Genomic DNA, 230,686 nt, shown 5'->3' on the forward strand with positions numbered 1-230,686 from the left:
GGTCAGTAATTCGTTGATCGTCCCCAGTGAATATTCGCTCAGGACTCACTCTTCCGCTTAATAAGCCCATCGCCAGAGATGAGTAACTCAAACACGCGACATTTGATGCTACCGTCTCTGGCAGCAATGTTTGCTCCAATTGACGCTCAATCAAATTGTATTTTTCCTGCACCGCATCAACCGTTCCTGCTGCCTGATACTGGGTAAGTTCCGCTTTACCCGCATTACTAATGCCTATTGCTCGAATTTTCCCTGCCTGTTTTAGTGATTCCAGTGCATGCATGGTTTCGCTAATTGGTGTAGTTGGATCTTGCCAATGCGTGATGTACAAATCGATATAGTCGGTTTGTAGACGTTTTAAACTCTGTTCGACCTCGAATTCAATAGCGTCAGCTCCCAAGTAACGATGTACTGGCTGCCCTTTCTCATCGAAAAAGTGATTACCTTTGTTGGTATGCCAAACTAATCCACACTTGGTTGCGAGCACCACTTTGTCTCGCTTACCTTTTATCGCTTTTCCTACTATCTCTTCTGAGACGCCCAAGCCATACGCTGGGGCAGTATCGATAAGAGAAACACCACTATCTAGAGACGCATTGATGGCTTCAATAGAGGCTTTTTCATCTGTGCCACCCCACATCCAGCCCCCCATTGCCCAGGTACCTAACCCGATAACAGACGCCTGAATACCTGAGTTACCAATTTCTCTTGTTTGCATAATTGTTCCCTATTCTGCTTGTTCCAAAACACTTGCCACTGTGTCTTCATCAGAGACTAAGCCATTAATCAATCCACCTCGCAGCGCTGCTAACATCGCGGACACTTTGGAGTGAGTTGCAGCAACACCAATACTGTGTTCAACGTTGCCAAGTTCTTTTAGATTCAATCCAATCAGCTTACGGTTTAAATGATCCGCGCACGTCCTGCCATCATCGTCATATAAATGTGCAAGGATTTCACCTTGGCACAGCGTACTCGACAACGCCTCCGTCTGATGACCACTCAGCGTCCGCAAGTCGTAATAACTGTCGCTCTCATGAGCGACTGAACCAATACCCACCAGAGCAATATCTGCATTTCTTGCTTGATCAAGCACTTCTTTAACACTGCGCATTTCCATTAAAAGAGCGCGTTGCTCATCAGTATCGACAAATAAGGGGGCGTGTAGCTGAGTACTTGTTCCACCGAGTTTCTCAGCCAGCTTCGACGCTAAATAATTTACGTCGGTATAGTGGTGCCCTTGAATACCGCCAGTCGCAGGAACGACGCGTACCTTGGGAAAGCTCATTGGTTTGATCTGCTCTACAATCTGAGCCATGGTTTTACCGCCACTAATACAGATGATGCTGTCTGGTTTGACGGTTTCGATTAATAGTTCACCTGTAGCTTGCGCAACTTGCTGCGTTATTACCGCATCGTCTTTACTAAGACTAGGCTGAATAACTGCAGTCTTTAAGCCGAAGATTTTGATCAGTTGTTGTTCGAAACTATGCATTCTCTCTTGAGGAAGCTTGAGTGTTATCTCAACTAAACCATCATTATGTGCTTGCCTAATGACTCGATTCACCTTGGCAGTAGATAACCCAAGCTGCTTCGCAATGTCCGACTGACTGCGGTTCTCCATATAACGTAAGGTTAGGATCTTAGCCGTTTGTCTCAGAATGTCGTCACGCTCGTTCATCGTCATATATCTACCTTCATTCATTGCGCGTACCTTTGCTATAGGTTCAGCGACATGAATTTCAATTAACACCAAATGTTATTGATATGTGAAATTTATTTCATCTGAGTAAAAAATAATCACAAAAAGCCACTCTTGCAAGTAAAAACGATACCAATCGTATCAATTTAACCATTAAGGTGCGCAAGATCACAATTACCAATCAAAGTGATACAAATCGTATCGATATACTATTGACCATTTACATTTTGTTCACTAATTTTTAACACGTGAAATATATTTCAACATTGTGAAAGATAATTCACTTCAATGAGAAGGACGTGTTGTACTGCTTTTGACAGCTAATGAAGAATGTTATTCAACGCAATAAAAGCAGCTGTTGCTTCAAAGACGACGAGTAAATACCAAATAGAAAATGGAGAAAATTATGAAGTCAGTGACTTTAAAGAATCTATTTAACAAAGGACTTATTGCTACGAGTATGATTGTCGCTTCAAGCCTCGCTGCCACAGTACAAGCTAATGAAAGAATTGCATTTTTCGTTTCAGACTTGTCTAACGTATTCCACCAGTCACAAGCCACAGAAGCGAAACGTTATGCGAAAGAAAAATATGGTGCGGAGGTAGTCATTTTTGACGGTAAAGCCGATTCTGCAGTCATGACGCAAAACGTTGACCAAGTTGCGGCGGGTGCATTTGACGGCGCATCCTTACATATTTGGGATGGCGAAGCAGCAACTCCAGGTGTCATCGAAGCGCTGGAAGAAAACATTGCGATGACCTCTTTCTTTAGTCCTATTACCGATACTGGTATCCCAACTGCTCGTAGCGATGAAGCTACGGTATCTTTCGAGATGGGTGCTCAAATGGCTAAAGAGTGGATGGCCGCAAACCCGAATAAACCAATAGCAATGGTGCAACTAGGTTGGCCGAACCATACCGAAGTAACCTCAGGGCGCACGAACCCATTTGCTCAAGGTGTCCTTTCCGTTGCGCCGAATGCGAAAAACTTAGGGGCCCTGGATGCGAGTGGTGGCCAAGAAGCTGCGAAACAAATCATTGTCGACCTACTGACTCAGCAACCTGAAGTGAACCTCATATACTCTGAGGCTTCAAATCTAACCGTTGGCACAATGGCTGGTCTGAATCAACTTGGGCGCGGTAAGTTCAAAAATGGTAAGCCTGTCACTGAGATTGTCGCCAGCGTAGACTTCGACTCGGTGGAATTTGGTCAGATTTACGATCATGAATCAAGCCTGAAATTGTCGATGGGCCTACCACCAATCGAAACTGCTCGTGGACGAATCGATTTGGTAATGGACGTGATCAATAAGAAAGTCGCACCGAGAAGCGATAAAGCACAAGAGTTCTTCTACGATGCATACACAATTTCATACTGGTCAATGCCTAAACCCGAAGCAGAACAATGGCTAAAAAATCAGTTTAACAACTAACCCTATGTGAGGTCAGCAAGATTACCGCTGGCCTCTCCTCCTAATAAAAAATATTCAAAAATCTCAGTGATTAGGAGAAATCATCTTGAATAGTCAAAATACAACAGCGGCCCTTTCCATTGAGGGGCTTGTCAAAGATTACCCCGGCGTCAGAGCCGTTAATGACGTCAGTTTCTCAATCGAACCCGGTAGTGTCCATTGTCTGATTGGCGAAAATGGGGCAGGAAAATCGACACTAGTGAAAATGATTACCGGCGCTATCAAACCTACGCAAGGTACGATGAAAGTTAATGGCAAGGTATACACACCCAATGGTACCCAGTCAGCACGAGAATCAGGTATCGCTACCCTCTTTCAGGAACTACATGTCGTCGATGAACTGACTGTTCTTGAAAACTTAACCTTAGGCATGGAAAAGAGCTGGTTTGGTTTTTTGGTGGGCTCCGATTTAGAAAAAAGGGCAGTTAGTACGCTTGCGACCATTGAACCTTCTATCAACCCTCACGTCAGAGTTTCGACACTTGGTGTGGCGCAAAAACAGATTGTCGAAATTGCCCGAGCGGCTTCTTCTGGAGCAAATATCATCATTATGGACGAACCCACTGCTGCACTGTCTGAACGAGAAGTTGAACGATTATTTACGGTAATTCGCCGCTTACAAGAGCAAAACGTTACGGTCATTTATATCTCTCATAAACTGGATGAAATCCTTTCGCTAGGTGATCGCGTTACCATCATGCGCGATGGTAAACACATAGCGACCAAGGCAATGACAGAGGTTAATGGCCGCGCAGAGCTTATTAACATGATGATTGGCCGCAGTATCAAACATGATTACTCTCCTCGAGATACAATCACTGACGAAATATTTTTGTCCGTTCAACGCTTGAGTAATCATCGACTTAAAAACATTTCCTTCGACATTAAGAAAGGTGAAATCGTGGGTTTCTACGGCCTTGTTGGCGCAGGAAAAACAGAGATAGCCCGAGCTATCTTCGGAGCCGATAAATCATCAGGCACCATCCGGTTAAACGGGAAAGATGTCGGGAAATCTCCACGCGAAGCCATCGCCGCTGGAATAGCTTTAGTGCCTGAAGAGCGCAGAACTCAAGGTTTGTTTACCAACCTGACTATCCGAGAAAACATTCCGGTTATGAACTTACCTAGAATGTCCGATTTCGGTGTGTTCAGAGAGAAAGATGAACTCAACGCAGCTATCGACTACGTGGAAAAGCTCTCTATCGCGACAAGCTCCATCGAAAAGCATACGGAAAAACTGTCTGGTGGCAACCAGCAAAAAATCGTCATTGCCAAGTGTTTATTCTCTCAAGCGAAGCTTCTACTGCTAGATGAGCCAACTCGTGGTGTCGATGTTGGCGCGAAAAAAGAGATCTACGACCTAGTTAAAAACTTAGCCAGCGAAGGGAATTCAGTCGCCGTCTTCTCCACTGAATTAGAGGAGATACTGGGAGTCTGTGACCGTATTTTTTTACTTTATGAAGGCTCACTGGTATCGGAAATTAACAACGGGTCGGATATCGATACCAACTATATTTTAAACGCCGCTACGGGTGGTTTAGAGGAAGTAGTATGATGAATACATCAGTCAAACCATATCACTCACCTGTCGAATACCGACGCGTGAGTGATCAAATGTACATCACATCACTGGTTGCCATCGTTGCCATCGGGCTTTTTTTGGTCGCCTCTGTTTTCGTGCCTAACTTTTTTCAAGTACAAAACATGATGAACTTGGTTACCAATAACTGGGCAGTCATTTCATTAGGTATCGGGGTTTCATTCCTCCTTATCTCAGGGAATTTTGATCTTTCCGTCGGTGGTATTGTTGCTTTATCTGGGGTTTTATCTGTATGGTTTGCTCAATCTGCAACGGGGGCCAGCTCCCTCTCTAGTGGACTTGGATTACCTTATTGGTTAGCAGTTTCAGGCGCTTTATTAGGTGCGCTTGCTATCGGCGGGCTGAATGCGCTATTCGTTGTGAAGTTTCGAATTCCGTCAATCATAGTCACTCTCGGCACTATGATGGTCGCACGTGGTATTGCACAGGTTATCACTGAAGGTTCACAACGAAACACGAACCTACCTGCCGAATTTGGCATTCTAGGTAATCTAAAAGTGTTCGGTACCTCTATGCAGTTCCCGGTCTTATTCATGTTAATCCTTTTCTTTATCGCCATCTTTATCGAGAGAAAGACCGTTTTTGGACGAATCACCTACTGGATTGGAGCTAATCCAGAAGCAGCTAAGCTCTCTGGTATTGATAACGCTAAACACATTACCTATCTCTATTTGTTTAGCGCGTTAGTTGCAGGCATTGTAGGTATTCTTCTCTCTTCAGAATTCAAGTCTGGCTTCTCTAATCGTGGTCTTCTGATGGAGTTCGACGCATTAGTGATCGCACTACTTGGTGGTATTGCCATTGCAGGCGGATTCGGTTCTGTAATCGGGATGTTCTTCGGCGCCATTATTCTTGCCGTCGTGACGTCGGCTGCGACCGGCTTAACCCTTTCTCCGGATTGGCAATTTATTCTAAGAGCTGTGGCAGTGTTCTTAGCAATTACCGCTCAAACGTGGGCTCTGTCCCTACGAAATAAATAATCAAGGTGTAAGTTATGTCTGAAACTACTAAATCACTCAACTCATCACCAACATTCGGCAACCAAGCCGCAGAGTTTATTCGTAACTATTACATCTACTTTGTTCTGGCTGCTATCGTCGTGATCCTGAGTAGCGTTAACTTAGATCAGTACGCACTTTTCGAGCGCGGTAACTTTCTTTATAAGAAAAATATCATCAATATCTTGCGCGTCTCTGCTCCTTTACTTGTCTTAACTGGAGCGTTCACGCTACTCATGGTGTCTGGATATATCGATCTTTCGGTCGGTAGTACCATGGGGTTAACCGCTGTTATTTATGCCATGCTCGCTATCAATGGCGTGCCATTCTGGGCTGCATTTTCGATTACCGTGTTTTGCGGCGTACTATTGGGAGCGATCAACGGACTTCTCGTAGTCAAATTTAACATCACCCCCGTTATTGCCACCTTGATTACGTTAAGCTTTTATAAAGGTGTCGCTCTTCTTTTGGTCGAGGATGGCGTATCTGCGATCAAGTCTATGGGCGATATAAAAATGCCAGCTTGGTTTAATGATTATGGCCGCGATGCTGTATTACTGGGATTACCAATGGCGTTCTGGGTAGCGGTTGGTGTGACTGCGTTGCTCATCATCCTACAAAATCGCACTTTGTTAGGTAAATACGCTGCCGCAACAGGTGGTAACCCTACTGCAGCAAAACTATCGGGAATTAAAACGGGTTTAGTGGTGTTTGCCCTGTATTCAATTGTTGGTGCAACTGCAGCACTGGCTGGTATCGCCCGCTCTAGTTTTATGTCCCTTGGCGATCCTCTCTCAGGGGATGGCATGGAGCTAACCGCTATTCTTGTTGTACTGATTGGTGGTACAGCATTCAGCGGCGGAGAAGGAAAAGTACTGCGCTCATTCATCGGTGCTCTAATCATTATGACTCTGACGGTAGGTATGCTAACGCTTGTTCCGGCGTACTACCAAACCCTAGTGATTGGCGGAGCACTTCTGGCTGCTGCTGCATCCAACCATCTGGTGAGTAGGAGGTAATACTCTAAAGCGCTGGTATTTCCATTATATTCGAGATGAAAGCAGAAATTGAAATGCAGAACAGATAGAGGAAGAACTGCAGTATCATTTTTCAAACTTATGGACTTGCAAATGTCGTGTACGTGGGGTGGTTTGTTAGTTTGGTCGAACATAACAAAGATTTGTTTGTTATGTTCTCACCTCTCTAAAGTAAGCGGTTTTTATATTGCTCAGGGGTCTGCCCGGAGTATTTTTTAAACATCGCGATAAACGGGCTTGCTTGATTGTAACCAAGCGTCAGGGCGACCTCTTTAACCGAGTGGCCCTTACGCAGTAGATCCATCGAATAGAGATAACGCACTCTTAATCGCCACTCGGTAAAGCTCATCCCAAGTTCTGACTGACAGTGCCGAGCCAACGTACGCTCGGTGGTGTGCACTCGCTCTGCCCATTGAGACAAGCTAGTATTGTCGATGGGATTCTCTTCTACCGCGGCTAAAATTTTTGAAAGGTATTTATGATCGCTAGACGGCAAGAAATGGTGCTGAGTATCACGAGTGGCCAACTGATCCAGCAGGACCTGAACTAATCGTTTGTCTTGTTCATTATCGGCAACATTGATCTCGCGTTGACGAAAGTCATCAACGATGGCAGAGACGATCGGCGTGATTTTAATCAGGCTGGTGCGTTCGGGAAAATTCGCGGTTAAGTGTTGAGCCACATTTAGTGAGCAATAAGAGAGGGGTTTGCGGTTAAAACTGGTGTGCCTCACTCCAGCCGGGACCCAAATCGCCAAGTGGGGCGGCGCTAAAAATCGCGTTCCTTCTGCTTCCATCTCAAGAATTCCGCCGCTGATCAGTTGCACCTGTCCCCATGGGTGACTGTGCATTCGCGTTTCGGTATTGGACAGAAATGCCTCAAAATTCATAAACACATCCGATGGTGCTTTATCGATTGATAACGAAGGGTGCAAATGTTTGGCCGATTTTCTCAAAACTTGTCTTCCTATGACGCGCAATGTCGTTTTAAAGATATATATAATTATACAGCCCTGCCAAACTCTTCGCTACTGATTCATTTGCCAGAGTGCTCGCATGGTTTATCTTCTTCCGCTATTCACCGTCATGATTTGGGGCGGAAATGCAATTGCCAACAAAATGGCCGCCGACGTCATTGAGCCCAGTGCGATGAGTTTTTATCGGTGGTTAGTGGCGGTGGTATTACTTAGCCCATTTTGCTTAGCGAGTGTTATCAAACACTGGGGGGTTATTCGCGTGAACTTAACCAAACTTACGTTTCTCGCGCTGCTCGGCATGGTGCTCAACCAATCACTATCTTACTACGCTGGGTTAACAACCAGTGCCTCAAACATGGCTTTGATTGGCTCATTAGTCCCACTGTTTGCCATCTTCATTAGCGTCCCTTTGCTTAGCAAAACTATCTCACCGCTAAGTATTGCCGGCGGAGTGATTGCGCTGGCAGGGCTGGCGTTTATGCTTGGTAAAGGCGATGTGACCTTTTTCTTTCAGCAAACGGTGACACAAGGTGACGCCATTATGGTGCTTGCCTCTCTATGCTACGCAACCTACTGCGTACTGCTCAAACGTTGGAAGATGGCGCTGCCTAACTGGACCATGGTTTATATGCAAGGTGTATTAGCACTGCTGATGTTAACGCCACTATGGCTCACCAGTGAGCAACTTACGCCAAGTCATCAGGCATATCCACTGATTGCTTATGCGGGGGTCGCAGCTTCAATTGTTGCACCTTGGATGTGGGTGAAAGCTATCGATCTGATTGGGGCGGAATCGAGCGCCATGTTCATGAACTTAATGCCTGTAGTGGCGATAAGTTTGGCAACAACCTGGCTTGGAGAAACGCTTCAAGGCTATCACTTGATTGGTGGGATGTTGGTGATCTCTGGGGTATTCTTATCGCAATTAAAAATTCGCCGCCTGATTAGACAAGCGGCCTAAGGCGTTGCCGATAAGCCTCTAGAGACTCTGTCGTCGATGCCAGCACGAAAACGCTGACATCGATGACATAGGCTAAACCATCACATCAATATCGGTTTCAGGTACGCAGCAGCAGGCCAACACTTGACCACTATTACGCTCAATCTCTTGCAGAGCAGGCACCTCTGGTTGATGGACTCGGCCCGACTCTATCGTTACCTTGCACGCGCCGCAAAGCCCCGCTCGACAACTGTTAGCAATCGCAATGCCTGCATCTTCAGCTTGTTCAAGTAAGGTCTTTTGATTATCACCGCTAAATGCTTGGCCGTTAACACTGATGGTCACCGAGGCTAATGGCTGCGCCGTCGCGACACTGACACCAAACGCTTCTTGATGGTAGTTTTCTTCAGGTAGACCTTTCTTTAATAAGAGGTTTTTGGCTTTTTGCATAAAGCCATCCGGGCCACAAACGAACACCTGACGCTGCTCGACATCTTTGATCTGTTTAAGATGCGACAATGTAAAGCGTCCCTTGAGACCAAACCAATCGATGGGCGCCTGAGATAACGAAATTAATACTGTCAGGCCAGGGTGTTGCTTACGTAACGCGTCTAACTCTGCGCGGCAGGGAATGTCTTCAACACTGCGGCACTGATGATAAAACACCACATCATCAATCTGTTGATGATCAGCCAAATAACGCAGCATAGACAACATCGGAGTGACACCACTGCCAGCTGACAGCAACAATAACGGGGAATGATGGTGATTGTCACTAAGATGGAAACTGCCATTGGGCTGCTCGCAAGTGAGCGTATCCCCAAGACTTAAGTTATCGAGCAACCAATTGGAAACGCGACCGCCATCAATACGCTTGACCGAGATCGCCAAACGACCGGGACGAGAAGGGCTAGAAGAGAGCGTGTAGCGGCGACCAATCGTTTCGCCTTTGAGGTCAATTGAGATAGGCAGATGTTGGCCGGGTTGATAGCTTGGCACTTCACCATGCGCTGGCTCAAGCCAAAATGTGACAAAGTCTCGCGCAATCTCTTCGCGCTCGACACACGTCAAGGCAATTTTTATTGGGCTGTTGTCGGGATAAAACTCTTTGTCTTTATACTCCAACACTTCAACCGTATCACCTTGACGAATCATCCCCTCATTCAAAGCGATCAGGTTTTGGCCAAAGAATACCCCACCACGTTCATTGGCTCGAAATTGCGATAATGTCTTTAATGGCTCTTTGGTCGGTCGAAACTGGCCCGTTTTGACATCCACCGTGGTTAAGATACAACGCTCACAAGGCTTGACCGCTTCAAATTCAACATCGCCAATGCGAATACGTTTCCAGCTATCTTCGGCAAAAGGTTCGCTATTTGTCACCACTAGATTGGTACGAAACTGATCCATCGAATGCCGCTCTGGACTACGACGATTGAGCTCTTGTAACGACCCTTCGCTGATCACAAGTAACGGATAACCATCAGCAAAACTGACATTATGGCCTAATTTCTCTCGAACGCGATTCGACTGCTCGCCAGTAAACAGTAATTCAACCCGTTGACCTAATACCGCACTGAACCAGTCATCCGCTTCGTCGGTGGTGGTATAAGCAGTAAATCTATCATTCCATACCTGCGCCGATGTTTGCTGAAGTTTAAACTCCGGATAGCGGATACGCAAAGGCACATGGCCAGAAGCCGTGAAAATCAACCCATCGAAAGTTAAGGTTGATTGCACCTTGACCATTTGTGGGTATTTTCTTGCCGTCACCATAGAACCGTCGGCCAGAGCCAGCATAAAACGGCGATCAAACATTAACCCCTGCTTTTCGACCCAAGCGGTAGAAAGAGAGATGCCGCCGACCGATTTAACCGGATAAACATTAAGTTGAGAGAGAAGTGGTGCTGACATTGCTAATCCTAAGCTTGTGATTATTGTCGCTCCAGTATACCCAAATTCGTTTGATTTTATTCACTTTGTTGCTTTAAAACTGAGCGATATGATGAGTGAAAATGTCTTTCTCAATGGTGATAAACAGCGTTAATCAATCCCCTTTGGTGAAAGAAAGCCATCTATAATGAAGGCTTTGGCTTGATTCTGACAATGAGTCTCCTCAATCAAGCAAACTACTCGTTGAACTCAAACGCTCGGAGCGACTATGAATAAACTTATTATGATTCTGCTGTGTATTTTTCTTCCCCCTGTGGCGGTTTTTCTTGATAAAGGACTAGGTAAAGATTTTTTGCTCAACCTTATCTTGACCTTGATCTTCTTTGTCCCGGGCTCTATCCACGCACTGTGGTTAACCGTGCGCTGAGCGAATCCCTCTAGCAATAAAAGGTTACTCACAATAAAAAGGGTGAAATAGACCCGCGTTTGCTCTATCATCCTGTCGCCTAAACGTAAGCGTTTGCTTTTTCAGCTTTCGCCCTGTTTAGGCTCCAATCGGATCACTCAATTTATGGTGGGAGCAACAATGACAACACTTACAATCACACGTCCTGATGACTGGCATGTTCACTTACGTGACGGCGAGGTTCTTAAGGATACCGTTCGTGATATTAGCCGCTACAACGGACGCGCGCTAATCATGCCCAATACGGTCCCACCCGTTACCACCACCGAGATGGCACTGGCCTATCGCGATCGTATTATGGCCGAAAAGCCAAGCGAACAATTTCAGCCTCTGATGGCGCTTTATCTTACCGACAACACTACGCCAGATGAGATTCGCAAGGCGAAAGCCTCAGGTGCCGTTGTCGCGGCCAAGCTCTACCCCGCAGGGGCGACCACCAACTCAGACTCAGGTGTGACGTCAGCGAAAAACATCTACCCTGTTTTCGAAGCGATGCAAGAAGTTGGCATGCTGCTATTGGTTCACGGCGAAGTAACCACTCACGATGTCGATATCTTTGATCGTGAAAAAGCCTTCTTAGACACAGTGCTTGCGCCAATCGTCAATGACTTCCCGAATTTAAAAATTGTGCTTGAGCATATCACCACCGCCGATGCTGCAAACTTCGTGAAAAACGCTAACGACAACGTCGCCGCGACAATTACCGCGCATCACTTGCTTTACAACCGCAACCACATGCTGGTTGGCGGTATTAAGCCTCATTTCTACTGTTTGCCGATCCTCAAGCGCAATACCCACCAGCAAGCGCTGATTGAAGCTGCCACCAGCGGCAGTCACAAATTCTTCTTGGGTACCGACTCTGCGCCACACTCTAAAGGCATGAAAGAAGCCGCTTGTGGTTGTGCGGGGTCTTACACCGCTCACGCCGCCCTAGAGCTTTATACTGAGGTGTTTGATCAAGAAGGCAAGCTGGACAATCTCGAAGCCTTTGCCAGTCATAATGGCCCAGACTTCTACGGCATTGAACGCAACCGTGACAGCGTCACATTAAGCAAGCAGGCATGGTCTGTGGCTGACACTATGCCATTTGGTCAAGATGTTGTAGTGCCGATTCGCGCCGGTGAGACGATTGCGTGGACGGTTAAATAGCGTAAGCGCATAAAAACAAAACAGCCACCGCTTGGTGGCTGTTTTGTTTGCAACGCAAATAACGTCACGTTAAGACAGTTGACTCAATAAACGCTCAACCCAGGTAATCTCACCAAAGGCGATAAAGTCATAAATGGTAAAGAACAGCGCACAAATGATCGCTAACTTAATCAGACGATAAACTATAAACATAACACGCTCCAAGGCGATAAAAAGGCCGCATACGCGACCTTAAAGCGGTGTCTAATGCGCTTAATGGATTGGCGTATTCGCTTTTGTGTGAAACTTGCCAAAATATTGCTCAAGCACTTCCGGTGTCAGTTTGCCTTGTGCTTCAAGTTTTTTCAGCTCTTGTGCAATTGTCTTCTGTTCTTCAAGCGATGGTAGCGCCACTTCAGGCTCATCACCCATTTCCTGAGACATCTGCTCAAGCTCTTTCTCGAAATCGCTCATGATCTCACTTACCCTATTTACAAAATAACTGGGGCTAAGTTTACCCACTTAGCCCCAGTTATGCCAGTTTAGGTCACGCTTTACAGTTTGAAACTGCCCACCATACGGTCAAGGCGTTCAGACAACTCTTTAAGCTCCGAGCTTGCCGCCGCGAGTTCTTCAGCTGTGCCGGTGGTAACCTCGTTGATAGCGTTGATCTCTTCAATATTTTGGTTGATGGTGTGCACCACCGTAGACTGCTCTTCGGTTGCAGTCGCAACTTGGGTATTGCGATCCGAAATATCGTGGATACGCTCTGAAATACGCACCAAGACTTCAACCGCCTCGTCGGAAGCCGATACCCCTTCACCGGTAACACTTTTACCCGCTTCCATCGCTGAAACGGCGTCTTTCGCGTCACCTTGAAGCTGGTTGATCATCTTCTGGATCTCTTCGGTTGAATCAGCGGTGCGACTGGCAAGGTTACGAACTTCATCGGCCACGACCGCAAAGCCGCGACCTTGCTCACCCGCGCGCGCCGCTTCAATGGCCGCGTTGAGTGCTAACAAGTTGGTTTGCTCTGAAATGTCGCGAATAACATCAAGAATTGAACCAATTTCTTGAGTCGTCGAAGCTAATTGCTCAACCACTTGACCGGTATTTTCAATATCAACTGCCAAGCGACTGATCGCCTCTTTGGCTTTGCTGACCACATTTTGGCCATCTTGAGTGTTATCCGATGCCTGAGACGCGGTTTCTGCTGCTGTTGCAGCGTTGCTGGCAATCTCACTGATGGTGGCACCCATTTGGTTAATCGCAGCCACCACTTGGATGGTTTGGTCACGCTGAATCTGGCTGTTGTTGTATGTAGTATGAGACTTGCTCGAGACGCCATCAGCTGCTGACTGCAAGGCACTACTGGTCGAAGCAACCTCTTTCATTGATTGATGAATTTTCTCAATAAAACCGTTAAAGCCTTCAGACAATTGGCCTATTTCGTCTTGTCCTTTGATCTCAATGCGTTGTGACAAGTCACCATCACCTTTGCCTAAATCAGCAAAACGCTCGGCAATCGCTCGAATCGGACGTGCAATACCATTGGCAAGGAAGATGCCCATAATAATAAACAGCCCAGCGACCACGATCGTAGTGATCATCATCTGTTTTGCCACTTGGTTGAGTTCTGAGAAAACCTCATCAACCGGAATAACCCCAACAACAAACCAGTTCATCGAGGGAATATAGCTGCTTGCCACTAATACGTCTCGGCCTTCATACACAGCATCAATCAAGTTGAAATCTGACTTATCGAGTAAGGTAGACGTATTGCTGCCAAACAACTTGGACAGCGTTGATTTCGCTTTGCTGCTATCACGGTGAATTTGTACCTGCCCTTGGCCATCGGCCAAAAAGACAAAACCGGTCTCTTCAATTTGAAAACCATTCAGCAGGGCCACCATGTCATCCATCGATTTTGATAAACCAGACATCGACATGCCATTGAGGTTTTGATAGTTGGTGAACATTTTTACATCGCCATTGGCTTCTTGGAAAATGCTCACTGAGGTCGCGTTGCCGGACTGTTTAAAACCAAAAAACCAGCCGTCTTGTTGTTGATTCAACTGACGTAAAAAGCCATTTTGGTTCCAGTAGTACGCGGTGTCTCGGTTGGCAACCGACGCATCATTCAGTTGGTACTGGGCACGCATATTATTAAGTTGCTTAATCAGACGCGCTTCAGCCTCTGGCGAAATAGTGGTGGTATCGATGGCCTGCTTGATGAACTCGTTGTCGGCTAGTTGTTTAGCCGCCGCTAACAGCTGACGCACTTCATCGTCTATTTGACCACTGATTGAAGTAAGTGTGGCGGGCACTTCTAAGTTGATTAATCGATCTTCAAGCACCGTACGAGCCTGACGTTGAGCCATAACCCCAACGATGATGGTTGAGGCGAGTACCGCAAAGGTGATGCCTGCAACCACTTTCTGTTTTATGCTGATTGAATTCAGTTTCATTCTGTTTGCCTTTTCAAGCTTTTAGGTATTGTGTCAAAGATGGATTAACTCGCCTTAACCTGCAGCAAGTCTTCGAAGTTGTGCAATCCAACTGATGTATCGGCACGGCCAATGATTTCTTAATGACATAATACAAATTTATTTATCGACCGCTCCAATAACAAATAAAGGTCAAGAAAGCCAAGATTTCAACATTGAAGCATTGGATCTGCGATTTTTAACCCCATATTTTAACGTACTGAAATGATTGCACTTGTGTCGATGATGGCGAATATCGCTGACGATATTTACCGCAGTCTGACTTAAGCAAGGAAATGTGGGGGAACTTTTTGGTTCCTGATAGCCACTAAGTGAAAAAATGAGGAGAACGACAATCATGAATTCACAAGCTCTACAGCAACTGCGTGACTATCTTAATAGCCAGATTATTGGTCAGGGTGAGCTGGTGAATCAATTGCTCGTCGCCCTGTTGGCCGATGGACATATTTTGGTTGAAGGGCCACCAGGGCTTGCCAAAACGCGCGCGGTTAAATCACTGGCCGATTGTATTGAAGGTGACTTTCACCGTATTCAGTTCACACCAGATTTGCTGCCCGCCGATTTAACCGGTACCGATATTTTCCGCCCCGAGAGTGGTGAATTTACCTTTCAAGCGGGCCCGATTTTCAACTCGCTGATCTTAGCCGATGAGATCAACCGCGCACCGGCAAAAGTGCAAGCGGCGATGCTTGAAGCCATGGCTGAAAAACAGATCACCGCTGGGCGTCAAACTTACCCATTGCCCGAGCTGTTTTTGGTGATGGCAACTCAAAACCCGATTGAGCAAGAGGGCACCTACCCGCTCCCAGAAGCGCAATTGGATCGCTTCTTACTTCACCTTGATGTCGATTACCCGGATGCACAAAGCGAACTCGACATTCTGCGCCTTAACCGTGGCGAAGCAAAAGGTCAGCAACACCAAACGCCGCCAGTACTCAGTCAAGAAGCGATCTTTGCGGCAAGGCAGTCTGCGCTCGATATTCATATGGCAGAAAGCATTGAGCAGTATATTATTCGCATCGTTATGGCCACCCGCCAACCGCAGCAATACAGCCCAGAACTAGCGCAATGGTTAGAAATGGGTGTCAGTCCAAGAGCGACCATTGCACTGGATCGCTGTGCACGTGCATACGCATGGCTTGATGGGCGCGACTATGTGAGTCCTCAAGATGTTCAGGCGATGGCCTTTCCTGTGCTACGTCACCGTTTACTGCTTAGCTATCATGCTCAAGCAGAGGGGATTAAGCCAAACCAAGTCATCACCAAACTGCTTTCGTTGGTAGGTAGCGCATAAGATGGGCGAAGTAGCGAGTGCCTTGCCGCCGCACAGTGACGGAGTCAACTTATCCCTTGATGAGTTGATCAATTATAAGCAGCAGTCCGTTCACTGGTTGCCGCCGGGAAAAAGCCTGTGGTCGCAAATGCTAGGGCAACATCATAGCCGTCAATTAGGCCGCGGGATGGACTTTAACGAAGTGCGTCAGTATCAAGCAGGAGACGATGTCCGAGCGATTGACTGGCGTGTCACTGCGCGCACCGGAAAACCGCACACGAAACTGTTTTGTGAAGAGCGCGAAAAACCCATTGTGTTGCTGCTTGATCTCTCACCCAGTATGTATTTTGGCTCAACATTGATGTTTAAGTCAGTGCAAATGGCGCATATGGCAAGCTTAATTACTTGGCTAAGTGTCGCTCAACGGGATCGAATCGGCGCTGTCATCGATACTGGAACCAAGCGGATTGAGCTGAAACCGAGCGCCAGAACTCAAGGCGCGCTGACGCTGATTCAATCCTTGGTCAGCCAGCATAACGAGGGCCTTAACGAGCACAGATCACAACTTCAACCCTTTAGTCACGGTTTACAATCGCTCAATCGACTCTGTCCAAAAGGGAGCGAGATCATTTTATTGAGCGATTTCTCTCGCTTTAACCAACAAGATGAGTCCACACTCAGCCGATTAAATCAGCATAACCAAGTCCGCATGGTTCAAATTACCGACCCACTGGAATTGGGCAATACCGATTTTCGAGGCAACGAGCTCGTGGCCAGTGAGCAAGGAAGCCATTGGCTTGATTTTGCCGCGAAGCAGACTCGACACGGTATCGCTCAAGCCTTTGAACAACAACAAACTTACCTAAAACAGCTGGCACTGAAAATGGGCATCTCGTTTTCAACTCTAAGCAGCGATATACCGCTAATAAAACAATTACACGGATTTTAATTATGAGCACAGAGAGTCAATCTTCATTTCTGCCCCTGAACGCACTTCACCTACCAGAGCCACCTGCGTGGTTACCTTTAGCCTGGGGATGGTGGGCCTTGGTAGCTGGGGTTATTTTTACTGTGCTTATCATCGGCCTATTAGTCCGTTGGAATAAAAAACGCTTGGCACCGAAAAAAGCCGCCTTGCGTCTACTCGCTCGTGGTCAAAAACCGTCTGAGGCGATTGAGTTAGTTCGTCAGGCCGCACTGTGTTACTTCCCCCGCGAAGAGATCGCTCAGTTGACGGGCAAAGAGTGGTATGTCTTTCTTGATCGCCATCTCACCACACCGTGCTTTGTCGACAACTATGACCATTGGCAACACGCCTTATACAGTAAACAGCCAGTCAATAACGCAACTGAATTGGTGCAACATTGTAGTGATTGGGTCGAACAAGCACTACCACCGAAGAAAAGGAGAGTAAAACGTGGCTAATCTTAGCTTCGTTTGGTGGTGGGCTTTTATTATGCTGCCACTGCCGATGATTATTTATCGTGTCACGCCGCCACTTAAAAAGGTGGCGAAAGTTCACCTTGCCTACGTACCGCAAAACGCTCAATTATCACTGCCGCGCCACCTAACGGTCAAAGTGCTGTCTGGTCTATTTTGGTTAGCGTTAGTGATAGCATGCGCCAGACCAGTTTGGTATGGAGAACCCGTTACGACCCAGCCTAAACATCGAGATTTAATGCTGGTACTCGATTTGTCGTACTCAATGAGTCAACAAGATATGCGCCAAGGCGATGACTATATTGATCGTCTGAGCGCAATGAAACACGTCGTAAGTGATTTTGCTCAGCAGCGCCAAGGCGATCGGCTTGGTTTAGTGTTGTTTGCTGACCACGCCTATCTTCAGAGCCCGTTAACCTTAGATCGCGCCGCCATTTCAGAGCAAGTCGACAGCTTAGTGCTGCGCCTTATTGGCGATAAAACGGCCATTGGTGAAGGCATCGGGCTGGCGACCAAAACCTTCATCGACAGCGATGCTCCGCAAAGAGTCATGGTCTTACTCAGTGATGGGAGCAACACCTCTGGCGTGCTTGACCCTATTGAAGCGGCCAAAATAGCCAACAAGTACAACGCCACCATCTACACCATCGGCGTTGGCGCAGGTGAGATGATGGTGAAAGAGTTTTTCATGACGCGTAAAGTCAATACCGCGCAAGATTTGGATGAGAAAAGCTTAATTGAGATCGCGAAGTTGACGGGCGGCCAGTATTTCCGCGCACGAAACGCCGATGAACTGGCCACAATCTACGACACCATTAATAGCCTAGAGCCGATTAGCCAAGCGACCCAAACTTGGCGTCCACAACAAGAGTGGTTTGGCCTAGCTTTGGCTATCGCATTGATTTTATTAACCTCAATCGTGATCCTTAGGAGGAACAGTGTCTAATTTTACTTTTCTCTATCCTGAGTGGTTCGCCGCACTGATCCCGTGGATCGGGTTGATGTTATGGCTAGGTAAAACTCGCCGCAGCAAAAGCCTTATTGCGCCGCACCTTACCCAAGCGATGAACCGCACCACGACTCCTCAATCTTCGACGCTGCGCAGCGTGATTGCGTTAAGTGGGATCATCGCCATCGTAGCGCTTGCCGGGCCAAGTGCTAGCGAGCAATCACGCCCGAGTTTCTCCAACACCAGTGCGCGCGTGATTGTGCTTGATATGTCTATGTCGATGTACGCCAACGACATCAAGCCAAACCGTCTGACTCAAGCACGCTTTAAATTGACCGACATGCTCAACGGTTGGCAAGAAGGCAGCACAGGACTGGTTGCCTATGCTGGAGATGCGTATCGTGTCACGCCCATGACCCATGATAGCCAGACCATCATAAATCTGTTGCCCACCTTATCACCAGAGTTGATGCCCTACCCCGGCGCGGATGCGGCGCGTGGTGTGGCGCTTGCCATCGAGATGATGAAAAATACTGGCCTAGCTGCAGGGGATATTATTCTGATTGCCGATGATCTTGATGATCAAGAACGTGACGACATCGTTAACTTACTTAGCGATTCTTCATGGCGCTTGACCCTACTGGGCATTGGCTCCCGCAGCGGCGCACCAATACCGCTAGGTAATGGCTCATTAATGACCAAAGATAATGGTCAACCTGTGGTAGCCAAATCAAACTTTGATAATATGCGCTCGCTCACCAGCCAAGTTGGCGGTAGCTTTATTCCGGTGCAAGTGACTAATCGTGATGTCGAACAAATCATTGCTCGTACGCAAAATGTCGAACAAGCAGCAAACGCATCAAGCAACCCAAGCTTAACCGAACGCGTTAATCAAGGTTACTGGTTGCTGCCACTGTTGTTAATCGCGGCGCTAGGGCTATTTAGACGTGGGCTGCTGTTCAGCCTAGCATTGTTTACTTTGCCGTTGTTTAACCCAACGCCTGTAATGGCTTCTGCTTGGCTCAATCAAGATCAGCAGGCGTGGCAGTTGTATCAGTCAGGACAACATCAACAAGCGGCTGAGCAGTTTACAGATAAACGTTGGCAAGCCGCCGCGCACTATCAAGCTGGCAATTTCAAAGCCGCGATCGAAGCACTGCAAAACGCCAATGACATCGACAGTCGCTATAATCTCGCCAACGCCTATGCGCAAGATGGCCAATTAGATAAAGCGCAAGCGTTGTATCAAGACATTCTGGCGCAAAAGCCCGATCATCAAGATGCAAAGCACAATCTAGACGTTGTTAAACAGGCACAACAGCAACAGCAACAGCAACAGCAACAGCAACAGCAACAGCAACAGCAACAGCAACAGCAACAGCAACAGCAACAGCAACAGCAACAAAATGACCAGTCTGATGAACAAGGTCAAGAGCAAAATTCATCCTCATCGGGTGATTCAGATGCCGATACGCAGGCGAGTAATAGGTCACAATCTCAAACAGATAATGATCAGCCACAGGCCGACGATGAGCCACATGACCAACAGCAAAGTCAATCACAGTCATCGCAGACTGATCAAGATAATCTGCAGCAAACTTCAGGTCAAAATGAGCAGGAAGCGGCCGCCTCTGAGCAAACTCAAGGCGATAAGGAAGGGGAAGGAGAAAATGAAAATGAGCCAAACGCTGAAACCGCTCAATCTCAATCTCAATCTCAATCTCAATCTCCAACACTAGATCCAGAATTACGTAAGTTACAGCAAGTCGAAGATGCGCGAGACCCAAGCCGTTTGCTGCGCGCCCAACTGCTGCTTCAAGCTAAACAGAAACAACCACCTAACGATACAGGTAAAAAATGGTAAGCATGAAACTGCTCAAACGCTTCGCTGCCAGACTCCTTGCAGCCACACTATTTATCGTGAGCTCCCATACTTGGGCGACCACGGTTGTTGCCACAGTGAGCAAAAATAAGGTCGTCAAAAATGAAGTATTTCAACTGCGCATCGTGGTTGATAAGAAAGTCGCTTCAGACGCCATCGATCTAAGCTCACTCGAACAGAATTTTTATGTCGGCCGGCCGAGTTTTGGTAGCTCAGTCAATATCATCAATGGTGATCGAAATACGCGTAGTGAATGGAATATTAGTCTGGCCGCACAACGCTTAGGCGAGGCGACGATTCCGGCGTTTACTATTGATAATGCCCAATCACAGCCGATCACCATTCAAGTCACGATGGACAGTAACGAGCCTGTATTAAGCGATCTGGTTGAGCTACAAAGCCAACTTGAAAAACGCGAGCTTTACCCAAACGAAAGCACCACATTAACCACGCGCTTGATTGTCAAAACCGACCCTCGCCGACTGCAAAACGCACGCATTGCCCCGCCGAGCGCCGATGGCGTATCACTCACCGCGCTAGGTGAGCCAAATCAATATCAAAGCGTTGTTGATGGTGTTGAAGTGACCGTCGTCGACCAAAACTATCGTGTCACTGCCGATAAAGTGGGTCAATATACGGTTCGTGGCATTGGCTTTACTGGCAACATTATCTATGGCGACGATCGTCGTGGTACGACCAAACTCGTCTCTGCCAATACTCCAGCAGACACCTTTACCCTCACCGTGCTGCCAATACCTGAGCAATATCAAGGCGAGTGGCTACCTGCAGCAAAACTTTCTCTTTCTCAACGTTGGCTCGATTCGGCAGGAAACAACATCAACCCGACCGATACGTATGATACGCGAGTCGGCGAGTCAATCAGTCGAGAAATTACGTTAGATATTAGTGGATTACCCGCTGAACGTTTTCCCGAGCTGGCGGCAGACTACTCCGATGCATTGCGCGTTTATCAGCAAAAGCCTCAGTTCAGTCAGCTTGCCGATGGCACGACACGTATGACGCTTAAACACGTGTTGCTCCCGCAAAAAACCGGTCAAATCGCGATGGACTCACTCACTCTAGATTGGTGGGATAGCGCGAATAAACAGCCGCAAACCGCACAGATAAACGGACTCAAGCTCAATGTCGCCGCAGGAAATGACGCCAACATTGGCGCGCTTCTCCCTGCTATGCCAGCGACGCCACAAACCGAAACCGTGACGGTCTATCAAGCGGGTTTTTGGCCCTACTTAACGGCATTTTTTGCTTTGCTGTGGGTTGCAACGGTACTGCTTTACTTAAAGAAACCGTCTGCACATCGCGCCGTCACTGAGTTAGACCACACTCACGACGCCGATCCATCACTGATCAATGCACTTAATCAACAAGATTTCGTGCGCGCAAACTTGCTACTCAACTCGTGGTTAGAAGCGCATCAACATCTGGATCCGGAACTACTCACCGAGATCAAACAGCACATCGCGACCATGAACCAACATCGCTTTGGCGCTAAGCAGCAGCCGTGGCAAGCCAAACCGCTGATTAAGCTGATCAAACGTGGGGAACGAAGTAAACCGAAGCGTAAAAAAGACGCCACCCTTGCGCCATTATAAAAAACGCTAAGGTCAATATCTTCTGCTGATAAGCTTACGGTAATCACTTGTGAAAAATTGGTTAGCCTTTATACCTGCTTACAATGCGCTCCCAATACATTTCTTTATGTCCTCCCATCAAAAAATCGACCACCGTTTTCACGATGGTCGATTTGCACACAATCGGCTCTTCAACGTTTTACTGATACTCTAAGATTATGTTGACTGTAATTAGCGACAACTTTGCGTATCGAAATCAACTACGATTGCAGCGTTCTCGAACTCCCCTGAAATTTTTATATACCCCCAATAATTGCTTTGATAGTTGAGAGCAATACACTCTCCATTGCCTGCATTATTGGACCAACCGTGTAAGTTTGAACTTTCAGTATTTGGCCAACCATAATTGCTGTATTCAATCTTAAGATCACCCGTCCCATTCGCCGTAGTAATAAACATCGATTGATGTTCATTAACTTCTGCAATGCTTAACCATATTTCTGATTGCGTTGCCAAACACTCTGGTACACCTGGGGTCAATCGCCCTGCGCTGATTTTACTTCTAACTGCACAGTCAGTCGGCAGGTTTATATTGTCTCCTTGCTGGCTAATCTCAATACTAACAACCACACTATCACTAGCTTCATCATCGTCTGTCACCATTAAACTGACCGTATAAGTCCCCGCCTTGCTGAATTGATGGGTTGGGTTGGCCTGCGTACTTGTCGAACCGTCACCGAAGTCCCACAAATAGCTGACAATCTCTCCGTCTTGGTCTTTACTGTCTGCGCTGCTAAATGAAATGGTCTCATTAACTTTTGCCCCGCTCACTGCGGTTATACTTGCGATTGGTTGAAGATTACCTCCTCCATTCACTAACTCTTGCTGCCACTGCTCAAATTCACTTTGATATTGAACCGCCCAACCGTTGATAATCGCTTTGTAATTTGTCCAATTACCACGACGAGTTTCGACGAGCATTAGATTCACATCGTCTTGATGACGTTCAAACATGAATCTCACCGCTAAATAACCCCAACGATAGATTCGATCGACATCAAATCCGTCGTAGGTGGTTTCAAAGATCTCACCAAGTGTATATGTAGAGCCGTCGAGTATGGTTTCTAATGCACGTTGATTATTGTTCTCATTCGCGACATATTCAGCAACACCTTCACTCCACCAGACAACTTTCTCTGTTGGATGACTAAACCCACCATACATGTCAAACCTTCCATCTAAGTAATGGACGTATTCATGCTCTAAGTTCCATACAAAGTGATCAGCATTAGCATACGAGGCTTCGTAAGCAATGAAATTAGGCATATTTCCCTGACTAGATGGAGTACCTTCTAAATACATACCACCGTTATTGGTATTTATATCAAAGATTGGCCCTGCGTATTTTCCGTAATCCGAACTTGAGTCGAAGATATTCACTTGTAGCTGAGTATTATGGTCATCCGCCACGGGTTGGTTACCCGTTTCGAGCACACCATGAAAATAGGTTTCTTCGTATCCCATTTTGTCGCAGGCGGCTTGGTGCTGAGCCGCTGTCATGCCTTGTGATAGAATTCTAACCGTCGGGCTACAGATGTAATTTTGTGATAGTACGAGCTTTTTAAGATCGGTTTCAAAATTACAAATACCATAATCTGAACATTCGCCATAATAACTTGTCGTATCAGCAGCCCCAAGCCAGATACTGTCACCGAATCCATACATTTCATATTGGCCAAATATCTTGGTTAGATTCTCCTTCACCACATTTTGAAAATCAGCACTTGGGTATTTGGATAGACGCCCCAACTCCCTACCAGCGTTTGCTGCCATAAATTCATCATCCGCCCCAATGGTGGATTGATTAAGGGCAAAATCCCCTAGCGCTTTGGCTAATTCAGAGTGATTAGCAATAGTTGCAACAAACTCATTATTCCACTGCCCACCAAACAGCACCGTGAACACACCGTTCACCGCACCCCGCATATACCAGCTTTGCGCATACTCAGAGTTCCAGCGGGTTAACCATTGGGTTATTTCATTAAAGTACGCATGTTGTAGCCCAGCGCTGTCCATGGTAATGATGACTTCATTTAATACAGCGCCATGACGATCATTGTTGTCGTAGAAGTGGCTATTGCTCACGAACGCATCTACCGCTTCTTTCACTGCAGGCTGCACCGAAGTCGTAAAATCAAGATTAGAGTTGTAAAACTCCGCATAGTAGCCAGCACGTAAATATAGGAACAGTGCTTCTAGGTCATCGCTCCCACCCCCTGCGTAGCCCGCCGCCAAAGTCGTCACATGCTTAGCCACATTGAACATATTAGTCGACTCAAACGCCAGTTCCTGCACTTGACTTTCCGCCGAAAACAGCTCGTTTACGCAGTTAGCCCCTTGCGTCGTAATCGCCGCTATCAGAGCGCTACTAGAGGAAGTCGCAAACGCTTCCACATCACATACCACCGCAACGCCTTCTGCTAAGGTTGAGGTTAATGCTCGCATTACGGGTTGAGGCTGTTGAAGTGTTTGTTTAGTTGGGGAATATTCAGGAGTCTGATTTTCCACACCATGCTCAAGTTTGTGATCATGCTGTAACGATCGGTCAAGCACTTGAGGTGTCGGTTGGCTTGCAGCATGTGCATTTGCGCTAATTAAAAAACTAGCCACTGCAATTGATAATTTCTTAAGTTCCATCTTAATTCTTCTATGTCAGATTGTTTCTAGATGCCGATATATTGATATCACGACTTGGCATCACCACCGCTCATCACATTTGTAATAGCTGACTTCACTGTATGGATGGAAAACGCAGTAAGAAACAACTTGTTAACATTTAAATTATCAAGTATCAGAATGTAAGACTTCGGGTATTAATCGTTAGTTCGCACTAAAAGTAGTTTGCTAAGTGATTAAGGCTGAACTAGCGATAAACTATTGGTAAATAGCAAATTGATAAAATTAGCGTGCCACAAAAATGAAAAGTGGTGAATAAGAATACTTGCGCAATTCTTATTCACCACAACACGGGAAGATGTATTTACTCGAACTAACACCAAATCGCTTCAGGGCCCATCAAGTCACAAGTATGAACTACTCGACTATTCCTCTTATCCGCACGTTTCGCCTTCTTAACATCTCCAACGTAAGCAACAGCAATACCGACATCAAGATAAGTAAACTCGCTACAGCCAAAATAGTTGGGCTGATTTGCTCTCTTATCCCAGACCACATTTGCCTTGGCACTGTTCGTTGCTCAGTACCTGTAATAAATAGCGCGACAACGACTTCATCAAATGAGGTACCAAATGCAAACAAACCTCCAGAAATCATGCCTGGACGAATTAAAGGGAAAGTAACATGACGGAAGGTATAAACAGGGTTTGCGCCTAGGCTATACGCTGCGCGCACCAAACTTTGGTCAAAGCCGCTTAATGTCGCAGTAACTGTTATAACAACGAATGGTGTACCCAAAGCCGCGTGAGCGAGAATAATCCCTACGAAGGTTTGCGACAATTCAAGTCGGGTGTAAAAGAAATACATCGCGGCGGCTGAAATAATCACAGGTACTATCATTGGGGAAATGAGCAAAGCCATAATGGCATTCCGCATTGGCAGTTTACTGGACGATAACCCCATCGCCGCCAACGTGCCTAAAAATGTCGCGACTAATGTCGCTGCTAACGCAATTATCGTACTGTTCTTTAAGGCGTTTAACCACTGGCTGTTAGAGAACATATCCTGATACCAACGTACAGAATAGGCATCAGGGTCTAAGCTCAGCATTCCTTCTGTAAAGGTAAAATATGGTGTGGCATTAAAAGATAAAGGTATGATGATTAAAATGGGTGCAATTAAAAAGAAAAATACCAAACTACAAAGTGTCAGGTAAGCGTAATAAGCCATTCGCTCCCCTCTAGTGCAATATGCAGGTAAAGCCATAACTAACCTCCAACCTTGATATTATTGATTCCAACGACTCGATTAAACAGATAAAACAGCCCCAATACCACAGCTAACAACAAACCGCCTAGCGCCGCAGCCATCCCCCAATTCAAAGAGGTTTGCATATGATAAGCAATCATATTTGAAATCATTTGCCCACTTCTTCCTCCAACCAAAGCAGGAGTGATGTAAAAACCTATAGACAAGATAAATGTCAACAACGCGCCAGCACCAATTCCCGGTATTGTGAGGGGCATGTAAACCTTAATAAAAGCAATACTAGGTGTCGCGCCAAGAGAGCAAGCCGCCCGAAAATATGTAGGGCTGATTCCTTTCATTACGCTATAAATAGGTAAAATCATGAATGGCAAAAGGATGTGGACCATGGCGACAATGGTACCGAAAGTATTGTGCATCATTTGAATCCTTTCTGTACTTAGCCCTAGCCACAGAATCAGATCATTAACAACACCTTGGTTTTGTAACAACACAATCCAAGATGTGGTTCTTACAAGAAGTGACGTCCAAAATGGCAGCAACACCACTATCAACAACAAATTGGCTTGTTTGTCTGGCAGGTTAGCCAATAGGTAGGCCACGGGGTAAGCCATCGCTAGGCAAATCACAGTAATAGCCAGCGACATTCCAAAGGTTTTTGAAAACAGATCGACGTACACTTGACGAGTATCGGGCTGCTGGGCAACTTTCCCTTGGTCGTCAAACCTCATATCTAGCGCAGCTAAATAATAGCTCAATGTATAAGAGCCACTTAGGTTCTTAATCGCCGCCCAATACTTAGGCTGTGCCCAGCGTTTATCCAACGTCGATAACTCTACTGGCCGCTGTGTCTTGGTGAGCGCGGTATCATTAATCGCGACGCTATCCAATTTTGCCAGTTTTCGACCTGTTTTCATAAGCAGGCTACGCATTCCCGACACTTCAATGTTAAGTCTACTCGCCAACTTGGGGAGGGTTTTGTCTTGGTACCTTTCTAATAATTCTTGCGCGAGTACTTGCTGAGTAGCTGCATCTGGCAGACCTTGGAAATTCCATTTTTTTATCGCAACGACCGTTTGTGGGAAGCCCTTAGGGACGGCATTGTTATCTACGCTCCGATAAAGCATTTCAATAATAGGAAAGGCGAAGGTTAAACAGATAAACGCGACCAAAGGCAACACCAATAATAGTGCTCGTTTTTGTTTTCGACGTTCCGCTCGAGCCAACTGTGCTTTTAAATCGCCATTTTTTTTGTTGATTTTTTTCTGAAGTGATACCACAGATCCAAGCCAAGTAAGTTCCCTACTCATACTTCCACTCCCTGCTTATTAGTGTCTCGGTCAACAACACTTATTACCGCTTGTGGCTCTGGTGTTAAGAGAAGCGTCGAGTCAAGGGCATGACAATCGCCGCGATGCCAACCGATATTGCACTTCGCGCCCAATTTTAGTGGCTGGATATCTCGACTATCGTTCGGTACTTTGACGATCAAATCACCTATGTCTTTTACCGACACAACTAATCGATGATGATCTCCGTGATAAATCATTTCGCGCACATGACCTATGAACACGTTCTCGCATTGTTCTTGTATTGGTGAAAGGGTGATTTTTTCAGGACGAATCGATAATGTAGTCGCATCCCCTGCAGTACTCACGGCGACAGGTTTAGCGATAACGCTTTGCTGCCCTACCGTTACAGCACAATGTGTCGCATGAGTATCACTGACCAAACCGTGAATTTGATTATTTTCACCGATAAACTGAGCAACAAAAGCATTACTTGGTGATTCGTATAATTCTGTTGGGGTCGCTAGTTGCTGCACCGTACCATTGTTAAACACAGCAATACGGTCAGACATGGTTAAAGCTTCATCTTGATCGTGAGTGACATACAATATTGTGATTCCAAGCTTCTCATGGAGGTGTTTAATTTCCATCTGCATTTGTTCACGTAGCTGCTTGTCAAGTGCTCCTAACGGCTCATCCATCAAAACCAATTTAGGTTCAAACACCAAAGCTCTGGCTAATGCTACTCGTTGTTGTTGCCCTCCCGAAAGCTGTTTAGGATAACGAGACGCCACTTGCGTTAGCTCAACCATATCCAAAGCCGCCATGACTTTTTGCTCAACCTCTTGTTGACTTAATTGACGAACCTTGAGGGGGAAGGCGAGATTCTCGGCTATCGTCATATGTGGAAACAAAGCATAGTTTTGAAATACCATCCCAATATCACGCTTATGCGGCGCCAAATTATTAACGGGGACCCCATCGATGAAAATCTCACCACGAGTTGCCGTCTCAAACCCTGCAAGTATCATTAAACACGTGGTTTTACCTGATCCTGATGGCCCAAGCATTGTAACGAACTCTCCCGGTGCGATGGCTAGATTGAAATCTTTTACTACCAAATTTTCACCATCATAAGTTTTTTGCACGTGTTGAAATTTCACGTATTCCTTGTTGCTTTTGTTCATGTGTCGTCCCTTTTTCGTCACTTAATTAAGCAAGCCGATCCGGATAAATAAACCTAATTGAGATTCCCTTGAGTCAGTCTTCCCACAACAATTAGTCAAAACGGTCGTGTTACCTGTTTAATAATGTGAATTCAATTTTTATGATTGGTATAAAAAAATTAAAGAGGCGCATATTGCCGTCGCCTCTTCAACCGCGCTGTTGCCGAGTTCGAATAACAGCGGACTTAAATAACTTAGCTAAGATGATTCAATTACAGATTGTATTTCGACAAATCCGGTCGAGTTGCAATGGCTTGTTCTACCATTGTAATAACTTGTGAACGCGCTTCACCTTTGAGGTTTTGACGTGGTTCACGTACCTGCTCCGAGCCTCGACCACAAACCTGCTCTGCAAGCTTGATACACTGAACTAATGTCGGAATCGTATCTAACCGTAGCAGCGGTAAGAACCAGCGGTAAATTTCAAGAGCTTCTGCGTATCGACCTTGACTTGCAAGCTTATAAATCGCGACAGATTCTGCGGGAAACGCATTCGTCAGACCCGAGATCCACCCTGTCGCACCTAACATTAAAGATTCCAAAGCAATATCGTCGACACCACTAAACACAGTAAAACGGTCATCAAAGCGGTTGTATAGCTCTGTAATGCGGCGAGTATCTGTGGTCGACTCTTTAACTGCGACGATATTTTCAAATTCCGCCAGTTGGCTCATAATTTCAAGGTTTACATCTACACCGTAAGAAACAGGGTTGTTGTAAATCATGATTGGCATATCTGGAGTAGCATTGGCCAGTGCTCTGTAATAGTCCACGGTTTCAGTGTCGGATGTGCGATACACCATAGGCGGCATCACCATACATCCGTCAATACCTATTTTGTTCGCATCTTGCATGTAATTGACAGCCGCTGAAGTAATGGATTCCGCCGTCCCCGCAATTAAAGGTACCCGCCCAGAAACTACTTCGTGCGCCGCTTTAAGCACTTGACGCTTTTCTTCCGGATAAAGAGCGCAGTTTTCACCGACAGTACCAAGACATATGATTCCGTTAACACCATCATTTATTTGGTTATCAATTACTGTTTGAGTCGCATCTAAATCAATGGTTTGGTCTGAGCGAAACTGTGTGCTCACTGCTGGGTATACACCTTTCCAATCTACTTTCATCGGTAACTTTCCTTTTGTATATTGTATGCAATTTATTTTGCGATAAAAAACTCAGCAATTAACACTGTTCAAGCTGAGGTATTACGGAGTTTATAAAACTCGCTATTTTCAAAGCGCGCTATTGGAAATAATGTGCTTTTAAAAATAGACTTGTATAACAATATTCTTACTGTTGTTGTGAATAATTGAATAAGACATGTTGTACGGCGATTAAATCTGCTAATGCACTACCGACTGACTTATACAAGGTAATAGCATCAGCACACTTTCTTCCGCTATTTCGAGCAGCGCACAAGTCGGGTAACTCGCCTTGAATCTGTTCTTGCTTGAAGACGTTTTCCGCGATTGGGATCAACAGATCGCCTGCTTCTGCTAACACATTAATTTTGCTATCAACATATACCTGAGAGCGCTGAACAAGTTCGCTATCACATTCGCGCTTATCTTTATCGTGATTGCCGATCAAATCGATATGAGTCCCCTCCATAACACTTGCGCTAGAAAAAAGAGCGGAAGTCGCACCAGTCACACAAGAGACAATATCGGCATCAGAAACTGCTTGGTCTATATCCATGGTCACTTCCACCGTATATTGTCGATCAACGGGTAAGTTTTGATATTCCTTGCCAGAGATAATCGCGTCAACACAGCGCTTTGCTTTCTGCACATCTCTTCCCCATACAACGACCTTGGTTAAAGGCCTTACTGCGGCGTACGCCCAAGCGATATAGGGTGCTAAGTTTCCCGTTCCGCAGATCAGTAACTGTTGAGAGTCACGGCGCGATAGATAATCAGCAGCTAACGCGGATGCGGCCGCTGTTCGCCAATAAGTCAGCACCTTTCCATCAAGTAAAGCTAAAGGTTCGCCATTACGGCGGTCAAACGCCAATATCTTAGATGCCAGACTATCTTTTTCCTCAAGATGATTTTCAGGAAAATATGTAAACGCTTTTACCGTAATTAAATGTTCATTCCATGCGGGCAGTAAAGCAAATGCCTCATAGCCCGATTCGGCCAATGGCATCACTCGACGCTGCGGAGTGGTGGCCGGAATCTGGTAACTGGCACGCATAGTATGAATAAGCCCATCCATCGTTAAGCAATCAACAATTTGCTTGGCATCTAAATTCAACATTATCTCTGTCTCTCCTACTGCAAGGTCATTTCGTTTCATCAGTAAGTATCAAATCGCCCCAAAGCAAAAGTTTGATTCTTCTTTGGGGACGTTTAAGATCATGGTTAATTCAACAGCCAAGTATTGAATTCTTCATTAAGTTCATCGGCATAATCCGACCACCAAGCGTCATCAATTAAGAAGGCCGTTTTAAAGTTGTTTGGTGCGGTTGGCAGGCTCGCTAAGATTCTAGGACTAATTTGAGCAGATGAAGATTTACGAGTAGGACCATAAGCAACGTACTTAGCTTGATCTGCTAGCGGTTTTGTTCCTGAAGAGAACTTAATAAAGTCCAACGCTAGTTTCGTGTTAGGACTCCCCTTAGGAATTGCCCAACCATTCATGTAACCCAACTGGTAATCCCAAATGATACGAAACGGTTGGCCCTCCTCAGTGGTCGCACTGTGTATACGACCATTAAACGCTGACGCCATCACTACCTCTTTATCCGCCAACATTTGTGGTGGCTGTGCGCCAGTTGTCCACCAAATGACTTGAGACTTGATGGTGTCGAGTTTCTCAAATGCGCGATGACGACCTTCTGTTGTTTCTAACATGTCGTAAACTTGCTCTGGTTTAACACCATCGGCAATCAGTGCCCACTCTAGATTACCTTGGGGCATTTTTTGCAGCGCACGACGGCCAGGAAATGCCTCCAAGTCAAATAGATCAACAAGTTTGCTTGGCTGCGTTTTTCCTTTAAAGGCATCATCATTTACCGTCAGTACTGTAGAAACCACAATCGTGTTCACTGCACACTCATGGATTGCTCCATCGATGAAATCATCTTTTGCGGGTGTACCATCCGCCCCTGCAGGAAGAATGCTTGGATCTAATGGTTCAAGTAATCCTTCTGCACAACCACGAACAATATCGGGCTTGTCTAGTGATACTAAATCCCATCGCACTTTATTGGCTTCAACCTGTGCTTTAATCTCCGCAAGACCACCACTGAAATCTTCTGAAATCAGTTCAACACCAGATTCCGCAGTAAATGGTTTATGGTAAGCCTCTACCTGGCTTTTCGTAAATGCGCCTCCCCAAGACACAACGGTTAATTTATCTTCAGCGTTGGCAGCTGTTCCAAATAACATTCCTGAAACCAATAATGTTAGTGGCGCGATTGTCATTCTTGACATGGTGTGTAGCTCCTTTTGTTGGTTTTCGAGTGTATCTGAATACTGCTTTAGATACCCTTTTGGTTAACTTTTTATTAACATAATACGACTGTATATTTTATACAATATTATATTTTAAATTTTTTTAGCTAAATCTCATTAAACGATAGGGAGACAAATCTATCTGTGTCTCATCGCCATTAACCATCTTGGTGATCAATTCAGCCGTAATGGCCGCCTGTGTAAGCCCAAGGTGCTGATGACCAAATGCGAACAATATTCTACCCTTTTCAGTTTGATCGATTACTGGCAATGAATCTGGCAGTGACGGGCGATTTCCCATCCACTTCTCACCAAAGTCATCGTCAGAAATAGGCTCACTGAGTAGACCGTTCGCCAGTTCCTTTAGCATACTTGCTCGTTTCATATTTGGAGGCGAATCTATTGCCGCATACTCCACTGTGCCCGCCAGTCTTAAGCCACTTTTCATTGGTGTCATGATGAACTTTCTGTCAGCAGAACTGACTGGGAAAGGCAAAAATTCACGGTTTTTTGTCACCATTAAGTGATAGCCGCGCTCCGCTTGCAACGGCACTTTTATGTTCATTATCCTTTTAATTAATGGTACTGATTGTGCGCCTGTTGCTAACACGGCTTTATCAAAGCCATATTCAGCCTTATCGGTAACAACAACGCTTCTACTTACTTTTTCCTGCACATTTTCAACCTTCTCTTCTCGCCATTTTCCACCACAACTCAAAAACGCAGACTTCAGCTCAAGGCACATTTCATAAGGATCTGAGGTGTGAGATGTATCAGGGAAGAACACACCGAACTTAACTGAATTTGCTAGGTTAGGCATTCGACTTTTCAGTTGCTCTTTGTGCCAAACTTCCCAGCTCACACCATTATTTGTCATTGCATTCAGTGTCGATTGATAACGCTCAAAGAGTTGCTCATTTTCAAACACCAACAAGGAGCCTGTAGAACTAATTAGATGGCTAAGCTCAACATCATCTAATAACTTTTTCCAGCTTCCCATAGCACGGCTATTCAATTTAGTCAGAGCTTGAGTTGCGTGAGTTGTTGGTTTGTATCTAGCCTTTGACAAGAAGCGCAACATCCAATTAGCCGTCTTGTGCAGATCTCTAAATCGTATCGAAACAGGGCTATTCGGTGAGAGTAGCATTTTAGGCAATTGAGGAATTAAGCCAGGGTTAGCCAATGGAAATATTTGTTCCGTAGCAAAGTGGCCAGCATTCCCTCTAGAACATTTTGAACCAGCGCCAGAAGGGTCAAATACGGTCACTTGATAGCCTTCTAATTGCAGTTTCAACGCCGAGCACAATCCAATTATGCCCGCGCCTACTACGGCTACCGAACAGCCCTTTGATGACTTTTCAATCAACATTTGTTTTGCTCCTCATCACACTTCATTAACAAAATTGTATAAAATATACTTTACACTACGTTAACATTCATTCAACCTAGTTCAATCAATTTCTTATGCAAGGAACAAAAAAATGAGACAAGGGACTTTTTTTTGTATTGATGCGCATACCTGCGGAAATCCGGTACGTCTGGTGGCAGGAGGTGTCCCCCCACTAGAAGGCAATACGATGAGTGAAAAGCGTCAATTCTTTCTTGAAAATTACGATTGGATACGCCAAGCACTAATGTTTGAACCTCGTGGGCACGCTATGATGTCTGGTTCTGTGGTGATGGCACCATGTAGTGACAATGCAGATGCCTCAATCCTATTTATTGAAACGAGTGGCTGCTTACCTATGTGTGGTCATGGGACCATAGGGACGGTGACTTCTGCGTTAGAACATAAGTTAATTACCCCGAAAGAAGCTGGCCGCTTAATCTTAGATGTTCCTGCAGGACAGATCGAGGTGCACTACCAAACAAAAGGTGACAAAGTCACTTCCGTTAAGATTTTCAATGTTCCTGCATATTTAGCCCACCGTGATGTAAAAGTCTATGTCGAAGGGTTAGGCGAAATCAGTGTCGACGTCTCTTATGGCGGAAACTATTACGTTATCGTTGATCCACAAGAAAATTATCTCGGTCTTGAGCACTACAGTTCCGATGAAATCCTCATGTTGAGCCCTAAAGTTCGCCGTGCAGTGTCAGATGCTGTCAAATGTGTTCATCCACTCGACCCTACCGTTTGTGGCGTAACTCATGTGCTATGGACCGGCACTCCAACCAAACCCGAAGCCACCGCTAAAAATGCCGTTTTTTATGGAGAGAAAGCCTTGGACAGATCGCCATGTGGTACAGGCACTAGCGCGCGCATGGCTCAGTGGTTCGCCAAAGGAAAACTCAAAACGGGTGAGGATTTTATTCACGAAAGCATTATTGGCAGTTTATTCAAAGGTCGTATCGAGTCAGTGACAGAAATTGAAGGTCGAGAAGCGATACTGCCAAGCATCGAAGGTTGGGCTCAAGTATACGGACACAACACCATATGGGTCGATGATGAAGATCCATATGCATACGGATTCGAATTAAAATAGGATGATACAAATGACCAAAGAAACCTTTAACGCTATTGACCCCGCAACAGAACAGTACCTCAACGGTGAGTTTCCTCAGCAAGGTTCATCTGATGTAGATTTTGCGGCGACCTCAGCCTTGGAGATATCGGAGCAATTTAGGCGCACTTCACCTGCCAAACGTGCATCATTACTCAATACTATCGCTGATTGTTTAGAAGCAGAGCGCGAAAACATTGTGAAACGTGCTCAACTCGAATCTGCATTGCCTGAAGCACGACTTAATGGAGAGTTAAGCCGAACGACAGCACAGCTACGCCTCTTTGCAGAAGTTGCTACGCTTGGCTGGTGGCAAGATGTCATTCTTGATACGCCTATTCCGGATAGGCAGCCACTGGCGAAACCTGATCTCCGTCGCCACAATATTGCTCTAGGGCCAGTTGCTGTATTTGGTGCGTCTAACTTCCCCTTAGCTTTTTCAACCGCTGGCGGAGATACTGCATCTGCCCTCGCTGCGGGTTGTCCCGTTATTGTTAAAGGACACCCAGCTCACCCCGGAACTAGCGATATAGTAGCCTCATGCTTTGCTAATGCACTTGAACTTTGTCAATTGCCCCAGTCCGTATTTACTTTACTACAAGGGACAAGTCATGAATTGGGACAAGCGCTTGTCCAACATCCAATCATCAAGGCCGTTGGTTTCACGGGCTCAATACATGGTGGGCGAGCTTTATTCGACTTAGCACAATCTCGCCCTGAACCTATTCCATTTTATGGAGAATTAGGCGCGGCAAATCCGGTGTTTATCTTACCCAATAAAATGGTCGCCGAAGGTGATTCACTCGCTAAGCAATTTGTACAATCGATGACAATGGGCAGTGGTCAATTTTGTACCAAGCCTGGGGTAGTTTTTGTCATTAAAAGTGAAGCTTGTGATTCATTTCTTTCTACCATACGCACAGAGATTCAAGCACAGGATGGCCATACACTACTTACTAGTGGAATCAAGCAGCAGTACTTGTCTCAAATAGATTTTCGCGGTGCGGATGAGTCCATTCAACTGATCAAATCTTCGCCTGAATTTGGTGTAGAAACATGTTTATTCGAAACCACCAGCCAGGCATGGAGAGACAACCCTCAGTGGCAAGAAGAGATTTTCGGCCCTCAATCTATCGTAGTTTCTTGTGATAACTTCCAAGACATGCTTGAACTTAGCCACCATCTTTCAGGAAGCCTAACCGCTACATTGCAGGCCAATAAGGCAGATTATAACCTAGCAAAACAATTGCTTCCTGTGCTCGAAAATATGGCAGGTCGAATCGTATTTAATGGTTGGCCAACGGGTGTTGAAGTAAGCCATGCTATGGTTCATGGTGGGCCATATCCCGCTTCAACGATGCCAGCTAGCACATCGGTAGGTACCCAAGCGATCAAACGTTGGTTGCGCCCGGTGGCTTACCAATCTCTCCCTGACGAACTGCTCCCTGATACTCTAAAGCAGAGTAATCCACTCAACGTCACCCGCACAATTGACGGCGTTGTTGAAATAAATAATCGCGAGTAGTATTGGCTATTGAATACCGTCATTTTAAATGAATAGAATAAAAAGGTACCAGTTGGTGCCTTTGTTTTGATTAACACCTAAAAACACTCATCAACCAGTGGATCGAAACCTCAATCCATGGCAAAAATGGTATATTGGATAAAATACTCTTGTAAGCTCGGAGACCTGGATGTCACAAAAACCTGTTTTTAAAACTCGAACTCAAGTCGTAGAAGAAGCGATCCGTTCATTAATCCTTAAAGGCGAGTTAAAAACTGGTCAACCCCTTAGACAAGATGCGCTTGCTGCCGAATTCAACGTCAGCCGTATTCCTGTCCGTGAAGCTCTAGTGCAGCTTGAAGCACAAGGCTTGGTCAGTTTTGAGCCGCATAAAGGTGCCACTGTTACGGAGCTATCTCCTGACAAAATCGATGAACTATTTGAATTACGTGCCGTCGTAGAGTGTCATATTTTAGAGCATGCTATTCAAAAAATGACTAGCACTGACCTTGAGAACGCTCGTCAAATTCGTGAACAATTCGATGCTGTATTGAAAAGTGGTGCTGAAATTGAAGAGTGGAGCAATTACAACTATGACTTTCACAGAGCCTTATACGCTCCTGCCAATATGCCTGAAACTATGGATGTCATTTACAACCTAAATACCAAATGCGACCGATATATTCGTTTGCAACTTCTGTTCACTACAGGAATTGAAAAAGCAGAAAAGGAACATCTTGCACTGTTTGAGATGTGCGAAAATCGTGATATCGAGGGTGCAAAATACCTTTTAAAAAAACATATTCTGGAGGCTGGTGCCGCAATTCGCGACTTGTTGTTAGCCAGACAAAACTCCGCAGAATAATTTGATTCAGACCTAAGTTCACCATCAGTTTGCCGATGTATAGATAAGCATAGCCTCCGATACTTAGGTCTCTATTTCACACGGTAAATTGGAGTAAGCATGGATATAGGACCAAAATTTTTACTCGCCGCTATTCGACAAAAATTGAAAGAGCAAGGACTTTGCTACAGTGAACTATCTGAAAAAACAGGTGTACCTCTGTCAACAATCAAGCGTCATTTGCGCAGTCCTTCACTGAGCATCGATAAAATCCTGATGTATGCTAGCTATGCTCGTACGGATCTGGTCGAACTTTCACAACTGGCAAGACAACTACAACACAGCGGTGAAGAGTTTATTTCTGACGAGCAAAATGCACTCTTTGTAGAGTATCCTCATTTACTCGACTTTATCTACATGGTGACCTCGCTGAAACTCACGCCCAAACAGGTTGCTGAAAAATACCAGCTATCTTACGCAAGCCTACGATGCTATCTGAGTATCGCTGAAATTCTTGGCTATATCGAAGCGGACTGTGACGAGATATCTTATCGCTCTGAGCGCCGTTTCATCATGGAGCAGGGCACACCACTTGATTCGCTATTTAGACAACGTTTTCAGCAGGCTTCAATAGCCCATGATACGCCCCCTCAAGTATGTCAAGGTAGAGTTCGACTTACTGAAGCGCAACGTTTGCAGCTAGAAACCGAATTTGATAAAAAGCTCCATGCGTTTCATGTGAGCAACTGCAGTAATGACACTGGTAATTATACAAACGTTTTACTCCGCTACACACCTGGCGAACAAATTCTCTTCTCGGATGATTTACCTGAAATTGACGGAAGCTTACTTAAGCTAGTATCCGACCAATTTCCTCGAAATTGACATGTCCCCTACCTACTCAACCAAAACACAATTGATGCCATTGCTGACAACAAATTTTGCCATTAATTGAATCAGTATAAATTGTCTTTTACCAAATACTTCAAGCTTATTCTAACGCTGCTTTTTCATCATCTGCTGCCTATAAATGCAATCAATAGGGCGTAGCGCACTCCTTCAGAAACGCAGACCAAACTTATAAGTATCAGTTTTTAATACCTGTAGTCTCTATTTTTGCCACTGTGTTACAAAAATGTTAATAGTCGTTGATGGCGGGTTTTATACAATATACAGTTTTTATTGACCTGAACGATAACCTAAAAAAAGCCCAGAAACGGAAATCACAGAGGAAGCCATGAAAGCATATCAGCACTTATTCAGAAGCACACTATTGGTGGCGTTCACCGCAGTAATGACGACTCACGCTGCCACCGCGAAACCATATCCTGCCGGAACTGAACTGGCCAAAACCCAGGAAATCGTGTTAAACAACGGAGCAGAAGTGACGTCTATCGATCCTGCCAAACAAGCTGCTGAGCCAGCATTCAATTTAGGCCGAGACCTATTTGAAGGACTAACAGTACAAGACAAACTTGGCCGGACAATCCCCGGTATCGCTAAAAGTTGGAAAGTGAACGACAACAACACGGTTTATACCTTTACTTTACGTCAATCACGTTGGTCGAACGGCGAACCACTCACCGCACACGATTTTGTCTATAGCTGGCAGCGCTTGATTAACCCTGAAACCGCTTCTCCATATGCCTGGTTTGCTGCTATTCCGGGAATTAAAAATTCCGCAAAAATCATGGCTGGGCAAGTCTCCGCAACGGAACTAGGAGTTAAAGCCATTGACGATTTAACATTTGAAGTCACGCTGGAAAAGCCCGTACCATTTTTTATCAAACTTCTTAGCCATCCAGTGCTCGCCCCCGTCCATCAAACCACAGTTGAGACATATGCGAGTCAATGGACTCAACCACAATACATTGTCACCAATGGCGCGTTTATCGTATCCGAATGGAAAGTTAATGAAAAAATGGTAATGATAAAAAATCCAAACTACTGGAATGCTGACAATGTCATCATAGAAAAAGTCACTTGGTTACCTATTGGTGACGCTAACGTATCGCTTAACCGCTACCTTGCTGGCGACATCGATCAGGCATTGTTCATTCCAGCAGCGCAGAAATCCAAACTTCTTAAACAACTTCCAGAGCAAGTCGCCAATACCAGCGCCTCACTTGGTTCAACATTCTATTACCTCAATACTGCCAAAGGACCGACTAAAGATGTTCGCGTTCGTAAGGCGCTGTCATATGCCATTGACCGTGATGTCCTTACTAAAGCCATTGTCAAAAATGGCGGTATTCCAATGTACACGTTAGTACCACCTCAAACCGATGGTTTTACCTCACACACGCCAGAATTCGCCACGTGGACACAACAGCAGCGTAACGCAACCGCACAGAAACTCCTCGCTGATGCAGGGTACAGCCGAAGTAACCCAATCAAGCTTACTTTTACCATTCCAACCTTTTCCAAAGACGTAAAGATGGCGACCGCTCTCGTCGGAATGTGGAAAAGTGTACTTGGCGCTCAAGTAGAGATCACTCAACTTGAACCTAAGGTGTTTTACGCACTAAAAGATCCAGGCAACATTAGTCGTGGCGGTTGGACAGCTGACTATAACGAGGCTTCGACTTGGTTGGACATTTTCGTCTCAACGGGTGAGTACAACGACTCGTTTTATAACAACCCTGAATACGATCGCTTAATGTCTGAGTCAAAAAGTCTAAGTGACCCTTCGCAAGAATATATCGCGGCTGAGCAGCTTCTTATTGAAGATATGGCGATTATTCCCGTATACCGAAACGGCAACGACCAGTACTTAATTAAGCCTCATATCGGTGGCTACGAACGCACTAACCCTGAATCTTCGTACTACCGTAAAAACGTCTACGTAAAAGCCCACTAAATAGCAAAGCGCTCTCCTTCCTAGAAATAACTAGGTAGGTTGAGCGCGCATAGGAAGCAGTTGATGCGGTTTGTATCACTAAAAATAGATACAAAACATCATTTATATAGGGAACATTTCATGTTGTTGTATATTTTGCGCCGCTTACTCATCGCGGTACCTACACTACTGTTTATTGCTCTGGTTTCATTTTGGTTGATGCACATCGCGCCGGGTGGGCCTTTCGACATGGAAAGACCCATGCCTGAAGTTGTTCGAGCTAATATCGAAGCTAAGTTTCATCTTAATGAACCATTTCTCATCCAATTTTTTATCTATATCTCAAATTTTTTCCGCGGTGATTTAGGCCCAAGTTTTGTCTATCAAGACTTCAGTGTCACCCAGCTGGTCGCACAATCTTGGCCTGTTTCTGCAGTGCTAGGCGTCATTTCATTTTGTATTGCTGTTCCAACAGGAATGGTACTGGGTACTATTGCGGCTTTAAAAAGAAACAGTAAACTCGACTATCTACTGATGGCACTTTCCATGACGGGCGTAGTAATTCCTGCGTTCGTTTTGGCCCCCGTTCTTGTGACTATTTTTTCAATCCATTTTGGCCTTCTGCCTGCAGGAGGCTGGGAAGGTGGATCGTTGCGTTTTCTCGTTTTGCCAGTATTGAGCTTGGCGATTGGATCGATAGCGAGCATCGCTCGTGTCATGCGCGGCGCCATGATTGAAACCCTCAATCAGCCGTATATTAGAACGGCAAAGTCGAAGGGACTATCAACAACGTACATCCTTTTTCATCATGCGTTACGCCCATCACTGATCCCAATCATCGCGATACTAGGACCAAGTTTTGTCGCCGTCGTTACGGGGTCGGTGATCATTGATATTTTCTTTAGCACAGGTGGCATGGGGCAACACTTCGTCTCTGGCGCTCTAAACCGTGATTACGGATTGGTGATGGGAATTACCCTAATCGTTGCGTCACTCACCATCTTTTTCAATCTCGTGGTCGATTTACTGTACACCATTATCGATCCTCGTATTCGTGTATAAGGATATGGCGATATGTTAACTAAAAAAATTAACGCTCAAGACTTCACTGATTCTATGACAGATCACATCGAAGCAGTCGAAGGACGTAGCTTATGGCAAGACGCTTGGGCACGATTCAAACAAAACCGCGCGGCGATGACTTCAGTCTATGTGCTTATGTTTATCATTTTGTGTATCACATTTGGACCGAATCTGGCCGCATTCAGTCATGATGAGATTGATTGGAATGTCGTAATGGATCCTTACGAACTTGGTAAACCATCAATTAGTTCAGGTCATTATTTCGGTACAGATGATCTCGGCCAAGATATTTTTGCACGCACGATGCAAGGCGGTCGATTATCGATCATGGTCGGTTTTATGGGGGCACTTGTGGCCGTTGTGATTGGTACGATTTGGGGAAGTTTGTCAGGGTACCTCGGTGGAATGATCGATAGTGTGATGATGCGAATCATCGAAGTTCTCGACTCGGTTCCATTTATGTTCATGGTGATCTTATTTGTCACCCTGTTTGGTAACAATATTTACCTCATTTTTGTTGTGATAGGCATGGTGTCGTGGTTGGGGATCGCTCGCGTCGTCAGAGGAGTGACATTCAGTATTAAAAAACGTGAATTTATCGAAGCCGCCCACTCTATTGGCGTATCTCGTGTGACTATCGTGCGCCGACATGTGTTACCGAATGTTCTTGGCATCGTGATGGTTTACGCTTCTTTGATGGTACCTGGCTTTATTATGTTTGAATCATTTCTAAGCTTTTTAGGCCTTGGCGTTCAACCACCCGATACCAGCTGGGGAATCCTTATTTCTGAAGGCGCTAAAACCATTGACATTGCACTTTGGCAGTTGTTGTTCCCATCGGCTTTTTTAGTCTCCACTCTATTTTGTTTTAACTTCATCGGTGACGGGTTACGTGATGCCCTTGACCCAAAAGATCGCTAAGGAGCAGTAATGAGTATTCTATCGATCGAAAACATGAATGTTCGTTTCAATACCGCCGACGGCGTTGTACAAGCCGTCACGGATCTTTCTTATACCATCGAAAAGGGTGAAACGCTTGGTCTTGTTGGTGAGTCTGGATCAGGAAAAAGCCAGTCTGTTTTTGCCTTAATGGGATTGACCGCTGATAACGGAATAGTCTCGGGCACCGCTAACTTTAAAGGTGAGAACCTACTCACCATGTCAAAAAAGCAGCTCAATCATATTCGAGCTGAAAAAATTGGCATGATTTTCCAAGATCCAATGACGTCACTTAACCCTTTTATGAAGATAGGAAAGCAACTATCCGAAGTTTTAATGATCCACAAAAGTATGAGTCGGGCTGAAGCCGATATACAGGCCATTCAAATGCTAGATGCGGTGCGAATTCCTTCTGCAACTCCTCGTATGAACCAATATCCACATCAATTATCTGGTGGGATGCGCCAGCGAGTCATGATTGCGATGGCATTGCTATGTAGGCCAGAACTTCTCATTGCTGATGAGCCAACCACCGCTTTGGATGTAACTGTACAAGCTCAAATTCTTGCCCTACTGCGTGAGTTACAGGCGGAATTTAATACCGCAATCTTACTGATCACCCACGATATGGGTGTCGTAGCCGAAAGTTGTGACCGAGTATTAGTGATGTATGGCGGCAAAAAAATGGAACAAGCTGATACTGATAGCCTATTTGCTCACCCCGCACATCCATACACTCGTGGGTTATTACAAGCTATTCCATCCATCACCAAAGACATGGACAGGCTTCCCACCATTCCGGGTAATCCGCCAAGTGCATTAGTCAATAGAAAAGGCTGTCCTTTCCGTGAACGCTGCAGTGAATACCGCACAGAATGCAGCGCTGTTATGCCACCTTTCAAATCAATTTCCAATACCCAAGCCCTTGCCTGCCACATCAATCAGGCAGACACCGTTACCCCAATCAATCGCATCGCATAGGAGTTGGAAATGAATACTCAGCTAAAACGTCATTCACAGTCAAACACTCCTGAAGTTTTACTTTCAGCACAAGATTTAAAAGTACACTTTGCAATCAACAAACACATAGTGCCAAGTAAACGTAAGATCGTAAAAGCCGTTGATGGTATCGATTTGAATATATATAGAGGCGAAACATTGGGCATTGTAGGGGAATCCGGCTGTGGTAAATCTACGCTTGCCCGTGCCTTATTACGTCTGATTGAACCGACCGAAGGTAGCTTAGTTTGGCGTGGTCAAGACATGCGTGCATTTAACAAGCGTGAGTTAGCAAGCCGACGTCGAGAATTTCAAATGATCTTCCAAGATCCATCCGCTAGCTTAAACCCTCGTTTGACGATTTCAGAATGTATTGCCGAGCCTTTGCGAACTCATGAGGCTCAATTAAGCCGTAAAGAAATCGAGCAACGCGTCATCAAAATGATGGATAAAGTCGGATTACTGGCTAGTCAGCGTAACCGATACCCACACGAATTTTCAGGAGGGCAATGTCAACGTGTCGGCATAGCTCGCGCGTTAATTTTAAAGCCAGACCTAGTCGTGTGCGATGAGCCTGTCAGTGCCTTAGATGTCTCTATTCAAGCTCAGGTTATCAACCTTCTTGATGACCTAAAACAAGAAATGGCACTAACCTTAGTGATGATAGCTCATGACCTTAGTGTGGTTCGTCATATCAGCGACCGAGTGATGGTGATGTATTTGGGTAAACCGATGGAGCTTGGCATTTATAACCAAGTGTTTGATAACGCACAGCACCCATACACTCAAGCATTGCTGTCTGCCGTGCCAATCGCAAACCCAACCCTAGCTCGAAAGCGAGAAATTCAATTATTGCCAGGAGATCTGCCTTCACCCCTCAATCCACCAAGTGGCTGTGTCTTTCGAACTCGCTGCCCAAAATCAAGCGATCTATGTGCTAATCAGCCACCTACTCGAAGTGGCAACCTCAAACATCAAATATTCTGCTCTCATAACCAATTAGGAAACCTTTAAATGACCAATAATTCAATCGCTGAACGTTTATCGGCATTACGAGAAGGCATGGCCAATCAAAAGATCGATGCTTATATCGTCACAAATTACGACCCTCACACTAGCGAGTATTCCGCTTCTCACTGGCTCGCTCGAGAATGGATTTCTGGTTTCACAGGTTCAGTTGGCACTGCCGTCATCATATCTAATGGTGGTGGACTATGGACTGATGGCCGCTACTTCATTCAGGCCGAGGAGCAGTTGCAAGGATCAGGGCTTGATTTGTTTAAGGCTAAATTGGTAGAAACCCCCACCATTCCACAATGGTTAGCAGACACTTTACCAAATCAAGCTCGCGTTGGAGTTGATGGCCGTAGTATTAGTCAAGAATTCTATCTGGAACTTAAGCAGGCTTTTTTAACGAAAGGGATTGAAATAGTATTAGAACACGACCTAATTTCGCCAATTTGGCACAATCGCCCACCACGTCCTAACGCTAAAGTATTTAACCATAGCTCTCAATATGCAGGTGTCAATACTAGCGATAAAATACAAAAACTACGCAAGTACTTATCTGAACAACACGCTCAAGCATTACTTATCTCAACGCTTGACGACGTTATGTGGACATTAAACATTCGTGGTGGTGACACAGATTACAGTCCTGTAAGTGAAGCGTACTTGTTAATTAGCCAAGAGCATTGTCGCCTATTTATTAACACCCACAAAATCAACACCGAGGTGTCTGATGAGCTGTTAAAAAATGGTGTCCATCTTCATCAGTATGAACACGTTCACGAAGCTCTGAACTTAATAGAAAACCACAGTAAAGTTATTTACAACGCCAAAAATACTGACAGCTTGCTGGTCAATGGGATTAAAAAAGAAATATCCCTTATGAATCTACCTTGTATTGTGACTCAACTAAAAGCAGTTAAAAATCCCATCGAACTTAGGAATATGAAAGAAACACTACGTTATGATGGCATTGCAATGGTGAAATTTATGTATTGGCTACAACAACAGGTACCAGGTGGGAAAGTCACTGAACTTTCAGCTGAACAATGTTTGATGGCATTTCGGAAACAACAACCAGGATACATTAGTGATAGTTTCCGAACCATTGCAGGGTTTGGTAAACATGGCGCTAAAATGCACTACGCAGCTAATAAAAATAGCAATTCTCAAATCAATGAAAGTGAATTTTTCTTAGTCGATTCTGGGGGCCAGTTTTTAAGCGGGACAACCGACATCACGCGCACTTTCCACTTCGGGAGTCCAAGTGATACAGAGCGCCGAGATTATACATTAGTGCTCAAAGCAGTGATAAGACTCACTCAAACTCGCTTCTTAAAAGGCGCTACTGGTTCGAATCTCGATATCATGGCGCGTGGTGTCTTGTGGCAAAATGGTATTGATTACAAATGTGGCACAGGACATGGTGTTGGAATGTGCTTAAACGTTCATGAAGGCCCACAAAATTTCTCACAAAACCCGGCAGAAGTGGCACTTGTTCCCGGAATGGTCATTACCAATGAGCCCGGTGTTTATCGTGAAGGTAAGTATGGAATCCGCATCGAAAATATGATGCAAGTTGTTGAGATTGAAAAAAACGAATTTGGTACCTTCTATGGTTTTGAAACCATAACTTTAGCGCCTATTGCGACAAACATGCTCAAGGTCGATATGCTATCGAACGAAGAAATCGATTGGTTAAACGATTACCATCAACAGTGTATGTATCTCTTAACAGAAGGCTTAAATCCCGAAGAAAAAGCATGGCTCCAACAAGCGACTCAACCTATTTCGCAATAATCTCTCTATCATTGTGTTTGATCCATTTGCCAGCGCTTGCGCTGGCTTTTTTATGCGCTAGATTCGAGTAAAGACACTGAACCAACCACTTGATTGCGTCCGGTGCGTTTAGCTTGATACAAAGATTGATCGGCCGCGTTGAAAAGAGCATCAAAATTAAAGTCGCGTTGATTGACCTCAATCACCGAATAACCGACCGAGACCGTCAGCGCACGATGAATTTCGCTCTGTTCATGCAAAATATTTTCTTGTTCGATGCTAAAGCGGATACTCTCGGAAAGTTCAGCAACATTTGGCGCTTCTTGCGCCACGACCAGCAAAGCAAACTCTTCACCGCCAATTCGACAAAACACTTCTTGTTCACCATTGGCATGACGCTCCAACACACTGCCAACTCGCATCAGGGCAATATCACCTTGCAAGTGACCATAGTGATTGTTGTACAAACCGAAGAAATCAATATCGACCAAGATCAATCCATAGCATCGAATTGCTGGCTGTTGATCGTCACAAAAATCTTCTAACAACGACTCAAGCATGCGGCGATTGCCTAAGCGAGTTAATGGATCAAGTTTAGACAGGGTTTCAAGTTGCTCATTGGCCTTTTGTAACTCTCGGGTGCGCGCTTTAACCTCTTGCTCTAGGTTTTCGTTCAGTTCGTGAATCGCTTCTTGGGCGCGCGTTCGCAGTAAAACTTCGGTCAAATTGGAGGCAAACATGCGAATCATTTCTCGAAGCTGATGGGTCAACGGAGTTCGCTTGAGTAAGTTATCGGCCGCGATAAACGCAATCGGCTCATCACTATTGTTGACCAACATCGTCATTGCTGTCCAACCAAAGCCAACAATATGGAAATCATGATAGATGGGAACAGACTCTTCAAATACCACATCATTGGGACTGATGCGCGCGGCATTGACAATCGAGCGGTCAACCGTATCAGAGCGGTAATAAGATTCATCAACCACATTACCTTGTATGTCGGTGCCCCAAGTACCTTGCATATGAGAACACTCTTTATCGGTTAAAAAAACCGCAAAGCGATCGATGCCCAAGCGATTGATTGCAAACGTCACCGCAGATTTACACACTTCACTGACCGTCATACAACGTGACAACTCGACCATGCTGGTGTGGAGCATACGTACGTTTTGCTCTTGACGTTTACGGATGTAGATTTGCGCGAGCAAGGATCCAAATGACTCAAGCATCTGCTTTTGATAGGTAGTAATCGGCGTGCGATGGATATAGTTATCCATCGCAATCCAGCCAATTACTTCATCACCATCACGTAAAATAAGCATTGCATTCCAACCTTGGCCAACGACGTTGCCTGCCGTATAGAGCGGCGCATCTTCAAGCACAACTAAGCTTTCTTTACCTTCAAAAAGCGCGTTAATGTAGCCCTCTTCTAATTGGTGTAAATCAAATTGGGTGTGATGTTCACTGACGGTCTGACCTTGTTCATTGGTGCCATAAGTACCGTTAAAGCAGCGTTTTTTGATATCAAGCAACATAAAGGAGGCGCGATCAAAACCTAATTTATCGCGAATCACTTCAATTGAGAGACGAAATAGTTGATCGAGATTAGCAGGATTGGAGATCTCGACCGCGACCTCTTGCACTAACTTCATATTGTCAATAAACAGCTCGCGCTGCTTAATCACATCAAGATATTTCGCTTCTTTAATATCACGCTGTTTAAACTCTTTCGCAGCCTCTATTTCAGCGCGCACGCACTGCCAGCGCGCGGCGATAATCTGCAGCGTATCAAGCTGATGATTATGATTGAGTTTATCTAGTTCAGCGGCGTTGAGGCTCTCGACCACCAGATAAATGCGCTTTTCTGGATGATTGTCGAGCATAAACACATAACTGTGCGCGCCCATCACAGTGCGATAACGCCATTGGCAGGTATTCATCGCGAGTGGAATCAGGCCATCAGAGGTATCAAACTGTGAGACCCAAGCCCAAAAGGTGTCTGGATAATGTTCAAGTTGAGCAGGTTGACCGTAGCTAAAAAGAAACGGCGCCACTGGATCCGATTTAGGTTCTGAAAAAATCGCCATATGTTTAGGCTTTAATGCATCGTCAAGATACTGAAATAACGCATTGGCCAAGAAACGTTGGTTTCTGGCTGACAAAATATCCTTGAGTAACATCCGTGAAAACATACCGCGCAACTAAACCTAAGTACTATGACATGACTAAAAATATCAGCTCAAGGTATGCAATCAAATGTATTTATCAGCAGCTGTTAAGTGACTCGCATTTCACTTTTTGCAACTTGTCGGGATATGATAGAAGCAACAATTTGCATAATTGTATGGTGATACTTGACCGACCAATATGCCGCGATATTTATCGTTTTAGTGATGATCGATTAGAATAAAACCATAACCTTGCAAAGGAACAAGTTGTGCGTAAATGGCTGCCAATATCCGCTTTAGCCCTGAGCGTTTGTGCTCAGGCCCAAGTTGATTTGATTAAAGTGGATAAATCAAAGCGTCGGATGTATCTGATTGAAAATCATCAGGTGATCAAAGAGTATCGTATTGCCCTTGGTAAACAACCCAAAGGACACAAAATACGTGAAGGCGACCAGCGCACACCAGAAGGCCGTTACACTTTAGACTTTGTTCTCGAAGACTCCGACTTCTATCGCTCGATTCATATCAACTACCCCAACCAAGCCGATATCGATTATGCCATGCGGCTCAACCTCAACCCTGGTGGCGATATCAAAATTCATGGGCTGAAAAATGGTGAAGTTCGCCCAGCCAACTTTGTACAAAGCTTTGATTGGACGGATGGCTGCATCGCCATTACCAATCAACAGATGGATGAACTGTTAACGTTGGTGACGATGGGCACACCGATCGATATTGAATGGTAACTTGATACTGAGTAGAAGATTGATACTGAGTAGAAAAAGGACATCAAGGCCAACGACTTAGGCCCTTTCTCGGGTTACCCACCAGCACATTAATGATCCCACCGTGACCATGACAACGCCTTCAATAAAGCTCTGAGTCAATACCAAGCCAAGGATAAATGAGGAAATCACCGTAGAAAGCACAGGGGTAAAGTATGACAACGTCGCCAACAGCAGCATGTTGCCACCAATAATGGCGTAGTTCCACAATGCATAGCCACTGCCCATCGCAATACCAGAAATCAGCAGTAACGTGCCCGACTCTAGGTTAAGCGTCATGCCTGTTTCGCCACTTAACGCATACTTTATCCATAGCGTAATCGCCGTCATGATGAAGAACAGCGTGATCGCATTTTGTCCATTCGAGATGCGTTTGGTTAAATTACAGTAGATCGCCCACAAAAACGCCCCGACAAACGCCATCGCATAAGTCACGGGGTTCGTCGCCACATTGGCAGCAATTTGAGCCAGCGTCAGACCTTGCTCGCCAGTGATGCTCCATGCCACACCAAAAAACGCTAACGCGATACTTGGGTAAACCAACACGCTGTTTTTTTTGCCACTGCTTAATACCGCAAGCAGCACGGTCAGCGCCGGCCATAGGTAATTGATCACCAGCATCTCTACCGCTTGTTGACGTGAGTTGGCCATGGCTAACGCCAGCGCAAGACAGATCTCATAGGCGACGAACAGGCCGCCGCCAATCAATACATAGCGTAGTGAGTAGAGACGCCATTTAGGCACGCCCATTACTAGCACAAGAAACACAGATGCGACGGTATAAATTGATGCTGCGCCGCCAACTGGGCCAAGCATTTCGGTGACGGCTCGCGCGAATCCCATCACGCTACTCCAGAGTAAGATCGCCGCGATGCCAGCAAGGGTAAACTTATGTGAGCTTTTGAACATTATTATCGCCCAATAAAAAAGCCGGACGCAGCGCCCGGCTCCAATGATACGTGATTAACTTAAATAATTTCCCAACTGTGCGTCATCTCAACGCCTTTGCCGAGCATTAAACACACCGAGCAGTATTTTTCTAAGGAATCTGCAGCCACTTGAGCAACTACCTCAGGTGATAAATTGTCACCTGTCACTTCAAAATGAATATTCACTAACGTAAAAATACGTGGCGCGGTTTCGCGGCGCTCGGTGGTCAGCTTAGCAACACAGCCAGTGACGACTTGTCCTGCTTCTTTCAAGCCATCAACCACATCCACCGAACTGCAACCACCTGCCGCCATCAGCACCATCTCCATTGGGCTTGGCGCCGTGGCACCCCCATTGCCGTCCATAACGACTGAATGGCCCGATTGTGATTGCCCTAAAAATTTAAATTCTTCGACCCATTTGACTTCAGCTTGCATCTTTTCTCTCTCGTTATTTTGATTGCGGTGTATCGGTTGGGAATACCACCCCAGTTTGACGACGAATCTCTTCTAGTAACTTAGCCACGATTAGCGAGCGCTGAGTACAACTGTCGTTCATCGCTTTATTTTGATGTTGAACGGCAAATTCCAACGCCTCATAGTACATTGGATTTGACTCTTGTTTGACGCTCAGATCAATGCCTATATTGCTGCCACGGGTGTATTTGGTGATCGATTTCGCGATTGAGATCATCTCAATCAACAATGCGCCATCTTCGCCTTGGATCTCACTCGGCAAATATGAATCGCTGGTTTTCGAATGTTGCAGAACCACTTCAAAACCGTCGTAATTCAATATCACACTACCGCTACCATCGACACCAGAATCAAGTAACTGCGCTTGTGCCTGAACCGATGTCGGTTCACCGAATATCTCCACCGCCGAGCTTAAACAGTAAAAGCCGATGTCCATAATTGAACCATTGGCAAAATCGGGGTTAAAGGTATTCGGGTTTTCTCCGGCCAAATATTTCCCGTAACGTGATGAATATTGGCAATAGCTGATCAACGCTTTACGCACTTTACCAATAGAGTTTAACGACTGCTTGAGACGTTTAAAGTTCGGCAAATGTGGCGACATAAACGCTTCAAATAACAGTACGTTATTTTCACGCGCGACCTCAAACATCTGCTGCGCCAGTTGATAATTGGCCGCCATTGGTTTTTCAACAATAACATGTTTGCCCGCGCGCATCATTTGCATCGCTTGCGGCGCGTGCAGTACGTTAGGACTAGCGATGTAGACGGTATCGACCCTGTCAGAGTCGGCTAATGCCTGCACATCATCAAACAAGGTTGGTGAGTCATACTTACTGGCAAACTCTTGCGCACTCTCAAGACGACGCGAGTAAACTCCGGTCAGTTGGTATTTACCCGACTTAAGCGCCGCTTGAACAAATTGATCGGTAATCCAATTGGTACCGATAACCGCCAGTTTTATCATTCTATTTTCTCCCTAGCTCATCACGATTGAGGTGATGAGTCTGACCGTTACTACACCGTCCAGACGACTCGCACAGCGAGCAAAATCAGGACGACACCAGATAAACGATCGATGATTAGCGCTTTAGAGCGAATTTTATCAATTAATCTTGGACTGGAAAGCAAAAAAGTAATTAAGGTGTACCACAAGCCATCAACCACGAAGGGAGTGACAACAATTAGCCCTTTTGCCGCGATGCTATCCCCAACCGCGACAAATTGACTGAACAGCGCGATAAAGAACAGCGCAATTTTCGGACTGAGCAGAGAAATCAAAAAACCTTCGCGAGCAGATTGCCACACCGTGGTTTTTCGACCAGACTCTAATCGTTCTGCCACCCCACCTTTAGAACGCAACGCATTGTAACCGAGGTACGCAAGATACGCGGCACCAGCATAACTGATGGTTTTAAACAGCAGTGGCGACTGTTGCAACACAACCGCCAAACCAATTAAGGTGACAAACGCATAGATGCCGATGCCAAAAGCGTGAGCCCACGCGGTCGCCAGCCCGTTAAGACGACCACCCGCGAGGCTGTGCTTGGCGATCATCGCCAGGCTTGGCCCCGGAGACATGGCGCCCAACAAGCAGATAGTAAACAGTGAAAACCAGATAGTGAGAGTCATGCGATCAATCCTTTAAATCATGATGCTTAATGTGTAAGTCAGTGACTTCAACATAATCCACTAGCAAAATGATTTGAAATCAAAGTTACTCATTTGAGTAATGATTTTAAATCATACCAATTGAATAAGGTGAGGTGCGCATTGCAGCCAATACCTTGTCACGCATCCAATGGTGCGCTTTATCTTGATCGTATTTAGGGTGCCACATCAACCAGTAACAGTGTGGCTCGCTAGCAAAAGGCAACTCTCGATAGGTGAGTGGGTAATTTCTCGCCAGATTACGGGCAATATGCTCGGGGACTATCATTAGATAATCACTACTGATCAAAGCATTAACCGCAGCAGAGAAAAACGGTACTTTAAGTGCTATGCGGCGCTGATAGCCCGCATGTTTTAACCCCATGTCGGCGTTGCTGTCTTTATCGCCGCCACCCGTCACTTTAAGGTGAGAAAATGCCGTCAAACGTCGGCAACTCAGAGCTTCATCACTATCAAGTGGATGCCCTGCACGCATCAAACAAACCGAGCTGTCTTGACCAATTTGGACACTACTCAACGACTCTGGAGGCTGCGCGAGCATGGTTGACGCAAGGTGAATACCCGTTTGTTCAAACGAAGCAAGAAAGTCTGGCTGCCAAAGCCGATAAGCAATATTCACTTGCGGCGCTTGCTCAACCATAACCGCAACCAGATCTGGCAGGATATATTGCGCAACATAGTCACTCGATGAAATAACATACTCTTGCTGCCATAACGCCGGTTCAAATGAGGTGTCGGCGAGAAGCTGCTCAAATTGTTCTAGCAGCACACGCAGTTTGTGCTGCATTTCCAGCGCTCGCGGGGTTGGAACCAACTGGTTACCACTGCGGACTAACAGAGGGTCTGCGCATAATTCACGTAACTGCGCAAGCTGACGACTCACCGCTGACTGAGTTAAATTGAGCCGTTGCGCCGCATGGCTTACATGGCACTCTTCTAACAACACATGCAGTGAACGCAGTAAATTGAGATTAATATTATTGAGCATGATTTAAGGTATTAAAGAATTCCGTCAAGACCGTGTGGGTCATTAAATGGCGCAGTTCAGGGATTTGTTGTAACTCATCACGAATCGCATTCAAACGCGCCATGCTTGCGACTTCGACGTATAGCATCATATCGGTTTCGCCACTGATGGCATGACACCACTTCACGCCATCAATTTGGTAGATGCGTCCTGCATAAGTCTCACAGTAATGCGTCGAACTCGACATATCAAATTTTAATGCCAAGTAGGCTTTGATCGGGTCTTTAGCACTTTGCTGAGCAATATCAGCGTGATAGCCCAAAATTACTTTTTCATGTTCAAGCTTTTGAATGCGAGCCGTCACTGCGCTGCGCGACAAACTTACCTGACGCGCAATCTCGCTCACACTCGCTCGTGCGTTGAACGTTAACAGTTTGATTATCTGTTGGTCGAACTTGTCCATTTTTGCTTCCTGTTGCCAACTTATCCTGTTGGTTCAATGCAATGTGACACAAAAATGCGGCGCTGGAAAGTCGCCACAATAGCGCGACATTGCCTGTAAACCGACAATTTGACGCGCATCTGTGACGAAATGACTACTGCATCCACCCGCGGCTTGGGATAAGCTATCCGAAAAATAGCATAAGGTGCAGGGAGCGCATCATGAGTGAGTTAAAACAAGACATCACCTTACTATCTGGGATTGGTCAGTTATCGACGACCCTACTTGGGACAGGTCTGTTTATGGTGCCCGCGATAGTGGCGGGCATTGCTGGTCGCTTCTCGCTGTGGGCGTGGTTGGTACTCTTCATTGCGATCTGCCCAATTGCGCTTACTTTTGCCCAACTTGGTAAACGCTACCCAAGCGCTGGTGGCACGGCTTTTTTTGTTCGTAAAGCCTTTAACGCACGCTTAGAAAAAAGTGTCGCATGGCTGTTTTTAAGCGTTATCCCAGTCGGCGTTCCGGCTGCTATCGCGCTCGCGGCTGGTTTCTTGCAGCAACTGTTACCAGCGAGTCTAAACTCGTCTTTATTTGCTCAGATAGTAACGGTTGCGCTACTGGTGGCCGTCAACCTCGCTGGGGCGAAATCTTCAGGTCAGTTGCAAACCGTTGTCGCGTTAGCGATTTTCGCCTTAATTGCCGCATTTTGGTGGCGCGGTGACGTTAGCCAAGCAGACTTGGCGTTGCCGGCGCTTACCTCTGACGGTATCTGGTCAATAGGATTAGCGCTCGGTGTCATGTTTTGGTGTTTTGTCGGCATCGAAGCCTTTGCTCATATGGGCGAAGAGTTTAAGAATCCCCAGCGAGATTTTCCCATTGCGATTATTATTGGTTGCTTCATTGCGGGCGCAACCTACTGGGTTTGCTCAGTCATCATCCTAAAAATGGGCGCTTATGGCAGTGCTGCTTTCGACAGTACCTCAATCCCTTGGATCTCTGAGCAGCTGTTTGGCGCTCAGTTTAAAGCACTGATCAGCGTGATTGGGTTTGCTGCCTGCTTTGCCAGCGTCAACCTCTACACTCAAAGCCTGTCACGGATGCTGTGGGCTCAAGCGCGCGACTACAAACCAAGCGGTGGTTTGGCACGATTATCAATACGTGGTGTCCCGGCTAACGCCACACTCACCGTTGGCGCGGTAGTGGCACTGTCTTGTGTCGCGGGAGAATTATCAGGATTGGATCTTGAGTTCTTCCTTAAATTGGCCAACGGCATATTCGTGCTAGTCTACCTATTGGCAATGCTCGCGGCGTATAAACTGTTGAGCGGATTTAGCCGTAAACTCGCTGGCGTATCATTAGTGCTATGCAGCGCGGTATTCTTATGCCTTGGTTGGTCAATGCTATACGCAGTCATCGTCTTCAGCCTGCTCAACCTGCCTTGGGAAAGATGGCGGACGGCCAAGCAGAGCTAAACAGCGATACTGACGACCTTGTCACCACAAATCGTAACAATGGTCTGCGCATCAATCTTTCGCCACTCACCTCCGGGCTCTAATGGCTCAGACGCAAGCACGATGTCTGAGCCACGTTGTTTGATAAACACGGTTGGCGCATCACCACTAGAGCTGTAACGAATCACCCAGAACTGTGTTCCATCTGAGATACAGATTGACGCTTTGAGCGGATCCTCAATAGCTTGAGTTTGCATCAACTGTACAATGTCTCGCAAGGTGGTTTGTATCGCCTTGATCGGATTGTCACGTAAGCCATTTTGTAACATCAACATAAAAATCAATTCACTGTCTGTGGTGCCTTTACGTTGCAAAAATTGCACTTCGCATAATTGACGCTCAAGCAGGTAGCGTAGCTGATCAAAACCACCGATTTGACCGTTGTGAAGAAACATCCAGTTATCGATAATAAATGGGTGGCAGTTTGAGCGCGAGACTTGGGTGCCCGTTGATGAGCGCACATGCACCATAAAACGGTGTGAACAAATATGGTGAGTCAGAGAGCGCAGATTCTCATCCCCCCAAGCAGGCAACACGTCATGAAACTGCCCGGGTGTTGTACGTTCGGTATACCAACCGAGGCCAAAACCATCCGCGTTGACCCGAGTAACGGCTTTGCGCGCATCAAGACTTTGGTGCACCAGCGAGTGCTCTGGCTCATAGACTAATTGGTCGAGATAAATCGGGCTGCCTTGATAGGCCAACCAACGGCACATAGCGCTTCCTTGAGTGTTTACATATTTATTAATAACAGCATGATTTAAAGCTTTCAGCAAGCAAACGTGGCGATGCTTTAATCAACAACCTAACACCGAGGCGCTAACGCCTATCTGGCTGTAGCGCCGTCATGATGACGCTTTTTTATTCTTGGTTTGATATCAAGCCGATGGCTTTTCCGTATACTAAGTCAGTGAATAGGGAGAATATCTATGTCAACCAAAGAGCGCAGCTTACCCACACACAGACTGTCGAGATTGGGCAAATTTGCCTCACTCGCCACCCGTGTCGCAGGCAATGTGATCAGCGAAGGAAGCAAACAACTGGCACAAGGCAAGCGGCCCATAGCGCGCGATCTTTTACTTACGCCACAAAACATTGCGCGCTTAACCGATCAACTGGCCCATTTGCGTGGAGCGGCAATGAAGCTCGGCCAGATGTTATCGATGGATGCTGGTGACATTCTCGATCCCGAACTGGCTCAGATTCTAGCGCGACTTCGCTCAAGCGCAGACCCAATGCCCGCCAAGCAACTCAACAAAGTGATGGAAAACGCCCTAGGCCTCGATTGGAAAAGCGAGTTTGTCGCGTTTAATTTCAAGCCTGTGGCCAGCGCCTCAATCGGTCAAGTACATCAAGCGTACAGTGACGATGGGCAAAAACTGGCGGTTAAGGTGCAGTACCCGGGAATTAAGAAAAGCATTGATAGTGATGTCGATAATGTTGGGACACTACTCAAAATCGTCGGTTTGATTCCGGAGTCAGTCGACTATAAAAGTCTACTCGAAGAAGCCAAAAAGCAATTGCATGATGAAGCAGATTATCAACGCGAGGCCAACTATATGGCGCGCTACCATCAGGCTTTAGCCGATCACCCGCACTTTGTCGTTCCTAAGCTGCACCCTCAAAGCTCAGCAGAGTCGATATTAGCGATGAGCTTTATCGAAGGCACTAGCATCGAAAATATTCAACACAGTAGTCAAGAGACTCGTGATTTCGTTATGCATGCCCTACTGGAGCTGTTATTCAAAGAGCTGTTTGAATTTAAGATGGTCCAAACTGATCCTAACTTTGCCAATTATCTCTACCTTGAATCCAGTCATCAAATTGGACTACTCGACTTCGGCGCGACCCGTGAGTACAGCGAGCGTTTTAGTTCAGGCTATCAAGCGGCGTTTAGAAGTGTAATTCATCATGACGAGCAAGGTTTAAACCACGCATTAGAACAAATAGGCTTCTTCAGCCAAACGATTTTGCCCCATCAGCGGCAAGCGGTGTTGAACTTAGTCCACATGGCCTGTGAGCCTATGCTGGTAGACAAGCAATACGACTTTAAAGCCAGTGGACTGGCTCAGAGACTGCGTGAGGCAGGCACCATATTGAGTATGGAACAGGATTACTGGCATACACCACCAGCTGACGCGCTGTTCTTGCACCGTAAGATCGCAGGGATGTACCTACTTGCCGCACGAATCGGTGCAAAAGTAAACATTCGCCGTCTAGTCATGCCATATCTTGAAAGTGAGCAGCGATAGAGTATTGTTTTTCTGCTACTTTAGAGTAACTTGAACGGTAATCTATAAAAATATTCCTACATCGAGGTACTCTGTGAGTCAGTTTCAGGATCTCTCAACACTCATTGGACAGATTAGCAAGGCAGACGAAGATCAACATGCCACGATTCTAAACGACGCTATCGAGCAAGGCTTAGATCCTGGCTCGGTATCCTTGGTGCTCGAAGCCTTCCCAATTGAAGAACGTGTCAAACTTTGGCGCAGCCTTCCCCTCGAACTGCACATTGAAGTTCTGACTGAAGCGCGTGCTGAAGTACGTCACTCGATTATTGACCAACTGTCAGAAACCGAACTAAAACTGACGTTGGCAAAGCTCGACAATTTATCGCTCATTGAATGGGCCGACTCGTTACCTGAAGAGATCATCAACGAAGCGCTCCATCTAGTCGAAAAAGATGAACTCGAGCTGTATGACCAGGCAAATCAATATGAGGATGATCAACTCGGTCGCTGGGCTGAGAGAAAAGTGGTCACCCTACCATTTAGTATTTCGGTTGAGAAAGCCAACATCCTTATGGAGCGTTACAGTTATGATGCTCCACAGCAGATTTATTTGATCAATAAACAGAAGCAGTTTCGCGGCGTTGTTAGCTACATCGATTTGCTAAGAGCTGCGCCCAATGAACGTTTACGTAATCTGGCCATCGACAATGTGCTGACCTTAGATGCCAAATTAACTCTTGCCGAAAGTATCGAACCCCTTGAACACTCGTCACTTGCTGCGATTCCCGTGGTGGATGAAGACCAAACTTTGATCGGAGAAGTTGATTGGCAATTTGCCTTAAGTACTCAACGCGAAATCTACGAAGCCCGACTCATGGCCGGGACCGGTATGGACGAAGGGGATGACCTATTCGCGCCGGTGATGAAGAGTTCACAAAAACGTGGCGTTTGGCTCGGTATCAACTTGATGACCGCAATTTTAGCGTCAGTCACCATTGGATTGTTTGAAGATGTGATTGCCCAAGTCGTCGCGCTGGCGGTTCTGATGCCGATTGTTGCATCGATGGGCGGCATTGCAGGTAGCCAAACACTGACCCTAATGATACGCGCTATGGCGCTCAACCAGATCACCACAGGCAACCGTTGGGCGCTGTTGAAAAACGAAATCGGCATCGGCTCAATTAACGGTTTACTGTGGGCGTTGATCATTGGTGGTTTAGCGGGCTTATGGTTTCAATCCGCCGTTCTGGGCGCAACCATTGCTCTCGCCATTATTGTCAACATTGTTACAGCGGCTTTATTTGGCGTGTTGATCCCTATAGCACTTGATAAACTTAAACTCGATCCCGCGTTAGCAGGGTCGGTTATCTTAACCACGGTCACCGATGTGGTTGGTTTTTTTGCCTTCTTGGGTACCGCAAGCTTGGTCATGATATAGACCGAATAACGACAAATTCATCATTAGCATTTTTGCTAGCTTTTGCATTTTGCAATTCCAATATGCAACCAAGGCAATTAATTAGAGCTAAAAAAGGCGACATTCTACGCAATACAGCGCTATAAAAGTTGGCACATATACTGCTATATATTAGATGACCCTTAATAAGCCGAGGGTCACCTAGCCAACTGACGTTGTTAGTGAACTCTGTTTTGTTCACACCTATATCGGCCAATCTCACTCCTTGAGGTTGGTTTTTTTTTGCCGTTATTTTGCTGTTAACAGAACAGATAGAAAAAAGTAGCAGATAGCCAAAAGGCACACTGACGCTGATATCGCCTCTATTAACCATACATTTCACGCAAAAGAAAACCCCACTAAGCTCTCGCCTAGTGGGGTCTATTCTTACTCGCAGCAATCCGGCTACTAAATAGGTGCTCCCTGCATCTATTCCTTGATAGTACGCTGAATCCTTCAGCACTTTCCTTATCATCGCCTTCCTAGCGGTGTCCTTGGCAATCCAGCCTGTTAGCGTTCCTCACTAACTCGCATCACTTAATCCTTAAGCGGTGTCCCTGATTCTATCATCCTGATAGAGGTTGCCTTAGTCCGTTAAGTGTCCATTGCCTTTCCTTGTGTAACCATCCTAGTTACTAGCGTCCAGCCAATGTCCTTCGCTTTCCATGCCAATTATTCATCCTGAATAATCGAATCTTCGTCCTGAAGATGACCTATCCGTGGGTCTTTCCTGTTCCGTGTCTGCTCCTTGCTGACCACTTAAGATTATTCGATTGAGTCACTTTCACAATCATATTTTCAAGAAAATACTTTATGAAAACTGTGTAATAAACACTCAAACCAATATAAATCATATAGTTATGATTTATATCTGGCTATTTTCTTGGCCTGTTTTCTAACATCGCTCACGACTTTGTAAGAGATCTCTCACAAGCTTTGAGGGTAATATCCCAAATCCGGTCATTTTTCGTTCAACGCAAATTGTGATCAGGGACACTGGACATCGCAAGTCGGTCAATTGCCGTTGCGCAATATGCGAGTTTTTCTGGACTATCGATTCATAAATTAGGATATTATGAGCGCATCCACATCACACGGCTTATTACCCTACCTCGTAAAGGAAGATTGAATGATTTCTAAATGGGCGCAACGCTTTTACCAAATGGCAGAACTTGTTGGCTCTTGGAGTAAAGATCCCTCCACTCAAGTTGGCGCTGTCATTACTAAGCAAAACCGCATTGTCTCTGTCGGCTTTAACGGCTATCCCCACGGCATTTCAGATAGCGCAATGACTGACGATCGCGAAATGAAATACCTAAAAACCCTTCATGCTGAAGAGAACGCCATTCTCTTTGCAAAAAGGGACTTAGATGGTTGCGAGATTTGGGTGACTCACTTTCCCTGCCCAAACTGCGCAGCAAAAATTATTCAAACCGGTATATCAGCAGTGCACTGCCCTGAACAAACACCGGATTTTTTGTCTCGCTGGGGAGATAAAATCAAAGTTAGCCAAGAAATGTTCCTTCAAGCCGGGGTAAAAGTAAACTGGCTGCCTCTCGCCGATATTAGTTAACACCAGCGAGTGCGTCACTGCCGCTGCGCGCCAAAAGACACCCGTTGTTGCGCAGCGCTGCTTGATACGCCTAATCACTCTTTTCATAGCCATTGTGCCACCATATCCCTCTACTTGGGCGCATCGCTTGCGCCATTGACAAGTTTTTGCGTTACTAATCGGCAAAACTGACCATTAAAGACAGAGATTTTTGTCTACTATCAACGTCATATGGCCTTTCAACTGCCTCTTTCACTATTGTTCTAAAGTCGAACTCAATATTGCGCTTTCTTGTTCACTAATTGAGTAGAACAAGTGATCCACATCGCTTTGCGATCTTTAAACGTGGCAAACTGTTACATAATTAATGTGCTTCAAGTATTTTTAGTCGAAAATTAAGTCCTCTAATCAAAAAATGTCAATAGTATAAATAGACGTAACTTTTCAGTATCAATCGCCACTATTAACCCATTTAACAGCAGAAGATAAGAACATTAATTTTTCTAGCAGAATAAGATGTTAGGCATTACAATCCTGCCGCATAAAAACTACAAAATTAACACAAGATTTTATTCCCTCTACCAGCACCCCTACAAATGCAAAGTAGAGTCAGTCCCCCAAAACGCGAAAGGTCTAACATACAATGAGCCCAGAGAAACATCTCCTAGATTGGCAAACCAGCCAAACGATTGCGGAAACTATCTCTCCACTTCTTAGCCAGCTTTATCGTCATAAGGGCGTTGAAGTTCTACTTTTTGGTAAAACTCTCGTTAACGCTGCGACAATTGACATCATTAAAACGCATCGCTTAGCCCGCCGCTATACTGGCACCGCGCTAACGCCTCAGCAAACCCTGCCTTTGATTAAAGCCCTAACCGAAATGGAGCTCTCTCCATGTCGTATTGATGTTGGCCAACTCGCACATCAATTTTGGCAAGGCCGCGATGACGAACACGGCGTAAAAGACTTTTTGCACAGCGCTTTAATCGGAGCAATGAACGGCGAAACCGTCACTGAGCCTCGTGATGTCGTGCTATACGGCTTCGGTCGCATTGGCCGCCTGCTGACTCGTTTATTGGTTGAAAAGTCAGGCCCGGGTTACCCGCTGCGTTTACGTGCAGTTGTAGTTCGAGGCGGAAAAAAAGGCGATTTAGAAAAACGTGCTAGCCTACTTCGTCGTGACTCGGTTCACGGACAATTTAACGGCAGTATTGTGGTAGATGAAGAGCGTAAAGCCATCATCGCCAACGGTAACTACATTCAGTTTATCTACGCCAACAAACCTGAAGAAGTGAATTACACTCACTTTGGTATCAACAATGCACTTGTGGTTGATAACACCGGTGTATGGCGCGATGCAGAGGGCCTAAGCCAGCATTTATTGTGTCAAGGCGCGAAGAAAGTGCTACTCACCGCTCCTGGCAAAGGCGACATCAAGAACGTGGTATTCGGCGTCAATGAGGCGGTTATTGAACCTCAAGATACCATTATCTCTGCGGCAAGCTGCACGACCAACGCGATTACCCCAATCCTTAAAGCGATTAACGATAAGTTTGGCGTACTGTCTGGCCACATTGAGACCGTGCACTCATTCACCAACGACCAAAACCTGATTGATAACTTCCACTCAGGTGAACGTCGTGGTCGTAGTGCATCGTTAAACATGGTGTTAACCGAGACTGGCGCAGCAAAAGCAGTCGCGAAAGCGCTGCCTGAACTTGCAGGTAAACTCACGGGTAACGCGATTCGAGTTCCAACGCCTAACGTTTCTATGGCCATTGCCAACCTCAACCTTGAGAAAGGCACTGATAAAGAAGCGCTTAATGCTTACCTCAGAGAAATGGCGCTAACGTCTGAGCTGTCTGCACAAATCGACTACACCGAATCGACAGAAGTGGTGTCAACCGACTTAGTCGGATCGCGCTTTGCTGGTGTGGTTGACGGCGCGGCGACCATCGCGCAAGACAACCGCTGCGTTTTATACATCTGGTACGATAATGAATTTGGCTATAGCTGTCAGGTGGTCCACTGTATGGAACAGATGATGGGTGTACGTTACAAAACTTACCCAACCAAATAGCGCTTAACAGTGTATAAAATATCGCTGCGCTAATCTTCGGCAGCAAGACTCCACAACATAATACTTATAATAATCCCCCGTATTGCCATCCTCATTTATGTGAGGATGGCCTTTTTGCTTCCTCGTTCATGTTTGATTCATTTTCATTTTGTTACTTTGTGCATAACGTAAGAGGTATTGATTATGAATAAAACTATTTCGACTATTCTGGCTCTGTTTGTTGGCGTTATCGCGCTTCTTTTCAGTCTGATGCTAGCGATTCCATTGACGATTGCCGCATTAATCACAGGCAAAAAAATTGAGAAGTCGCTCAAGATGCAACGCACTGCGTTTTCTCAGCAAAACGATGCCTCTGTATTGGAAGGGGAATATGAAGACGTATCTAAAAAATAAGCGCGAATCGATTTGCCATACGATCTCATTCGCTTGAGTGTAACGGCCAAAGCTTGACCACTCAGGCCTCATCATTTCTGCCCTTTTGCTATAACTAAAGCCATCGTTATCAATAGAGGTTGCGCCACAGTAAGTGGTTTGTTATTAAAGAGTGATAACAATAACAACTTAGGAATAACCGATGAGTACGGGTAAACGCGATATAACACTACGCTTTCTTGCCGAGCCGAGCGATGTCAATTTTGGTGGCAAAGTCCACGGCGGCGCCGTGATGAAGTGGATAGATTTGGCCGCTTACGCCAATGCCGCCGCTTGGAGTGGTAAATACTGTATTACAGCGTATGCTGGCGGAATTCGTTTTGTTGCACCAATTCATGTGGGTAACTTAGTCGAAGTCAGCGCCAAGGTCATTTATACCGGTCGAACTTCAATGCATATCGCGATTGACGTTCAGGCCAGTGATCCGACCAAGCTCAAAAATCGCCTCACGACTCACTGTATTGTCATCATGGTTGCGGTGGATGAACACGGCAAACCAACCGAGATCCCTGAGTGGACTCCTCAAACACCAGAAGATATTGCTCTGCGTGATTCCGCGATTCGTTTGATGAATATGCGCAAACAGATTGGTGAAGAGATGGAAGCCCACGTTAAGTACCTTAAATAACGACCTTGGTACCAAATCGGAGCTATACCGCTCCGATTTTAATCAAACCCAACCCAGTGTCATTTTTCCTTCATCTAGATTTGCTTAAATCCGCTCACACTCAAACGCGTCATTGAAGGAAAATCTCTTGGCTTTTGGCAATACCACGTTGACCGAAGCGACCCTATCGAATCTAAAATCGGTCGAATACCAATGGGTACGGACTCTGTATGTCGAAGGCTACGCTGACGAACAGATTAATCACTATATTCGTACTTGCTTTGGCGGCGATGACCTTTTTGCCGACCTATTTCGTAAAGTCGCACTCTCGCAAGAAAGCCTGTATGTACTACTTAGGCATTTGGGCTGCGCGCCGTCGAGTCGTGAGTTATAGACGTTATGCTTAATTGTTTGCAATCCAAAGCTGATAGAAGTCGCTATAGCCGCTTTTTCTGACCTGTACACCACGCACTTGCTGAGCTTTCGTTACCTCTTCTTGTCCACAAAATAGCGCGACGCAGGTTTTACTCTGGTATAAGCCGCTTTCAATTTCTCGCAGCGCGACCAATGGCTTGTCTTTGCCGACTGCCTCACGGATTTTTGCTTGGTGATCTTCCATTTGTGATGGTGTCAACGCAAACCTGAGGCCTGTCGCCACACTTAACCATTCATACATCCCATACTCAACTGGCGACTCAATAATCTCTTCGATCAACATCAGATCAGCATGCTGAGACGCCATCTCAGGTCGACTAATGTCATCGACAATGAACACCTCTAGCTCCAAACCAGTGGAACGAATTAATCGATGCAGCCATTTGGTGTTGCGAATTAAACTTGGGATGGTCCAGATAGGCTCAGCAATCACAATTCGACCTTCAAGCTTAGGCAGCGGATCTGCGCTAACTAACTGATTCGTATCGTGATGAAACTCTACCCCTTGCACCGCGCTCTGGCGATCATAGACAGACTTTTGCTCACGGATCACTTCAGCCAGTTTGTGCCAAGTCTCGACACTGATTTGGCTATCTTTTCGCGGATGAAAAGTCAGGTAAGAGAAAGCATTGATTGACTCCACCTCAATTTCACCGACCTCTTGGTTAAAACTGAGGGTGTTTTCAATCACATCACTGTCATGAGACAGAGTCACACGTTCAAGCAAAGCCCCTGTGGAGTAATATTCGGTGTGCGCTTTTAAGCACAGTTTTTCACCATTCCACTGCTCTATTCGGTATGGTCCTGTACCAATATGATAAGTGTACCCTCCACCAAATGAGCGTGTCTCTCGACAAGCAATCGCAGCGTTAGGCATTGACAACATATACAAAAATAACGAGTTCGGATAATGAAGAGTGATCTGTACGCAATGATCTGAAAGGGCTGATATACGGTCGATACAACGCCCGAGCTCTTGTACTGGACCTGAGAAAGTTCGTAAGCGCTCAAGACTCCAGATCACATCGTCAATGGTTAACAACTCGCCATCATGACGATAGACATTAGGACGCAGCCAAAACGTAATGGTATTGGTGTCGACTTCCCAAGTATGTGCCAGTGCGGGATGTAAATGACCATCTCGATCTTGCTTAATCAGTACATCGTAAACGCTCTTGACGACTTGCAGTTCTGAGAGCCGAAATGTTTCGACCGGATCAACCGTATTAATCCAAGGATAAGATGAAATAAGTACCGAATTATTGGCTTCGTTAGAATGATTGAGCGCTTCTGTTGCAATGTTGAGCGCCCTCACTGCCACCGCACCATAATGGTCGAGAAGTTTAGCAATCAATTTAAAATGCGCTTTTTCCAACTCATGAATTAATACTTGAGTCAGCGCTTGTTGCATGGATTTATTGATCGTCAGTTGACTGCTTTTACTGCGACCAATGGCTGGTCGCCAGTTAATCCATTCCAGTTGCGCCAGTTTGCGCATCACCGTTGAGACATTTCGTCTTGAAGTGCACAGTGCCGTTTCTAGTTCGTCAAGTCCAACTGCACAATCGGTATTGGAGGGATAATGCTTGATTAGTAGCTCAAGATATCTAAGATTAACATCGTTCACAACGACTCCACGTTAGAATAACCTACCTGCTAAAATAGCATAAGGAGCCCTAAAGGTAGAGCTCCAACAGCATTAACGCTTAGAAATGGTAGCTTAAACCTAGAGAGAAGACGTTAATATCTGCATCAATTGTCGCCGTTGCGCTAGCAAGCTTGACAACTTCGAGCTCAGGATTCATGTAATCCCATGTCGCCTCAAGGTGGAGGTTATCCGTCAGCGCAAATTCAGCGCCAATACCATAGATACCTGTCATGGTGGTATCAGACATTGTTGTGTAGCCTGACGCGCCAACGACTGAATTACTAACCTTAAACTCAGCATTGAAGTAAGCGATGCCTGCTTTAGCATAAAGGCTGAAACGATCAGTCAATGGCAAGATAGCTTTAGGCTGAAACGCTACAAACTTCATATCACCGACAGTTACAATATCGCCGTCCAGTGCATCGTATCCACCAATCGCGCCCTCTAGAGCAAAATACTGGTTGAATTGATAACCTGCATAGATTTTGCCAGCCAAGCTAGAGTCGTCTTGCATTTCTAGTGCTTCGCTACCACTCATTATTGCTGAGTTTAATGATGCATTGGCGTGGTCGAATTTAGCTTGACCAATAGAACCACCGACATACGGGTTTGCGTTTGCGATCGAACATGCGGTAAGAAGTGCTACCGCAACAACTGTTTTTCTTAACATCGTATCTACTGCCTATCTTATTGAATAATTAGAATATTTGCGCATCCTTAAGCAGCCAATGTTGTCCATAGCATTGGGTTTTACAACAGCGAAGATAGTAGAGGGATAGTGATAAATTAAACACGCACAATTTTGTCGTAATTTTTCTACATTTAGCTTATTCGGGGGCCGCAAAGCGTCGCCAAGGTAGCTAAAAGCTTGGATTTTAATGATGTCACGCTCAATATAATGAAATATAAAGATCGCTTTCATTAATAATTGAATAGTCAGTCGCAGGACAATTGCATCGCTATTTAGCCCTGCAGCAAGGAATTGCTACTCTGTTGAGCACAAATTGCAGACATAAAAAAACCCGGGACAAAGCCGGGTTTTGGTTACAAAAACTGTTAGTAGTCAAATAGTAAGGAATCTTGCTAACAGCCAGCTATGCGTAACGCCAGGTCTGCTCTCTACTTAACTGATCAGCGGCCAAACCAAAATTGTTAAGCAGAGACACAAAATGGGCGACCTCGCGGTCGCCCTTATCGTTATTATTACCCTTTCACACCGCCGGCGGTTAATCCTCCGACCAACCAACGCTGCGCAAGTAAGAATACGACGGTAATTGGTAGTGCAGACAACACTGCTGCTGCTGCAAAGTCACCCCATAAGTAGTTCTGAGGGTACAAATACTGCTGCATACCAACCGCTAATGTATAAGAGTCTACATCAGAAAGCAGTAGAGATGCTACCGGAACTTCACCTACAACCATAATGAATGACAGGATGAAGACGACCGCCAAGATAGGCACTGATAGGGGCAGTAGAACCAATCTGAATGCTTGCCAAGGCGTTGCACCATCGAGTGCAGCGGCTTCTTCTAGTGAACCATCGATGGTTTCGAAGTAACCTTTGATTGTCCATACATGCAGAGCGATACCGCCTAAGTACGAGAAGATCAGTCCACCATGAGTATTTAACCCCAAGAACGGAATGTACTGACCCAACTTGTCAAACAGAGCGTAAAGCGCAACCAGCGCCAATACGGCAGGGAACATTTGAAAAATCATCATCGCTTTTAAGATGGTGTTTTTACCCTTGAACTTCATCCGCGCAAACGCATAAGCAGAAGTGGTTGATAAACACACGATCATAATCGATGAGATACCCGCAACTTTTATCGAGTTCCATAACCAAGTCAGTACCGGAAATGGTGGTGGCGTCACCGTGCCATCAGCGCTGGTTATTGAGAAGCCGAGTGCCAATTTCCAGTGATCGAGAGACGGATTTTCCGGGATGATGCTCCCCGTAGCGAAGTTACCCTCACGAAACGAGATAGCGATAATCATCAGTAGTGGAAAGATAATCAGTGATAGGAACACCCACATAGCGACATGAGTAGCCCACACACGGTATTTTAAAGAGTTACCTTGTACCATTGCCATTTTCGTTTCCTTAATCCTGAGCGACTTTCGTTACACGTAGGTTGAGTAGCGCGAGCGCACCTACAAGTAGGAAGATAAGTGTTGCGATTGCACTTGCGAGACCAAAGTCTTGACCACCCGCGCCTTCAAAGGCAATGCGATAGGTGTAGTTCACAAGCAAGTCGGTGTAGCCTGCAGGCTCTGAGGTTCCAATCATGTTTGGACCACCTTGAGTCAGCAACTGGATAAGAACAAAGTTGTTGAAGTTAAAAGCAAAGGCCGCAATCAACAAAGGTGTTAACGGTTTAATCATCAATGGCAAGGTGATCTTGGTAAAGTTCGAGATAAAGTTCGAGCCATCAATCGCTGATGCTTCATAAAGATCATCAGGAATCGCTTTTAATAGCCCCATACACAGGATCATCATGTAAGGGAAACCCAGCCAAGTATTGACGATAAGGATCATGCTTTTCGCCAGAATAGGGTCAGAGAACCATGAAGGGCTAATGCCAAACAGGCCTTCTAAAACCATATTCACTTCACCAAAGCTTTGGTTGAATAAACCTTTAAAGATCAGAATAGAGATGAACGCTGGTACGGCATAAGGCAGAATCAGTAACACACGATAGATAGCACGTCCTTTCAGCGCTTCCCACTGCACTACGCTGGCCAGAATCAGGCCGATGAATACGGTCAGAGCCACACTCACCGCCGAAAAGATAATCGTCCAAATGAAGATACTGATAAACGGTTCTTTAATGCCGTCATCTTTCCATACACGCTCGAAGTTATCGCTACCGATGTTAACCACAAAGCCGGGCGAGACAGTGTCACCCACAAACTGACCGCTATCATCTACAGGTTGGTAAAAGCCCGAATCAATATTAGGACGTAGCAGCTCTTGAGTACGGTTGTTGTAGAGTGATTCACCGTCGTCTTGCAGGGTATACAGTGGCACGACAGCGGCAAATTTACGTAGACCACTCATACGAATGTCTTCGCCGTTTGGTAAATGCAAATCCAGCTCAGACAACGTCGGGCGGTTTTGAACGATGGTCTTAATTGTCTCTTTCTGACCATCAATACCGTCTACAGGCGCAAGATCAAGGTCAGAGAGCGAAAGGGTCGCTAGATCAAAGGCGTCAGTGGCTAAAAGCTGATCGCCATCTTGAATCGCAATACGTTGACCTTGCTCGGTGTTATACAAAGTGAAAGGATAACTTTTGCCACTTTGAAAGGTTCGATCAAGCAACACAGTCTGTGCTCGTTCGTAAGAGAGTTGGTTTTTTGCACTGTAGTTTGTGAAAGCAAGACCAATGGTGTATGCCAAAGGGAATAGGATGAACAAAATCATCCCCGCAATACCCGGGTAGATATAGCGATGGGCATAGGTCTTTTTACTACCAAAGATAAAAAGTGCCAAAGCAGTAAGAATGACGGTAAGAAGGGCAAAGGCCATCTCACCGCGTGAATACATTAAGATTGTCGCGTAACCGTTAAGAATACCGATAGAGCCGAGAAGCCCCCACTTAACTAAGACACTTTTACTTGAAGGCAAGCTCGTTGTGGGTGATGTCATAACATCTGTACCTTGAACTGACTGCATATGAGAACCTGCTAGCGATAATATAAAAAGAGAAATGAAGGAGGGGTTACCCCCTCCTTAAAAGGGTAAAGAATTATTTAGTCATTTGTTTATCAGCGTCAGCCAGTGCTTCGTTGACTGATTGGCGGCCATCAACGATGTTGATGATTGCGTTCTTCGCGCTGCCCCAGAAAGCATTCATCTGCGGGATGTTTGGCATAATTTCGCCATTCATTGCGTTATCCATTGTTGCCGCGATGCGTGTATCGGCATCAAGCTCACGTTGGAAAGAGTTTAGAGCAACGGCGCCAAGTGGTTTGTCGTCGTTCACTTTACGCAGACCATCATTGGTCAGTAAGTAATTCTCTAGGAACTCAACCGCAAGATCTTTATTTGGTGAAGCTGTGCTGATACCAGCAGTAAGAACACCAACGAATGGCTTAGAAGATTGGCCGTTAAATTTAGGCAGTGTCGTCACACCATAGTTGATGCCAGACTTCTCGATGTTACCCCAAGCCCATGGACCATTGATGGTCATTGCGGTCTTACCTTGGTTGAATGAAGACTCAGAAACTGAGTAATCCATATCAGAAGAGATCACGCCTTTATCAACCAAACCTTTAACGAAGTTCATTGCATCTTTGACGCCTTCGGTGGCAATACCCGCATCTTTGACATCGTAGCCTGCTGCGCCATATTTGAAGGCATAACCACCGTCAGCCGCCATCAAAGGCCATGTGAAGTACGGTTCTTTCAGGTTCCACATGATCGCAGACTTGCCATCGGCTTTAAGCTTGGCATCAATCGCCGCGACGTCTTCCCAGCTCTTAGGTGGATTTGGCACAAGATCTTTGTTGTAGATAAGTGATAGCGATTCAACCGCGACTGGGTAACCAATGAGCTTGCCGTTGTACTTCACTGCATCCCAAGCGAAGTCAACGATACCCTCTTTTAGTTCTTTCGATGGGTTGATTTCAGCTAGCAGGCCTGCTTCTGCGTAACCACCAAAGCGGTCATGAGCCCAGAACACAATATCAGGACCGTCACCAGTCGACGCTGTTTGTGGGAACTTGTCTTGAAGTGCATCAGGGTGAGCAACCGTCACTTTAATGCCTGTGTCTTCTTCAAATTGTTTACCTACTTCAGCGAGTCCATTGTAGCCTTTATCGCCATTAATCCAGATAGTAAGTTGACCTTCTTCGATAGCAGCGTTTGCACCAAATGAGCCAAGGGCAACGAGAGTGCCAAGTGCCACTGTGCTTAGGGCGTTTTTCATGTTGATATCCTTTTTTATATTTGTGTTGTAGGGCGCAACCTGAGGTTTCGCCGTATTTCAACAGTGATTCTCAGCCAAACTGACAAAAGACTCATCCTCCTACTCCCTACGCCCTTGCTATTATGAACTATTTTCGTGATCCCCATCGTTATAGGATGGCGACCGGCATCACAAATTAATCGCTTAATGTGATCAAATGCACCATAGACACAGAGAAATATTTGAGCTAGATCGCCCTATGTAGTCTACTCCCTCAAATCGCTCCTCCCCTGCTACTACCCCTGCATTTTTTTTGCTTAGGAGGATGTCTTAGGCGGCGTATTTTTCCAAACTAGCTACATCCAAGAGTGGATGGTAAGAACCCTTTCCAGTAACACAACGTAATGGTGACTGGTTACAATGCCGCAGGGTTTGCTTAAAGTACTCAAGTCACGTAGGTATTCAGGTTACTGATTCATTCGGGGGAGAAGCTTGAGTACATGGGGGAAGCAAACTTAATTTGGCTTGGTGGGTGGTGTGAGAAGCTCCATCACCCATATTTTCTTACCCTTTGAAAAATTAAATCCATTCCTTACCAAATTCCTACTGTTATTGCCTGCTCCATAATTCATATAATGATAGGCAGTAAATTATAAAAATTGATCGAGGGCGAGCTAAATGGCGAGTGTCACGTTAAAAAATGTATCTAAAGCTTACGGTGACGTACTGATTTCCAAGAACATTGATTTAGAGATCCAAGAGGGCGAATTCGTTGTATTCGTCGGTCCATCAGGCTGTGGTAAGTCGACACTACTGCGTTGTATTGCAGGCCTAGAAGACATCACATCCGGTGATCTTTATATCGGTAATGAGCGCATGAACGAAGTCGAGCCGTCAAAGCGTGGTGTCGGCATGGTGTTCCAGTCTTATGCGCTTTACCCGCACTTAAACCTTTACGATAACATGTCGTTTGGTCTTAAACTGGCCAAAGCCAGTAAGGGTGAAATTGACAAGCGTGTTGAACAAGCCGCAGAAGTTCTGCAATTGAGCCACCTTCTTGAACGCCAGCCAAAGGCACTATCTGGCGGTCAACGTCAACGTGTTGCTATCGGTCGTACTCTGGTTTCTCAACCAGACGTATTCCTCCTCGACGAACCACTATCAAACCTTGATGCGGCGCTTCGTGTCCAGATGCGCTCAGAAATCACCAGACTTCAACGTAAACTGGGCTGCACCATGATCTACGTTACCCATGATCAGGTTGAAGCAATGACCATGGCAGACAAAATTGTGGTTTTAGATGCTGGGTTCGTTGCTCAGGTCGGCAAACCGCTCGAATTGTACCATTACCCTCAGAATCGCTTCGTCGCAGGCTTTATCGGCTCACCAAAGATGAACTTTATGAGTGTGTTCATTGAAGCAGTCGAGAAAGAGCGCGTGATGGTACAGATAGCAAACGGGACCTCATTCTGGATACCTGTCGATGGCACCACAGTTACGCGCGGCGAGCGTATGTCATTAGGTGTTCGCCCTGAGCATCTGCTGCCTGCGAACGAAGGCGATGCAACCATCGAAGGTGACGTTAACATCGTTGAGAAACTTGGCAACGAGACACAAGTTTACTTGCACATTGATGCCGCTGACGCTGACATGATTTATCGTCAGCCAGACACCTTAGCGGTTGAACCAGGCGATAAACTTGCGGTTGGTATTCCGGCCCATCGCTGTCACTTGTTCCACAGCGATGGTAAAGCGTGTCGCCGCTTACACCAAGAAGCCGGTGTTGATTTCGAATAACCCACAAATGATGATAAAACCAAGCCCAGCGTCAATGCTGGGCTTTGTTCATTATAGGTTTAATCAATTAACTAACGAATAGGTGTATAACCATACTCTTCAATTAATGCGCGCGTTTTCTCGCTCTGTAAGTAGTCAATAAAGCCGCGCACGTTCTGATCAAGAGTTTCAGTGTTATACAGCACTAAAAATGGGCGTGATAGTTGGTAGGTGCCATTAGCGATCGTCTTACTGCTTGCTTTGACGCCTTCAAATTCAATCGCTTTGATTGACCTGTCGACTGAACCTGTCGACACAAAACCAATCGCTTGTTTATTATGGTTAACGATGGTTTTAACCATGCTGTTGCTGTTCACCACTAAATTCTCTGGGTTGATGTCTGACACTAAGCGGTCATTAAGCACTTTGGTCAAGCCCATTAAGCTTTCAAAGCTATAACGCGACCCAGAAGAGGCTTCGCGAGTCACTACGGCGATGGATTGATCATTACCACCTAACTGCTTCCAGTTGGTCACTTTACCTTTATAGATATCAAACAGCTGCTCACGAGTAATATTTTCAATCGGATTGCCCTTATTGACAATCACGGCCAAACCATCAAAGGCAATTGGCGTGACGGTCAGCGTTTCATCTTGCTCACTCTCGGTCAAATAACGAGAACTCATGCCAATATCCGCAACACCTTTTTTAACCAACGTAATCCCTGCGCTTGAACCTACACCTTGCACCGCTACATATGTATCACTTTGAGTACGATTATAGTGTTCGGCTAAGACATCCATAACTCGAGCGACTGAAGTTGAACCAGACACATTTACCTCTTCAGCCCATAATGGCGCCGAGAGTAGCGATGTCGATAAAAGTGTAACGAGCGCAACACGAAGCATAATTTTTTCCCAATCGTTGTGATAATGTAGTTAACCGCGGTTATGTTAAGTCGATTTGATGACATTTTTGTGAAAACCGATACAGACATGCTTAGATCTTGTATCTACTATGGTTAAACAAAGATATGGTCAATATCGATCACTGCAACGTGCGGAAAGAACAACGTTATGGGACTGGTAAGTTTGCTACAAAGACAGGTCGAAAGCAGAGCGCAGCTTATTTGTAAGCAGCGCAACCAAAGCACGCCCGCCGAACTTGGTAAAGCTTGCTACGAGGTGCTAAACAACGGTGTCGTATTTATTAAACAGCACTTTCTACTCGATTCAAGCCACTGCGACTACACAAACCCCGTCGCGAAAGTAGAGTGGAACGGCGAGCTGAATCAATGGCAACTGTTCATGCCTCATGAAACCGAGCTAGAGGCGTGGATGCCCTACCCCTATCTGGCACAAAGCAGTGATTTGACCGCTATTACTCGTGAAATAGCCAAAGATCCTAAAGCGATGTTTTGGACAGATTAACACCAGAAATGACAAGGGCGCTCAATGAGCGCCCTTGTTGTTCGTGCCGTTAGCGATTATTCCGCCGCCGCTGAAGTTTGGTCGTCAGACTTTACTTCATCAAACACTTGGGTTGGCTTTGCAACCAAACTGCGGTTTTCTTGGTTAACATCGGTCAACACCACTTCAACCACATCGCCAAGGCGATAGATGACTTCTTTATCGATTGAGACCGTACCATTATCGCTATTGCACTCGAGACGTTCTTTGTTTGCAAGAATCAACGTGCCCGGAACAAAAGCTGCAGCACCATTTTCCACCAGACGGATTCGCATACCTGCACGGTTAATATCAAAGATCTCACCGTTAAACTTAGTTTGCTTGCTCGGCTCGTCAGCCAATGTACGAGCGTAAAGCCAATCACCAACATTACGTTCCGCCATTTTATGATGCTTACGATGCAACGCGAGCTCTTCTCCCACACTGTCATCTGCCGTTTGCACTGGAGCTTTACCCAAAATATGTGCCTTAAGCATACGATGGTTGATCATATCGCCATATTTGCGGATCGGTGATGTCCAAGTCGCGTAAATATCAAGGCCCATCGCATAATGAGGTAATGGCTGATTACCAATTTCACTGTAGCTTTGGAACTTACGAATACGGTTATCAAGGTAGCTGGTTTCTTGTTGAGTCAACCAACGGCGCAGCTCGGCAAATCCTTCAAGTGTTGCAACTGAATCAGCAGTAAAAGGCAACTCACCTTCTGGGTTGATGAAACTGATCACCTCGGCGATTTTCTCAGGTTTGAAGCCTGCATGAGTGTTGAATACGCCTGAGTTAAAAGCGCTGCGTAAAATACGGCCAGCACAGATGTTGGCGGTAATCATCGCCTCTTCGACCAAACGGTTGGCACTGCGACGAGTTTCCGCATGAATCGCCACTACGTCATTATCTTCGCTTAATTCGAAGCGGTAATCGGGACGATCGGGGAACACCACTGCGTGCGTTTCACGCCAGTTAGCTCGTGCCAACGAGAAGTCATACAAATCACGGACGATTTGCGCAATCTCTTCACTCGGCTGCCACTGCGGTGACTCGCCATGCTCGAGCCAATCTGAAACATGATCATAAGCAAGGCGAGCATGCGATTTAACGTTCGCGGCAAAGAATCGAATGTCGTCGCCAATCACGCCTTGTTTATCAATGGTGACCGTACAGCAAAGCGCCGGACGAACTTGATCTTGCATTAATGAACACAACTCATCGGCAAGGTCACGGGGCAACATTGGAATATTGCGCCCCGGCAGATAAATCGTAAAGCCACGTTCACGCGCAACTTTGTCCATTTCGCTATCAGGAGTGATATAAGCGGTTGGATCCGCAATCGCAACCGTCAGTTCGAAATCACCTGACTGCGTTTTTTTCACATACAACGCGTCATCCATATCCTTGGTTGACTCACCATCAATGGTAACAAAAGGAATATCAGTCAGGTCAATACGTTGCAGATCAGGGTCATCGATAATTTGCCAATTTTCAATCCCAGCAGGTTCACTGTTCGGTAAGTCGTTCTGCGCTAACGTCACCCACCAAGGCGCAATTTTGTCGTCAGCGTCAGTAATCTTTTGTGAAATTTCGACAAAGAAGCCATCGTCACCTTTCAGCGGATGACGAATAAGATGTGCAACAACCCAGTCTCCCTCTTTAAGATCATCACTCTTGATGCCTTTGCGCGTTTTTGCTTTTAGCGACAACTTTTTCAATTGCGGATGATCAGGCGAAACATTGAGCTTACCTTTCAACAGCTTCACACGACCGATAAAACGATTTAGGCCTTGCTCTAACAATGTTTCTGGCTCAGCAACTTCTCGCTCATTTTCAGTGCGGATAATCGCTTGGACTTTATCGCCATGCATACATTTCTTCATGTAGGGAGGCGGAATAAAGAAGCTTTTTTTGTTGTCCACTTCGAGAAAACCAAAGCCTTTCTCTGTCGCTTTGATCGTGCCTTCTTTTTTAGGAAGCGTTTCTTGAATTTGCTGCTTAAGTTGAGCCAGTAGAGGGTTATCTTGAAACATCTATCTTGTTTTATCCGAGTCAGTATCTAACCAAAAAATTTCGCACACTATATCATCGCGACTATGGGCTCGCTAGCGCGCAAGTATCACAATCTGGTGATTGGCGGGCAATTCAATCGCTTAACAACCAAATTAACATGCTGATTATTTAACCACATGCCACGATTTGGTGACGAAAATGTGAACAGAACAGCTCAATTCAAAGAAGAATTGTGATGAATTTCAATTTTTTCTGGCTTTTTTTATGTATTTAAGGAATAATCCGCACCCTTAATTACGTCCCTAGTGGCTTGATGCGATTTACGACTTTTCCGCATCTGAACGGAATCAGCTCTTAACTGGATTGGTATTGGAATTGGTAGAGCTCGTGGGACCTTTTGTTGACATAGATATAGTAGGATCCCAATGACAGATTCTGTAATTCAGTTTAGCGATTTAGCGCTTAACGACTCTCTCCTTTCCGCTCTTAACGATATGGGCTTTGTTTCACCAACACCAATTCAAGCGGCTGCAATTCCGCATCTATTGGCTGGTAAAGATGCACTAGGTAAAGCACAAACAGGTACAGGTAAAACTGCTGCCTTCTCTCTTCCGCTATTAAACAAAATCGACTTTAATCAGCGTAAGCCACAAGCTATCGTTCTTGCTCCGACTCGTGAGCTTGCGATTCAAGTTGCGGCAGAAATCAAGAACCTTGGCCGAAACATCTCAGGACTTAAAGTTCTTGAGATTTACGGTGGTGCATCAATCGTTGATCAAATGCGTGCACTAAAGAATGGTGCGCAAATTATTGTTGGTACCCCTGGCCGTGTTCAAGACCTTATTAATCGTGACCGCCTGCACCTAGATGAAGTGAATACTTTCGTTCTAGATGAAGCAGACGAAATGCTTAACATGGGTTTCGTTGATGACGTAACTGCTATCATGGAGCACTCTCCAGCTTCTGCACAGCGCGTTTTATTCTCTGCAACTATGCCTCCAATGCTGAAAAAGATTGTTGAGCGCTTTTTGCGTGACCCTGAGACTGTCGACGTGGCGGGTAAAAACCACACGGTAGATAAAGTTATACAGCAATTTTGGGTTGTAAAAGGCGTAGAGAAAGACGAAGCAATGTCACGTCTGCTAGAAACTGAAGAAACTGACGCGTCAATCGTATTCGTACGTACTCGCCAAGATACCGAGCGCCTAGCCGATTGGCTATCTGCACGTGGCTTTAAAGCATCAGCACTGCACGGTGACATTCCACAATCACTGCGTGAGCGCACTGTTGATCACATCAAACAAGGTGTTATCGACATCTTAGTCGCGACTGACGTTGTTGCTCGTGGTCTTGATGTTGCACGTATTACACACGTATTTAACTACGATATTCCATTCGATGTTGAGTCTTACATCCACCGTATCGGCCGTACTGGTCGTGCAGGACGTAAAGGTAAAGCGATCCTTTTGGTTCGTCCTAACCAACTGCGTATGCTTCGTACTATCGAACGTGTAACTAAGTCATCAATGGAAGAGATTCAACTTCCACACCGTGACAAAGTGGCAGAGTCACGCTTAGCTAAACTTGGTGCTGAGCTAGAAACTGAAAAAGAACACAAAGCATTAGAGAAATTCTCTACGCTGGTTGAAAAACTGCAAGAGTCTCTAGAGCTAGACGCCGCGACACTCGCTGCGATTCTACTTAAACGTCAGCAAGGTAAGCGCCCACTATTCTATGTTGGCGAAGACCCAATGATTGAAGCCATTGAGCGTGATAAGCTACGTCGCAAAGACCGTCGTGAAACTGGTCGTGATGGTCGTGAAGGTGGCCGTCGTGAAGGTGGTCGTAGCACCAACAACCAAGACTGGGATACTTACCAGTTGCAAGTTGGTCGCGAGCAAGGCGTTCAAGTTAAAGATATCGTTGGCGCACTAGCGAACGAACTTGGTCTAACTAAAGGTTCTATCGGTGCAATTAAACTTGCACAAGGTGAAACTTACGTTCAGCTACCAAAAGCAATGTCTTCTGAAACTGCAGGTAAACTGCGCAAACTACGTATTCGTCAAAAGCAAGTCGACGCTGTTGTCTGTGACTTTGATGATTTCCGCGAGCCTCGTGGCCGTCGTGAAAGTGGTTTCCGTAGTGGCGGCCGTGAAGGTGGTCGTAGTGAAGGTGGTTACCGCGGTAAACGTGAAGGTGGCGCTGGTCGCGATGGTGAACGTCGTTTCGACCGTAACCGCGGCGGTGACAACCGTGGCAACTTCCGTGGCGAACGTGGTCATGGTCGTCGCACTACTGAAGCTTAAGCTTCAAGCATAGACAAACAAAAAAGGATACGCAGTGCGTATCCTTTTTTTATGGTGGAAACAAATTTATTCGTTTTTAGCAAAGATGTACTTATCCATTAAGGTTACCATTCGGCCAATCTCTGGTTTGGTAATCGTATCGTTAGCACCCAACGCTAAGGCTTTGGTACGGTTATCTTCACTCATCAATGATGAAAACATGACGATAGGCATTACCGAATAAGCGTCACTTTCACGCAGACGTTTCACTAAGTGCATACCATCCATGCGTGGCATCTCAACGTCCGTAACCACACCGTCAATAAACTCACTGATTGGCATATTCTCTTCTTTTGCCACTTCAATAAGGCTCATCAATTTGTCGTGTGCTTCACCACCATCTTTACACGCGATAACGTTGTAACCTGCAGAACTTAAAGTGTCTTGGATCATTGAACGAATGAATGCTGAGTCATCAACCACCATTACCGTCTTCGCGTTACGTTTAGTGATCATACGCTGATTCAAATCTACCGATTTGTCGACGGTCACATCGTATTTTTCCATACTCAATTCTGGGTTGATGTCGGCAATGATCTTCTCGAAATCCAGAATCATGATCAGGTTGCCATCTTTACGGACAACAGCGACAACACAATCTTGCTCACCCGCTTCTAAGAATTGGCTTGGCGATTCAACATCGTTCCACGAGATACGGTGGATACGGCTTATGCTATCGATAAGAAAACCGTTGGTCATGTTGTTAAAATCGGTCACGATCACAAACTTACGTTTTAAGTCTTTGTTGGTCGGAACGTCGAGCCAACCTGCCAAATCGACTAAAGGCGTTAAGACATCTCGCGAAGAAAAAACCCCCACCATATGTGGCTGCGCATTCGGATAATCTGTCGTTTCAGGGACCTGAATGACTTCACGTACCTTGGCGACATTTATTCCGTAATAACAGGTTTTTTTGCTTCCATCAGCAAGCTCTTTCACTAGGTGAAACTCAATGATTTCTAGCTCATTGGTACCACTCTCCGTCAATATCGTACTACTTGATCCGCTCATAATTCTTCTTTCTTAGTTTGATCACAACATATTATCGTCAATAGTCGCTGATACTTTTGTTCTTTTTAACTGTAAAGCAAAAGTTTGTAAATCGAATAGACCGCGTTACTTCAAAGTTCTGCTTTTCTTCAATCAAATTACCCGCAAACTACTCAATCGCTTGCCAATGGTAAGGCATATTCAATCCCCATCGCTGGAATTCTTTGCGCGAATAGATCGCTTGCCCTTGATTATCCGTCACGATAGGAATAATCGGTTCGTGCCCGGTTTGAATGATCTCATTGACGAGATTAGCAGCGCGTACACCCTGACTACGCCCAAATAAAACCACACCACCAGCCGCTTTATTCTCTCCTACTGCAAAATCCCAGAAAGCAAAAATCGGTAACGGTGAATGGCGGTTCGTCCATGAGATGACCTCTGTAGCAGCCACATTATTGCCCTCTTCATCGACGAGTGTTTGATACAAGCCGACAATAATGACACTGAAACCTGCTTGTTTTGCATTAAGGACTTGCTGCTGCCATTGTGCCATCGTTTCTATCGCTTCAATATCAACGTCAATCCCCAGATTGTTTTTAATTAAACGGTACTGCTTTTCTATATAGTCTTTAGCAATCTTCGACGTCACACCAGAATCAAACAAAATTCGAACCGCAAACGACTCACTAGCAAATAGGCGGCGAAGTTCACCCAGAGATTTGACAAACGATGGTCGCTCTAATACTCCCGTCACCTTCGCTTGACCGCGATATTGCGTCAATAACGCTCGCGGGTTGGCATTAATTCCAAGAAAAACAATAGAGATAGGTTGTTGATACAACTTCGGCAATAGGTAATTCAATGCGTTGTCATCGCCCAAAATCACAATCTCTGGCTGGTACTGTTGGTAGACCGCAAAGGCTTTGTCAGCTTGAGCTTGGTGTTTTTCTACAGGAAGCCGTTTGGTGTCCATTTGATAGGTCATCAGCTCCACACCTGGTTCAAGGGTTTCGGTCAACCCTTGAACATAGCTAGCGTCCCACGGGTACTCCGAGTGATAGCTTTCTATTAAAAGTACTTTTGTCGCCCAAACCGGTGACGCAAATAACAGCCATATCCAGATCCAACGCATCGCACCGCTCCCACTAAGGTATGAGTTGAGTGTAGTTGGCTTAGCGTAACTCTCCAACTCTGAGCGCACTCAATATTTGTTTAATGACTATACTGATAAAAACGAGGAAATTTATGAGCCGCAGCAAAGACATTGAAGATTGCCATGATAATCCACTCTATAGCCGCATAGGGCGGCGTATTATCTTAATCATGGTTTTGCTCAGTGGCGCCATCACTGTCTTTACTACGTTATTACAACTTTCGTGGGACTATACTCATGAGTTCGGTGCCGTCGAACAACGGCAACTGGAAGTACGCGATATTCACGCACCCTTGATAGCCTCTGCACTGTGGAATTTTGATCTTGTCACGCTACAACAAGAACTCGATGGTTTAGTCAATCTACCGAAACTCGACTATTTACGTGTCACCAGTGATGATTACCAATTTGAGTCAGGCCAATCCGTTACTGAACATGCGATTACACAACAATATACCTTACTCTATCACCACCCCAACTCTTCTCTCGTCGAGTCAATCGGAACCATTTTTATTCAAACCGACGCGAAGGAAATATACGACTACCTTATCACGCAGGCAATTTACACTCTGTTTTTAAACGCAGCCAAAACACTGCTTGTCTGTTATCTGGTGCTTATGGTCTTTCACAAAAGCGTCAACCAACGAATTTTTGCTATCGCTCAATACCTAAGAAAATACAACCCTCGTCACCCTAAGGAGCCTTTAACCCTTGAGCATCATGCCTGGATAACCGAGAAGCAGGATGAACTTGATTGGCTTGGAGATGAGACCAACAAAATCACACAAAATGTCACACTGCTTTATAACAGCATTAAGCAAGAACGAGAGAGGTTCCACGAGTTCGCCCACATCTCTTCCGATTGGTTGTGGGAAACCAATGCGTTAGGTGAGTTAGTTTACTGCTCTGAAAGCATGCAAGAAGCGCTAGAAGTTCAGCCCGACACCAAGCCACAACTGAGATCGATCCCTGCCCTCGCTGATTGTGAAGCATTACTGCAATATTTAGCGCGCCAAGGTGACTTTAGTCGTTGTGAAGTGAGTTTGACCCTGAACAGCATCACGCACTACCTGTTATTTCAAGCCAAGGCCCGTTTTGACAACAGCCATTTCATCGGCTTTCGCGGTACCGCGCTCAATATTACTGAGCTTAAGCTAACCCAAATCGAGCTAGAGCAATTCAATCAATCACTCGAACATACGGTGGCGGTACGGACATTGGATCTAAAACAGAGTATGGAACAACTGCAGCGCACCCAAGACAAACTGATCGAATCTGAAAAGCTCGCCGCCCTCGGAGGCTTAGTTGCAGGCGTTGCCCATGAGGTCAACACCCCTCTCGGCATCGCGGTGACCGCCACCTCAGTGATTCAAGAGACCGTCAATCAAGCGAAACACGCTTTTGCTACACAAACGCTGACCAGTGATCAATTTGAATCGTTAATGGCAACACTGAGTGAAAGCCATTCGATGTTAGAGCACAACCTCAATCGCGCCGCAAAACTGGTACGCGACTTTAAGCAAACCGCGGTTGATCAAGTGTCTGAAAGTCGCAGCAATTTTAACGTCTATCAAGTTCTCGACGCACTGTTGGCTAGCCTTCACCCAGAGACACGCAAAGTGCCCGTCATACCACGTATTGAGGGCGATACGTCAATAACCATGAGTAGCTTGTCGGGCGTACTAACTCAGGTGATTTCGAACCTAATCATGAACAGCATTAATCATGCGTTTGAACACCAAAACGAACCCAAGATTGTAATTGAACTAAGACAGCAAGATGAAGACGTTATCGTCGAATACCGTGACAATGGCGCTGGCGTTGACGCATCACTCCATCAAAAGATTTTTGAACCTTTTTATACCAGTAAACGAGGCATGGGCGGTTCAGGATTAGGATTGAATTTGGTGTTCAATTTGGTACATAAAAAACTTAAAGGGCAATTGCACTTTGATTCACAGCCAAACAACGGGGTTCACTTTACCTTTACTTTACCGCGCACCCTGCCAACTGACTTAGACGATGAATAAGTGATAGAGGGTGGCGGCCTATTTCGCGCCGTTTGCAGTATTCAAACGCTTGACGGTCGAGCGCTCAACTAAAGTCGGTTCTAATTGAACAATCTGCGCTTCACACAGCGCATCCGCCAGCTTTTTTAACACCGCTTCAACTGCCGCTTTACCGAGGCGATACTTAGGTTGGTGAATGGTGGTGAGTGAGGGAGTCATAAATTTGGCAATATGGATATCATCATAGCCAATAATCGAAAGCTGTTCCGGGATAGCAACCCCTTTCTCATTGGCCGCGTTGATAACACCCAATGCCATCATGTCGTTACAAACGAAGACAGCGCTCGGTAACGGTCCATTTTGATACATTTTATTGAACGCTTCGTAGCCACCTTCACATTCAAAATCAGATTCAATGATCCAATCTGAATTGAAGTTTAGTCCGACCTCATTTAACGCGCGTTTGTAACCCTCGTAGCGCATTTGAGCCTGATGCTTGACCAACGGCCCAGTAATACAGCCAATATCTGTGTGGCCGTTATCAATCAGGTGTTTGGCGGCCAAATAACCACCACGCAACGAGTTATCTTGAATTTTGTCACTGGTAAACAACATTGGTCCCCAATCCATCACCACCACAGGGATGTCAGGGTATTGTTCAAATACTTCGATACGTTCGCCCTCAAGCGAGGAACACATCAAAATCAATCCATCGACCCGCTTTTGCAGCAAGGTATTGATTGACTCACGCATCCGGAGGTTATCACCTTCGGTATTGCACAGAATAAGATTGTAACCTTGCTGATAACAACTACGTTCAACCCCTTTGACCACTTCGCCAAAAAATGGGTTGGTTGAAGTGGTCACCAACATACCAATCGTTTTGGTACGATTCACTTTTAAACTGCGCGCCAACGCTGAAGGACGATAGTTTAGCTCCTGAGCCGCTTGGTTTACTCGCTGAGAAATCTCTTCACTGACAAAACGAGATTTATTGATGACATGGCTCACCGTAGAGGTCGAGACTTGCGCCAGTCTCGCAATATCTTTCATTGTCGCCATGTTACTTACTCCGCATATGTGCTGTCAGTTAACTGTGCTCAGCTAAAAACGCATCGACTTCTTGACGTGATGGGATTGAGGTTTGAGCCCCAAAACGCGTCACCGAGATAGCCGCAGCAGCATGAGCAAACTTAATTGCTGATTCTAAAGGCAAATCCTCAAGTAAACCAGTGACCAATGCCCCATTAAAAGTATCGCCCGCTGCGGTGGTGTCTGTCACATCAACCTTAAAACCTTCAATCAATTGACCACGACCGTTCTGGCTAAGCCACACCCCTTTTGCGCCAAGCGTAATCATCACGATTTCAATGCCTTTTTGATGCAGTGCATTCGCCGCTTGTTGCGCACTGTCATTATCACTGACCGTGATCCCCGTTAGCACTTCGGCTTCGGTTTCATTGGGCGTAATCACATCTACGCAAGCGAGAAGTGCGTCAGACAAGGTATGCGCGGGGGCTGGGTTTAGAATCACGTTGGTACGCGCTTGCTTTGCCACTTGTGCGGCCTTTTCAATGCCACACATCGGCGTTTCAAGCTGCATCAACAAGTACTTGGCTTGGCGAATCGACTCTAAGTCAGGCTCAAGAGTCTCAGCCGTCAGCTTGGCGTTCGCTTCTGCTGAAATGCAAATGCTGTTTTCACCGCTATCTGATACCTGGATCATCGCAATCCCTGTTGGGCAATTGGGCACCATTTTCACACCCGCGATATTGATGTTATCCATTTTGAAATTTTCACGAATGTTGATGCCAAACGCGTCATCACCCACACAGGCAATAAAACCGGCATCGGCGTTTAATCGCGCCGCCGCAACTGCTTGATTGGCACCTTTACCACCCGGAATAACTTGATAGTTACGACCATGCAACGTCTCGCCTGGGCGAGGGAAAGAAGGCACTTGCAGAACATGGTCAGCGTTAACACTACCTAAAACCACTAACTTATTCATAAGGTTGTCCTCGGCTCGATTGAGCCCAATAGATGTGAACAGGAGAAATAGTGATGTGCTCTGCGACAAAACACATGGCTATTGGCCCTCCTTACCGAAATCACAAATTAAAACGGCAAGGAGGACAAATTATGGCTTACTCAGTAATCACTTTAAGAGGTACTGGGATGTACTCTTCTACTGCCATGCCTTTAAGCACTTGGTCAGCCGTTTCAATGCCTAGCGCACCAATCAGGTCTGGTTGCTGAGCAATGGTCGCTGATAATTTGCCACGTTTAACGGCTGCAATACCGTCGTCGGTACCATCAAAGCCAACAATCATCACATCTTTGCCCGACGCTTGTACTGCGCGCAGTGCGCCCAATGCCATCTCATCGTTTTGTGCGAAGACTGCTTGGACATCTGGGTTGGCCGCCAGTAGGTTTTCCATCACGTTAAGACCTTTGGTACGGTCAAAATCAGCAGGTTGGCTGGCTAGCACATCCATCTCGCTGCCTTTAACCGCGTTCATGAAACCTTCACCACGCTCACGTGCCGCTGAGGTTCCTGCGATACCTTCCAGTTGAATGACTTTCGCTTTCATGCCGACTTTTTCAACAATGTAGTTACCCGCCATTTCGCCACCAACCACGTTGTCAGATGCGATATGACTGACAACTTCACCACGGCTGGCACCACGGTCTAAAGTCAGTACAGGAATGTTTGAGCGGTTTGCCATACGAATCGCATTAGACACAGCGTCAGAATCTGTTGGGTTAATCAAAATGGCTTTCACACCACGAACTGTCAGATCTTCGATGTTCGAAAGTTCTTTGCTCGGGTCATTTTGTGAATCAAGTACAATAAGCTCATAACCAAGTTCTTTCGCTTTCGCCTCTGCGCCATCTTTCATCGTGACAAAAAATGGGTTGTTTAGCGTTGACAGTACGATAGCCATCGTATCTTGCGCTTGCGCCGAAACAGAAACAGTTGAAGAAAGTAGTGCCGCAGAGATAAGAGTTGCGAGTTTTTTCATTTTCTCAGTCCTTGTGTCTTGTGTAGGGTGGGTCAAGTAACCTCACTTGACCCGTTTTAGTTTTGTTATGTTTTACTTGTTTTTGTTGTCTACCAATACCGCCAGTAAGATAACCACTGCTTTTGCGATCATTTGGAAGTAGGAGGAAACATCGAGTAGGTTCAGGGCGTTGTTGAGGAAACCAATAATCAGTGCACCGATCAAGGTTCCCATAATGCGACCTTTACCCCCCATCAAACTGGTACCGCCAAGTACCACCGCAGCGATAGCATCAAGCTCATAGCCCATACCAGCCGTTGGTTGCGCTGAAGACAGACGTGAAGTCACAATGATGCCCGCAAGTGCCGCTAGTAAACCACAAATTGCGTAGACACCAATTTTGACACGATCCACATTGATGCCCGATAGACGCGTTGCCGATTCGTTACCGCCTAACGCATAGACGTAACGGCCAAAACGGGTGTGATTGAGTAAATACCAAACCGCAGCAAACACAATCACCATCATCCAGACAGGAACGGGAATACCTAACGCATAACCAGTACCGAACCAGGCGAACGCGTCAGCCGTGTCAGTAAAGCCTGTTGAAATAGGTCGACCATCAGTGTAGACCATAGTCACACCGCGTAGCAGGGTCATGGTCACTAACGTAGCAATGAAAGCTTGCACTTTGCCTTTGGCAATTATGATACCGCTGATGGCACCAAGAGCAGCACCGGCAATCAGCGCGGTCGGCACCGCTATCAACACTGGTACTTCAAGCCCGATCAAACTCGCGGCAAAAGCGCCACACAATGCCAGCACCGAGCCGACACTTAAATCAATACCAGCGGTTAAAATGACCAATGTCATCCCCACCGCAATGATCGCGTTGACCGATGTTTGACGCAAAATGTTGAGGATATTATCGAGCGTAAAAAAATTGGGGTTCAAAAATGAGACAACAGCAATTAACAAAAGTAACGCAATCAACGACTTTTGCTCAATTAGCCACTCTTTACTAAGCAGCTTTTTGTTGTGGGTTGGGCTTGATTTGCTCATGGTATCGATACTCATGCTGCTTCCTCGTTAATTTTTTTTCCTACGGCACAAGCAAGAAGTGTTTCTTGATCCGCGTCTTTGGCGTCAAATACACCACTGATTCGACCTTCATGCATCACCATGATGCGGTCACTCATACCTAGCACTTCAGGCATTTCCGATGAAACCAGAATAATGCTCATGCCATCGGCTTTAAATTTATTGATCAATTGATAGATTTCTTTCTTCGCTCCAACATCAACACCGCGCGTTGGCTCATCTAAAATCAACACTTTGGGTTTGGTCATCAAACCTTTCGCGATCGCAACTTTTTGTTGGTTCCCCCCCGACAAGTTACCGATGATCTGCTCACGAGTTGGCGTTTTGATATTAAACAGCTTAATGAAGTCTTCGACCGCGATCGCTTCTTGATCATGCTGAATTCGGCCACCCTTGGTCAGCTTGTCTAAAGCGCATAGCGACATGTTGTCTTTAACCGACAAGCCAAGCACCAGACCTTCACCTTTGCGGTCTTCCGAAATATAGGCGATGCCGTTGGCTAATCCATCTTGAGGAGAGATAGGGTTAATGGTTTTATTGTCGAGGTTAATCACACCTCGCTCACTTGGCAGTGCGCCGTAAATCACTTTCATCAGTTCAGTACGTCCTGCGCCCATCAAGCCAGACACACCCAAGATCTCACCACGTTTGAGAGTGAAACTCACATCATGAACACCCGACCCAGTCAGGCCAACCACTTCAAGACACGTATCGCCATGGCGCACATCAATGCGTGGGTACTGCTCATCAAGTTTACGCCCCACCATCATCTCAATCAGGCCATCTTCATCAGTGTCACTGACAAGGCATTGACCAATGAACTTGCCATCGCGCAGCACAGTGATGTCATCGCAGATTTGGAATATTTCTTTTAATCGGTGCGAGATGTAAACAATGCCACACCCCTGCGCGCGCAACTCGTGAATAACGTTAAACAAAGACTCTGTTTCAGTGTCTGTCAGTGCGTCCGTAGGCTCATCCATGATGATCACTTTTGACTTGAACGACAGCGCTTTGGCAATTTCGACCATCTGCTGTTCGCCCAAGCTCAAGTCACCTAACAGGGTTTTTGAACTGTGTTTCACGTTCAGCCTAGCGAGCAACTTATCGGCTTCTGCGTACATTTTTTGCCACTGAATCCCACCAAATGCATTGGTGAATTCACGGCCTAAGAAAATGTTCTCGGCGATGGTCAACTCGGGAATTAGGTTCAGTTCCTGATGGATAATACTGATGCCCGCTTGCTGCGAGTCACGCGGACCTTTAAACGCCGCAGGTTCACTTAGGTAGTGGATCGAGCCTGCATCTAGAGTATAAATGCCCGTCAACACTTTCATTAAGGTCGACTTACCTGCACCATTTTCGCCCATCAGCGCCATGACACGGCCTGGGTAAACATTCAGGCTCGCTTTATCTAGCGCCTTAACACCGGGAAAAGCTTTCTCAATCTCACTTAGTTGTAATATGGCTTGAGTCATAATGCTTCCTTCCTGTTGCTTCGTTTAGAAAACAACGCCAGCTTGAAATATAACGTTCGCATACGGCGTGCATTCACCGGTGCGGACAATGGCTCGGCTTTGCGCACTGCGATGTTTAAATTCGTCGTGAGAAACGTAATGAATCGCGATCTCTTTACCGATTGACTCACTCTCTAGCGCAAGTTCTCGAATCAGCGCATCGTGATGAGTCGGGCTGACCGTTTTAAACTCTTGTGCGATGATCACTCCCTCTATCTGTGACTCAGACAGAATCACTCTTACCGTTTCAAGAAATGAAGGCACCCCATGAGTTAATGCTAAGTCAATGCGCTGAACCTGTTCAGGGATCGGTAAACCTGCATCACAGATCGTGATTTCATCGGTGTGACCCAGAGTGGCCACCAAATAGGACAGCTCTGAATTTAGTAGGGTGTGTTTTTTCATCTCATCGACCTTAAAAAATAGACGTTTGTTTAACCATGAGCGCTTCAAAAAGTACTTTTTATTCGTAGGAAACAACTCATCGAAACGTTTCGATGAAATAATAATGGCTGACTCCAAATATGCGAGCGGTCAATAACAAGAATGTGAAATGGATCTTTTTACACTGATAAACTCTCTTTTACTCAGTGATCCCTATCACCAAGTGACAAATTCATCAGCAAGTAAAATAGCCATTTTTACCCCCGCCAAACAGACTTTTTATCAAATATTGGTATAGTTGAACCAAACCACTTTAGGAATACGACAATGATGAAAACGCTATGGTCACTTAGCGCACTTGTGCTACTCAGCGCATGTCAAGATGAGATCGGTACACAAGCTTGGTGCGATAAAATGGCAGATACCACCAAGAGTGAATGGAGTGCTCAGGGAGCAATGGACTATGCTAAACATTGTGTTTTGTTAGATGCGGTCGGTAGTGAGCCGTGGTGCAATAGTTTGGAAGACAAACCTAAAGGCGACTGGAGCAGTAACGAAGCAACCAGCTACGCCAAACACTGCATTTTCTGATCGCTGAGTGAATAACAAGGTCTGGCAAAATACCAGACCTTGTTAGCTATGTGAGCTATCGCGACGGTTAGACGCGCTCTTCAAGTGAAATATTGTTGTTCGCCCACAGCAAGGCTTGCAAACGATTTTTCGCGTTAATTTTCTTGAAGATATTGTGGAGGTGGGTTTTGACGGTGTTTTCACTGACAAACAATTCATCAGCAATTTCAATGTTAGACGCACCATGGCCTAACAAACGCATAATTTCCTTCTCGCGCTTAGTGAGGTTGGCATAGGCTTTCGACGTCGTCACTGTATTTGCGCAGCGGAAATGTTCGATATAATCTTGGGCAACCTTGCGTGACAGCCACATCTCGTCTTGCATGACTTTTTCCATGCCCTTAAGCAGCAGAGGCAATTCATCATCGAGATAAAACACCCCAACCAAATTGCGCCACTTAAACAACTCACTTGATGGTGCGTCAGCTGGGCAATTAAACACGATCTCCTTAACCGAAGATTGGCTTTGCCCTTTGGCGAAGTTGTAACTCTCAAACTTGCTCTCATCAAGATAGTGATAATCAATAAGCACTAAGTCGCCTAACACTGAGTCTCCTGATACGCTATTTTGCAGCGAATCTGCTGTCACGATACTCACATGTAAATTAAGCCCTTTTTCCAATGAATCTTTTAATAATTTAGATTGCATACTCACATCAGAAATGAGTGTGACTTTGTAGATGTCATTGCTAGCCATAACGTTAACCCTGCGAAAAGAAACTTCGGGTTAAACCTATCGTTTAGTGAGGAATAGTCAACAGGTTGATTAGCGCTTTTCGTAGCAAATTAGCGAAAACATAGATAAATTTCATGAATTTAAGCTGTTATTCTCATTTGTAAGAAGAGTGATAAATTACATACTAACGTGTAAACGATAGCGAAAACGCTGGTACGCAATAAGCACTAGCACCACCAGCGTCGACGTAGGTAGAGAGCCACCACCGCCACCAGATTGAGCAACCGACGATTGAGCGCCACCAGTATCATTATTGATCAGTACGCGTGTACCATCACGCACCTCTACATAAGCTTTAGGCGTTTCTAAGCCGTTGACAACACGCAATATCCAGCTTTGGTAATCATACACATCGGTAAACACCGAGGTGACATTTATACTGCTGTCTCCACAGGTGGCGGGGCCAAAACTGGTGATACCGATTTGGATGTATTGCCCCCCGCTATACCAATAGACAGGGCCCCCCGAATCTCCACTGCAGGTCGCATTTTTGTAGGTGCTACCTAGTGCTCCGTCAAAACAGAGTTGGCTTGATGAAATCTGACTGCCAAACACACTTTGACAAGTGGCAGTGTCAACGTAAGTAAGAGAGGTTTGCAGCAGTTGTGTGCCACCCTCTACGCCTTCCTCAGTGTAGCCATGTCCAACGGCTTTATAATCATCGTTGGTCGCGAAAGAATTATTCACCGTGGTGTTAATGAGGTAAGAGTAATTCGAAATGACCAGAGGCGTTTCTAGTTTGATGATGGCGATATCGTTTGGCCACCGCTCTAGCTCAGAATTAACATAATTGTCTGGGTAGTAAAAAGCCTGCGCTTTGGCTTGCTGATTGGAGAGGAAGTTGCTTTCGTCTTCGAGCTGAGGCGCTACCACCGTATAGAGCATGAGATTATTGTCATTATAAATGCAGTGCGCGGCCGTCAATACATATTGCGAATTAATCATAGTCGCACCGCAGTAGGCTGATGTGCTATAGCTATTACCATTGCGATAAAAAAGACTGGCAAAGGAGGGATAATTAGAGATGTTCGCCGTCGAGCCATTAACGATGTAGGGCTTGATATCAACGGCATTCGCGCCAAATGATAATAAGCATAACAACATCAGAGATACTAACCTACTCATACCAACATCCTAATGACAAGTTCCATTTTAAGTTTAGTTTACGTGGCGCAATAATAGATAGTTCAAATTACTGTCGTGATAAACTAACCATTGATTATTTATTCTTTTACAAAAAAAACCTCTCAAATTAGAGAGGTTTACTATTTATATACCGTTTCGCCGCTGCTGACTAGCCACGATAATAGCGCTGTGGCACAAATGGCATTTTCTCAACCGTCATCGGTAGCTTTTTACCACGTACATCAGCAAAAAGCTCGGTCCCAATGGCGGCTAAATCGGCGCGAACATATGCCATGGACACGGGTTTGCCCGCATTTGGACCTGCAGTACCACTGGTGACAACGCCGATTTTGTTATCTTGTGCGTCAAACAGCTCTGTACCTTCACGGACTGGTGCTTTGGTTTGACCAACTAGGCCAACGCGCTTACGTGATACATCCTTAGTTTCAATTTGGTTAAGAATGATATCAGCGCCAGGGAAGCCAGCTTCGCGCTCACCACCAATGCGGCGTACTTTTTGAATACCCCATAGTAGGCTCGCCTCGACAGGCGTGGTGGTTGTGTCTAAGTCATGACCATACAGGCACAAGCCACATTCCAGACGCAATGAATCGCGTGCGCCCAAACCAATCCACTCGACTTCTTGTTCTGCCGTGAGTTGTTGCGCTAACTGTTCAGCGTGTGTGTTCGGCACTGAAATTTCATAACCATCTTCACCCGTGTAACCGCTGCGGCTGATAATACACTCCACACCCAGTAGCTCGAGCTTTTTAACATCCATAAACACCATGTCTGCGACATCAGCATTAAAACGCTTAAGCACGTCCACCGCTTTCGGTCCTTGCAGAGCAAGCAGGGCGCGATCATCAATGATCTCAAGTTCAACACCTGCTGGAAGGTGTGCTTCTAGGTGCTGGATATCTTGGTCTTTACAAGCGGCGTTCACAACCACAAACAGATGGTCACCTAAGTTGGCCACCATAAGGTCATCCATAATGCCGCCTTGCTCATTGGTAAAGAAGGCATAACGCTGATTTCCATTTGGCAGATCGATAATGTCGACAGGAACTAGAGACTCAAGAAACGCGGCCGCGCCGGCACCGTGTAGACGTAACTGCCCCATATGTGACACATCAAATAGGCCAGCGGCATCACGAGTATGCAAGTGCTCTTTCTTGACACCCAACTTATATTGAACAGGCATATCGTAGCCTGCGAAAGGAACCATCTTCGCACCGGCTTCAATGTGCAATGCATGCAAAGGGGTTTTAAGTAGTTCTTGAGTCATTGTTGTCTCCGTTTAATCAGGTTCGTTTTCCATGCAAGGAAACCTTGTTTCCAATAATAAACACGAGTGGAGATAATTTGCACGATCAACGCGTTGAGAAGCATTCAAAATGTGATGTTTAACATCATATTCACATTCATCACAGACAAAAATAAGCGCCGCCTTGGCTTCAATTCAACCAAGACGGCGCTATTTTACTGATTTAAGTTACAAAAGCAAACGGTTGCTTCCACTATCGGAAATCAACGAATCCGATGATTATTTAGCCGTCACCCACAGAATATGGGCATCTTTCTCACTGGTTGAAACCAACATATGACCCATATTCGCGTCATAATAAACGCTGTCACCTTGGTTCATTTCAACCGGTTCATAGAACTCTGAGTAGAACATAACCGAGCCAGATAGGATCAACAAAAACTCTTCACCGTCATGACGAACCCAATCACTGTACTCTTCAAAATTGCGGGCATGCACTTGGCTTTTGAACGGCATCATTTTTTTATTTGAAAGCTGTGTCGCCAACAGTTCATGTTCATACGTTGGCGTCGGATGCGGCTTTCCTTGGTCTGACTTAGTAATATCCCTGCGCCCTGTCGCCACTTTTTTTCTTGGTGGTTCAAAGAGTTGTGGCATATCTATCTGCAGACCCATCGCAAGTTTCTGCATTGCTTGAAACGTTGGGGAAATTTGTTCGTTTTCGATTTTGCTTAACGTTGAGCGAGCGAGTCCGGTACGCTGACTGGCCTCTTCAAGGGTGATCCCTAACTTGCTACGAATCTCTTTTATACGTGGCCCTAGTTTCAGTGGCTCGATATTTTCATCAATAGACTCTTTTGCCAGAGTCAATGACGGGTACTCGTCATAGATATCTTCGGGCATGCTTCCCTCTTAAATATGTAGCTACATCCTGTGTGATTTTCATTGTGCACCAAGCGCATAGTAGAGGAAAGGTACGAACAACAAATAAACCGTGCTCTCGCTAACAAAAATAGAAACCTTGTTTCCAATAGGAAATTTTTTATTGATTGTTGTTACGACAACCGCTATGTTACCAACTTGTTAGTTGTAGAGATGCGATTTCCGACGCCAAACGTTGGGTATTTTAACGATTGGAATCGGCTTTCCCCACCATTTTGGGGTACAGAAATTCACCCTGCTCTTACGTAGATAAGAACAGTAATAAACGCAGAGCCGACGAGAATCACTAAAGCACATAATAAGCTCGCCGGCACGAATGGAAGGTCATCTACCATGAACAAACCGTTTCAAAATCACAGTCTAGAGAATTTTTTCTCTACTAACCTTGCTGCTACAGACGACGCTGTTTTCGCCGGAATTCAGGCCGAGTTCACTCGTCAGAACGAACAAATCGAGCTTATCGCTTCAGAGAACATTGTCTCTAAAGCGGTAATGCAAGCCCAAGGCACTTGCCTAACCAACAAGTATGCAGAAGGTTACCCTGGCCGTCGTTATTACGGAGGTTGTGAACACGTTGATACGGTTGAAGCGATCGCCATTGAGCGCGCTAAGCGATTATTTAAGTGTGAATACGCAAATGTTCAATCTCATTCTGGCGCGCAAGCCAATGGTGCGGTGAAACTGGCACTACTACAACCGGGCGATACCATCTTGGGAATGTCGCTTGATGCAGGTGGCCATTTAACTCACGGTGCACGCCCTGCCCTATCGGGTAAATGGTTTAATGCCATTCAATATGGTGTTGATCGCGAAACACTAGAAATCAACTACGATGACGTGCGCGCTCTGGCTTTAGAACACAAGCCGAAAATGATCATTGCAGGCGGCAGTGCGATCCCTCGTATTATTGATTTTGCTAAGTTTCGCGCCATTGCCGACGAAGTCGATGCCATCTTAATGGTCGATATGGCGCACATCGCAGGTTTGATTGCCACCGGTGCGCACCCAAGCCCACTGCCACACGCACACGTTGTTACTACAACAACACACAAAACGTTGCGTGGCCCTCGTGGCGGCATGATCCTGACTAACCACGAAGACATCATCAAGAAAATTAATTCCGCCGTGTTCCCTGGTCTGCAAGGTGGCCCACTAATGCACGTTATCGCCGCTAAAGCCGTTGCCTTTGGCGAAGCGCTTGGCCCTGAATTTTCAACTTATATTGATTCAGTGATCAACAACGCAAAAGTTCTCGCTGAAGTATTGCAAACTCGCGGTTGTGACATTGTGACTGGCGGAACAGATACGCACCTAATGTTGGTTGACCTTCGCCCTAAGGGCTTGAAAGGTAATCAGACCGAAGAAGCATTAGAGCGTGCAGGGATCACATGTAACAAAAACGGCATCCCGTTCGATTCAGAGAAACCTATGATTACATCAGGCATCCGTTTAGGGTCGCCTGCGGGAACAAGCCGCGGCTTTGGCGCTGAAGAATTCAAACTTATCGGTAATTGGATTGGCGACGTTCTGGATGGGTTAGTTGAAAACCCTGAAGGCAACGAAGCTGTCGAGCAACGCGTTCGCAAAGAAGTGAAACTATTGTGTGCTCGCTTCCCTCTTTACCAATAAACAATTTAATCAAAGTTATTTTTGGAGAATAAGCAATGGACAACACACTGAAGTTTGCAGATAGCCACGAGTGGGTACGTGACAACGGTGACGGTACGGTAACGATCGGTATTTCAGAACATGCACAAGAGATGCTTGGTGACGTCGTTTTCGTTGACCTTCCAGAAGTTGAAAGCGAGATAGAAGCCGGTGATAGCTTCTCACTGGTTGAGTCTGTTAAAGCCGCTTCAGATATCTACGCACCTATTACTGGTGAAATTGTAGAGATCAACGAAGAACTAGAAGATAGCCCAGAGCTTATTAACGAAGAACCTTATGAAGGCGGCTGGATTGTTAAAGTGAAGATGGCTGACCCATCTGAACTCGACAATCTAAAAGACGCAGAAGAGTACCTAAGCTCAATCGAAGACGAGTAATTAGGAACAATCGGAAAGCTGCCCCCCACTTTGGGTGGCAGCTTTTTTTCTAAGTTCGGACGTATAACCAGAGATATCAGTAACGATAGCCATAAGCCGAACACGGAGTAGGTAAAGGACAATGACTGAATTACTTCAAAGCCTCAGCACACAAAATGAGTTTGTTGCTCGCCACAACGGACCAAACCAATCTGATCAACAGAAAATGTTGGCCGCCATCCAGGCGACAAGCCTCGATGCCCTAATTGACGAAACGGTTCCGGCGCAAATTCGCCTTGAACAACCCATGACGCTTGCCGAAGCAAAGAGCGAAGCGGACATGTTGGTTGCGATGAAACAGTTCGCCAACCAAAACCAAGTTAAGCGTACTTTCATTGGTCAAGGTTATTACAACACCTTCACACCTAATGTCATTTTGCGCAATGTACTAGAAAATCCAGGTTGGTACACCGCGTACACGCCTTACCAACCGGAAATTTCACAAGGCCGCTTAGAGTCACTGCTTAATTTCCAACAAATGGTGATGGACTTAACGGCAATGGATATTGCCAATGCATCACTGCTTGATGAAGCAACGGCCGCTGCCGAAGCGATGACACTCTGTAAACGTGCAGGTAAGAGCAAGAGCAAGGTGTTCTTCGTTGCTGATGATGTGCACGCACAAACCATCGAAGTGGTCAAAACTCGCGCAAAATACATTGGCTTTGACGTTGTCGTTGGCTCACTAGACTCGCTACCAGAGCAAGATGCCTTTGGTGCTTTAGTCCAATACCCAGGTACAACGGGTGAAGTTCGTGATCTAACCGACCTCATTGCCCAAGCGCAAGCCAACAAAACACTGGTTACTGTTGCAACAGATTTACTGGCCTCAGCACTGCTTAAGCCAGCCGGTGAAATGGGCGCCGATGTGGTGATTGGCTCAGCACAACGCTTTGGTGTACCGATGGGCTACGGTGGCCCACACGCCGCCTTTATGGCAACGCGTGATAAGCATAAACGTACTATGCCTGGTCGTGTGATTGGTGTTTCGATTGACTCGCATGGCAACCAAGCACTCCGTATGGCGATGCAAACCCGTGAGCAGCACATCCGCCGCGAAAAAGCGACGTCGAATATCTGTACTGCGCAGGCGCTACTGGCCAATATGGCTTCATTCTACGCGGTCTACCACGGCGCAGAAGGCCTACGTACGATTGCTCGTCGTACCCATCATATGACGGCGATCCTAGCAGCAGGTCTGACTAAGTCAGGCTTTGAGCTGGCGCACAACAGCTTCTTTGATACCATCACGATAAACTCGGCTGACCAAACTGAAGCGCTATACGCCAAAGCACAAGCGGCGGACCTTAACCTTCGCAAGCTTGATGGCAAATTAGGGGTAAGTTTTGACGAAACAACCACGACTGACGACATCAAGGCACTATTTGCCGTCTTTGGCGTGAAGCAAGACGTCTCTGCACTCTCTTCAGAAATCGCTGCCAACGAATTTGCCGCGATTCCAGAGTCACTACGCCGCACGTCGAAATACCTGACGCACCCTGTGTTCAATACGCACCACAGCGAAACGCAAATGATGCGTTACCTTAAGCAGCTTGAGAATAAAGATTTCTCACTGACACACGGTATGATCCCACTAGGCAGCTGTACCATGAAGCTTAACGCTGCTGCTGAAATGATCCCTGTGACTTGGCCAGAATTTGGCTCTATTCACCCGTTTGCTCCAGCAGATCAAGCCGCAGGTTACGCAGCACTTGCCAAAGATCTTAAAGAGAAGCTGTGTGAAATCACAGGCTACGATGCATTCTCATTGCAACCAAACTCGGGCGCATCAGGCGAGTACGCAGGTCTTATCGCCATTCAACGCTATCATGAAAGCCGTGGTGAAGGTCATCGTAACGTCTGTTTGATCCCAAGCTCAGCGCACGGTACTAACCCTGCAACGGCGTCTATGGTGTCAATGAAAGTCGTCGTGGTGAAATGTGATGACGAAGGCAACATCGACATCAACGATCTGGCAGCGAAAATTGAAAAGCACGCTGAAAACCTTTCTAGCATCATGATCACTTACCCTTCGACACACGGTGTATATGAAGAGCAAGTCAAAGAAGTGTGTGAAATGGTTCACGCCGCTGGCGGCCAAGTTTACCTTGACGGTGCCAACATGAACGCTCAGGTTGGTTTGACATCGCCTGGCTTTATTGGCTCTGACGTATCGCACCTTAACTTGCACAAGACTTTCTGTATCCCGCACGGCGGCGGCGGCCCTGGCATGGGACCTATCGGTGTTAAATCTCACCTAGCGCCATTCCTACCAGGACACATCGAGAACGGTGTTGAAGGCGAAGCGTTTGCCGTTGCTGCAGCCGACCTTGGCAGTGCATCAATTTTGCCTATCTCGTGGGCTTATATTGCCATGATGGGTGAAGCTGGCCTGACAGACGCAACCAAAGTGGCGATTCTTAACGCCAACTACGTGATGGAGCGTCTGCGTCCGCACTATCCGGTTCTTTACCGTGGTAAAAACGGCCGCGTCGCGCACGAATGTATTATTGATATTCGTCCGCTAAAAGAAGAGACCGGGATCAGTGAGGAAGATATCGCTAAGCGCTTGATGGATTACGGTTTCCACGCGCCAACCATGTCGTTCCCAGTTGCGGGTACTCTAATGGTTGAACCGACAGAGTCAGAAGATCTTGAAGAGCTAGACCGCTTCTGTGAGGCGATGATCGCGATTCGTGATGAGATGCGCAAAGTCAAAGAGGGTGAATGGCCACTGGACAACAATCCATTAGTCAAAGCACCGCACACTCAAGTGGATCTTGCAAAAGAGGAATGGGATCGCCCATATTCTCGCGAGACTGGCTGCTTCCCATCGGTTGCAACTAAATCTTGGAAGTACTGGCCAACGGTTAACCGCGTCGATAACGTCTACGGCGACCGCAACCTGATCTGTTCGTGCCCAAGTATCGATAACTACGAAGAGTAATTATCACTTTGTGCCCAAATATTGGGGCAACGTAATAAAAATAGACAAACTCCGGTTTGTCTATTTTTTTCTCCCTAATCAAGGCCAATGGTTCATCTTAAGACCTACGTCAGCTCAAATTCTCTACAACGACTGCCCGACATTATTGCTCAATCACCAAACATCTCGCCACCTTACTAACGGAATATTAGCGAGGAGAAGCCTTCGCTAAAAACCTGATTTATAAATCAACAATGCCATACCATTTCATTTTTAGTTTACACTGAATAAGGCAGGGTGAATGACACCGCAGGGAATGAAATCAAGGTGAATACACAATCAACTCAAACAAAAACAATTCGAAAAACGTTGATCATCGGCGCTTTGACGATTGTTTCGCTACTCGTCATATTCTTCTATACCGATCGAGCTTTGGTTCAAACGAAGAATAAACTTGTCGAATTCCAAAACGATATTTTAGCGGCATCCAACTCGATGTTAATGATGCGCCGCCACGAGAAAGATTTTATTGCGAGGGTTGATAAAGAATACCTTGAGGAGATGGAACAAGCCTATCAGCATATTTTAAGTCAGTTTGAGCGCATAAATGCCAACATCGCGAGTTCTGGTATCGAGTCGGATTATGACGGTCAGCAAGCGTTGAATTATCTAGATAGCTATGTCCAACGTTTTTACCAGTTAGCGGATGTGGTACTACTTATATACGGAACCACTGATAACAAAGGTTTGATCGACAACCTCAAGAACAAAACATTGGCTTTTGAGCGAATTCTCATTGACGAAGAGTCAAAACAACTCAACGTTATGGTGCTTTCTGCACAAGATCTGATGTATCAGTTTTTCTCTGATTTTAACCCAAGTGTATTAGCGAAAATTGAACGTAGTTTAGAGCAGATGCAGTTGCAGATTATCAATGATGGTGCAAACGTTGAGCTATCTCGTCATTTCCAAGAGTTTCGGCTCGCCTTTTATGCCCTGCGTGGCGCTTATGAACAGTTTGGCTATTCACACAACCAAGGTCAGCTAGGAGAGCTAAGGACGACCATTCATCAGTTGGAGGAGACTTTAAATACGCTTTTCAATGTTTTGCCTGTCCACGTTAACAACCAAGTCGCGATGTATGAAAATTATCGTTTCCTCGCATTGATTCTGCTCGTCGCATCCATTCTGCTGATATTGTTTTATGTCACTCGCCAAACCTCAAGACTGGAACAACAGCTGATTGATGCCCGTGAGCATGAGCAAAAAGCCAATCAAGCTAAAAGTGCCTTTTTGACAAATATGTCTCATGAGATCCGCACACCACTTAATGGCATTATAGGCATGACTGAGATTCTCAGAGACTCACGGTTAAGTGCAATACAAAAAGATTACCTAGCAACAATCAACGCCTCTTCGCAAACCTTGTTGATGCTGATTAATGACATCTTGGACCTATCAAAAATAGAGTCCGGTCATATAGAGATTTGCCTTCATACCACCGCGATCAAAGAAACTATTTTCGACACCGCAGCCCTTATCGCTCCAAAAGCTCAGCAGAAGTCGTTAGATATACACATAGATCTTGACCCAAAACTACCTGACTATATCAAGGCGGATGAGCAAAAACTTCGCCAAACGCTGATGAATCTGGCTTCAAATGCAATCAAATTTACGGAGATAGGATGTATCACCTTTTCGCTTCAACTTACTAGCCAGACCGACAGTACAGTGACTATCAGCTTTTCAGTTAAAGATACTGGCATTGGCATCGATGAAACGAAGCAGCAGCAAGTGTTTGAAGAGTTCAAACAAGAGCACGTGACCACATCAAAAGACTACGGTGGTACCGGTTTAGGCCTCTCTATCTGTTCAAAGATGGTAGCCATGATGGGGGGTAAAGTTGAGCTGATATCGGTAAAGGGACTCGGCAGCGAATTCAGGTTTGAACTTGAATTTGAGAAAGATAGCCATCAAATGAGCAATGACATACACGTCGCAACTTGTTACTTCTCAGACAGCCCGAACCCCCTTCTGGAGTCTGACCTGACTCGTTACAGCATCGAAACCATGACGCTGGCGAATGGCAAAATTGAAACGACCGTTATCCCTGAAGATACGGTGGTATTATTTGACGATCATACTCAGTACCAAGCACTGAAACGTAAATTTTCTCAACAGGACTTGGTTTTTATTTGTGATAACAGGCATCTCGTTGATACAAACGATCTCGAGGTTTCTGCTTTCCTCACGAGTCCTCTATTTGGTCAACGACTTTTGAAGACACTTCGTGACTTGCGTAATGTCGAGGCTTCGCAGCCAAGAGCTACCACGAAGAGCCAAAGTGCCTTCAAGGTATTAGTGGTTGACGATAACAGAGTGAACCAGCAAGTTGTAACTCTTAACCTTCAAAAACAGTCAATTGATTTCGTCATCGCTAACAATGGCCAAGAGGCCGTCGAGATATTCGAGCAGGACCATGAGAATATTGGTCTTATACTGATGGATTGTGTAATGCCAGTGTTAGATGGGTTTGAAGCAACCAAAGCAATTAGGGCGTTCGAGCAACAGCAAGATCTCAAACGAACCCCCATTATTGCTCTCACTGCTGCAGTGCTCGATGATGATATTCAAAATTGCTACAAGAGTGGGATGGATGACTATATTCCTAAGCCATTCAAACGAGAAGTATTAATGGAGAAGCTGGCTATATTACGTCATTAGATGCAATGAGTACCATGATTGTTGTCGTCACCCACCAGTAATGGACAGGCACATTGATGAACAGGGTTAAACTCTATGGCTAACCACTTACCTATCATTAGAAACCGACATCTGGACAAGAATTTATCCACACCATCAACACTTTATGTTTGGTAGCTCTTGCCAGCGGGTTGTGTACTGAGGCGACGACATTTCACGCCGCATTGCCCATTTTTGAGATATACCTTGCGCCGCTAGGAAGATAGCATCACTCCCAAACCTATTATTTAGCATGTCATATACATTGATTAGTTTAGGGTTATTCGGGGTGAGGTTGAATAAATCGGGCTGTTCATACTGCCCATCAACTAAGTCAATCAGCCCAACGCCAATCTTATAAAACCTCACATCCTGCTGAAATAACTGCTCTGCCAGCCGAGAAGCCACTTGAGTTATGTGAGTAACATCGGCAGTAGGATAAGCAAAGCGATGAACGGCTCTACGCGCAACGGGAGTCGTGTCAAATGGCGAGCTATTCGCGAAACAGAGCATAACCCGACAAAGTGACTTTTGCTTACGCGCCTTAAGGGAAGCAATATTGGCGTGTTTGCACAACGCCTGTTGTAACGACTCAAGTTCGATAATTCTCTGCCCCGCACTGCGAGTAGAGAAAATCTGTTTTTTATCCGCCCTGACCGTATCCCAACCTTTACACTTTTGCCCATTAAGTTCGCGTACCGTACGCTCAACTTCTACGTTAAACTCTCTTCTGATCAGAGCAGGTGGATAATTGGCAAGCTTGAGTGCGGTATCAATGCCCATCATGACCAAGCGATGAGTCAGTTTTCGGCCAATGCCCCATACGTCTGCGACATGCAGTTGTTCTAAAACAGCCTTACGCTCTCGTTCACTATCTAGCACACACACACCATTGTAGCCCTGTATCTTTTTCGCAGCATGATTAGCCACTTTGGCCAGTGTCAATGTCTCCCCAAACCCAACACATACGGGTAAACGACACTCACGCCACACGGCTCGCCTTAATTTTATTCCGTGTTCTTTGAAACAACGAATGGCTGGATAGCTGCGTTCAAGCGAGAGAAAAGACTCATCGATACTGTATATGTGTTGCTCTGGTGCAAATCGGCCAATCACCTGCATCATTTTTGCTGATAAGTCAGCGTACAGCTCATAGTTAGATGAGAGAGCAATAACCCCTTGCTGTTCACAAAGTGCCTTAACTTGAAAATAGGGTTTAAACTTCTCAACGCCAGCCTCTTGAGCTTGTCTGTTGGCGGCCACGACACAACCGTCATTATTGGACAAGACGATGATGGGTTTTCCACGCCAATCGGGGCGGAAAACTTGCTCAGCGCTGCAGTAAAACGAGTTAGCATCAACCAGAGCAAACATTAGCTTGTTCTCAATAATTGACTGACTCGGTGGCAACGAATAGAGCGAGTGACGATCCCTTCAAGGGAGAACTGGTCAAATTCATCGATGGGTACAGGTTGATATCGCTCATTGGCAGAGAGGAGTAAACGGCGTTTTACATCGATCTGTTTACAAATAAACTCTCCATTGAGGTTCGCCACTATGATGTCGTGATCTTGTACATTTAACGAGCGGTCGACGATGAGTAAATCTTTATCAAAAATACCGACACCTTGCATCGAATCACCGCACGCATAGCCAAGAAAGGTAGCACAAGGGTGTTCAATCAGTATCTGGTCTAGATCTAATGCTAGCTGAGTATATTCCTCAGCAGGGCTTTCGAAGCCAGTTATACCAGCATGGGCAAAAATAGGGATGACTTTCATATAGTGATACACTGTGTTTATATACAGTGTATTGTATTTCAGATTCACCATTTTGCAACCGCACAATGCAGATAGATGTCGGTATAACCATTTCCTCCAATCAAACAATCGTTGGTCACAATCGTTGAAATGTTGGTGTATATAGCCTGCTGATGCGCCACAAGCGGTCACATTTAACAACACGTACTCCATCCAATTTGTCGACGAATTTCATTCATGGCTTTTATGGAGTGCTACATGATCCTCATTACATCGGAAATAACGCCTCTTCAATTGTCACTTGGATAGGCCAAGTTAGGCCGAAAATCAGTGTGTCACCGGATTAATCTAACAAAACTCCAATGCAAAAGTTTGCATAAAAAATAATTGATACTATCGTAATTTATGGTGCAAACGACAACGATGAGGATAATAAGTATGAAACATTATATTGGATTAACGTTAGTTGGTGCATTGGTACTGGCTGGGTGCCAGTCTACATCAATGACCACCGAAGAATCGGCACTGGTTAAAAACGTTTGTAGAGTCGGCGATGATGCTGATGATAAGTCAAGTAGCTGGGATGCATATAAACAGTCGATAATGGATTGTGGTGGCTTCGAGATTTTCACTGAAGACATGATTGAAGGTAAGACAGTTACCCGAACAAACAAGAAAGGCAAAACAAGGGTCTACACATTCAATCAAGATGGCAGTGGGATGTTTGTAGGTAGCAAGGGAGACGAAGCTATATCGTGGCTCATTACTCAAGATGGGTATTTAGATATTACGTTTGACAATGATGGCTGGACAGTAACTTGGGCTCTGTTAGCAGAAGCAGGACAGTATTGGGCGGTTAAAATTTATGATCGTGATGCCAATGACACTGAGCAGTACTTATGGAGTTCTAGTCTGAAAGTAGAGCCAACACTCATGGATAAAGACCAAAGCTGATAGTCAATCAGCTTTATTGGCTAACCATCAAAAAATCGCCAGTGCTTATACTCAATTTTTGTCCAACACTGAGCTAACTACGAAAGCTAGCTCAGTGTTGGGAGTTTCTGAGTTAACGATTTTGTTGCGGATAATCTCAAGTATTGCGATCGTACTTTTACAGACTGAATTACCACCAGTTTAGTCTCAATCTTTATTACTCCCCTACGCCTACTTATTAAGCAGCTTTCTATCTATAGCTCGCGGCCAACTAGTTAGATTTATGCGGCTTTTAGATTTACCCTATCGCTAAATACCGTTATGGTGAATTCGTCACCCTTTCAAATTCAAAAAAGGATGTTGTTCCATCATGAACAGTACAATAGAAACCATTCTCGGCCATTGCTCCATTCGTAAGTTCAGTCCTGAGCCGATTGAGTATGAACAGTTACAAACCATCATTCAGGCTGGCTTGGCGGCTTCTTCTTCTAGTATGTTGCAGGTTGTGTCGATTATCCGGGTAACGGACAACGAAAAGCGTAAACAATTGGCACAGTACGCTGGTAATCAAGCGTATGTGGAAAGTGCGGCAGAGTTCTTGGTATTTTGTATCGATTATCAACGCCACGCGACCATTAAACCTGATGTGCAAGTGGATTTCACAGAGTTGACACTTATCGGTGCGGTGGATTCTGGCATCATGGCTCAAAACTGCTTGTTAGCAGCAGAATCGATGGGGTTAGGTGGCGTCTATATTGGCGGTCTAAGAAACAATGCCGCGCAGGTGGATGAACTACTCGGATTACCTAATCACACCGCGATTCTGTTTGGCATGTGCCTAGGCCACCCAGACCAAAACCCAGAGGTGAAACCGCGACTTCCAGCCAATGTTATTGTGCATGAAAACCAGTATCAAGCGCTCAACCTTGAGGCTATTCAAGCCTACGATCAAGCCATGCAAGACTACTACGCAAGCCGCTCTAGCAATCAAAAGCAAAGTACATGGTCACAAGAAGTCACAAGTAAGCTCGCTGGAGAATCTCGCCCTCATATTCTGCCCTACTTGAACAGCAAAGGGCTGACAAAACGATAGCATAACGGCTTGCAAAAAGGCCTCAATGAGGCCTTCAATAGCAACGAGATTTTTAGAGCACAAACCTCAAATCGCCTGAGCTGATTACTTTACAATCACTTCTTTATCATCTTTGCTAAATCAGCAAATGGATTGTATGTCGCCCCTTGGTGTTCGTCTTCACCAGGCTTGATTTCACTACCATAGCGTTCATGTTCTAGGTATTTACTATGCTCATTATCGTGGCAATAGAGACATAACAATTCCCAGTTGCTACCATCTTCGGGGTTATTTGTGTGGTCATGATCTTTGTGGTGAACGGTTAATTCGCGCAGATTTGAATATACAAACTCTCTAGCACACCTTCCGCATACCCAAGGATATAGTTTTAGTGCTTTCTCTCTATAACCAGATTCTTTACGTGCGTAATTAGCACTGGTTCCGTAATGGTCTGATGACATGTTTGTACCCTAAGTAGTAGTTAAGCTCAGATGCTAGCACGAGCACAAATTGGAAAAAAGTGACCAATGTTAAGACTCACGTTATTGTTCGCGATCAGCCATTGAGCTTGAAATCTAGACCAACAAACTAAGTGCATATTCTGTGATTAGAAAATTGGTCAACTCATGACAAAAGAAGCGCCCTAAAACTTGCTCTGGCACACAAAGGAGAAATCTGAGTTAATCACTTGGTGATCACAAACAAACTGCTGACGCGAAAACTCATAATTGGACAATTTCGAGTTAGACCTTTCGAACATTCTAATTTTTCGGATTACATCTAGTATTGAAACCATGTGGCCAGCCTACATGTAGTTGGCCAACTTCACTCATCCAATACAGGTTATATTCCATTATCAAAGTGTCCGGTTTGATTAAAGCAGTTTATGTCTACTAGGGGTGAACTGGCTAGTCAGCAGATCGGAGGAACCGTGTTAGTAAGTTCAGAAAAATCATCGGCACAGCATTAGGAGGGTGTCCAATATTGTGGTAGCCACACGACATTAATCAACTAGTATACTTTTGGTAACCTTTAACCGCCCTCCCTCATATACCCGCGCCAAACAAAAAATAAAACATAATCAAACAATAACTTAGTATGATTTCAACAGTTCTTCGGGGTGGTTACTAAAAGTTAACTAATTGCACTAAAAATGTAGGTAACCATAATAAACCGCAAGACAGCGAAATCATTGTTCGCTTTGTAAAACAGTCAAATATTGAAGGGTTAATATCATGAGTAACGTTCTAATCATTAATGCACACGAACCATCTCCATTTTCTGAAGGCAAACTCAATGCGGCTTTAGTTGATAAAGCGCGTACCCGGTTGGAATCAAAGGACCACGAAGTTCGCGTAGTGACAATGCAAGATGACATCGTAGTTGACGAGCAACTAGCGAACTTTGAGTGGGCAGACCGAGTGATCCTTCAGTCACCTGTCAACTGGATGACCATCCCATGGTCTTTCAAGAAATACATGGATGATGTCTTCACAGCTGGGATGGGTGGTGCGCTATGTGCCTTTGATGGCAGAACCCCGGAAGAGCCAAAGAAAAATTATGGAACAGGCGGCACTCGTACCAATACAAAATACATGCTGTCTTTCACATTCAATGCACCAGAAGAGTCATTTAATGATGATAGCGAATACCTGTTCCAAGGTCGTAGTGTGGATGACTTGATGTTCCACATGCACGCAAACTTCCGCTTCTTTGGTATGTCTGCACTGCCAACCTTTGCTTGCTACGACGTTATGAAAAACGGTGACATCGAAAGTGATTTCGCTCGCTTTGAAGCGCACCTAGACGCACACTTCTAAGGAGTTAGTCATGAGCACTGAATTTACTTACTACAATGCAGAAACGGCCCAAGAAGCGTCTAAAGCACTAGTAACTCAGTCAATAAAAGGCTTCGGTATGCTGCCAAACCTGCACGCGGTTCTTGCTGAAGCCCCGGCAACCTACGAAGCATACAACTCGGTCTTTGACCTGTTCATGAAAAACACAACGTTCAGTCCATTGGAGCAACAAGTGGTCTTTATGACCGCTAACTTTGAAAATAACTGTCACTACTGTATTCCTGGTCATACATGGATGATGAAGGCGGACAAAATGCCAGATGAGGTGATTGAAGCATTACGTGAAGGTACCGCCATCCCTGATGCGAAGCTGCAAATACTGCATGATTTTACCAAAGCACTGCTTGATAACCGTGGCCATATCGGTGATGAAAAACTGCAAGCATTCCTAGACGCTGGTTTTACCAAACGTCAAGCGCTGGAAGTGCTGACTGGCTTGTCTGCTAAGCTTATCTCAAACTACACTAATGCACTGGCACATACTGAAACCGATGCGTCATTCCAGAAGTTTGCGTGGACGCATCCTAGCGAGCGTTAAACTCAGTCAAGAACAAGCAAACACAACTTAAAGCACTGTTTGCCGCGTGAGCACAGTGCTTTGAGTAGGGGCCCCATATGAATAATACAATTAAGCTCGATATTATTAGTGATGTTGTCTGCCCATGGTGCATCATCGGATACAACCATTTAACCGAGTCGATCAAACAACTCGGCATTGAAGATCGCATCGAGATCGAGTGGCAGCCTTTTGAATTGAACCCGGATATGCCTGCTGAAGGTGAAAACCTTCGAGATCACGTTGCTCGTAAATATGGCAGTACCGCAGAGGAAAGTAACAACGCGCGCATTCGTATCGCCAGCATTGGCGCTGAACATGGCTTCAAGTTTAACTACTTTGATGACATGAAGATGGTGAATACGTTTGACGCACACCTTTTGCTCGATTACGCCAAAATCTTGGGCAAGCAGACTGAGCTAAAGATACGTTTATTTACCGCATTTTTCAGTGAACAGAAAGACGTCTCTGACCGTGAGATTCTAAAGCAAGAGCTCATCTCTGTAGGCCTAGACCCTGAAGAAGGAATGCGCTGGCTAGATGATGTGCAGCGACGAAGCTCAATTCGTAGCACAGAGCAGCAGTGGCAAAATATGGGCGTATCGAGTGTGCCAACGGTGATTTTCAACAGAGAACATGCTGTTTCTGGTGCACATCCAGTGGAAGGTTACAAACAGATCTTAACTGAGTTAATGGCTCAGACGAATCAAAGCTAAGTTACTAAAAGTATACTATTTGCAACTTGTTTTTTAGTGTCTTATCTTTTTTCTAATTAGTTGTGACTTCAATCCTAGGAGCTGAGATGACATACTCACAAAAACTCAAAGCGGGTGACGCTTTTCCTACATTAGAGGCAACAAAGCTGGATGGAACGAAAGTCAAGCTAGGCCAATCTATAGGTGATGCAACATGGCAAGCGGTGTTTGTCTATCGTGGTAAACATTGTCCACTTTGCACCAAATACCTCCATGAAATAGAGACGTATAAACAAGCCTTTAATGAGGCGGGCGTCGATATTCTGGCTGTCTCTGCTGACTCGAAACAACAATTGGAGCAACACCTAGAAAAGCTCGATGTCAGTTTTCCAATCGCCTATGGTCTTACTGAGCAACAAATGAAGACTCTAGGGCTTTATATATCGCTACCACGCTCCGAAGCCGAAACCGACCATAACTTTGCAGAACCGGGGTTGTTTGTCGTCAATGAACACGGCAACTTACACGTGGTTGATCTATCCAATAACCCGTTTGTCAGACCAGAGCTTGGAGCACTGACCCGAGGTTTAGCATGGATTCGTAACCCAGAGAACCACTACCCCATCCGTGGCACTCTAGACTACTGAACCTCCAGTTCTAAAGACAACAAGGTAACCGTGTTGGTTGCCTTGTTTCGTTACAGATAGGTATTGATCAATGTTGCTCACGCTATTTAAGCTGCACGTTGTTGTTTTCAGACCATTTTCTCAACTCATCGAGAATTGTTAACGCACTGTGTCCAAACTCGGTGAGTTCATAACTGACTGCCAGTGGTTTTTCATTAAGTACACGACGTATTACCATGTTTTCACTTTCTAGTTCTTTTAGACGCTGGTCGACCATCTTCTTACTTGCACCGCCCAACATTCTTGAAAGGTCATTGAATCTCACTGGACCATCTTTCAGGTGGTAGATAATTGAGCCCTTCCATTTTGAACCTAAAATCCTCATACCTTTTTCTATCGCACAAGGCTCGTTACAGGCATCAACAACGCTCTTGCGCCCTTTTTGGTCAACTTCAACTTTTGCTTTCATACAGCCTCGCCAATTAGGAAACTAGGTCGCTTCGGTTTCACTTAGTGTCTGAACCACAGCTATTTGATTTACTTTCTATGTCATAGTAGCACTACATATCAGTTGGATTGAATTTACCGAAGACGGTCACTGTGCGTGGTCACTGCACGAGCTGAACCTACCGCTTTATCCATCAGATAAGATCACGCTTACCTTCTGAGAAAGGCGATGACTTGCAGTCATTGCTGATAAGTATGTTACTCATAGTTAATTACACAGCAAAAATAGATTACATACACAAGTGACCTCTGCGCCATTAAGACTTTGCGGTATATATTAGTTACCTGAAGGTCGATTGCAATTAGTATACTTTTTGTAACCTAGTTAAAATAAACTGAATCAACTAACGTGAAAGTCTACATAAATAGGTTGTACTATTAGTTTTTCTTCAGCCAATTCGACTAACTTTTCTCGACACAATGCATGGCTATAACTCATTTTGGGGCAACGTCATGTTACCCCATTTATGCTCCGCTAGACATTCTAGGCAAGTTACATGGTGACTTGTATCTGGACTCCTGATTCACAAGCAAAATCATGATCATGGCTTACGAGAATAAAACCACCGCGATAATCACATAGAGCCTGTGCCAGCATTATTTTCGAGTCTAGGTCGAGATGGTTATCTGGCTCATCGAGTAGTAACAAAGGTTGCTCAGGCTGATGACTGACAATAAGCATGGCTAACTTCATCTTCTCCCCGCCGCTAAGCATGCTGCCAAGACGAAATACACTGTCACGACGAAAACCAATACCTGCGAGTAATGTTCTGGCATCACTCTCTTTGATACCGCGGCACTGTTGTATCAAGTTATCTAGTATCGATAATTTCGCTCGAATGACACCAAAATTCTGGTCAAGATAATACAATGGCGTATTCAGTTGCAGCTCCCCTTGCTGAAGCGAAATCTCTCCCAATAGTGTTTTCAGCAGGGTTGATTTACCACTACCATTGTTACCTGTGAGATGTATCTTATCATTGGCATATACTTGCAGTGAGATAGGCTTAGTAGGACCAAAAGGCAATACAGCTTCAAACATTGAAATCACTTTGCGTAAGCGGCTTGGGTTGTGTTCCAAGTGAAGCTTTTGTCCTTTCAGTTGTTCTTTTCTTGTCTTCAATAACTGCTCTTTATCAAGTAAGTGAGCTTGACGACGTTGCTCGTTTTTATTGCGATTAGAAGCGCGAGCGGTCGCTTTATCTTTTTTGCCATCAAGTAGGATTTTGGGCTGACTCCCCTCTTTGCGTAATTTAATGCCTTGTGCGGCTCTCTGATCGGCCTTTTCACGGTTTCTCTGAGCTTGCATTTCCAACTTTTTCCTCTGCTTATCTACGCTGGCAAGTTGTCGATCTACTGCTTGTAACTCGGTACGTTTTTGTTCGGTATAGAAATCGTAACTCCCACCAAACACTTGTAACCCAAGTCCAGAAAGCTCCCAAATTTCTTCCATTTCACGCAGTAACACTCGGTCATGGCTAATAAGTAAAATCGCACCTTTGAACGCTCGCATTGATTCAAGTAACCACTGCCTTGCATCAACATCAAGATGATTGGAGGGCTCATCTAAAATCAGTAACTCAACCTCACTCTCAAACAACTGCCACAGTTGTAATCGCGCTAATTGTCCACCACTGAGTTGAGTGCAAGGAAAATCTGCATCTGGTGGTAAGCCGATCTCTTCAAGTTGCTGAGTAAGTAATATCGGCAAACCCCATTGCTCGCCGATTACATCAAACCAATGCTGTGAACAATCACCTGATTCAACCTGCTTTATCGCTTCAAGCACTTGCTCTTTACCCAAGAACTGGGCAATAGAAAGTTCGCCAGATAACAACTGAGATGGTTGCTGGCGATATACCGAGAATGAATTAGGTAACGTGACAGTTCCACTCGATGGCGTTTTTTCACCACTTAAAATCGCCGCAAATATCGATTTACCAACACCATTGCGACCAACCAGTCCAATACGATTCTTAATCATGGAACATGATAATTGTTGAAACAGGATCTCGCCGTTATCAAATTGATGACTAATATTGTGGGCCTGTAATACTGGCATACTTTGCCTCCTGTATGACAGGGACAACAGCCGCAGCTAGACAGTTAACAAAGATGAAATCAATGCAAATACGCACGCTTATCTGAGCGATTAAAGTAACCAAAATGTACTTGTAAAGAAATATCGGAGAGTGAGCTACGCCTACTAACCCTGTAAGTCCAAAAAAATGAAAAATGGATGACAGGCTTAGTTGTTCATGTTGGCGTAATCTCCTGAAGAAGTGATAGGCAAATACTAGTTTATTCATTCTCGTATAGTCAAGATTCACAGTACTACTAGCAACTAGTCTGCGGATAATTTTGATTAGAGAATGCTTGTTTTAATAGCTTGCTAGTACAAGATTATTTTATGACCTGATGACCTTGATTGATGCGTCACAGGAATTGCATGTGTATGAGTGGCGAGGCACTGAAGAATGTACAAGCCTAGACAGTGCCTAGGCTTAAACTGATATTAGAGCTAAATACCATTATATAATTATCTAACTTAATTTAAGCTATCAATAAGAACAGTCTCGTGAGCAGCACATGCGCCGAGAATGTTACCAAGATAGTAGCCTATCGTTAGTTGCTCGCCAGCGTACAGGCTATCTACCTCAAACTCGCAATAGCCCGCATATTGACTTAATTCCATTCTATGGAATCCAGCCGGTGCGATCTCGTTACCAGTGATATCATATAAGCATAATGTATCGCCATTAACCTTGGGATTCATTCCCTCGAGAAGGCTGTACTGAACTTTTAATTTAAAGCCCGTTTGTGTTTGACTAATAGGCTCGACCAAAGACATAGAACAGTTTAAAGGAGCAACCACCGATCCATGGTTTAAGTGGTTGTAAGAACAAATCGTACGCTCAGGATCACTTCCGACACAAAGTGCAACAGTGTATTCACCTGATAGGAAGTTGCAGCTTGGAACTTCCACCTCAATGTGGCCCTCAAGTGACGCAACAACATTATGCTGAGTATAAATAGGAGCACGTCCAACAGGACTGGTTAGACCACCAAATACCGCAATCGAATAATTTTTGAAAGTGACACCTTCCAACGTTTTAGTTACTGAAGTGGCATAGTTGATACTTAATTTACTTGGTGAAGACTTGTTGATCTCAATATTGTTGATACGACTTGATACCTGATTAACTACACTAAAGCTCATAATATTTCCCTTTACAATGTGATTAGAAGCGGTGCTGTCTTACACTCGCAATATGAATATAGGTTCATATTTTGGAGCCACAAATAAATTTCACGTTGAATAAGAACTATCCAACACGATTGCGATCGTTTCCGCACAATGCAGGGTTTATAATGAGTATGAGATGAATACCAATTGCTCTACTGTCGCTAGCACTGATTGAGCGCAAAAGGGTTTCGACATAAAAAGGGAGCTGACTTTCGCCAGCTCCCTTAATTCAACGCTTGGTTGCTTATTCGTACTCAGAAGCGTACGTCTCTTCGTAAGTATGCGAGTAAAGCTCAAACAGGTTGCCGAACGGGTCTTCTAGGTAAACCATTTTCTGCGGCTTACTGTCATCTTCAGGGTGGTAGCGCATAATATCCATGCGCACTTTACCGCCGAACTGCTCTGTTTTCGCCATCACACCTTCAAAGTCGTCAGTTTCTAAACAGAAGTGGAAAATGCCCAGACGTTTAAAGTCAACTTCATGGCGCTCTGCACGATCTTTCATCTCAAACAACTCGACACCAATGCCATCGGTTGTCACAAGATGGGCAATGTTAAAGCCTTTGAAGCCTTCACCAAAGACCGCAATACACATTCTACCGATCGCCGATTCGCGCTCTTCAACCACCTTAGTGTTACCCATGACGACTTTCAAACCGAGCACCTGAGTGTAAAACTCAACGGCTTTGTCCATATCACCAACTAAGATACCAATATGATTCATTTTCATAATACACTCCTAAAAATTCAGTTTTTGCTGCAATGCTTGTTTCGATGAGGAGAGTATAAGTAGTCCAGATAATTAAATAAAATTATTGATTATTATTAATTTGATAATATTAAATTATCAAATAACACTCTGTTAATTACATTCAGGTGATTGTCTTTATTGGTTTCAACTCATGCTGGCCAGTTTTACATCCACCGATGCATATTGATTACTGAATGTGTGAGTCACCCTGTCAGCGAGTTATTGATTTTCCTCTCAAAGCCGATAAAATCAGACGGCTTTATTAGCAAACGTTTAATTTATTCTCAGGGCGGGGCGCAATTCCCCACCGGCGGTATTCCCCACCAACATATAGGGGTGAGCCCGCGAGCGCTCGATTCGTCGAGGTCAGCAGATCTGGTGCAAACCCAGAGCCGACGGTTATAGTCCGGATGAGAGAGAATGAAAACACACCATCACGCCCTGCGTGCCGTGGTGTATTTCGTTTTGGCTGGGGTTATCTACCCCAGTGCTCATGTATGCCCTGGTTCTGGTGATATTTAGGAGTTAACCATGAATCAGTCATCTCTACTTGCCGAATTTGGCGACCCAATCATTCGCGTTGAAAACGCACTCAATGCATTAAAACAAGGCCGAGGCGTCCTGTTGCTCGACGATGAAGATCGAGAGAACGAAGGCGACATTATTTATTCTGTTGAGTCTTTAACCACGGAACAAATGGCGCTAATGATCCGCGAATGCAGTGGCATTGTTTGTCTTTGTCTACCAGAAGAGCAAGCCGATCGTCTTGAGTTGGTGCCGATGGTTACCAACAATAACAGTGCCAATCAAACCGCATTTACCGTGTCGATTGAAGCAAAAATTGGCGTGACCACTGGCGTCTCTGCGCAAGATCGAGTCACCACGATTAAAACGGCCGCTAACCCAACGGCAAAAGCGTCTGACCTTGCTCGTCCAGGGCATGTATTCCCTCTGCGTGCACGTAAAGGTGGTGTGCTCACTCGTCGAGGTCACACTGAAGGGACTATCGATTTGATGCAAATGGCCGGATTACAACCTGCGGGCGTTTTGTGCGAAGTGACAAACCCAGACGGTAGCATGGCGAAAACCCCAGAGATTATTGCATTTGGCAAACTGCATAATATGCCAGTACTGACGATTGAAGATATGGTCGCGTACCGTCAGCAATACGATTTAAAGCTCGCTTAAAACGATAATTAGCCAAGTGTTCACGGCACTTGGCTGTCATCCTATCTACCTTAGTGTAACTGCCTGTCTCAAAATACTTTCTGTTCTTCGCAACTCTGCCGATCTGTGACTAAGCTTTTAACTTAGCCATACTCCACAATATGAGGGAGCGATGAACAATAAGCACAACGAATCTGATGATTTGATGGCCATCATTGAAGATGACTCAAGGTCAAGTGTCACAACACTTCCCAGCCACAATTGGCGAATCTTGGTTGTGGATGACGACGCTGAAGTTCATCACGCAACCAAATTAGCACTGAAAAATTTGATCATTGAAGATCGTCCGCTTGAACTGATCCATGCGTATTCGGCAGCTCAAGCAGAGCAACTATTGCAGTCTGAAAAAGATATTGGCGTCATCTTGTTGGATGTGGTGATGGAAACCGACACAGCCGGGCTCGATTTGGTTGAAGCCATTCGTGAAAAACTCGACATGCACGCGATCCGAATTATCTTACGTACTGGTCAACCGGGTTATGCTCCCGAAATGGAAACCATCCAACGTTACGATATTAACGACTACCGAACCAAACCCGAGCTAACTCGTATTCGCTTATTTACTATTTTAACCAGTGCTATTCGAGCTTATAAACAGATCCGCAGTCAGCAAATCATGCGTCAGGGGCTTGAGAAAGTCGTCAAAGCCAGCACTGAGTTGGCCAACCTTCATGGAATGCGAATGTTCGCCGAAGGCGCCGTTAAACAAATTAGTGCCATCATCCAAATTGAACCTGATGGGCTGATTTGCGCGCAAGAAAACCTAGATAGTGATGAGTCGTTTTTGAGTCCACAAATTATTGCGGCATCAGGGCGCTACAGCCGATTTGTTCACACCCCGCTCGAAAGTATAGATTCAGAGACGATTCGTCATTCCATTCTGCGTTGTTTGGAGCAAAAGACCAGCCTGTTAGAAAGCGGATTAACGCTCTACTTTTCTACTGAGCAAGGTCGTGGTATCGCAGCTTATGTAGACATTAACCGGCCATTAGAAAGTATTGACCGACACTTACTCGAAGTGTTTTGTGCTAACCTTTCGGTCGGGTTTGATAACGTTATTTTGTACAACCGCCTTGAAGAAAAGGCCTTTAACGATCCTTTGCTCAATATTCCCAACCTTAATAGCTTACGTAATTTTCAATATACTCCCAAACACGACCAAGATTGCGGCCGGCTGGCGTTAATCGATATCGACGACTTTTCTGCCTTCAATGACAGTTTCGGCCACGCCACCGGTGACGGTCTACTTGGTTCAGTGGCCGCTCGCTTACAACATTATTTCCCCAGTTGTTTCTTGGCCCGCGTTGGTAGTGATGTTTTTGCTATGGTTGGTTCAGCCAAAGAGGTGATTAGCGAACAGATCCTATCGCTGTTCGAGCAAAGCCTTTTAGTTGATGAGCAACCATTTAAGATTACCGTTAGCATCGGGCTGGTTGACTTGCCTTGCCAAGACTTTAACTCATCAGCACGTTATAAAGATGCGCAATTGGCCCTCAAACAAGCCAAACTGCATCATCGTGGTTCAACGGTGTGCTTCTCGGCAGGAATGGGCCAAGATGCGCGTGACCGCATGCAATTGCTGACCGAATTAAAACAGGCACTCAATGACCACGCCTTGTTTATGATGTATCAGCCAAAATATAAACTCTCAACCTTAGAGCTAACTGGAGTGGAAGCCTTGCTACGTTGGCGCAACAAAGACGGTCAATTGATTCCACCTGATCAGTTCATTCCCCTCGCAGAACAATCTGGATTGATGGTCAGCATTGGCGCTTTTGTTATCGAACGCACTTGCCAAGAGTTTAAGCAGCTCCAGCAGGCTGGCTATTCTGAGCTCACGATGGCCATTAATGTTTCTCCGGCGCAACTTGAAGAGAGCAATTTTGTACCCTTGCTGCAAAGCGCCTTTCAACGCCATCAAATTAATCCTCACTGCATTGAGCTTGAAATCACCGAGACAGTGGCGGCGAAAAACTTATCTGAAATTTGCCAGGTGCTAGACCAAGTACGCCAGTTAGGCTGTAAGATTGCCATTGATGATTTTGGTACTGGTTTTTCATCTTTAAGTATGTTGCATAGCCTACCCGCGACTCGGCTAAAAATCGATCGAACCTTTGTCGACTCGATAGGCCAGGACGACAGCATCGCCAAAATGATCGTCAACTTGGGCCAAACCTTAGGCATGGAAATCACCGCTGAAGGCATCGAAAACCAGACTCAACTAGAACAACTTAAAGCCTTCCAATGTGAAGAGGGACAAGGTTGGCTGTTCGCAAGAGCCATGGTGATGGACCAGTTGATCCGCTTTGCCAGTACACCACTGGATATTGACTAGGGACGAAGTGCAAGATGAAAGATTCAGGTCACTCCAACGATACTATGTACTCACAAAATTCGGCTCATATGAGCTCAAAAGCGCTGATCACTCGCCACAGATTGATGATTTACGGCGCACTGGTTTTGATTATCTTACTGACCTTGGGCAACGCGCTCTATTTGAGTAAAGAGATTCGAACTCAGGAGGTAAGCAAGCTCCGACATCAAGCACTAGAGACCATGTTGGCGCTCAACAAAACCATCTCTGTTTCTATCAACCATGTTGGAAAAATGCGCAACGCGATAGAAAGCGCCTATCAATATCCAGATCTTACTCCAAGTCAGTCCGCCCTTGAGTTTCTTAGTAAAAACACCCTTGGTTCACCAAAAAATGCGCCGTGGGAAAACCTTCCAGATCAACTTAAAAATCACATTGGTCAGCTTTACGTTCGTTCCAACAGTCGAGATTACTCGTTTGACCAACGCGCTCTACTGACGATGGTTCCTGAAATCGTCGCCACCCACGCCCAGCATAACGATTTCCAGTGGAGTTATTACTACGATGCCAAACAAGCACTGAGCTATCTTTATCCTTGGTTGAGCTATAAAGACTTACTGCAAGCTACCGAAGCGAGTGACATGGACCAAGCACTCGATATTATTTATCAGGCGGGCGGCACCTACCCTCTCGACCTGATTAAGCCTGAAGCCAATCCACAACGTGACCAGGTATGGACCACACCTTACATGGATGCGGGTGGCAAAGGCATGATGATTTCTCTGCTAGCGCCTGTCTATGTTGATGGTGTTTTTGTCGGCGCAGTAGGTACCGATATTACGCTTAAGGTATTAGATACCATTTTGACCGAGCGTCCACTCGATATCGCACGCTTGGTGATTGTCGATGAGCAAGGGTTGGTGATTGGTGATAGTAAGGGCACACTGCAAAACACGACCGAAGCCGTGAAGCAACAAGGCGTGTTGACGTTAGTTGCACAAGGTGAAGCTCATCAAGTGGACCACGCGACCTTACACAGCAGCGCACAAGGTTACTGGAGCTCATATCAACTGCCTAATACCCCTTGGCGATTGGTGTTAGAAATTACTGATGCGCAGTTAGGATCGCACATCTTCACCATTATTATGCCCAACTTAATTATGGCAACCGCTTTCACCTTACTATTGCTATTTGTGGTGCTTTATCAACATTGGAACTTTAGCCAGCCCGCACTCCGATTAGCTCAGTTTGTCGAAGAGTTACCTAGCAACAAAACGCTGGTGCTCCCCGATATTCCAGATAGATGGTCATACTGGTTTGAGCGCGCTGCCAACACAGAAAAAGATCGACGTGACTACCTTGAAAAAACCAAACAACAAACCGAGGATCTCGAGCAACGGGTTGAAGAACGTACTCAAGAGCTCAAACAAGCACTTGATATATTAAAGGCAACCCAAGAAGAATTGGTGCGATCAGAGAAACTCTCAGGACTGGGCTCACTGGTCGCGGGCATTGCCCATGAACTCAATACCCCTATCGGCAATGCGATAGTGGTTGCTAGCAGTTTGAAAGACTTTAACCGAGAGTTTGTCGAATCGACCAAAGAGGGATTGCGCCGGTCGGTGCTCGATAACTATATAGAACAAAGTGGTCAATCCGCGGACAGTATTGAACGTAATCTCAGACGCGCGGCAGAGCTGATTTCAAGCTTCAAACAAGTGGCAGTCGATCAATCCAGTTATCAGCGTCGAACCTTTGAACTTGATGAGATCCTCCACGAACTTAGGATCACCATGTCGCCCAACTTATCACGCAGTAACATCACCTTAAGCGAAGCCTGCCAACACAAAATAAAAATGGATAGTTACCCGGGTCCACTCACTCAAGTGCTGATGAACTTGCTGTCAAATGCCTTAGTACATGCCTTCACCGATCATGAGCAGCGTCAGATTGAAATCAAAGGGTCATTAGAGCAGCAACATGCGGTGATCACCGTCACCGACAATGGGCTAGGAATTGCCAATGAACACCTTAACAAAGTCTTTGATCCTTTCTTTACCACTCGACTTGGCCAAGGAGGCTCAGGCTTAGGGCTAAACATTGTTTACAACTTAGTCACGGGATTACTGGGTGGAGAGATAAAAGTCACCAGTGAATTAGGTCAGGGCTGCCGCTTTACTCTCACTCTGCCTCTTGTTGCGCCAGAGAATGAAAATCCTGACGCTGACGAATCTATCATTGATATCCGCTAGCCAGTCTCGCTCATCTAACCTGTCACTGCGCGCCCAGAGCGGCGCAGTGACAGCTACTGACTCAAGCCCCCTTAAACCGCTGCGTTACGCAAAGGAGTATCAACACGCGTTTTCAATGAAAACACCATTAATAAAATTACCGCCAACGCTGAACCACCAAGTGACACATATAAGGTGCTGTAATAGTTAAACATTTGCGCCACTATGCCAATCGACAAGCTTGAAACCAACATACTCAGACTAAGCATACTGGAAAAAAGCGTCGAAGCTGTGCCCAGTCTATCGCGCATCATATCTTGCAGTACCACCATACCTAGGGTGGCGCAAACACCAATAAAGAAACCATTGAGCAGCTGCGCACCCAGCATGGCGATAAACGAAGTGCTGGTTAACATGATGCAATAAAACACGATACCGCTGACCACCGCCATCGTCATCAGTTTGATGGTGCCGAGTTTCTGTGCCAATTTACCCGCCCATAACATCACTGGAATTTCACACAACGCGCCAGCGCCAAATAGAAAACCAAGCCAGTTAGGGTTAACTTGGAGTTCTTGTGAGAGGTAAAGCGGCATGCTTGTGATATAGAGATTATTGGCCGAAAACGCCGCTACCAACGCCAAGCAGTACAGCGCAATTAGGCCATTGTTGTGACTCGATTGCACAGCTGACGATTGGGACGCTTGATCACCTTGAACTTTAACGCTGTGATTAGGTGAACTAGCATTGGGTAAAAACAGCACGACCACGCCAATACCTACCGTCACTATCGCCGCCGAAACCATAAACGAAGCGTTAAAACCAAAGCTTGCCTTGAGAATAAACGCCAAAGGAGGCCCAAATACCCAAGCGATGGCAATGCCAGCGCGCATAGTCGAAAGAAAGGTGGTGCTGTCACTGGCATGTTTATCAGCGTACTCACGACCTAGCGCAAACAATTGGCCAAAAGACGCCCCACTGACACTACCAAATACGGTGGCAATCATAACCGCCGTCCAATAATCACGCACCACGGTAAAACTGACGACCGTAATTAAATAGCAAAAAAGTGCAGCCAATAAAATCGATTTTCGTGACCAACTGCGGTCTGATTTCGCCGCCAATAGTTGTGAAACAACCACCGAACTTACCACAGACAAAAACATGTATAGGCTCAGCTTAGTTGGTTCTGCGCCTAGCTCTTCAACGATAAATAAACTAGAAAGCGGGTAAAAAAATGCACCACATAAGCCAGCAACAAATGCGGTAAAAACAAACAACATGGCAGTTTTATCTTTGTACATTTTAGCCCCTCTTTTATCGACTATTGAACAATGATTTATTGCCGCTAGTCTAACCAAACTCATTATGATGAAATGATGTTATTCGAGCCAACTCTGATACTAATCATTCAATATATAAGAACTCTTTGACAGAAAAGAAGTAGTAACATTAATCTATCGCCTCATTTAGCTTGGAATTGATATGAAACCATTTATCGAGAATGTGCTCAGCACGCCCAACTACGATTGGCTGGTACGCGACTATCGCTGCCAAGTGAACAAGCAGACGTTCTCTTGCCCTTGGCACTACCACGCTGAGTATGAGTTAGTGCTCTATCTTGATGACGATGATGTTTTTACAGGTCATTACCTAGCGGGCGATGCGATTGGTAAAGTGAGGCGAAATACCCTGTTGTTATACGGCCCAGGTCTACCCCATTTGATTAAAGGCACCATTTCTGCCACCAAAGAAAAAGAGCATCGCTCAATCGTAATATGGTTTAAACAGCATTGGGTTGAAAGATTACAAGCAGCCATTCCAGAAGCCCGTCATCTTAGGCGAGTACTGGAACAGGCCGCATATGGGCTTAAATTTTCTCAAGGCACCGCCGAAACCGTTGCTCAAGCATTAATTAATATTGAAGATTTACCGCGACACCATCAAGCCGTTCGCTTGATGGAGGTGTTAATTCACCTCAGTGATGACCTCAACACCGAAAAGATTTCATCGACACCTTATCGTCTCAACCAATTAACTGACGACAAAGACGCCCATCGAAAAGTCGAGCTGGCGTCACGTTTCATTGAACAAAATTATCATCGTTCGATCAAAATTTCCGATTTGTGCCAGTCGCTCCACCTTAGTGAAAGCTCAGCCTATCGTCTTTTCGAAAAGCATTATGGGGTGAGTTTTTCTGATCATCTTAAACAGTATCGAATCGGTAAGGCGTGTGAGTTACTGGTGAATACCAATAACCCCGTTTCTTTGGTAGCAGAAAAATCAGGATTTCAAAATCTATCCAACTTTAATCGCCAGTTTAGAGCGGTTAAACAAATGACCCCGTCTAAATTTCGTCGTCAGTTCGAGTTGGGCGAACCACTAAAACGAGTCAACCATTGACATGAAAAAGGAGCGCACTGCACTCCTTTGGTTATTTGACTATTGGGTTCTTAATCGTTGCCAATATTTTTCGTAAATAGCCAGCGCTTGTGGGCCGACATCATTGATAAACTCACCGTTTTTGACATCTTGCTCGGCGGGGAAAATGGTCGGGTTATTTTTTAATGCATCAGGTAACAAGGCTCGTCCGGCTTTGGTTGCCGATGCATAACCTAAACTCTTGACGATTTCCGCCTGATTGTCAGCTTGGTACATAAAGTTAATAAATTGATGAGCCAAAGCTTTGTTTTTACTGCCCGATGGAATGGTGAAGTTATCCATCCACAGTATCGCTCCCTCTTGTGGCATCACAAACTGCAATTCTGCCATCTCTACTTGACCTTGATAGGCATTTCCATTCCACTGCATACCAACTACAGCGTCACCAGACAAAAACGGCATTTGCGGTGCATCTGAATTATAGAGCAAGACATTCTCTTGTAGATCGACTAACGAGTCATACGCGGCTTTGATTTCATCCTCATTTTGACTGTTGATGCTAAAGCCTTTCAGTTTGAGCGCCATGCCAAACACATCACGGATATCGTCAATCAGCATCACTTGCTGAGCGTATTTTACATCCCAAAGATCAGCCCAACGGGTGATCGGCACATCGACCATTTGCTGGTTGTAGCTGATGCCTGTCACACCCCAGATATAAGGAAGTGAATAGCGGTTTTGTGAGTCGTGTGCTTGGCCAAGCAAGCCATCCATCGTGTCTTGCATATTAGGAATTTGTTTGTGGTCTAGTTCAGATAACAACCCTTCACGCGCCATTTTGTCGATAAAATAAGCCGACGCAAACACCACATCGTAACCACCGCCTTTGACTAGCTTAAGCTTAGTGTACATAGATTCGTTATTTTCAAACGTGGTGTAGTTGATGACCACATTTTGTTGTTTCTCAAAAGCTTTTAGCGAGGCTTCCGGTAAATAGCCACCCCACGCATAGACATTGAGTACTGTCTTTTCAGCATAGGAAAAAGAACTAAATGCCAGCGTGGTTACCATCAAGCCCTTAATCAATGATTTCATAGTTTGCTTATCCAAAACAAAGCCAGCACCATGCTGGGATTAGGCGCATCATTGAGCAAACGTTAAATAATTGAAAACAAATTATATTTATCCTGAAAAGAAAAATTGATTATCGAGATCGAACGGCATAAAACCTTTTATTTTTAACTCTCGCTCTAAATAGGAGATATGCCCTTATTGCAAAGTAGGCAAGAGAACACACAATTTACTAATAGTTATGATTAGTTAGTGCAGCTGCAAATATGTATTAAGTCTGACAACGGCTCTCAATCACTGCTTATTTACTTTTACATAGTTCATACAAGTTCATATAGTCACGGATAAATTGAGAGGACAATCGAGCGAAACTATGAAGCTTAAAGGTAAAAAAGTGACCATCCGTGTCGCCCTCGGGACATTATTTGTATTGGTCACCGCCACCACCATCGCTGTTGCCGTTTCGCTGCAATATTACTTTTATAAAAAGTCAGAGCTCGATAACACACTGCTCAAATACCACAACATTTCAAGTCACATAAAAACGCAGTTGCTACAACTGGATAAAACGGCTGTCGGTCTGATAGATAAAGCCGCTTTATCATTCGACATCTTTGATATCTCCATCAAAGATCAAGATCAGTTACTGAAATTATTTACAACCATATTGTCATACGACGACAATATCTACAGCACCTACCTTGCAGATGATCAAGAGAATCTATTTCAAGTCATCAACCTTAATGCCAAAGCCAGCCAAAGAAAAATTGCAAGTGAAACCGATGAGAATTGGCTTGTTGTCGACCACTACACTACTAGCGAAGGTCGCAACAAGACCCTCTACTTCTACGATAATGCATTAAAACTAACACGCAGCATGACCGTTAAAAGCAATTTAATTCCCTCGCTACGTCCATGGTTTCAAGACGCCCGTGTCGATACAGTGAACAAAACCGAACCTTACCTATTCAACCACCTAAATATTAGTGGGCAGACCTACTCAAAACGAATCCAAAACACTAATCTTGTTGTTGGTCTCGACTACACACTTCCTACCATTCAGTCTTACTTAAAACGTAACGATCAGGCCATTATGTCTGAAAAATCGTTCGAAGCTTACCTCTTCCTAGAGGATGGTCGCCTAGTCGCAACTAATCAAGACATCAAGATCGATCAAGACCTTCCTGTGACTCAATCATTGAATTTGACCGAGGCGCAAAAAACGCTTATCAACAGAACACCACCATTAACAGTTTCAAGCCAACTTGATTGGGAGCCGATCGATTTCGCGGTCTCCGGCCATCCGTACGGATATGCGATCGACCTGATGAATTTAATTAGTTTAAAAACTGGCTTAAAGTTCAATTATATCAATGGTTTGGACTGGGAAAAGCTAGTGCAACAATTTGATCAAGGACACATCGACCTACTTCACTCTGTCGCCACTGGCAGTCATTCTGAACGACCCAATCCTAATCTCCTACTACCTATGTATTCTTTACCTTACGCGCTTGCTGTCACCAACAATGACACCAATATTGAAACGTTGCAGCAAACTCAAGCATTGAAAGTGGGTGTACTCGAAGGTTGGACTATTCTCAATCAGTTTAAACAAGCCTTACCACTAGCCCAATTCAATGAATACCCGACTTTGAGCGCAGCTCTAGAAGAACTTAATCAAGGAATTATCGATGCCGTGCTTGATAATGCTCTGGTTTTAGATAAGAAAATATCAACCCTCGCGATTAAAAATTCATCCGTGATGCCGATTTCAGCACAGATCCTCAATGATACTTTCAGTTTAAAAGTTAAACCTTTACACGCCGATCTGCTTCCGATCATTTCGCAGGCTTTAGACAGTATCACTGATGAAAAAGGCCAGCAGTACTTACGAAATAAGTGGATGAGAGAGCGTCCTATTTACACCCATATTCCTTACGAATCGCTGATCGAACTGAGTAAAGCGGCTCAGAATCACGGAACGATCCAAGAGATCACACTTAATGGTGAACACTTCTACTTATTCTTAGAAAAGCTTGCCACATCAGAACAACAAATCGTTGCAATTTTAATCAAAAAACAACAAATATTAGATTCCGTCAATCAACGTATTTACTACTTTCTATCCTACTCTTTGATTATATTGTTTCTACTGCTACCAGTAGTATGGGTATTAGCGATTCCCGTAGTGCGACCAATTAAAGAAATAGAACGCCAATCAAAGCTGATTGCACAGCGTCGTTACCACCAGATCGAACTCATTCCTAGCCGTATAAAAGAGACTCACCAGCTTTCTGATTCCATGTGCTCTATGGCTACAGCACTCCATGCTTACGAGAAAGAACAACAGCTATTTGTCGACTCCTTTATTAAGTTGGTTGCCGATGCCATCGATGAAAAATCGCCTTATACTGGTAGCCACTGTATGCGTGTTCCTGATTTAGCCATGATGTTGATGGAAAAGGTACAAAATAGTGATAGCACTGAGTTCGATGGTTTTAGTTTTAAGACTCGTGCTGAATGGCGTGAGTTTGAAGTTGCCGCTTGGCTGCATGATTGCGGTAAGATCACCACACCCGAATATGTGGTCGACAAAGCGACCAAGCTTGAAACTAACTACAACCGCATCCATGAAATTCGTACGCGTTTTGAGGTGCTGTGGCGCGATGAGAAAATCGCGGCGCTAGAAAGTCAGCTAAATGGCACAATAAGCGATGAAGAAGCAGAAAAAACGTTATCCGAGCGCTTTAGCACACTTAGTCAACAATTTGAATTTATCGCTCAAGCCAATATCGGTGGTGAGTTTATGAGTGATGAAAGCATCAAAAAAATCGTCACGATTGGCCAACAGACTTGGTATAAATATTTTGATGACAGCTTAGGCTTATCTTCGAATGAGCTCGAACGTTATCAACGCCAACCACTATGCAAAAACAAGCTTGAAACTCTGCTCAGCGATAAGCTCTCTCACCTTATTAAACGCGAGAGAGACTATCAGCTTGCCCCTGATCTAGGAATTGATATGGAAATTCCAGAGCACATGTACAATCTAGGTGAAATCTATAACCTAACGATTCGCCGTGGCACACTAACGGTAGAAGAACGATTTAAGATCAATGAGCATATGATTAGCGGTATCAAAATGCTCAATAACATCCCATTCCCACCAGATCTTGAGCGGGTACCGCGTTACGCGACCACTCACCATGAAACCCTTAAGGGCACAGGTTACCCACGCAAACTATCAGCGCAGGATCTTTCGATACCCGAGCGCGTACTGGCAATTGCTGATGTATTTGAGGCTCTGACTGCATCTGATCGACCGTATAAACAACCTAAGACCATCAGTGCCGCGCTCGATATTTTGCATAATATGGTTAAAGACAATCATCTAGATAGCAGGCTGTTTAAGTTATTCATCCAAGAAAAAGTCTATCTTATTTATGCCCAGCAATACCTAAAGCCAGCGCAGATTGATGAGATCAATATCGACAAATATTTAATATCGACCAACAATTTATTTAGCAACGACAAGACAAATAGTAGCGCACAATAAGCGCAGAGCATGGTAACGAAAACTTACCGATAGGATAAACCTAGCAATCCAGAATGTTTATTCATCACTCTCGTCCCCTTTAAGAATAGCTGGGCATACCTGGTCACACTGAAACTGTTGAATAACGATCTCAACGCGTCGACGACTATGATGGTATGCTCCTAGTGTATGGTTAGAAAATACTGGCAGTTGTTCACCTCTCCCTTCAGTAGTGATCCATGCATTGGGCAGCCCTTTATCTACCAATGCTTGTCTCACCGATTCGGCACGCCGCTCCGACAAACGCTGGTTGTAACGAGTGGAACCCACTTCATCCGTATAGCCGACGATCCTAATCTTAGCCTGCTCACCCTGTTTTAACCCACTAACCAGTTGGTTAAGAGCCTGATGATGAGCGAAGGATAGGTTGACATGGTCAAACTCAAAAGGGGGTAGCAGCCATTTAACATCACGAATCATCTCAGCTAATGTAGCCTTCTCCACCTTCGCCGGAGAAAGCGGCTCTGGTGGAGGTGTAGTTGTACTCTCCACATTCAAGGAGGTGAGGTGCTCCGTCGGAGATGCAGAGTCAGGCCGACCAAAATAATAATGAACACCAAGTATCCCTTGGTGCACATCAAACGTATCGCCTACACCAGGAGTCAGACGATAACCAAGGTGAGCAGCGAGATCATCGGTAAAAGCGTAACTCACGCCCGTTTCAAGAAGTGGAGACACACCCTGTTCAGCCCCGTGCCACGAAGTAGAAGTCCAATAAGTCACACCCAGACGACCGTAATAACCAAACCTAGATTGCGTTCGATGATAAGTGGCGCTCACACTATACAAGTCAGCTTCTAACTCTTCCATCTCTGGATCCTGCGTTGCAAAAAAAGTATAGCCTACTCCCACACTCAGTGAATCACTTATGGCTTTACCTAGTCCTAGCCCTAAAAATGGACGAGACACGAACTCATACACCTTATTGCTCTGAACAGCTAACACTCCCAGTTCCATTTCCCCAAACCACTCTGAGGCAAAGGTAACCATAGGCAACGCACTCAAACAGACCACAACCCACACATTACAGCCCATCATCGGTCTCTCTTTATTCATGACATATCACCGAGGTTTCATAACTAGATGCATCTTGATTTTGAGCAAAATCTGGCGCATCAATTCGGCAATGCGCTTGGGACCCCATCTTAATTAAAAGAGGGAACGTAATAGCGTCATCCTCAAGTAAAACAAGTCCCTGACCAATAACGGTAGTAATGTATTCCCCCTCAAGAGTACTAACTAAAGCCCCCAGTTTCGGTCTCTCTCCTTTTTCCGTCTGGACCGACAAGACGACCGAATGGTGATGTGAGGCTTCAAACTGATGAAAGCCCACCGAGCCATAGGAAAGCTGAACATTTTTTTTGATAGAGTTTAATTTAACGTTATCTGGAATAGAGCTGGGCACTACCTGAATCACAGTATCCTGATAAGCAGGAATACGGTTTATTACTGCTAGGCCGGACTCATTCGTTACCTGTTGCGCCCCTCCCCCAGATAAAACAATATCTTTAGTATCGTCGATAGACACCACGGCAAAGGTTTCCCCAATAGGTGCTGAAGAAGCAATCAACTCCTTTTTGGCCAACACGACACCACCATTCAAACTGACATGGGAGGAATAAGTATGATTATCCGAAACACTCCCCCCAACAGAAACACTACCCAATCCTTTTTGAGTGCTGTAAGAAGTGGCGACATTATCGCTGTCACCGCTTCGACTGTAGTCTAGCGACCATTGACCGTCGTCAAGCTGATTGCGATAAGATAGCCTATTATACCACTGGCTTGCGGTATAATTCGTGTTCCAAGAAGCCGTTTCTCTTGGGCCTAAAGGCACCTGAACGGTGACATAAACAGATTCGTCCTTCTCTCCCTCTTCGCTATGGCGTGATTGCAGATTAACCGACAAGTTCGCTATATTGAACGACTTACTGTAACTTAGTCCGTAGGTGGTGATGGCATCATCATTGTATTGAACGCTTTTGTTGTGATACATAGAAATACTGCCGTAATTATTCAGGCTCAAAGACGCGGACAAGGAGTAAGAGTAATCGGGCTTGTTATCGCTTTCTGTTGCATCACCGACATCACTTTCGCTGCGGTAATTTGGCGAGAACTTATTAAGCACTACACCTACCGAGCCTCGCTTATCCCACCAGTTGGTATTGACACTGGTCTCTAAACTCCAGCCTAATCCGTTGAATTCATTATTCGAATATTTTTGTTTTATAAAACCACTCCAAAGATCGCCTGAATAATGGAACGTCCCGGCATACCCTAAGTACTGCTGATGGCCCAACCAGAGTGCGGAATAATCAAACCCCATGCCATTTATAAAAGGCCCTCGATATTCAGCCAACACTAAGGGAGATCCCCCCCCTTCCTCCTCGCTTTCATAAGCGCCCAATGCAATGCTAAAACTAGCCGCCTGTGTGCTCGGCTTTCCTTCGGCGATGGTGGGCACCTCAAACGTGTCAACTTCCCCAAGACTGTTTTTGATCGACACGGACAACGGCCGCCCCGAGGTTATCCCAGAGACCTGTTCAATGCGGAACGAACCAGGTGGCACCATGGTAGTGTATATCACCCGATTGGCTTGCGAAATTTCCACCACAGATTGCTCTGTGACGGTGCCTTCGACAGGAATGAGCAATTGCTGAGATGGCAAGGAATAGTTGGTAGATGACCATTGCATACCAGTAAACCCCACACCACCAAAGCTATCACTTTTGGCTTGAAGCTGGCCGACTTGAAACAACGTACTTTTGTCGAATACCTCGGTCGCCAAATAAAACTCCTGATGGCTCAGCGACCACTCATTACGATAAAAGTTAACGTATTCACGACTTCTAAAAACCCAGTTATAGGCATTAAATCCCAGCTCTAAGTCTCCATTCAACGAAGGAATACGCTCTGTTTGCGACTGAAAAACACTGCCATAGATTCGATAGTTCATCAGCCCTGCCACCCCTCCAGTGTCATAGGGTAGAGGGGCGTCTGAGGTATCAATGTATTCATTGGGCAATGTTAGGTGCACAGCATTTTCGTCTGGCAGATAACGCACCTCCAACAATAAGGGTGGTGCGCAGCTATCCCCAAAATAAGTGGATTTTAGAGTCAGTGCTTTCGCTAAGGCTTGGTCAAAACACAAGGTGCCATCAGATTGAAAAAACAGAGCGCTTTTTTTCTTTATTGAACTATTAATTACCACTTCAACGGCGTTGTCCCCAGGATAAAACTTTTTATCGGTAGCAAAAAAGTCTGCCACATCTGAAGAAATACCGCGACTCTCCAACAAAGCCTTATCAAAGACTACAAAGCCTTTCCCCTCTTTGGCATATACTAGCGAAAAAGCCCATCCCCATATAAATATCCCTCCAATGATGATCCATTTCATCTTATCTCACTACTGCCCCCAAAATGTGACATCTTTGAGTTTGTACCCATAACGACTCAATGGAGAGAGCACTAACCCTTGCGACTCTGCACCAATGGGAATGTCAGGCAAAGTCACGCGCTCTCCGGGACGAAGGTAAGGCTGCCCAAAGCCAACGGTTTTACCCGTTTTTACCAGCGTAACTTGTGGTATGAGTCTAACCACTTGGCGAGAAGGGTTATGCAGAATCAGCGTATCGGATTTTCTGGTCAGAGTTAAAGCCTCCCAAGGAGTGCCACTAGGTACCCAGTTATCGGGTGTAATAAGAAACCCTATTTCCTGACGAACGGGAATACTGATGTTGTTTGCTCGTGGCTGGCCGACCCCTTCAAATCCCACTTTCAACAGGTACTCTCGGTCGATAGGATCGCCTGGGCGCAAAGTAAAGGTGACGTATTGCGTACTGTCAGCATTGACTCGGGTTACAGGTGGGTTAATCAACACCCTATCGGCGAAGGCTTCATCCCCCGGCAAGTCTTCTAAAGTCGTCAAAAGAAGCATCGGAGTCTGTCCCGTATTTGCCACATTGAAGGTGACATCCTGTTTACCCGCCTCTAAAATGACGGTGTTGGTTTGTAGCTTAAAACTGGTCGCTAACACAGGAAAAGCCAAAAGGGTGGCCAAAAGAAAAGGCAATATTGCCTTAGGTTTAAACCTCAACATTAAAGAAACCTCTCATCAAACAGGAAGATTAACTCCTCCTGTTTGTTGTACATCAATACTTTAGTGTTAAATACTAAAGGCAAAGTTCATGGTAGCTGAACCATCTAGTTCAACGTTACTCACAATTGGCCCGAAATCAGAGCTTCTACTCAAGTAAGGAGTAATTTCCACATCTGCCTGAAAATTTCTGCCACTCTTTAGCTTATTGCTCCCTTCTGCCCAGCCAGTCACATAGGTAGAACTATTGGTTAGAACCACGCTTTCAACAGCATTGAAACTGCTAGTTTCAGACTGCATCAATTTAGACAGATCCCCATCAACAGAGGCGTTTATAACTCTACCTGTGTAATAACCTATATTCCCTTGGTCTCCGTTTTTACCAAGACCAAACCTGGTTGTTGATGACGAAGTCACAGAATCGCTGCGATTGTCCACCGTTTTGAATGTCAAATAAGTGGTCGCATCACAGTTAATCGTGTAGGTTTGCTTTACGGTTCCCAGTTTTTTATCTTCCCTTCCAACCTGAGAAGAAGAAATCTCTCCAAAGTTGTATACACCTGCCTCGCTGGCAGTCACGGTACATGAAGGGGCCCTCACTGTCCCAGAAACCGTCAGTTCTGAATTCGGTGCGGGAGCGGCCATGGCAGAGCCTGCAATAATGAGTAAGCTTGGAAAAAAAAGCATTTTCATAAGTTTCAACTCCTTTGTTTTATTCAACATATTCAGATACCAAAACGAAAGTTCATCGTAAATGACCCATTTAGATCAATATTTTCCGCCGCGGCTTCAAGCCTCGCAAAGCTAGGGTGTACCGACAGGTCTGCTGTAAAAGTTTTCCCCACGCTCAAGGTGTTACTCGTGTCAGACCAACCAATAAAAGCGTTAGGTCTCGTATCTAACCACTGCTCTTGTGACGGAGTAAACGACCCAGAAGAATCAGTGTCAAAGGCTAATTTTTTATCAACGCCATCGACCATTGCGTTGTCAATCTTGACTTGGTAAGTACCGATTTTTTCCTCATTGTGCGTACCGAAACCAAATGAGGTGTTAGAGCTAGCAGTTGCAGTTCCAGCACGGTTGTCCACTGCGCTGAACAACATATACGTCTCTGCACTACAATTGATAGTCAGAGCCTTGGTAACCACGTCAGCTTGAAGTGTTGACAACGAAATTTGGCCAAGATCAAACCTTTGACCATCCTCAGCAGCTACCGTGCACGATGGAACCGAAACGATACCCTTGACTATAATCTCAGCGGTCGGCGTACTAGCCAGAGTAACTGAGGTCAGGAGCATGGAAGGAAGAGTAATAAATAGAGTTTTCATTAATTACCTCACTAAATACCAAAAGAGAAATTCATTGTCATAGAGCCTTGTAGACTCACATCCGTCGTGACATCACCAAAATCGCTGTCTTGTGCCAATATTGGTTGGATAGTGATGTCAGCAGAGAATTTTTGACCCGCATACAGGGTGTTTTTTGCCGCAGCCCAAGCGATCCACATGCCATTCTTAGAGGGAAAGAAAACCTCATCATAAACATGGAAGCTTCGGTCTGAGGGCGAATGGATAGAATAATCAGGATAGCCTGCACTGCCCGTATATCCTCCAGCTTTTGCAGGTTGGCCATCAACGCTGAGGTCACTTATGAGGGCAGTGTAGTAGCCCACCTTACCCTCGCCATTAAAGCCCAGACCAAAGGAGTTGTAAGAATTATAGGTCACGCTGTCTTGTTGATTATCAACGCTGCTAACCATTAAGTAGGTCTGACCATCACACAAAATCTCCCAAGCTTGAGCTTTGGCCGGCAGCTTGGTTTCACTTGAGCTGAGTAAAGTGTGGGAAATATCTCCGAAATCGTAATCTCCACCTTGTGGAGCTTCTACGGTGCAACTATTAGGGACAATCTTTCCAGACACAGCAAAGGTGATAGAAGGGCTATCAGCCAACACTGAAGGGGCAATAGATATAGACATCATTAAGATGTTGATGGTTTTCACTGTCCTTGACATACATACTTTTGTATATCTCCTAAAAAAGGGGACATTTGAATGTTCCTTTGTCACTGCTTTTTCCATAATTATTGTTCTCCAAAATGGGGTTGTTTGAATAGAGGAACTTAACTGCCTCGTTAAAACGCTCAGCCGTTCAGACGGATATAGACAATAGGGAGGTCGCAAGGGTATAGAATAGGTCGCACAGTGGTGCGATCACACTAGTCACATCATCCATCGCGAACCAACCCCAAATAAAAGCTATCAGCATCAGTCAAGACGACGCGGTTTATCTTGGACGCGGTTTATCTTGGTTTTTTTAATAGCGCATAGCAAACAAACACAATGTTTAATTTTTAACCTGATACATTTTTGACAACACTTAAGTGGCATGTGCCACATGTGATTAATCCTTACTTGTTTTTAGCGACCAAATTATGTATTGAATCGGTCCCTAAAGTGGGTAAACTTGCTCCCCCTTTTTCACTATGGTTTGAAATGGAGCGAAATATGTACATCGGATTTGACTATGGCACCGCTAACTGCTCAGTTGCCGTCATGAAAGATGACCAGCCCACGCTGGTTCAGTTAGAAGGTGAGCAGACTTATATTGCTTCCACGATTTGTGCACCGACTCGCGAGTCCATTACCGAGTCCTTGTTTCGTCATCACAATATCAAACCCAGTGACGCCGTCGGTGAGCAGCTCCTTCGCGCCGCTATTCGCTTCAACGATGAAGAAGGTATTGATGTCACTCCGAGCGATATTTTATTCGGTGATGCGGCACTAAAGCAGTACTTGAGTGACCCTGACGATCACTATTTTGTCAAAAGCCCGAAATCCTTTCTTGGCGCAACGGGACTCAAAGCACCACAGATACGCTTTTTTGAAGATCTGGTGTGCGCCATGATGGTCAATATCAAAAACCGCGCAGAAACACAGCTCGCACAATCGATCGAGAGCGCGGTCATTGGCCGCCCCGTGAACTTTCAAGGAACCGGTGGTGACAAAGCCAACCAACAAGCAATCGCGATACTGGATGCCGCAGCAACACGAGCGGGCTTTAAACAGGTAAGCTACCAATTTGAGCCCGTCGCTGCAGGAGTAGATTTTGAAGCAACTCTGACCAAAGATAAGTTAGTGTTGGTCGTCGATATTGGTGGTGGTACAACCGACTGTTCACTCTTAAAAATGGGCCCAGAGCGCGCGAAAAAAAGTGATCGAAGCGATGACTTAATCGCTCACTCCGGTTGCCGTGTCGGCGGAAACGACCTCGATATTAATGTCGCTTTTCAGCAGATTACTCCGTATTTTGGCCGAGGTAGCGAGCTGTTTAGTGGCCGCGCAATGCCATTGACCCAATTTTGGAATCCGGTGGCGATCAATAGTGTTACCGCTCAGGGTGATTTTTATGCAGCAAGTAACCGCATGGCCCTTCGCGACTTGCATAAAGAGGCCAAGCAGCCACAGCAACTGGCACGCTTATTAGAAGTCTATCAGAACCGTTTAGGTCATCAGTTAGTCCGTGGTGCTGAGCTCATGAAAATTGCACTATCGAGTGCAGACAACGCAATTGAACACATTGTCCTGCGCGACGAAAAACTCATGATTGAGTGTAACCGTAGCGATTTTGCCCAAGCCATCGAGAGTACCTGCCTCAAGATAAGTCAACTGATTGATGAAGTATTACTCCAATCAGAAACCAAACCCGATGTCGTGTATGTCACCGGGGGCAGTGCTCGCTCGCCGATGCTGCGTGCACTGATTGAACAGCAATTACCCGGCATTGAAATGGTCACAGGTGACTACTTTGGGTCTGTCACCGCGGGCTTAGCACGTACCGCGCAGCATCATTTTGGTTAAATACATTTACAATTGATCATGCTTTAGTGTGGGCTTACTTGCCGCTGATTATTGCGCTTACTATTGATGGAACTATATTTATAACTGTGCGTCATCAATATTTTTATTTAGATTAGGGGGCATTTGAGAGTTGGGTTGAGCGTTGCGACTGAGCGGTCTCATACTCATATTGGTGTTCAATCTAGATGGATCTATTTGAGGAATGTATGCCGTCACATGAGAAACTGATACAAGTCATCAATATCCAGTCAGAGATAGTGAAACTGGGGCTTGATCTCGGCATGATCATGCAATTTGTTGTCGAGAGGACTTTATCCCTAGTTGACTCAGACGGCGCTGTAATTGAACTGGCTGAACAAGATGCGATGGTCTACCGCGCAGCCTCTGGGATCGCGGCCAAAAGCCTTGGCCTGCGGCTTAGTATTGGCTCAAGCTTATCTGGAATGTGTATTACCTCTGGTGAGATTTTAACCTGCCCCGATTCAGAAATGGATACTAGGGTTGATAAAGCGGCCTGCCGTAAGATGGGGATTCGTGCCATGGTTGTGCTGCCGTTAACCTACCAAGGCAAAACTATTGGGGTGCTCAAAGCCGCCTCTTCTCAAGCGCATAAATTTACCCAACCAGACATATTCTTACTAGATAAACTCGCCATCATGGTGGCTGCGATGATGTCTTTGTGTGAAAAATATGACCGCGATGCACTATTCATTAAAGCCACTCACGACGACATGACCGGGCTCGCCAATAGGGCGCTGTTTATGGATCGATTTCGCACTACTGTTGCTCAGTGCCAAAAGTTTGATCAGCAGTCCGCTGTTGTTATTAGTGACTTGGACGGACTGAAGAAGATTAACGACAACCATGGGCACCGCGCCGGAGATGCCGTGATTAAAGAGTTTGCCCAACGCGTTCAACAAGTCACTGACGTATCCAATACCGTCGCGAGATTGGGGGGCGATGAGTTCGGTGTTATCCTCTCTCCAATCAACCAAGTGAAAGACGTCGAGACTTTTGTTTACAACCTTGAATCAAACTTGGTAGCACCGCTGCATTTTGAAAACCAAACCATCAAGCTCAATACCAGTTGCGGCTACGCATTAATCCCAAGCGACGGACTGGAAATCGATAACTTAATCGATCTCGCCGACAAACGAATGTATGCGGCTAAGCGTTTACGCTATACCAAGCATAAAACCCAGCGTCACTAACGTCATTCTCGCGTAGCGGTAGTCTGGTTAAGACAAGACTAAATATTAACCAACGTCTAAGTAACAATGGGATCTTGCGATCCCATTTTCTATTTCATTTACTCAGTTGGCTCAATCGTCACTGGCTTAAAAGTCGCAGTGGCATTTCCCCCGGCGCCCGGGCGGTCAATATAGGGCGTGTTTTGCATTAGCGTGTAATAAACGTCTACATAATCATCGTCATTGGTGAGAACGCCATCAGGAATAACATCGATGATCTTACCTGTGATTTGGGCGATGATCGCATAGCCTTGCACTTCTGGGTCTGGGATCATTTTCAAGATCTCGCCAGCGGCACTGATCAAGAGTTTAGCTAACTCTTTATAATCTGTGCCATCATCTTGCTCCATCAAAATCATATCGACCGCGCCCCAACGGTAACGAGGCCACAAGATGATGGTCTGCCCTGGGTAGTAATCTTGGCCATCATAGTCGAGGTATGGCATTTCGACGAGATCGATTTGTGGTTCGGCGCGGCTTGGGTCAACACCAGTGATGATCGCATAAACTTCAGCTTTACCCGAGATCCAAGGTTCTTGGTCGTCATTTAGACGGATTTTAGTCAACTGGGTAGTGCTCAAAGGTTGGATATCTTCAGACATCACTGAACGACGGACTTGATTGCTTTTCGTTTTCACCTCCGGCTCATCGATGGTCAGGTTCGTTTGCAGGCCTAAACGCTGCATTTCAGCCTGCATCGCTTGAAGACCAGCGCGCAGTTCTTTGGCGCCGTTGCTGTCGACAACCAATACTGGTACATCAGGCAGTTGATAGACATCAAGCTGGTGAAGCTGACCGTAGATATCGTACGCCTCAATGTATTGCCAGTTTGAGTCATCACCAGCAGGCTCAAACGCGAACAATGGGCTCTCGCCTTGTTGCCATTTTTCGATCATAGAGACATCAGCGATACGTAATTCAATCAAAGAATCCGTAAAATCATCGACTCCTTTCATAGATCGGTAATTTTGATCGGCTTTTTGTAGCTGACGACTAAACGCCGAGTAGGGTTGAACCGCTTGAATATCAGAGATAGACGCAGAGAGGTGTTGCTCTGTAATCCGATTTTTTAAGCTCGATTCCAAACTTTGGTATCGCTGACTGAACTGAAGTGCCAACTGTTGTTTTTGCTGGCTGATTCGCTCCACTTTAGACGCTGTGTCTAAAGATTGGAGATCGATAGAATTTGCATTGGCTTGAAAACCAACCACTGCCGTTGTAAGCATTAAGCTGATGGAAAGATTCGGTCGCATTAAACGTTCCTTGTTGTAATAATTATCAGTAGTAGAGCTTTTGCTCTTACCTTTACAACCTAATCAGCTTCATTGATGAGAGGAAGAAAAATGATTAGTTTCTAAACAAAATTCTTGCTCAAGATCACTGTATAACATTTCTTTCTTGGTATTTAATATTGCTTAACTCGTAAATTTAAAATTTTAAAATTAATAATTTGACACTTAAAATATAATAAACTAAGGCACTAAAGTTAGCACCTTAGTCATAGGTCTTGTCGATTAGTAAGCCGTAAATAACTCAACCACACTATTTGGTTGCTGTGCTGACAGGGTAAAGTGCACATAACCCGGTTTTTCAACCTCAAATTCAAGGTATTGATTTATTCCCTGACCTTGTGTGGAAAAGTCATATTGCTGCATTGATGCCCACCCTTCTAATCCAACAAACATACTGACTGGACTTTGGTCTGCTTGCTTTCCTGTTAACCAGACTCGCACGATACCCGGTCTATTGACATACAAACCAGCGTACCGAATTTGATTGATAGTCAATACATTCGCCTGACTATTTTCCACAACAATAGGTGTGCGCTCATCGGTTTGTTGAACACTTTTACTCTTAGCGTAGGTCTTCACCTCAACAGCTCGGAACGATTCACGTGCCGTCAAACTGAAATAATAACGCCCCGGTGCAACTAACCCATTTGCTTGAGTTTGAAATTCAATCACTTCGTCACTACCCAGTCCAAAATGAGAAGTTTGGTAATCATAATAATGAGCAACGTTTTGGTAACTAGCATACAGATCGGCATCACCATCACCAGTGATTGATACATTAAACTGTTCAGTACCTTCAGGGACATCTACATAGAAAAGGTGTTCCTGGTAAGCTTGAGCTGAAAAGCTTTGTGTATGATTAAGCGCAAGGCTTGTGATCTGCTCCACGTTAGGTTGATCAATATCATCTGCACCATTACCAGATGAATCTTTCGCTACTATATCCAACCAATCAGAAAATTCTTGGTCAAGGGCAACACCTAATGAAGTCACCTCTTCAGCCCACTCTAGGTAGTTTCCAGCTCTTGCATACTGCAAAAGAGTATCAACTTCACTAGGGTGCTTTTCGAACATAAAGCGCACCGCTAAATAGCCCCAGCGATAAATACGATTCACATCGTGCTGATAGTTGGTGACAAACACCTCACTCAGCGATAAATTTTGCGAGCCGATGAGTTCAAGCGCAGCCTGATAATCTTTCTGGTAATGCATGTACTCAGCAAAGCCCTCTAGCCACCAGACAATATGGCCCTCACTCAGCGTGTCATTGAACCCCCCATACAGATTAAAGCGGCCGTCAAGGTAATGAACGTATTCATGCTCTAAGTTAAGGATCGCCAACTCATCGCTCGCATAACGGTAAGCTAAAAAGCGCGCCACGTTGGCAGGTTGGTTGGGGTTTCCTTCAAGATACTGACCGCCATTATCGGTGCTATTACCGAACAAAAAATTTGAATAGGTGGTGTAGGCAGCGTTGTCTTGCCACACCACAACTTCAACCTGACTGTTGTTATCATCTGCGACAGGAATCTGGCCTGAATTCACCACTTGATGGAAGTCCGCTTCTTTGTCATTGAGGATGTCACACGCATGCTGAGCTTGTTGTTGAGTCAGATTCTGCGAGCGAATAATCGCAGCACCGTTGCATTCAAATCGATGTGCCAATAAACGCTGTTCTAACTGCGCTTTACTCGCTGCAATGTTCAGTTCGCGCGCTTTGTCTGGTGCATAGTGTGCCACCATTTCCGCTGCTCCGACCCACAGCTTTTCTTGCTCAGAACCAAGCGGGTAACGGCTCAAAATATGCTCTAGAAACGGCATGACTTGCTGATTCAGCTGAGTGTTTCGCCCTGCCAACAAGCGGCCAGTTTCACGCACTGCGTTATAAACCAAAAACTCGGCATCTGTGCCAAGCGCCCATAAGTTGTTGTCGACAAAACGCTTCAAGCGTTGCACATACTCTGGGTTACGTACTAATTCCGCGTAAAACTCATCTCGTACCACATGCCCATTCATAGCTCGGAATAGATTGTTCAATCCGTCAACATAGCGCAGGTTTTCGCTGCTTTGACGGTTAAACGAGTCGAGCAAAGAGATCATTGAATCCATCGTAATGGGCAGTTGTTTAACACTATCCACCAGCAGAGTAATGGAAGACATCGCCTGTACCTGTTCAGGACCTAAGTTGGTGGCGTAACCTGAACGAATAAAGCGATCTGAGAGCTGAGCGATAGAACGACTGAACGGCTCACTGAAATAGCCATACTGATTTTGAGTCGCGTAGCGAGCGTAATAGGCCGCTTTAAGCAGCTCACTCATATTGGCAATACGTTGCGCTTGCCCTTTTTCGGCCCGGTACTGGTCTACTTCTGCAGACAAACGCTGAACCAGCGGAGCCAGTGATGCTTCGCTATATAGCGTCAAAGCCGCTTCTGATGGCGCATTAAACCAAGATTGGTAGCACGTTTGTTCGGCACCAGCGACACGCTCTATCCAAGCTTGGTTATGAGTTAAATCTTGATAATCACATTGTACGTTAGCGTGAGCGTAACTACTCAAGCCACTCAGTAGACAAGCACCCGCAACTTTGACAAGCACCCATTGACGTTGTTTCATTATTAACACCCTGTTTTTAATAATAATTTGCTGGCGCTTTATAACAAACATCAATGAAATGACTAAAATAACAACAGTTGCGTTTTAGACTCTGATTCAGAAATATGTCCCCTAACCCATCAAGCAATCGTTTCCATTAAACACTTATTTAACAATTAGTTAATACTAAAAAACTCAATACGAAACTGATCAATCTGCTGTTGGTAGTAGGCTTGCCATTGCGAATCACTCATCTGAGCGAAAGTTGTTGTGCGTTGAGAACTTAATAAAAACTTAAGCTCAGAGAGCTGACTCTGGTAGTCCATCACCTGTTGCTCTTGCGTGGCAACTTGCTGCTGGCGAGCAAGAATATCGCTCACCTGTGTAGGCGTCAGATAGAGAGACGATAACTGCTCAACCACCTGCTGTCTTTGCGCTAACGTATAGCTTGATGGAAGCAAAGTTAGCGCTTTCTCAAACCTAGCAACATCGCTTGTGAGACTCAGCGTGGCCTCATTAGCTTGCCAGCGTTCAATCAGCTGTTGGTATTGCTGCACATACTCCTCAGCAGGTTGCGATATAAGAGATTGCGCCTCTAAGGAGAAATCGTAGAGTGTAAACTCGTCAGCCAGAACTCGGCTTGACTCTAGCCCCCACACCATTTCAGCCTGCCGCTTCACTTGTGCCACTTTTTCCGCCAGTGTCGCAAACTGATTTAGCTCCATAGAGCCGATACTGTATTGCCACTGCTGCTTTAACTCTGGGTAATTCGCCACTAAGTCGTAGTCTTGATCAGACAGTGACGAGCTCAACTGTGCCAATTGGGCTTGGCAATTTTGCTCGCTTTGACACGTCAGCCAAAACGTCTCCAGTTGCTGCTGTAGTGCTCGTCCCTGTGGTGTCACAGATGAATCTGCCGTGTCTTGTGAGGCAACCTTTCGCTTTGATGATACTTGCTTGAAAAGCACACTCTGGCTTAACGAAACTTGAGAAGAATCAGCGCGAGCCACATTGCTCTCGACTGACGGCAACGGGTTATCTGGCCCGAAGGCTAACCAACCGACAATGCTCGCCAAAAAGACGAGCATTAAGATTAACAAGAGGCGAAACATTACTTAATCACCGCAGTAACAGGAAAGTGATCCGATAGATTGTAGTGTGTCCACAGACGCTCATCGGTGGAACGCGGTACATCAACTCGATTGTCACTTGATGATGCAATCCGGTACTCATTACTAACCATCACGTAATCTAAATACTCAACGTTTTCTTCCCCTGACGTCACTTCTCCGGCAAAGTCGTTGATGCGTGGATCAAACGTTGAAGCGCTGTAGCCAGAGTAACTTGGCTCAACCGCGCTTAAGTTAGCGATCATCTGTTGGTAATCGCTAGGGAACTTAAGTTTGTTAACGTTAAAATCGCCGCTGTAGACCACGCTTTCACTGTGGGGAATATCGAGTGATTGAGCAAGTTGACGCATCTGTTTGAATTGGCGTTGACGATAATCGCGCGCGGTATCAGTATCGTAAGACGCCGTATGAGTGGCAAAAACATGGTATGCCACTCCCCCTTTGATCACTTCTGCATAATTCACGCCTTTGTCAGCAAAACAGTCAGTACCGGTACAGTCTGGAAAAACATATTGCGCTTGATTAACAATCGGGTAACGGCTAACAATCATCACGCCACCGTCGTAAATATTAAATCCGTCTTTGTCGAGCATGGTTGTCTGATATGGGTACTCTTTAGCTAACTCACGTAAAAAAGCTGCTCGCCCACTGGCAAACACCTCTTGCAGCACAAGCACGTCGTAACCTTTGACATAATCAGGAATCAAATCAAAGCGTTCTCCAATGTGTAAAGCAATCGCAGGAAGTGCCCAAATGTTATAAGTCATCATTTTTAGCGTGTTGGCATCTTGCTCAACCGTCTCATCGTTTTTTTGCGGCGTAATAGTGTAATGCAGGTCGTCATAGCGCGCCGTCTTCATCGATTTAAAAGCAAGTTCGGCACGGCGTTCGCCAAACGCTTGGCTAGTAAAGCGGTGGACGTTGCGATCATTGTGCAGCGACAGGGCCACATCCGCCGCTGAGACACCATGCTCAAGTGTTGAATTGTACCAATGCCCTTTCATCACTTGCTGCAAAGTAACGCTTTCACCAATGGAGTTTGAAACCACCGTATTAAAACGGTACGTCTCACCCGACTTAACCCCTTCCCAGCGATTAAAACTCAACACCGGTTTGGTTTCCCAAGGGCCAAGGGTTTCTGTATGTTGCTGCCACTCTTCGCCATATTTGAGAAAATCAGAACCTTCCTGACTAACTTGAATGATCAAGGGCTGTGCCGAGTTGTTGGTGAGGTAAACATCGGTATCAGCAAAAACTGCGTTTGCCATCAGAGAGGCTAAAGCGATAGAACACTGCTTAAGATTCATTACGTTATCCTTGTTTGATTTTGTTTGGTGGCTCGAATCTAGAGCATATGCTTTACATTGTTGTTGTAAATATGTGACAGTTATTAAAAATAGGTTTGATATGTTACAAGCGTGAACTGGGCACAAATAATATGCAATAAGTTTACTTTGTTGGATAAAATTTGTGATATAAAACCAAGCATTAATGATTTTGAGCTATCGTCCATTGGATAACGTGACGCTATTGAAAGCGTTAACTAGATGCAATGAAACACAAATGCTTTGTTTGATTATCAAAGAGTAAACTCAGTGTCGTATTGTGAATGGCACTCAATGAGTTCAATAACCCTATCCAACTCTTGCTTGGCTTGGCCTTCGAGCGGGTAACCAAAGTTGATCCGTAAGCAGTCAGTATAAAGTTCTAGACTACTAAACAGCTCCCCAAGTCTGATATCAATACCTAGCATACTGATGCTTTTAGCAAAGGCTTCACGGTTCAAACACGAAATTTGTAACCAAAGCACCATGCCACCCTGTGGATTACTGATCTTAACCGTATCTGGCAAATGCGTAGTGAGATAATCAATATATTGCTGTTTTAAGCGCAACAGTTGATGGCTTCTGCGCCTAATATGCTTTGCATACTGACCAGAATCAATAAAGTCCGCGACCGCAAGTTGAATTGGCATGGCAACGCCATAGCTTGGCAACGCAAACTGCTTTGTGTAGTTTTCTAAAAATCGCCCTGGTAAACACCACCCCAAACGATAGCTTGGTGAAAGACTTTTTGATACCGAACCGCACCACAGAACATAGCCGTCTTTATCATAATATTTGGCTGGCAATGGTGTGTGGGAAGAGTGAGAAAGCTCTAAATAAACATCATCTTCAATGACGGGTATCCGATATTGATTCGCTAGGTGAGCCAGCGTTTGTTTCTGACTCGCAGACATATTGATCCCCTGTGGATTCATATGTGAGGTACAAAAAATCGCCGCGTCGACGCGCTTGGCTTTAAGGTGGTGCTCTAACTGGGCTAAATCGATGCCCTCTTCAAAGGAAGGGATCTCGATGATTTTGCGTGACATTTGACCAAGCAGTTGCAAAGTCCCATTGAAACATGGCGAGCTAATTGCAATCGTATCGCCCGGCTTGGTACAAGACTCTAATGCTACTTTAATCGCCGACATGCACCCTGCTGTAATCACCATATCTTGTGCGCAGAAATGCAGATCTACCTTAGCAAAATGCGCACAGAGCGCTTGCCTTAGCATCGGTTCACCCTGCACATCAGGATAATGGCTAAGCCGATTGCTCATTCTCTTTATCGCACGACGAAAACTTCGCTCTAATTCAGTAATAGACTGTTCATCGAGCGAAGTACTCGACACCCCAAGCGGGCCGCGGGCCACGCAATAGGTTGGCGCGCTTAACTTAACGTTAGACACTTGGCTGTCAAACTGGACCCACTGCGGCGTAGTATGAGTTGGTTTTCTCGACGAAACAAAATAACCCGCTTGTGGCCGAGAGTGGATCCAGCCTTGTGACTCTAATTCTTGATAGCAACTAACAACGGTTGACATGCTCACTGCCTGTTGCTGTGCTAACTGGCGCAGTGAAGGCATTCTGCTCCCTTCTTTTCTCTTGCCGCTCTCTATCGCTTGTATAAATTGACTCGCAAGATTTTGATAGATGCTCATTCGTGTCTGTCCATCAAATTGTACTGGTTTTAGTTTCAAAAATTGTATCTGTATCCATTGCATTGCTCAAGAGATAATCAATCGAAACAGAGGAGAACAAAGATGAATAGAAAGGACTTGCTGCTAGCGATTAGTGTCATGGCAATTTGGGGGTTTAACTTTTCGATGATAAAAATGGGTGTGACTCATGTTCACCCGCTGCTGGTGACCGCAGCTCGATTTACCCTTGCGGTATTCCCGGCTATTTTCTTGATTGCTAAACCAAACGTCGCTTGGCGTTACCTAGTAAGCTATGGCGTGGTGTTTGGTGTTGGCGTGTGGGGAATGGCATCGTGGTCAATTTCTGCGGGTTTATCATCTGGCATGGCCTCTGTATTACTTTCGGGCAAAGTACTTATCGGTATGACCGTCGGAGTATTACTATTTAAAGAACAAACGTCGATCAGTAAATTAATTGGCGCTGCCACCGCGCTAACCGCATTGGTAATTTTGGTCTCAGCCACTACCGGCAATATCACTGTCAACGGGATAGTATTAATTGTGATCGCCGCCTGCAGTTGGACTTTAATGGGGGTGATCGTCAAGAAGTCTAACACCCGTGAGGCATTTGCCTTTAATGTTTGGGGGATGCTGTTTGCACCTGTACCACTGGTTGTGTTGGCAACCTCTCTACATGGTGAACAGGTAATATGGCAAGCATTTGAACTTTGGGATTGGAATACGACTTTAGCGGTGGTTTTTCAGGCCTATCCAACCACTTTGTTCGGGTACTGGGTGTGGAATATCATGCTGATTAAGTACCCGTTAAGTACAACGGCACCTTTATCATTGCTTGTCCCAGTGTTTGCACTTATCAGCGGCTACCTGATGTATGATGAATCGTTATCCGTTGGTCAGATTATCGCATCAGGCTTGTTTTTAGTCGGGATTGGTTTAATCGTTCAACCCACTCAAACTAGCGCGAAGGGCTTGAGGCGATATAGGCTATTCGCATGGATCAAGGCTTGAAAAACCAAACCTGTGTTGCCAACATAACGGAGCAAAAAACAGCGTTAAGTGACACGAACAAAAAGACGAGATAAGCATCTAGCGAGTGATGGATGCTTATCCATAATATGAGGGCATGATCATAAGCAAAATTAGGTACTACTTGGCAACCAAGTAGTGATGAAGCCTGTCTTTCATTTCTGCTCGGTTGTGTTTCATCAACAGCATTTCTTGGTCACTAATGGGCGAGTCACGCATCTCGAGTTTGCGAATGTTTTTGTCGAGATCGTTGTACTCCCTCATCAAACTATCAAAGTTATCATCACTTTTAGCCAGTGTGATGATGGTCTGTTTGTATTCTGGAAACTCTTTTAACAGTGAGTGGTCTTCACCAAGCATATCGGCACCTTCTTGTTACTGGACATTCCTATTTGGACGTTTTTTAACCATAGCAATGAAAGCAGATTTTGAAAGCGATCTATCGCACTTACTGACATGAAATTTATGCAAGTTTGCAACGAATCTAAGGGGCTCGATAAAAGTGATTGAAACCAGGAATGTTTTGTTCCCAAATCGGCGGAGTGCCTATGTATTGCTGCACGGCCGAGATAAACTCTTTGACCAAAGCGGTCTGTTTGCGGTGCGGATATAAGGCGTAAAGTGCTAAGCCGCGATTGCATAACGTGTGGTTGGTCAGCAGTGGCATTAACTGCATCTCTTCGATTGAGCAACAGAGATTGGAAGAAGAGATGGTGACATAGCCCAAGCCATCTTGTACCGCCGATAAAAGGGTCTGAACATCGTTGACTTTGTACTTTCCGCGCATTTTATACGGTAGTGTGTTGCGCTGGTGCGGTTGCTCACTCAGATGGACAGTATCGACTATCAGCGAACGATTACTATATAACACCGAGGGCAACTTGATTAACTGCTCAGGGGTTTTAGGTTCACCGTACTGCTCAATGAACGCCGTGGAAGCTAAGATCACCGCACGAATATCGGCGACTTTCTTGGCAATCAAGCTAGAGTCATCCAACCTACCCAATCGGAAAGCGACATCAAAATGGTCTGAAATAATATCGGATCGCTTATCGTCAAGCAGCAGTTCTATTTCAACATCAGGATAGCGGCGCATGAACTGACTGATCACAGGTTGTAAATGATTCTGGCCTACATGATAGGGAGCAGTAACCCGGATACGTCCTTTCGGCTCCGCTTGATAGGAATCGGCTATCGATTGAACCTGATCCAAGGTTCCGACTAAGCTGTAAGCCTGCTGTAAAATTTCCTCTCCGGCAGGCGTGAGTGAAAACGATCGCGTCGAGCGATTAAGCAGTTGAACCCCTAACTGCGCCTCTAGCTTTTTTATCTGTTTAGATAACGAGGAGTTGTCCATATCATGCAGCGCGGCCGCCTTAGTAAACGAGCCCTGCTGCACCACATCAATAAACAAAGAGAGTTGGTTTACCAATGCCATATCAACGCCCTATTTTTGCGCACGCTGCCAATGCACTAACCACTTATCAAGATGGTTGGCAAATTGCTGACGATCGGCTTGATTGAGTGGTGCAGGGCCACCAGTTTGAATGCCGCTGCTGCGCATGGTGTCCATGAAATCACGGATATTAAGGCGAGATTTGATGTTCTCTTTAGTAAACATTTCTCCACGAGAACTCAATGCGTGGCCACCTTTGGTGATCACTTCATCAGCTAACGGGATGTCGCTTGTGATGACCAAATCGCCCGCCTGACAACGGCGAACAATTTCGTTGTCAGCGACATCAAATCCTGACTCAACTTGCAGCATGGTAATTTTGGCGAACGCTGGAGTACGGATAAATTGGTTAGCAACCAAGGCCACTTCAACCCCAGTACGCTCGGCAGCGCGAAACAAAATATCCCTTACCACAACGGGACACGCATCCGCATCAACCCATATTTTATTCAAACTCACTTCCTCTCTAATTCGCTATATTGCGGTCATTAGACCGCAATTTATCATCGCCGAACAGTGTTATTTGAATTTGACTGCGGTTCCACTGACACTCACCATCATCATGCTACCGCCACTGCCAATCACTTCGTAATCAATATCGATACCCACGATACCGTCAGCCCCTAGATCACGGGCACTCGCTTCCATCTCTTGAAAGGCAATTTCACGTGCACGGCCCATTTCACGCTCGTAAGAACCGGAGCGGCCGCCGACGACATCACGAATGGCGCCAAACATATCTTTAAAAATATTCGCGCCGAGAATCGCCTCACCGACCACGACACCTAAGTAATCTTGGACCGGTCGCCCTTCAACGACAGAAGTGGTTGTTTTAATCATGGTGAACTCCTTATTTAACTCGCATTAAGCGGTGTTTTACGTGCATCAATTCGAATTCTTTCACTTGCGAGCATCGCATTGCTTCAACTTGAACAAGCATTGCTGGCGAATACCCTTTGCGTTTCATCCACTGAAAAGGTTCGCTGAAACTGTCTTCGTTGACGACAAAGGACTCCCCCTTACCTTCGCCACTAAAGACATTGACCACCCACACTCTGGATTGGAAATCGAGTACTTCGAGTAAGCTGGCTTTCATCTTGTCGAACATCTTCATTGCTAACTGGTCAACAGCCATACACCGACCCCCATCATTAACGATCCGGCAATTCGATTCATTAGCCGAACGTTTTGCGATTGCCCTAATAGGCGCTTAAGCCCCTTACCTCCTGTCGCATACAGTGTCATACAGATAAACTCGAACAGTAAAATGATCGACACAAGTACCACCAGTTGAGGCGCTAAATCACTGCTTTGATCAATAAAAGGCGGCAACAATGAAATCATAAATGCCCACCCTTTCGGATTCGCGATCGCCGTAACAAACCCCTGCACCACTAGATCCCAGTCGCTGTGTGAAATTTCGGTTTGCTCTTCTAGATTGATCGCCAGTTTGCCCCTTGAGCGCCACATTTGTACACCAAGGTAAAATAAGTAACCGCCGCCAATAAACTTAAGGGCGACAAATAGCCATGGATAATTGAGCATCACGGCGGCAATGCCAAGCACAGCAGCCACAGCCACCAAACCGACACCGACCAACTCACCCGCCATCATCCATAGCGCACGGCGATAACCGATACTCATGCCTAAGGTCAGTGCGAGCGTCATACACATGCCGGGAGTAATCGAGACAAAAAAGAAGGTTGGAATAAACATTCCCAGTAAAGCGGTATTCATAACTTGTCTTATTGTGAGTATTTGTCTCTAACATAATCGAATGTTTTGACAAAACCAATCCACTTATTGAGTTGTTTAGTGGTATCACTCGCCAATCATCATATAATCAGATAATTAACTCACGATAAACGCACATTGAGGTTAGCAACATTGGCTCGTTTTATTGTTATTTTGGCCTATGCAGTATGGCTTTCAGGTTGCGCGGCGATCTCGCCAAGCAACCAAGATCAAAAAATCGTCTCTTGGCACGTTGGCTATCAATCGGGTTCCGCACTAGCGAACTATTTTGAACAACTTCCCCATTCAGATGCTAGCTTGACAGGATTCTTACCTCTTGGTCAGGGTGAAGATGCCCTCTTAGCCAGACTGGCATTAATCGAATCTGCGCAAAGCTCGCTCGACCTGCAGTACTATATTTACCGCAGCGATGAAACGAGCCACCTATTAAGTTGGCGTTTATACCAAGCAGCACAACGCGGTGTCCGAGTCCGATTGCTGCTTGATGATATGCAAAAGCGTAACGATCACCATATGGCCGCGCTCAATGCTCACCCAAATGTTGAGATTCGCTTGTTCAATCCTCACCAATATCGTGACGCGCGACTGTTCGCCATGGTCAGTGATTTTGGACGTTTGAATCATCGTATGCACAACAAGTCGTTAACCGCTGATAGCGTTGCCAGTATTGTTGGCGGTAGAAACATTGGTAATGAGTATTTTTCTTTTGAGTCGAATGTCGAGTTTGGCGACTTTGATCTATTACTGTATGGCGATGCCGTGCAGCAAACGGCGGATCAGTTCGACCTGTATTGGAACAGTCTTTACGCCGTGCCCATCGAGTGGATTGTCGATGATGGCAAACAACCCGATGATCGATTGATTGCTCAAGCCGTGGCAAAACACCAGCTTGAGCAAAAATTTACTCAAGGCCGTTACGATTTTACTCAACTGCCTCTCTATCAACAGCTCACTCAAGGAGAGATTGAATTATGGTGGGGAAAAGGAGAGATCTGGTATGACTCACCGGACAAGGTCGCGACCCAGAAAAGCCAACTAGTTGATAACCTTGCCGAGTTACTCAAGACGGTTGATCACTCAATTGTGGTTATTTCCCCATATTTTGTCCCCACCGAATCTGGCACCAAGGCGTTGATTGCCGCTGCACAGCGTGGGATTGATGTGACCATAGTGACCAATAGCCTTGCGTCTAACGATGTGTTTGCCGTCCATGGCTGGTATAGCAAATATCGTCAGTCGTTGGTCGAAGGAGGCGTCACTCTGTGGGAGGTAAAATCCTCAGCGGATCTTCAAAGTAAATGGAGTATTACCGGCAGCAGTCACTCAAGCTTGCATGCCAAGGTGGTGCTGGTCGACAATCATGTTCTGGTTGTGGGGTCAATGAATTGGGATCCACGTTCAGGGCAACTCAATACCGAGATGGCCGCTGTGATTGAACAGCCGGAATATGTTGCTCAAACAACCGCCTCACTGACCGCCGCGCTTGAAGAAAATGCGTATAAAATAGTGAACATTGATAATGATGTCGCCTGGCAAGACGTGTCTAACGGTATCACCTACCACTCGGAGCCTGATGCCAGTATGTGGAGAAGAATTGGCGCATGGTTCTCAGGTATATTGCCGATAGAACAACAGCTATAAGCACGATGTTGTTACTTAATAGTGAATAATCAGTGATTATATATGCACTTATTTGTGCCGAACATTATTATGTGCACTTAGTTTCTCATGTAATAAGAAACGTAAAAGTTTTAATAACCAGCATTTACGATGTTAAAAAATAAAATATTTAGATGTAAAAACCACCAAATATAGTTAATGCAGTGTTAATAGCTGCAAAAACAGCGTGATGGAAGTCACATCTGAACGCGAACTTGATGAATTTGCTTTTTGATTTTCTACTTCGCCTGCTAACCTCCTGCTCGCCTTGAATTGAACTCAAGGTGCATAACTATAAGGAGTGTTCACTATGAATACCAAGAAACCAAAGTCGCTAACCACCCGTGTCATCATCGGTATGGTAGCAGGTATCTTGACAGGCTTTGCGATTCGCAGCCTATTTGCAGACAACGGATTTGTCGATGCATATATTGTCAATGGATTGTTCGAAGTTGGCGGAAAAGTTTTCGTCGCAAGTTTAAAAATGCTTGTTGTTCCTCTTGTGTTTGTGTCACTGGTTTGTGGTACAAGCTCACTGAAAGATCTCTCAACACTCGGCCGAATGGGCGGTAAAACGCTAGGCTTCTACATTGCAACGACCGCTGTTGCGATTACACTAGCACTGACGATGGGACACGTATTCCAACCGGGTGCTGGCGCAGACCTCACTGCCGCAAGTTCATTCTCATCGGCTAATGCACCGTCACTGGGTCAGGTCATCATCGACATGTTCCCAACTAACCCGATCAGCGCGATGGCTGAAGGAAAAACGTTACAAGTGATTGTGTTCGCCGTTCTGTTTGGTATTGCGATTAGCGCCGCAGGAAAACCTGGCGAGCGCATTGCCTCTTTCTTCTCAGATCTGAACGAAGTGATCATGAAGTTAGTCGCGATTCTGATGCACCTAGCACCTTACGGTGTGTTCTTCTTAATGGCAAAACTGTTTACTGGCCTCGGCTTGGGTGCAATCGTCAATCTGGCAGAATACTTCTTGGTGCTGGCGGGAACACTGGTACTACACGGTTTGGTGACCTACAGCCTAATGCTAAAAGGCTTTACTGGTTTAAGCCCAATCACCTTCTTGAAAAAGATGGAAGATGCAGTGATGTTCGCATTTTCAACCGCCTCTTCTAACGCGACGATTCCAGTTACGATGGAAACGGCGAAGAACCGCATGGGTGTTGAAAACCGTGTCGCTTCATTCACTGTTCCATTAGGTGCGACAGTCAATATGGACGGTACTGCGATCATGCAAGGTGTCGCAACCGCATTTATCGCACAGGCGTTTAACATTGATTTGACCATGGGCGATTACCTAATGGTGATCATGACTGCAACCCTCGCTTCTATTGGTACAGCAGGCGTTCCAGGTGTGGGTTTGGTCATGCTTGCCATGGTACTCAACCAAGTGGGTCTACCACTGGAAGGTATTGCTCTTATCATGGGTGTTGACCGTCTATTGGATATGATTCGTACCGCAGTCAACATTACTGGCGACAGCGCAGTCACTGTCATTGTTGCCAAGTCGGAAGGTGCCCTAGATGAAGCGCGCTTTAATGATCCGATGGCGGCGTTAAAGAAGAAGAAGTTCATTTGAAACGTTCTGAAGCCTAAATTTCACTAGCTTAAGCCAAACCCGAGAAAGACTTTCTCGGGTTTGTTGTTTCTACTCAATGGCTTTGCTTATCCACACCGATTTTTTCCTTTCAGTCACTACGCAAATGTAACCAACAACGACCATAATTAACAAATTCATCAATAGCAATTATTGGGATTTGATTATGTGGTTCAATCGTAGGTTTAGGTTACTTGTTGTACTGCTAAGCGGTGCGCTTTGGTCAGTGGTGTCTTTAGCCGCTCCAAATTTTGATATTCCTCCTGGCTTATCTGTCGCGGCCGCAGCGCAGCAGAAATATAGCCAAACACTGTTGCAGACCGAAGACGTTGCCGGCCATGGCCTAGCTGTTGATAACAGTGGTCAAGGGATCATTGTGGTGTTTAGCACTTCACCGACGACAAAAGGTATGCCGCAATCTTTAGATGGTGTTACCGTCAAAGCGGTGTATAGCGGCGCGTTTTATGCGTTTGCCCCACCCACTTGTGGTGGCCCGCCAGAACAACGCCCTGCCGAGTGCTTTGCTGAACCAGAACCGAGCATTGACCCTAGCGCAAGGTTTCCACGTCCCGTCCCTATCGGAGTGTCAACTGGACATCCAGCAATTACCGCTGGCACCATAGGTGCGAGAGTCACCGATGGCACCTATGTGTATGCACTGAGTAACAATCACGTGTTTGCCAACTCCAACGACACCACTGTGCCTGAGAACATTCTACAGCCAGGCCCTTATGATGGTGGGGTTGAAAATGGCGATACCTACGCCACACTCGTCGACTATGAACCCATTTTGTTTGATGGCTCGGCCAATATTATGGACGCCGCTTTAGCACTGAGCGATGCCGGTTCACTCTCAACGTCAACGCCTTCTGATGGTTATGGAACGCCTTCTCAAAGCGTTGTTTCCGCATCACCTGACTTAGCGGTTAAAAAGTATGGTCGCACGACTGGCTTTACCCAAGGTAGCGTCAATGCGATCAATGCCACCGTCAACGTCTGCTATGAAGGCACGATCAGCTGCACGAAACTCGCGACTTTTGTTGGCCAAGTGGTGATCACCCCTGGGACATTTAGTGCTGGCGGCGACTCTGGCTCACTCATCGTCACTCAAAATGGCAACAATCCGGTCGCGCTATTATTCGCAGGTTCATCGAATTACACCATTGGTTCTCCGATTGGGCCAGTATTGTCACGCTTTGCGGTGAGCATTGATGCGCAAGCGGCGCCACCACCGCCAAGTAATGAATTCGCGCTCACGACTTCAGGCTATAAAGTGAAAGGCTTACACAATATTGATTTGTCATGGATAGGAAGCGAGGCCAGTGCATTTGATGTCAAGATCGATGGGGTTGAGATTGCAACGGGCATCAGTGGAAATAGCTACACCGATAGTACCAATAACAAGGGGGCTGGCAGTTACACCTATCAAGTATGTGAAGCCAGCAGCAGCCTGTGTAGCAACACATCAACCGTTAACTTCTAATATACATTTTACGCCCAGCTTCACGTTGGGCTCTCTCGTTTTATGACGCTATCACAATTGGCCAAACTACAAGCAAAAAGGCAAGATCAATGGCTACGTTTAGAGGGAGTGGTGGGGGTTGCCATCACCCGCCATCATTCTCAACTTTGTTTAACGGTTTACACCAGCGGTGAAGCGCCTGATTGGCGTAAAAATCCCCTCGCACGGTCAAAGCTATCGCCGTGAATATTGTTGCCAACTGCACATTTAACGCACTCCGCCATTAATTAATTGCCTGAATTTCAAACAGATCCAACCTAACTCACACATAACATACGGTTTCAGCTCTAAAATAGTCACAGCATAATAACAATTCACTTTCAAAGGAGTGAAAGTATGAAACTGCAGTGGCCCCTTTTTGTTGCCCTTTTACTATTATTGCCATTTTCAACTCTCGCGGCGTCCTCTACTAGCCAAGTCTTGCCTCTGACGCAATCAACCACAGGTTATGCTGCGTTAATCATCTTTGCTATCGCTTATAGCTTAGTGATGCTCGAAGAGTACTTACAACTGAAAAAATCCAAACCAGTGCTACTGGCCGCAGGTTTAATCTGGGCAATGATTGGTTATGTTTATTCACAACATGACCAAATTGAAATCGCCCAAATTGCGCTCGAGCATAACTTGCTCGAATACGCAGAGTTACTGCTGTTTTTACTGGTGGCAATGACTTATATCAACGCGATGGAAGAGCGACGTTTGTTTGATGCATTGCAAGCGTGGATGGTTGGCAAAGGTTTTAACTTCAAAAGCTTATTTTGGCTAACAGGCATCTTAGCCTTCTTTATTTCCCCGATTGCCGACAACCTTACGACGGCCCTATTAATGTGCGCCGTAGTGATGAAAGTAGCGGGGGATAATACGAAGTTTATCAATCTTGCTTGTATTAATATTGTCATTGCAGCCAATGCAGGAGGCGCCTTCAGTCCCTTTGGTGACATTACCACGCTAATGGTATGGCAAGCGGGTCACGTCTCTTTTTCCGAGTTTATGCCGTTATTTATACCATCGGTATTCAACTATTTAGTTCCTGCAATGATCATGTCGGTGTTTATCCCCAACACCAAACCTGACGTTGTCCACCAGCATGTCGAGCTCAAACGCGGTGCCAGACGTATTGTCGGCTTGTTCATTCTTACCATTGCCACTGCGGTCGCTTTCCACGCAGTGGTGCATTTCCCTCCGGTCATGGGGATGATGATGGGCTTGGCTTACTTACAGTTCTTCGGTTATTTTTTGCGTAAAACACTCAAAACGTCATTACATAAAAAAGCCGCTAAAGCGATTGAGAACCGAGATGACTTCGCTCTAAAACGCTTGGGTTCAGTCGTGCCATTTGATGTATTTAGACGAGTCTCTCATGCCGAGTGGGATACGTTGCTGTTTTTCTACGGCGTCGTCATGTGCGTCGGCGGATTAAGCTTGCTTGGCTACCTCGGGCTTATTTCTGAGGTGATGTATACACAGTGGGATCCCATCTGGGCCAATGTGATGGTCGGGATCTTGTCTGCGATTGTCGACAACATCCCGGTGATGTTTGCGGTGTTAACCATGGATCCCTCAATGGATATGGGTAACTGGCTACTAGTGACTTTAACCGCAGGTGTCGGGGGAAGTTTGCTGTCTATTGGCTCTGCTGCGGGTGTTGCTTTAATGGGGGCGGCGCACGGAAAATATACCTTCTTTGGTCACTTAAAATGGACGCCAGTGATCGCTATCGGGTACGCAGTCAGCATTGCCGTGCATCTGATGTTGAACGGCGCTCTATTTACTTAAACAAAAACGATAACTTAAAAACTGATGACTTAGAAAAAGCTATGGCGAAGGCGTGAAATCGCGCTTTTGCCAAGTGCTGGCAAGCTGATATTTGGCGCACACACTGCAAGTCAGTAGTTCATTATCGCCATGAATACGCATCACGATATCTTCACGTTTCTCTTTAGAACTGTTGCGCATTTGGATAGTTAAAAAGTTGTCATTCACCTCAAAAGGCTTACTGATATCAAGCCCTTGTGCTTTGATGATGGTAACCTGAGCATTGCTAAACTCTAGACGATCGTCATTGTAGAGATTGTCATAGACGCCGACAAAAGAATACGTCTCACGGTTAAACAGGCGCTTGGTTTCTTCTTCTGAGCAGCCACTAACAGCGATCACAACACTGCAAAAAGCTATCATTGCGATCAAACGCGGTTTTACCATTCGATTACTCCGTTTTTTCAAGAGCGAGTAACTGCGCTTTTCGCTCTACGCCTCCAGCGTATCCGGTTAATTTACCGTTTTTACCAATCACTCGGTGGCAAGGGACGATGATTGAAACAGGATTTTTACCATTGGCTAACCCTACCGCTCGCACCGCTTTAGGGTTACCAATTGCATCAGCAATATCTTGGTAACTCCAAGTCTGACCATAAGGAATCGTGGTTAACGCTTGCCAAACTTGTTGCTGGAAAGGCGTTCCTACAGCCGCTATCGATAGAGTAAAGTGCCGACGTTGTCCTGTAAAGTACTCTTGCAGCTGTTTAATTGCTTGATTAAGAATAGGATGATCCTCACTGTACTCTCCTAAGCAATCAGGTTGTGTCGTCTGAGTTTCAAACCAAACCCCTAACAGTCCTTGAGCATTCGCTTGAAGGGTCACTTTACCCAGTGGCGATGTATAATACGTGTAATAGGTCATGCGTGACTCCAGCAATGAAATGTTGCGTAGCTGCCCCAAGGTGCGACAGATAACGAAGAAAGATGGGAAAACTGTTGCAGCGTTTTTTTCACGACTAAATCGCCCTCTAAGAAACAGTTTGGCTCACTCACCCCGCGTAATTTTGCGTAATTAACTGTCCACGGGCCGATTCCCTTCAGCGCCAGCCAATCGCTCGGATCCGCATCAGGTTGTGTGACAACGAAATCGGCAAAACGGGCTAAGGTCTGCTTGCGACTCTGAGGCATTCGCAAAAAGGATAAATCACCATTCGCCACTTCAAGCGGTGTAGGAAAATGGCTGACGTGATCAGGTTGTAATGTTTCGACTAATAAGTTGAGTTGACCAATTGCCGCTTTGATTGACACTTGCTGTCCTAGGATCGCGCGTACTCCCGCTTCCCACGTATTCCAAACACCGGGAATACGAATACCAGATCGCTTAACCAGACTCGGCTCCAGACTGCGCAAATGTTGTTCTATCACCGCAACATCTGTGTCTAAATCGAACATGCGCCGCAGCCGATTAACTAACTCTCTAAGCTGGGAGATATCATCGAGCTGAAATTCCACCCGCATTATGCCCGGCTTAGCGTGACCAATAGAAAACCAAGCTTGTTGACCGTTAAGCTCTACATAGCGCTGGTAGTGCGTTTCACTGACTGTTTCTAGCCCGCGAATAGCCCGCAGACGATAAAAATCCAGCATATGTTGCCAGTCAAGTGCCCCACGGTATGCTAAATCGACAAAGTTGGTTTGGACATCATCAGGCGTGTTTTTACGCACCTGCGATGGAGAAAGCTTCATCACTTTCTTAAACGCATCATTAAAGCGGCGTAGACTGTTAAAACCGCTCGCCAATGCAATATCCGTGATCGACAGCTGGCTATTGTGGAGCAACTGTTTGGCAAACATCAATTGATAGTAAAGCGCGTATTGCTTGGGTGACATCCCTAAATAATGGGCAAACAGTTTGCGTAGATAGCGATCCGAAATACCTAAACGCAAGCAAAGCTGCTCAAGAGTACTGGCCTGTAATTCCCCTTGCTCAATCATACGTACTGCGCGTTGAAACGTCACTTCGACACCTTTCCACGCCCACGAGTTTGGCGCGCTATCAGGGCGACAACGCAAGCAAGGTCGATAACCCGCTTGAAGAGCTTGTGCTTTGTCATAGAAATACTCTACGTTTTGTTCTTTTGGCAAGTTAGCCGGACAAATCGGTCGACAAAAAATACCGGTGGTCTTGACCGCGACATAAAATCGGCCATCAAAACGACTATCACGTGCCATTCGCGCAGTATGGCAATCTTTTTGCGACAATTTAGCAAATCCGTGGCTCATGCTTTTTCCAATACTCTTCAAGGTGTTATTTGAAGTCTAATTTCTCTGATGTTAATTACTAGCCATTTTCGGAACTAAATCGTAGTTGCCAAGTGTGATGCTTGTTCTAAAGTTAGCAATGCAGATTAAAAAATAATAAGGAAGTTGGCTATGAACCTGCACTCTTGCACTATTGTGCTTAAAGATGATCTCACTATGACGTGTAATAATGTCGAACAAACGCTAAGCATTATTGATCAACATGGTTCGGCAAATATCGACAGAATCTTAATTGATGCCTTCGACGGCTCAGCAGTCCGGTCTTATCACCAGTTGTCCATTGAGGAGTCGATAGAAAGTTTAATGAACCTCTAACGCTAACGAAGCAGCCCTACTTGGGTTGCTTCATATTGCCGTACCCGCCAATACTGATGCTTATTCGAAGCAAATCAGTACTCATTCGAAAAACTTGAACATTACGCTCGAAATCTGCCGATTCTCACCGACGCTGCTGTCCCTTATAGTGTTTGCAACATAAACGAATAGGTTTGCATGCAGCAAACCAATCAGTGAGGCAGCATTATGAAGAACACTCTTGTCCTAAAATCAAGCATCCTTGGCCCACATTCTCAGTCAACACTTTTGATTGATCAGGTGCTAGAAGGAAAAAACGGTATTATTGAACGCGACCTAGCGGAGAACTCGCTGCCTGTGTTGGATATGGACGTTGCGACCGCATTGCGTGGTGGCGAAAACCTCAGCGACGAGCAAAAAGCAATTCTAGCCCTGTCTGATCAGCTGATTGATGAACTTAAAGCGGTCGATCAAGTGGTGATTGGCGCGCCAATGTATAACTTTATGGTTCCAACTCAGTTGAAAAACTGGTTCGATATGATTGCCCGTGCTGGCGTGACCTTCACTTACACCGAAAATGGCCCAGTCGGTCTGATTGAGAATAAAAAAGTGATCGTGGTCACTACCCGTGGTGGTCTACACAAAGATTCGCCGCGCAACTCCATCGAGAGCTACCTAACCACAATGCTGGGCTTTATCGGCCTAACGGATGTTGAATTTGTTTACGCTGAAGCGCTAAACATGGGTGATGAGCCAGCTCAAGCCGCTCGTGAAGAAGCCGCCAAACAACTCAAAGACTTGGTTTAAGACCCAAGACGAACAAGCCTCACTGCAGTGAGGCTTGTTGTATTGTTTCATTCAAAATAGGCAAATTAGGAAAGGGTGATTACTCTTCACTGACTGAATCAGCCATTTGCTGAAAACTGTACCCGCTGACAGGATCGATCGTTTTCGCCATCTCTTCTACTTGTCTAATTGCCTCAATCGATGTACTGGCTTTACGATAGCTCAAGTAGATTGGGCGACACCACGCTGGCACTTCACTCACTTCGTATAACTGACCACTGACGATAAATGGTTCAACTAACGGCGTAGGTAAGTAAGCACTCCCTCCTTTTTCAAGGATGAAATCCAAAGCGATACGTGCATTTGAAGTACGCAGGTAAGGCGCTGGAACCTTAGCGTGACGCTCTGCATGCTCTGAGGCAAATTTGGTTCCCCAGTCAACATAGACATACCTGCCTGTAAATACCGATTCTAAGCAGTCCGGCTTGGTCGAAACCAAAGTTAACACCACATCGGCGACCTTTTTACAGTGCAATTCGTCGGCTTTGATTTGATCAAACGCAAATGCCATATCTAAGGTGCGCTCTTGCAAATTACGCGTCAACGCCTCTCGGCCCATAATTTCAGCGATAAAACCATAGCCATCGAACTCATCGGTGACTAAAGACAAACAGTTTTGCAGATACGCATCCCACACATTAGGGGTTCCACCGAGTGTCAGTTGCAATCCTTTACCATTTTCAAGAGAAAGCTCCATTTTGGCCTGCTGAAGAGTGCTCACCATCACTTCGGCGTAACTGATCAAGCGCTCTCCTGATGAGGTCAACTTGATGTTATTGCGATCGCGAATAAACAGTTGAGTATCGAAGTAGCTCTCTAGCTGCTTGATGCGCGCGCTGACGGCCGCCTGAGTGATATATAGGTTCTCGGCTGCTTTGCCAAAATGTCTGACCTGAGCCAGTTCTAGAAAGGTTCTAAAGACTTTTACGTCCATGGCTTTTCCTCTGCCAGTAGGCTTTCGAAAGATAGCAAATTGAGTAATTTTTTTAATCTTAAATTCACCAAAGTGTTATGTAAAATCAATAAATTTATTCAATAGTGAAGATAGAAATTTTTTGTTTTTCTTTTGGTTAATTTACGCCTAACTTTCGATCTAGATTAACCACGTAGGCATACAGAGGCTACCGAAATGTCAGACACCCAATTCCGTCATGGCAAAAAACGTTTTTACGACAACACTAAATTTCCGCGCGGTTTCGCCAAATCAGGTGATTTTACGCTTGGAGAGGAAGAAATACTAACCCTTTATGGCGATACCATGCTCGGCTTAGAGTCTGGAGAGTTGACCCCTGAAAACGCGGAAGAAAAACATTTCGTAAAAGCGTTATCTAACCCGGGTAAAGCCAAGTCTAAGCTTGAGCGAGTGTGGCTTAAATATACCCAACTCGCACGTGGACGAAAACGATTCCACACTCTGAACGGTCGTAGTAAACCAGACGCCCTTGGCGAAGATTACTCAGAAGATGAGAATTTAGTAGAAGAAGTTTAAGCAAAAAGCCCCAAGCACCTAAGTGGTTGGGGCTTTTTCTCATTTGAGTTACTTGGCCAACGTCGCGACCTTTTTCAAAAAGCTCTCTTTTTGATGCTCTTGGTCGTAGTCAAGATGGTAAGTATTGTGAAAACCGACTTTTAACTCAACGCCGTTACCACGCATATAAACGTTATAGCCATCATAATCGGCAAAGGCTTCGATTCCTTGATAGATTCTTCCTAGATCTGTCGGGGTTCCATTCGACATCACGGTTTCGTAAGCTTGCAGAATTTTACCTGGGTCAAGTTGGTTTTTCATGCGTCACCTTCCTTCGTTCTCTAGAAAAGTATGAGCAAAAAAAGCCGATTTCGCCAACATAACCCCTTAAGTTAAACCAAACGTTAGCGACTGAGATCCTCGCGCACAAACTCAGCCAGTGTCGCTAATCTCTGCTCGCTATTTTTAACGTATGGATTATTGGTATCCCACGCGTAGCCAGCAAGAATTGACGAAATCATCTGCTTTATTTTCGGGTTAGGCGTTTGATAAAAGATCACATCCTGTAAGCGGCCGTTATACCAACCTTCCACATAAGTTCTAAAGGTGTTTACTCCCACCATCAAGGGCTGCGCATACTCCTTATCCCAATCGACGGACTCCCCCTTAAGCTGACGTACCACGCATTCGGCCGCATATTGAGCCGATTTCATCGCAATCGTCACCCCAGATGAGAAGACTGGGTCTAAAAATTCGCCCGCATTACCAAGCAGCGCATAATGCTGGGTAGCTAAATGTTTAACGTTTGCAGAGTAGCCACCAAGCTCCCCAGCCGGATTTGGGTACTGGGCATGAGCAAGTAGCTTAGCTAAGCCCGGCTCTTCATTGGCGAGCTGTTTAAGTGCGGTAATTTTGTCGTCTGAGTAGCGCTCAAAGAATTCGGGCTCACCCACCACACCGAAGGAACAGACGCCGTTAGAAAACGGAATTAACCAATACCAAACATCATGATTATCTGGATGAACCGAGATCAGGATCTTATTGCGGTCATACTCGATATCCTGCGCAGAAATATTATCGACAATGTGGGTAAAAATCGCTTTGCGTGGTGGCAGGCAAGACGGCTCTTCAAGATTCAACATTCGTGGAAGAACACGTCCAAAGCCACTCGCATCGAGCACGTAATCGGCCTCAATTTGATACGTCTCCCCTTGCTCATCACACACCGTCAGCACAGAGCGATCGCCAACAAACTCAAGCGACTTCAATTCATGCTGATAGCGAATTTCAACCCCTTGCTCGGCGGCACTATCGGCTAAGGCTTTATCAAACTGACCGCGCTGTACCTGAAACGTTGTTCCCGGCCCTGCGGTAAATTTGTCGTTAAAATTGAATTGGGTATAAACCCCATTGCGACGAAACGCCGCACCATCTTTATATTGAAAACCGCAATGGTTGATGGCGTCGAGCATGCCTGCTTGCTCGATCACTTCCATGCAAGCTGGCAATAAACTTTCACCGATCGAAAAGCGCGGAAATTGCGACTTTTCAATCACTATGACATCAATATTCTGTGCATGAATCAGGGCAGAAACGGTTGAGCCAGAAGGGCCTGCACCAACCACAACAACTTGGGTAACTTGTTTATTCATTTTATTATTTCTTTGTTTGCTCACCGCATCAAGGTCGGCTTATTGTGATATTAACTTTAATAAAGTATGGCCAAGACCGATGTTATCTGTGCGTGTTTCAACCACCAAGCCAGCTTCGGCAACGATCTCTAGGAAGTCTTCGCTGCGATAGAATCGGCTGTTGCCGTTGGCCAAGCAGGTAAAGTAAAGCGAGGTAGCGTTCAGACTATACGAAGCGGCAGGGTATTTCTGCGCGTCCCAAAACAGTTCTAGGATATAAACCACGTCCCCTTGGCGCAATTGCACTTTGACACGTTTGAGAATGCTGAGGATTTCCATTGGTGAAAAACAGTCAAGAAACTGGCTCATCCACCACACATCGGCCTGTTGTGGGAGCACTTGAGATTTATCAAGCATATTCGCAGGGAATGGATGCACACGCTGCGCAAAACCTTGCTCGGCCGCATTTTTCATCGCTATTTCAAGCTGTTGCGGTAAATCAACAATAGTGACATTAACGTCGCTGTCATGACCACAACATTGCACTGCCCATTTACCAGTATTGCCGCCAATATCCACTAAGGTTTTTGGTTGGTTTTTAAACACTTCTTTTAATAAGACGGGAAACGAACGGTCAGAGTAGAAATGATCAAATTCAAACCAACTCTGCTTCGCTTGAGCGGGAAGCTGAGAGAGACCTTGATAGATGGTTTCCCAGTTGCCAAGCTCCTTCAAACCAGCCGGTTTTCCCTCGACGATGGCCTCAGTCAAATGCATCATCGCGGCGTAGCAAACATCCGCAGTGAAATCCATATTGGCTTTGGTCATGCCATCGTGAAGAAGAAAAAAGCCAAGGTTGGCTAACACATAATTAGGCTTGCGCCACAAAACAATATCAGCGCTGATCGCCATGTCGAGCAGCACCTTTACCCCATATTCAGAGACACCCGTTTGCTGGGCAATTTCAGCGGCACTTAATCCCTGCTCACCGAACTTGTCGAGCGCTGATAAAATACCGAGGTCGCGCAGAGTGCGCGCAGTATGAAACACGATCGGCGCAAACGAGAGCTTTTGTGCTTCTGTTTTTGCTTCTAACGCGTTAAATGGATCTGTATTTTCTTGAACCACGAAAAACCTAACTATTATCTATTCAATTACTGCCCAGAGGCGGTTAAGGCCAACTGACGCTTAATATCAACATTGAGGTTATTTACCCAACGGTTGTAATTGCGGTGAATTTTGCCATCAGATGATTTTAGATTTACTGAGTTGAGATAAAGAATCGAGTAATATTTGTCATTAAATGGAATTTTCACTTCTGCATAGTGCGAGCGAACTTGAAGTTTGGCCAACAACTCACCAGGATTGACTTCAGTAACAATCCACCCACGTTTGGTCGCAGCCTGCATAATTGCCATCTTTACTTGTTTACTTTGAAGATTATAAGTAACTGGAGTATCCTCAACGTTCATTACAGGCTGAACACGCCCACAACCAACGAGTAATAAAGCTAAGATTAATGAGCTAAGTAACTTTAATGGTGACATATTTATATTTCCTAAGAGGGGAGTATTTAAATCTGTAATAGTATTTCGCTGTAATCACAACAATTCAATTAGCTATGTCAAATTCAGATATCAAACTTTCATTCAACATCGACGCATGGCTTGCGCATTCTACCGGACTATCACTGTCTCATGAGTGGGAAACGTGGGCAAATAGTTTGCAGTGGCCTAGCGAAGGTAAGTGCGATGCTAGCGCCATTCCCGCCATGATGCGTCGCCGCATGAGCCAACTCAGCAAACTTGCGGTGCAAACCACGATTGAGTTGTTAAATCAGCACCCTGTTGATTATCTAGTTTTTGCCAGTCGACATGGTGAGCTACAACGCAGCGTTGCCTTGGTCAACGATATATTACGTGGTGAAGATGCCTCACCAATGGCATTTTCTCAATCGGTACACAATACCGCAGCAGGGCTTGCCACAATCGCGACCAAAAAAGCCATTCCGTTGACCTCGATTGCCGCCGCTGAAAACACCTTTCAAAGTGCGATTCTCGAGGCTTGGCTCTACTTAAACAGCTACCCACAAAGTAAAGTACTAGTCATTGATTTTGATGAACCTTTACCAGACGACTATCAACAATTTGAACAACAAGATTACCAAGGCTACGGGCTAGGTTTGCTGCTCTCACACGGTGAACAATTTACCTTAACCCAGCACGCAAGCCACGAATTTGACCCAACGGCCCTGCCTCAAGGGTTAGCGTTTCTTCGTCACTACTTGCTCAACCAGTCACAATTTCAGATTCGGGCACCACAACACACTTGGACATGGCAGCAACAACTATGATCAATCGATATTGGCGTGTGTTGGCTACTGGATTCTGTTTTAGCGTCTTTGGACTCGGCGGATTATTTCTTAGTTTCATCGTGGTACCAGCCATCAAAGTGGTGACACGCAATCAAACGCAAAGAGAGTATCGCGTTCAAGGGGCAATTCAGCGCTCATTTGATCTGTTTTGCCGACTGATGAAGTTCACTGGCGCAATCGATTATAAAATCATCGGTGCCGATTTGTTAAAGCAAGACCGCAACTGTCTGATCGTGGCCAATCACCCTAGCCTTATCGATTACGTTCTTATCGCTTCGCAGCTTGAACGCTGTGACTGTTTGGTCAAGTCAGCAATTTGGGCCAACCCGTTTATGAAACATATTGTTAAAGCGGCTGGTTACATTCCTAACGAAGCACCGGATGACCTGTTATCGCTGTGTGAACACCGCTTTGAACAAGGTAATGTGCTGCTGGTCTTTCCTGAAGGTACCCGCACCACTCCTGGCGTGACGCCAAAATTGCAGCGGGGCTCAGCACAAATCGCCGTGCGTACTCGCCGCGATTTACGCCTCATTCATATCAGCGTTTCTCCGAGTTTTCTCACAAAAGAGAAAAAGTGGTATCAAGTCCCGACGATTAAGCCTTTTTTCCTTGTTGAAGTTAAGGATAAAGTTGAGGTGGAGCCATTTATAGAGCAAACTACGTCTCCAACAATTGCGGCTCGCCGTTTACAACAGCATCTGGCTAAGACATTGTTTCCAGAAAATACAGAACTAAAAGTAGGCCCAAGTGGAAAAACTACATAACGAAATCAAGCAACTTATTATTGACGCCCTCAATCTCGAAGATTTAACCATTGACGATATTGAAACGGATGCACCGCTATTTGGTGATGGTCTAGGATTGGATTCTATTGATGCACTAGAGCTAGGTTTGGCGATCAAAAAGAAATATAACATTGTCATTGATGCCGATGATTCAAATACTCGTCAGCACTTTGCTTCGGTTAGTAATCTGGCCAACTATATTTCTGCACAAACTGGGGAATAATCCGTAGGTACTTTCATGACAGATGTAAATAAAGAGCAAGTATTTGAGCAAGTTAAAGACGCGCTTGAAGAATTATTTGAAATTGACGCTGCAGACATTGTACCTGAGGCGCACCTTTATCAAGACCTTGACCTCGACAGTATTGATGCGGTGGACTTAGTCGTTCACCTACAAAATGCGACGGGCAAAAAAATTAAGCCTGCCGAATTTAGCGCAGTGCGAACCGTTGACGACGTCGTTAACGCGGTTACCGAGCTTCTCAAGGAAGCCTAATGCGCCAATTGCTGACAGTTTTGTCTGCAGTGGTGCTGCTTGCCTATCCGTTCGCCGTTTACTTTGGTATCGAACAATATGGCCTTTCCATGGTGGGGATACTACTCATCGCCGCCTTGGGAGTCCGCCTATTCTCTGTGCAACGTTCCCAACTTAAAGAACTTAAGTATGTTGCTCGGATAAGTGCGATCACTGGCATCTCACTGGTGGCTTTAGGCATGGCTTTCAAACAGTACGGCTGGCTGACCTTTTACCCCGTGGTGGTCAACCTCGCCATGCTGATTGTCTTTGCGTCAAGCTTCAAGCAGTCGCAAACCATCATTGAACGATTAGCAAGATTGCAACAGCCCGACCTACCTGCAAGCGGCGTCGCCTACACGCGAAAAGTGACCGCTGTGTGGTGTCTATTTTTTGTTTTCAATGGCCTGTTTGCCCTGTACACCTGCTTTCACTCGCTCGAGTTGTGGACGTTGTATAATGGCCTAATCAGCTACCTGTTGGCTGGTGCTCTGTTTGCGATTGAGTGGATTGTGCGCCAGTTTATTCGTAAGGACCAATAACCCGATGATGGATTCCTTTTCTTGCCTTGCAAGCTTAATGCAAGCACCACGTGATTCATCATCGATTGTCGCGTTCGATCATCACAGCCAAATTGCATGGCCACAATTCCAACAACACGTCGCCAGTCAGGCACAATTCCTGCGATTACAGTCAGGGCAACGAGTCGCGCTCTGTTTTGGCAACAGCTACTTATTTGCTGTACATTTTTTTGCCAGCTGTTATGCAGGAAAAGTGATTGTTTTGCCCGGAAACTATCAACCTGAAGCCGTGCGGGAACTTAGCGCTCATTATGATGTGTTGTTGCACGATAATGTCATTGCTCCTGCCGATCAAATCAACCGCGTGCTGATCAATCAAGACTCGCTGGCCCAATGCAAGTTAAGTGGCGAATTTGCATGGACGGCATTATCCACCGAGTCGATTGAACTCACTCTCTTTACCTCTGGTTCAAGTGGTAAAGCCAAAGCCATTAGCAAGAGCTTACAACAGCTCAACAGTGAGATTTGCCTTCTAGAGTCCTTGTGGGGAGAGAAGATGGCCGGGTCACGAATCGAGAGTACCGTCTCTCATCAACATATTTATGGCTTACTGTTTCGCTTGTTATGGCCTCTGTGTGCAGGTCGCCCTTTTGCGATTCACAATTTAGAGTTTCCTGAGCAAGTGACACATCGTGCACACCAAGATTGCGTGCTGATCAGTAGTCCTGCGCTATTAAAACGCTTATCCGAAGAGCACAACAGTGCACCTCTTCGTTGCCTGTTTTCCTCTGGAGGTCCACTAAGCACTAACGCAGCGCAACATAGTCAGACACTGTTTGGCCACTTGCCAATTGAGGTGTTCGGTAGCACGGAAACTGGCGGTATTGCCTATCGTCAACAGCAGACTGCGGCTACACCGTGGCGCTTATTTCCTAGTATTGAAGCTGACCTTAACCGTGAACAATGCTTACGTTTGCGTGCCGAACATATTGATGGCAACAATTGGTATCAAACTGCCGATGCCTGTCACTTCCATGATACAGTCCACTTTGATCTGAAAGGCCGTACTGATCGCATCATTAAAATTGAAGAGAAGCGCGTCTCTCTGGTTGAAGTGGAAAAACGCCTTGAACAGTTAGAGTGGATTGAAGAAAGCGCGGTGGTCGCCATGATGGATGGCAACCGACTGTCACTTTGCGCCGTCATCGTTGTGACCACTTTAGGTGAAGCACAACTGGCTGAGCTAGGCAAAGGGAAATTTTGGCTCGCACTGCGTCAGGCGCTACGCGGCTGGTTAGAACCCATTGCTATTCCACGTAAATATCGCATTGTCGGTGAAATACCACTCAACAGCCAAGGCAAACGCCTGGTGGCTGAAATAGAACAACATTTCCAAGCAGAATAATGAATAACGACATGGAAAAAAGAAAACCCACGCTGCTTAAGGCGCAAACCGTTAAAGATCAGGCGACACTCAGCTTTAAAGTGGATGCGGATATTCTCGATTTTCGCGGCCACTTTACGCACTTTCCGTTGTTGCCAGGTGTGACCCAAATCGATTGGGCGCTGCATTACGCAATTCGCTACTTAAACACGCCTAAAAAGTTCAAAGGTATGGAAGTGATTAAGTTTCAAGAACCTATCTTGCCAAATGCCGAAGTCACTCTCGACCTCAATTGGGATAGCGACAAACAGAAACTGACGTTCAAATATAGCTCACAACAAGCGCAGCGGTTAGTCACCCACTCATCGGGCAAAATGAAATTAGGTGGTTAACGTGAATGATTATCAAGCCTGTTTCCTTATCCCCTGTTATAACCACGGCAGCACGATTGCCGACGTGGTGTCATCTCTCAAACCTTTTAACTTACCTTTTATCGTGGTTGATGACGGCAGTAATAGCGAAACTAAACAAGCGTTGCACACCTTAACGGAACTTGAGTCGATCACTTTGATTACCTTGCCCGAAAACCAAGGTAAAGGTGGCGCCGTAATGACAGGTATCCGCCATGCCCACCAGCTTGGGTACAGCCATGTCATCCAAATTGATGCTGACGGTCAACATGATATCGATGCTTTACCAAAACTGATTGCGCGTTCGCAAGCCTGCCCGACCCACTTGATCTCAGGCCAACCTGTCTATGATGACAGCGTACCTAAAGCGCGACTCTACGGGCGCTACGCAACGCATATCTGGGTATGGATAGAGACGCTCTCACTGACGATTAAAGACAGCATGTGTGGTTTTCGTGCTTACCCAGTAGCCAAAACGGTCGCCGTGCTTGATAAGTATGCTATCGGCACTCGAATGGATTTCGATATCGAGATCTTAGTGCGGATGTATTGGGAAGAGGTCGAGATTGAGTTTGTCGAAACACGGGTCATTTACCCACAAGGTGGCATTTCCCACTTTGATGCATTGTGGGATAACGTCAAAATCAGTTGGATGCATACCAAGTTGTTTTTCGCCATGTTACCAAGAATCCCTAAGCTAGTGGCTCGTAACCGCCGCCGAGCACAACAGAGCAACGCACATTGGTCAAAACGTCAAGAGCAAGGCACGATCTTGGGCATTAAACTGATGCTGGCGGTTTACAGCGTACTAGGGCGGGCAGTCTTTAATCAAATTCTCAAGGTCGTGATTGGTTACTACCATCTTACCGGCAAAGAGGCCAAACAAGCGTCACAACTCTATCTGAATCAGTTAAAGAAATACGCACAGGAAAACTCGCTGCACTTGCCAGCCAAGCTCGACAGTTACCACCACCTACTGTCGTTTGGTCACACTATGCTCGATAAACTGGCTGCTTGGAAAGGCGATTTTAGTGTTGATAATCTCACGATTCATGGCCAAGAACATTTTCAATCTATGGTCGAGCAACAGCAAGGCGTGGTGCTGCTGGGATCTCACCTAGGTAATATCGAGCTGTGTCGCGCGTTGGGCCGCAGGCACGCCGATGTCAAAATTAATGCTTTAGTGTTTACCGAACATGCCGAACGTTTTAATCGCGTGATGAAAGCGGTTAACCCAAATTCAGAGCTCAACCTGATCCAAGTCAGCTCCATGGGCCCAGACACCGCGATTTTACTCCAACAAAAAATCGAACAGGGCGAGTGGGTAGTCATCGTCGGCGATCGCACCTCGACCAGTAAAGAGAGCCGGTCGGTGTGGGCCAACTTTTTAGGTCAAGCGGCGCCGTTTCCGCAAGGCCCCTTTATGTTAGCTTCAGTATTAAAAGCGCCCGTTTACCTTCTATTTGGCTTACGTGATGACTCGCGCAAAAAGCCGCATTTTAATGTCTATTTCGAGCATTTTAGCGACCAAATCGTTCTACCTCGTCAAACGCGCCAACAAGCGCTAGCGCAAGTCGTACAGGACTACGCGAACCGTCTTGAACACTACACCCTGCAAGCCCCGCTACAGTGGTATAATTTTTTCAATTTCTGGACTTTAAGTAATCAGCAAGATGACGATGCAAAATAACAACACCATCACTTTTGGCGCCCAAGCGCTCACCATTGAAGACGTTGTGGCCATTGCCCAAGGTGCCAACGCTCATCTCAATAGTTCACCCGACTTTACCGCCAAAATTGATCGTGGTGTGGCGTTTCTTGAACGATTACTCCAAGAAGAAGGCGTAATTTATGGCGTGACAACGGGTTACGGTGACTCATGCACGGTGGCCATTCCGCCCAACTTGGTCGATGAGCTGCCACTGCATTTAACCCGCTTTCACGGCTGCGGTTTAGGCGACGTGCTGACTCATCAACAGTCTCGCGCCGTGTTGGCAACACGCTTATGTTCACTTGCACAAGGGGTATCAGGCGTGACCCACGATCTACTTAATCAGATTGTGACACTGATTAATCAAGACATTGCCCCACGCATCCCGCAAGAAGGATCGGTGGGAGCAAGTGGTGATTTAACCCCCCTGTCTTACCTAGCGGCAGTATTGATTGGCGAGCGAGAGGTGATCTATCAAGATGAAATGCACCCAACCGCCGAGGTATTTGCCAAGCTTGGTATTGAGCCCATTCAGCTAAAACCTAAAGAGGGCTTAGCGCTGATGAATGGTACCTCAGTAATGACGGCGCTCGCCTGTTTAGCCTATAAACGTGCCGAGTACCTTGCTCAGCTGTGTACCAAGATCACCGCGTTGGTTTCAGTCGGTATGCACGGCAACGATTTCCATTTCGATGAAGCCTTGTTTGCGGTTAAACCTCACCCAGGTCAGCAGCAAGTCGCGGCTTGGCTACGCGATGATTTAAAAGCCGAACGACCACCACGCAACAGTGACCGTTTGCAAGATCGCTATTCTCTGCGCTGCGCCCCTCATGTCATTGGTGTGGTACAAGACTCGCTACCATGGCTACGTTCAATGATTGAAAACGAGCTCAACAGCGCCAATGACAATCCAATTATCGATGGCGACAATGAACGTGTTTTACATGGCGGCCATTTCTATGGGGGTCATATTGCCATGGCGATGGATACGCTAAAAACAGGAATAGCGAATCTAGCAGACCTCTTGGATCGTCAAATGGCGCAGCTGATGGATTACAAATTCAACAACGGCTTGCCGTTTAATTTAACTGGCGCTGAAGGTGAACGAAAGCCGATCAATCACGGTTTTAAAGCCGTACAAATTGGTATTTCAGCTTGGACCGCAGAAGCCCTAAAGAACACCATGCCGGCAAGTGTTTTTTCACGCTCAACCGAGTGCCACAATCAAGACAAAGTGAGCATGGGCACCATCGCTGCCCGTGACTGTTTACGCGTTTTAGAGCTCACAGAGCAGGTCGCAGCAGCATCTTTACTGGCAAGCGTCCAAGCCATTGAAATTCGTCGCCGCCACAATGAGCTTGATGAACACCACATGAGTGAAAGCTTAAAGGCGATTCGTGATGCCGTTTTAAGCGAGTTTGAGTTTGTTGTAGAAGATCGCCCACTTGAGCACGATTTACGCCATTTCATTGCGCATATCCAGCAGCGCCATTGGCCGCTTTATCCGGAGGCCTAATGCAACAAGAGACTCAATTCCCACTTGAATCTGAGGTGACATTAATCACCTCATTCCAAGATGCCGATCCGATGGGTGTTATCTATCACGGTAACTACTTTCGCTTTTTTGAGGAAGCGCGCCGCGTACTGATGGATAAAATTGAATATGGCTATTTGGCAATGAATGACTCTGGCTATATGTGGCCAATCATTGACACTCGGGTTAAGTATGTCAAAGCGATTGCGTTTAACCACACCATTCGCGTCTGTGCCAAGCTCACTGAATGGGAAAACCGCCTGCGCGTTGACTACATCATTTATGACGCCGAAAGCGGCCAACGAATGTGCAAAGCCCACACCACTCAAGTCGCGGTATCAATCAAACAGCAAGAGATGTGTTTTGCTTCACCGAAGGTGTTTATCGATAAAGTTGAGCAGTGGCACAAGTACGGGAGATTGAGCGAATGAAAGCACGCCTATTCTTCACCCTACTCGCCCTGTCTCCACTTTGTTGGGGTAAGGTGAGCAACCTTGATGAGCTTGAATCCCAACTGGCGCAACACAGTGTTATACGTGGCGAATTCACCCAACGTCGCCATCTTGAAATGTTTGCACAGCCGCTCTCTTCACAGGGTGAGTTTACCTTAAGTAAACAGCAAGGTTTGTTGTGGCAACAACACAGCCCCTTTGCTGTCAATCTGGTTCTGACCCAAGATAAGCTGCGCCAGACGTTCGCCGATCAAGTGCCGCAAGTGATCAAGGCTGAGGATAACCCGATGGCATTCTATTTTAGTCGGGTATTTCTGGCTGTTTTTCACGGCGACACGGATACGCTAAAAACGCAGTTCGATCTTGATTTTAGTAGCAGTCCACAAGGCTGGCGCTTAATCCTAACACCTCGTCAAGCACCGCTTAATGTCGTATTTTCATCGATTACCTTAAACGGCCAACAACAAGTCGACGCGCTGACCTTGCAAGAGATTCGTGGTGACAAAACGGAAATTCAATTCTCGAATCAAACTCATCAACCAGAGACTTTAACTGATGCTGAACAAGCCCAATTCAGCTTCTAATCGTGTCACGATCAAGCACAAGATCGCCCTAGCGTGGCTTTCGCTGGTATTGTTGTTTATCGCTTTGCTGTCGAACCAATGGCTAACATCGCCACAATCGCCGATTGAAACCAACATCCTTAAGTTATTGCCAAAAAATCAACAAAGCCCCGTTGCAGAGCAAGCTTTTGAAACTGTCGCCAATAACTTGAGCGATAAAGTCGTGTTTATGGTTAGCGCCAACAACCAACCATCCCTCTATTCAGCCGCCGCTCAGCTTGAGCGGTCCTTGGTCGATAGCGGGCTGTTTAGTGATGTGGTGGGTAAAATTAATTCTGAGCAGCAAAATCAGTGGGCCAGTTATTATTTCCAACACCGTTTTCAGCAGCTAACGCCCGAACAGCGAGCACGTTTAACGACAAGCCCACAACAACAAACCCAGTACGTTATCCAGTCCATTTACAACCCATTTTCAGGTGTGACTGGCAAAGAGCTAATCAGTGACCCTTTTTTGTTATTTCGTGATTACTTATCCCAGCTCACTGCGCTCAACTCCGCCTTTACCATCAACAACGGTTTCTTGTCAGCTGAATATCAAGGTCAACAATATTTGCTGATCAGCGCCACCTTGCATGATTCACCATACAGCTTCCATGCCCAGCAAGGTGTCACTACAATAAACGATATTGAGCAAGCCATTCGCCAACAATATCAAGCCGATATTGATCATACTGGTGTCCTGTTTTATGCCGAATTTGGCACCCAAAGTGCCAAATCAGAAATTAGCACTATCGGTTTGTTTTCACTGCTTGGTGTGGTGATATTGATCATTGCCGTATTTCGAAGTCCAGTACCGCTGATATTAGCGCTGCTCTCTATCGGGGTCGGGTTGTTATCCGCCCTCGCGATCACCACTTGGCTGTTCGGCACTGTCCACTTGTTTAGTCTGGTGTTTGGTGCCAGCCTGATTGGCGTCTCGATTGACTATGCCTTCCACTACCTGACAGAACGGTTAGCGGCTGGTAATCAGTGGGATAGCCGCCAAGGGCTCAAGCATATTTTTGCGGCCATTACCATGGGACTTGTGACCAGTTTAATCGGCTACTTAGGCATGTTGATTGCCCCGTTTCCAGGTTTACAGCAACTGGCACTCTTCTCGTCCGTCGGTTTGATTGCCGCCTACGCCACGGTGGTCGCTTGGTACCCGGTTCTGGCCGTAAAGCCAAGTGCAAGTCGTCCATTACCAGGCCACACTTTGTCTCAGCGATGGCTGACGTTATGGTCGGGCAAATGGATCAAGTTGGGCTTGCCAGTGCTGGTCTTAGGTATCAGCCTACTGCCGCTGAGCGCGCTCCATTATGACGACGACATTCACCAGCTACAGGCCATGCCAACTGAGTTGAAACAACAAGAACAACGAATCGCTCAAATCAGTGGCGTTACGTCTTCGCAACAGATGTTGGTCGTCACCGCCAGGGATGATGAAGCACTCCTGCAACGACTCGAATCACTTTCAAGCACACTGGAGCAGTGGCAAATGAGTGGCGTTGTTAGCCACTATCAGAGTTTGGCTCAATATCTGCCATCGCAAGCGACGCAGTCTGATAATTACCAGTTAATTGCCACGCTTTACGACACGCAAGCCACCGCGTTGGCGAGCGCCCTAAAACTGAGCAACGTACCGAGTTTAACCCAACCTCTTGCGCCTATGACGCTGCAAGACTACCTCGCCCATCCGGTTTCAGAGCCGGTTCGTTTTCTCTACATTGGCCAGGTTGACCAACAAGTCGCTGCCATTGTGGTTCTAAATGGCATTCATCAGCTGGCAAGCGTCAAAGCATTTGCCCAAGACCATTCTGACATTAGCTACCTCAACAAAGCCGAGGAAATTTCCACATTGTTTGCTGAGTATCGACTAAAAGTGATGGAGTTACTGCTGCTGGCTGTGAGCTTAATTGGCATTCTACTGACTAAGCGTTATGGTTGGAAACATGCGCTACTTATTCTGCTGCCTTCGGTGATCGCCTGCTTAGCGGGGATAGCCACGGCTTCCGCGCTTGGCTCGACACTCAATTTGTTCAATTTGCTGGCGCTTATTCTCATCGTTGGGATAGGTATCGATTACACACTATTTTTTGCTGAAAAAGCACGTAGTCCGAGTACACTGCTCGCCATTAGCCTCTCTGCCATGACCACACTGCTGTCATTTGGTTTGTTGGCACTCAGTCAAACTCACGCCATTCATAGTTTTGGTATTACCGTGCTCAGTGGGATTTTTGTCGCTTGGCTGCTCTCACCCCTTGCCATCATCGATCAGGATAAAAAATGAAGACCCGTTACTCTGTTTTAGTGTTGATCCTGAGCCTGATGCTCAGCGCCTGTGCGTCAGAGCCACAAATTTCAACGCCACAGGTCGAGATAAGTCGTGGCACTAGCGTCACTCTTCCCACGCCGCGCTCGCTGGGGCTTTCACTAAGCGCGAGTCAGTTAATTGAGGCGAAATGGACCGTGGGCGAAAAAAGCCAAACTCAACAATTACCAGTACAACTGCAAGTCAGCCAAGATCAGTTAGTATTAGCGGGATTTTCATCTTGGGGAACACGGATTCTGTCGCTAAACTATCAACAAGCAGGGATAACCAGTGATGTTCTCCCCGGTTTAGGCTCAACACTTCCCGCGCCAGAGCAGGTGCTATTTAACCTAATGATCACGCTCTGGCCGAGTTCTGCTTGGGAAGCCTCACTAAATGAGGTAAGGTGGCAAATGATTGATAACGACTACTCCAGAGCTCTTTTCAATAATAACGGCGTTAAAGTCATTGATATCCAGTACAGCAATAAAGATAAGCTCAATGGAACGATCACTTTCCACCATTTGATTGATAACTACACGATCACAATTAAAACGCTGCAACACCAGCAACAACCATTAACACCATAGATAGCCCATGCTGACACACGTTTCTCTACCCATTTTTATTCAAGACTGTGGCTTTCACTCTGCAATGGGCTTTGAGCATGCTCAGATCCATCAATGCCTGTCCGGTCAACGCAGCGCGAACATGGTACGGGATGACCAAATTCTAAATTCAGGCCGCTCGACTATCATAGGTCGAGTCGATGACGAACTGCCATTAATCCCAGACCATCTGACGATGTTTAATACGCGTAACAACCAGCTTGCACTCTCAGCAATTAAGCAAATTGAAAGCTCGGTTAACGCCGCGATTGAAGAATATGGCGCCGAGCGAATCGCGGTGATCATTGGCACCAGCACCTCAGGCATTGCCGATGGCGAAATCGCCTATCAACAAAAGATCAATCACGGTGACTTTCCAAGCGATTATCACTATCGCAAACAAGAGCTTGGCAATACCAGTGACTTTATTGCGGCGTATTTCGCCATTACAGGTCCCTGTTATTCGATTTCGACCGCCTGCTCTTCAAGTGGCCGAGTCTTCATTACCGCCCAGCGCCTACTTCGCAGTGGTTTAGTGGATGCAGTGATTGTCGGTGGCGTTGACAGCATTTGCCGCCTCACGCTTAATGGCTTTAGTGGCCTTGAAGCTCTTTCTGCAAAACTATGCCAACCGTTTAGTGCATCGCGTGATGGGATCAATATTGGCGAGTCTGCCAGCGTGATGCTGCTTAGTAACAAACTGGCTAAAGTCGCCCTGCTTGGGGCAGGTGATAGCTCAGATGCTCATCACATTTCTGCGCCTCACCCACAAGGCAAGGGCGCGCAACAAGCGATGCAAAATGCCCTCGATGACGCCAAGCTTACCGTCAGTGACATTGGCTATATCAATGCTCACGGTACCGCAACGCCACTCAACGACAGTATGGAAAGCCAAGCGATTGATCGCCTGTTTGCCGATCACGTTCCGGTCAGCTCAACCAAGCCATTGACAGGCCATACCCTAGGCGCAGCCAGTGCGACCGAGGCAGCCATCGCCTGGCATATTTTATTTTACGATTTACCACTACCGATTCAGCATTGCCAAGATAAAGCGGACGATATTGCCGTGACATTAGTCGAGACTCAAACTCAACTGCATGGCAAGGCTATCTTAAGTAACTCTTTTGCCTTTGGTGGTAATAACATTAGTCTTATTTTTGGTTACTTCCATGACTAGCATTCCCTCTATTGACCAATTGCTTCCGCATGACGAGCCGATGATCCTGATTGATCGCGCACTCGAAGTCGAGCAAGACTCTATCCATTGCCAAGTCGAGATCTCGGGCAAGAATCCGTTTTTTAATACTCAAACTAACACACTACCCGCGTACGTGGGGATTGAGTTTATGGCGCAATCTGTGGCCGCTTGGTCTGGTTACCATGCTCTGACTCGCGGTGCGCAACCATCGATTGGTTTTCTGCTCGGTAGCCGCCGTTACAACACATATTGTGACGAGTTTGAGCAAGGGCAAATGCTCGATATCTACGCGGAAAAAATGATGGAAGATAACGGTATGGCCGTGTTTACTGCCCGTATTGAGCATCACGGTGAGACCGTGGCCAGTTGCCAGTTAAATGTCTATGTACCCACAGAAAAAAAACTACAAGAAATGAAGATTAGGAGTCAATCATGACCCGACACGTTTTAGTGACAGGCGCAAGTAAAGGCATCGGCAAAGCGATTGCCATCCAATTAGCCAACGATGGATTTACCATTGCCGTCCACTACATGGGCGATCAACAAGGTGCACAGCACACACTCGACACCATCATTGCACAAGGTGGCAGCGGACGTTTAATCCAGTTTGATATCAGCAATCGTGAAGAGTGCCGCGTTAAACTTGAAACGGACATCAGTGAACATGGTGCCTACTACGGCGTAGTTAATAATGCAGGTATTACTCGTGATACCGCTTTTCCTGCCATGACCGAAGAAGAGTGGGATGGCGTTATTCATACCAATCTCGATAGTTTCTACAACGTCCTACACCCTTGTGTTATGCCGATGGTGCAAAAGCGTAAAGGCGGGCGTATTGTCACTTTAGCTTCAGTATCTGGTTTGATGGGTAACCGAGGGCAAACCAACTACAGCGCCGCAAAAGCAGGCGTTATTGGCGCGACTAAGTCGTTGGCACTTGAACTGGCTAAACGGAAAATAACCGTCAACTGTGTCGCACCCGGGCTTATCGATACTGGAATGGTTGACGAGCACGTCAAAGAGCACGCAATGCCACAAATCCCACTGCGCCGAATGGGCGAACCAGAAGAAGTCGCTGGTTTGGTGAGTTACCTGATGTCTGATATCGCCAGCTATGTGACGCGCCAAGTTATTTCAGTCAACGGAGGCTTAATATGAGTCGTCGCGTTGTGGTTACAGGTATGTCTGGTGTTACCGCATTTGGTAATGACTGGCAATCGATTGAACCAAAATTGAGAGCATGTGAAAACGCCACTCAATACATGCCCTCTTATGAGCAATATGATGGCCTAAACACCAAACTTGCCGCGCCCATCGACCACTTTGAATTGCCAAAGCACTATAAACGTAAACAAGTACGCGGGATGGGCCGCGTGTCTAAACTGGCGACTGTCGCCACTGAAAATGCACTGGAACAGGCTGGGTTACTCGGCACCGAGGTTCTTACTAATGGTCAAACAGGCATTGCTTACGGTTCGTCAACTGGCAGTACCGATGCCATTGGCGCTTTTGGCGTGATGTTAAACGACAAAACCACCAAAGCAATTACCGCTACAACCTACGTACAAATGATGCCTCATACTACGGCCGTTAATGTTGGGCTTTTCTTTGGTCTAAAAGGACGCGTTATCCCGACCAGTAGTGCTTGTACTTCAGGTAGTCAGGCGATTGGTTATGCTTATGAGGCCATCAAGCATGGCTATCAAACCGTGATGGTCGCTGGCGGCGCTGAAGAGCTATGTCCAACCGAGTCAGCCGTTTTTGATACCCTTTTTGCCACCAGTTTAAAAAACGATGCTCCGAAAAGCACGCCACGGCCCTATGATGCGCATCGCGATGGTTTGGTTATCGGCGAAGGGGCGGGCACCCTTGTACTTGAAGAGTACCAACACGCCAAAGCTCGCGGAGCAACAATTTATGCTGAAATTATCGGCTTTGCCAGCAACTGTGATGCCGCACATGTCACTCAACCACAAATGGAAACCATGCAAATTTGTATGGAGATGGCATTGCAAAACGCGGGCATAGATGCGGATAAAATTGATTATGTTTCTGCCCATGGCACTGCCACCGATCGTGGTGACATTGCCGAGAGCAACGCCACAGCGCATGCATTAGGTAAGGTACCCATAAGTTCACTGAAGAGCTACTTTGGGCACACCCTAGGAGCGTGCGGAGCGATTGAAGCATGGCTAGGCTTAGAAATGATGCACACTGGTTGGTTTAATCCGACACTGAACCTAGACAGCTTAGACCCCCAGTGTGGCCACTTAGATTACATCACTGGCACAGGCCGTAACCTAGAGGTGACGTATCTGATGAGCAATAACTTTGCTTTCGGTGGTATTAATACATCAATTATTTTTGCCAAACCTTAACGTTTACAGCCCTCTAGAAGGGCTTTAAACAACCAATGCAAAATAATTTTAAAAAATGTTTAAATAAAGCTTTACACCTCCCGCCAAAGAGGTATTATGTACGTGCTCTGCAGAACAGGGTTATTAGTGAAACCGCAAGTCAAAAGTAAATCCTTAGAATTACCGCGTCATCGTTGTTATCCTCAGTGTTTCCCTTAGCTTCACCGTTACATTAAATAGTCAAAGTTTCAGCGCACTACATTAAATTAAATATAAGGGACACATTATGTCTAACAAAACAACTGGCACAGTAAAATGGTTCAACGAAGAGAAAGGTTTCGGATTTATTTCTCAAGAGAATGGCGGTGCTGACGTATTCGTTCACTTCCGTGCTATCGCATCTGAAGGTTTCAAAACTCTGAAAGAAGGCCAACAGGTTGCTTTCGAAGTTGAACAAGGCCAAAAAGGCCCACAAGCTGCTAACGTTGTAGCTATCTAATTTGAATTGGTGCAAGCAACATCAGTTGCTTGCACCAACTCTTCTCTAACCCTCACTATTTATCCTCTTTTTCGAACCTATCAAAACTTTGCACCTATCCTCACAAACTGTGCTTCTGTCTTCCTAGCTTCTCGTTTTCCAAGATAAATAACTGGCAACACCCCTATTAGTTTGATTTATGATCAAACCGATTTTTCATTAAGGCTTATTATGTCTCGTTCAACCGGTCGTAAGCGTTTTTGGTTTCAAAACGCACGCAATACTAAACAAATTTCACAAAAATAAGGAGAACTATGACAGTCCACTTTCATATGTTCCAAACTAGCCAGATCTGGCAAGCCGCTGTACACCAACTCAACAGTGATATTCTGCTTCGACATATTCGTGTTAACAGTGAAGTTGGTAATAGCCATCTTGCTCTCAACTACAGTGAAGACAGTCACACTGGTCAAATTCTTAATCAAGACAATGGCATTATTGGCGAGTTCATGGTTGAGCAGGCATAAACACTCGCCAATTAATTAGATAAACGTTCTGATTACCACATCAGATCGTCAGGTACGACAAAATCTGCGTATGGGTCATCTTCCGCGGCAATATCCTCTGCCAACGCATTTTGTTCAATCAACACACTGTCGTCACGCATGGCAATCTTCTTCGCCACTATGCTAGGAATGACGACATAAGACTCTTCATGACGCGCTATCGATAAAATCCCTTTCGCTAGCTGATCACGAACCAATGACTCAACATACAGTGACTTCACTAATGTCCCATCAGTAAAGTTGTACTTGATGTCACCCTCTTTCTGATCGAGTTTATTCATTTCAATAAGCTGCTTAATCTGCGCCTGAATCTCTTTATTCAAACGCTGCTCTTTTTGCTCATTACTGAGCGCTTTATCGTGCTCTTGTTGCTGACGTTTACTCTCTTCAACCGCCGCTTTTACTTCACGCGCTTGCACACGCGACTTCTTAGAGCCTTTTTTGGCCTTTTTCAGCTTTTTCTCATTCACTAAGCCAGCTTTAAGCATCTGCTCTTGCAGGGTTAATTTTGCCATGGTCATTCCACCCGTAATCAATTTGCCCACAGTTTAACGGTTCAGCTCAGGCAAATAAAGACACGTATTCACATTGAAAAAGCATTTGCCAAACTTCCGATAAAGCAATCCTAACGATAAATTGTTTTTGTTAGACACGATAAGCGTTTTAACCGTTAATACGCTCGACCTAGCGGCCTAGAATTTATTACCAACCCTATGTCTGGTATGGCTTCCCCTACCTGTGAGCCATGTTTATTTCCTCTCTGTTTTTGTGAGTTTTGATGTGGAAAACATTTCCAAACTTGATCGTATTCGTGCTGATTACAACGTAGATTACTGGAGCCAAGGCTTCTACGGTATTGATAACCAAGGTGAAGTTTATGTTTCACCTCGTAGCGATAATGCTTTTCAAGTTCCGCTAAGCCGTATTGTAACTAAACTTGTGCAGCACCAACTCAACCTGCCTGTATTAGTGCGATTCCCACAAATCTTGCACCAACGCGTGCACGGTATTTGTGAGGCGTTTAACCAAGCGATCGAAGAATACCAATATCAGAATAACTATCTGCTGGTTTACCCGATTAAGGTTAACCAACAAAAAGAAGTGGTTGATGAGATTCTTGAAAGCCAGGCTCAACTCGAAACCAAGCAGCTCGGACTCGAAGCAGGCAGTAAGCCTGAATTGTTAGCAGTATTGGCACTCGCGCAGAAAGCCAGCTCAGTGATCGTTTGTAACGGCTACAAAGATAGAGAATACATTCGCCTAGCATTGATTGGCGAAAAACTTGGTCACAAAGTCTTTATCGTCCTAGAAAAACTGTCTGAGCTTGATCTCGTGCTGAAAGAAGCCAAGAGTCTAGGTGTAAAACCACGTTTAGGTATTCGCATTCGCTTGGCGTCGCAAGGGGCAGGAAAGTGGCAATCGAGTGGTGGTGAGAAATCAAAGTTTGGTCTATCGGCTTCACAAGTATTGACGGTAATCGAGCGTCTGAAGCAAGAACAACAGCTCGATGCGATGCAACTGGTGCATTTTCACTTAGGTTCGCAAATGGCCAATATTCGTGATATCCGCAATGGCGTGAATGAATCGGCGCGCTTTTACTGCGAACTTCGGGAAATGGGTACCGACATTAAATACTTTGATATTGGTGGTGGCCTTGCGGTCGACTATGACGGCACGCGCAGCCAATCATCTAACTCAATGAATTATGGCTTAATTGAGTATGCACGAAACATTGTGACCACCGTAGGCGATGTATGTGAGCAATACGCTCAACCAGTGCCTGTGATTATTTCGGAATCGGGCCGTTCATTAACAGCGCACCATGCCGTTTTGATCACTAACGTGATTGGTACCGAGGCGTATCACCCAGAAGACGTCACTGTACCAAACGAAGATGACCCAACATTACTGCACAATATGTGGAGCAGTTGGCAAAATCTGCAAACTGGTAGTGATGCTAGAGCGTTGATTGAAACCTATAATGATACTCAGAGCGATTTGGCCGAAGTGCATACCCAGTTTGCAACTGGCGTGATGAACCTTCAGCAACGTGCATGGGCAGAACAACTCTCATTACGAATTTATTATGAGTTGAGCCGCCAAATGAGTAACAAAAACCGTTTCCATCGCCCTATACTTGACCAATTGAGCGAACGTTTAGCGGATAAATTCTTCGTTAATTTCTCGCTGTTCCAGTCGCTACCTGATGCTTGGGGTATCGACCAAGTATTTCCAGTGCTGCCCTTATCAGGCTTGGAAAATGTCGAAGATCGTCGTGCGGTGATGCTCGATATCACTTGTGACTCAGACGGCGCGATTGAACAATACGTCGAAGGTCAAGGGATTGAAACCACCTTGCCAGTACCCGCTTGGAGTAAAGACCAAGAGTACTTGATGGGATTTTTCCTGGTTGGCGCGTACCAAGAGATCTTGGGGGATATGCACAACCTATTTGGCGACACCCATAGCGCGGTAGTCACCGTTGACGAAAACGGTGAAGCACAAATTGAACGTATTGACGAAGGCGACACCGTTGAAGATATGATGCGCTATGTTCATATCGACGTTGATAAAATTCGCCTTAACTATCGTGAGCTCGTCTCTGAACGCGTTAACGCCGATGAGCAAGCTTCGATTCTCGCTGAATTAGAAGGTGGCCTGACGGGCTACACCTACTTAGAGGATTTCTAAATGAATGATTTGTTTACTAAGACTGATTATTCACTCTACTCAAACTCGATGAGCTTTTTGCGCAGACCTTATCTGCGCAACCCTGTCTCCGCGGATGCCGACCTTGTCGTACTCGGTGTCCCACTCGACATGGCAACGTCTGGTCGCCCTGGTGCTCGTATGGGCCCGGATGCGATTCGACGCGCGTCGGTCAACTTGGCTTGGGAAGGCAAAAAATTTCCTTGGGACTTCAACGTATTTGAACGTGTCAAAGTGATCGATGCCGGTGACTTAGTGTTCGATAGCGGTGATGCGGAAGATTTCACCTACCGCTTAGAAGCGGCCACCAGTGAAATTCTTAAAAGCGGTAAAACCATGCTCGCATTAGGCGGCGATCATTTTATTACTTTGCCGATTTTACGCGCATATGCCAAACATTATGGCGAAATGGCTTTGGTTCACTTTGATGCCCATACGGATACCTATGCCAACGGCAGCAACTATGACCATGGCACAATGTTTTATCATGCGCCGAAAGAAGGCTTAATTGCACCAAAGCATTCGGTACAGATTGGCATTCGCACCGAATACAAGCAGCAAGAACATGGTTTTAACGTCATCGATGCAATGCGAGCTAACGATCTCTCTGCAGACGAGATTGTCATGCAAATCCGCGACATCGTCGGCGACAAGCCTGTCTATGTCACCTTCGATATTGACTGCCTTGATCCTGCGTTTGCTCCCGGCACCGGAACACCCGTTTGTGGTGGCTTGAATTCAGACAAGGTACTTAAGGTTATTCGTGGGCTGGCGGGGATAAATATCATCGGCATGGATGTGGTGGAAGTCTCTCCTCCATACGATCACAGCGATGTGACCGCCCTGGCTGGTGCGACGATTGCTCTTGAGCTGATGTATGCCTGGGCGTCAAAGCGCGAAAGCGAATAAGCTCTACAAAAAAAGCTGACTTTCACCGGTCAGCTTTTTTGCTTAAACTAGTCTGAGTGTTAATTGTTTGTAAATAGAGCATGATAAAAACTCAAACGAAACCCGAGCGTTTAATTGGCCCAGAAGGTAAGCCTAACTATGGCTACTTCAATGCTGCGCCAAACCAGCTCGGTATCGATGACTTTGACTATCGCAACGCAATGGACAAGCCTGCAAGCCGTTTAGCCAAGCACTTCGATTTTAAGCAATTTCAGTTTGTTAGCCTATTTACCAAACGCTATGTAGTGGGTATCGCTATCGCCGATATTCGTTATTTAGCTTCAGCTTTTTGTTATGTCTACGACCGCGAACAAGACACCTTAGTTGAGCAGACGTGGCTGAGGCCACTCGGTTTTGATCACCAGATGTCTGGATCTAGTTTCCATGGAACCTGCGCCATTGCAGGTAAACTGAGTTTTGATATTCACCAAGGTCAGTGGCACGTTCATGCGCGTAGTCGTCACCTCGAATGCGATTTAACACTGCGGCCACTCAAAGCAAGTTTACCACTCGCGCTATGCACACCAACGGGTTACACAGGCTGGACCTATACCCAAAAGCACAATGGATTAAGGTTAGATGGCAAACTTGAAGTTAACGGCCACCAAGTCGACCTCAGCCAGGCTTTCGCGGGTTACGATTTTTCCGCTGGGTTTATGCGCCGAGAAACCAGTTGGCGTTGGGCCAGCATAAGTGCTCACAACCAAGGAAAGGTCATCGGCCTCAACCTCGCTGCGGGTGTTAACGAAACCGGAGCCTGCGAAAACGTACTTTGGATCGATGGTGAACGCCATTTGCTTGGCCCCGCGCAGTTTGAGTTCAATCGTGACGATCTAAGCCAAGCTTGGCGAATTACCTCGATTGATGACGCGATAAATCTCACTTTTCAGCCGCTTAATAAACGCAGTGAAAAGCTTAATCTTGGTTTTCTAAAAAGTAACTTTCGCCAGTTTATTGGTCATTTTAGTGGCGAGATTTGCGATAATCACGGCGAAAAACATCAACTACACCAAATCATCGGCTTAACGGAAGACCACTATGCTAAGTGGTAAGCTGAAATGATCACCATTACGAGTCACTGAGACATGGATTTCACGACCTTAATCGACAACCCAGAGTGGCTGCTGATGCTACTCGCACCGTTATTTATTGGCCTGATGTTGGCCGAGTACTGGATAGGTCAAAAACGTGGTCGCCTGCCAGAGAACTCTGCCTATAAACTGAGAGAAGTGGCGTGCAACTTTACCCTAGCAGGGATGCATCAATTGGCCGATTTGATAACGGGATTGCTGATTGTTCAGCTCTACCTATGGCTGTTTGGTTGGCATCTGTTTGATATTGAGATGACCGTCAGCACTTTTTTGCTCCTGCTTGTGCTGCAAGACTTCTGCTACTACTGGTTTCACCGCGCCAGCCATCGCATACGCTGGATGTGGGCAGCTCATGTCGCGCATCACAGCTCAGAGCGAATGAATTTTAGTACCGCCTTTCGCCAAAGTTTGATGTACCCATTCGCGGGCATGTGGCTGTTTTGGGTGCCCCTAGTCATTGTTGGCTTTGAACCCAAATGGGTCGTGTTCGCCGTTTTGCTCAACCTCGGTTTACAGTTCTTCGTCCACACTCAGTGGGTGCGCTCATTAGGTTGGTTAGAATTAATTTTCAATACGCCGTCACATCACAGAGTACATCACGGACGCAATCCCCAATATATTGATAAAAATTACGCCGGAGTCCTGATTGTTTGGGACAAATTGTTTGCCACCTTCGAACCAGAAATCGAAACCGTTCGTTATGGCATTAGCAAACCCATCAAAAGTAATAACCCTTTCGTTGTGACGTTCAAAGAGTGGCAAACGATGTTTAATGAAGTGCGCCGCAAAGGTCTCTCGTTCAAGCAGCGACTCAGCATTCTCTTTTCACCACCACATGATTAAGGCGCTTTGACAACAAAGTGCCATTCCCTATCTTTCTGATTATTCAAAAGTCCCATAATCGCTATAACCGTGCTTATCGCGATCAAATCCGCAATACCTGTTTACAAATCGGACTTGGAAAAGTGCGATCTTAATACAACACTTAGAGGGCGGTGTTGTACTTCGCCAAGCTCTTGGTCTGCGCTAAAAATGTCAAAGGTAATCGAGACACACTGCCAATCAAGGAGACAGGTATGAAAAAATTTAAGAACATACTTTATGTGAGCCGAGGACTACCAAGCGAAAGTGACTCGATAGGACAAGCGCTCAGGCTATCGGCCAATAATAACGCGACTCTCAACGGTTTAATCGTAAGCCCACCTTTACCCGATCATATGGAACAATACCAAGAGATCTACCGTGGCTCTCTCTTTCAATCCATAGAACAACAGATAAACAGCGTAAGACAGAGTGACTCAATCACTGAATCACAGACTCCTTTCCCATTGCAACTTGCTTGTGACGAGCAGCCAGCGGTGAGTATTATCCGCGCGGTTAACCAGCACCACTACGATTTAGTCATCAAAGATGCCGAGCCAGTCGAAAACAATGGTGAAGGTTTCAAAGCAATGGACATGACATTGTTACGCAAATGCCCATGTCCCGTTTGGCTTAATCGCCCCGCCCACCACCCACGAAATAAACGTCGAGTTGCGGTCGCTATCGATCCGACGCCCAGCAATGATGAACACCATCGCTTATCACTTAGGCTTCTTGAGCTATCACGGTCGATTGCTGATAGTTGTGACAGTCGCTTACACATCGTTTCATGCTGGGAATATCAGTTGGAGCGTTATCTGCATCAACATGTTTGGATTAAGATTGAAGATGATGAGTTAAATCGAGAGATTAAGATCGCGCAACAACACCATCGCGAAGCGCTCGATCAACTGATCCGCGAAGCACAAATTTCTGGCAATGTGCAGATCCATCATTTGCATGGACTTCCCGATGAAAAAATTACTGCATGTGTCGAAAAAAATAACATTGACGTTTTGGTAATGGGTACGCTAGCAAGAACTGGCATTCCGGGTTTTGTCATTGGTAATACCGCTGAAAACATTCTTCAAGCGGTCAAATGCTCACTTGTTGCACTCAAACCCGATGGGTTTGTTTCACCAATCAATTAACCGCCACGCTGGGATTTATTATCTGACGATTTGTTATTGCGCCACATTGGGTAACCACTGTGGCGCATCGCTTTACCAAGCAAGTGGGTCGCCACCGGAGCGGTGAGAAAGATAAACAGCAAGGTGCCAACAACACGTGAAAGAACCGTCAAATCAGGAATCGCCAACGCAACAGCCAGTAGCAACGTACTTAATCCCACGGTGCCCGCTTTCGTCGCCGCATGCATCCGCGTGTAAAGGTCAGGCATGCGTAACACGCCTAAACTGGCAATCATAATCAGTAGCGTACCGATTACCAGTAGTAAACTAATCACCAGCGTCATTTCTCTTCCCCAATACGTCGAACGATCAAGCGAGCAAATACAATCGTACCTAAGAATGCTACCAGCCCAAGGGTGATCGCAATATCAAGCAAAGGCTCTTGTCCGCTATCTAAAGTGAACACCGTAATAAACCCAACCGTGATAAAGGCGATCAAATCAAGTGCCACCACACGGTCAGCAAGGGTTGGTCCTATCACTAACCTGATCATGGCCATCGCAATACTGACCAATAGCCCAGCATATGCAAAGGTCAGTGCCATGTTTAACCCGTCATCCACGTGTTACCTCCAAAATTCGTTTTTCTAGCCCGCTTTTAATCGGTTCGATCACAGCCTGATGCTCTTCGGCAAACATCGCATGGACGATCAAATGTTTTTTATCAGGTGTCACATCCAAACTTAAACTACCGGGCGTCAACGAAACCATGTTGGCAAGCAGTGTGATTTCAATATCACTCCTCACATCCAGTGGTACATAAACAATGTCGGGCTGGCTGAGATGGGTTGGTGTGACAACATCCCACACCACTCGCGCCGCCGAAACGATCAGTTCGTATAAAAAGAAACACAGAAGATTTATCACGGCATAAAAACGCTTAAAATAACTGGTTTTAAGACCAAACGGCTGACTTAAACGCAGCGCAAAAAAGCTAATCACAAAACCTAGCGTGAAATTTGCACTGTCATACTGACCATTGAGCATCATCCACGCAGCAGCAAGAAATAAGTTGAGCAAAAAGTAGTTCATTGCTGCCCTCCTAATACCGCGGCTAAATACTCTTTAGGGTCAAATAACTGCACAGCTGCAACCTCGGCAAAACGGTAAAATGGCTCAGCCACGAGGCCTATCACGATCGTCAGTGACGTCAACGTCATAATAGGAAGATAGTAACGCCATTGACCATTCAAACCACAAGGGGGCTTCGCTTGCTCATCAAGTGGCTTCCAAAACGCCTCACTCCAGATCTTGCTCATTGAAAACACCGTCAGTAACCCAACGAGTAGAGCAACCGCAGCAAGCCAAAAGTACTCTTGTTCAATACTGGCTTTAATGACCAAAAACTTGCCCCAAAACCCGGATAGAGGTGGAAAGCCCGCTAAAGAAAAGGCCGGAATGAGGAATAATAGCGCAAGTCCGGGCATGGTTTGATAGGCCCCACCAAGCTGACGCAGTTGGCTTGAGTGATATTTTTTCTCTAGAACGCCGCCAATTAAGAACAGATTGGCCTTCACTATGATGTGGTGAATGATGTAGAAAATGGCGCCAGTCAGCGCCAAAGGTGTATATAGCGCCAAGCCCATAATCATATAGCCAATTTGGCTAATTATATGAAAAGAAAGTATTTTCTTTACATCAAACTGACTAGCAGCCCCCAAGACTCCCGTTAGCATTGTGAGCCCAGCTAACCAGATCAAAACCGGTTGAATCGTCGTGTCAGTCAGTGGAAAAACCAAAGTAAACACTCGAATCAACGCATAAACACCGACCTTGGTTAGTAACGCGGCAAACAGCGCAACGACGCCACTTGGTAACGTGTGGTAAGAAGCAGGCAACCACGCAAACAGTGGAAATAAGGCTGCCTTAATCGCAAAAGCAAAAAGAAATAGCACCGCAATCATCTGCTGCGTGCTAGCGGCTATCTGCGCTGATTTACCGTGTAAATCAGCCAAGTTTAAAGTTCCCGTCGCGCCATACATCAAACCAATCGCGAGCAATAATGTTAACGTCGAAATCAGGTTGAGAATAACGTATTTCACGGCTCCCTCTATCTGTGTTTTAGTCGCATCGAGTACCATCAAACCAAACGAAGCAATTAACATCACCTCAAACCAGACATACAGATTAAAGATATCGCCAGTAAGAAAAGCACCAAAGATGCCCGCCAATAAGATATGAAAGTAGGTGTGATATAAGCCATAAGATTTTTTATCGCGTAGATCACCCATCGCATAGACGACGGCCACAATACCGATAACCGCGGTCACCATCACCATCGCGACACTAAGATAGTCAGCCACAAAAACAATGCCGAATGGGCCACTCCAACCGCCGAACGCCACCGCTTGAACCCCATCTATCATCACTTGATTGACCAAAGCAGCGCACACCAAAAGTTGAGCCACGGCACTGGTGACACTCAACCATTCTATTGCGCGTAACGAAGCTCGAACGACATATAAAGTCACCGCGGTTATCAATGCGATTAAAACAGGTAAAGTTAATAACAAACCGGTCATCATTCTCGCTCCGAGTCACGCATTTGATCAATGTCAGCGCTACCTGTTTCAATAAACGCCCGATAGATCAGCAACAAAGCAAAAATCAGCAAACCAAAACCAATCACAATCGCGGTAAGAATTAAGGCCTGTGGCAAGGAGTTTGCTGCGTCTGCAGGCGGGAGAGTCGCCTCGAAGTCAATCAACGGTGGTACGGCAACCGTTAAACGCCCCGCAACTAATATAGCCAAATTCACCGCGCTGCTCAGTAGGATTAATCCAAACAACAACCGCAATACATGCCGCTCTAGCAGCAAATAAACACCTGCGCTAACCAGCACTCCAACCACGAGACTCCATAGCACTTCCATCAATCAAGCTCCTCATTCACTCTGAGCATCATCCCCATCACTCCACCGATCACGGCAAGGTAAATACCAACATCAAAGATCAATGGGGTGCCGATGGGTAGGATCTCTTTCCACCACAATCCGGTTAAGAATGCTTGACCAGAGGCGAGCCCCATCACCCCAGCAAACATACTCAATGCAACGCCAAACAAAGCGAGGCTAAACGGGGAAAAGTGGATTCTGCGTTCAACATAACGCGGTGATTCAGCCAACATTAATAGTGACAAGCCAAGTACGGCAATCAATGCGCCGATAAAACCACCACCCGGTGCATTGTGGCCTCTAAGTAGCAAATAAACGGAAAACACCAGCATTAATGTTGCAACTATATGAGCCGTGGTGGTGAAGATTAACGATTGTACTCTATTGATGTAGCGGTTTTGCTTAGGTAATAAACTCACGGCTGCCAACCCTGCGATCACCACCACCACCACTTCTCCGAGCGTATCAAAGGCACGAAAATCAACCAAAATCACGTTGACAATATTGCGCCCATAACCACCAGGTAAGCTGTTTTGGGCAAAGAATGTCGTGAGTGTGGTATCGAGCGGTTGCGCGGTAATGGCAATCAATAACGAAGTCACTGAAAGGCCAATCACTGCAGCAATAATGCCGTGACCCAAGCGTCTTATTTTCGGATGCGGTGGTACTTGACTTAGTCTAGGTAGATGGCGCATCAAGATAACCACGAACACGACCATCAGCGTTTCAACTAACAACAGAGTTTTGGCAACATCTGGGGCGCTAAAAATCATAAAAACTAAAGTGGATAGAAAGCCAATAACGCCCAAAGAAGCCACGGATAATAGTCGAGAACCCGAACGCAGTACGACACCCACGGCAGCGACAATCAATAACGCGATGGCAACCTGATAAAGCGCGAGGTTAGTGAAATCGACCCAATGCAAATCTGGTAGCCCAACGCCAAAAGTGAGCAGCAGTAGCGCTAAGACCGTCAATGACATCATCGCATAAAGAGACAAGCGTTTTTTCTGGAGCAGATCCGTTTGAGCATTAGCCACAAACATTAACCCATTGAGGCTGCGATCGAACAGATCATCAGCACTCGGCGTTTTAGCCATCCATTGAGACAATCGAACAACGCTGCGATCATAGTAGCGATAAAGCACGGCGCCGAGTAATAACGTTATCACGCTCATAAATAGGGCCGTATTCACACCATGCCATAATTTAACGTCTGGTAACGAGACTGGTGGGGTAACGGCCGATACGCCACTGATGAGTATGTACTCACTTAGCCATTCGAGCCCGAGTAGTGGTACTAACACACTACCCAACGCAAGCAACAGCGCTGGGAGCCATAACCCAATGTCACGTTCTATCGCTTTAGCAGGCGGCGAGTCTGGGGTAGCTTTGACCAAAAAAGGCTTAATCACCAACACCAGTGCCATCGTGACCATTGCAACGTTAATCAGCAAAAGCGCCACTGAAGGCCAAACGCTAACATCAAGTGCCGCTTTATACATGTACTCTTTACTCATAAAGCCAAGCAGTGGTGGCACACCCGCTTTCGATAACGCTGCGCCAACCGCGGCAATAAAGCTAAACAGCATCAATGCTTTTAGCCCTTTTACCCGATGGAGATCGCGCGTTCCTGTGGCTTTATCGATATTACCGATCACCATGAACAGCGCCGCTTTGTAAAAGGAGTGGGCGAGAATAAAAATCAACGCGGCAAGGACCGCCAACTCTGTACCAATACCCAACAATAACGTCAATTTACCCAAAGCCACATTGGTGCTGTATGCCAACATCAGTTTTAAGTCGGTTTGTTTCAGTGCCAATAACGCACACCAAATCGCCGTGACCGTACCAACAATGGTTAGGCTGTAAAACCATAGCTCGTGATTAGCATAGATAGGCGATACACGCGCCAGTAAGTAAATGCCAGATTTGACCATGGTTGCCGAGTGCAAATAAGCACTAACAGGAGTTGGCGCAGCCATCGCATTAGGCAGCCAGAAATGAAAAGGAAACTGTGCAGACTTGGTAAAGGCACCAACCAACACCAGAATTAACGAAGGAATAAAAGCATCATGCTCAACAATCAGCGCAGCGCGCTCAATGATCACCCCCAATTGATAACTGCCCGCCATCATGCCCAGTAAAATTAAGCCGGCGAGTAACGCAAGTCCGCCGCCTCCGGTAATGAGTAACGCTTGTAACGCATTTTTGCGCGAAACTGACTTATGGTGATTAAAGCCAATCAGCAAGTAGGACGTTATCGTGGTTAATTCCCAAAATACAAACAGCAGTAAAATATTGTCACTCAATACTATTCCTAGCATGGCCAGCATGAACAACGTCAGGTAGAGATGAAAAGAGAAGCGCGCATGACTTTGGCGCAGGTATGACCATGCATAAAGCTGAATTAAAGTACCAATGACAGTGATTAAGCCAGCAAACAGCATCGACAAACCGTCCAGCCGAAGCGCAAATTGAATGCCTAAGCTTGGAATCCAATCAGATTGATGCCCCCACCCTTGCGGCGAGTAGACAGATAGCATTGCAACGAACAAACCAACAGGTAACGCAGCAAACAGCAATAAAAAATAATGTCCAAGTCGGTTGTTGTGTCGATTTCTCATCCCTGAATCGAGCGATCCCATGGCCACCACTGACTGTATTTAAAACATTGATTTAACTGTAAGCCATTAATCCGTTCTCTGCTAAACCAATTAACTTAACACCAGTATTTTTTTACCTTTTGATACATGATCAAGGACCCATAAAAAGAAAGAGCCCAAAAGGGCTCTTATCAATCAAACGGAAAGTTAAACCAAACCTTGTTCTTTCGCCATATGGCTAGCGATTTTCGGCGCTTGCCATAAGCTTGGCAACAATATGAACGAGACCGGTACAGCAGTAATAACAATGAAAGATTGCAAGGCTGAGATTCCGCCGGCTCCCATCGATATCAACGCAATCGCGACAATCCCCATCATGACACCCCAAAACGCACGGATCGCAGCACTAGGCTCGGTTGAACCTGTCATAACGACACTGATGGTGTAAGTCATCGAGTCACCAGTCGTCACGATAAAGGTGGTGGTTAAGATCAAAAACAGCACCGACATTATTATCGGGAAAGGAAGCTCTGCGGTAATGGCAAGCAGTGCAGCCGGTAAATTAAACCCTTCAAATGCCGTTGAGATAGTTCCCGGATTCGCCAGTTCAAAGGCTAAGCCGCTGCCGCCAACAATACTGAACCAGAAGCAAGTGATCAGTGGGGCTGCAATACTAATCGACAAAATGAGCTGTCGAATGGTGCGGCCACGTGAGATTCGAGCAATGAAAATCGCCATCATAGGACCATATCCAATGAACCATCCCCAGAAGAACACGGTCCACCAGCTTAACCAGCCCGTATCACCACGATAAAGCGCCATCGGGAAGAAGTTGTCGATCATGCGGCCAACCCCTTGCACATAACCATCAACAATGAAGCTTGTTGGGCCAAACAGTAAGATGTAGCCAATCAGAGCCACTGACAATAAAATATTGTAACGACTGACAATTTGAATCCCCTTACTTACACCACTTAGTGCCGACAAGGTGTACATAGCAATGGCAAACAAAATCACCAAACTTTGAGTCAAAAACGTATCTGGAATAGCAAATAATTCGTTTAAGGCATAACTAATCTGTAAGCCTAGGAAACCAATCGGGCCGATAGTACCAGCAGCCACAGCGATAATGCTGCACGCATCGGTTACATTACCAATCCAACCATCGATCGCTTTACGACCAAAGATGGGATAAAGCAGAGTGCGAGGCTTAAGTGGCAGACCTTTGTCGTAATGAAGGTGCATCAATACAATCGTCGATAGACAGCCTAAAATGGCCCAGGCTAAGAAGCCCCAATGCATAAAGGATTGCGACAGTGCGTTAATCGCAGCTTTTTTTGCCGTCGCTTCACCATACAACGGCGGCGCAGAAACATAGTGCGCAATCGGCTCGGCGGCGGCCCAAAAAACACCACCACCTGCAAGCAGAGTACAAAGTACAATCGATAGCCACTTAAAGGTATCGATTTCTGGTCTCGCTAAGCCACCCAAACGCACGTAACCAGTGCGACCAAGAGCGATTGCCAAACCAATAAGGAAATTGAGTAAAAGAAGAACTTGCCAGTAGGCACCAAAGTATTGCGTTGCAAAGCCAAAGCCTGCGTTAACCATTGCGGTTAGAGAGTCTGAACTCGTCAATGCGAGCACAACGAACAGGGAAAGGAAACTACCACTTAACCAAAAAACGGGGTTGGTTAACTCAAGGCGCTTAAGAATAGAGGGAGGGTGGATAGCAGAATAATCTGCGTCCTCGATCGGAACATGAGAGGCGGCATTCGTCATATTTGACATAAGTACTTCGCTTTTTAGGGCTCGGAAGCCGTGTATTTCCCTCACACAGATTACAAAAAAGTGTGAGGACGTTCAAAAAGCTAGCAATACTAACATGCTCTGGTCCACATGATAACCACCGAAATAACAATGAATAATACTTGTTCTATAAACCGCTGATTTTAATCCAATGATTTTAATCATGGTCAGATAAGTACGCTGCTGTTGTTTTGACCTGATCTCATCACAGAATGCGCCGTCTGCAACGGCAATCATCACACTCCTTAAATCACGCCACAATAGTACTGAATCTGTATGCTGGATCGCCACGAATTGCTATTTATTAACTAACGTAACTCACTCAAACGTTTTTGCCCCATAGTTTGTTTTGGTCGTTATAGGAAATCATTACAAAACCTTATGCAAAAATCTCCAATACTGGTTCATAGATACCTTTAGATTGCTAGCTCTGCCTGGACATGAACAATATGAGGAGTTGATCCGTAGATAAAGCGTTATGCTACAAATCACGGCGGCGTGCGTAAACTCAGTGAAAATCACATTACTTTCAGATAGTTCGTAGTAAAATTCGCAATGTTGTTAAAATATTAAACGTATAGGTTGGAGGCTACGTGGTTTTTAAAGGCTTATCTAGAAAGAACAAAGCTGCTTTATTTTTTGGTGCACCTGAAGCGGAAGCTGAATCATTACCCACTTCTCGAGTGTCTTTGTTTGATGTTTACGAAGATCACCATGACCTATTTAATGAACTTTCTAACGAAAAGTTCATTGTAATAGGGCGCAAAGGATGCGGTAAGAGTGCATTTGCTGAGTATGCCTATACACTATCGAAGAACAACGCCAATTTATTTTGCTCTTTCATAAGACAAGATACCGTAAATATGGAAACGTTGGTTCAACTCGGTACTGAAGAATCAGAAGATAAACAAAGCAAAGAACATTTATTTAAATGGCTTATTTATACAAATATACTGAAGATGTTCTTTGAGAATGAAGCGATTGAACACGGACAAGACTTAAAGTTGCTTAAGGAGTTTCTTAAGAAGAACTCTGGTTATATTGATATAGATAAAGGGGAAATAATAGAACTTATTAAGAAGCATAAATTTGAAGTCAGTATTGAACAATTCAAAAGGTTCTTTAAAGGGAAGTATGGACAGGATATTCAAATTAAAGAGTCACGTGCGCCATATTATAAATTACTGCCTCATTTAGAAACTGTTGTGACATCTGTACTTGCTTCAAAAGGAAATCTAGAAAACGAAAATTCATATGTCGTTTTCTTTGATGATCTCGATATTGGCTTTAGTGCAAATGATCCAGAATCAGTAGATACAATCGTTAACCTATTAAGAACAGCAAAATATGTTAATAATAATGTATTTGCTAAGAACAATGTATCTGCAAAAGCTATCATTCTTATTCGTGATGATGTTGAACGTCTGTTAGCACCATTAGAAGCAGATGTAGCTAAAATATTTTCATCCTATTCAACTAATCTTGATTGGTATCAGGAAGAGTACCTTCAGCAGGATCGTGAAGATGAGCTAGGGTTGAAGAGATTGATTGAAAAACGAGCTAGAAATGCCTTGATTAAGGCTGGCGTAGAACAGAATAAAGGTTCTGCGTGGGTGTCTTTAGTCGAAGAGTGTTTTCATCCGAAGACTTCATTCAAATATATCTGTGATCATACATTTTTGAGGCCAAGAGATCTTATTTTGTTCTTCAAGCCTTTGGAAACAGGTCGTTATAACCTACCATTGGATAAGAGGAATGTAAATTCATTACTTGGCCAGTATTCATCTGAGCTCGTCAAAGAGTTGAGTAATGAATTGTCTTCATTCTATGATAAAGTTCAGATTCAGAATATATTTGATTCTTTAAAGGAGATTAATAACAAATACAACTGCACTTATAAACATGCAAAGTACATAATTAATTCAACATGTAAAGGTGTCAGTGCTGAATCCTTATTAGAAGACTTATTCTCTCGATCTTTTATTGCTTCTGTAGATAAATCTAATGATTTTGTTAGGTTTAAACATAAAACATCTAAAAAAGATGCTGGGGAATATGAATTGGATAAACATGGTTATATTATTATCCACTCAGGATTAAAAGTATATCTTCGCAATAGGTAGTTGCATAAAAAATAAGGATTGAGCGCTGAAAAATTAGCACTTAATCCTATTTTGAACAAGACCGATTCCTCTCTATAAATAAGTAAGTTGTGCGTTCTTTCACTACAGTGACGGATCTGCACCAGCAGCACTGGACAATACACCAAGCGATTTTTCAATACTAAAAGTTATTCGTATTTTGCTAGATTAGTAAAACTCCTAGCAAGCTTTTGTCCAAATACAATTTCCATTCACACTCTGAGCTGAGTACCTGTAAAAAAAATCCTCGAATCACTTCGAGGATTTTTTGCTCTTATGTAGAACTTAACACATTATTTACGTCCAAAAACTTAGCGCGATAAAGGTTAGTACGCCAATACATGCGATGTTGAGAATAATCCCGACACGCATCATCTCACTTTGCTTTATATGTCCAGAACCAAACACGATGGCATTAGGCGGCGTCGCCACTGGCAACATAAAGGCACACGATGCCGCTACTGCGATCAACACAGATAAGACAACCGGTGACATACCAAACGCTTCTGCCACACTGGCAAACACTGGAATTAACAATGCGGCGCTCGCTGTGTTGCTTGCAAACTCCGTCAGGAATACAACAAAGACTGCGATGACTGCAATAATAAAGAAAATGCCAAGGTGCGAGATCATCTCGCTCAACCCATTGGCCAAAAAGACACTGGTGCCCGTCGCTTTAAGTACGTTACTCAAACAGATACCGCCACCGAACAACAGCAACACACCCCAGTCAGCGGTTTTTTCAATGTCTTTCCAGTGCACGACACGTGCAAAATTGACGGCGACTATCGCCCCCAAAGCGACGATAGTATCGAACTTAGCGTAACCGCCAAGCATGGCATTGATCGGTTTGCTAAAAATCCACAAGCAAACGGTCGCAGCGAAAATCAGCAAGGTGACAATTTTTCCTTTGTCCCAATCCACTGACTCATGATTAAGTTCAAACTGACCTGAAAGATCCGGCTTTAACACCGCAAACAGTACAACTATCGACACAGGTAATAAAATTAAGCTGGTTGGTACGCCAAACCTCATCCAGTCAGTAAAGGTTAACCCCACTTCGGCCGCTGCAATCGCATTTGGTGGGCTACCGACAATCGTTGCGATACCACCAATACTGGCACTGTACGCAATACCCAGCAGCACAAACACATAGGTTTTGTGGCCACTTTCAGAATTCACCTTGCTCAATACACCAAGCACCAATGGCAACATCATCGCAGTAGTCGCGGTATTACTGATCCACATCGAAAGCGCAGCTGTGACACCAAAAAGCATGAACACTGCAACACTCATTTTGCCTTTCGCAACAATCAGTACTTTATCGGCAATGACCTTATCTAGCCCTTGACGATGCATTGCAGCCGCGAGTGCAAAACCGCCCAAAAACAAAAAGATGATGGAGTTAGCGAAATTATTTAACGCGGTTTGGGTATTAAACACACCAAACAGTACCGCCATAATTGGCACTAAAATAGCGGTTACCGTAACGTGTAGGGCTTCAGTTAACCAAAGAATCGCAACAAACGTTAACATACAGATCCCCAATACAACTTGAGGATCAAAGGGTAACGTAAAATACATCACCGCAAACAAAATCACATCCGCTAAGATGATCATGCTGTTACGGTTAAAAAACCATTCTCGGGTATTGGTCGGTAAAGGGACACTATCGTTTCTATTCATTATTATTTTCCTTATGAGGGCCATGTGGCATGCAAAGGATCCCACATAACCTCACGTGAAAATAATTTTTCATTGCGAATTTGTTAACCATATCAACAACAAGGTTGTAAATGTTAACGTCATGAATAATTTGAATATTTTTCCATCTATAAAGTGCTCATTTTTTCATCTCGTCATTGATAAGCAGTGCCAATAAACCTCCGAGCATACATTGACATCAATGACCAATTTAAAAATAGGCTAACCATAAAACATAAGTCACTAAGAAGACTGACTGTCAGAAAGTTGTAACACGGTGTTAGAAACGTTCTCGGCACCTTTATGTATGTCATCCATCACCGATGATACTTCGGTAATTTTGGCATTCCCGGCTTCTGAGATTGATGACATTTCAGTTATTCTAGCAGTGACTTCGTTGATAAGACCCTGATTCTCTTCAACAACACTAACAATCTCGTCAGTGGAGTCTGAAGTCCGAGACGCGAGTTTTCGCACTTCGTCAGCAACAACAGCAAACCCCCTTCCATGCTCGCCCGCTCTTGCCGCTTCAATGGCCGCATTAAGAGCTAATAAGTTAGTTTGGTCTGCTATGCCTTGTATGGTCGACACAATATCTTGAATATTTTGCGAGCTCGATTTTAGCTGTTGTACTTTTTCGGCGGTCTCTTGCGCTTTTTGCGATACGTTTAAAGAAACTGCAACAGAATCGGCTAAAAGCTTAGAGCCTTCTTGGGCGATTTGTGCCGTCTCGACCGACGTAGAATAGGCGATCTCTGAAGCTTCAGCTATTGCGCGGTTACGTTCAACACGCTCTGTAATGTCGGTGGCAAACTTAACGACTTTTACAACATTACCAGCGCTATCCATTATCGGATTGTATGTTGCCTCTATCCAGACACTCGATCCGTGGGCGCTACGACGCTGAAAAAGTCCTGATTTTATCTGGCCACTTTGTAGTTCTTGCCAGAACTTAGGATTTTCTTCATAAAAGTCATCAAAACAAAACATCCGATGATGCTTTCCTTCAACTTGGTTATCACTATAGCCTAATGTTTTTAAGAAGTTAGCGTTGGCAAAAAGTATGGTTCCACTAGGATCAAACTCAATAATGGCCTGCGATTTGTCTAAGGCTGAAAAAAGAGCATCGTTCTTTTGATTTCTGTAATACAGCTGAGTGATATCCGAAGCAATCTTTGCGATGCCCGTGACCTTACCGTCCATGTCCTTAATCGGGAAGTAGGTGGCTTCAAGAATGATGGTCTCGCCTTGCTTGTTCTTTCTCTCAAAAGTCCCCTCCTTGATAATGCCATTGGCAAGATCTTGCCAGAAACTCAAATAAATAGAAGAACTGGTATAACTATCAGAACAAAAGATCTTGTGGTGTTTTCCTTTCACTTCATCCAACGAATACCCTACAACATTCAAAAACAGTGAGCTTGCATCTTGGATGATTCCTTCTAGGTTGAACTCGATCCATGCAACATGTTTTTTTAATGAAGTGTACACATCATCGGCATGACTAGACTTTAGCGGTGACTCTTTCTTCTTAGTAAAAAACATAACGAACCTTAGGTGGAGAACCTTGCTGACACTTATATAACCATGATAGACGAAAAATGAGATGTACGTAGACTAATGATCTGCGCCTGTTGTTTCGAAAAATCACTCGCATTAAGCAACGAGCTTATCGAAACTCTCCATGACTTGTTGGCACTTCATCACTCGACCGTGACCTTGACCTTGCGTGGTGACTAACTCGACATTGTCCATCTCCTCAGCTGCTTTTTTCGAGACTGGATACTTGGTAAATTTATCCCCCTCATCATGAACAATAATGGTCTTAGTTTGTCGCTGTTTCAGCTTGCCATACGGATCGATAGATTGAATTGGATAACGGTATTCTTGTTCAACATCCGATACCACTGCGTTAAATAAGCGCATTGAGTAGCCAGAGCGCGCGACACTGCCAAACAGGTTATCGAGGTAGTCAAGTACTGGCGCAATAAGCAAAAAAGGCTTACCCGCCAATTTGCGATGATGACACTCAATCGACGACGCCGTCCCCATACTGTGCGCGACTAACCCTGCCACTTCTTGTTCAACACTATCTAAAATCACCTCAAGGCCATGAACAAAAGCTGGAATGTGGCCGTAAGCACCTTCGCTTTGACCATGTGCAGGATGATCGTAAGCCAGCGCGGTGAAGCCTCGACTTGCGATATGCTCCATCAGCGGATAAAACTGGCTTGAACTGCCGGACCAGCCGTGAGTTAAAATCCATATCGGCCCACTGCCAAGCTGATACGTTTTTAATACCCCCTCTTTAGATATCACCTCGCCTTTAATTAAACCCTGCGGCTCGGCGTTTTTTGGTTTAGTTCGCGCCGGAGTCAACAATAACTTACGCGCCGTCTTTTTAGCATGCTGGGGCAATAGCGTGTAATGCAAGCGTGTCGTCAGGTTGACTAAACTCTTCTTAATGCTGAATTTTTGTGAAGTATTAAAGTAAATCTTCTCACTCATGGGTTTTTCCTTTTACTGCCAGTCTTTACATCAACGAAAAAACGAACGACCGTGCTATTTGTGATTAAATAATAAGCCAAGTAGTTAACTACTCAGCTTATCTGAATGTTATTTCCAATCGGCAACCAAGCGCTTTACTCCCGACCAAAAGTGTTGATAGCTTGCTTCTTGACCATGAATTGAATAGAACAAGTGTGCACTAAGATAGAGCCCGTATAACTCAAACGTGGCTTGCTTCGGGTCTAAGCTCTGGCGAAATTCACCGTTTTCGATCCCTTTAGCCACTTGAATACGTAAATATTCAATCCAAGATGCAATGGTCTTTTTCAGTACGTGTTGAGTCGGAGTAGATTCTGCGCTGGTCTCTTTCCACGCATCCAGGAACATGCAACTGCCCTGAAACGAATGATTCCAACCAAGCCAATTATCGAGCAACATCGTCAACTTGCCTTCTATCGTGGTTGACTCTCGTAGCCGCGCAGGGGCAATAACACGCTGAGTAAACACCGCATTAGCATACTCTAATACCGCTATTTGCAAGTTGTCTTTTGAATTAAAGTGGGCAAACAAACCGCTTTTAGACATCCCACACTGCTTAGCGAGTTCACCAATCGTCAAGCTTTCTAAACCATTCTCGCTTGCTAGTTCAAACGCGGTATTCAGAATATTGTCGCGGGTGATTTTGCCTTTGCTCATACTGCTCTCTCATCATTACTGCTGTTACTTTTAGCACACTCGTACTTTTTTTCAACTTCTTATCAGTATTTCGCTTTGTGTATAAACCAATAACAGCAGAAGAAATAAACTCACTTATTGAGAGAGCTCGCATAATCTCTATTGACTGACCATTGTCATACGACAATTTGATTAGAATCATCCCCCTTTAGCTATCTACTGGTATAGCTTCACAGATTTTGTTGATTTAGTGATCATTATGGAAAATAAAAAAATTCAGAGCATTGAACTTGGTCGGGTCGTCGCTATCATCGCTATTGCCGCGATGCATTGCCAGATGTTCATCAGCTATTGGCAGTTTGATGGCACGCCGTGGGTTGGTTATTTGTTCAATCAAGCCACTCGCTTTGCTGTCCCACTGTTTTTCTTAATCTCAGGTTATTTGATTCAACCCAAACTGGTGCTCGCGCCAACGCAAACCTTGTATCGATATGTCTCGCCGCTGCTGAAGGTGTTTGTTGTTTGGAGTGTCATTTGCCTTGCAATGCCGTTTAACTTGGCCACCGTGGCAGAACATGGCTATTTAGCCGAACGACAAGGCTATTGGGGATTTTTAGCCCAAACACCGCTTAACTCACTACTTGAAGGTGGGTTGGTGCATTTATGGTTTATTCCCGCGTTGATGATTGCCGCAGCTATTGGTGCCGTGCTAAGCAAATATAAACAGACCGAGCTATTTGTACCACTGGGCTTTGCGCTCTACGTTTACGGCGTTCTCGCAGGTAGTTACCAAGAGTTTACCGGATTTTGGGCTCCATTCTTTACTCGTAACGGCCCGTTCTTTAGTACGCTTTTGTTTGCCATCGGCTTTAGCATTCGACAACAATCCATTACCGCCACTAGCCGCCAGGCACTGTGGCTCGCCTTGATTGGTATGGCGTTGCACTTCACCGAGGCAGCTGTCCTCAATCACTTTGGCCAAGCCTTTAATGCCAATGACTTCCTGTTTGGCACAGTATTGTGGGGCAGTGGTTGCTTTTTATGGCTGCTGTCTAAACCTAGCCTTGGCGCTCAGAGCTGGCTTGCAGCCCAGTCACGATATGTATTGCCATTTTATGTTGCCCATTTGCCGATGATCATTGTAATGATGAATATCACCGGGATACTTGAGCTCAACGGACTTAGCAAGGATGCAGTGATTCTATTTGGTGCTCTTGTGATGACCTTTGGTCTTATCAAAGGTTTAGCAAACACCCGACTGTATCCTTGGCTATTTCGCTAATCTAATAAAAAAGCGATGGATTACCATCGCTTTTTTCACTCACCGGATGTGACATTTACCACAAACGGTCAAAAGGTAAATTGATCATATTCAGCACAATTAAGCCAACAATTGCCGCAAACGTAAGCTTCATACCTGTGATTCGACCCTGCAACTTATCGGCTAATATCGCTTGCGCATGTAACACACGCCCAACGACGAATGTAACGCCAATCAGATGAATCGTCCAAGGCGCCGCACCATTATACTCGGCGAGAGCCAGCATAATTAAAGTAATTGGCACATAGTCAACCGCATTACTATGCGCACTTCTTGCCATTTGCAACGCACTAACGCCACCATCGGCATACTTAATTTGCGCTTTGCGCCTTTGCTTGATCACCTCAATGGCGAGCCAGATCATCAAGCCTGCCGAAACCGAGGCATAAAGAGCAGTAATCATTGCTTCATTCCCTATCCAATAAACAGATCAAGTGCTATCCCACAAGATCATCAAACCGTACCCTTCAACGAGCACTCACGAGTTACAGCTTGATGAGCATTTCTCTTCGGCGCAACACTCTTCTTGCAAAAAGTCGATAACACCCTGTAAACATTGGTAATCGGTCACACAGTAAAGCGTGCGTCCTTCACGACGTTGGCTGATTAAACCCACAGACAGTAAACTGGAAATATGGTGAGACAAGGTTGAACTAGGAATTCCTAACGCTTGTTGCAATCGACCAACCGCAATACCCTGGCAGCCAGCTTTGACGACCCGTTTATAAATGCTGAGTCGGATCGGGTGTCCAAGTTCTTTTAAAGCTTTAGCAACGGCTTCAAGCTCCATAGCTTTTTCCTCACAATTAGACATTTCCAAAATAATCGAATAATAAGGATTATGCAATCGCCGAACTAACGAGTTAACTTTTTATGCTGAGCAAACGCAGACAAAGTGAACCATCGCTCAATCAGTCGGTGTATGTTAGGCATCAGCAGATAAACTACGCCAACAAATAGAATCGACCCGACCAGATCTATCGGACGGTGCATCCCGAGCCATAGACGGCTGTATGCGACCATTATCGCCCAAGCACCCAACCCAATCACCAGTGCATAGCGCTTGTACTCAATAAACACGCCACCAAAAAATGCCAAGCAAATCGCGGCGAAAATGGTATGTCCAGATGGGAATGAATAGTCTTTTTCACCCTGCCAGTGCTTGGTTCTCCAAGGTGATACTTGTTTTGAAACCTGTTCAATAACGTGCGTTTGCTGAGCATCATTTAATTTATAGAAATGTTCAGCTTGAGGAATGAATAACTGATGGACAAGAAGAGCGGTGTAAGGACGCGGGCTTTCCGTCATAGGCTTTAAACCGGTTTTAGCCACAAAACCAATCACAAGCAAAATACTGAGGTGAACCAAAAGTGCGATCAATCGAGAACGGCTACCGACCAAATACCAAGTGATGGCGACTAGCAACGTCAGGGTGATGAGAAAACCATTGGCCCCTGCGGAATCCGTTATAAGGGTAAAAGCCATACCTGAAAACGGACTCACATCGCTCAATAAATCGATGTGACTGACCAACGCAGACATTGGCGCGACCAACAATAAAAACGTAACCAGCAACAGTAAACCTGCGCGTTTGTTTTGAATAACAGCTTTCACTATACACCACACAACTAACCCCACCCACCATGTAGGCATATTAGCTGAAGGTGTCGACAAAATTCATCAACCTAATGTCAATTTGACGACAAGTTAATGACTAATCTTTCTGGGATTACATTAGCAAAACGGTCAATGTTTAGACTTAAACATCCGTTGATCAGCCATCTCCAATAACACTTCAAGATTCATATCACTCTTTTCTTTCGCCGACGCCACACCAACGCTAAATTCGAGTTTGTAGGGGTTCTTCTGGTCTTGATTAAAGGCATCAAGCGCCTCATTAAAACGGCGGATGGCCACATTCGCAACCTTTTCACTTGCACCAGACATCAAAACTACAAATTCGTCACCACCAATCCGCGCAATAACATCCGAGTCTCGAAATGATGAGGTAAGCAGCCGAGTAAAATCGACCAACGCCTGATCACCTGCGGCATGACCGAGTGTGTCATTAACTTGCTTAAAGTTATCTAAGTCGAAAAATGCCAACGAGACCGCTAACCCACCAACCAAACAGTGTTCCATCGCCTTGGGGGCGAGCAAATCGAAACCTCTGCGATTAGAAATGTGAGTCAGTGTATCGGTTGTTGCCGTTAAGCTGGCAGAAAGCTCGTTTTCAGCTATTTTGGCTAAATCAATCAGATCAATAATTTGCTCTTGGCTAAGCTGACGCGGTTTGGTATCGAAGATACACAAGGTGCCAAGCTGATAGCCGTTTTGATACATCAGCGGGACCCCAGCGTAAAATTGCACACCGAACTCCCCCGTTACCAATGGATTGTCGCAAAACCGTGTATCCTTGAGAGTATTAGGAACAATCAGCGGCTCATTACCCAAAATGGCATGGCCACAGAATGAAACTTCTCGTGAGGTCTCTTTGACATCTATCCCATCACAAGATTTAAACCACTGCCTGTCACTATCAATCAAACTAACGACAGCAACAGGCACATCAAAAAAACGTCTCGCCAAGCGCGTCAATCGATCAAAACGTTCTTCTGGTTTCGTATCTAGAATATTGAGTCGTTTCAGCGCCTCTACTCTTTGCGCTTCATTATGTGGCTTTTGTGGCCCCTGCATTCAATTGTTCTCTTAAGACTTTATGGTTAGATACTAGCACCTAAAAGAGTATATGTTGAGATAGGACAACGATTATTCCACTATTAATAGCAAGGTCAAACTCGGAATACATTTGTAAAGACAACGTATTTGGCTTAACGCACATGAGAATGCCCCGCAAAAAAGTGATGCACAGGACCATGTCCCCGGCCAACGTCAAGCTCATCAGCATGAGTTAACGCTTGAGTCAGATATTGCTTTGCTAAACAGACGGCTTTATGCAATCGATGCCCCTGGGCCAGATAGGACGCGATGGCAGCGGAGAGCGTGCAACCTGTGCCATGGGTATTGATGGTCACTACACGTTGAGATCGGATCAACTCACTGTGATGATTCGTCACAAGTAAATCATTACTATCGGAGGTTTGATCTAAGTGTCCTCCCTTAAGTAGCACCGCTCGGGCCTGAAGGGCGCGAAGTGGCTCTATTAGCGCCCCCATTTGGTCTTCATTGGTTGGCGTGTTAGCCCCGATCAATGCTGCCGCTTCAGGTAGATTCGGCGTAATTAAGTCTGCGAGCGGTATCAGCTCGTTTTTTAAACTCTCAATGGCGCTGCGCTGCAATAGCAGATCACCACTGGTGGCAACCATAACAGGATCAACCACCAGCCATTGAGGCTGATACTGACGAATTTTTTTTGCAACAACGCGGATGATATCAGCATCGGCCAGCATACCCACTTTCACCGCAGTAACCTGTAAATCAGAAAATACCGCATCAAGTTGACTCGCAACATGCTCAGTGGGCACGGGATGAATGGCGCTCACACCCTGGGTATTTTGTGAGGTAATGGCGGTGATCACCGAGCAAGCATAGCTGCCGGTGGCTGAAATGGCTTTGATATCAGCTTGAATTCCAGCGCCGCCTCCACTGTCTGAACCAGCAATGGTTAATACAATAGGTGGCGTGTCTTGTAAATGCGGCATATAAGCTCCTACAACAAGACGTAGGAACCCTTGCTTGATGACCGAGAAATTTGATCTCTTCGGTATTAAGTAAGGCCATCGAACCCAAAGAAAGGCACGATGAAAATAGTTCCCTACGTCAGTGCTAACTGAATCAGGTTCAACGGGTCTCGGTTACGATCTCAGCCCAAATAGGCTCCCCGACTATGAACGCAAACAGTAACAGCAATTTGGATTGATGGGTAGAGCAAAATTGCTTGTCACGCAGTAGCATAAACACCACTACCTAAAATTTTAGTTATCACATAAACTATCTAAGATAATTTTTCGTTATAGGTATGCAGTATGCTTAATCCGACTTGGCTGAAAACCTTTGTGACTTTAATCGATACGGGGCACTTCACTAAAACCGCCGATAAACTGTTTATGACTCAGCCTGGAGTCAGTCAACACATTAAAAAGCTTGAGGAAACATGTGGTCATCCTCTCATTGAGCGTCACAACAAAAGTTTTGAAATTACCGAAGCGGGAAAAATCGTCTATCAATACGCAACCGAACTTGAGTCACAACAGCAGCAAATGCTGATGTCACTCAATCAAGATGACCCTTGCGCGGGCAGTATTACTCTTTCGTGCTCTGGGTCGCTGGCACTGTTGCTTTATCCACACCTGCTCGATTTACAATGTAAATGTCCACTGCTCATTACCCACTTAGAAGCCGCGCCACATCACAAGATACTGGCCGATGTCATTAACGGTGATATTGATTCGGGGATAGTCACACGTGAACCCTCCGATCCGAGAGTCGATTCGCAACGCATTGGTCAAGAGCCGCTGTGCCTGATGTTACCTAAACAGTACGCCACAGACTCTCTAACGGAAGAGACACTAAAGCAGATAGGCTTGATTCGCCACCCAGACGCCGAGCACTACTTATCACTGTTTTTTTCTCGTTGTGGTGAACAGGCGCTTGAAACCATCAACATTAACCTATTGCCGATCAAGGGCTACATTAACCAATTGAGCCAAATTTTACTTCCGGTCGCCAAAGGTCACGGCTTTACGGTACTGCCGCGAAGTGCATTTGAAACCTTTGCCGAGAAAGACTCTATCGCGCTTTACCAGCCAAATATTGAGGTTGTCGAAACGCTGTATTTATTAACTAAACGCCACCGCAAGCTGCCTGCACGCTTTGAAACCGTCAAACAGGTGATTACTCAACAGTTGAATCAATAATACTTTCGCGATCAAAAAAGGAGCCTGCTCAGCTCCTTTTTCGTTAACAGTACTGTTATTTATGCTTCAAGGACGCCTTCACCTGACATCTCAGAGATAAGCAGTAGATCTGCTTCATCCAACTTCATGCCAAAGACAGGGAGGCCATGCTGTGCAACCCAGCAACACATAAATACGAAGAAAGCTAACACGATTATACCTAGTGACACCATAATCAATCTCCTTCTGGGTTATCAAATAATGTATCGATAACTCGCAGGTGAGAGCATTGAGAAAGATAAAGCAAAAGGCCGTTGAAAATACGTGTTCTTATACGTTGTTCGATGCACGATTAACGAATTGCTCGTTAGGATGTGTGTGTCAATTGCGCTTAATAGGTTCGTATTCACTCTGGGAGTTTACTTGGTTCTCTACACCTTTGAAGTTATTTGGATACTTTATTAATATAGTGACAGCGTTTAGACGACGCAACCATCTAGCGTAGTTAATCGATAAAAGATCACAAAATTTATGCGAGTTAACGCATAACAAAGCAATGTTTTGTTGTGAAACGCAAAAAATGGGGCACAAGGCCCCACTCATCAAACTATTACCTGATGATACTAAGCACCAATTACGCCACCATCTTGACGAGTGATCGCCATAATCGTCGAACGAGGTTTGCTGTTACCGCCAGCTGGGAAGTGCGAAGGGGCACCTTTTTCTCCTGGGTGCTGCACACCAACAAACATCGTTTTGTAATCGGGTGAGAAGGTTAAACCCGTGATTTCACACGCTATCGGCCCAGTTAGAAAACGGCGAACCTCTCCCGTCATCGGATCACCACATAGCATTTGGTTGTTTCCTTGACCGGCAAAGTCGCCCTTATTCGAGTAATTACCATCGGTTTGAATCCATAAGCGACCCGCTTTATCAAAGCCAATGCCATCAGGACTGTTAAACATATTGTTTTGATTAATGTTGTCACTACCAGCGTACAAACTGCCTTGGTGAACCTGTGGGTTGCCTGCAATTAGGTAGAGATCCCAATCAAAACTATCTTTGCTGTGATCGCCATTGCTTGGTAGCCAACGTACAATTTGCCCGTAGTGGTTCTCTTTGCGCGGGTTGGGGCCACCAACCGGCTGTCCCTCTTTGACACCACGGTGTTTATTGTTGGTCAGAGTACAAAATACATGCTGGTTATCGGGATGAACGGCGACCCATTCTGGACGATCCATGGTGGTTGCTCCCACCTGAGTCGCCGCACGACGAGCAAAGATCATCACCTCAGCTTGGCTGTTAAAGCCGTTCTCTTTGGTTAGGCCATTTTTGCCATAAGTGAGTTCCAACCATTGGCCTTGTCCCTTAAGCTCGTTGTCATCCATTTCAAATTTGGCAACGTAAAGGGTTCCCTCTTCTAACAAACGTCGATTTGCAGCGTCATCACTCGGCTTGTATTTGCCTTTCGAGACAAACTTATACAAATGCTCTCCACGCTCGTCGTCACCCAGATAGACCACAACATGACCATCGTCATTGATGAGTAGCGCTGCGTTTTCATGTTTAAAACGGCCTAATGCCGTGCGTTTCATTGGTGTTGAGGTCGGATCATTCGGGTCGATTTCTACAACCCAACCAAAACGATGGGGCTCGTTGGGGTGTTTTGCGACGTCGAAACGCTCATCGCTATCGTGCCATTGATATTTACTTTGAGCGGCTTTAATACCGTATCGTTTATGATCGTCAGACAACTCGGCGCGACCACTCGTCCCAAAATACCCATTAAAATTTTCTTCGCAGGTTAGGTAAGTCCCCCATGGCGTTTGTCCGTTGGCGCAGTTATTAAATGTACCAAGCGGTTTCATCCCAGAAGGGTCTAACTCTGTTTGCATTAATGCATGACCAGCAGCAGGGCCCGTCAGTCGCATTTCGGTATTGGCGGTAATACGACGATTTCGTGTCCCGTTTTTGTCTAACTTCCATTCACCACCTGATTTGACGATTTCAAACACCGTCACGCCATGTGCTGCTTGCGCTTTTAACACATCATCAGCCGTCATCGCGTTGCCACCGTGATCAAACAGTAAATCGTAATTAGTGTATTCGTTATTGACCGCGATAACCGCACGGTTCTCACTAATGGGGAATAAACTCATACCATCCGTGTTGTCACCAAATTGGCGCAGTTGAGCTTGCGACCCCTGCTTACCACTGGGATCAAATGCTGGCGCGTCAGCAAAAATAGGATCGCCCCACGAGAGCAGTGGTGTCGCCTTGTACCCTTTGGGTACGATAAACGTATCACTCGTCGACGCGGCAACGGCTTCAAAGTTAAGTAAAGACGTCTCACTTTGCGCCGCGAAAGCCTTGGTAATCGGGTTAAGCGAAAGGAAGGTACTGGCGCTGACTGCGGCCGTTCCGGCGATAAATCGACGACGTGAAAGTCGTGCATCGATCATTTGGCTGAATTGAGAATCTTGTTGGTCACGATTCCACATTGCTGACTCCTTGCGTAGTTATTTTTATGTAAATGCGCTCAGATAGTAGAAGCGGGCCGTGACACTTGGGTTAAGTTATTGTTTATTCTTAATGAAAGTAATATGGCAGTTATTGTTAATTTACATGACAATCTTATGCTAATGCGCGACTGCGCACTTTAATGTAATGAGACACCGATTTCATACAAAAAAATGTGATCACAAACCTAGATATTTTGTCCGTTGGCCGCTACATTATCTTTTGTTCATGAGGAACTAGGTTCACAAAAGCTCATTGACGAGCAATGTTGTTTTTTAAGTGAGGGATTATCATGAAAAAAATGAGAAAAGCTCAGTTGCATCGCGTTCGTATTCAGTACTGGAAAGAGTCGAACAAAAACGCGAGCAATCATAATCACGCGCAAATTCACCGTGCTAAGCTGGCTTAACCGCCAGCTTTTGTGTATCTAGCCCCTACGCCGCTCTATCGCGTAAAGCAACCAAGGCTTCTAACTCGTGCAGTATACTTTGCGTCTGTTTCGAATAGAGGTGCTTATCTTTGTAGCCAACCAACTGAATCAGGCGAACCTTGCCACAAATCATTAACTGACGCAGTATTCTATTAACCATTTGTACCTCTAGTGCCGTCTGATTTTCCAGCTGGGAACGTGGATAGAGGCAAGCCAAATCGATATTGATGATCACATCATCACAATGGGTTAAGTAACTGGCCAATTGTTGTTTGACTTGAAAGCGATGACTAAAAGAGCATTCTTCCATGGTCAACCAATCACAGCCTAGATCTTGCGCATAGTCAGTCCATCGGTTTTCCACCAGTGAATGATCGATACCAAGACAAAATAGCCGACATTCATTATATCGAGAAAGAGCAAAATGAAAGGCACTGCCCTGCTCTGGCTCCAGAGAGTCTTTAAGTTCAAACTGACGCCCGATGTGCACAATACCTAATTCTCGCTTTGGCGAGTGAAGCAAAGGTAATGAGTGAAGTAAGGTTTCACTGTTATTGGTCAACACAACTGGCATAGCTGCAGAGCCTAAACATTGGCTTAAGTGCAACTGGTATTCACCACGGGCTCTGACACTGAGGTTAAAATGACCACCGTTAAACCAACGCTGACCGTGATTGTCGATCATCCATTGATAACTCTCTTCTAAGTTCTGATTAGCCATTTCGAACTCAACATGGCTCATGGGTTTAAGCGGTTCGCTTACGCTAAGCATGACTAAACGTTGAGACGTCAGTTGTGCAGAATCATGTTGATTATGACGGCGAAATAACCCAAACATTTCCATTACCTCTCGGGGGGCAAAGCCCTTGCTGCTTGAAGAACGTGAAGAATAATCCTTTGTTGATTCATTTGAACTCGATGTGCAGGCGCCATCACCGAAATCGCCCCGACCAGTTTGGAACCTTTCATTACCGGAGCGCTGATACCAGATACCCCAACATCAATTTCTGATGTGCTCACCGCATAACCTTGATTGCGGATCTGCGCCAGTTCTTGTTGCCACTGTTCAATGCGTTGGTGCTCGTCAAAATAGCGCAAAATTTTGTCACAGCGAGCCTGAGGCATGTAAGCTAGCATCACTTTAGATGAGGCGCCTCGTAGCAGGGGTTGACTTTGACCCTGGACGTAGCTGCAACGAAGCGCCTGCATGCTCTCTTTGCGACTGACACACAATGCTCGATAACCGACCGGAACCATGTAAGCGGCCATTTCGCCAGTCTGCTTCTGTAATCGGTTGAGCACCGTGTCAACCACATCTAAATCGTGCTGGCTAGTTTGATAGCTGCGCATTAACAACAAGGCTGCCGGACCTATGATCAAGGTTTTGTCATTGGGGCTTTCTTCAATCAGATTCCATTCACGTAGTAGCTTCAAATGGCGATATAAGCTACTGATCGGCGTACCTAATTGCTCACTAAGCTGCTTTGCTGTCACAGGGTGATCATTAACTGCAACTTGCATTAAAAGCTGCAATACCTTCTCGTTAACTTGTCCACTATTTTGCTTCATAGAGTTCACGCTTATTTGTATCGTTACCTTAGAGTCACGATCAAATTCTATTCTTATAAATTGGGAATAAGAAACAAATAATGAACATATATTCTCATTTAATAAGAAATTACATCTAACGCCAGCCACTTTTGTCCTGATTCAGGTTGCTGATGCCACCCACAAAACTTTACTTAATGGTAAAGTTAAAATACTCTTCATAGCCATAAAAATTATAAACCAATCATCGCATTAGATAAGCCAGACAAATAATGAACTCGATTCAGGGACAGCTATGAACAAACTCGCCCTCTCACTTGGCCTAAGCTTAACACTCGCTCCTGCCTTCTTTTTTAGTTGCCAGATTTCACAAGCGAAGTCATCTGAAAGCACCACTGCCTACATGGTTGAACTGCCTATTGAGCGCAGCGCAACGAAACTTATCGCCCTAGAAGGTGAATTTAAGCCTTCTCAGTACACTCAAATAGTTGCCGAAAACAGCGCTAAAATTGTCAATATCTATGTTCATGATGGAGAGTATGTAGAAAAAGGCGCCCCGCTACTTGAGTTTGACCCGACCTTAGCAGCACTGGCCGTCAAAGCCGCTGAAAAAGAGTATCAGATGGCAACAAGGAACATCATCGAGTTAACTCGAACCTCGCAAGAAGATGATCCAAGATTCCAAACCGCTGTTCGCGCAGTTGAAGAGACCAGAAATAATTTACTGCTTGCGCAGAAAGAACAAGAAGCCACCACGATACACGCGCCTTTTTCAGGAAAACTCAGCCAAATTCGTTTCAACGCTGGCAACTATGTCAATGAGGGAGCATTAATCGCTGAGCTGGTGGCAAACGATACGGTTGAACTGCACTTTACGGCGTCGGCTGAAGTATTGAACGTATTTCGTCAGATGCTAAATAACGCCCCTGATAGCCTACAAGCGTCAATCATTAATAAAGATGGCCACTATATTGAGGGTAAACTTAAATATGTTGACGCTAAGCTGTCTGATCAAGACGCCTTTCTCAGAGCCTATGCGGTTTTCGACAACCACAATGATGAACACTTAATTGGCTCAAAAACCGCGTTCTATCTTAATAGCCCAGGTCCTGAGCCACAGCTGTTTGTGCCTAGCTCGGCGATTCATACCAACGATGGAACGCCGACTCTGTTCGTTCTGGATAAGCATCGAACGGTACAGGCCAAACAGGTCACTCTGGCGAAAATCAAAGAGAGCTATAACGGATATGTCCCGATAGAGTCTGGTCTAGCATCGGATGATTTTGTGCTAACCACTCCCGACGCCCCTGAGTTAGTCGGCAAGAAAATTGATCCTATGGTCAATCTAGTCAACCAGATTAATGAGATCTTAAAACGCCAATCTTGATGGTAAAAGCAGCAAACGGTCGGTAAAAGATGAAAAAACTCGCATTAACTGACACAAATGATAGAAGGCACAGCAATTTATGGTAGCTTGGCATTTTTCCCCATCCTGTATGGATAAAGGTATGGACAAACGAAACCAACGCAGTGAACGGACTAAGCAAAACATTCTATCAGCAGCAATTGAGTGCTATGAGGAAATGGGTGTACAAGGGGCATCTTTAGAGCTGATTGCTCAAAAAGCCAACTCAACAAAACCTACGCTCTATTCGCACTTTGGCTCGAAAGAAAAGCTCTACCAAGCCGTTGTTGAATACGTCATGAGTGAAGAAAAGCGCAATCATACGCTGGCAGATTTTGACCCAAAGCGCACAATACGTGAGCAGTTGATCGAGATTTTTACTCAGCAGCTTGACCGAGTCATGCAATGCGAAAAACGCCGCCTGCTTGTCGCAATTACTATTGAAGCCATGTGCCAAGGCCAGTGCCACCTCAATCAAGTTGAAGGCATTAAATCCTGCGCAATGGAGACTTGGTTAGAACAAGCTATCAACCATGGTGCACTACCGAAGCAAGATACAGCGGAGCTCGCCAATAATTTGTGGGCACTGGTGAAAGGCCGAACTTTTTTCCCAGTCTTTCTCGGCATGGCGCCAAACGACCCACAAGAGCGGTTAAAAAACTTAGAATCTGCGATAGACTTTTTCCTTGGCTGCCAAGGCGCAAAGTAAAGGATCCAATTGGCTCCTTTGCTTTATCCGTTTAAAGATTCACCGTTCGAACGAATCACTTGCTGATACCAATAAAAGCTTTTTTTGCGTTTGCGCGCTAACGTTCCACTTCCATCATCATGACGATCAACATAAATGTAGCCATAGCGCTTACTCATTTGTGCGGTTGAGTTCGCCACCAAGTCTATCGGTCCCCAACTGGTAAAACCCATTAGTTCTACCCCATCAAGCACGGCTTCTCGAGCTTGCACCAAATGATCGTTCAGATAAGCAATGCGATAGTCATCGACAATCTCACCATCGGGTGTCAATTCATCACGAGCTCCTAAGCCATTTTCAACAATAAACAGTGGTTTTTGGTAACGATCATGTAAAAAATTAAGCAGAATTCGCAGCCCTTTCGGATCGATAAGCCAGCCCCATTGGCTTTTTTCCAGATATGGATTGGGCACACTATCGATGATATTCCCAACCTCTTTGTGTTTTGGATCAGCACTGGCACAGCCGCTGGCGTAATAACTAAAGGAGATAAAATCAACACTGGCGCTAGCTAACACGTCGACATCATCAGGCTGCATTTCTATCTCGATGCCTTGCTCACGGAAATAGCGCAACATATAACTTGGGTACTTTCCGCGAGTCTGAACATCACCAAAAAACAGCCACTTATTGTTCTCATGCATCGCAGCTAGCACATCATCCGGATGACACGTCAGCGGATAATTAATTGCGCCAAGTAACATGTTACCGATCTGAGCATCTGGAATGATCTGGTGGCACAAGTTAACGACCTGCGCACTGGCAACTAGCTGGTGATGTATGGCTTGGTAAATTGCTTGTTCATTGGCATCTTCCGCTAAACCAACACCAGTAAATGGCGCATGAAGAGACATGTTGATTTCATTGAATGTCAGCCACAACTTTACGCTGTCTTTATAACGTTCAAACACGACACGAGCATAACGCTCAAAGAAAGTGATCAGTTGGCGGTTTCCCCACCCGCCATAGTTTTCGACCAGCGAATACGGCATTTCGTAATGTGACAAAGTGACAAAAGGCTGAATGTCATACTTTGCTAACTCAGCAAAAATCTTATCGTAATACGCAAGACCTGCCTCATTTGGTTCAAGTTCATCGCCGTTAGGAAAAATACGCGTCCAAGCAATCGATAAACGTAAGCAATTAAACCCCATCTCATTAAACAATGAGATGTCTTCTGGATAACGATGATAAAAGTCGATGGCCACATCTTTAATACCCGCACCGCGCTGCTCGCGAGTTTGGTGAGGGCTTAAAATACCGTTTGGTAACATATCCGCTGTTGATAGCCCTTTTCCGTCGCTATCAAAGTGTCCCTCGACTTGGTTGGCGGCAATCGCCCCACCCCATAAGAAATTGGTTGGAAACGTCATCATTTACTCCGATCAATTACATTAACTGATTCCATTGTAGCGATGAAAAACGCCGCAAATGAGGCTCAGTTCACCGAAATAAATTTCCTAGTTTGGCGGCGAAGTAAAGGTTTTGGCATTTTCGAGACATTCGCGACAACTTTATTGTCACTTAGCGATTATGCTTGGATTAGGCGAGTTACAATAAGGTCACTATTATGAACTACAAGCATATTCTCGTTGCACTAGAACTCAGCGAAGAAACTAAGGTGCTAATAGACAAAGCGAATTACTTAGCAACATTGACCAATGCGGAGATATCCTTCATTCATATTGATGGTTCGCATGGTGAAATCTATCCCGAAGTGGCGGATATTCAAGCCAATGACACTCAACGGCCTTTCGGTGAACACACGATAGAGCAGATTCGCGCTTTTGAAGCCTATAGCGAGCATCCAATCAAGCACATCTTAGTCGGCACCGGCGACTTAGCTGACAAGCTAAAAGCGACCATCGAAGACAAACAAGTTGATCTGTTGCTGTGTGGTCATCATCATGATTTTTGGAGCAAAATTGTCTCTTACTCTAAGCATTTAGTTGATAAGTCCCCAGTCGATATTCTCGTTGTACCTATCTAGTATCGCTTAGTTTGTCATTGTCGCAGCCAACCCGCTCTGGCTGCGACAGAACCTATGCAACTCCAACATCCCCATTATGGAAAAAAAATCGCCATAGTCATTGGGCAAATTGGCTATTTTTCTTTTATCGTGTTTGCCATAAATTACTCACATCAAATTGAACAACCAAACAAACTCGCTAGTTTGAAGATATCCTGCTGTCATCTGCCAATCAAACACTGTTGACATATGGAACAACTTTTCTGCTATGACGCGCCCCAATTTAGAGAGTGAGAAATCGATATGACGCACCCAATTATTCAAGATCTTAACCGTCGCTACACAACAAAAAAATACGACGCGAACCAACGTATCTCAGAGCAAGATATACAAGTTATTAAGCAGGCACTGCGCTTATCAGCCTCGTCAATTAACTCGCAACCATGGAAATTTATTGTGTTGGAAAGTGATGAAGCGAAACAGCGTTTCCATGATACCTTCGTCAACAAATTCCAGTTTAATCAACCGCATGCAACAGAAGCATCACATACGATTTTATTTGCCCATAACCCTCACTTCACCAAAGAAGATTATAAAAAAGTAGTCGATGCCGAAGTCACATCAGGTCACCTACCAGCAGAGCGCTACAACGATATGCTTAACGGTGCGTTCGGTTTTGTCGAACTTAACACCGATAACCAAGGCTTTAATGGTCACTGGACCAAAGCGCAAACCTACATCGCGCTTGGAAACATCTTACACACTCTCGCCCGTATGGGGATTGCCTCTACGCCGATGGAAGGTGTCGACGCCGAGCTGATTGGAGAAACATTCAAGCAAGAGCTAGATGGCTATCAATGTGACTTTGCTTTAGCAATTGGCTATCACAAACAAGATGAAGATTATAATCACGGCTTGCCAAAAGCTCGCTTACCCATCGACGATGTAGTGACAACACTGTAAGCGAGATTAAACAAGATGGAAAAGTTAACTATTATTGCCAATATTGTCGCCAACGCCGACAAAATAGAACTGGTGCGAGACGAACTGTTAAAATTGATTGATAACACTCGCCAAGAACTAGGCTGCATCAACTACGATTTGCACCAAGATCAGCACAATCCTGCCCATTTTGTCTTTTATGAGAACTGGCAGTCTGCACAAGCACTCGAAGCGCACTTGGCCAGCAAGCACATTAGCGAATATGCTCAAGCGGTTGAAGGAGCCATTGAATCATTCACCATCCATCGTTTGACACAAATCGGTTAATGCCTCACTTGATACAAAAAAGGCTTCCAAAATACGGAAGCCTTTTACATTGTAAATCAATCAAAGGTTAGCGAACAATCAGCCCCAGCAGGATACCCACTGCGCCAAAATCTGCATCACTAAAGGTGGTATTGGCAAAACCTAAATCACCAAGTACTGGCATGAGGAATACTGGCAAGAAGGTGATCAGTAGACCTTGCGCAAACGCGCCAAGAATAGCACCACGACGACCACCAGTAGCATTACCAAACACACCCGCGGCAGCACCGACAAAGAAGTGCGGTACGACACCAGGAATAATCACAGTTAATCCCATCACGTAAAGCAAGAACATACCAACTAGACCGGCAGCAAAGCTCGATAAGAAGCCGACCAATACCGCATTTGGTGCGTAAGGGAACACAACCGGACAATCAAGCGCAGGCTTTGCATTGGGTACCAACTTGTCTGAAATCCCTTTGAAGGCAGGAACGATTTCAGCGATAACCATACGCACACCTTGCAAGATAACGTACACACCACCAGCAAACGTGATTGACTGCATTAAAGCAAACATAAACCAGTGTTTACCGCCACTCACTTCACGCACGAAATCACCACCAGCAAAGATACAGGTCACCATAAAGATGATACCCATGGTAAATGAAATCGCAACGGGCGTATCACGCAAGAACAATAAGCTCTTTGGTACGTCCATGTCTTCAGTAGAGTGCTCTTTATTACCGAACTTGCTACCAATGAAACCTGCCAACACGTAAGAAAGTGTTGAGAAGTGACCGATAGCAACCTCATCAGAACCTGTTACTTGCTTCATGTAACGATGTGCAATCGCAGGGAAAAACACCATCACTGAGCCAACGACTAGTGAACCTAGAGCGATAAGTGGCACACCACTCATACCACTAGACGACAAGATTGCAGCAACCATCATCGACATAAACAAGGTATGATGGCCCGTCAAAAAGATAAATTTCCAAGGAGTCAAACGAGCAATCAAGATGTTTACTAACATGGCAAAGAACATGATCATCGCCATCTCTTTACCAAACGCCTCTTGCGCAATTGAGACAATGGCTTCGTTGTTTGGTACCACACCGCTTATGCCGAATGCTTGTTGGAAGATGGTGGCGAAGTCACCAAGTGAACTTACCACCAACCCAGCACCCGCACCGAGAATAATGAAACCTAAAATCGTTTTTACGGTACCTTTGACACATTCCGTCACAGGCTTTTTCTGTGCGATTAAACCAATCAGGGCAATCAAGCCAACCAAGACCGCCGGCTCTGACAGGACATCATTCATTAAAAAATTAAAAAATTCCATAACGCCCCCTTATAGTGCGCCAAGTTCTTCAAGAGCCGTTGACAAGCGCGTTTTCATCGCCACTTTGTCTACCATGTTATCTAAGCTGACAATCTTTGGTTCAACTCCCAAAGATTTGAGCTGATCGGTAATGTCGTTAGTGCCAATAAAGATATCGCAATCCGTTCCTTTAGCACTGCCTAGGTCGATATGATCAACCTCTGCAGCAATACCTAACTCTTTAACTATGCTTTTGATGCTCATTTCCATCATCAAGCTCGTTCCAAGACCGTGTCCACAAACAACCATAATTTTCATCATTCTGTACCTTTTTTATATTCCTAATATCTGTAGGGGGTGATAGCAGGAGTTATTGTTTCAGTTAGTAGTTTTTGATTACCGCAACGATATCTTGTGCGGTTTTCGCATTACAAATTTGTTCAACATGTTCGTCATTCATAAATAGCTCGGCCAGTTTGGATATTGCACCAACATGACTGTCGCTGTCGGTTGCGGCTAACGTGACCAGCATTTTCACAGGGTCATTGCCTTCCGAATCGAAATTAACACCATTTTGGATAACAGTAAGCGCGAGTGAGAGACGGTTTACACCATCTTCAGGTCGGGCGTGCGGCATTGCCATCCCAGGACCGACAACATAGTAAGGACCCAGCTCTTGGTGAGAGCGAAAGATAGCATCGACATAACCTGGCTCAATGGCACCGTTATCTATCAACGCCTGACACGACTTTGTTACCGCATCTTTCCAGTTTGTTGCATCACTATGGATGCGAATAACGTCAGGGGTAATCAGTTCACTAAGCATTGCATCATTCCAGTTTGTTGTGTTGACAGTGATACTCTAGCGATGATCTTGAGATAAAAAACAGATCAACGTCACAAATGATAGCGCTATCTGATAGCGCTACCATAAACTGTGATAGCGCTATCATTTTAAATCAACAAACTGACAGTATTGACTTGAGTTCACTCTCCAATGCGCTAATATCGTTCCACCCCAAGCGCTGTGGTATGATATCAGCGTAAACGATGAGAAAAATTACGAAGTAAAATAATGAGTGAACCGCGAAAACGAAGAAGTACAGGTAAAGTAACACTCGCAGATGTAGCCAAAAAAGCTGGCGTGGGTTCTATGACCGTTTCGCGAGCACTGCGAACACCTGATCAGGTATCGGAAAAACTGCGCGAGAAGATCCAACAAGTTATTGATGAACTAGGTTATATTCCCAACAAAGCCGCTGGTGCTCTCGCCTCAGCCGAAAGCTATTCCATTGCACTGATCGTACCGTCACTACTCGAAAAATCCTGCTCAATGTTCATTCCTAGTTTTCAGCACAGATTGAATAAAGCGGGGTATCAACTCCTGCTTGGCTATAGTGATTACTCCGTTGATAAAGAAGAAACACTGCTGTCGACCTTTTTAGAGAGTCGACCATCAGGTGTCGTACTTTTTGGTGGCGAACATAGTAAACGAACCCATCAATTACTCGACTCAGCAAATATCGCTGTTCTCGAAATATCTGAAATCACTTCAAAGCCTGACTTTCTCAACTTGGGAGTTGATCACTTTGATATTGGTAAAACATGTACCAAACACCTTATTGAGCAAGGCTTTAGCAATGTTGGGTTTATCGGTGCACGCGGAGAGCACGCCTCACTACAGCGTAAACTACATGGCTGGCAAAGCGCTATGATTGACAACTACTTGGCACCCGATCATTTTATTACTACCCACGAAGCGCCCTCGTCACAATTAGGTGCAGAAGGGTTAGCCAGACTACTTCTGCGTGATTCAACGCTCAATGCCTTAGTCTGCAGTCACGAAGAGATCGCTATCGGCGCCCTATTTGAATGCCACCGACGGGTACTTAAGGTGCCCACGGATATCGCCATCATTTGCTTAGAAGGCTCAACGATGGCAGAGCACGCCTACCCAAGCCTAACCAGCGCCGAAATTGATTATGAACATATGGGCACTCGCGCGGCAGAAAAGTTGATCAATAAAATAAAAGGTGAACCTGTCGACACCATCACCGATATCGGTTTTAAACTAACGCGTCGCGCCAGCACGGCGATCAATTAACGCCTTACCGTACTTGCTTCAAAGTAAGTACGGTCTCCCGACCAAGTCAAACTCCCCCCATCACAACTTCTTCGTAGTTATTTCCCTGCACAATATTTGACTACGTTAACAATCTGCCATACTGAATATATTTATCCAAATAATTCATGACCTATATCAATTCCAAAATCTGATAGATCTCGTCATCCTAGCTATATTAGTAAAATATAAATAAAAAAAAGGAACCATGATGACTTCAGTCGCGCTAGATCAAACAGCAGGCCAAGATAAAAAACAACCGAAGTTATTTGGCTTTTTCGCAAGCGTCAGCATCAAACTAAAGTTAAGTCTTCTGCTAACCCTATTCGCTTTTCTGGTGCTCGGTTACCAAGGTATTTCGGGAATGCGCACCTCTGCCGCTTATATCGAAGATCTCTATAGTCAGGGAATGCAACACACGATCCGAACAAGCCGAGTGATTGATGAACTTGGCAACGCAAGAAGCGCCCTGTTACTCGCTTCTCAACATGCTCCATCATCTTCCACCGCGTCGATGCACGACCATCCACTCAGCCTGCACATCGATCAAATTCACGCCTCGCTTAAAATACTGCATAACATCATAGATAAGGAGTTATTGCAGTCTAAGCTAGCACCAGAGGAAGCCCGTGTAGTGAATAACCTTGCCAGTGTTGTTGATGACATCACTGACCGAGGTTTTACACCAGCCATCGCTAAACTCAATAGTGGTGACTTCACCGGTTCCAACGTCATATTGCTCGAACAAATCAACCCACAATTTCAACAAGCTTACCAGTACGCCGAGCAGTTTTTCACGATGCAAGTAGAAGAAGGTAAAGAGAGCTTCCATGATGCCCAAAACAATACTCAACGTTTCATCTGGACGGTCAGTTCGATAACCCTTATCTCGCTAGTCGTGATTGTCAGCATGTCGTTATTTGTGGTTAAGCGGGTCAATAATGCCGTAGCGCAACTTGAGCACACCTCAGATAAAATTGCACGAGGCGACTTGACTCAACGACTTGATACTTCTGGTAATGATGAATTTTCGCATATTGCGGAGTCAGTGAACCGTATCGTGACCAGTTTCCAACATGTAGTACAAACCAACCGTGACTCGATCAGCCAGTTAGCGCGCTCAGCCGAGGAGAACTCCGCGGTAGCAATGCAAACCAAGCAAAACATCATGACTCAACAAGCCCAAACCGAACAAGTCGCGACCGCAATTAACCAGTTCACTGCCACGGTACATGAAGTGGCGCAAAGTGCTGCGTCTGCGGCCAACGCCTCTGAGCAGGCCGACTTAGCGGCCGCTAATGGACAACAAGTGGTGATGGACAGCGTGGAGATGATTGAACGATTATCCCAAGAGATGCAAGACTCGGTAGAATCGATGCACCAATTGGCCAAACACTCAGAAGAGATTGGCAGTGTGGTGGATGTGATTCAAGGCATTTCTGAACAAACGAATCTGCTGGCACTCAATGCCGCGATTGAAGCGGCGCGGGCCGGAGAGCAAGGTCGAGGCTTTGCTGTTGTTGCTGATGAAGTTCGTACTTTAGCGAGCCGTACTCAGGAATCGACAGAAGAGATTTTGCAAACCATCCAGCGATTGCAACAAGGTAGCCGCGACTCAACTCAACGGCTTGAAACCGGAGCAAGTAATGCACTTTCAACGGTTGATAAAGCACGCGAAGCGGGCGATGCATTGACCCAAATAAAATTGAGCGTAGACCAGATCACAGCGATGAATGCGCAAATCGCCACTGCGGCTGAAGAGCAGAGTTTAGTGACAGAGGAAATTAACGCCAACATTAGCAGTATTAGTGAGATTTCAAATCAGAATGCAGTGGGAGCTGAGCAAAGTAGCGCGGCGACTCAAGAACTCGCACAACTTTCTGAAGTACTGCGCAGTGAAATTGATCATTACAAAGTCTAATTCCCCAAGGCCCACGCTGTTGTGGGCCTAATTTTTCTCTTTGGCAACAAAGGTAAGCGCAATCCCACCTAAAACCAGTAGCGAAGATAAAACCGCAGTAAAGGTCACGGATTCACCAAGGCCGAAATCTCCAGCCACAAACGCCATCACAGGTACCGCAAGTTGAGCGACTGACGCCTGTAACACCGATATACGTTTGACGACTTGATACCACAATATATAGCCAAAGCCTGATGCGAAAATACCCGACAGCATGGCCCAAATGATGCCTGACCAAGAGAGGCTTTCACCCGAAAACAGGTAAGGGCTGACGACTACAGCCAGAAACGATGCCAAAACAAACCCGTGGGTAATCGCTACCGAAGCCTCACCCGTCTTTCGTCCTAATAAGGTAAACACTGCCCAGCATATTCCAGCCAACACCATTAACAGCGCCGCGGTAAGACTTGGGGTTTGCGCCGAAGGCAACATCAGTAACGAAAAACCACTAATAGCAATACCAATACCGCTGAGTTCAAGCCAAGAAAGGCGATTGCCTGATAAAACATGAAACGTCACTAAGGTGAGTTGCACCATGCCAAATAGAATCAGTGCGCCTGTGCCAGTACTTAACTGGGTATAAGCAAACGAAAAGCAGATCGCATAGCCAAAAAGCGCAATGCCAGACCACCAGCTTAATTTATCACGGACAAAAGCAACATTAAGTTGGCGACGAAGTCGTAAAATGATCGCAAGGGTCACAGCGCCAGACACCAAGCGAATAAAGGTAAATGAACCCGGGTCAATCGATCCATCAGCCAGTGCATATCGGCAGAAAAAGGAGTTGGCGGCAAAGGCAAATAACGCCAACACCAAGTGGATGGAATGAGACATGCGCTTCCTTTCGAGTGTTGTATTAATTATATCTACCCATAATCAAACCGCCTTGCTTAAGCATCTTTTTGAGTGTGATGGCTTAGATAGGTTTGAGCCTGCTCTCGTCCCATGTACTTAGCCAGAACACGCTCAGAGACTTCGGTTAAATCGACCACGATCAAACCATCAAGGGCAAAGTTAAACGCAGGATCGATATTAAAGCAGACAAGCTTGCCGTTTAACCCTAAATATTGGCGCAGTAACACTGGCATACCCATCCCTTGCTCTAAGCGGCTGAGGACTTTGGACAGTAAAGGGAGCTTGGCCAACGAGCTTAGCATATCGGGGCGCCAAAACTCCTCTCCACTTAGTTGCAGTGGTGTGGTGGGATGAACTAACCGTGCTTTATCATCGTCATAATAGTGTACTGTCATTACCGAGGCGATAAGCTGCCTTGCAACAGGACTGTAATCATTACTAATACTTACAGGGCCAAACAGGTGAGTATAATTGGGCTGACGATGGACAAAGGTCGCAATGCCCTTCCAAAGCAGCAGTAGTGATTGCATATTTCGTTGATAAGGCTGCGCCACCACAGATCGCCCGACTTCAATTGAGCAACCAAGCTTAGCTAAAAAACTCTGGTCATATTGAAATAAACTCGACGAATAGAGTGCATCGACGCCTCCTTGTTCAACCAGTTGGTCCACTAAACCTAAACGATACGCGCCGACCAACTCGCGCTGATGATTATGCCAAACAAACAACTGATGATAATGCGGATCAAATCGATCAATGTCACAACTGCGCCCGCTGCCTTCCCCCACCTGGCGAAAGCTCTCTTCTCGCACTCGGCCAATCTCGCGCATCATATGGGGTATTTGTTTCGTTGGTGCGCAATAGACCGAAAACTCGCCCTGATCAAGTAGCTTGTAGTCACTCAGCTTGGCTAACTCTTGCTCAAGAAGCGCTATCGCAACTGGTGCGATGATCGGCTCAGCTTGATCAGGGATTGGCAGCGTCTGTGGCGCTTGATCTAAACTGCTCATCAAATAGGTATTAAGACGCAAGTAGTGCGTCACCTCTTGATCGCTGGCAAAGTCTTTAACCTCACTAAACACAATAGGACTACCGATCGACACTGAAATTGTCTGCCCCGCCTTGTTTAATAATTCTCGCCCGAGTAACGCAGTCCTAAGCAATGGATGGATGCGCCCGAGTTGGTAGAACAGCTTACTGTTCATACCACGAATGAACACAGGTACCGTGGTGGCTTGGGTGTGTTTGATGAACTTTGCAACAGATTGGCTCCACTGTTTGTCTGTGACCCGTTTGTCGCCAGCTTGCCAAGCAGAAACCTCACCCGCTGGAAAGATGATCAACACACCTCCTTGTTTAAGATGTTGATTCGCTTGTTTAATAGCTTTGCGATTGGTCGCACGCCCCCGTTCACCACCAAACACATCGACGCCAATAAACAACTCATCAAGCTCTGGGATTCGTTTGAGCAACTCATTCGCCAACACTTTGACATCTTTGCGCACCTGAGCAATCAATGAGGCGAGAATAATCCCTTCTATGCCTCCAAATGGATGGTTAGCCACGATCAATACTGGTCCCTGCGGGGGAATATTGTCCAAGCTGCCGTGATCAACCTGATACTGAGTCCCAATACGCGCCAGCGCTTCTGTCATAAAATCAAAGCTATTTTTCGGTAACGCGCTTTGACAATAGAGCGTATCAAGTCGTGCTAACCCCGTCGCCCACTCTAATACAGACTCACCAATACCAAAGGGCGTTTTACGCGGTAATCGAAACGGACTGGCTATCATTGGGTGATCCTCATCGTTTATTGGCCAATCAACGTAGGCCAGTTCTGATCTGCGACCTGAATATGACCCGCTTGATCTTGATCCCACCACTGTTTCACTTTAGCGCTGTAGTTAAGGTAGAGCTTACCGTCGACGATCGCCCACTGGTGAGGGTCCGAAGGAGCAAAGTCATTTTTGACCGATACCGCCCAGGCGCAGTATCCACCGTACTGAGGCGCGTACCGCTGAGGGTCAGAAAGAAATAACTCAAGATTCTGCTGCGAAGAAAAATACCAATCGGCACCTTTGTATTCACTGTGCCACTGGCTATTGCCTTCAACGGCCTTGCCTTGGGTAAAATAAGCCACCGTATCAAAACCACTGAGCGCTTTATTGCTAAACAGACTGGTTGAGATTTCATCTTTGGCCAGCACTGGCGTGCTCAACAGTAAGACAAATAGTAAAAATAGTTTCTTCATTTAAAAACTCCTTGTTGTATTGTTTCAGCCGGCAAACAGCTCTGTTGGGTAGCAAAGTCGATATTGAGCTGCTCATCAATGGACTGATAAATCATTTTCTGCTGATTAGAAGAGACGATAACAGACGTAAAACTGACCGTTCGGGCATCGTCTCTGACCATTAGCGGAGATAAATGCGGCGCTGAGACATCGTGGGTTTGATGGAACTGCTGACCAAGCTCTAGCTGTGAATTGTGTTGTATTAAGTGATTAAACAACTGGCAGCGGTAGTGGTGCGCCTTATCAAAATGCAGCGCAGCTGAAGTGATCGGGGCACTCCCGTGAGTGCGGTGAAGTTCTACACCATCCCATAGCCACACCGGGGTCTGGTTAGCATTGCGCCGAGTATCAAACGACACAAGAGTAAAAGGAGCAAAATGGCTCAGATCCATTGCCAGAAGGCGGCTATCGACCTCTTCACTAACAGCACTGCTTGCTAAGCGCTTCACAATCAAACCGCGACTCGTCAGTACACCTTGTGGCAGTGAACCTTGATAATAGTTGAGCAAACAGAGCGTCACACCATACTGATTGGTGGTAATCCAACTGCCTCCGCCAACCGGATCAATCGGCATCACACAATGCACGCCATCAATCACAAACCGCTGTGGCTCAAGCGCGGGTGCACGTGAGCGCTGTTCATCGCGATTGAAGTAGACTTGGTAGTGGTTGCTGCCATGATAAACCCAAGAAAGTGTACACATAATTTATTGCGCTCTTTGGTAGCTTGCGGTCGCGGGTGCAACGCCAAAACTGGCTTGAGTTTGCACGCCACGTAACGAGGCAACCACTTTCGCCATTGCGAAATGATGGGTCGCATGTAAAGTCGCAAAGGTGAGCTCACGAACCAATGTTGACTTGACCTCTTCACTATGGGTTTGCGACAACATGATTTCCGTTTCTACACACACGTTTTGGTTAAGCTGCTGGTGCGGTAAGTTGAATAACCACTGGATCAACTCGGCAATCTCTTGTTTAGCAAGACTGATGCTTCTTTCGACTCTATGACCGCGACGACGGACGTTGTAGTCAATTTTTCCCGATTGATGTTGAATCGCCTGAAACAGATCGATCCAATGGCGATAATGCTCCCCGATAGAGCTACTGACATGCGGCTGGGCCACATAAACATAGTCATCGTCATTTATTAGTTCGAGAAACTCGTACCCTTGCGACAGAGTTTCTATACAGCCAACTACCACAGGGGAAGTTTTTGCCTTGCTCTCTAAAGCAAGGTCAGGATGGATATTATTCATTATTTAACGCCTTACTAAATTGCACGGTTAATCGGTCATCGGGTAAAGTTTAGTCAGCCGTTTTTCTTCTCGCCACGCCTGTATCAACACAGAGAGACTCGGGCTTTGCAGACCTTGTTGCTTGTGTTTAGCGCCTATCTGATACAGCAAGCGGTACTGCTTGAGCAAAGTGGCAAAGATCTCCCGTAGTGGAGTATCACTGTCCCAAATGTGCGCCGCCTCACTACTGGCACCGTTTATCTCAAGAATGTCGAAGCTTTCCCCTCTCATGAGTAGATTGATATCCTCAAACTTGATATCTAATCGTCCGTAACAAAAACCAGGGAAATCCGCTAACACGCCGTCGAGCGCTTTTTCAAGCGCTTCGGTAATAAACGCGTTACCACTGCGGAAAATTGCGCCACGGGAATGGCTACCAGCAAAAGCCAATTGGAACTCTTCCCCTAGCCCCAAGACTCGATCTAAATCTTCGGTATGGCGCGGTAGATAGAGATGCTTGAGTTTACCCGCTCGCGGGCAACGTTCGATCAGCGCTTTTAGTGTCGATACGCCATCACCTACCACCAAGGGGCTGTATTTGAGCGTCAATGAGATGATCTTGCCACAGCGCTCCTCAGGCTGACGGACGTAAAACACCCCAGCTTCAGCGCGATAACGTGATTTCTGTTGCAATAAGAAGCGTCCCTTATTAGGAAAAGATTGGATGTACTGATATAGCTGCTGCTGATCTTGAACCAATTTAACCCCAACACCACGACAACCCAGATCTGGCTTTGCCACCAGCGGATAAGAGAGTGAAGCTCGTGTTAACTCTACGAGCACGTTGTCCACTTGTTCATCAAGACTAACCGCGCTTTTACTCACGGTAATAAAGGGCAATATCCATGCTTTGGTTTGCTCACCGACCGCGGTGAAAATATCGTGTTTTGACTCGCCCACCATGCCGCTGAGCTTAATGCCCGGATTGGCAAGCAGAGGTAACGCCCAATCACGATGCCAACAACTCAAAGCAGCACTTTGAATTAAGACTGGCGTATAAAAAAACCACGTTGGTAGAAACTCAAAAGGAGAGATAACGCGTTTGGGCGGATCTAACACTGGCATGCCAGCATTGATACGCCCTTGCGGCAAGGTTTCTAACTTAGCGAGCGGTGTCATACTTATTCCTTACCAAGCGTTTAGTTATCAGTGTATTGACTAGCCACAACACAAACACACCACAGGGAATAAGCAGCCATCCCATCGGTTGTGACTGTATCCAGCTCAGCTGGCCCAGTTGAAGTAAAGAGCCAAAGACAAGTGCCGTCCACAATGCGGTCGCGCTCAACACTGCAATAAAAAAGGTTTTTATCTCGATATCGACAAAACCACTGAGGGTAAAACCGACCGTTCTCAGCCCCGGAACAAAGCGCACCACAAATAAGGTCACTAGTGCGTGTTGTTGCAGCTGACGTCTCACTCGTCTGCCGCGCTGAAAACGCAATAGTCGATAATGAAGCAAAGGGACTTTTTTAGCCGCTTTTCCGACCAAATAGAGCGCAAGATCTCCACTGCTGATACCAATAAAAATCGCCAGCAGTGCCATACTGGTCGGCATGGTTTGCTGCACAGCTAACGTCGCGGCAGTCACTATGGCTAAATCTTCCAGTAAATATGAGAGCAAGATAATCGCGACAAACAAAACAGGTGCAGACCATTCTTGTTGTAACAATCCGTTGTTTATCGAGGTGGCAATATCCATGCTCGTTTCCTAGGTTGGTTCGACTCAATGCTTACTTTTCAAAGTCTTTAGCAAAGGCGCACATATTTTGTCCACTGTGAATATAAGGATAGGAAACTCAGATAAAAAATTTCAATAATGGCGAAATTTGTTACCTGAGCCTGGATCTAATCAGTGTCAGTCATTAAAAGGATGTAAGCGCTTGCTTTTTGTACAGACCTTATTGCAGATAGCGTGTCAGCATGCAAACATATCGTTCAGAAGAATCGAGCGCCACATCACTAATACCTCTTCTGCGCACGCAAGGAATCGCACTCACTATGGAATCTCTATCGCTAGCCCAAGCACAAAAACTGGCCCTGCTGTCACAAGGATTGCCCTCCTCTGAGAAAAAAGGCGGCGCATACGACAAAACTCTCAAAGTCTTGGAGCAACTCGGCTATGTGCAGATAGACACAATTTCAGTGGTACAACGAGCGCACCACCATACCCTTTGGAGCCGAAACCTTAGCTATCAACCTCACCACCTTGAGCAGTTGGTCGCGAACAAAAAAGTGTTCGAGTATTGGTCACACGCCGCGGCTTACTTACCAATCAAACACTATCGTTATACCTTGCCACGCAAGGCCGCTATCAAGTCAGGTGAGCAACGTCATTGGTATTGCAAAGACCGTCAGTTGATGCAAAACGTTCTGCGTCGCATTGAAGAAGAGGGGCCGTTAATGGCCAAGGATTTCGAATCTAAAGCCAACAAAACTGACGGCTGGAATACCAAACCTAGCAAGCGAGCGCTCGAAAACTTATACATGCAGGGGGATTTGATGATCGCTGAGCGGCGCGGTTTTCAAAAAGTTTATGACTTAACCTCGCGCGTCTTACCTCTCGAGACGAATACTTCAATGCCAACCGCTCAAGAATACGGGCGCTTTCTAGTCATGAGCTATCTCAATGCTCACGGTTTCGGCTCGTTAGCTGAAATGGTCTACCAGCTCAAAGACGTGCGGGATATTGTCAAACAAGCTCTACACGACTTAGAAGCGATGCAAAAAATCACCAAAGTGAAGATAGGATCCGGTGAATACTATGTCTGCATCAAAGCACTTGAACTGGTAAACAAACGCCTTAATCGCAAACGTGCAAAAATTCTTTCCCCGTTTGACAATCTGCTGATTCAAAGAAAACGAGCAAGTGGCATCTTCAATTTTGACTATTTGATCGAATGCTACGTACCAAAACAGAAGCGGCAATTTGGTTATTTCTGTCTACCAATACTTTGGAATGGTCAATTGGTCGCGCGTGCCGATTGTAAAGTTGACAAAAACCACTCAAGGCTTGATGTACTGCATCTATTTACCGAGGCGAATTTAAAAGATAAAGACACGTTTTTGACTGCGTTAGAGCAAGAGTTACAAGCGTTTGCCATTTTTAACCAGTGTCACTGCTTTACCATTCATAACCATTCAGAAAACTGCCGTTAAACCACAAGTATGAGTAAAAAGTAAGCGCCAACTTAAAGTGAGCGCTTACTTTATAAACTTAGACTACCCAAGCGTACGGCTGAAACATTTCATCTAACGGCGTTTTAGCGACACGGTTTACGTAGTTACTGATGACCTTTTGCGACAGGCCTAAAATCACCTCTAGAATTTGCTGATGACCATAACCTGCTGCAAAGAAAGCCTCGACCTCTTGCTCTGACACGTCACCACGCTTACGTACCATACTTAAAGTGAAGTCGTGCAGTGCTTGCAGTTTCTGAGTTGGCATCGGCGCGTTGTTGCGCAGCGCTTCGGTAACCGCAGGGTCAACTTTCATCGAATGAGCAATCGCGGTATGTGCTGGAACACAGTAATGACACTCATGCTCGACGTTGATGGTTTGCCACACCACCGTTAGCTCTTCAGCATCAAACGACGAGTTAACAAACTGCTGGTGAAGTTGGTTGTAGCCAATCAAGGTTTGTGGCGAGGCAGCAAGACGCGCAAGCAAACCCGGAATCGCACCCATTTGTTTCTGTGCGCCAGCAAGAATTTCTCGGCTCTGTTGTGGTGCGTCTTCTGCTGTGTGTACCGTAAAGTCAGTCATAGTCGTTCCTATATTTATCTTTGTTTTTCATGTGGCAGGATTTGTCCCGATGCAAACGACTATAGAAGAATTTGAACGTTCGTTCAATAACTATTTTGAACGAACGTTCAAGTAGTGCTGCCGATTGGTTTTATTCACTGTTTTTGTTTGGCTATTGCAACATCTAGCACCAGGAATCGCAGTTGAAGCCTTTGCGCTTTACCTGGCGTGAGTCAGTCTCTATAATTTGAACTATCGTTCAAGAATATAGGTATTATTGTGGCTAAGGCGGCTAAGTTTGATCGTCAACAGGTGATTGAGAAAGCAACCAATCTCTATTGGCAGAAAGGGTTTCATGGGACATCAATGCGTAGTTTGCAAGATGCGATCGACATGCGACCTGGGAGCATCTACGCAGCCTTCGGTAGTAAGGATGAGCTGTTTAAGCAAGCACTGGATAACTATACCGACTGCGGGCGAGCAGACCTTGAGCGCTGTCTTGCTGCAAATGACTCACCAATTCAAGCTTTAAAACAGTTTATAAAATTGATTGTCATTGATTCTCGTACTCATGCGCCTAATGGCATGTGTATGTTAGCTAAAACCATTGCTGAACTTACTGATGAGCAGCATGATCTGCTTGAGCATGCCAAAAAATGCTATCAAAGCATGGAAACCGAGTTTACCAAGGCGTTAAGGCTTGCACAGCAACAGGAAGAAATTCGAGCCGATAAAGATCTTCAGCAACTGGCACGTCACGTTCAGATTCAGATCTCTGGATTAAGAACTTATATCAAAGCAAGTCATGATGAATTGCCACTTGAGCAGATGATTGATGATATTTTCACTCACTATCCGTTTTAAGTGATTCTAGCAAATAGCTCAAAACGGGTCTGCAATGCGCTAAAAAGCGCCTATTGAACAATTCAAACACGCCGCTTGAATCAATACACCCGTCATGCATGTCATGGGTGCGCTTCTTACCAGCGGCGATCAGGGTCTATAGCTGTTGTTCTAAATCATCTTCTTCGAACATAGATGAGAACTTAACCTCAAACTGATTGAATTTAAAAATACTCGCGCCATGAACACGTTTAGTGGTGACCTTTTCTTCACCAAACTGGACGGTAACGTGGCTGTAAACTTTACCCTTAACCTCAACGACTGCTTCTTCGAGGGCTACCTCAAGTTCATTATCATGGTTATCGCGAACGGCTTTAACTTTCTCTAAATGTGCATTAGCTGCCTGTTTATCTTGTTCAAGTTGTTGCTCTTGCTCAGGCGTTCGTTGTGACTTAGGTATTTTTTTCAGCTCGAGCTCTTTACGCACCATATTCATGGTACCTTCTTGAGCTTGAGTGTACTGTTCTTTAAGTTTGGCTTTCTTATCTTTGTACATTTGAAAACGAGCAAAGGCATGGATGAAGGTAGCAGTATCACCTTCGACTCCAAGGTTTACACAAGTAATTTTACTGCCAACTTTGGCATGTCCGCCACTGAGTGTACCCTGCTTCCCAGCGGCATCACACACCACAAGATCACGACCACAACGCAGCTCATTGTTCATACAATGGACGCTGAGATTGATGTCATTTGCCGCTTGTAACTCTGAAAACTGGGCATAGTTAGCGGTGATAGACCCCCCTGATTTAACGATACAGCTTTTCTGCTCATTCTCTGAAACATTGTGGCCAATAATGCCTTTCGCGACCTCAATATCGCCTTGTACCTGAACATCCGCCGACTCAATGAATCCACCAACCGTCAGTGAGCCTGTGGCTCTTACCATCATGTCAGACTCAATATTGCCCAACACAACAACGTTTCCTTTAAACTTCACATGTCCCGTTGCGACACCGATAGTAGGTAAGCAAAGGGCGTTTTCCACCTCAACAGTACGCTCTTTGATGATTGGCATACCTGAAGCTTCGGCAATCAACACGTTGGGGTCATCCGGTGAGATTATTGTTCCTTTTCCTTCTTTGAGCACAGCATCACTGCCAGACTTCGCGGGGATAGGTTTACCTTGCACTGTCATGCCCGGTGTTCCTTTAGTTGCAGGAACACGCCTCATTAATGGTTGATTGGCGGCAACATTGATGGTTTCGCCTAAATTGAGCATATCGACTTTTCCACCAGGAGTGGCTTCTGTCGGTGCGAGGACTTGTTTACTGGGATCGTCAACAAGCGCAATAAACTTAGCATCAACGCCTTGTTTAGGCTCTTTGCCTTTCGCTACAGGTTGAGTAAAAGTTTCACCCGGCTTGAGTTGATGGCTCATCACTAACACTTTTTTGAGCGCTAACTTATTAATGCCTTTAGTCACATGTGCTTGAGCCAGCGCATGAACTATTTGTGGGCCTTTTAGGGGAGCGCCTTTATAGGCCCCCGTCACCGTCATATTGGCGATCATGTCTTGCTCGGTAAGCTCGATGTCAATAGCCGCATCTCTTACTTCTGCAATGACAACGCCAACATACGCTTCACTTTTCATCTCCTTGGCATAGTTGATGAACTTGGTCACATTATCATCTATAACGTATAATTCGCTGGCGTTAATCTTAGCTAACGCGTCGCTCAAACCTCGAGTGTCGAAGTTTGAATCTACGGTGATATCTGGCGAGAGTTTGGCTAACACTTGAGTGTTATCGTCAGAAAACGCGACAAATTTATCCCACATGTCATTCTGTCCTTAATACTTCCTGGCCTCAGTGTATAGAAAATATTCGCGGGACTGTATCAAAAGTGTGACGTTTTAAGGCTTACATCACTAGATGTTTTTTACACTGTAAATAACCCTAGCTTGAGCTCGGAAAGTGATGCGCTGCCGACAGTGAATAAACCGCAGTAACACTTCGCCCCTGTTTCGAATATTCTAATGAATCACATAATTCAGAAGCAAGAACAATGCCGCGACCATGCGTTAATGACTTATCTGGGCT

Annotated in this window: 209 protein-coding genes, 1 pseudogene and 2 riboswitches (2 of these 212 only partly in view); of the genes and pseudogenes, 98 read left to right on the forward strand and 112 right to left on the reverse strand. The window is 45.5% G+C overall.

The window, feature by feature from the left end; all coding sequences use genetic code 11:
* Nucleotides 1-718, reverse strand: partial view of an aldo/keto reductase gene (locus BS19_RS02495; RefSeq protein ID WP_038173135.1) — the 5' portion only. Its footprint begins 269 nt before the window's first position; only the first 718 of its 987 coding nucleotides appear in the window; it begins with the start codon at nt 716-718; its stop codon lies off the left edge, out of view.
* A 9-nt stretch (nt 719-727) separates the two neighbouring features.
* On the reverse strand, nt 728-1,705 hold the full coding sequence (locus BS19_RS02500; RefSeq protein WP_038173137.1) for a sugar-binding transcriptional regulator: 978 nt from the start codon (nt 1,703-1,705) through the stop codon (nt 728-730).
* A 403-nt stretch (nt 1,706-2,108) separates the two neighbouring features.
* Here BS19_RS02500 and BS19_RS02505 point away from each other — a divergent pair, with 403 nt between their 5' ends.
* The 4 genes from BS19_RS02505 (at nt 2,109) to BS19_RS02520 (ending at nt 6,790) form a co-directional block, all read left to right on the forward strand.
* Nucleotides 2,109-3,134, forward strand: coding sequence for a substrate-binding domain-containing protein (locus tag BS19_RS02505; protein ID WP_038173138.1), 1,026 nt, complete (start codon nt 2,109-2,111; stop codon nt 3,132-3,134).
* A gap of 85 nt (nt 3,135-3,219) precedes the next feature.
* Nucleotides 3,220-4,728 carry a sugar ABC transporter ATP-binding protein gene (locus tag BS19_RS02510; RefSeq protein ID WP_038173139.1) on the forward strand — a complete coding sequence of 503 codons (1,509 nt, stop codon included), beginning with the start codon at nt 3,220-3,222 and terminating at the stop codon, nt 4,726-4,728.
* The gene (locus tag BS19_RS02515; RefSeq protein WP_038173140.1) at nt 4,725-5,753 is read left to right on the forward strand and encodes an ABC transporter permease; all 1,029 of its coding nucleotides are present in this window, start codon (nt 4,725-4,727) and stop codon (nt 5,751-5,753) included. The genes BS19_RS02510 and BS19_RS02515 overlap by 4 nt, the downstream gene beginning before the upstream one ends.
* A 14-nt stretch (nt 5,754-5,767) precedes the next feature.
* A complete protein-coding gene (locus BS19_RS02520; protein ID WP_038173141.1) occupies nt 5,768-6,790 on the forward strand; it encodes an ABC transporter permease in 1,023 nt (340 codons plus the stop codon).
* Nucleotides 6,791-6,974: 184 nt separating this feature from the next.
* Here the strand turns inward: BS19_RS02520 and BS19_RS02525 are convergent, their stop codons facing one another.
* Nucleotides 6,975-7,763 carry an AraC family transcriptional regulator gene (locus BS19_RS02525; RefSeq protein WP_038173142.1) on the reverse strand — a complete coding sequence of 263 codons (789 nt, stop codon included), beginning with the start codon at nt 7,761-7,763 and terminating at the stop codon, nt 6,975-6,977.
* Between the two features lie 100 nt (nt 7,764-7,863).
* On the opposite strand from BS19_RS02525, the gene BS19_RS02530 reads away from it, so the two are divergent.
* On the forward strand, nt 7,864-8,745 hold the full coding sequence (locus BS19_RS02530) for a DMT family transporter (protein WP_038173143.1): 882 nt from the start codon (nt 7,864-7,866) through the stop codon (nt 8,743-8,745).
* Nucleotides 8,746-8,817: 72 nt separating this feature from the next.
* Here the strand turns inward: BS19_RS02530 and BS19_RS02535 are convergent, their stop codons facing one another.
* Nucleotides 8,818-10,638, reverse strand: coding sequence for a hybrid-cluster NAD(P)-dependent oxidoreductase (locus BS19_RS02535; protein ID WP_038173144.1), 1,821 nt, complete (start codon nt 10,636-10,638; stop codon nt 8,818-8,820).
* A gap of 247 nt (nt 10,639-10,885) precedes the next feature.
* Here BS19_RS02535 and BS19_RS19735 point away from each other — a divergent pair, with 247 nt between their 5' ends.
* Nucleotides 10,886-11,044, forward strand: a complete 159-nt coding sequence (locus tag BS19_RS19735; protein WP_038173145.1) for a YqaE/Pmp3 family membrane protein — start codon at nt 10,886-10,888, stop codon at nt 11,042-11,044.
* A 159-nt stretch (nt 11,045-11,203) separates the two neighbouring features.
* Nucleotides 11,204-12,232, forward strand: a complete 1,029-nt coding sequence (gene pyrC, locus BS19_RS02545; RefSeq protein ID WP_038173146.1) for a dihydroorotase — start codon at nt 11,204-11,206, stop codon at nt 12,230-12,232.
* Nucleotides 12,233-12,301: 69 nt separating this feature from the next.
* Here the strand turns inward: pyrC and BS19_RS20685 are convergent, their stop codons facing one another.
* The 3 genes from BS19_RS20685 to BS19_RS02560 all read right to left on the reverse strand — a co-directional run bounded on the left by BS19_RS20685 (nt 12,302) and on the right by BS19_RS02560 (nt 14,679).
* Nucleotides 12,302-12,424: a hypothetical protein gene (locus BS19_RS20685; protein WP_038173147.1), complete on the reverse strand. Its 123-nt coding sequence runs from the start codon at nt 12,422-12,424 to the stop codon at nt 12,302-12,304.
* Between the two features lie 60 nt (nt 12,425-12,484).
* On the reverse strand, nt 12,485-12,685 hold the full coding sequence (locus BS19_RS02555) for a hypothetical protein (protein ID WP_038173148.1): 201 nt from the start codon (nt 12,683-12,685) through the stop codon (nt 12,485-12,487).
* Between the two features lie 80 nt (nt 12,686-12,765).
* Complete coding sequence (locus BS19_RS02560) at nt 12,766-14,679, reverse strand: methyl-accepting chemotaxis protein (RefSeq protein ID WP_038173149.1); 1,914 nt, start codon at nt 14,677-14,679, stop codon at nt 12,766-12,768.
* Nucleotides 14,680-15,055: 376 nt separating this feature from the next.
* On the opposite strand from BS19_RS02560, the gene BS19_RS02565 reads away from it, so the two are divergent.
* The 6 genes from BS19_RS02565 to BS19_RS02590 are packed head-to-tail and all read left to right on the forward strand — an operon-like array spanning nt 15,056 to nt 21,875.
* Nucleotides 15,056-16,012: an AAA family ATPase gene (locus BS19_RS02565; protein ID WP_038173150.1), complete on the forward strand. Its 957-nt coding sequence runs from the start codon at nt 15,056-15,058 to the stop codon at nt 16,010-16,012.
* A gap of 1 nt (nt 16,013) precedes the next feature.
* Nucleotides 16,014-16,940, forward strand: a complete 927-nt coding sequence (locus tag BS19_RS02570; RefSeq protein WP_038173151.1) for a DUF58 domain-containing protein — start codon at nt 16,014-16,016, stop codon at nt 16,938-16,940.
* Between the two features lie 2 nt (nt 16,941-16,942).
* Entirely contained in the window at nt 16,943-17,416 is a 474-nt protein-coding gene (locus BS19_RS02575) for a DUF4381 domain-containing protein (RefSeq protein WP_038173152.1), read from the forward strand.
* Nucleotides 17,409-18,377 (forward strand): vWA domain-containing protein, encoded by a 969-nt coding sequence (locus BS19_RS02580; RefSeq protein WP_038173153.1) that lies wholly within the window; start codon nt 17,409-17,411, stop codon nt 18,375-18,377. Before BS19_RS02575 ends, BS19_RS02580 begins: the two co-directional genes overlap by 8 nt.
* Nucleotides 18,370-20,244: a VWA domain-containing protein gene (locus tag BS19_RS02585; RefSeq protein WP_038173154.1), complete on the forward strand. Its 1,875-nt coding sequence runs from the start codon at nt 18,370-18,372 to the stop codon at nt 20,242-20,244. The genes BS19_RS02580 and BS19_RS02585 overlap by 8 nt, the downstream gene beginning before the upstream one ends.
* A gap of 2 nt (nt 20,245-20,246) precedes the next feature.
* Complete coding sequence (locus tag BS19_RS02590) at nt 20,247-21,875, forward strand: BatD family protein (RefSeq protein WP_038173156.1); 1,629 nt, start codon at nt 20,247-20,249, stop codon at nt 21,873-21,875.
* Nucleotides 21,876-22,085: 210 nt separating this feature from the next.
* Here BS19_RS02590 and BS19_RS02595 read toward each other — a convergent pair whose 3' ends face one another.
* From BS19_RS02595 to BS19_RS02630, 8 genes are all read right to left on the reverse strand, one after another.
* The gene (locus tag BS19_RS02595; RefSeq protein ID WP_038173157.1) at nt 22,086-24,551 is read right to left on the reverse strand and encodes a collagenase; all 2,466 of its coding nucleotides are present in this window, start codon (nt 24,549-24,551) and stop codon (nt 22,086-22,088) included.
* Nucleotides 24,552-24,947: 396 nt separating this feature from the next.
* On the reverse strand, nt 24,948-25,796 hold the full coding sequence (locus BS19_RS02600) for an ABC transporter permease (protein ID WP_038173158.1): 849 nt from the start codon (nt 25,794-25,796) through the stop codon (nt 24,948-24,950).
* A 2-nt stretch (nt 25,797-25,798) separates the two neighbouring features.
* Nucleotides 25,799-27,106: an ABC transporter permease gene (locus tag BS19_RS02605; RefSeq protein ID WP_038173159.1), complete on the reverse strand. Its 1,308-nt coding sequence runs from the start codon at nt 27,104-27,106 to the stop codon at nt 25,799-25,801.
* Nucleotides 27,103-28,272 carry an ABC transporter ATP-binding protein gene (locus BS19_RS02610; protein WP_051686476.1) on the reverse strand — a complete coding sequence of 390 codons (1,170 nt, stop codon included), beginning with the start codon at nt 28,270-28,272 and terminating at the stop codon, nt 27,103-27,105. Before BS19_RS02610 ends, BS19_RS02605 begins: the two co-directional genes overlap by 4 nt.
* A gap of 251 nt (nt 28,273-28,523) precedes the next feature.
* The gene (locus BS19_RS02615) at nt 28,524-29,438 is read right to left on the reverse strand and encodes a dihydrodipicolinate synthase family protein (protein ID WP_038173160.1); all 915 of its coding nucleotides are present in this window, start codon (nt 29,436-29,438) and stop codon (nt 28,524-28,526) included.
* Nucleotides 29,439-29,604: 166 nt separating this feature from the next.
* On the reverse strand, nt 29,605-30,573 hold the full coding sequence (gene lhpI, locus BS19_RS02620; RefSeq protein WP_038173161.1) for a bifunctional Delta(1)-pyrroline-2-carboxylate/Delta(1)-piperideine-2-carboxylate reductase: 969 nt from the start codon (nt 30,571-30,573) through the stop codon (nt 29,605-29,607).
* A 104-nt stretch (nt 30,574-30,677) separates the two neighbouring features.
* Nucleotides 30,678-31,751: a polyamine ABC transporter substrate-binding protein gene (locus BS19_RS02625; protein ID WP_038173163.1), complete on the reverse strand. Its 1,074-nt coding sequence runs from the start codon at nt 31,749-31,751 to the stop codon at nt 30,678-30,680.
* Nucleotides 31,752-31,875: 124 nt separating this feature from the next.
* Entirely contained in the window at nt 31,876-33,141 is a 1,266-nt protein-coding gene (locus BS19_RS02630; RefSeq protein WP_038173165.1) for an NAD(P)/FAD-dependent oxidoreductase, read from the reverse strand.
* A gap of 112 nt (nt 33,142-33,253) precedes the next feature.
* Between BS19_RS02630 and BS19_RS02635 the strand changes: the two genes are divergently transcribed.
* From BS19_RS02635 to BS19_RS02680, 10 genes are all read left to right on the forward strand, one after another.
* Nucleotides 33,254-34,255 (forward strand): 4-hydroxyproline epimerase, encoded by a 1,002-nt coding sequence (locus BS19_RS02635; RefSeq protein ID WP_038173166.1) that lies wholly within the window; start codon nt 33,254-33,256, stop codon nt 34,253-34,255.
* Between the two features lies 1 nt (nt 34,256).
* A complete protein-coding gene (locus tag BS19_RS02640) occupies nt 34,257-35,798 on the forward strand; it encodes an aldehyde dehydrogenase (NADP(+)) (RefSeq protein ID WP_425425000.1) in 1,542 nt (513 codons plus the stop codon).
* A 169-nt stretch (nt 35,799-35,967) separates the two neighbouring features.
* Nucleotides 35,968-36,642, forward strand: coding sequence for a GntR family transcriptional regulator (locus BS19_RS02645; RefSeq protein ID WP_038173168.1), 675 nt, complete (start codon nt 35,968-35,970; stop codon nt 36,640-36,642).
* 99 nt (nt 36,643-36,741) lie between these two features.
* Nucleotides 36,742-37,506 (forward strand): transcriptional regulator, encoded by a 765-nt coding sequence (locus BS19_RS02650; protein ID WP_038173169.1) that lies wholly within the window; start codon nt 36,742-36,744, stop codon nt 37,504-37,506.
* Between the two features lie 409 nt (nt 37,507-37,915).
* The gene (locus tag BS19_RS02655) at nt 37,916-39,481 is read left to right on the forward strand and encodes a peptide ABC transporter substrate-binding protein (RefSeq protein WP_245609251.1); all 1,566 of its coding nucleotides are present in this window, start codon (nt 37,916-37,918) and stop codon (nt 39,479-39,481) included.
* Between the two features lie 120 nt (nt 39,482-39,601).
* On the forward strand, nt 39,602-40,522 hold the full coding sequence (gene oppB, locus BS19_RS02660; protein ID WP_038173172.1) for an oligopeptide ABC transporter permease OppB: 921 nt from the start codon (nt 39,602-39,604) through the stop codon (nt 40,520-40,522).
* Nucleotides 40,523-40,534: 12 nt separating this feature from the next.
* Nucleotides 40,535-41,464 carry an ABC transporter permease subunit gene (locus BS19_RS02665; RefSeq protein ID WP_038173173.1) on the forward strand — a complete coding sequence of 310 codons (930 nt, stop codon included), beginning with the start codon at nt 40,535-40,537 and terminating at the stop codon, nt 41,462-41,464.
* Nucleotides 41,465-41,473: 9 nt separating this feature from the next.
* Nucleotides 41,474-42,463, forward strand: a complete 990-nt coding sequence (locus BS19_RS02670; protein WP_038173174.1) for an ABC transporter ATP-binding protein — start codon at nt 41,474-41,476, stop codon at nt 42,461-42,463.
* Nucleotides 42,464-42,472: 9 nt separating this feature from the next.
* Nucleotides 42,473-43,495: an ABC transporter ATP-binding protein gene (locus BS19_RS02675; protein ID WP_038173175.1), complete on the forward strand. Its 1,023-nt coding sequence runs from the start codon at nt 42,473-42,475 to the stop codon at nt 43,493-43,495.
* Nucleotides 43,496-45,289 (forward strand): aminopeptidase P family protein, encoded by a 1,794-nt coding sequence (locus BS19_RS02680; RefSeq protein ID WP_038173177.1) that lies wholly within the window; start codon nt 43,496-43,498, stop codon nt 45,287-45,289.
* Between the two features lie 50 nt (nt 45,290-45,339).
* On the opposite strand, the gene BS19_RS02685 is transcribed toward BS19_RS02680, so the two are convergent.
* Nucleotides 45,340-47,463 (reverse strand): sensor domain-containing diguanylate cyclase, encoded by a 2,124-nt coding sequence (locus tag BS19_RS02685; RefSeq protein ID WP_038173179.1) that lies wholly within the window; start codon nt 47,461-47,463, stop codon nt 45,340-45,342.
* Between the two features lie 245 nt (nt 47,464-47,708).
* Here BS19_RS02685 and BS19_RS02690 point away from each other — a divergent pair, with 245 nt between their 5' ends.
* On the forward strand, nt 47,709-48,185 hold the full coding sequence (locus BS19_RS02690) for a L,D-transpeptidase family protein (RefSeq protein WP_051686477.1): 477 nt from the start codon (nt 47,709-47,711) through the stop codon (nt 48,183-48,185).
* 57 nt (nt 48,186-48,242) lie between these two features.
* Here BS19_RS02690 and yddG read toward each other — a convergent pair whose 3' ends face one another.
* From yddG to BS19_RS02720, 6 genes are all read right to left on the reverse strand, one after another.
* Nucleotides 48,243-49,133, reverse strand: a complete 891-nt coding sequence (yddG, locus tag BS19_RS02695; RefSeq protein ID WP_038173180.1) for an aromatic amino acid DMT transporter YddG — start codon at nt 49,131-49,133, stop codon at nt 48,243-48,245.
* 59 nt (nt 49,134-49,192) lie between these two features.
* Nucleotides 49,193-49,591, reverse strand: a complete 399-nt coding sequence (locus tag BS19_RS02700; protein ID WP_038173181.1) for an OsmC family protein — start codon at nt 49,589-49,591, stop codon at nt 49,193-49,195.
* A gap of 13 nt (nt 49,592-49,604) precedes the next feature.
* Nucleotides 49,605-50,597, reverse strand: coding sequence for a Gfo/Idh/MocA family protein (locus tag BS19_RS02705; protein ID WP_038173183.1), 993 nt, complete (start codon nt 50,595-50,597; stop codon nt 49,605-49,607).
* A 50-nt stretch (nt 50,598-50,647) separates the two neighbouring features.
* Nucleotides 50,648-51,262 (reverse strand): LysE family translocator, encoded by a 615-nt coding sequence (locus tag BS19_RS02710; protein WP_038173184.1) that lies wholly within the window; start codon nt 51,260-51,262, stop codon nt 50,648-50,650.
* A gap of 106 nt (nt 51,263-51,368) precedes the next feature.
* On the reverse strand, nt 51,369-52,289 hold the full coding sequence (locus BS19_RS02715; RefSeq protein ID WP_038173185.1) for a LysR family transcriptional regulator: 921 nt from the start codon (nt 52,287-52,289) through the stop codon (nt 51,369-51,371).
* Nucleotides 52,279-52,731 (reverse strand): Lrp/AsnC family transcriptional regulator, encoded by a 453-nt coding sequence (locus BS19_RS02720; protein ID WP_038173186.1) that lies wholly within the window; start codon nt 52,729-52,731, stop codon nt 52,279-52,281. Before BS19_RS02720 ends, BS19_RS02715 begins: the two co-directional genes overlap by 11 nt.
* A gap of 200 nt (nt 52,732-52,931) precedes the next feature.
* On the opposite strand from BS19_RS02720, the gene yjeH reads away from it, so the two are divergent.
* Entirely contained in the window at nt 52,932-54,182 is a 1,251-nt protein-coding gene (gene yjeH / locus BS19_RS02725; protein ID WP_038173187.1) for an L-methionine/branched-chain amino acid transporter, read from the forward strand.
* Here the strand turns inward: yjeH and BS19_RS02730 are convergent.
* Nucleotides 54,179-54,937, reverse strand: a complete 759-nt coding sequence (locus BS19_RS02730; protein WP_038173188.1) for a class II glutamine amidotransferase — start codon at nt 54,935-54,937, stop codon at nt 54,179-54,181. The genes yjeH and BS19_RS02730 overlap by 4 nt on opposite strands.
* A gap of 213 nt (nt 54,938-55,150) precedes the next feature.
* On the opposite strand from BS19_RS02730, the gene BS19_RS02735 reads away from it, so the two are divergent.
* From BS19_RS02735 to BS19_RS02770, 7 genes are all read left to right on the forward strand, one after another.
* Complete coding sequence (locus BS19_RS02735) at nt 55,151-56,473, forward strand: ABC1 kinase family protein (protein WP_038173189.1); 1,323 nt, start codon at nt 55,151-55,153, stop codon at nt 56,471-56,473.
* A gap of 73 nt (nt 56,474-56,546) precedes the next feature.
* Nucleotides 56,547-57,893: a magnesium transporter gene (locus BS19_RS02740; RefSeq protein ID WP_038173190.1), complete on the forward strand. Its 1,347-nt coding sequence runs from the start codon at nt 56,547-56,549 to the stop codon at nt 57,891-57,893.
* 1,147 nt (nt 57,894-59,040) lie between these two features.
* Nucleotides 59,041-59,484, forward strand: a complete 444-nt coding sequence (locus BS19_RS02750; protein ID WP_038173192.1) for a dCMP deaminase family protein — start codon at nt 59,041-59,043, stop codon at nt 59,482-59,484.
* A 622-nt stretch (nt 59,485-60,106) separates the two neighbouring features.
* On the forward strand, nt 60,107-61,543 hold the full coding sequence (locus tag BS19_RS02755; RefSeq protein WP_038173193.1) for a glyceraldehyde-3-phosphate dehydrogenase: 1,437 nt from the start codon (nt 60,107-60,109) through the stop codon (nt 61,541-61,543).
* A gap of 183 nt (nt 61,544-61,726) precedes the next feature.
* The gene (locus BS19_RS02760; protein WP_038173194.1) at nt 61,727-61,936 is read left to right on the forward strand and encodes a hypothetical protein; all 210 of its coding nucleotides are present in this window, start codon (nt 61,727-61,729) and stop codon (nt 61,934-61,936) included.
* A gap of 181 nt (nt 61,937-62,117) precedes the next feature.
* The gene (locus BS19_RS02765) at nt 62,118-62,603 is read left to right on the forward strand and encodes an acyl-CoA thioesterase (protein ID WP_038173196.1); all 486 of its coding nucleotides are present in this window, start codon (nt 62,118-62,120) and stop codon (nt 62,601-62,603) included.
* A gap of 127 nt (nt 62,604-62,730) precedes the next feature.
* The gene (locus BS19_RS02770) at nt 62,731-62,976 is read left to right on the forward strand and encodes a hypothetical protein (RefSeq protein WP_038173197.1); all 246 of its coding nucleotides are present in this window, start codon (nt 62,731-62,733) and stop codon (nt 62,974-62,976) included.
* 9 nt (nt 62,977-62,985) lie between these two features.
* On the opposite strand, the gene BS19_RS02775 is transcribed toward BS19_RS02770, so the two are convergent.
* The 5 genes from BS19_RS02775 to malE form a co-directional block, all read right to left on the reverse strand.
* Nucleotides 62,986-64,644 (reverse strand): ABC transporter substrate-binding protein, encoded by a 1,659-nt coding sequence (locus BS19_RS02775; protein ID WP_038173198.1) that lies wholly within the window; start codon nt 64,642-64,644, stop codon nt 62,986-62,988.
* A gap of 79 nt (nt 64,645-64,723) precedes the next feature.
* Nucleotides 64,724-65,335, reverse strand: a complete 612-nt coding sequence (locus BS19_RS02780) for an outer membrane beta-barrel protein (protein WP_051686478.1) — start codon at nt 65,333-65,335, stop codon at nt 64,724-64,726.
* Nucleotides 65,336-65,868: 533 nt separating this feature from the next.
* Nucleotides 65,869-66,759 carry a maltose ABC transporter permease MalG gene (gene malG / locus BS19_RS02785; protein ID WP_038173199.1) on the reverse strand — a complete coding sequence of 297 codons (891 nt, stop codon included), beginning with the start codon at nt 66,757-66,759 and terminating at the stop codon, nt 65,869-65,871.
* A 10-nt stretch (nt 66,760-66,769) separates the two neighbouring features.
* Entirely contained in the window at nt 66,770-68,344 is a 1,575-nt protein-coding gene (gene malF / locus BS19_RS02790) for a maltose ABC transporter permease MalF (RefSeq protein ID WP_038173200.1), read from the reverse strand.
* A gap of 73 nt (nt 68,345-68,417) precedes the next feature.
* Entirely contained in the window at nt 68,418-69,599 is a 1,182-nt protein-coding gene (gene malE / locus BS19_RS02795; RefSeq protein WP_038173201.1) for a maltose/maltodextrin ABC transporter substrate-binding protein MalE, read from the reverse strand.
* A 657-nt stretch (nt 69,600-70,256) separates the two neighbouring features.
* Here malE and malK point away from each other — a divergent pair.
* On the forward strand, nt 70,257-71,375 hold the full coding sequence (gene malK, locus BS19_RS02800; RefSeq protein ID WP_038173202.1) for a maltose/maltodextrin ABC transporter ATP-binding protein MalK: 1,119 nt from the start codon (nt 70,257-70,259) through the stop codon (nt 71,373-71,375).
* 71 nt (nt 71,376-71,446) lie between these two features.
* Here the strand turns inward: malK and BS19_RS02805 are convergent, their stop codons facing one another.
* Nucleotides 71,447-72,262 carry a phosphate ABC transporter substrate-binding protein gene (locus tag BS19_RS02805; RefSeq protein ID WP_038173204.1) on the reverse strand — a complete coding sequence of 272 codons (816 nt, stop codon included), beginning with the start codon at nt 72,260-72,262 and terminating at the stop codon, nt 71,447-71,449.
* A 168-nt stretch (nt 72,263-72,430) separates the two neighbouring features.
* Between BS19_RS02805 and BS19_RS02810 the strand changes: the two genes are divergently transcribed.
* Nucleotides 72,431-72,784: a DUF3024 domain-containing protein gene (locus BS19_RS02810; protein ID WP_038173205.1), complete on the forward strand. Its 354-nt coding sequence runs from the start codon at nt 72,431-72,433 to the stop codon at nt 72,782-72,784.
* Between the two features lie 56 nt (nt 72,785-72,840).
* Here the strand turns inward: BS19_RS02810 and rnb are convergent, their stop codons facing one another.
* Nucleotides 72,841-74,844 (reverse strand): exoribonuclease II, encoded by a 2,004-nt coding sequence (rnb, locus tag BS19_RS02815; protein WP_038173206.1) that lies wholly within the window; start codon nt 74,842-74,844, stop codon nt 72,841-72,843.
* A gap of 405 nt (nt 74,845-75,249) precedes the next feature.
* Between rnb and BS19_RS02820 the strand changes: the two genes are divergently transcribed.
* The gene (locus BS19_RS02820) at nt 75,250-77,130 is read left to right on the forward strand and encodes a DEAD/DEAH box helicase (RefSeq protein ID WP_038173208.1); all 1,881 of its coding nucleotides are present in this window, start codon (nt 75,250-75,252) and stop codon (nt 77,128-77,130) included.
* A 66-nt stretch (nt 77,131-77,196) separates the two neighbouring features.
* Here BS19_RS02820 and BS19_RS02825 read toward each other — a convergent pair whose 3' ends face one another.
* Nucleotides 77,197-78,180, reverse strand: coding sequence for a chemotaxis protein CheV (locus tag BS19_RS02825; protein ID WP_038173209.1), 984 nt, complete (start codon nt 78,178-78,180; stop codon nt 77,197-77,199).
* A 148-nt stretch (nt 78,181-78,328) separates the two neighbouring features.
* Nucleotides 78,329-79,294, reverse strand: coding sequence for an ABC transporter substrate-binding protein (locus BS19_RS02830; protein ID WP_038173210.1), 966 nt, complete (start codon nt 79,292-79,294; stop codon nt 78,329-78,331).
* A 113-nt stretch (nt 79,295-79,407) separates the two neighbouring features.
* Here BS19_RS02830 and BS19_RS02835 point away from each other — a divergent pair, with 113 nt between their 5' ends.
* Nucleotides 79,408-81,345: a sensor histidine kinase gene (locus BS19_RS02835; RefSeq protein WP_157631120.1), complete on the forward strand. Its 1,938-nt coding sequence runs from the start codon at nt 79,408-79,410 to the stop codon at nt 81,343-81,345.
* 18 nt (nt 81,346-81,363) lie between these two features.
* Here the strand turns inward: BS19_RS02835 and BS19_RS02840 are convergent, their stop codons facing one another.
* The 6 genes from BS19_RS02840 to rbsD all read right to left on the reverse strand — a co-directional run bounded on the left by BS19_RS02840 (nt 81,364) and on the right by rbsD (nt 87,352).
* Nucleotides 81,364-82,386: a substrate-binding domain-containing protein gene (locus BS19_RS02840; RefSeq protein ID WP_038173212.1), complete on the reverse strand. Its 1,023-nt coding sequence runs from the start codon at nt 82,384-82,386 to the stop codon at nt 81,364-81,366.
* A 28-nt stretch (nt 82,387-82,414) separates the two neighbouring features.
* Nucleotides 82,415-83,335, reverse strand: coding sequence for a ribokinase (rbsK, locus tag BS19_RS02845; RefSeq protein ID WP_038173213.1), 921 nt, complete (start codon nt 83,333-83,335; stop codon nt 82,415-82,417).
* A 136-nt stretch (nt 83,336-83,471) separates the two neighbouring features.
* On the reverse strand, nt 83,472-84,350 hold the full coding sequence (gene rbsB, locus BS19_RS02850; protein WP_038173214.1) for a ribose ABC transporter substrate-binding protein RbsB: 879 nt from the start codon (nt 84,348-84,350) through the stop codon (nt 83,472-83,474).
* Nucleotides 84,351-84,422: 72 nt separating this feature from the next.
* Complete coding sequence (rbsC, locus tag BS19_RS02855) at nt 84,423-85,406, reverse strand: ribose ABC transporter permease (RefSeq protein WP_038173216.1); 984 nt, start codon at nt 85,404-85,406, stop codon at nt 84,423-84,425.
* Entirely contained in the window at nt 85,403-86,908 is a 1,506-nt protein-coding gene (gene rbsA, locus BS19_RS02860; protein ID WP_038173217.1) for a ribose ABC transporter ATP-binding protein RbsA, read from the reverse strand. Before rbsA ends, rbsC begins: the two co-directional genes overlap by 4 nt.
* Nucleotides 86,909-86,932: 24 nt before the next feature.
* Complete coding sequence (gene rbsD / locus BS19_RS02865; protein WP_038173564.1) at nt 86,933-87,352, reverse strand: D-ribose pyranase; 420 nt, start codon at nt 87,350-87,352, stop codon at nt 86,933-86,935.
* Nucleotides 87,353-87,658: 306 nt separating this feature from the next.
* Between rbsD and BS19_RS02870 the strand changes: the two genes are divergently transcribed.
* Nucleotides 87,659-87,922: a DUF3012 domain-containing protein gene (locus BS19_RS02870; protein WP_038173218.1), complete on the forward strand. Its 264-nt coding sequence runs from the start codon at nt 87,659-87,661 to the stop codon at nt 87,920-87,922.
* Between the two features lie 67 nt (nt 87,923-87,989).
* Here BS19_RS02870 and BS19_RS02875 read toward each other — a convergent pair whose 3' ends face one another.
* The 4 genes from BS19_RS02875 to BS19_RS02890 form a co-directional block, all read right to left on the reverse strand.
* Complete coding sequence (locus BS19_RS02875) at nt 87,990-88,658, reverse strand: LuxR C-terminal-related transcriptional regulator (protein ID WP_038173219.1); 669 nt, start codon at nt 88,656-88,658, stop codon at nt 87,990-87,992.
* A 156-nt stretch (nt 88,659-88,814) separates the two neighbouring features.
* Nucleotides 88,815-89,822 carry a S1 family peptidase gene (locus BS19_RS02880; RefSeq protein ID WP_038173220.1) on the reverse strand — a complete coding sequence of 336 codons (1,008 nt, stop codon included), beginning with the start codon at nt 89,820-89,822 and terminating at the stop codon, nt 88,815-88,817.
* A gap of 169 nt (nt 89,823-89,991) precedes the next feature.
* Nucleotides 89,992-91,110 (reverse strand): glycine cleavage system aminomethyltransferase GcvT, encoded by a 1,119-nt coding sequence (gene gcvT / locus BS19_RS02885; protein WP_038173221.1) that lies wholly within the window; start codon nt 91,108-91,110, stop codon nt 89,992-89,994.
* A 258-nt stretch (nt 91,111-91,368) separates the two neighbouring features.
* A complete protein-coding gene (locus tag BS19_RS02890) occupies nt 91,369-91,992 on the reverse strand; it encodes a helix-turn-helix domain-containing protein (RefSeq protein ID WP_038173222.1) in 624 nt (207 codons plus the stop codon).
* A gap of 372 nt (nt 91,993-92,364) precedes the next feature.
* Between BS19_RS02890 and BS19_RS02895 the strand changes: the two genes are divergently transcribed.
* The 4 genes from BS19_RS02895 to BS19_RS02910 all read left to right on the forward strand — a co-directional run bounded on the left by BS19_RS02895 (nt 92,365) and on the right by BS19_RS02910 (nt 99,765).
* Nucleotides 92,365-93,660 carry a serine hydroxymethyltransferase gene (locus tag BS19_RS02895; protein WP_038173223.1) on the forward strand — a complete coding sequence of 432 codons (1,296 nt, stop codon included), beginning with the start codon at nt 92,365-92,367 and terminating at the stop codon, nt 93,658-93,660.
* 35 nt (nt 93,661-93,695) lie between these two features.
* Complete coding sequence (gcvH, locus tag BS19_RS02900) at nt 93,696-94,076, forward strand: glycine cleavage system protein GcvH (protein ID WP_038173225.1); 381 nt, start codon at nt 93,696-93,698, stop codon at nt 94,074-94,076.
* 121 nt (nt 94,077-94,197) lie between these two features.
* A complete protein-coding gene (gcvP, locus tag BS19_RS02905; RefSeq protein ID WP_038173226.1) occupies nt 94,198-97,062 on the forward strand; it encodes an aminomethyl-transferring glycine dehydrogenase in 2,865 nt (954 codons plus the stop codon).
* Between the two features lie 306 nt (nt 97,063-97,368).
* Nucleotides 97,369-99,765: an ATP-binding protein gene (locus tag BS19_RS02910; RefSeq protein WP_051686479.1), complete on the forward strand. Its 2,397-nt coding sequence runs from the start codon at nt 97,369-97,371 to the stop codon at nt 99,763-99,765.
* A 135-nt stretch (nt 99,766-99,900) separates the two neighbouring features.
* On the opposite strand, the gene BS19_RS02915 is transcribed toward BS19_RS02910, so the two are convergent.
* Together BS19_RS02915 and BS19_RS02920 are read right to left on the reverse strand one after the other, a co-directional pair.
* Nucleotides 99,901-101,157: a Y-family DNA polymerase gene (locus BS19_RS02915; RefSeq protein WP_038173227.1), complete on the reverse strand. Its 1,257-nt coding sequence runs from the start codon at nt 101,155-101,157 to the stop codon at nt 99,901-99,903.
* Complete coding sequence (locus BS19_RS02920) at nt 101,157-101,564, reverse strand: LexA family protein (RefSeq protein WP_038173228.1); 408 nt, start codon at nt 101,562-101,564, stop codon at nt 101,157-101,159. Before BS19_RS02920 ends, BS19_RS02915 begins: the two co-directional genes overlap by 1 nt.
* Nucleotides 101,565-101,981: 417 nt before the next feature.
* Here BS19_RS02920 and BS19_RS02925 point away from each other — a divergent pair, with 417 nt between their 5' ends.
* On the forward strand, nt 101,982-102,497 hold the full coding sequence (locus tag BS19_RS02925) for a hypothetical protein (RefSeq protein WP_038173229.1): 516 nt from the start codon (nt 101,982-101,984) through the stop codon (nt 102,495-102,497).
* Nucleotides 102,498-102,846: 349 nt separating this feature from the next.
* Nucleotides 102,847-103,569 (forward strand): oxygen-insensitive NADPH nitroreductase, encoded by a 723-nt coding sequence (nfsA, locus tag BS19_RS02930; protein ID WP_038173230.1) that lies wholly within the window; start codon nt 102,847-102,849, stop codon nt 103,567-103,569.
* A gap of 95 nt (nt 103,570-103,664) precedes the next feature.
* On the opposite strand, the gene BS19_RS02935 is transcribed toward nfsA, so the two are convergent.
* Nucleotides 103,665-104,009 (reverse strand): YajD family HNH nuclease, encoded by a 345-nt coding sequence (locus BS19_RS02935; protein WP_038173231.1) that lies wholly within the window; start codon nt 104,007-104,009, stop codon nt 103,665-103,667.
* Between the two features lie 774 nt (nt 104,010-104,783).
* On the opposite strand from BS19_RS02935, the gene BS19_RS02940 reads away from it, so the two are divergent.
* The 4 genes from BS19_RS02940 to BS19_RS02955 all read left to right on the forward strand — a co-directional run bounded on the left by BS19_RS02940 (nt 104,784) and on the right by BS19_RS02955 (nt 107,305).
* Complete coding sequence (locus BS19_RS02940) at nt 104,784-105,368, forward strand: NAD(P)H-dependent oxidoreductase (RefSeq protein WP_038173232.1); 585 nt, start codon at nt 104,784-104,786, stop codon at nt 105,366-105,368.
* Between the two features lie 10 nt (nt 105,369-105,378).
* Entirely contained in the window at nt 105,379-105,945 is a 567-nt protein-coding gene (locus BS19_RS02945; protein WP_038173233.1) for a carboxymuconolactone decarboxylase family protein, read from the forward strand.
* A 77-nt stretch (nt 105,946-106,022) separates the two neighbouring features.
* A complete protein-coding gene (locus BS19_RS02950) occupies nt 106,023-106,679 on the forward strand; it encodes a DsbA family oxidoreductase (RefSeq protein ID WP_038173234.1) in 657 nt (218 codons plus the stop codon).
* Between the two features lie 86 nt (nt 106,680-106,765).
* Nucleotides 106,766-107,305: a redoxin domain-containing protein gene (locus tag BS19_RS02955; RefSeq protein WP_038173235.1), complete on the forward strand. Its 540-nt coding sequence runs from the start codon at nt 106,766-106,768 to the stop codon at nt 107,303-107,305.
* A gap of 82 nt (nt 107,306-107,387) precedes the next feature.
* Here the strand turns inward: BS19_RS02955 and BS19_RS02960 are convergent, their stop codons facing one another.
* From BS19_RS02960 to BS19_RS02975, 4 genes are all read right to left on the reverse strand, one after another.
* Nucleotides 107,388-107,753, reverse strand: a complete 366-nt coding sequence (locus tag BS19_RS02960; RefSeq protein ID WP_038173236.1) for a winged helix-turn-helix transcriptional regulator — start codon at nt 107,751-107,753, stop codon at nt 107,388-107,390.
* A gap of 531 nt (nt 107,754-108,284) precedes the next feature.
* Nucleotides 108,285-109,853, reverse strand: coding sequence for an ATP-binding cassette domain-containing protein (locus tag BS19_RS02965; RefSeq protein ID WP_038173237.1), 1,569 nt, complete (start codon nt 109,851-109,853; stop codon nt 108,285-108,287).
* Nucleotides 109,854-110,339: 486 nt separating this feature from the next.
* The gene (locus BS19_RS02970; RefSeq protein WP_038173238.1) at nt 110,340-111,011 is read right to left on the reverse strand and encodes a hypothetical protein; all 672 of its coding nucleotides are present in this window, start codon (nt 111,009-111,011) and stop codon (nt 110,340-110,342) included.
* A 271-nt stretch (nt 111,012-111,282) separates the two neighbouring features.
* On the reverse strand, nt 111,283-111,768 hold the full coding sequence (locus BS19_RS02975; RefSeq protein WP_038173239.1) for a VOC family protein: 486 nt from the start codon (nt 111,766-111,768) through the stop codon (nt 111,283-111,285).
* Nucleotides 111,769-112,065: 297 nt separating this feature from the next.
* Nucleotides 112,066-112,215: riboswitch (FMN riboswitch) on the forward strand.
* Nucleotides 112,216-112,320: 105 nt separating this feature from the next.
* Between BS19_RS02975 and ribB the strand changes: the two genes are divergently transcribed.
* The 3 genes from ribB (at nt 112,321) to BS19_RS02990 (ending at nt 117,582) form a co-directional block, all read left to right on the forward strand.
* A complete protein-coding gene (ribB, locus tag BS19_RS02980) occupies nt 112,321-112,977 on the forward strand; it encodes a 3,4-dihydroxy-2-butanone-4-phosphate synthase (protein ID WP_038173241.1) in 657 nt (218 codons plus the stop codon).
* Nucleotides 112,978-113,128: 151 nt separating this feature from the next.
* On the forward strand, nt 113,129-115,351 hold the full coding sequence (locus BS19_RS02985) for a two-component system response regulator (protein WP_038173242.1): 2,223 nt from the start codon (nt 113,129-113,131) through the stop codon (nt 115,349-115,351).
* 14 nt (nt 115,352-115,365) lie between these two features.
* Nucleotides 115,366-117,582 (forward strand): sensor histidine kinase, encoded by a 2,217-nt coding sequence (locus BS19_RS02990; protein WP_084185928.1) that lies wholly within the window; start codon nt 115,366-115,368, stop codon nt 117,580-117,582.
* Nucleotides 117,583-117,653: 71 nt separating this feature from the next.
* Here the strand turns inward: BS19_RS02990 and BS19_RS02995 are convergent, their stop codons facing one another.
* The gene (locus BS19_RS02995; RefSeq protein WP_038173243.1) at nt 117,654-118,865 is read right to left on the reverse strand and encodes a sugar efflux transporter; all 1,212 of its coding nucleotides are present in this window, start codon (nt 118,863-118,865) and stop codon (nt 117,654-117,656) included.
* Nucleotides 118,866-119,046: 181 nt separating this feature from the next.
* Between BS19_RS02995 and BS19_RS03000 the strand changes: the two genes are divergently transcribed.
* Entirely contained in the window at nt 119,047-119,964 is a 918-nt protein-coding gene (locus BS19_RS03000; RefSeq protein WP_038173244.1) for a helix-turn-helix domain-containing protein, read from the forward strand.
* Between the two features lie 39 nt (nt 119,965-120,003).
* On the opposite strand, the gene BS19_RS03005 is transcribed toward BS19_RS03000, so the two are convergent.
* On the reverse strand, nt 120,004-121,038 hold the full coding sequence (locus BS19_RS03005) for an ABC transporter substrate-binding protein (RefSeq protein ID WP_038173245.1): 1,035 nt from the start codon (nt 121,036-121,038) through the stop codon (nt 120,004-120,006).
* 349 nt (nt 121,039-121,387) lie between these two features.
* On the opposite strand from BS19_RS03005, the gene BS19_RS03010 reads away from it, so the two are divergent.
* Nucleotides 121,388-124,570, forward strand: a complete 3,183-nt coding sequence (locus tag BS19_RS03010; RefSeq protein ID WP_051686480.1) for an HD domain-containing phosphohydrolase — start codon at nt 121,388-121,390, stop codon at nt 124,568-124,570.
* A gap of 57 nt (nt 124,571-124,627) precedes the next feature.
* Here the strand turns inward: BS19_RS03010 and BS19_RS19600 are convergent, their stop codons facing one another.
* The 6 genes from BS19_RS19600 to BS19_RS03040 form a co-directional block, all read right to left on the reverse strand.
* Nucleotides 124,628-125,665 (reverse strand): OmpA family protein, encoded by a 1,038-nt coding sequence (locus BS19_RS19600; protein WP_084185930.1) that lies wholly within the window; start codon nt 125,663-125,665, stop codon nt 124,628-124,630.
* Nucleotides 125,658-128,006, reverse strand: a complete 2,349-nt coding sequence (locus tag BS19_RS03020; RefSeq protein ID WP_038173246.1) for a fimbria/pilus outer membrane usher protein — start codon at nt 128,004-128,006, stop codon at nt 125,658-125,660. The genes BS19_RS19600 and BS19_RS03020 overlap by 8 nt, the downstream gene beginning before the upstream one ends.
* A gap of 9 nt (nt 128,007-128,015) precedes the next feature.
* Nucleotides 128,016-128,708: a fimbria/pilus chaperone family protein gene (locus tag BS19_RS03025; RefSeq protein ID WP_051686482.1), complete on the reverse strand. Its 693-nt coding sequence runs from the start codon at nt 128,706-128,708 to the stop codon at nt 128,016-128,018.
* Nucleotides 128,709-128,774: 66 nt separating this feature from the next.
* Nucleotides 128,775-129,398 (reverse strand): DUF1120 domain-containing protein, encoded by a 624-nt coding sequence (locus BS19_RS03030; protein ID WP_038173570.1) that lies wholly within the window; start codon nt 129,396-129,398, stop codon nt 128,775-128,777.
* Between the two features lie 32 nt (nt 129,399-129,430).
* Nucleotides 129,431-130,033, reverse strand: coding sequence for a DUF1120 domain-containing protein (locus BS19_RS03035; protein WP_038173247.1), 603 nt, complete (start codon nt 130,031-130,033; stop codon nt 129,431-129,433).
* Nucleotides 130,034-130,044: 11 nt separating this feature from the next.
* On the reverse strand, nt 130,045-130,785 hold the full coding sequence (locus tag BS19_RS03040; RefSeq protein WP_084185931.1) for a DUF1120 domain-containing protein: 741 nt from the start codon (nt 130,783-130,785) through the stop codon (nt 130,045-130,047).
* Nucleotides 130,786-131,211: 426 nt separating this feature from the next.
* Here BS19_RS03040 and yegD point away from each other — a divergent pair, with 426 nt between their 5' ends.
* Together yegD and BS19_RS03050 are read left to right on the forward strand one after the other, a co-directional pair.
* Entirely contained in the window at nt 131,212-132,564 is a 1,353-nt protein-coding gene (yegD, locus tag BS19_RS03045) for a molecular chaperone (protein ID WP_038173249.1), read from the forward strand.
* A gap of 185 nt (nt 132,565-132,749) precedes the next feature.
* Nucleotides 132,750-133,775 (forward strand): sensor domain-containing diguanylate cyclase, encoded by a 1,026-nt coding sequence (locus tag BS19_RS03050; protein ID WP_038173250.1) that lies wholly within the window; start codon nt 132,750-132,752, stop codon nt 133,773-133,775.
* Between the two features lie 98 nt (nt 133,776-133,873).
* Here the strand turns inward: BS19_RS03050 and BS19_RS03055 are convergent, their stop codons facing one another.
* From BS19_RS03055 to BS19_RS03075, 5 genes are all read right to left on the reverse strand, one after another.
* Nucleotides 133,874-135,067, reverse strand: coding sequence for a DUF3103 domain-containing protein (locus tag BS19_RS03055; protein WP_038173252.1), 1,194 nt, complete (start codon nt 135,065-135,067; stop codon nt 133,874-133,876).
* 261 nt (nt 135,068-135,328) lie between these two features.
* Nucleotides 135,329-137,722: a M9 family metallopeptidase gene (locus BS19_RS03060; RefSeq protein ID WP_038173253.1), complete on the reverse strand. Its 2,394-nt coding sequence runs from the start codon at nt 137,720-137,722 to the stop codon at nt 135,329-135,331.
* A gap of 155 nt (nt 137,723-137,877) precedes the next feature.
* On the reverse strand, nt 137,878-138,813 hold the full coding sequence (locus BS19_RS03065) for a hypothetical protein (protein WP_038173254.1): 936 nt from the start codon (nt 138,811-138,813) through the stop codon (nt 137,878-137,880).
* On the reverse strand, nt 138,813-140,138 hold the full coding sequence (locus tag BS19_RS03070) for a sphingomyelin phosphodiesterase (protein WP_038173255.1): 1,326 nt from the start codon (nt 140,136-140,138) through the stop codon (nt 138,813-138,815). The genes BS19_RS03065 and BS19_RS03070 overlap by 1 nt, the downstream gene beginning before the upstream one ends.
* Before the next feature lie 272 nt (nt 140,139-140,410).
* On the reverse strand, nt 140,411-141,817 hold the full coding sequence (locus BS19_RS03075) for an aminotransferase-like domain-containing protein (RefSeq protein WP_038173256.1): 1,407 nt from the start codon (nt 141,815-141,817) through the stop codon (nt 140,411-140,413).
* A gap of 102 nt (nt 141,818-141,919) precedes the next feature.
* On the opposite strand from BS19_RS03075, the gene BS19_RS03080 reads away from it, so the two are divergent.
* Nucleotides 141,920-142,825, forward strand: a complete 906-nt coding sequence (locus BS19_RS03080; RefSeq protein WP_038173257.1) for an EamA family transporter — start codon at nt 141,920-141,922, stop codon at nt 142,823-142,825.
* A gap of 138 nt (nt 142,826-142,963) precedes the next feature.
* On the opposite strand, the gene BS19_RS03085 is transcribed toward BS19_RS03080, so the two are convergent.
* The 6 genes from BS19_RS03085 to BS19_RS03110 all read right to left on the reverse strand — a co-directional run bounded on the left by BS19_RS03085 (nt 142,964) and on the right by BS19_RS03110 (nt 146,036).
* A complete protein-coding gene (locus BS19_RS03085; RefSeq protein ID WP_038173258.1) occupies nt 142,964-143,203 on the reverse strand; it encodes an HP1242/YdcH family protein in 240 nt (79 codons plus the stop codon).
* 124 nt (nt 143,204-143,327) lie between these two features.
* Nucleotides 143,328-144,281, reverse strand: a complete 954-nt coding sequence (locus BS19_RS03090; protein ID WP_038173259.1) for a LysR family transcriptional regulator — start codon at nt 144,279-144,281, stop codon at nt 143,328-143,330.
* 9 nt (nt 144,282-144,290) lie between these two features.
* Nucleotides 144,291-144,752: a YaiI/YqxD family protein gene (locus tag BS19_RS03095; RefSeq protein WP_038173571.1), complete on the reverse strand. Its 462-nt coding sequence runs from the start codon at nt 144,750-144,752 to the stop codon at nt 144,291-144,293.
* 66 nt (nt 144,753-144,818) lie between these two features.
* Nucleotides 144,819-145,139, reverse strand: a complete 321-nt coding sequence (locus tag BS19_RS03100; protein ID WP_038173260.1) for a heavy metal-binding domain-containing protein — start codon at nt 145,137-145,139, stop codon at nt 144,819-144,821.
* Nucleotides 145,140-145,149: 10 nt separating this feature from the next.
* Nucleotides 145,150-145,413 carry a hypothetical protein gene (locus BS19_RS03105; protein ID WP_038173572.1) on the reverse strand — a complete coding sequence of 88 codons (264 nt, stop codon included), beginning with the start codon at nt 145,411-145,413 and terminating at the stop codon, nt 145,150-145,152.
* A gap of 2 nt (nt 145,414-145,415) precedes the next feature.
* The gene (locus tag BS19_RS03110; RefSeq protein ID WP_038173261.1) at nt 145,416-146,036 is read right to left on the reverse strand and encodes a LysE family translocator; all 621 of its coding nucleotides are present in this window, start codon (nt 146,034-146,036) and stop codon (nt 145,416-145,418) included.
* Nucleotides 146,037-146,186: 150 nt separating this feature from the next.
* On the opposite strand from BS19_RS03110, the gene BS19_RS03115 reads away from it, so the two are divergent.
* The 4 genes and pseudogenes from BS19_RS03115 to nhaD all read left to right on the forward strand — a co-directional run bounded on the left by BS19_RS03115 (nt 146,187) and on the right by nhaD (nt 152,626).
* Complete coding sequence (locus BS19_RS03115; protein ID WP_157631121.1) at nt 146,187-147,695, forward strand: phospholipase D family protein; 1,509 nt, start codon at nt 146,187-146,189, stop codon at nt 147,693-147,695.
* Nucleotides 147,696-148,023: 328 nt separating this feature from the next.
* Nucleotides 148,024-149,327: pseudogene (locus BS19_RS03120) on the forward strand (dicarboxylate/amino acid:cation symporter).
* A 167-nt stretch (nt 149,328-149,494) separates the two neighbouring features.
* Nucleotides 149,495-150,811 (forward strand): chymotrypsin family serine protease, encoded by a 1,317-nt coding sequence (locus BS19_RS03125; RefSeq protein ID WP_038173263.1) that lies wholly within the window; start codon nt 149,495-149,497, stop codon nt 150,809-150,811.
* 375 nt (nt 150,812-151,186) lie between these two features.
* Nucleotides 151,187-152,626, forward strand: a complete 1,440-nt coding sequence (gene nhaD / locus BS19_RS03135; RefSeq protein WP_038173265.1) for a sodium:proton antiporter NhaD — start codon at nt 151,187-151,189, stop codon at nt 152,624-152,626.
* Between the two features lie 39 nt (nt 152,627-152,665).
* On the opposite strand, the gene BS19_RS03140 is transcribed toward nhaD, so the two are convergent.
* The 3 genes from BS19_RS03140 to BS19_RS03150 are packed head-to-tail and all read right to left on the reverse strand — an operon-like array spanning nt 152,666 to nt 154,891.
* A complete protein-coding gene (locus BS19_RS03140) occupies nt 152,666-153,052 on the reverse strand; it encodes a hypothetical protein (protein WP_038173267.1) in 387 nt (128 codons plus the stop codon).
* Between the two features lie 4 nt (nt 153,053-153,056).
* Nucleotides 153,057-153,530, reverse strand: coding sequence for a methylated-DNA--[protein]-cysteine S-methyltransferase (locus tag BS19_RS03145; RefSeq protein WP_038173268.1), 474 nt, complete (start codon nt 153,528-153,530; stop codon nt 153,057-153,059).
* Nucleotides 153,527-154,891 carry a DNA-3-methyladenine glycosylase 2 family protein gene (locus BS19_RS03150; protein ID WP_038173269.1) on the reverse strand — a complete coding sequence of 455 codons (1,365 nt, stop codon included), beginning with the start codon at nt 154,889-154,891 and terminating at the stop codon, nt 153,527-153,529. Before BS19_RS03150 ends, BS19_RS03145 begins: the two co-directional genes overlap by 4 nt.
* 150 nt (nt 154,892-155,041) lie before the next feature.
* Here BS19_RS03150 and BS19_RS03155 point away from each other — a divergent pair, with 150 nt between their 5' ends.
* Nucleotides 155,042-155,245: a hypothetical protein gene (locus tag BS19_RS03155; protein ID WP_038173270.1), complete on the forward strand. Its 204-nt coding sequence runs from the start codon at nt 155,042-155,044 to the stop codon at nt 155,243-155,245.
* Between the two features lie 207 nt (nt 155,246-155,452).
* Nucleotides 155,453-156,031, forward strand: a complete 579-nt coding sequence (locus BS19_RS03160; protein ID WP_038173271.1) for an FMN-dependent NADH-azoreductase — start codon at nt 155,453-155,455, stop codon at nt 156,029-156,031.
* A gap of 79 nt (nt 156,032-156,110) precedes the next feature.
* Here BS19_RS03160 and BS19_RS03165 read toward each other — a convergent pair whose 3' ends face one another.
* The gene (locus tag BS19_RS03165) at nt 156,111-157,004 is read right to left on the reverse strand and encodes a LysR family transcriptional regulator (RefSeq protein ID WP_038173272.1); all 894 of its coding nucleotides are present in this window, start codon (nt 157,002-157,004) and stop codon (nt 156,111-156,113) included.
* Nucleotides 157,005-157,199: 195 nt separating this feature from the next.
* Here BS19_RS03165 and BS19_RS03170 point away from each other — a divergent pair, with 195 nt between their 5' ends.
* Complete coding sequence (locus BS19_RS03170; RefSeq protein WP_038173273.1) at nt 157,200-157,559, forward strand: MaoP family protein; 360 nt, start codon at nt 157,200-157,202, stop codon at nt 157,557-157,559.
* 48 nt (nt 157,560-157,607) lie between these two features.
* Here BS19_RS03170 and BS19_RS03175 read toward each other — a convergent pair whose 3' ends face one another.
* The 4 genes from BS19_RS03175 to BS19_RS03190 form a co-directional block, all read right to left on the reverse strand.
* The gene (locus tag BS19_RS03175) at nt 157,608-157,859 is read right to left on the reverse strand and encodes a DUF3081 domain-containing protein (RefSeq protein WP_038173275.1); all 252 of its coding nucleotides are present in this window, start codon (nt 157,857-157,859) and stop codon (nt 157,608-157,610) included.
* 83 nt (nt 157,860-157,942) lie between these two features.
* Nucleotides 157,943-159,190, reverse strand: coding sequence for an NAD(P)/FAD-dependent oxidoreductase (locus BS19_RS03180; protein ID WP_038173276.1), 1,248 nt, complete (start codon nt 159,188-159,190; stop codon nt 157,943-157,945).
* Between the two features lie 39 nt (nt 159,191-159,229).
* Nucleotides 159,230-160,297: a methyltransferase gene (locus BS19_RS03185; RefSeq protein WP_038173277.1), complete on the reverse strand. Its 1,068-nt coding sequence runs from the start codon at nt 160,295-160,297 to the stop codon at nt 159,230-159,232.
* A 26-nt stretch (nt 160,298-160,323) separates the two neighbouring features.
* Complete coding sequence (locus BS19_RS03190; RefSeq protein WP_038173279.1) at nt 160,324-160,716, reverse strand: hypothetical protein; 393 nt, start codon at nt 160,714-160,716, stop codon at nt 160,324-160,326.
* A 74-nt stretch (nt 160,717-160,790) separates the two neighbouring features.
* Between BS19_RS03190 and BS19_RS03195 the strand changes: the two genes are divergently transcribed.
* The 19 genes from BS19_RS03195 (at nt 160,791) to BS19_RS03285 (ending at nt 176,938) form a co-directional block, all read left to right on the forward strand.
* Nucleotides 160,791-161,522 carry a beta-ketoacyl synthase chain length factor gene (locus BS19_RS03195; protein WP_038173280.1) on the forward strand — a complete coding sequence of 244 codons (732 nt, stop codon included), beginning with the start codon at nt 160,791-160,793 and terminating at the stop codon, nt 161,520-161,522.
* Nucleotides 161,504-162,310 carry a lysophospholipid acyltransferase family protein gene (locus tag BS19_RS03200; RefSeq protein ID WP_051686485.1) on the forward strand — a complete coding sequence of 269 codons (807 nt, stop codon included), beginning with the start codon at nt 161,504-161,506 and terminating at the stop codon, nt 162,308-162,310. Before BS19_RS03195 ends, BS19_RS03200 begins: the two co-directional genes overlap by 19 nt.
* Nucleotides 162,294-162,554 carry a phosphopantetheine-binding protein gene (locus tag BS19_RS03205; protein ID WP_038173281.1) on the forward strand — a complete coding sequence of 87 codons (261 nt, stop codon included), beginning with the start codon at nt 162,294-162,296 and terminating at the stop codon, nt 162,552-162,554. The genes BS19_RS03200 and BS19_RS03205 overlap by 17 nt, the downstream gene beginning before the upstream one ends.
* A 15-nt stretch (nt 162,555-162,569) precedes the next feature.
* Complete coding sequence (locus BS19_RS03210) at nt 162,570-162,827, forward strand: acyl carrier protein (protein ID WP_038173283.1); 258 nt, start codon at nt 162,570-162,572, stop codon at nt 162,825-162,827.
* Nucleotides 162,827-163,387, forward strand: coding sequence for a COG4648 family protein (locus BS19_RS03215; protein ID WP_038173286.1), 561 nt, complete (start codon nt 162,827-162,829; stop codon nt 163,385-163,387). The genes BS19_RS03210 and BS19_RS03215 overlap by 1 nt, the downstream gene beginning before the upstream one ends.
* A 4-nt stretch (nt 163,388-163,391) precedes the next feature.
* Nucleotides 163,392-164,771 carry an AMP-binding protein gene (locus BS19_RS03220; RefSeq protein ID WP_038173287.1) on the forward strand — a complete coding sequence of 460 codons (1,380 nt, stop codon included), beginning with the start codon at nt 163,392-163,394 and terminating at the stop codon, nt 164,769-164,771.
* Nucleotides 164,772-164,782: 11 nt separating this feature from the next.
* A complete protein-coding gene (locus BS19_RS03225; protein WP_038173574.1) occupies nt 164,783-165,142 on the forward strand; it encodes an ApeI family dehydratase in 360 nt (119 codons plus the stop codon).
* Between the two features lies 1 nt (nt 165,143).
* Nucleotides 165,144-166,850, forward strand: coding sequence for a glycosyltransferase family 2 protein (locus tag BS19_RS03230; RefSeq protein WP_084185934.1), 1,707 nt, complete (start codon nt 165,144-165,146; stop codon nt 166,848-166,850).
* A complete protein-coding gene (locus BS19_RS03235) occupies nt 166,834-168,387 on the forward strand; it encodes an HAL/PAL/TAL family ammonia-lyase (protein ID WP_038173291.1) in 1,554 nt (517 codons plus the stop codon). The genes BS19_RS03230 and BS19_RS03235 overlap by 17 nt, the downstream gene beginning before the upstream one ends.
* A complete protein-coding gene (locus BS19_RS03240) occupies nt 168,387-168,836 on the forward strand; it encodes an acyl-CoA thioesterase (protein ID WP_038173293.1) in 450 nt (149 codons plus the stop codon). Before BS19_RS03235 ends, BS19_RS03240 begins: the two co-directional genes overlap by 1 nt.
* Nucleotides 168,833-169,441 (forward strand): outer membrane lipoprotein carrier protein LolA, encoded by a 609-nt coding sequence (locus BS19_RS03245; RefSeq protein WP_038173294.1) that lies wholly within the window; start codon nt 168,833-168,835, stop codon nt 169,439-169,441. Before BS19_RS03240 ends, BS19_RS03245 begins: the two co-directional genes overlap by 4 nt.
* Nucleotides 169,413-171,749, forward strand: coding sequence for an MMPL family transporter (locus BS19_RS03250; protein WP_038173295.1), 2,337 nt, complete (start codon nt 169,413-169,415; stop codon nt 171,747-171,749). Before BS19_RS03245 ends, BS19_RS03250 begins: the two co-directional genes overlap by 29 nt.
* Nucleotides 171,746-172,360 (forward strand): DUF3261 domain-containing protein, encoded by a 615-nt coding sequence (locus BS19_RS03255; RefSeq protein ID WP_038173296.1) that lies wholly within the window; start codon nt 171,746-171,748, stop codon nt 172,358-172,360. The genes BS19_RS03250 and BS19_RS03255 overlap by 4 nt, the downstream gene beginning before the upstream one ends.
* A 7-nt stretch (nt 172,361-172,367) precedes the next feature.
* The gene (locus BS19_RS03260) at nt 172,368-173,555 is read left to right on the forward strand and encodes a beta-ketoacyl-[acyl-carrier-protein] synthase family protein (protein ID WP_038173298.1); all 1,188 of its coding nucleotides are present in this window, start codon (nt 172,368-172,370) and stop codon (nt 173,553-173,555) included.
* Nucleotides 173,548-174,012 carry a hotdog family protein gene (locus BS19_RS03265; protein WP_038173299.1) on the forward strand — a complete coding sequence of 155 codons (465 nt, stop codon included), beginning with the start codon at nt 173,548-173,550 and terminating at the stop codon, nt 174,010-174,012. Before BS19_RS03260 ends, BS19_RS03265 begins: the two co-directional genes overlap by 8 nt.
* Nucleotides 174,009-174,734 (forward strand): 3-ketoacyl-ACP reductase FabG2, encoded by a 726-nt coding sequence (locus BS19_RS03270; protein ID WP_038173300.1) that lies wholly within the window; start codon nt 174,009-174,011, stop codon nt 174,732-174,734. Before BS19_RS03265 ends, BS19_RS03270 begins: the two co-directional genes overlap by 4 nt.
* Complete coding sequence (locus tag BS19_RS03275) at nt 174,731-175,954, forward strand: beta-ketoacyl-ACP synthase (protein WP_038173302.1); 1,224 nt, start codon at nt 174,731-174,733, stop codon at nt 175,952-175,954. Before BS19_RS03270 ends, BS19_RS03275 begins: the two co-directional genes overlap by 4 nt.
* Before the next feature lie 265 nt (nt 175,955-176,219).
* Entirely contained in the window at nt 176,220-176,432 is a 213-nt protein-coding gene (gene cspE, locus BS19_RS03280; protein ID WP_038173303.1) for a transcription antiterminator/RNA stability regulator CspE, read from the forward strand.
* Between the two features lie 293 nt (nt 176,433-176,725).
* On the forward strand, nt 176,726-176,938 hold the full coding sequence (locus tag BS19_RS03285) for a hypothetical protein (RefSeq protein WP_038173304.1): 213 nt from the start codon (nt 176,726-176,728) through the stop codon (nt 176,936-176,938).
* A gap of 32 nt (nt 176,939-176,970) precedes the next feature.
* Here the strand turns inward: BS19_RS03285 and BS19_RS03290 are convergent, their stop codons facing one another.
* The gene (locus tag BS19_RS03290; RefSeq protein ID WP_038173305.1) at nt 176,971-177,492 is read right to left on the reverse strand and encodes a DUF2058 domain-containing protein; all 522 of its coding nucleotides are present in this window, start codon (nt 177,490-177,492) and stop codon (nt 176,971-176,973) included.
* Nucleotides 177,493-177,757: 265 nt separating this feature from the next.
* Between BS19_RS03290 and speA the strand changes: the two genes are divergently transcribed.
* The 5 genes from speA (at nt 177,758) to BS19_RS03315 (ending at nt 183,737) form a co-directional block, all read left to right on the forward strand.
* The gene (gene speA / locus BS19_RS03295) at nt 177,758-179,668 is read left to right on the forward strand and encodes an arginine decarboxylase (RefSeq protein WP_038173306.1); all 1,911 of its coding nucleotides are present in this window, start codon (nt 177,758-177,760) and stop codon (nt 179,666-179,668) included.
* On the forward strand, nt 179,669-180,595 hold the full coding sequence (gene speB, locus BS19_RS03300; protein WP_038173308.1) for an agmatinase: 927 nt from the start codon (nt 179,669-179,671) through the stop codon (nt 180,593-180,595). It begins immediately after the preceding gene.
* 80 nt (nt 180,596-180,675) lie between these two features.
* Nucleotides 180,676-181,686 carry a DUF2804 domain-containing protein gene (locus tag BS19_RS03305; RefSeq protein ID WP_038173310.1) on the forward strand — a complete coding sequence of 337 codons (1,011 nt, stop codon included), beginning with the start codon at nt 180,676-180,678 and terminating at the stop codon, nt 181,684-181,686.
* 33 nt (nt 181,687-181,719) lie between these two features.
* Nucleotides 181,720-182,568 carry a sterol desaturase family protein gene (locus tag BS19_RS03310; protein WP_038173311.1) on the forward strand — a complete coding sequence of 283 codons (849 nt, stop codon included), beginning with the start codon at nt 181,720-181,722 and terminating at the stop codon, nt 182,566-182,568.
* A 233-nt stretch (nt 182,569-182,801) separates the two neighbouring features.
* A complete protein-coding gene (locus tag BS19_RS03315) occupies nt 182,802-183,737 on the forward strand; it encodes a universal stress protein (protein WP_038173313.1) in 936 nt (311 codons plus the stop codon).
* On the opposite strand, the gene mnhG is transcribed toward BS19_RS03315, so the two are convergent.
* The 8 genes from mnhG to BS19_RS03355 form a co-directional block, all read right to left on the reverse strand.
* Nucleotides 183,734-184,060: a monovalent cation/H(+) antiporter subunit G gene (gene mnhG, locus BS19_RS03320; protein ID WP_038173315.1), complete on the reverse strand. Its 327-nt coding sequence runs from the start codon at nt 184,058-184,060 to the stop codon at nt 183,734-183,736. The two genes, BS19_RS03315 and mnhG, sit on opposite strands and share 4 nt — an antisense overlap.
* Nucleotides 184,057-184,320, reverse strand: a complete 264-nt coding sequence (locus BS19_RS03325) for a monovalent cation/H+ antiporter complex subunit F (RefSeq protein ID WP_157631130.1) — start codon at nt 184,318-184,320, stop codon at nt 184,057-184,059. The genes mnhG and BS19_RS03325 overlap by 4 nt, the downstream gene beginning before the upstream one ends.
* Before the next feature lie 10 nt (nt 184,321-184,330).
* The gene (locus tag BS19_RS03330) at nt 184,331-184,807 is read right to left on the reverse strand and encodes a Na+/H+ antiporter subunit E (protein ID WP_038173317.1); all 477 of its coding nucleotides are present in this window, start codon (nt 184,805-184,807) and stop codon (nt 184,331-184,333) included.
* A complete protein-coding gene (locus BS19_RS03335) occupies nt 184,804-186,297 on the reverse strand; it encodes a proton-conducting transporter transmembrane domain-containing protein (RefSeq protein ID WP_038173575.1) in 1,494 nt (497 codons plus the stop codon). Before BS19_RS03335 ends, BS19_RS03330 begins: the two co-directional genes overlap by 4 nt.
* Nucleotides 186,297-186,647 (reverse strand): Na+/H+ antiporter subunit C, encoded by a 351-nt coding sequence (locus BS19_RS03340; protein ID WP_038173318.1) that lies wholly within the window; start codon nt 186,645-186,647, stop codon nt 186,297-186,299. The genes BS19_RS03335 and BS19_RS03340 overlap by 1 nt, the downstream gene beginning before the upstream one ends.
* The gene (mbhE, locus tag BS19_RS03345) at nt 186,647-189,214 is read right to left on the reverse strand and encodes a hydrogen gas-evolving membrane-bound hydrogenase subunit E (RefSeq protein ID WP_051686494.1); all 2,568 of its coding nucleotides are present in this window, start codon (nt 189,212-189,214) and stop codon (nt 186,647-186,649) included. Before mbhE ends, BS19_RS03340 begins: the two co-directional genes overlap by 1 nt.
* Before the next feature lie 267 nt (nt 189,215-189,481).
* Entirely contained in the window at nt 189,482-191,065 is a 1,584-nt protein-coding gene (locus BS19_RS03350) for a BCCT family transporter (RefSeq protein WP_038173320.1), read from the reverse strand.
* A gap of 72 nt (nt 191,066-191,137) precedes the next feature.
* On the reverse strand, nt 191,138-191,320 hold the full coding sequence (locus BS19_RS03355) for a hypothetical protein (RefSeq protein ID WP_038173321.1): 183 nt from the start codon (nt 191,318-191,320) through the stop codon (nt 191,138-191,140).
* 356 nt (nt 191,321-191,676) lie between these two features.
* Here BS19_RS03355 and BS19_RS03360 point away from each other — a divergent pair, with 356 nt between their 5' ends.
* Nucleotides 191,677-193,206: a P-loop ATPase, Sll1717 family gene (locus tag BS19_RS03360; RefSeq protein WP_038173322.1), complete on the forward strand. Its 1,530-nt coding sequence runs from the start codon at nt 191,677-191,679 to the stop codon at nt 193,204-193,206.
* Between the two features lie 315 nt (nt 193,207-193,521).
* On the opposite strand, the gene BS19_RS03365 is transcribed toward BS19_RS03360, so the two are convergent.
* From BS19_RS03365 to BS19_RS03380, 4 genes are all read right to left on the reverse strand, one after another.
* Entirely contained in the window at nt 193,522-194,910 is a 1,389-nt protein-coding gene (locus BS19_RS03365; protein ID WP_038173323.1) for an SLC13 family permease, read from the reverse strand.
* A 261-nt stretch (nt 194,911-195,171) separates the two neighbouring features.
* On the reverse strand, nt 195,172-196,470 hold the full coding sequence (locus BS19_RS03370; protein WP_038173324.1) for a methyl-accepting chemotaxis protein: 1,299 nt from the start codon (nt 196,468-196,470) through the stop codon (nt 195,172-195,174).
* Nucleotides 196,471-196,581: 111 nt separating this feature from the next.
* A complete protein-coding gene (locus tag BS19_RS03375; RefSeq protein ID WP_038173325.1) occupies nt 196,582-197,433 on the reverse strand; it encodes an alpha/beta hydrolase in 852 nt (283 codons plus the stop codon).
* 108 nt (nt 197,434-197,541) lie between these two features.
* Complete coding sequence (locus BS19_RS03380; RefSeq protein ID WP_038173326.1) at nt 197,542-198,129, reverse strand: TetR/AcrR family transcriptional regulator; 588 nt, start codon at nt 198,127-198,129, stop codon at nt 197,542-197,544.
* Nucleotides 198,130-198,367: 238 nt separating this feature from the next.
* Here BS19_RS03380 and BS19_RS03385 point away from each other — a divergent pair, with 238 nt between their 5' ends.
* A complete protein-coding gene (locus BS19_RS03385; protein WP_038173329.1) occupies nt 198,368-199,390 on the forward strand; it encodes an acyltransferase in 1,023 nt (340 codons plus the stop codon).
* 55 nt (nt 199,391-199,445) lie between these two features.
* On the opposite strand, the gene BS19_RS03390 is transcribed toward BS19_RS03385, so the two are convergent.
* The 5 genes from BS19_RS03390 to thiD all read right to left on the reverse strand — a co-directional run bounded on the left by BS19_RS03390 (nt 199,446) and on the right by thiD (nt 203,091).
* On the reverse strand, nt 199,446-199,832 hold the full coding sequence (locus BS19_RS03390; protein ID WP_038173330.1) for an MAPEG family protein: 387 nt from the start codon (nt 199,830-199,832) through the stop codon (nt 199,446-199,448).
* A gap of 75 nt (nt 199,833-199,907) precedes the next feature.
* Entirely contained in the window at nt 199,908-200,219 is a 312-nt protein-coding gene (locus BS19_RS03395; RefSeq protein WP_038173332.1) for an ArsR/SmtB family transcription factor, read from the reverse strand.
* A 65-nt stretch (nt 200,220-200,284) separates the two neighbouring features.
* Nucleotides 200,285-201,043, reverse strand: coding sequence for a phosphatase PAP2 family protein (locus tag BS19_RS03400; RefSeq protein WP_038173333.1), 759 nt, complete (start codon nt 201,041-201,043; stop codon nt 200,285-200,287).
* 132 nt (nt 201,044-201,175) lie between these two features.
* Nucleotides 201,176-202,126 carry a sensor domain-containing diguanylate cyclase gene (locus BS19_RS03405; RefSeq protein ID WP_038173334.1) on the reverse strand — a complete coding sequence of 317 codons (951 nt, stop codon included), beginning with the start codon at nt 202,124-202,126 and terminating at the stop codon, nt 201,176-201,178.
* 134 nt (nt 202,127-202,260) lie between these two features.
* Nucleotides 202,261-203,091, reverse strand: a complete 831-nt coding sequence (gene thiD / locus BS19_RS03410) for a bifunctional hydroxymethylpyrimidine kinase/phosphomethylpyrimidine kinase (protein WP_038173335.1) — start codon at nt 203,089-203,091, stop codon at nt 202,261-202,263.
* Nucleotides 203,092-203,184: 93 nt separating this feature from the next.
* Nucleotides 203,185-203,283: riboswitch (TPP riboswitch) on the reverse strand.
* A gap of 132 nt (nt 203,284-203,415) precedes the next feature.
* On the opposite strand from thiD, the gene BS19_RS03415 reads away from it, so the two are divergent.
* A complete protein-coding gene (locus BS19_RS03415) occupies nt 203,416-204,306 on the forward strand; it encodes a LysR family transcriptional regulator (RefSeq protein ID WP_038173336.1) in 891 nt (296 codons plus the stop codon).
* A 59-nt stretch (nt 204,307-204,365) separates the two neighbouring features.
* Here the strand turns inward: BS19_RS03415 and BS19_RS20355 are convergent, their stop codons facing one another.
* From BS19_RS20355 to BS19_RS03430, 4 genes are all read right to left on the reverse strand, one after another.
* Nucleotides 204,366-204,518, reverse strand: a complete 153-nt coding sequence (locus BS19_RS20355) for a hypothetical protein (protein ID WP_169739000.1) — start codon at nt 204,516-204,518, stop codon at nt 204,366-204,368.
* Between the two features lie 390 nt (nt 204,519-204,908).
* Nucleotides 204,909-206,786 (reverse strand): PhoX family protein, encoded by a 1,878-nt coding sequence (locus tag BS19_RS03420; protein WP_038173338.1) that lies wholly within the window; start codon nt 206,784-206,786, stop codon nt 204,909-204,911.
* 453 nt (nt 206,787-207,239) lie between these two features.
* The gene (locus BS19_RS03425) at nt 207,240-208,073 is read right to left on the reverse strand and encodes an arginase family protein (protein WP_038173576.1); all 834 of its coding nucleotides are present in this window, start codon (nt 208,071-208,073) and stop codon (nt 207,240-207,242) included.
* Nucleotides 208,074-208,078: 5 nt separating this feature from the next.
* Complete coding sequence (locus BS19_RS03430) at nt 208,079-208,804, reverse strand: IclR family transcriptional regulator (RefSeq protein ID WP_038173340.1); 726 nt, start codon at nt 208,802-208,804, stop codon at nt 208,079-208,081.
* A gap of 274 nt (nt 208,805-209,078) precedes the next feature.
* Between BS19_RS03430 and BS19_RS03435 the strand changes: the two genes are divergently transcribed.
* A complete protein-coding gene (locus BS19_RS03435) occupies nt 209,079-210,170 on the forward strand; it encodes an efflux RND transporter periplasmic adaptor subunit (RefSeq protein ID WP_038173341.1) in 1,092 nt (363 codons plus the stop codon).
* A gap of 121 nt (nt 210,171-210,291) precedes the next feature.
* Complete coding sequence (locus BS19_RS03440; RefSeq protein ID WP_038173342.1) at nt 210,292-210,897, forward strand: TetR/AcrR family transcriptional regulator; 606 nt, start codon at nt 210,292-210,294, stop codon at nt 210,895-210,897.
* Nucleotides 210,898-210,920: 23 nt separating this feature from the next.
* Here the strand turns inward: BS19_RS03440 and ascB are convergent, their stop codons facing one another.
* Nucleotides 210,921-212,312 carry a 6-phospho-beta-glucosidase gene (gene ascB, locus BS19_RS03445; RefSeq protein WP_038173344.1) on the reverse strand — a complete coding sequence of 464 codons (1,392 nt, stop codon included), beginning with the start codon at nt 212,310-212,312 and terminating at the stop codon, nt 210,921-210,923.
* A 194-nt stretch (nt 212,313-212,506) separates the two neighbouring features.
* Here ascB and BS19_RS03450 point away from each other — a divergent pair, with 194 nt between their 5' ends.
* From BS19_RS03450 to BS19_RS03460, 3 genes are all read left to right on the forward strand, one after another.
* Complete coding sequence (locus tag BS19_RS03450; protein WP_038173346.1) at nt 212,507-212,926, forward strand: universal stress protein; 420 nt, start codon at nt 212,507-212,509, stop codon at nt 212,924-212,926.
* A gap of 282 nt (nt 212,927-213,208) precedes the next feature.
* Nucleotides 213,209-213,868 carry a nitroreductase family protein gene (locus BS19_RS03455; protein ID WP_038173348.1) on the forward strand — a complete coding sequence of 220 codons (660 nt, stop codon included), beginning with the start codon at nt 213,209-213,211 and terminating at the stop codon, nt 213,866-213,868.
* 15 nt (nt 213,869-213,883) lie between these two features.
* A complete protein-coding gene (locus BS19_RS03460) occupies nt 213,884-214,174 on the forward strand; it encodes a putative quinol monooxygenase (protein ID WP_038173350.1) in 291 nt (96 codons plus the stop codon).
* A 67-nt stretch (nt 214,175-214,241) separates the two neighbouring features.
* On the opposite strand, the gene BS19_RS03465 is transcribed toward BS19_RS03460, so the two are convergent.
* The 3 genes from BS19_RS03465 to BS19_RS03475 form a co-directional block, all read right to left on the reverse strand.
* The gene (locus BS19_RS03465) at nt 214,242-215,498 is read right to left on the reverse strand and encodes a PTS ascorbate transporter subunit IIC (protein ID WP_038173351.1); all 1,257 of its coding nucleotides are present in this window, start codon (nt 215,496-215,498) and stop codon (nt 214,242-214,244) included.
* Nucleotides 215,499-215,507: 9 nt separating this feature from the next.
* A complete protein-coding gene (locus BS19_RS03470; protein WP_038173353.1) occupies nt 215,508-215,795 on the reverse strand; it encodes a PTS sugar transporter subunit IIB in 288 nt (95 codons plus the stop codon).
* A 64-nt stretch (nt 215,796-215,859) separates the two neighbouring features.
* The gene (locus BS19_RS03475) at nt 215,860-216,303 is read right to left on the reverse strand and encodes a PTS sugar transporter subunit IIA (RefSeq protein WP_038173354.1); all 444 of its coding nucleotides are present in this window, start codon (nt 216,301-216,303) and stop codon (nt 215,860-215,862) included.
* Between the two features lie 249 nt (nt 216,304-216,552).
* On the opposite strand from BS19_RS03475, the gene BS19_RS03480 reads away from it, so the two are divergent.
* Nucleotides 216,553-217,581 (forward strand): LacI family DNA-binding transcriptional regulator, encoded by a 1,029-nt coding sequence (locus BS19_RS03480; protein WP_038173355.1) that lies wholly within the window; start codon nt 216,553-216,555, stop codon nt 217,579-217,581.
* 229 nt (nt 217,582-217,810) lie between these two features.
* Nucleotides 217,811-219,520 (forward strand): methyl-accepting chemotaxis protein, encoded by a 1,710-nt coding sequence (locus BS19_RS03485; protein ID WP_342665207.1) that lies wholly within the window; start codon nt 217,811-217,813, stop codon nt 219,518-219,520.
* Nucleotides 219,521-219,547: 27 nt separating this feature from the next.
* Here BS19_RS03485 and BS19_RS03490 read toward each other — a convergent pair whose 3' ends face one another.
* From BS19_RS03490 to BS19_RS03520, 7 genes are read right to left on the reverse strand one after another with little or no spacing between them, the layout of a single operon-like run.
* A complete protein-coding gene (locus BS19_RS03490) occupies nt 219,548-220,393 on the reverse strand; it encodes a DMT family transporter (RefSeq protein WP_038173356.1) in 846 nt (281 codons plus the stop codon).
* 56 nt (nt 220,394-220,449) lie between these two features.
* Nucleotides 220,450-222,207, reverse strand: a complete 1,758-nt coding sequence (locus BS19_RS03495; protein WP_038173357.1) for a bifunctional lysophospholipid acyltransferase family protein/GNAT family N-acetyltransferase — start codon at nt 222,205-222,207, stop codon at nt 220,450-220,452.
* A 17-nt stretch (nt 222,208-222,224) separates the two neighbouring features.
* On the reverse strand, nt 222,225-222,665 hold the full coding sequence (locus tag BS19_RS03500) for a YHS domain-containing (seleno)protein (protein ID WP_038173359.1): 441 nt from the start codon (nt 222,663-222,665) through the stop codon (nt 222,225-222,227).
* Nucleotides 222,662-223,408, reverse strand: a complete 747-nt coding sequence (locus BS19_RS03505) for an NRDE family protein (RefSeq protein ID WP_038173360.1) — start codon at nt 223,406-223,408, stop codon at nt 222,662-222,664. The genes BS19_RS03500 and BS19_RS03505 overlap by 4 nt, the downstream gene beginning before the upstream one ends.
* A gap of 3 nt (nt 223,409-223,411) precedes the next feature.
* Nucleotides 223,412-223,960, reverse strand: coding sequence for a hypothetical protein (locus BS19_RS03510; protein ID WP_038173361.1), 549 nt, complete (start codon nt 223,958-223,960; stop codon nt 223,412-223,414).
* Between the two features lie 27 nt (nt 223,961-223,987).
* Nucleotides 223,988-225,118: an ATP-grasp domain-containing protein gene (locus BS19_RS03515; protein ID WP_038173363.1), complete on the reverse strand. Its 1,131-nt coding sequence runs from the start codon at nt 225,116-225,118 to the stop codon at nt 223,988-223,990.
* Nucleotides 225,102-225,701, reverse strand: a complete 600-nt coding sequence (locus BS19_RS03520; RefSeq protein ID WP_038173365.1) for a DedA family protein — start codon at nt 225,699-225,701, stop codon at nt 225,102-225,104. Before BS19_RS03520 ends, BS19_RS03515 begins: the two co-directional genes overlap by 17 nt.
* A 299-nt stretch (nt 225,702-226,000) precedes the next feature.
* Here BS19_RS03520 and BS19_RS03525 point away from each other — a divergent pair, with 299 nt between their 5' ends.
* Nucleotides 226,001-227,158: a winged helix-turn-helix domain-containing protein gene (locus BS19_RS03525; RefSeq protein WP_038173366.1), complete on the forward strand. Its 1,158-nt coding sequence runs from the start codon at nt 226,001-226,003 to the stop codon at nt 227,156-227,158.
* A gap of 58 nt (nt 227,159-227,216) precedes the next feature.
* Here the strand turns inward: BS19_RS03525 and BS19_RS03530 are convergent, their stop codons facing one another.
* Nucleotides 227,217-227,765, reverse strand: coding sequence for a carboxymuconolactone decarboxylase family protein (locus BS19_RS03530; RefSeq protein ID WP_038173367.1), 549 nt, complete (start codon nt 227,763-227,765; stop codon nt 227,217-227,219).
* A gap of 258 nt (nt 227,766-228,023) precedes the next feature.
* Here BS19_RS03530 and BS19_RS03535 point away from each other — a divergent pair, with 258 nt between their 5' ends.
* The gene (locus BS19_RS03535) at nt 228,024-228,608 is read left to right on the forward strand and encodes a TetR/AcrR family transcriptional regulator (RefSeq protein WP_038173368.1); all 585 of its coding nucleotides are present in this window, start codon (nt 228,024-228,026) and stop codon (nt 228,606-228,608) included.
* 136 nt (nt 228,609-228,744) lie between these two features.
* Here BS19_RS03535 and BS19_RS03540 read toward each other — a convergent pair whose 3' ends face one another.
* Nucleotides 228,745-230,424 (reverse strand): flagellar assembly protein A, encoded by a 1,680-nt coding sequence (locus tag BS19_RS03540; protein ID WP_038173369.1) that lies wholly within the window; start codon nt 230,422-230,424, stop codon nt 228,745-228,747.
* A 118-nt stretch (nt 230,425-230,542) separates the two neighbouring features.
* A protein-coding gene (locus BS19_RS03545; protein ID WP_038173371.1) for a SpoIIE family protein phosphatase crosses the window boundary here: on the reverse strand, nt 230,543-230,686 show its 3' end. 1,554 nt of this gene lie beyond the right edge of the window; the window shows 144 of its 1,698 coding nt (coding positions 1,555-1,698); the start codon falls outside the window, past its right edge; it ends in the stop codon at nt 230,543-230,545.

The organism is Vibrio pacinii DSM 19139 (assembly GCF_000711795.1).
GTDB classification, from domain to species: Bacteria; Pseudomonadota; Gammaproteobacteria; order Enterobacterales; family Vibrionaceae; genus Vibrio; species Vibrio pacinii.

Excerpts from the sequence above, each read along its gene's own strand:
- BS19_RS02810 (WP_038173205.1), top strand. The coding sequence starts at position 72,431 with ATGGGACTGGTAAGTTTGCTACAAAGACAGGTCGAAAGCAGAGCGCAG.
- BS19_RS03470 (WP_038173353.1), bottom strand. The coding sequence starts at position 215,795 with ATGAAAATTATGGTTGTTTGTGGACACGGTCTTGGAACGAGCTTGATG.
- BS19_RS03160 (WP_038173271.1), top strand. The coding sequence starts at position 155,453 with ATGAAGAACACTCTTGTCCTAAAATCAAGCATCCTTGGCCCACATTCT.
- BS19_RS02830 (WP_038173210.1), bottom strand. The coding sequence starts at position 79,294 with ATGCGTTGGATCTGGATATGGCTGTTATTTGCGTCACCGGTTTGGGCG.
- BS19_RS02920 (WP_038173228.1), bottom strand. The coding sequence starts at position 101,564 with ATGAAAGTCATCCCTATTTTTGCCCATGCTGGTATAACTGGCTTCGAA.
- BS19_RS03210 (WP_038173283.1), top strand. The coding sequence starts at position 162,570 with ATGACAGATGTAAATAAAGAGCAAGTATTTGAGCAAGTTAAAGACGCG.
- BS19_RS03525 (WP_038173366.1), top strand. The coding sequence starts at position 226,001 with ATGGAATCTCTATCGCTAGCCCAAGCACAAAAACTGGCCCTGCTGTCA.
- BS19_RS03385 (WP_038173329.1), top strand. The coding sequence starts at position 198,368 with ATGGAAAATAAAAAAATTCAGAGCATTGAACTTGGTCGGGTCGTCGCT.
- cspE (WP_038173303.1), top strand. The coding sequence starts at position 176,220 with ATGTCTAACAAAACAACTGGCACAGTAAAATGGTTCAACGAAGAGAAA.
- BS19_RS02575 (WP_038173152.1), top strand. The coding sequence starts at position 16,943 with ATGAGCACAGAGAGTCAATCTTCATTTCTGCCCCTGAACGCACTTCAC.
- BS19_RS02675 (WP_038173175.1), top strand. The coding sequence starts at position 42,473 with ATGAATACTCAGCTAAAACGTCATTCACAGTCAAACACTCCTGAAGTT.
- BS19_RS02990 (WP_084185928.1), top strand. The coding sequence starts at position 115,366 with ATGAAAGATTCAGGTCACTCCAACGATACTATGTACTCACAAAATTCG.
- BS19_RS02925 (WP_038173229.1), top strand. The coding sequence starts at position 101,982 with ATGAAACATTATATTGGATTAACGTTAGTTGGTGCATTGGTACTGGCT.
- BS19_RS03200 (WP_051686485.1), top strand. The coding sequence starts at position 161,504 with ATGGCAGCAACAACTATGATCAATCGATATTGGCGTGTGTTGGCTACT.
- BS19_RS03355 (WP_038173321.1), bottom strand. The coding sequence starts at position 191,320 with ATGATTGCCGTTGCAGACGGCGCATTCTGTGATGAGATCAGGTCAAAA.
- BS19_RS02565 (WP_038173150.1), top strand. The coding sequence starts at position 15,056 with ATGAATTCACAAGCTCTACAGCAACTGCGTGACTATCTTAATAGCCAG.
- rbsK (WP_038173213.1), bottom strand. The coding sequence starts at position 83,335 with ATGAATAAGTTAGTGGTTTTAGGTAGTGTTAACGCTGACCATGTTCTG.
- BS19_RS03165 (WP_038173272.1), bottom strand. The coding sequence starts at position 157,004 with ATGGACGTAAAAGTCTTTAGAACCTTTCTAGAACTGGCTCAGGTCAGA.
- nhaD (WP_038173265.1), top strand. The coding sequence starts at position 151,187 with ATGAAACTGCAGTGGCCCCTTTTTGTTGCCCTTTTACTATTATTGCCA.
- BS19_RS03070 (WP_038173255.1), bottom strand. The coding sequence starts at position 140,138 with ATGAATCTTAAGCAGTGTTCTATCGCTTTAGCCTCTCTGATGGCAAAC.
- BS19_RS03540 (WP_038173369.1), bottom strand. The coding sequence starts at position 230,424 with ATGTGGGATAAATTTGTCGCGTTTTCTGACGATAACACTCAAGTGTTA.
- BS19_RS03100 (WP_038173260.1), bottom strand. The coding sequence starts at position 145,139 with ATGATTAAAACAACCACTTCTGTCGTTGAAGGGCGACCGGTCCAAGAT.
- BS19_RS03010 (WP_051686480.1), top strand. The coding sequence starts at position 121,388 with ATGAAGCTTAAAGGTAAAAAAGTGACCATCCGTGTCGCCCTCGGGACA.
- BS19_RS02895 (WP_038173223.1), top strand. The coding sequence starts at position 92,365 with ATGAACAAACCGTTTCAAAATCACAGTCTAGAGAATTTTTTCTCTACT.
- BS19_RS03455 (WP_038173348.1), top strand. The coding sequence starts at position 213,209 with ATGACGCACCCAATTATTCAAGATCTTAACCGTCGCTACACAACAAAA.
- BS19_RS03500 (WP_038173359.1), bottom strand. The coding sequence starts at position 222,665 with ATGAAGAAACTATTTTTACTATTTGTCTTACTGTTGAGCACGCCAGTG.
- BS19_RS02615 (WP_038173160.1), bottom strand. The coding sequence starts at position 29,438 with ATGAAAGTAGATTGGAAAGGTGTATACCCAGCAGTGAGCACACAGTTT.
- malF (WP_038173200.1), bottom strand. The coding sequence starts at position 68,344 with ATGCAGTCAGTTCAAGGTACAGATGTTATGACATCACCCACAACGAGC.
- BS19_RS03105 (WP_038173572.1), bottom strand. The coding sequence starts at position 145,413 with ATGAAGATGTTCGACAAGATGAAAGCCAGCTTACTCGAAGTACTCGAT.
- BS19_RS03390 (WP_038173330.1), bottom strand. The coding sequence starts at position 199,832 with ATGATTACTGCTCTTTATGCCTCGGTTTCGGCAGGCTTGATGATCTGG.
- BS19_RS03325 (WP_157631130.1), bottom strand. The coding sequence starts at position 184,320 with ATGGCACTGACCTTTGCATATGCTGGGCTATTGGTCAGTATTGCGATG.
- BS19_RS02715 (WP_038173185.1), bottom strand. The coding sequence starts at position 52,289 with ATGCTCAATAATATTAATCTCAATTTACTGCGTTCACTGCATGTGTTG.
- BS19_RS02840 (WP_038173212.1), bottom strand. The coding sequence starts at position 82,386 with ATGGCGACAATGAAAGATATTGCGAGACTGGCGCAAGTCTCGACCTCT.
- BS19_RS03380 (WP_038173326.1), bottom strand. The coding sequence starts at position 198,129 with ATGAGCAAAGGCAAAATCACCCGCGACAATATTCTGAATACCGCGTTT.
- BS19_RS02965 (WP_038173237.1), bottom strand. The coding sequence starts at position 109,853 with ATGCCAGTATTACAGGCCCACAATATTAGTCATCAATTTGATAACGGC.
- BS19_RS19600 (WP_084185930.1), bottom strand. The coding sequence starts at position 125,665 with ATGAATAAAGAGAGACCGATGATGGGCTGTAATGTGTGGGTTGTGGTC.
- BS19_RS02820 (WP_038173208.1), top strand. The coding sequence starts at position 75,250 with ATGACAGATTCTGTAATTCAGTTTAGCGATTTAGCGCTTAACGACTCT.
- BS19_RS02890 (WP_038173222.1), bottom strand. The coding sequence starts at position 91,992 with ATGCCCGAAGATATCTATGACGAGTACCCGTCATTGACTCTGGCAAAA.
- BS19_RS03215 (WP_038173286.1), top strand. The coding sequence starts at position 162,827 with ATGCGCCAATTGCTGACAGTTTTGTCTGCAGTGGTGCTGCTTGCCTAT.
- BS19_RS03460 (WP_038173350.1), top strand. The coding sequence starts at position 213,884 with ATGGAAAAGTTAACTATTATTGCCAATATTGTCGCCAACGCCGACAAA.
- yjeH (WP_038173187.1), top strand. The coding sequence starts at position 52,932 with ATGAGTGAGTTAAAACAAGACATCACCTTACTATCTGGGATTGGTCAG.
- BS19_RS03090 (WP_038173259.1), bottom strand. The coding sequence starts at position 144,281 with ATGGCATTGGTAAACCAACTCTCTTTGTTTATTGATGTGGTGCAGCAG.
- BS19_RS03000 (WP_038173244.1), top strand. The coding sequence starts at position 119,047 with ATGAAACCATTTATCGAGAATGTGCTCAGCACGCCCAACTACGATTGG.
- BS19_RS02645 (WP_038173168.1), top strand. The coding sequence starts at position 35,968 with ATGTCACAAAAACCTGTTTTTAAAACTCGAACTCAAGTCGTAGAAGAA.
- gcvH (WP_038173225.1), top strand. The coding sequence starts at position 93,696 with ATGGACAACACACTGAAGTTTGCAGATAGCCACGAGTGGGTACGTGAC.
- BS19_RS03225 (WP_038173574.1), top strand. The coding sequence starts at position 164,783 with ATGGAAAAAAGAAAACCCACGCTGCTTAAGGCGCAAACCGTTAAAGAT.
- gcvT (WP_038173221.1), bottom strand. The coding sequence starts at position 91,110 with ATGACTCAAGAACTACTTAAAACCCCTTTGCATGCATTGCACATTGAA.
- BS19_RS02535 (WP_038173144.1), bottom strand. The coding sequence starts at position 10,638 with ATGTCAGCACCACTTCTCTCTCAACTTAATGTTTATCCGGTTAAATCG.
- BS19_RS02870 (WP_038173218.1), top strand. The coding sequence starts at position 87,659 with ATGATGAAAACGCTATGGTCACTTAGCGCACTTGTGCTACTCAGCGCA.
- BS19_RS03340 (WP_038173318.1), bottom strand. The coding sequence starts at position 186,647 with ATGGAAGTGCTATGGAGTCTCGTGGTTGGAGTGCTGGTTAGCGCAGGT.
- mnhG (WP_038173315.1), bottom strand. The coding sequence starts at position 184,060 with ATGACGCTGGTGATTAGTTTACTACTGGTAATCGGTACGCTACTGATT.
- BS19_RS03005 (WP_038173245.1), bottom strand. The coding sequence starts at position 121,038 with ATGAAATCATTGATTAAGGGCTTGATGGTAACCACGCTGGCATTTAGT.
- BS19_RS02755 (WP_038173193.1), top strand. The coding sequence starts at position 60,107 with ATGAGCCCAGAGAAACATCTCCTAGATTGGCAAACCAGCCAAACGATT.
- speB (WP_038173308.1), top strand. The coding sequence starts at position 179,669 with ATGAATGATTTGTTTACTAAGACTGATTATTCACTCTACTCAAACTCG.
- BS19_RS02630 (WP_038173165.1), bottom strand. The coding sequence starts at position 33,141 with ATGTTGATTGAAAAGTCATCAAAGGGCTGTTCGGTAGCCGTAGTAGGC.
- BS19_RS02935 (WP_038173231.1), bottom strand. The coding sequence starts at position 104,009 with ATGTCATCAGACCATTACGGAACCAGTGCTAATTACGCACGTAAAGAA.
- mbhE (WP_051686494.1), bottom strand. The coding sequence starts at position 189,214 with ATGCTATCTGTCTACTCGCCGCAAGGGTGGGGGCATCAATCTGATTGG.
- BS19_RS03035 (WP_038173247.1), bottom strand. The coding sequence starts at position 130,033 with ATGAAAACTCTATTTATTACTCTTCCTTCCATGCTCCTGACCTCAGTT.
- BS19_RS02710 (WP_038173184.1), bottom strand. The coding sequence starts at position 51,262 with ATGACTCTCACTATCTGGTTTTCACTGTTTACTATCTGCTTGTTGGGC.
- BS19_RS03420 (WP_038173338.1), bottom strand. The coding sequence starts at position 206,786 with ATGTGGAATCGTGACCAACAAGATTCTCAATTCAGCCAAATGATCGAT.
- BS19_RS03395 (WP_038173332.1), bottom strand. The coding sequence starts at position 200,219 with ATGGAGCTTGAAGCCGTTGCTAAAGCTTTAAAAGAACTTGGACACCCG.
- BS19_RS02650 (WP_038173169.1), top strand. The coding sequence starts at position 36,742 with ATGGATATAGGACCAAAATTTTTACTCGCCGCTATTCGACAAAAATTG.
- BS19_RS02955 (WP_038173235.1), top strand. The coding sequence starts at position 106,766 with ATGACATACTCACAAAAACTCAAAGCGGGTGACGCTTTTCCTACATTA.
- BS19_RS03060 (WP_038173253.1), bottom strand. The coding sequence starts at position 137,722 with ATGAAACAACGTCAATGGGTGCTTGTCAAAGTTGCGGGTGCTTGTCTA.
- BS19_RS02600 (WP_038173158.1), bottom strand. The coding sequence starts at position 25,796 with ATGGCTTTACCTGCATATTGCACTAGAGGGGAGCGAATGGCTTATTAC.
- BS19_RS03290 (WP_038173305.1), bottom strand. The coding sequence starts at position 177,492 with ATGGCAAAATTAACCCTGCAAGAGCAGATGCTTAAAGCTGGCTTAGTG.
- BS19_RS02500 (WP_038173137.1), bottom strand. The coding sequence starts at position 1,705 with ATGAATGAAGGTAGATATATGACGATGAACGAGCGTGACGACATTCTG.
- BS19_RS02555 (WP_038173148.1), bottom strand. The coding sequence starts at position 12,685 with ATGAGCGATTTCGAGAAAGAGCTTGAGCAGATGTCTCAGGAAATGGGT.
- BS19_RS02570 (WP_038173151.1), top strand. The coding sequence starts at position 16,014 with ATGGGCGAAGTAGCGAGTGCCTTGCCGCCGCACAGTGACGGAGTCAAC.
- BS19_RS02730 (WP_038173188.1), bottom strand. The coding sequence starts at position 54,937 with ATGTGCCGTTGGTTGGCCTATCAAGGCAGCCCGATTTATCTCGACCAA.
- BS19_RS03030 (WP_038173570.1), bottom strand. The coding sequence starts at position 129,398 with ATGAAAATGCTTTTTTTTCCAAGCTTACTCATTATTGCAGGCTCTGCC.
- BS19_RS03170 (WP_038173273.1), top strand. The coding sequence starts at position 157,200 with ATGTCAGACACCCAATTCCGTCATGGCAAAAAACGTTTTTACGACAAC.
- BS19_RS03505 (WP_038173360.1), bottom strand. The coding sequence starts at position 223,408 with ATGTGTACACTTTCTTGGGTTTATCATGGCAGCAACCACTACCAAGTC.
- BS19_RS02985 (WP_038173242.1), top strand. The coding sequence starts at position 113,129 with ATGAACAATAAGCACAACGAATCTGATGATTTGATGGCCATCATTGAA.
- lhpI (WP_038173161.1), bottom strand. The coding sequence starts at position 30,573 with ATGTTGAATTTAGATGCCAAGCAAATTGTTGATTGCTTAACGATGGAT.
- yegD (WP_038173249.1), top strand. The coding sequence starts at position 131,212 with ATGTACATCGGATTTGACTATGGCACCGCTAACTGCTCAGTTGCCGTC.
- BS19_RS20355 (WP_169739000.1), bottom strand. The coding sequence starts at position 204,518 with ATGGTGTCACTAGGTATAATCGTGTTAGCTTTCTTCGTATTTATGTGT.
- BS19_RS03195 (WP_038173280.1), top strand. The coding sequence starts at position 160,791 with ATGTCAAATTCAGATATCAAACTTTCATTCAACATCGACGCATGGCTT.
- BS19_RS03050 (WP_038173250.1), top strand. The coding sequence starts at position 132,750 with ATGGATCTATTTGAGGAATGTATGCCGTCACATGAGAAACTGATACAA.
- BS19_RS03375 (WP_038173325.1), bottom strand. The coding sequence starts at position 197,433 with ATGAGTGAGAAGATTTACTTTAATACTTCACAAAAATTCAGCATTAAG.
- BS19_RS02505 (WP_038173138.1), top strand. The coding sequence starts at position 2,109 with ATGAAGTCAGTGACTTTAAAGAATCTATTTAACAAAGGACTTATTGCT.
- rbsC (WP_038173216.1), bottom strand. The coding sequence starts at position 85,406 with ATGAGTATCGATACCATGAGCAAATCAAGCCCAACCCACAACAAAAAG.
- BS19_RS02530 (WP_038173143.1), top strand. The coding sequence starts at position 7,864 with ATGGTTTATCTTCTTCCGCTATTCACCGTCATGATTTGGGGCGGAAAT.
- BS19_RS03085 (WP_038173258.1), bottom strand. The coding sequence starts at position 143,203 with ATGCTTGGTGAAGACCACTCACTGTTAAAAGAGTTTCCAGAATACAAA.
- BS19_RS03335 (WP_038173575.1), bottom strand. The coding sequence starts at position 186,297 with ATGACCGGTTTGTTATTAACTTTACCTGTTTTAATCGCATTGATAACC.
- BS19_RS03080 (WP_038173257.1), top strand. The coding sequence starts at position 141,920 with ATGAATAGAAAGGACTTGCTGCTAGCGATTAGTGTCATGGCAATTTGG.
- BS19_RS03530 (WP_038173367.1), bottom strand. The coding sequence starts at position 227,765 with ATGACTGACTTTACGGTACACACAGCAGAAGACGCACCACAACAGAGC.
- BS19_RS03475 (WP_038173354.1), bottom strand. The coding sequence starts at position 216,303 with ATGCTTAGTGAACTGATTACCCCTGACGTTATTCGCATCCATAGTGAT.
- BS19_RS02665 (WP_038173173.1), top strand. The coding sequence starts at position 40,535 with ATGTTAACTAAAAAAATTAACGCTCAAGACTTCACTGATTCTATGACA.
- BS19_RS03495 (WP_038173357.1), bottom strand. The coding sequence starts at position 222,207 with ATGATAGCCAGTCCGTTTCGATTACCGCGTAAAACGCCCTTTGGTATT.
- BS19_RS02805 (WP_038173204.1), bottom strand. The coding sequence starts at position 72,262 with ATGCTTCGTGTTGCGCTCGTTACACTTTTATCGACATCGCTACTCTCG.
- BS19_RS03040 (WP_084185931.1), bottom strand. The coding sequence starts at position 130,785 with ATGGAAAAAGCAGTGACAAAGGAACATTCAAATGTCCCCTTTTTTAGG.
- BS19_RS02560 (WP_038173149.1), bottom strand. The coding sequence starts at position 14,679 with ATGAAACTGAATTCAATCAGCATAAAACAGAAAGTGGTTGCAGGCATC.
- BS19_RS03250 (WP_038173295.1), top strand. The coding sequence starts at position 169,413 with ATGCTGAACAAGCCCAATTCAGCTTCTAATCGTGTCACGATCAAGCAC.
- BS19_RS03240 (WP_038173293.1), top strand. The coding sequence starts at position 168,387 with ATGCAACAAGAGACTCAATTCCCACTTGAATCTGAGGTGACATTAATC.
- BS19_RS02655 (WP_245609251.1), top strand. The coding sequence starts at position 37,916 with ATGACGACTCACGCTGCCACCGCGAAACCATATCCTGCCGGAACTGAA.
- BS19_RS02625 (WP_038173163.1), bottom strand. The coding sequence starts at position 31,751 with ATGTCAAGAATGACAATCGCGCCACTAACATTATTGGTTTCAGGAATG.
- BS19_RS02720 (WP_038173186.1), bottom strand. The coding sequence starts at position 52,731 with ATGGACAAGTTCGACCAACAGATAATCAAACTGTTAACGTTCAACGCA.
- BS19_RS02945 (WP_038173233.1), top strand. The coding sequence starts at position 105,379 with ATGAGCACTGAATTTACTTACTACAATGCAGAAACGGCCCAAGAAGCG.
- BS19_RS03065 (WP_038173254.1), bottom strand. The coding sequence starts at position 138,813 with ATGTTTCGCCTCTTGTTAATCTTAATGCTCGTCTTTTTGGCGAGCATT.
- malG (WP_038173199.1), bottom strand. The coding sequence starts at position 66,759 with ATGGCAATGGTACAAGGTAACTCTTTAAAATACCGTGTGTGGGCTACT.
- BS19_RS03480 (WP_038173355.1), top strand. The coding sequence starts at position 216,553 with ATGAGTGAACCGCGAAAACGAAGAAGTACAGGTAAAGTAACACTCGCA.
- BS19_RS03270 (WP_038173300.1), top strand. The coding sequence starts at position 174,009 with ATGACCCGACACGTTTTAGTGACAGGCGCAAGTAAAGGCATCGGCAAA.
- BS19_RS03255 (WP_038173296.1), top strand. The coding sequence starts at position 171,746 with ATGAAGACCCGTTACTCTGTTTTAGTGTTGATCCTGAGCCTGATGCTC.
- BS19_RS03440 (WP_038173342.1), top strand. The coding sequence starts at position 210,292 with ATGGACAAACGAAACCAACGCAGTGAACGGACTAAGCAAAACATTCTA.
- oppB (WP_038173172.1), top strand. The coding sequence starts at position 39,602 with ATGTTGTTGTATATTTTGCGCCGCTTACTCATCGCGGTACCTACACTA.
- BS19_RS03145 (WP_038173268.1), bottom strand. The coding sequence starts at position 153,530 with ATGACCTATTACACGTATTATACATCGCCACTGGGTAAAGTGACCCTT.
- yddG (WP_038173180.1), bottom strand. The coding sequence starts at position 49,133 with ATGTTCAAAAGCTCACATAAGTTTACCCTTGCTGGCATCGCGGCGATC.
- BS19_RS02915 (WP_038173227.1), bottom strand. The coding sequence starts at position 101,157 with ATGTTTGCTCTGGTTGATGCTAACTCGTTTTACTGCAGCGCTGAGCAA.
- BS19_RS03405 (WP_038173334.1), bottom strand. The coding sequence starts at position 202,126 with ATGCAGGGGCCACAAAAGCCACATAATGAAGCGCAAAGAGTAGAGGCG.
- BS19_RS03110 (WP_038173261.1), bottom strand. The coding sequence starts at position 146,036 with ATGAATACCGCTTTACTGGGAATGTTTATTCCAACCTTCTTTTTTGTC.
- BS19_RS03415 (WP_038173336.1), top strand. The coding sequence starts at position 203,416 with ATGCTTAATCCGACTTGGCTGAAAACCTTTGTGACTTTAATCGATACG.
- BS19_RS03310 (WP_038173311.1), top strand. The coding sequence starts at position 181,720 with ATGGATTTCACGACCTTAATCGACAACCCAGAGTGGCTGCTGATGCTA.
- BS19_RS03485 (WP_342665207.1), top strand. The coding sequence starts at position 217,811 with ATGACTTCAGTCGCGCTAGATCAAACAGCAGGCCAAGATAAAAAACAA.
- BS19_RS02975 (WP_038173239.1), bottom strand. The coding sequence starts at position 111,768 with ATGAAAATGAATCATATTGGTATCTTAGTTGGTGATATGGACAAAGCC.
- BS19_RS02700 (WP_038173181.1), bottom strand. The coding sequence starts at position 49,591 with ATGCAAGCTGAAGTCAAATGGGTCGAAGAATTTAAATTTTTAGGGCAA.
- rbsB (WP_038173214.1), bottom strand. The coding sequence starts at position 84,350 with ATGAAAAAACTCGCAACTCTTATCTCTGCGGCACTACTTTCTTCAACT.
- BS19_RS02680 (WP_038173177.1), top strand. The coding sequence starts at position 43,496 with ATGACCAATAATTCAATCGCTGAACGTTTATCGGCATTACGAGAAGGC.
- BS19_RS03490 (WP_038173356.1), bottom strand. The coding sequence starts at position 220,393 with ATGTCTCATTCCATCCACTTGGTGTTGGCGTTATTTGCCTTTGCCGCC.
- BS19_RS02970 (WP_038173238.1), bottom strand. The coding sequence starts at position 111,011 with ATGAGCTTTAGTGTAGTTAATCAGGTATCAAGTCGTATCAACAATATT.
- BS19_RS03175 (WP_038173275.1), bottom strand. The coding sequence starts at position 157,859 with ATGAAAAACCAACTTGACCCAGGTAAAATTCTGCAAGCTTACGAAACC.
- BS19_RS03125 (WP_038173263.1), top strand. The coding sequence starts at position 149,495 with ATGTGGTTCAATCGTAGGTTTAGGTTACTTGTTGTACTGCTAAGCGGT.
- BS19_RS02590 (WP_038173156.1), top strand. The coding sequence starts at position 20,247 with ATGAAACTGCTCAAACGCTTCGCTGCCAGACTCCTTGCAGCCACACTA.
- BS19_RS02640 (WP_425425000.1), top strand. The coding sequence starts at position 34,257 with ATGATACAAATGACCAAAGAAACCTTTAACGCTATTGACCCCGCAACA.
- BS19_RS03350 (WP_038173320.1), bottom strand. The coding sequence starts at position 191,065 with ATGTCAAATATGACGAATGCCGCCTCTCATGTTCCGATCGAGGACGCA.
- malK (WP_038173202.1), top strand. The coding sequence starts at position 70,257 with ATGGCGAGTGTCACGTTAAAAAATGTATCTAAAGCTTACGGTGACGTA.
- BS19_RS03330 (WP_038173317.1), bottom strand. The coding sequence starts at position 184,807 with ATGAACTACTTTTTGCTCAACTTATTTCTTGCTGCTGCGTGGATGATG.
- BS19_RS02880 (WP_038173220.1), bottom strand. The coding sequence starts at position 89,822 with ATGAGTAGGTTAGTATCTCTGATGTTGTTATGCTTATTATCATTTGGC.
- rbsA (WP_038173217.1), bottom strand. The coding sequence starts at position 86,908 with ATGACTCAAGCCATATTACAACTAAGTGAGATTGAGAAAGCTTTTCCC.
- BS19_RS03260 (WP_038173298.1), top strand. The coding sequence starts at position 172,368 with ATGCTGACACACGTTTCTCTACCCATTTTTATTCAAGACTGTGGCTTT.
- BS19_RS03265 (WP_038173299.1), top strand. The coding sequence starts at position 173,548 with ATGACTAGCATTCCCTCTATTGACCAATTGCTTCCGCATGACGAGCCG.
- BS19_RS02835 (WP_157631120.1), top strand. The coding sequence starts at position 79,408 with ATGAGCCGCAGCAAAGACATTGAAGATTGCCATGATAATCCACTCTAT.
- BS19_RS02760 (WP_038173194.1), top strand. The coding sequence starts at position 61,727 with ATGAATAAAACTATTTCGACTATTCTGGCTCTGTTTGTTGGCGTTATC.
- BS19_RS03465 (WP_038173351.1), bottom strand. The coding sequence starts at position 215,498 with ATGGAATTTTTTAATTTTTTAATGAATGATGTCCTGTCAGAGCCGGCG.
- BS19_RS03180 (WP_038173276.1), bottom strand. The coding sequence starts at position 159,190 with ATGAATAAACAAGTTACCCAAGTTGTTGTGGTTGGTGCAGGCCCTTCT.
- BS19_RS02940 (WP_038173232.1), top strand. The coding sequence starts at position 104,784 with ATGAGTAACGTTCTAATCATTAATGCACACGAACCATCTCCATTTTCT.
- BS19_RS02685 (WP_038173179.1), bottom strand. The coding sequence starts at position 47,463 with ATGTTTTCACGGATGTTACTCAAGGATATTTTGTCAGCCAGAAACCAA.
- BS19_RS02750 (WP_038173192.1), top strand. The coding sequence starts at position 59,041 with ATGATTTCTAAATGGGCGCAACGCTTTTACCAAATGGCAGAACTTGTT.
- BS19_RS03425 (WP_038173576.1), bottom strand. The coding sequence starts at position 208,073 with ATGTTTGGGTTATTTCGCCGTCATAATCAACATGATTCTGCACAACTG.
- malE (WP_038173201.1), bottom strand. The coding sequence starts at position 69,599 with ATGAAAAACGCCCTAAGCACAGTGGCACTTGGCACTCTCGTTGCCCTT.
- BS19_RS02950 (WP_038173234.1), top strand. The coding sequence starts at position 106,023 with ATGAATAATACAATTAAGCTCGATATTATTAGTGATGTTGTCTGCCCA.
- BS19_RS03220 (WP_038173287.1), top strand. The coding sequence starts at position 163,392 with ATGATGGATTCCTTTTCTTGCCTTGCAAGCTTAATGCAAGCACCACGT.
- BS19_RS20685 (WP_038173147.1), bottom strand. The coding sequence starts at position 12,424 with ATGTTTATAGTTTATCGTCTGATTAAGTTAGCGATCATTTGTGCGCTG.
- BS19_RS02605 (WP_038173159.1), bottom strand. The coding sequence starts at position 27,106 with ATGAGTAGGGAACTTACTTGGCTTGGATCTGTGGTATCACTTCAGAAA.
- BS19_RS03155 (WP_038173270.1), top strand. The coding sequence starts at position 155,042 with ATGAACCTGCACTCTTGCACTATTGTGCTTAAAGATGATCTCACTATG.
- BS19_RS03235 (WP_038173291.1), top strand. The coding sequence starts at position 166,834 with ATGACGATGCAAAATAACAACACCATCACTTTTGGCGCCCAAGCGCTC.
- BS19_RS02705 (WP_038173183.1), bottom strand. The coding sequence starts at position 50,597 with ATGATAAAACTGGCGGTTATCGGTACCAATTGGATTACCGATCAATTT.
- BS19_RS03510 (WP_038173361.1), bottom strand. The coding sequence starts at position 223,960 with ATGAATAATATCCATCCTGACCTTGCTTTAGAGAGCAAGGCAAAAACT.
- BS19_RS03140 (WP_038173267.1), bottom strand. The coding sequence starts at position 153,052 with ATGGTAAAACCGCGTTTGATCGCAATGATAGCTTTTTGCAGTGTTGTG.
- BS19_RS03520 (WP_038173365.1), bottom strand. The coding sequence starts at position 225,701 with ATGGATATTGCCACCTCGATAAACAACGGATTGTTACAACAAGAATGG.
- BS19_RS03075 (WP_038173256.1), bottom strand. The coding sequence starts at position 141,817 with ATGAGCATCTATCAAAATCTTGCGAGTCAATTTATACAAGCGATAGAG.
- BS19_RS02635 (WP_038173166.1), top strand. The coding sequence starts at position 33,254 with ATGAGACAAGGGACTTTTTTTTGTATTGATGCGCATACCTGCGGAAAT.
- ascB (WP_038173344.1), bottom strand. The coding sequence starts at position 212,312 with ATGATGACGTTTCCAACCAATTTCTTATGGGGTGGGGCGATTGCCGCC.
- BS19_RS02520 (WP_038173141.1), top strand. The coding sequence starts at position 5,768 with ATGTCTGAAACTACTAAATCACTCAACTCATCACCAACATTCGGCAAC.
- BS19_RS02875 (WP_038173219.1), bottom strand. The coding sequence starts at position 88,658 with ATGGCTAGCAATGACATCTACAAAGTCACACTCATTTCTGATGTGAGT.
- BS19_RS03190 (WP_038173279.1), bottom strand. The coding sequence starts at position 160,716 with ATGTCACCATTAAAGTTACTTAGCTCATTAATCTTAGCTTTATTACTC.
- BS19_RS03430 (WP_038173340.1), bottom strand. The coding sequence starts at position 208,804 with ATGAAGCAAAATAGTGGACAAGTTAACGAGAAGGTATTGCAGCTTTTA.
- BS19_RS02595 (WP_038173157.1), bottom strand. The coding sequence starts at position 24,551 with ATGGAACTTAAGAAATTATCAATTGCAGTGGCTAGTTTTTTAATTAGC.
- BS19_RS03150 (WP_038173269.1), bottom strand. The coding sequence starts at position 154,891 with ATGAGCCACGGATTTGCTAAATTGTCGCAAAAAGATTGCCATACTGCG.
- pyrC (WP_038173146.1), top strand. The coding sequence starts at position 11,204 with ATGACAACACTTACAATCACACGTCCTGATGACTGGCATGTTCACTTA.
- BS19_RS03020 (WP_038173246.1), bottom strand. The coding sequence starts at position 128,006 with ATGAAATGGATCATCATTGGAGGGATATTTATATGGGGATGGGCTTTT.
- BS19_RS02515 (WP_038173140.1), top strand. The coding sequence starts at position 4,725 with ATGATGAATACATCAGTCAAACCATATCACTCACCTGTCGAATACCGA.
- BS19_RS03515 (WP_038173363.1), bottom strand. The coding sequence starts at position 225,118 with ATGACACCGCTCGCTAAGTTAGAAACCTTGCCGCAAGGGCGTATCAAT.
- gcvP (WP_038173226.1), top strand. The coding sequence starts at position 94,198 with ATGACTGAATTACTTCAAAGCCTCAGCACACAAAATGAGTTTGTTGCT.
- BS19_RS02780 (WP_051686478.1), bottom strand. The coding sequence starts at position 65,335 with ATGTTAAGAAAAACAGTTGTTGCGGTAGCACTTCTTACCGCATGTTCG.
- BS19_RS02995 (WP_038173243.1), bottom strand. The coding sequence starts at position 118,865 with ATGTACAAAGATAAAACTGCCATGTTGTTTGTTTTTACCGCATTTGTT.
- BS19_RS03305 (WP_038173310.1), top strand. The coding sequence starts at position 180,676 with ATGATAAAAACTCAAACGAAACCCGAGCGTTTAATTGGCCCAGAAGGT.
- BS19_RS03285 (WP_038173304.1), top strand. The coding sequence starts at position 176,726 with ATGACAGTCCACTTTCATATGTTCCAAACTAGCCAGATCTGGCAAGCC.
- rnb (WP_038173206.1), bottom strand. The coding sequence starts at position 74,844 with ATGTTTCAAGATAACCCTCTACTGGCTCAACTTAAGCAGCAAATTCAA.
- thiD (WP_038173335.1), bottom strand. The coding sequence starts at position 203,091 with ATGCCGCATTTACAAGACACGCCACCTATTGTATTAACCATTGCTGGT.
- ribB (WP_038173241.1), top strand. The coding sequence starts at position 112,321 with ATGAATCAGTCATCTCTACTTGCCGAATTTGGCGACCCAATCATTCGC.
- BS19_RS03315 (WP_038173313.1), top strand. The coding sequence starts at position 182,802 with ATGAAAAAATTTAAGAACATACTTTATGTGAGCCGAGGACTACCAAGC.
- BS19_RS02735 (WP_038173189.1), top strand. The coding sequence starts at position 55,151 with ATGTCAACCAAAGAGCGCAGCTTACCCACACACAGACTGTCGAGATTG.
- BS19_RS03025 (WP_051686482.1), bottom strand. The coding sequence starts at position 128,708 with ATGTTGAGGTTTAAACCTAAGGCAATATTGCCTTTTCTTTTGGCCACC.
- BS19_RS03370 (WP_038173324.1), bottom strand. The coding sequence starts at position 196,470 with ATGTTTTTTACTAAGAAGAAAGAGTCACCGCTAAAGTCTAGTCATGCC.
- BS19_RS19735 (WP_038173145.1), top strand. The coding sequence starts at position 10,886 with ATGAATAAACTTATTATGATTCTGCTGTGTATTTTTCTTCCCCCTGTG.
- BS19_RS03275 (WP_038173302.1), top strand. The coding sequence starts at position 174,731 with ATGAGTCGTCGCGTTGTGGTTACAGGTATGTCTGGTGTTACCGCATTT.
- rbsD (WP_038173564.1), bottom strand. The coding sequence starts at position 87,352 with ATGAAAAAACACACCCTACTAAATTCAGAGCTGTCCTATTTGGTGGCC.
- BS19_RS03055 (WP_038173252.1), bottom strand. The coding sequence starts at position 135,067 with ATGCGACCGAATCTTTCCATCAGCTTAATGCTTACAACGGCAGTGGTT.
- BS19_RS02610 (WP_051686476.1), bottom strand. The coding sequence starts at position 28,272 with ATGAACAAAAGCAACAAGGAATACGTGAAATTTCAACACGTGCAAAAA.
- BS19_RS02960 (WP_038173236.1), bottom strand. The coding sequence starts at position 107,753 with ATGAAAGCAAAAGTTGAAGTTGACCAAAAAGGGCGCAAGAGCGTTGTT.
- BS19_RS03450 (WP_038173346.1), top strand. The coding sequence starts at position 212,507 with ATGAACTACAAGCATATTCTCGTTGCACTAGAACTCAGCGAAGAAACT.
- BS19_RS03245 (WP_038173294.1), top strand. The coding sequence starts at position 168,833 with ATGAAAGCACGCCTATTCTTCACCCTACTCGCCCTGTCTCCACTTTGT.
- BS19_RS03435 (WP_038173341.1), top strand. The coding sequence starts at position 209,079 with ATGAACAAACTCGCCCTCTCACTTGGCCTAAGCTTAACACTCGCTCCT.
- BS19_RS02670 (WP_038173174.1), top strand. The coding sequence starts at position 41,474 with ATGAGTATTCTATCGATCGAAAACATGAATGTTCGTTTCAATACCGCC.
- BS19_RS03365 (WP_038173323.1), bottom strand. The coding sequence starts at position 194,910 with ATGAATAGAAACGATAGTGTCCCTTTACCGACCAATACCCGAGAATGG.
- nfsA (WP_038173230.1), top strand. The coding sequence starts at position 102,847 with ATGAACAGTACAATAGAAACCATTCTCGGCCATTGCTCCATTCGTAAG.
- BS19_RS02825 (WP_038173209.1), bottom strand. The coding sequence starts at position 78,180 with ATGAGCGGATCAAGTAGTACGATATTGACGGAGAGTGGTACCAATGAG.
- BS19_RS02765 (WP_038173196.1), top strand. The coding sequence starts at position 62,118 with ATGAGTACGGGTAAACGCGATATAACACTACGCTTTCTTGCCGAGCCG.